This window comes from Methylobacterium frigidaeris (assembly GCF_022179185.1).
Taxonomy (GTDB): domain Bacteria; phylum Pseudomonadota; class Alphaproteobacteria; order Rhizobiales; family Beijerinckiaceae; genus Methylobacterium; species Methylobacterium frigidaeris.
Genome location: NZ_BPQJ01000009.1, coordinates 1 through 218,538 on the forward strand (window position 1 = coordinate 1; position 218,538 = coordinate 218,538).

208 protein-coding genes, 3 tRNA genes, 2 pseudogenes and 1 riboswitch are annotated in these 218,538 nt (G+C 70.7%); of the genes and pseudogenes, 108 read left to right on the plus strand and 105 right to left on the minus strand.

Annotated elements, in window-relative coordinates; translation table 11 throughout:
* Positions 1 to 87 precede the first annotated feature (87 nt).
* The gene (locus MFF64_RS11430; RefSeq protein ID WP_238190822.1) at positions 88 to 1,008 is read left to right on the plus strand and encodes a hypothetical protein; all 921 of its coding nucleotides are present in this window, start codon (positions 88 to 90) and stop codon (positions 1,006 to 1,008) included.
* Here the strand turns inward: MFF64_RS11430 and MFF64_RS11435 are convergent.
* The 3 genes from MFF64_RS11435 to MFF64_RS11445 all read right to left on the minus strand — a co-directional run bounded on the left by MFF64_RS11435 (position 999) and on the right by MFF64_RS11445 (position 2,670).
* Positions 999 to 1,730, minus strand: a complete 732-nt coding sequence (locus MFF64_RS11435) for a Crp/Fnr family transcriptional regulator (protein WP_238190825.1) — start codon at positions 1,728 to 1,730, stop codon at positions 999 to 1,001. The genes MFF64_RS11430 and MFF64_RS11435 overlap by 10 nt on opposite strands.
* Before the next feature lie 251 nt (positions 1,731 to 1,981).
* Positions 1,982 to 2,389: a hypothetical protein gene (locus MFF64_RS11440; RefSeq protein WP_099900948.1), complete on the minus strand. Its 408-nt coding sequence runs from the start codon at positions 2,387 to 2,389 to the stop codon at positions 1,982 to 1,984.
* Positions 2,390 to 2,478: 89 nt separating this feature from the next.
* Positions 2,479 to 2,670, minus strand: a complete 192-nt coding sequence (locus MFF64_RS11445) for a hypothetical protein (RefSeq protein ID WP_133123249.1) — start codon at positions 2,668 to 2,670, stop codon at positions 2,479 to 2,481.
* A gap of 681 nt (positions 2,671 to 3,351) precedes the next feature.
* Between MFF64_RS11445 and MFF64_RS11450 the strand changes: the two genes are divergently transcribed.
* Positions 3,352 to 3,849, plus strand: coding sequence for an antitoxin Xre/MbcA/ParS toxin-binding domain-containing protein (locus tag MFF64_RS11450; protein WP_238190827.1), 498 nt, complete (start codon positions 3,352 to 3,354; stop codon positions 3,847 to 3,849).
* Positions 3,833 to 4,759 (plus strand): RES family NAD+ phosphorylase, encoded by a 927-nt coding sequence (locus MFF64_RS11455; protein WP_238190829.1) that lies wholly within the window; start codon positions 3,833 to 3,835, stop codon positions 4,757 to 4,759. The genes MFF64_RS11450 and MFF64_RS11455 overlap by 17 nt, the downstream gene beginning before the upstream one ends.
* A 405-nt stretch (positions 4,760 to 5,164) precedes the next feature.
* Here MFF64_RS11455 and MFF64_RS11460 read toward each other — a convergent pair.
* Positions 5,165 to 5,812: pseudogene (locus tag MFF64_RS11460) on the minus strand (DsbA family oxidoreductase); the annotation flags it as partial.
* Positions 5,813 to 6,432: 620 nt separating this feature from the next.
* A tRNA-Gln gene (locus tag MFF64_RS11465) sits at positions 6,433 to 6,507 on the minus strand.
* Between the two features lie 166 nt (positions 6,508 to 6,673).
* Here MFF64_RS11465 and MFF64_RS11470 point away from each other — a divergent pair.
* Together MFF64_RS11470 and MFF64_RS11475 are read left to right on the plus strand one after the other, a co-directional pair.
* Positions 6,674 to 7,429, plus strand: a complete 756-nt coding sequence (locus MFF64_RS11470) for an SDR family oxidoreductase (protein WP_099904550.1) — start codon at positions 6,674 to 6,676, stop codon at positions 7,427 to 7,429.
* Between the two features lie 186 nt (positions 7,430 to 7,615).
* On the plus strand, positions 7,616 to 9,229 hold the full coding sequence (locus tag MFF64_RS11475; protein WP_099904552.1) for a peptide chain release factor 3: 1,614 nt from the start codon (positions 7,616 to 7,618) through the stop codon (positions 9,227 to 9,229).
* Positions 9,230 to 9,286: 57 nt separating this feature from the next.
* Here MFF64_RS11475 and MFF64_RS11480 read toward each other — a convergent pair whose 3' ends face one another.
* Both MFF64_RS11480 and MFF64_RS11485 read right to left on the minus strand, forming a co-directional pair.
* Positions 9,287 to 9,739, minus strand: a complete 453-nt coding sequence (locus tag MFF64_RS11480) for a response regulator (RefSeq protein ID WP_099904554.1) — start codon at positions 9,737 to 9,739, stop codon at positions 9,287 to 9,289.
* A gap of 159 nt (positions 9,740 to 9,898) precedes the next feature.
* A complete protein-coding gene (locus MFF64_RS11485) occupies positions 9,899 to 10,369 on the minus strand; it encodes a BLUF domain-containing protein (protein WP_099904556.1) in 471 nt (156 codons plus the stop codon).
* Between the two features lie 231 nt (positions 10,370 to 10,600).
* Here MFF64_RS11485 and MFF64_RS11490 point away from each other — a divergent pair, with 231 nt between their 5' ends.
* From MFF64_RS11490 to MFF64_RS11500, 3 genes are all read left to right on the plus strand, one after another.
* Positions 10,601 to 11,974 carry a flagellar hook protein FlgE gene (locus MFF64_RS11490; protein WP_238190832.1) on the plus strand — a complete coding sequence of 458 codons (1,374 nt, stop codon included), beginning with the start codon at positions 10,601 to 10,603 and terminating at the stop codon, positions 11,972 to 11,974.
* 365 nt (positions 11,975 to 12,339) lie between these two features.
* Complete coding sequence (flgK, locus tag MFF64_RS11495; protein ID WP_238190834.1) at positions 12,340 to 14,211, plus strand: flagellar hook-associated protein FlgK; 1,872 nt, start codon at positions 12,340 to 12,342, stop codon at positions 14,209 to 14,211.
* A gap of 14 nt (positions 14,212 to 14,225) precedes the next feature.
* A complete protein-coding gene (locus MFF64_RS11500) occupies positions 14,226 to 16,022 on the plus strand; it encodes a flagellin (protein WP_099903881.1) in 1,797 nt (598 codons plus the stop codon).
* 310 nt (positions 16,023 to 16,332) lie between these two features.
* On the opposite strand, the gene MFF64_RS11505 is transcribed toward MFF64_RS11500, so the two are convergent.
* The 6 genes from MFF64_RS11505 to MFF64_RS11530 form a co-directional block, all read right to left on the minus strand.
* On the minus strand, positions 16,333 to 18,006 hold the full coding sequence (locus tag MFF64_RS11505; protein WP_238190836.1) for a sulfatase-like hydrolase/transferase: 1,674 nt from the start codon (positions 18,004 to 18,006) through the stop codon (positions 16,333 to 16,335).
* A gap of 171 nt (positions 18,007 to 18,177) precedes the next feature.
* Positions 18,178 to 19,107, minus strand: coding sequence for a SphA family protein (locus tag MFF64_RS11510; RefSeq protein WP_238190838.1), 930 nt, complete (start codon positions 19,105 to 19,107; stop codon positions 18,178 to 18,180).
* 153 nt (positions 19,108 to 19,260) lie between these two features.
* Positions 19,261 to 20,205 carry a formylglycine-generating enzyme family protein gene (locus MFF64_RS11515; protein ID WP_238190840.1) on the minus strand — a complete coding sequence of 315 codons (945 nt, stop codon included), beginning with the start codon at positions 20,203 to 20,205 and terminating at the stop codon, positions 19,261 to 19,263.
* A 224-nt stretch (positions 20,206 to 20,429) separates the two neighbouring features.
* Positions 20,430 to 21,338, minus strand: coding sequence for a LysR substrate-binding domain-containing protein (locus tag MFF64_RS11520; protein ID WP_099905659.1), 909 nt, complete (start codon positions 21,336 to 21,338; stop codon positions 20,430 to 20,432).
* A 113-nt stretch (positions 21,339 to 21,451) separates the two neighbouring features.
* Positions 21,452 to 22,039 carry a glutathione S-transferase family protein gene (locus MFF64_RS11525; protein WP_099905655.1) on the minus strand — a complete coding sequence of 196 codons (588 nt, stop codon included), beginning with the start codon at positions 22,037 to 22,039 and terminating at the stop codon, positions 21,452 to 21,454.
* A gap of 17 nt (positions 22,040 to 22,056) precedes the next feature.
* Entirely contained in the window at positions 22,057 to 23,271 is a 1,215-nt protein-coding gene (locus MFF64_RS11530; protein ID WP_099905657.1) for an ABC transporter substrate-binding protein, read from the minus strand.
* Positions 23,272 to 23,572: 301 nt separating this feature from the next.
* On the opposite strand from MFF64_RS11530, the gene MFF64_RS11535 reads away from it, so the two are divergent.
* Entirely contained in the window at positions 23,573 to 24,778 is a 1,206-nt protein-coding gene (locus tag MFF64_RS11535; RefSeq protein WP_099905653.1) for an iron-containing alcohol dehydrogenase, read from the plus strand.
* Positions 24,779 to 25,168: 390 nt separating this feature from the next.
* Positions 25,169 to 25,507: a porin gene (locus MFF64_RS11540; RefSeq protein ID WP_238190842.1), complete on the plus strand. Its 339-nt coding sequence runs from the start codon at positions 25,169 to 25,171 to the stop codon at positions 25,505 to 25,507.
* A gap of 4 nt (positions 25,508 to 25,511) precedes the next feature.
* Here MFF64_RS11540 and MFF64_RS11545 read toward each other — a convergent pair whose 3' ends face one another.
* Genes MFF64_RS11545 through MFF64_RS11555 form a run of 3 tightly spaced genes read right to left on the minus strand, consistent with a single transcriptional unit; the run spans position 25,512 to position 27,525 of the window.
* On the minus strand, positions 25,512 to 25,985 hold the full coding sequence (locus MFF64_RS11545; protein ID WP_238190844.1) for a hypothetical protein: 474 nt from the start codon (positions 25,983 to 25,985) through the stop codon (positions 25,512 to 25,514).
* Positions 25,978 to 26,343, minus strand: a complete 366-nt coding sequence (locus MFF64_RS11550; RefSeq protein ID WP_099902055.1) for a rod-binding protein — start codon at positions 26,341 to 26,343, stop codon at positions 25,978 to 25,980. The genes MFF64_RS11545 and MFF64_RS11550 overlap by 8 nt, the downstream gene beginning before the upstream one ends.
* Before the next feature lie 60 nt (positions 26,344 to 26,403).
* Positions 26,404 to 27,525 carry a flagellar basal body P-ring protein FlgI gene (locus tag MFF64_RS11555; RefSeq protein ID WP_099902053.1) on the minus strand — a complete coding sequence of 374 codons (1,122 nt, stop codon included), beginning with the start codon at positions 27,523 to 27,525 and terminating at the stop codon, positions 26,404 to 26,406.
* 236 nt (positions 27,526 to 27,761) lie between these two features.
* Between MFF64_RS11555 and MFF64_RS11560 the strand changes: the two genes are divergently transcribed.
* From MFF64_RS11560 to dksA, 6 genes are all read left to right on the plus strand, one after another.
* Positions 27,762 to 28,178, plus strand: coding sequence for a flagellar assembly protein FliX (locus tag MFF64_RS11560; RefSeq protein ID WP_238190846.1), 417 nt, complete (start codon positions 27,762 to 27,764; stop codon positions 28,176 to 28,178).
* 185 nt (positions 28,179 to 28,363) lie between these two features.
* Complete coding sequence (locus tag MFF64_RS11565) at positions 28,364 to 30,043, plus strand: HAMP domain-containing methyl-accepting chemotaxis protein (RefSeq protein WP_165795492.1); 1,680 nt, start codon at positions 28,364 to 28,366, stop codon at positions 30,041 to 30,043.
* 232 nt (positions 30,044 to 30,275) lie between these two features.
* The gene (locus MFF64_RS11570) at positions 30,276 to 30,650 is read left to right on the plus strand and encodes a type II toxin-antitoxin system HicB family antitoxin (protein ID WP_099898834.1); all 375 of its coding nucleotides are present in this window, start codon (positions 30,276 to 30,278) and stop codon (positions 30,648 to 30,650) included.
* A 105-nt stretch (positions 30,651 to 30,755) separates the two neighbouring features.
* On the plus strand, positions 30,756 to 32,132 hold the full coding sequence (locus tag MFF64_RS11575; protein WP_099898832.1) for an MBOAT family O-acyltransferase: 1,377 nt from the start codon (positions 30,756 to 30,758) through the stop codon (positions 32,130 to 32,132).
* Between the two features lie 13 nt (positions 32,133 to 32,145).
* Complete coding sequence (locus MFF64_RS11580; RefSeq protein WP_238190848.1) at positions 32,146 to 33,177, plus strand: hypothetical protein; 1,032 nt, start codon at positions 32,146 to 32,148, stop codon at positions 33,175 to 33,177.
* A gap of 159 nt (positions 33,178 to 33,336) precedes the next feature.
* On the plus strand, positions 33,337 to 33,756 hold the full coding sequence (gene dksA / locus MFF64_RS11585; RefSeq protein ID WP_048436190.1) for an RNA polymerase-binding protein DksA: 420 nt from the start codon (positions 33,337 to 33,339) through the stop codon (positions 33,754 to 33,756).
* Positions 33,757 to 33,916: 160 nt separating this feature from the next.
* Here dksA and flgH read toward each other — a convergent pair whose 3' ends face one another.
* The 4 genes from flgH to flgF are packed head-to-tail and all read right to left on the minus strand — an operon-like array spanning position 33,917 to position 37,294.
* A complete protein-coding gene (flgH, locus tag MFF64_RS11590) occupies positions 33,917 to 34,654 on the minus strand; it encodes a flagellar basal body L-ring protein FlgH (RefSeq protein WP_099898828.1) in 738 nt (245 codons plus the stop codon).
* Positions 34,655 to 34,666: 12 nt separating this feature from the next.
* Positions 34,667 to 35,731 carry a flagellar basal body P-ring formation chaperone FlgA gene (gene flgA / locus MFF64_RS11595; RefSeq protein ID WP_099898826.1) on the minus strand — a complete coding sequence of 355 codons (1,065 nt, stop codon included), beginning with the start codon at positions 35,729 to 35,731 and terminating at the stop codon, positions 34,667 to 34,669.
* An 8-nt stretch (positions 35,732 to 35,739) separates the two neighbouring features.
* Entirely contained in the window at positions 35,740 to 36,531 is a 792-nt protein-coding gene (gene flgG, locus MFF64_RS11600) for a flagellar basal-body rod protein FlgG (protein WP_099898824.1), read from the minus strand.
* A gap of 16 nt (positions 36,532 to 36,547) precedes the next feature.
* On the minus strand, positions 36,548 to 37,294 hold the full coding sequence (gene flgF / locus MFF64_RS11605; protein WP_099898822.1) for a flagellar basal-body rod protein FlgF: 747 nt from the start codon (positions 37,292 to 37,294) through the stop codon (positions 36,548 to 36,550).
* 277 nt (positions 37,295 to 37,571) lie between these two features.
* Between flgF and fliL the strand changes: the two genes are divergently transcribed.
* The 5 genes from fliL to MFF64_RS11630 all read left to right on the plus strand — a co-directional run bounded on the left by fliL (position 37,572) and on the right by MFF64_RS11630 (position 44,619).
* Positions 37,572 to 38,087: a flagellar basal body-associated protein FliL gene (gene fliL, locus MFF64_RS11610; RefSeq protein ID WP_099898820.1), complete on the plus strand. Its 516-nt coding sequence runs from the start codon at positions 37,572 to 37,574 to the stop codon at positions 38,085 to 38,087.
* 28 nt (positions 38,088 to 38,115) lie between these two features.
* On the plus strand, positions 38,116 to 39,330 hold the full coding sequence (fliM, locus tag MFF64_RS11615; RefSeq protein WP_099898818.1) for a flagellar motor switch protein FliM: 1,215 nt from the start codon (positions 38,116 to 38,118) through the stop codon (positions 39,328 to 39,330).
* Positions 39,331 to 39,369: 39 nt separating this feature from the next.
* Positions 39,370 to 39,957, plus strand: coding sequence for a DUF6468 domain-containing protein (locus MFF64_RS11620; protein WP_099898816.1), 588 nt, complete (start codon positions 39,370 to 39,372; stop codon positions 39,955 to 39,957).
* A complete protein-coding gene (locus tag MFF64_RS11625; RefSeq protein ID WP_309296446.1) occupies positions 39,954 to 40,994 on the plus strand; it encodes a MotE family protein in 1,041 nt (346 codons plus the stop codon). Before MFF64_RS11620 ends, MFF64_RS11625 begins: the two co-directional genes overlap by 4 nt.
* 226 nt (positions 40,995 to 41,220) lie before the next feature.
* Positions 41,221 to 44,619, plus strand: coding sequence for a hypothetical protein (locus tag MFF64_RS11630; protein WP_238190850.1), 3,399 nt, complete (start codon positions 41,221 to 41,223; stop codon positions 44,617 to 44,619).
* Between the two features lie 25 nt (positions 44,620 to 44,644).
* Here the strand turns inward: MFF64_RS11630 and MFF64_RS11635 are convergent, their stop codons facing one another.
* The 3 genes from MFF64_RS11635 to MFF64_RS11645 form a co-directional block, all read right to left on the minus strand.
* Positions 44,645 to 45,316, minus strand: coding sequence for a glutathione S-transferase family protein (locus tag MFF64_RS11635; RefSeq protein ID WP_099898814.1), 672 nt, complete (start codon positions 45,314 to 45,316; stop codon positions 44,645 to 44,647).
* Positions 45,317 to 45,422: 106 nt separating this feature from the next.
* Entirely contained in the window at positions 45,423 to 45,623 is a 201-nt protein-coding gene (locus MFF64_RS11640; protein WP_099898812.1) for a hypothetical protein, read from the minus strand.
* 176 nt (positions 45,624 to 45,799) lie between these two features.
* Positions 45,800 to 45,884 (minus strand) — tRNA-Leu (locus MFF64_RS11645).
* A gap of 842 nt (positions 45,885 to 46,726) precedes the next feature.
* Here MFF64_RS11645 and MFF64_RS11650 point away from each other — a divergent pair.
* The 4 genes from MFF64_RS11650 to MFF64_RS11665 all read left to right on the plus strand — a co-directional run bounded on the left by MFF64_RS11650 (position 46,727) and on the right by MFF64_RS11665 (position 51,894).
* A complete protein-coding gene (locus MFF64_RS11650) occupies positions 46,727 to 48,337 on the plus strand; it encodes an ABC transporter substrate-binding protein (protein ID WP_099901550.1) in 1,611 nt (536 codons plus the stop codon).
* A gap of 85 nt (positions 48,338 to 48,422) precedes the next feature.
* Positions 48,423 to 49,379 (plus strand): ABC transporter permease, encoded by a 957-nt coding sequence (locus MFF64_RS11655; protein ID WP_238190852.1) that lies wholly within the window; start codon positions 48,423 to 48,425, stop codon positions 49,377 to 49,379.
* Positions 49,376 to 50,239 (plus strand): ABC transporter permease, encoded by an 864-nt coding sequence (locus MFF64_RS11660; RefSeq protein ID WP_099900246.1) that lies wholly within the window; start codon positions 49,376 to 49,378, stop codon positions 50,237 to 50,239. The genes MFF64_RS11655 and MFF64_RS11660 overlap by 4 nt, the downstream gene beginning before the upstream one ends.
* The gene (locus MFF64_RS11665; RefSeq protein ID WP_238190854.1) at positions 50,236 to 51,894 is read left to right on the plus strand and encodes an ABC transporter ATP-binding protein; all 1,659 of its coding nucleotides are present in this window, start codon (positions 50,236 to 50,238) and stop codon (positions 51,892 to 51,894) included. Before MFF64_RS11660 ends, MFF64_RS11665 begins: the two co-directional genes overlap by 4 nt.
* A 159-nt stretch (positions 51,895 to 52,053) precedes the next feature.
* Here MFF64_RS11665 and MFF64_RS11670 read toward each other — a convergent pair whose 3' ends face one another.
* Entirely contained in the window at positions 52,054 to 52,530 is a 477-nt protein-coding gene (locus tag MFF64_RS11670; RefSeq protein ID WP_093564527.1) for an Lrp/AsnC family transcriptional regulator, read from the minus strand.
* 840 nt (positions 52,531 to 53,370) lie between these two features.
* On the opposite strand from MFF64_RS11670, the gene MFF64_RS11675 reads away from it, so the two are divergent.
* Both MFF64_RS11675 and MFF64_RS11680 read left to right on the plus strand, forming a co-directional pair.
* Positions 53,371 to 53,595 carry a hypothetical protein gene (locus MFF64_RS11675; protein ID WP_238190864.1) on the plus strand — a complete coding sequence of 75 codons (225 nt, stop codon included), beginning with the start codon at positions 53,371 to 53,373 and terminating at the stop codon, positions 53,593 to 53,595.
* A gap of 159 nt (positions 53,596 to 53,754) precedes the next feature.
* Entirely contained in the window at positions 53,755 to 53,976 is a 222-nt protein-coding gene (locus MFF64_RS11680; RefSeq protein ID WP_238190866.1) for a hypothetical protein, read from the plus strand.
* Here the strand turns inward: MFF64_RS11680 and MFF64_RS11685 are convergent.
* The 6 genes from MFF64_RS11685 to MFF64_RS11710 all read right to left on the minus strand — a co-directional run bounded on the left by MFF64_RS11685 (position 53,963) and on the right by MFF64_RS11710 (position 58,678).
* Complete coding sequence (locus MFF64_RS11685) at positions 53,963 to 54,949, minus strand: GlxA family transcriptional regulator (protein WP_238190868.1); 987 nt, start codon at positions 54,947 to 54,949, stop codon at positions 53,963 to 53,965. The two genes, MFF64_RS11680 and MFF64_RS11685, sit on opposite strands and share 14 nt — an antisense overlap.
* Positions 54,946 to 55,506 carry an isochorismatase family protein gene (locus MFF64_RS11690; RefSeq protein ID WP_238190870.1) on the minus strand — a complete coding sequence of 187 codons (561 nt, stop codon included), beginning with the start codon at positions 55,504 to 55,506 and terminating at the stop codon, positions 54,946 to 54,948. Before MFF64_RS11690 ends, MFF64_RS11685 begins: the two co-directional genes overlap by 4 nt.
* A 100-nt stretch (positions 55,507 to 55,606) precedes the next feature.
* Positions 55,607 to 55,972 (minus strand): VOC family protein, encoded by a 366-nt coding sequence (locus tag MFF64_RS11695; RefSeq protein ID WP_099903194.1) that lies wholly within the window; start codon positions 55,970 to 55,972, stop codon positions 55,607 to 55,609.
* A 69-nt stretch (positions 55,973 to 56,041) separates the two neighbouring features.
* Positions 56,042 to 56,731 (minus strand): helix-turn-helix transcriptional regulator, encoded by a 690-nt coding sequence (locus MFF64_RS11700; protein ID WP_099903196.1) that lies wholly within the window; start codon positions 56,729 to 56,731, stop codon positions 56,042 to 56,044.
* A gap of 94 nt (positions 56,732 to 56,825) precedes the next feature.
* Complete coding sequence (locus tag MFF64_RS11705; RefSeq protein ID WP_099903198.1) at positions 56,826 to 57,440, minus strand: LysE family translocator; 615 nt, start codon at positions 57,438 to 57,440, stop codon at positions 56,826 to 56,828.
* Between the two features lie 65 nt (positions 57,441 to 57,505).
* The gene (locus MFF64_RS11710; RefSeq protein ID WP_238190872.1) at positions 57,506 to 58,678 is read right to left on the minus strand and encodes an MFS transporter; all 1,173 of its coding nucleotides are present in this window, start codon (positions 58,676 to 58,678) and stop codon (positions 57,506 to 57,508) included.
* A gap of 96 nt (positions 58,679 to 58,774) precedes the next feature.
* Here MFF64_RS11710 and MFF64_RS11715 point away from each other — a divergent pair, with 96 nt between their 5' ends.
* Positions 58,775 to 59,689: a LysR family transcriptional regulator gene (locus tag MFF64_RS11715; RefSeq protein ID WP_099898641.1), complete on the plus strand. Its 915-nt coding sequence runs from the start codon at positions 58,775 to 58,777 to the stop codon at positions 59,687 to 59,689.
* 44 nt (positions 59,690 to 59,733) lie between these two features.
* Here the strand turns inward: MFF64_RS11715 and MFF64_RS11720 are convergent, their stop codons facing one another.
* From MFF64_RS11720 to MFF64_RS11750, 7 genes are all read right to left on the minus strand, one after another.
* A complete protein-coding gene (locus MFF64_RS11720) occupies positions 59,734 to 60,630 on the minus strand; it encodes an alpha/beta fold hydrolase (RefSeq protein ID WP_238190874.1) in 897 nt (298 codons plus the stop codon).
* A 112-nt stretch (positions 60,631 to 60,742) separates the two neighbouring features.
* Positions 60,743 to 62,980 (minus strand): xanthine dehydrogenase family protein molybdopterin-binding subunit, encoded by a 2,238-nt coding sequence (locus tag MFF64_RS11725; protein WP_099898645.1) that lies wholly within the window; start codon positions 62,978 to 62,980, stop codon positions 60,743 to 60,745.
* 8 nt (positions 62,981 to 62,988) lie between these two features.
* Entirely contained in the window at positions 62,989 to 64,002 is a 1,014-nt protein-coding gene (locus MFF64_RS11730) for an FAD binding domain-containing protein (protein ID WP_099898647.1), read from the minus strand.
* On the minus strand, positions 63,999 to 64,520 hold the full coding sequence (locus MFF64_RS11735) for a (2Fe-2S)-binding protein (RefSeq protein ID WP_099898669.1): 522 nt from the start codon (positions 64,518 to 64,520) through the stop codon (positions 63,999 to 64,001). Before MFF64_RS11735 ends, MFF64_RS11730 begins: the two co-directional genes overlap by 4 nt.
* Positions 64,521 to 65,210: 690 nt before the next feature.
* A complete protein-coding gene (locus MFF64_RS11740; RefSeq protein WP_099898649.1) occupies positions 65,211 to 66,974 on the minus strand; it encodes an ABC transporter ATP-binding protein in 1,764 nt (587 codons plus the stop codon).
* A 255-nt stretch (positions 66,975 to 67,229) separates the two neighbouring features.
* Positions 67,230 to 68,573, minus strand: a complete 1,344-nt coding sequence (locus tag MFF64_RS11745) for an MFS transporter (RefSeq protein ID WP_165795483.1) — start codon at positions 68,571 to 68,573, stop codon at positions 67,230 to 67,232.
* Positions 68,570 to 69,361: a PRC-barrel domain-containing protein gene (locus tag MFF64_RS11750; protein ID WP_238190876.1), complete on the minus strand. Its 792-nt coding sequence runs from the start codon at positions 69,359 to 69,361 to the stop codon at positions 68,570 to 68,572. The genes MFF64_RS11745 and MFF64_RS11750 overlap by 4 nt, the downstream gene beginning before the upstream one ends.
* Before the next feature lie 412 nt (positions 69,362 to 69,773).
* Here MFF64_RS11750 and MFF64_RS11755 point away from each other — a divergent pair, with 412 nt between their 5' ends.
* The 7 genes from MFF64_RS11755 (at position 69,774) to MFF64_RS11785 (ending at position 75,303) form a co-directional block, all read left to right on the plus strand.
* Positions 69,774 to 70,532, plus strand: a complete 759-nt coding sequence (locus tag MFF64_RS11755) for a pyridoxine 5'-phosphate synthase (protein WP_099898652.1) — start codon at positions 69,774 to 69,776, stop codon at positions 70,530 to 70,532.
* Positions 70,529 to 70,930 (plus strand): holo-ACP synthase, encoded by a 402-nt coding sequence (gene acpS, locus MFF64_RS11760; protein ID WP_099898654.1) that lies wholly within the window; start codon positions 70,529 to 70,531, stop codon positions 70,928 to 70,930. Before MFF64_RS11755 ends, acpS begins: the two co-directional genes overlap by 4 nt.
* A 153-nt stretch (positions 70,931 to 71,083) precedes the next feature.
* Complete coding sequence (gene lepB, locus MFF64_RS11765) at positions 71,084 to 71,875, plus strand: signal peptidase I (protein ID WP_099898656.1); 792 nt, start codon at positions 71,084 to 71,086, stop codon at positions 71,873 to 71,875.
* A 99-nt stretch (positions 71,876 to 71,974) separates the two neighbouring features.
* Complete coding sequence (gene rnc, locus MFF64_RS11770; protein ID WP_099898657.1) at positions 71,975 to 72,685, plus strand: ribonuclease III; 711 nt, start codon at positions 71,975 to 71,977, stop codon at positions 72,683 to 72,685.
* The gene (gene era / locus MFF64_RS11775; protein ID WP_099898658.1) at positions 72,682 to 73,623 is read left to right on the plus strand and encodes a GTPase Era; all 942 of its coding nucleotides are present in this window, start codon (positions 72,682 to 72,684) and stop codon (positions 73,621 to 73,623) included. The genes rnc and era overlap by 4 nt, the downstream gene beginning before the upstream one ends.
* Positions 73,620 to 74,540 carry a class I SAM-dependent methyltransferase gene (locus MFF64_RS11780; protein WP_099898671.1) on the plus strand — a complete coding sequence of 307 codons (921 nt, stop codon included), beginning with the start codon at positions 73,620 to 73,622 and terminating at the stop codon, positions 74,538 to 74,540. The genes era and MFF64_RS11780 overlap by 4 nt, the downstream gene beginning before the upstream one ends.
* Positions 74,541 to 74,553: 13 nt before the next feature.
* Complete coding sequence (locus MFF64_RS11785; protein ID WP_099898660.1) at positions 74,554 to 75,303, plus strand: pseudouridine synthase; 750 nt, start codon at positions 74,554 to 74,556, stop codon at positions 75,301 to 75,303.
* A 34-nt stretch (positions 75,304 to 75,337) separates the two neighbouring features.
* Here MFF64_RS11785 and MFF64_RS11790 read toward each other — a convergent pair whose 3' ends face one another.
* A complete protein-coding gene (locus MFF64_RS11790; RefSeq protein ID WP_099898661.1) occupies positions 75,338 to 75,859 on the minus strand; it encodes a hypothetical protein in 522 nt (173 codons plus the stop codon).
* A 404-nt stretch (positions 75,860 to 76,263) separates the two neighbouring features.
* Here MFF64_RS11790 and MFF64_RS11795 point away from each other — a divergent pair, with 404 nt between their 5' ends.
* Positions 76,264 to 76,452: a hypothetical protein gene (locus tag MFF64_RS11795; RefSeq protein WP_099898663.1), complete on the plus strand. Its 189-nt coding sequence runs from the start codon at positions 76,264 to 76,266 to the stop codon at positions 76,450 to 76,452.
* Positions 76,453 to 76,678: 226 nt separating this feature from the next.
* On the opposite strand, the gene MFF64_RS11800 is transcribed toward MFF64_RS11795, so the two are convergent.
* Positions 76,679 to 78,298: an ABC transporter substrate-binding protein gene (locus MFF64_RS11800; RefSeq protein ID WP_099898665.1), complete on the minus strand. Its 1,620-nt coding sequence runs from the start codon at positions 78,296 to 78,298 to the stop codon at positions 76,679 to 76,681.
* A gap of 199 nt (positions 78,299 to 78,497) precedes the next feature.
* Here MFF64_RS11800 and ahcY point away from each other — a divergent pair, with 199 nt between their 5' ends.
* The 8 genes from ahcY to MFF64_RS11840 all read left to right on the plus strand — a co-directional run bounded on the left by ahcY (position 78,498) and on the right by MFF64_RS11840 (position 91,306).
* Positions 78,498 to 79,904 carry an adenosylhomocysteinase gene (gene ahcY, locus MFF64_RS11805; RefSeq protein WP_099898667.1) on the plus strand — a complete coding sequence of 469 codons (1,407 nt, stop codon included), beginning with the start codon at positions 78,498 to 78,500 and terminating at the stop codon, positions 79,902 to 79,904.
* 370 nt (positions 79,905 to 80,274) lie between these two features.
* The gene (locus MFF64_RS11810) at positions 80,275 to 82,746 is read left to right on the plus strand and encodes a sensor histidine kinase (protein WP_099907171.1); all 2,472 of its coding nucleotides are present in this window, start codon (positions 80,275 to 80,277) and stop codon (positions 82,744 to 82,746) included.
* Between the two features lie 231 nt (positions 82,747 to 82,977).
* Positions 82,978 to 84,507 (plus strand): tRNA (adenosine(37)-N6)-threonylcarbamoyltransferase complex ATPase subunit type 1 TsaE, encoded by a 1,530-nt coding sequence (gene tsaE, locus MFF64_RS11815; protein ID WP_207768222.1) that lies wholly within the window; start codon positions 82,978 to 82,980, stop codon positions 84,505 to 84,507.
* 23 nt (positions 84,508 to 84,530) lie between these two features.
* Positions 84,531 to 85,274: a nucleotidyltransferase family protein gene (locus MFF64_RS11820; protein ID WP_099907177.1), complete on the plus strand. Its 744-nt coding sequence runs from the start codon at positions 84,531 to 84,533 to the stop codon at positions 85,272 to 85,274.
* A gap of 111 nt (positions 85,275 to 85,385) precedes the next feature.
* On the plus strand, positions 85,386 to 85,883 hold the full coding sequence (locus MFF64_RS11825) for a GNAT family N-acetyltransferase (protein WP_099907179.1): 498 nt from the start codon (positions 85,386 to 85,388) through the stop codon (positions 85,881 to 85,883).
* Positions 85,880 to 89,011 (plus strand): double-strand break repair protein AddB, encoded by a 3,132-nt coding sequence (gene addB, locus MFF64_RS11830; RefSeq protein ID WP_238190879.1) that lies wholly within the window; start codon positions 85,880 to 85,882, stop codon positions 89,009 to 89,011. The genes MFF64_RS11825 and addB overlap by 4 nt, the downstream gene beginning before the upstream one ends.
* Positions 89,012 to 89,140: 129 nt before the next feature.
* The gene (locus tag MFF64_RS11835) at positions 89,141 to 90,526 is read left to right on the plus strand and encodes a M20/M25/M40 family metallo-hydrolase (protein WP_099908276.1); all 1,386 of its coding nucleotides are present in this window, start codon (positions 89,141 to 89,143) and stop codon (positions 90,524 to 90,526) included.
* A 75-nt stretch (positions 90,527 to 90,601) separates the two neighbouring features.
* Positions 90,602 to 91,306 (plus strand): aspartate/glutamate racemase family protein, encoded by a 705-nt coding sequence (locus tag MFF64_RS11840; protein ID WP_273557149.1) that lies wholly within the window; start codon positions 90,602 to 90,604, stop codon positions 91,304 to 91,306.
* 9 nt (positions 91,307 to 91,315) lie between these two features.
* On the opposite strand, the gene MFF64_RS11845 is transcribed toward MFF64_RS11840, so the two are convergent.
* A complete protein-coding gene (locus MFF64_RS11845; RefSeq protein WP_099908272.1) occupies positions 91,316 to 92,671 on the minus strand; it encodes an 8-oxoguanine deaminase in 1,356 nt (451 codons plus the stop codon).
* 120 nt (positions 92,672 to 92,791) lie between these two features.
* On the opposite strand from MFF64_RS11845, the gene uraH reads away from it, so the two are divergent.
* The gene (gene uraH, locus MFF64_RS11850; RefSeq protein ID WP_099908270.1) at positions 92,792 to 93,172 is read left to right on the plus strand and encodes a hydroxyisourate hydrolase; all 381 of its coding nucleotides are present in this window, start codon (positions 92,792 to 92,794) and stop codon (positions 93,170 to 93,172) included.
* A 59-nt stretch (positions 93,173 to 93,231) separates the two neighbouring features.
* Here the strand turns inward: uraH and MFF64_RS11855 are convergent, their stop codons facing one another.
* Positions 93,232 to 93,531 carry a hypothetical protein gene (locus MFF64_RS11855; RefSeq protein WP_099908268.1) on the minus strand — a complete coding sequence of 100 codons (300 nt, stop codon included), beginning with the start codon at positions 93,529 to 93,531 and terminating at the stop codon, positions 93,232 to 93,234.
* A gap of 416 nt (positions 93,532 to 93,947) precedes the next feature.
* On the opposite strand from MFF64_RS11855, the gene MFF64_RS11860 reads away from it, so the two are divergent.
* The 3 genes from MFF64_RS11860 (at position 93,948) to MFF64_RS11870 (ending at position 96,879) form a co-directional block, all read left to right on the plus strand.
* The gene (locus tag MFF64_RS11860; protein WP_099908266.1) at positions 93,948 to 94,220 is read left to right on the plus strand and encodes a DUF6894 family protein; all 273 of its coding nucleotides are present in this window, start codon (positions 93,948 to 93,950) and stop codon (positions 94,218 to 94,220) included.
* 195 nt (positions 94,221 to 94,415) lie between these two features.
* Positions 94,416 to 94,640, plus strand: coding sequence for a hypothetical protein (locus MFF64_RS11865; RefSeq protein WP_099908265.1), 225 nt, complete (start codon positions 94,416 to 94,418; stop codon positions 94,638 to 94,640).
* Positions 94,641 to 95,178: 538 nt separating this feature from the next.
* Positions 95,179 to 96,879 (plus strand): methyl-accepting chemotaxis protein, encoded by a 1,701-nt coding sequence (locus tag MFF64_RS11870; RefSeq protein ID WP_099908263.1) that lies wholly within the window; start codon positions 95,179 to 95,181, stop codon positions 96,877 to 96,879.
* Positions 96,880 to 96,900: 21 nt separating this feature from the next.
* Here MFF64_RS11870 and MFF64_RS11875 read toward each other — a convergent pair whose 3' ends face one another.
* From MFF64_RS11875 to MFF64_RS11885, 3 genes are read right to left on the minus strand one after another with little or no spacing between them, the layout of a single operon-like run.
* A complete protein-coding gene (locus MFF64_RS11875; protein ID WP_099908261.1) occupies positions 96,901 to 99,090 on the minus strand; it encodes a xanthine dehydrogenase family protein molybdopterin-binding subunit in 2,190 nt (729 codons plus the stop codon).
* Positions 99,087 to 99,566: a (2Fe-2S)-binding protein gene (locus MFF64_RS11880; protein ID WP_099908260.1), complete on the minus strand. Its 480-nt coding sequence runs from the start codon at positions 99,564 to 99,566 to the stop codon at positions 99,087 to 99,089. The genes MFF64_RS11875 and MFF64_RS11880 overlap by 4 nt, the downstream gene beginning before the upstream one ends.
* Positions 99,567 to 99,579: 13 nt before the next feature.
* Positions 99,580 to 100,890, minus strand: coding sequence for a cytochrome c (locus MFF64_RS11885; RefSeq protein ID WP_238190883.1), 1,311 nt, complete (start codon positions 100,888 to 100,890; stop codon positions 99,580 to 99,582).
* A 364-nt stretch (positions 100,891 to 101,254) separates the two neighbouring features.
* On the opposite strand from MFF64_RS11885, the gene MFF64_RS11890 reads away from it, so the two are divergent.
* Together MFF64_RS11890 and MFF64_RS11895 are read left to right on the plus strand one after the other, a co-directional pair.
* The gene (locus MFF64_RS11890) at positions 101,255 to 101,503 is read left to right on the plus strand and encodes a hypothetical protein (RefSeq protein ID WP_238190885.1); all 249 of its coding nucleotides are present in this window, start codon (positions 101,255 to 101,257) and stop codon (positions 101,501 to 101,503) included.
* A 63-nt stretch (positions 101,504 to 101,566) separates the two neighbouring features.
* Positions 101,567 to 102,043 (plus strand): GNAT family N-acetyltransferase, encoded by a 477-nt coding sequence (locus MFF64_RS11895; protein ID WP_099908256.1) that lies wholly within the window; start codon positions 101,567 to 101,569, stop codon positions 102,041 to 102,043.
* A 345-nt stretch (positions 102,044 to 102,388) separates the two neighbouring features.
* Here the strand turns inward: MFF64_RS11895 and MFF64_RS11900 are convergent, their stop codons facing one another.
* The 4 genes from MFF64_RS11900 to MFF64_RS11915 all read right to left on the minus strand — a co-directional run bounded on the left by MFF64_RS11900 (position 102,389) and on the right by MFF64_RS11915 (position 105,867).
* Positions 102,389 to 102,592 carry a Trm112 family protein gene (locus MFF64_RS11900; protein ID WP_238190887.1) on the minus strand — a complete coding sequence of 68 codons (204 nt, stop codon included), beginning with the start codon at positions 102,590 to 102,592 and terminating at the stop codon, positions 102,389 to 102,391.
* Positions 102,593 to 102,642: 50 nt separating this feature from the next.
* Complete coding sequence (locus MFF64_RS11905; RefSeq protein ID WP_099906816.1) at positions 102,643 to 103,311, minus strand: LON peptidase substrate-binding domain-containing protein; 669 nt, start codon at positions 103,309 to 103,311, stop codon at positions 102,643 to 102,645.
* Between the two features lie 156 nt (positions 103,312 to 103,467).
* Positions 103,468 to 104,391: a thioredoxin gene (trxA, locus tag MFF64_RS11910; RefSeq protein WP_099906818.1), complete on the minus strand. Its 924-nt coding sequence runs from the start codon at positions 104,389 to 104,391 to the stop codon at positions 103,468 to 103,470.
* Positions 104,392 to 104,553: 162 nt separating this feature from the next.
* Positions 104,554 to 105,867: an MFS transporter gene (locus MFF64_RS11915; protein WP_099906820.1), complete on the minus strand. Its 1,314-nt coding sequence runs from the start codon at positions 105,865 to 105,867 to the stop codon at positions 104,554 to 104,556.
* Positions 105,868 to 105,937: 70 nt separating this feature from the next.
* On the opposite strand from MFF64_RS11915, the gene MFF64_RS11920 reads away from it, so the two are divergent.
* From MFF64_RS11920 to MFF64_RS11940, 5 genes are all read left to right on the plus strand, one after another.
* A complete protein-coding gene (locus MFF64_RS11920; RefSeq protein WP_099906822.1) occupies positions 105,938 to 106,525 on the plus strand; it encodes a TetR/AcrR family transcriptional regulator in 588 nt (195 codons plus the stop codon).
* Between the two features lie 168 nt (positions 106,526 to 106,693).
* On the plus strand, positions 106,694 to 107,566 hold the full coding sequence (locus tag MFF64_RS11925; protein WP_099906824.1) for a CYTH domain-containing protein: 873 nt from the start codon (positions 106,694 to 106,696) through the stop codon (positions 107,564 to 107,566).
* A gap of 461 nt (positions 107,567 to 108,027) precedes the next feature.
* A complete protein-coding gene (locus MFF64_RS11930) occupies positions 108,028 to 109,374 on the plus strand; it encodes a dicarboxylate/amino acid:cation symporter (RefSeq protein ID WP_099906826.1) in 1,347 nt (448 codons plus the stop codon).
* A gap of 4 nt (positions 109,375 to 109,378) precedes the next feature.
* The gene (locus tag MFF64_RS11935) at positions 109,379 to 110,302 is read left to right on the plus strand and encodes an ROK family protein (protein ID WP_099906828.1); all 924 of its coding nucleotides are present in this window, start codon (positions 109,379 to 109,381) and stop codon (positions 110,300 to 110,302) included.
* A 155-nt stretch (positions 110,303 to 110,457) separates the two neighbouring features.
* On the plus strand, positions 110,458 to 110,946 hold the full coding sequence (locus tag MFF64_RS11940) for an Lrp/AsnC family transcriptional regulator (RefSeq protein ID WP_238190889.1): 489 nt from the start codon (positions 110,458 to 110,460) through the stop codon (positions 110,944 to 110,946).
* 45 nt (positions 110,947 to 110,991) lie between these two features.
* On the opposite strand, the gene MFF64_RS11945 is transcribed toward MFF64_RS11940, so the two are convergent.
* From MFF64_RS11945 to MFF64_RS11970, 6 genes are all read right to left on the minus strand, one after another.
* Entirely contained in the window at positions 110,992 to 111,399 is a 408-nt protein-coding gene (locus MFF64_RS11945) for a DUF2000 domain-containing protein (protein WP_099905786.1), read from the minus strand.
* 32 nt (positions 111,400 to 111,431) lie between these two features.
* Positions 111,432 to 112,301, minus strand: a complete 870-nt coding sequence (locus tag MFF64_RS11950; protein ID WP_099905784.1) for an AraC family transcriptional regulator — start codon at positions 112,299 to 112,301, stop codon at positions 111,432 to 111,434.
* Between the two features lie 174 nt (positions 112,302 to 112,475).
* On the minus strand, positions 112,476 to 113,516 hold the full coding sequence (trpS, locus tag MFF64_RS11955) for a tryptophan--tRNA ligase (RefSeq protein WP_099905782.1): 1,041 nt from the start codon (positions 113,514 to 113,516) through the stop codon (positions 112,476 to 112,478).
* Positions 113,517 to 113,618: 102 nt separating this feature from the next.
* A complete protein-coding gene (locus MFF64_RS11960; protein ID WP_099905780.1) occupies positions 113,619 to 114,368 on the minus strand; it encodes an endonuclease III domain-containing protein in 750 nt (249 codons plus the stop codon).
* A 56-nt stretch (positions 114,369 to 114,424) separates the two neighbouring features.
* Entirely contained in the window at positions 114,425 to 115,063 is a 639-nt protein-coding gene (locus MFF64_RS11965; RefSeq protein ID WP_099905778.1) for a septation protein A, read from the minus strand.
* 133 nt (positions 115,064 to 115,196) lie between these two features.
* Positions 115,197 to 115,436, minus strand: a complete 240-nt coding sequence (locus MFF64_RS11970; protein ID WP_099905776.1) for a hypothetical protein — start codon at positions 115,434 to 115,436, stop codon at positions 115,197 to 115,199.
* A gap of 746 nt (positions 115,437 to 116,182) precedes the next feature.
* Here MFF64_RS11970 and MFF64_RS11975 point away from each other — a divergent pair.
* From MFF64_RS11975 to MFF64_RS12025, 11 genes are all read left to right on the plus strand, one after another.
* Entirely contained in the window at positions 116,183 to 116,851 is a 669-nt protein-coding gene (locus MFF64_RS11975) for a metallophosphoesterase family protein (protein WP_099905774.1), read from the plus strand.
* A 279-nt stretch (positions 116,852 to 117,130) separates the two neighbouring features.
* A tRNA-Thr gene (locus MFF64_RS11980) sits at positions 117,131 to 117,205 on the plus strand.
* Positions 117,206 to 117,255: 50 nt separating this feature from the next.
* Positions 117,256 to 118,332: a hypothetical protein gene (locus MFF64_RS11985; RefSeq protein ID WP_099904226.1), complete on the plus strand. Its 1,077-nt coding sequence runs from the start codon at positions 117,256 to 117,258 to the stop codon at positions 118,330 to 118,332.
* A gap of 9 nt (positions 118,333 to 118,341) precedes the next feature.
* Positions 118,342 to 119,343: an asparaginase gene (locus MFF64_RS11990; protein WP_099904228.1), complete on the plus strand. Its 1,002-nt coding sequence runs from the start codon at positions 118,342 to 118,344 to the stop codon at positions 119,341 to 119,343.
* Positions 119,344 to 119,565: 222 nt separating this feature from the next.
* Positions 119,566 to 120,066, plus strand: coding sequence for a tRNA (N6-threonylcarbamoyladenosine(37)-N6)-methyltransferase TrmO (gene tsaA, locus MFF64_RS11995; protein WP_099904230.1), 501 nt, complete (start codon positions 119,566 to 119,568; stop codon positions 120,064 to 120,066).
* A gap of 110 nt (positions 120,067 to 120,176) precedes the next feature.
* Positions 120,177 to 121,028, plus strand: coding sequence for a quinoprotein relay system zinc metallohydrolase 2 (locus tag MFF64_RS12000; RefSeq protein WP_099904232.1), 852 nt, complete (start codon positions 120,177 to 120,179; stop codon positions 121,026 to 121,028).
* A 426-nt stretch (positions 121,029 to 121,454) separates the two neighbouring features.
* Complete coding sequence (gene xoxF5 / locus MFF64_RS12005) at positions 121,455 to 123,257, plus strand: lanthanide-dependent methanol dehydrogenase XoxF5 (RefSeq protein ID WP_238190891.1); 1,803 nt, start codon at positions 121,455 to 121,457, stop codon at positions 123,255 to 123,257.
* Between the two features lie 191 nt (positions 123,258 to 123,448).
* Positions 123,449 to 124,036: a c-type cytochrome, methanol metabolism-related gene (locus MFF64_RS12010; RefSeq protein WP_207768074.1), complete on the plus strand. Its 588-nt coding sequence runs from the start codon at positions 123,449 to 123,451 to the stop codon at positions 124,034 to 124,036.
* Positions 124,036 to 124,905: a rare earth element methanol dehydrogenase accessory protein XoxJ gene (gene xoxJ, locus MFF64_RS12015; protein WP_238190893.1), complete on the plus strand. Its 870-nt coding sequence runs from the start codon at positions 124,036 to 124,038 to the stop codon at positions 124,903 to 124,905. Before MFF64_RS12010 ends, xoxJ begins: the two co-directional genes overlap by 1 nt.
* The gene (locus tag MFF64_RS12020) at positions 124,902 to 125,435 is read left to right on the plus strand and encodes a PQQ-dependent catabolism-associated CXXCW motif protein (RefSeq protein ID WP_099907903.1); all 534 of its coding nucleotides are present in this window, start codon (positions 124,902 to 124,904) and stop codon (positions 125,433 to 125,435) included. Before xoxJ ends, MFF64_RS12020 begins: the two co-directional genes overlap by 4 nt.
* Positions 125,436 to 125,489: 54 nt before the next feature.
* Positions 125,490 to 126,203: an SDR family oxidoreductase gene (locus MFF64_RS12025; RefSeq protein WP_099907901.1), complete on the plus strand. Its 714-nt coding sequence runs from the start codon at positions 125,490 to 125,492 to the stop codon at positions 126,201 to 126,203.
* Positions 126,204 to 126,402: 199 nt separating this feature from the next.
* Here MFF64_RS12025 and folK read toward each other — a convergent pair whose 3' ends face one another.
* From folK to folP, 3 genes are read right to left on the minus strand one after another with little or no spacing between them, the layout of a single operon-like run.
* The gene (gene folK / locus MFF64_RS12030) at positions 126,403 to 126,888 is read right to left on the minus strand and encodes a 2-amino-4-hydroxy-6-hydroxymethyldihydropteridine diphosphokinase (RefSeq protein WP_099907899.1); all 486 of its coding nucleotides are present in this window, start codon (positions 126,886 to 126,888) and stop codon (positions 126,403 to 126,405) included.
* Complete coding sequence (folB, locus tag MFF64_RS12035; protein ID WP_238190895.1) at positions 126,881 to 127,246, minus strand: dihydroneopterin aldolase; 366 nt, start codon at positions 127,244 to 127,246, stop codon at positions 126,881 to 126,883. Before folB ends, folK begins: the two co-directional genes overlap by 8 nt.
* A gap of 4 nt (positions 127,247 to 127,250) precedes the next feature.
* Positions 127,251 to 128,036 (minus strand): dihydropteroate synthase, encoded by a 786-nt coding sequence (gene folP, locus MFF64_RS12040; RefSeq protein ID WP_238190974.1) that lies wholly within the window; start codon positions 128,034 to 128,036, stop codon positions 127,251 to 127,253.
* A gap of 264 nt (positions 128,037 to 128,300) precedes the next feature.
* Here folP and MFF64_RS12045 point away from each other — a divergent pair, with 264 nt between their 5' ends.
* From MFF64_RS12045 to MFF64_RS12055, 4 genes and pseudogenes are all read left to right on the plus strand, one after another.
* A complete protein-coding gene (locus tag MFF64_RS12045; RefSeq protein WP_099907893.1) occupies positions 128,301 to 129,080 on the plus strand; it encodes a quinoprotein dehydrogenase-associated SoxYZ-like carrier in 780 nt (259 codons plus the stop codon).
* A 67-nt stretch (positions 129,081 to 129,147) separates the two neighbouring features.
* Positions 129,148 to 129,219: pseudogene (locus MFF64_RS38150) on the plus strand (hypothetical protein); the annotation flags it as partial.
* Between the two features lie 115 nt (positions 129,220 to 129,334).
* Positions 129,335 to 129,499 carry a VOC family protein gene (locus tag MFF64_RS12050; RefSeq protein WP_207768248.1) on the plus strand — a complete coding sequence of 55 codons (165 nt, stop codon included), beginning with the start codon at positions 129,335 to 129,337 and terminating at the stop codon, positions 129,497 to 129,499.
* Positions 129,500 to 129,702: 203 nt separating this feature from the next.
* The gene (locus MFF64_RS12055; RefSeq protein ID WP_099907891.1) at positions 129,703 to 131,451 is read left to right on the plus strand and encodes a calcineurin-like phosphoesterase C-terminal domain-containing protein; all 1,749 of its coding nucleotides are present in this window, start codon (positions 129,703 to 129,705) and stop codon (positions 131,449 to 131,451) included.
* Positions 131,452 to 131,460: 9 nt separating this feature from the next.
* On the opposite strand, the gene MFF64_RS12060 is transcribed toward MFF64_RS12055, so the two are convergent.
* On the minus strand, positions 131,461 to 132,450 hold the full coding sequence (locus MFF64_RS12060) for a chemotaxis protein CheA (RefSeq protein ID WP_099907889.1): 990 nt from the start codon (positions 132,448 to 132,450) through the stop codon (positions 131,461 to 131,463).
* A gap of 196 nt (positions 132,451 to 132,646) precedes the next feature.
* On the opposite strand from MFF64_RS12060, the gene MFF64_RS12065 reads away from it, so the two are divergent.
* The 6 genes from MFF64_RS12065 to MFF64_RS12090 all read left to right on the plus strand — a co-directional run bounded on the left by MFF64_RS12065 (position 132,647) and on the right by MFF64_RS12090 (position 139,046).
* Complete coding sequence (locus MFF64_RS12065; RefSeq protein WP_099907887.1) at positions 132,647 to 133,375, plus strand: SGNH/GDSL hydrolase family protein; 729 nt, start codon at positions 132,647 to 132,649, stop codon at positions 133,373 to 133,375.
* A gap of 443 nt (positions 133,376 to 133,818) precedes the next feature.
* Positions 133,819 to 135,387: a PAS domain-containing sensor histidine kinase gene (locus MFF64_RS12070; RefSeq protein ID WP_099907885.1), complete on the plus strand. Its 1,569-nt coding sequence runs from the start codon at positions 133,819 to 133,821 to the stop codon at positions 135,385 to 135,387.
* Positions 135,388 to 135,441: 54 nt separating this feature from the next.
* Positions 135,442 to 136,182 (plus strand): DNA repair protein RecO, encoded by a 741-nt coding sequence (gene recO / locus MFF64_RS12075; protein ID WP_238190897.1) that lies wholly within the window; start codon positions 135,442 to 135,444, stop codon positions 136,180 to 136,182.
* A gap of 108 nt (positions 136,183 to 136,290) precedes the next feature.
* On the plus strand, positions 136,291 to 138,537 hold the full coding sequence (gene parC / locus MFF64_RS12080) for a DNA topoisomerase IV subunit A (RefSeq protein ID WP_099902644.1): 2,247 nt from the start codon (positions 136,291 to 136,293) through the stop codon (positions 138,535 to 138,537).
* An 18-nt stretch (positions 138,538 to 138,555) separates the two neighbouring features.
* Entirely contained in the window at positions 138,556 to 138,852 is a 297-nt protein-coding gene (locus tag MFF64_RS12085; protein WP_099902646.1) for a hypothetical protein, read from the plus strand.
* Complete coding sequence (locus MFF64_RS12090) at positions 138,849 to 139,046, plus strand: hypothetical protein (protein ID WP_238190899.1); 198 nt, start codon at positions 138,849 to 138,851, stop codon at positions 139,044 to 139,046. The genes MFF64_RS12085 and MFF64_RS12090 overlap by 4 nt, the downstream gene beginning before the upstream one ends.
* Positions 139,047 to 139,378: 332 nt before the next feature.
* On the opposite strand, the gene rpe is transcribed toward MFF64_RS12090, so the two are convergent.
* The 9 genes from rpe to MFF64_RS12135 all read right to left on the minus strand — a co-directional run bounded on the left by rpe (position 139,379) and on the right by MFF64_RS12135 (position 146,893).
* Entirely contained in the window at positions 139,379 to 140,062 is a 684-nt protein-coding gene (rpe, locus tag MFF64_RS12095) for a ribulose-phosphate 3-epimerase (RefSeq protein ID WP_238190901.1), read from the minus strand.
* 77 nt (positions 140,063 to 140,139) lie between these two features.
* Positions 140,140 to 140,418, minus strand: a complete 279-nt coding sequence (gene infA / locus MFF64_RS12100) for a translation initiation factor IF-1 (RefSeq protein WP_048429304.1) — start codon at positions 140,416 to 140,418, stop codon at positions 140,140 to 140,142.
* A 252-nt stretch (positions 140,419 to 140,670) separates the two neighbouring features.
* Positions 140,671 to 141,798 (minus strand): branched-chain amino acid ABC transporter substrate-binding protein, encoded by a 1,128-nt coding sequence (locus MFF64_RS12105; RefSeq protein ID WP_099901093.1) that lies wholly within the window; start codon positions 141,796 to 141,798, stop codon positions 140,671 to 140,673.
* 153 nt (positions 141,799 to 141,951) lie between these two features.
* On the minus strand, positions 141,952 to 142,305 hold the full coding sequence (locus MFF64_RS12110; protein WP_238190903.1) for a DUF6867 family protein: 354 nt from the start codon (positions 142,303 to 142,305) through the stop codon (positions 141,952 to 141,954).
* Entirely contained in the window at positions 142,305 to 143,087 is a 783-nt protein-coding gene (locus MFF64_RS12115; protein ID WP_099902842.1) for an ABC transporter ATP-binding protein, read from the minus strand. Before MFF64_RS12115 ends, MFF64_RS12110 begins: the two co-directional genes overlap by 1 nt.
* Positions 143,084 to 143,698, minus strand: a complete 615-nt coding sequence (locus MFF64_RS12120) for a LysE family translocator (RefSeq protein WP_099902844.1) — start codon at positions 143,696 to 143,698, stop codon at positions 143,084 to 143,086. The genes MFF64_RS12115 and MFF64_RS12120 overlap by 4 nt, the downstream gene beginning before the upstream one ends.
* Positions 143,695 to 144,555: an ABC transporter ATP-binding protein gene (locus MFF64_RS12125; protein ID WP_099902846.1), complete on the minus strand. Its 861-nt coding sequence runs from the start codon at positions 144,553 to 144,555 to the stop codon at positions 143,695 to 143,697. Before MFF64_RS12125 ends, MFF64_RS12120 begins: the two co-directional genes overlap by 4 nt.
* A complete protein-coding gene (gene livM / locus MFF64_RS12130; RefSeq protein ID WP_238190905.1) occupies positions 144,555 to 145,973 on the minus strand; it encodes a high-affinity branched-chain amino acid ABC transporter permease LivM in 1,419 nt (472 codons plus the stop codon). Before livM ends, MFF64_RS12125 begins: the two co-directional genes overlap by 1 nt.
* Positions 145,973 to 146,893, minus strand: coding sequence for a branched-chain amino acid ABC transporter permease (locus tag MFF64_RS12135; RefSeq protein WP_099904196.1), 921 nt, complete (start codon positions 146,891 to 146,893; stop codon positions 145,973 to 145,975). Before MFF64_RS12135 ends, livM begins: the two co-directional genes overlap by 1 nt.
* A gap of 227 nt (positions 146,894 to 147,120) precedes the next feature.
* Here MFF64_RS12135 and MFF64_RS12140 point away from each other — a divergent pair, with 227 nt between their 5' ends.
* The 10 genes from MFF64_RS12140 to MFF64_RS12185 all read left to right on the plus strand — a co-directional run bounded on the left by MFF64_RS12140 (position 147,121) and on the right by MFF64_RS12185 (position 156,932).
* Entirely contained in the window at positions 147,121 to 147,600 is a 480-nt protein-coding gene (locus MFF64_RS12140) for an SRPBCC family protein (RefSeq protein ID WP_099904198.1), read from the plus strand.
* A 261-nt stretch (positions 147,601 to 147,861) separates the two neighbouring features.
* Entirely contained in the window at positions 147,862 to 148,356 is a 495-nt protein-coding gene (locus MFF64_RS12145) for a (2Fe-2S)-binding protein (RefSeq protein ID WP_099904199.1), read from the plus strand.
* Positions 148,357 to 148,666: 310 nt separating this feature from the next.
* Positions 148,667 to 151,036, plus strand: a complete 2,370-nt coding sequence (locus MFF64_RS12150; RefSeq protein WP_238190915.1) for a xanthine dehydrogenase family protein molybdopterin-binding subunit — start codon at positions 148,667 to 148,669, stop codon at positions 151,034 to 151,036.
* A 15-nt stretch (positions 151,037 to 151,051) separates the two neighbouring features.
* The gene (locus tag MFF64_RS12155) at positions 151,052 to 151,852 is read left to right on the plus strand and encodes an FAD binding domain-containing protein (protein WP_238190916.1); all 801 of its coding nucleotides are present in this window, start codon (positions 151,052 to 151,054) and stop codon (positions 151,850 to 151,852) included.
* Positions 151,853 to 152,143: 291 nt separating this feature from the next.
* A complete protein-coding gene (locus MFF64_RS12160) occupies positions 152,144 to 153,061 on the plus strand; it encodes an AAA family ATPase (protein ID WP_238190918.1) in 918 nt (305 codons plus the stop codon).
* Positions 153,058 to 154,266, plus strand: coding sequence for a vWA domain-containing protein (locus tag MFF64_RS12165; RefSeq protein WP_238190920.1), 1,209 nt, complete (start codon positions 153,058 to 153,060; stop codon positions 154,264 to 154,266). Before MFF64_RS12160 ends, MFF64_RS12165 begins: the two co-directional genes overlap by 4 nt.
* 45 nt (positions 154,267 to 154,311) lie before the next feature.
* Positions 154,312 to 154,635: an XdhC family protein gene (locus MFF64_RS12170; RefSeq protein WP_099900934.1), complete on the plus strand. Its 324-nt coding sequence runs from the start codon at positions 154,312 to 154,314 to the stop codon at positions 154,633 to 154,635.
* Positions 154,632 to 155,330 (plus strand): XdhC family protein, encoded by a 699-nt coding sequence (locus MFF64_RS12175; protein ID WP_238190922.1) that lies wholly within the window; start codon positions 154,632 to 154,634, stop codon positions 155,328 to 155,330. Before MFF64_RS12170 ends, MFF64_RS12175 begins: the two co-directional genes overlap by 4 nt.
* Positions 155,327 to 156,346 (plus strand): molybdopterin-binding protein, encoded by a 1,020-nt coding sequence (locus tag MFF64_RS12180; RefSeq protein WP_238190924.1) that lies wholly within the window; start codon positions 155,327 to 155,329, stop codon positions 156,344 to 156,346. Before MFF64_RS12175 ends, MFF64_RS12180 begins: the two co-directional genes overlap by 4 nt.
* Entirely contained in the window at positions 156,339 to 156,932 is a 594-nt protein-coding gene (locus MFF64_RS12185; RefSeq protein ID WP_099899656.1) for a nucleotidyltransferase family protein, read from the plus strand. The genes MFF64_RS12180 and MFF64_RS12185 overlap by 8 nt, the downstream gene beginning before the upstream one ends.
* A 4-nt stretch (positions 156,933 to 156,936) precedes the next feature.
* Here MFF64_RS12185 and MFF64_RS12190 read toward each other — a convergent pair whose 3' ends face one another.
* From MFF64_RS12190 to MFF64_RS12200, 3 genes are all read right to left on the minus strand, one after another.
* The gene (locus MFF64_RS12190; protein WP_165795516.1) at positions 156,937 to 157,347 is read right to left on the minus strand and encodes a hypothetical protein; all 411 of its coding nucleotides are present in this window, start codon (positions 157,345 to 157,347) and stop codon (positions 156,937 to 156,939) included.
* Positions 157,348 to 157,645: 298 nt separating this feature from the next.
* Positions 157,646 to 158,266, minus strand: a complete 621-nt coding sequence (locus tag MFF64_RS12195) for an exopolysaccharide biosynthesis protein (RefSeq protein ID WP_099899658.1) — start codon at positions 158,264 to 158,266, stop codon at positions 157,646 to 157,648.
* A gap of 372 nt (positions 158,267 to 158,638) precedes the next feature.
* Positions 158,639 to 158,908: an usg protein gene (locus tag MFF64_RS12200; protein ID WP_099899660.1), complete on the minus strand. Its 270-nt coding sequence runs from the start codon at positions 158,906 to 158,908 to the stop codon at positions 158,639 to 158,641.
* Between the two features lie 356 nt (positions 158,909 to 159,264).
* Between MFF64_RS12200 and bcsS the strand changes: the two genes are divergently transcribed.
* A complete protein-coding gene (bcsS, locus tag MFF64_RS12205) occupies positions 159,265 to 160,017 on the plus strand; it encodes a cellulose biosynthesis protein BcsS (protein ID WP_238190927.1) in 753 nt (250 codons plus the stop codon).
* Here the strand turns inward: bcsS and MFF64_RS12210 are convergent.
* Positions 159,940 to 161,541, minus strand: a complete 1,602-nt coding sequence (locus MFF64_RS12210; RefSeq protein WP_238190929.1) for a cryptochrome/photolyase family protein — start codon at positions 161,539 to 161,541, stop codon at positions 159,940 to 159,942. The genes bcsS and MFF64_RS12210 overlap by 78 nt on opposite strands.
* A 160-nt stretch (positions 161,542 to 161,701) precedes the next feature.
* Between MFF64_RS12210 and MFF64_RS12215 the strand changes: the two genes are divergently transcribed.
* Together MFF64_RS12215 and MFF64_RS12220 are read left to right on the plus strand one after the other, a co-directional pair.
* Positions 161,702 to 162,568: a methionyl-tRNA formyltransferase gene (locus tag MFF64_RS12215; protein ID WP_099899664.1), complete on the plus strand. Its 867-nt coding sequence runs from the start codon at positions 161,702 to 161,704 to the stop codon at positions 162,566 to 162,568.
* Between the two features lie 7 nt (positions 162,569 to 162,575).
* Positions 162,576 to 162,779: a DUF2256 domain-containing protein gene (locus MFF64_RS12220; protein WP_238190931.1), complete on the plus strand. Its 204-nt coding sequence runs from the start codon at positions 162,576 to 162,578 to the stop codon at positions 162,777 to 162,779.
* Here MFF64_RS12220 and MFF64_RS12225 read toward each other — a convergent pair.
* From MFF64_RS12225 to MFF64_RS12235, 3 genes are read right to left on the minus strand one after another with little or no spacing between them, the layout of a single operon-like run.
* Positions 162,764 to 163,588 (minus strand): metal ABC transporter permease, encoded by an 825-nt coding sequence (locus tag MFF64_RS12225; RefSeq protein ID WP_165795518.1) that lies wholly within the window; start codon positions 163,586 to 163,588, stop codon positions 162,764 to 162,766. The genes MFF64_RS12220 and MFF64_RS12225 overlap by 16 nt on opposite strands.
* A gap of 38 nt (positions 163,589 to 163,626) precedes the next feature.
* Positions 163,627 to 164,481 (minus strand): zinc ABC transporter ATP-binding protein AztA, encoded by an 855-nt coding sequence (gene aztA, locus MFF64_RS12230; protein WP_425324298.1) that lies wholly within the window; start codon positions 164,479 to 164,481, stop codon positions 163,627 to 163,629.
* Positions 164,478 to 164,636, minus strand: a complete 159-nt coding sequence (locus MFF64_RS12235) for a hypothetical protein (RefSeq protein WP_165795517.1) — start codon at positions 164,634 to 164,636, stop codon at positions 164,478 to 164,480. The genes aztA and MFF64_RS12235 overlap by 4 nt, the downstream gene beginning before the upstream one ends.
* Positions 164,637 to 164,801: 165 nt before the next feature.
* Here MFF64_RS12235 and MFF64_RS12240 point away from each other — a divergent pair, with 165 nt between their 5' ends.
* Both MFF64_RS12240 and MFF64_RS12245 read left to right on the plus strand, forming a co-directional pair.
* A complete protein-coding gene (locus MFF64_RS12240; RefSeq protein ID WP_099899669.1) occupies positions 164,802 to 165,332 on the plus strand; it encodes a Fur family transcriptional regulator in 531 nt (176 codons plus the stop codon).
* 303 nt (positions 165,333 to 165,635) lie between these two features.
* The gene (locus MFF64_RS12245; RefSeq protein WP_238190934.1) at positions 165,636 to 166,889 is read left to right on the plus strand and encodes a hypothetical protein; all 1,254 of its coding nucleotides are present in this window, start codon (positions 165,636 to 165,638) and stop codon (positions 166,887 to 166,889) included.
* A 168-nt stretch (positions 166,890 to 167,057) separates the two neighbouring features.
* Here the strand turns inward: MFF64_RS12245 and MFF64_RS12250 are convergent, their stop codons facing one another.
* A complete protein-coding gene (locus tag MFF64_RS12250) occupies positions 167,058 to 168,554 on the minus strand; it encodes an undecaprenyl-phosphate glucose phosphotransferase (protein WP_099903255.1) in 1,497 nt (498 codons plus the stop codon).
* 266 nt (positions 168,555 to 168,820) lie between these two features.
* On the opposite strand from MFF64_RS12250, the gene MFF64_RS12255 reads away from it, so the two are divergent.
* Positions 168,821 to 170,098, plus strand: coding sequence for an MFS transporter (locus MFF64_RS12255; protein WP_238190936.1), 1,278 nt, complete (start codon positions 168,821 to 168,823; stop codon positions 170,096 to 170,098).
* 99 nt (positions 170,099 to 170,197) lie between these two features.
* On the opposite strand, the gene hmuQ is transcribed toward MFF64_RS12255, so the two are convergent.
* The gene (hmuQ, locus tag MFF64_RS12260; RefSeq protein WP_099906504.1) at positions 170,198 to 170,518 is read right to left on the minus strand and encodes a heme-degrading protein HmuQ; all 321 of its coding nucleotides are present in this window, start codon (positions 170,516 to 170,518) and stop codon (positions 170,198 to 170,200) included.
* Between the two features lie 517 nt (positions 170,519 to 171,035).
* Between hmuQ and MFF64_RS12265 the strand changes: the two genes are divergently transcribed.
* Positions 171,036 to 171,452: a helix-turn-helix domain-containing protein gene (locus tag MFF64_RS12265; protein ID WP_099906506.1), complete on the plus strand. Its 417-nt coding sequence runs from the start codon at positions 171,036 to 171,038 to the stop codon at positions 171,450 to 171,452.
* Between the two features lie 9 nt (positions 171,453 to 171,461).
* On the opposite strand, the gene MFF64_RS12270 is transcribed toward MFF64_RS12265, so the two are convergent.
* The gene (locus MFF64_RS12270; protein ID WP_238190938.1) at positions 171,462 to 172,802 is read right to left on the minus strand and encodes a cobyrinic acid a,c-diamide synthase CobB; all 1,341 of its coding nucleotides are present in this window, start codon (positions 172,800 to 172,802) and stop codon (positions 171,462 to 171,464) included.
* A 66-nt stretch (positions 172,803 to 172,868) separates the two neighbouring features.
* Here MFF64_RS12270 and MFF64_RS12275 point away from each other — a divergent pair, with 66 nt between their 5' ends.
* Complete coding sequence (locus tag MFF64_RS12275) at positions 172,869 to 173,972, plus strand: cobalt-precorrin-5B (C(1))-methyltransferase (protein WP_099906510.1); 1,104 nt, start codon at positions 172,869 to 172,871, stop codon at positions 173,970 to 173,972.
* Positions 173,973 to 174,018: 46 nt separating this feature from the next.
* Here the strand turns inward: MFF64_RS12275 and cobM are convergent, their stop codons facing one another.
* From cobM to cbiE, 3 genes are read right to left on the minus strand one after another with little or no spacing between them, the layout of a single operon-like run.
* Positions 174,019 to 174,780 carry a precorrin-4 C(11)-methyltransferase gene (gene cobM / locus MFF64_RS12280; RefSeq protein WP_099906512.1) on the minus strand — a complete coding sequence of 254 codons (762 nt, stop codon included), beginning with the start codon at positions 174,778 to 174,780 and terminating at the stop codon, positions 174,019 to 174,021.
* The gene (locus tag MFF64_RS12285) at positions 174,777 to 175,286 is read right to left on the minus strand and encodes a cobalamin biosynthesis protein (RefSeq protein ID WP_099906514.1); all 510 of its coding nucleotides are present in this window, start codon (positions 175,284 to 175,286) and stop codon (positions 174,777 to 174,779) included. Before MFF64_RS12285 ends, cobM begins: the two co-directional genes overlap by 4 nt.
* Positions 175,265 to 176,509: a precorrin-6y C5,15-methyltransferase (decarboxylating) subunit CbiE gene (gene cbiE / locus MFF64_RS12290; RefSeq protein WP_099906516.1), complete on the minus strand. Its 1,245-nt coding sequence runs from the start codon at positions 176,507 to 176,509 to the stop codon at positions 175,265 to 175,267. Before cbiE ends, MFF64_RS12285 begins: the two co-directional genes overlap by 22 nt.
* Between cbiE and MFF64_RS12295 the strand changes: the two genes are divergently transcribed.
* Positions 176,508 to 177,263 (plus strand): cobalt-precorrin-6A reductase, encoded by a 756-nt coding sequence (locus MFF64_RS12295; RefSeq protein WP_238190940.1) that lies wholly within the window; start codon positions 176,508 to 176,510, stop codon positions 177,261 to 177,263. The genes cbiE and MFF64_RS12295 overlap by 2 nt on opposite strands.
* On the opposite strand, the gene cobJ is transcribed toward MFF64_RS12295, so the two are convergent.
* The 10 genes from cobJ to MFF64_RS12345 form a co-directional block, all read right to left on the minus strand.
* A complete protein-coding gene (cobJ, locus tag MFF64_RS12300) occupies positions 177,236 to 177,991 on the minus strand; it encodes a precorrin-3B C(17)-methyltransferase (protein WP_099905017.1) in 756 nt (251 codons plus the stop codon). The two genes, MFF64_RS12295 and cobJ, sit on opposite strands and share 28 nt — an antisense overlap.
* Positions 177,988 to 178,779 carry a precorrin-2 C(20)-methyltransferase gene (locus MFF64_RS12305; protein WP_099905015.1) on the minus strand — a complete coding sequence of 264 codons (792 nt, stop codon included), beginning with the start codon at positions 178,777 to 178,779 and terminating at the stop codon, positions 177,988 to 177,990. Before MFF64_RS12305 ends, cobJ begins: the two co-directional genes overlap by 4 nt.
* Positions 178,779 to 179,411, minus strand: a complete 633-nt coding sequence (locus tag MFF64_RS12310; protein ID WP_099905013.1) for a precorrin-8X methylmutase — start codon at positions 179,409 to 179,411, stop codon at positions 178,779 to 178,781. The genes MFF64_RS12305 and MFF64_RS12310 overlap by 1 nt, the downstream gene beginning before the upstream one ends.
* Positions 179,408 to 180,769, minus strand: coding sequence for a ferredoxin-like domain-containing protein (locus tag MFF64_RS12315; protein WP_238190942.1), 1,362 nt, complete (start codon positions 180,767 to 180,769; stop codon positions 179,408 to 179,410). Before MFF64_RS12315 ends, MFF64_RS12310 begins: the two co-directional genes overlap by 4 nt.
* Positions 180,766 to 184,050 (minus strand): cobaltochelatase subunit CobN, encoded by a 3,285-nt coding sequence (gene cobN / locus MFF64_RS12320; RefSeq protein ID WP_238190944.1) that lies wholly within the window; start codon positions 184,048 to 184,050, stop codon positions 180,766 to 180,768. Before cobN ends, MFF64_RS12315 begins: the two co-directional genes overlap by 4 nt.
* 6 nt (positions 184,051 to 184,056) lie before the next feature.
* Positions 184,057 to 184,647: a Uma2 family endonuclease gene (locus MFF64_RS12325; RefSeq protein ID WP_099903854.1), complete on the minus strand. Its 591-nt coding sequence runs from the start codon at positions 184,645 to 184,647 to the stop codon at positions 184,057 to 184,059.
* Between the two features lie 375 nt (positions 184,648 to 185,022).
* A complete protein-coding gene (cobW, locus tag MFF64_RS12330) occupies positions 185,023 to 186,057 on the minus strand; it encodes a cobalamin biosynthesis protein CobW (protein WP_099903856.1) in 1,035 nt (344 codons plus the stop codon).
* Positions 186,054 to 186,446, minus strand: a complete 393-nt coding sequence (locus tag MFF64_RS12335; RefSeq protein ID WP_238190946.1) for a DUF1636 family protein — start codon at positions 186,444 to 186,446, stop codon at positions 186,054 to 186,056. The genes cobW and MFF64_RS12335 overlap by 4 nt, the downstream gene beginning before the upstream one ends.
* The gene (locus MFF64_RS12340; protein WP_238190948.1) at positions 186,443 to 187,186 is read right to left on the minus strand and encodes a CbtA family protein; all 744 of its coding nucleotides are present in this window, start codon (positions 187,184 to 187,186) and stop codon (positions 186,443 to 186,445) included. The genes MFF64_RS12335 and MFF64_RS12340 overlap by 4 nt, the downstream gene beginning before the upstream one ends.
* Before the next feature lie 86 nt (positions 187,187 to 187,272).
* Positions 187,273 to 187,449, minus strand: coding sequence for a CbtB domain-containing protein (locus MFF64_RS12345; protein WP_093571268.1), 177 nt, complete (start codon positions 187,447 to 187,449; stop codon positions 187,273 to 187,275).
* Between the two features lie 30 nt (positions 187,450 to 187,479).
* Positions 187,480 to 187,682, minus strand: a riboswitch (cobalamin riboswitch).
* A gap of 107 nt (positions 187,683 to 187,789) precedes the next feature.
* Between MFF64_RS12345 and cobU the strand changes: the two genes are divergently transcribed.
* The 3 genes from cobU to MFF64_RS12360 all read left to right on the plus strand — a co-directional run bounded on the left by cobU (position 187,790) and on the right by MFF64_RS12360 (position 189,865).
* The gene (gene cobU / locus MFF64_RS12350) at positions 187,790 to 188,299 is read left to right on the plus strand and encodes a bifunctional adenosylcobinamide kinase/adenosylcobinamide-phosphate guanylyltransferase (RefSeq protein ID WP_099900912.1); all 510 of its coding nucleotides are present in this window, start codon (positions 187,790 to 187,792) and stop codon (positions 188,297 to 188,299) included.
* Positions 188,299 to 188,904, plus strand: coding sequence for a cob(I)yrinic acid a,c-diamide adenosyltransferase (gene cobO, locus MFF64_RS12355; RefSeq protein ID WP_238190950.1), 606 nt, complete (start codon positions 188,299 to 188,301; stop codon positions 188,902 to 188,904). The genes cobU and cobO overlap by 1 nt, the downstream gene beginning before the upstream one ends.
* 187 nt (positions 188,905 to 189,091) lie before the next feature.
* A complete protein-coding gene (locus MFF64_RS12360; RefSeq protein ID WP_099903836.1) occupies positions 189,092 to 189,865 on the plus strand; it encodes a prephenate dehydrogenase/arogenate dehydrogenase family protein in 774 nt (257 codons plus the stop codon).
* A 107-nt stretch (positions 189,866 to 189,972) separates the two neighbouring features.
* Here the strand turns inward: MFF64_RS12360 and tatC are convergent, their stop codons facing one another.
* From tatC to argS, 8 genes are all read right to left on the minus strand, one after another.
* Positions 189,973 to 190,776: a twin-arginine translocase subunit TatC gene (tatC, locus tag MFF64_RS12365; protein ID WP_099903834.1), complete on the minus strand. Its 804-nt coding sequence runs from the start codon at positions 190,774 to 190,776 to the stop codon at positions 189,973 to 189,975.
* The gene (gene tatB / locus MFF64_RS12370; protein ID WP_099903832.1) at positions 190,773 to 191,327 is read right to left on the minus strand and encodes a Sec-independent protein translocase protein TatB; all 555 of its coding nucleotides are present in this window, start codon (positions 191,325 to 191,327) and stop codon (positions 190,773 to 190,775) included. The genes tatC and tatB overlap by 4 nt, the downstream gene beginning before the upstream one ends.
* A gap of 235 nt (positions 191,328 to 191,562) precedes the next feature.
* The gene (locus tag MFF64_RS12375) at positions 191,563 to 191,871 is read right to left on the minus strand and encodes a twin-arginine translocase TatA/TatE family subunit (RefSeq protein ID WP_238190953.1); all 309 of its coding nucleotides are present in this window, start codon (positions 191,869 to 191,871) and stop codon (positions 191,563 to 191,565) included.
* A gap of 195 nt (positions 191,872 to 192,066) precedes the next feature.
* Positions 192,067 to 192,720, minus strand: a complete 654-nt coding sequence (gene scpB, locus MFF64_RS12380) for an SMC-Scp complex subunit ScpB (RefSeq protein ID WP_438823067.1) — start codon at positions 192,718 to 192,720, stop codon at positions 192,067 to 192,069.
* Positions 192,717 to 193,502 (minus strand): segregation and condensation protein A, encoded by a 786-nt coding sequence (locus MFF64_RS12385; protein WP_099906593.1) that lies wholly within the window; start codon positions 193,500 to 193,502, stop codon positions 192,717 to 192,719. The genes scpB and MFF64_RS12385 overlap by 4 nt, the downstream gene beginning before the upstream one ends.
* Position 193,503: 1 nt before the next feature.
* The gene (gene nagZ / locus MFF64_RS12390) at positions 193,504 to 194,514 is read right to left on the minus strand and encodes a beta-N-acetylhexosaminidase (protein WP_099906583.1); all 1,011 of its coding nucleotides are present in this window, start codon (positions 194,512 to 194,514) and stop codon (positions 193,504 to 193,506) included.
* Positions 194,515 to 194,721: 207 nt separating this feature from the next.
* Positions 194,722 to 196,131: an SPOR domain-containing protein gene (locus tag MFF64_RS12395; protein WP_099906584.1), complete on the minus strand. Its 1,410-nt coding sequence runs from the start codon at positions 196,129 to 196,131 to the stop codon at positions 194,722 to 194,724.
* A gap of 181 nt (positions 196,132 to 196,312) precedes the next feature.
* Positions 196,313 to 198,070: an arginine--tRNA ligase gene (gene argS / locus MFF64_RS12400; RefSeq protein ID WP_099906586.1), complete on the minus strand. Its 1,758-nt coding sequence runs from the start codon at positions 198,068 to 198,070 to the stop codon at positions 196,313 to 196,315.
* A 215-nt stretch (positions 198,071 to 198,285) separates the two neighbouring features.
* On the opposite strand from argS, the gene serS reads away from it, so the two are divergent.
* The 4 genes from serS (at position 198,286) to MFF64_RS12420 (ending at position 202,892) form a co-directional block, all read left to right on the plus strand.
* The gene (gene serS / locus MFF64_RS12405; RefSeq protein ID WP_099906588.1) at positions 198,286 to 199,629 is read left to right on the plus strand and encodes a serine--tRNA ligase; all 1,344 of its coding nucleotides are present in this window, start codon (positions 198,286 to 198,288) and stop codon (positions 199,627 to 199,629) included.
* A complete protein-coding gene (gene surE / locus MFF64_RS12410) occupies positions 199,629 to 200,390 on the plus strand; it encodes a 5'/3'-nucleotidase SurE (RefSeq protein WP_238190956.1) in 762 nt (253 codons plus the stop codon). Before serS ends, surE begins: the two co-directional genes overlap by 1 nt.
* Positions 200,387 to 201,079, plus strand: coding sequence for a protein-L-isoaspartate O-methyltransferase family protein (locus MFF64_RS12415; protein WP_238190959.1), 693 nt, complete (start codon positions 200,387 to 200,389; stop codon positions 201,077 to 201,079). Before surE ends, MFF64_RS12415 begins: the two co-directional genes overlap by 4 nt.
* A 181-nt stretch (positions 201,080 to 201,260) precedes the next feature.
* Positions 201,261 to 202,892 (plus strand): peptidoglycan DD-metalloendopeptidase family protein, encoded by a 1,632-nt coding sequence (locus MFF64_RS12420; protein WP_238190961.1) that lies wholly within the window; start codon positions 201,261 to 201,263, stop codon positions 202,890 to 202,892.
* 175 nt (positions 202,893 to 203,067) lie between these two features.
* On the opposite strand, the gene MFF64_RS12425 is transcribed toward MFF64_RS12420, so the two are convergent.
* Positions 203,068 to 203,964: an ATP-binding protein gene (locus tag MFF64_RS12425; RefSeq protein WP_238190964.1), complete on the minus strand. Its 897-nt coding sequence runs from the start codon at positions 203,962 to 203,964 to the stop codon at positions 203,068 to 203,070.
* A gap of 212 nt (positions 203,965 to 204,176) precedes the next feature.
* On the opposite strand from MFF64_RS12425, the gene yajC reads away from it, so the two are divergent.
* From yajC to MFF64_RS12450, 5 genes are all read left to right on the plus strand, one after another.
* Positions 204,177 to 204,506: a preprotein translocase subunit YajC gene (yajC, locus tag MFF64_RS12430; RefSeq protein ID WP_048454004.1), complete on the plus strand. Its 330-nt coding sequence runs from the start codon at positions 204,177 to 204,179 to the stop codon at positions 204,504 to 204,506.
* 90 nt (positions 204,507 to 204,596) lie between these two features.
* Positions 204,597 to 206,204, plus strand: coding sequence for a protein translocase subunit SecD (secD, locus tag MFF64_RS12435; protein WP_099903070.1), 1,608 nt, complete (start codon positions 204,597 to 204,599; stop codon positions 206,202 to 206,204).
* 86 nt (positions 206,205 to 206,290) lie between these two features.
* Positions 206,291 to 207,238, plus strand: coding sequence for a protein translocase subunit SecF (gene secF, locus MFF64_RS12440; protein ID WP_238190966.1), 948 nt, complete (start codon positions 206,291 to 206,293; stop codon positions 207,236 to 207,238).
* Positions 207,238 to 207,627 carry an Mth938-like domain-containing protein gene (locus tag MFF64_RS12445; protein ID WP_099902143.1) on the plus strand — a complete coding sequence of 130 codons (390 nt, stop codon included), beginning with the start codon at positions 207,238 to 207,240 and terminating at the stop codon, positions 207,625 to 207,627. Before secF ends, MFF64_RS12445 begins: the two co-directional genes overlap by 1 nt.
* Before the next feature lie 10 nt (positions 207,628 to 207,637).
* Positions 207,638 to 208,504 (plus strand): phytoene/squalene synthase family protein, encoded by an 867-nt coding sequence (locus tag MFF64_RS12450; protein ID WP_099902141.1) that lies wholly within the window; start codon positions 207,638 to 207,640, stop codon positions 208,502 to 208,504.
* A 216-nt stretch (positions 208,505 to 208,720) separates the two neighbouring features.
* Here the strand turns inward: MFF64_RS12450 and trmFO are convergent, their stop codons facing one another.
* From trmFO to MFF64_RS12480, 6 genes are all read right to left on the minus strand, one after another.
* Entirely contained in the window at positions 208,721 to 210,148 is a 1,428-nt protein-coding gene (trmFO, locus tag MFF64_RS12455; protein WP_238190968.1) for a methylenetetrahydrofolate--tRNA-(uracil(54)-C(5))-methyltransferase (FADH(2)-oxidizing) TrmFO, read from the minus strand.
* A 172-nt stretch (positions 210,149 to 210,320) separates the two neighbouring features.
* Positions 210,321 to 210,470, minus strand: a complete 150-nt coding sequence (locus MFF64_RS12460; RefSeq protein WP_082173034.1) for a DUF1127 domain-containing protein — start codon at positions 210,468 to 210,470, stop codon at positions 210,321 to 210,323.
* A 516-nt stretch (positions 210,471 to 210,986) separates the two neighbouring features.
* Positions 210,987 to 211,958, minus strand: coding sequence for a S1C family serine protease (locus MFF64_RS12465; protein ID WP_099907355.1), 972 nt, complete (start codon positions 211,956 to 211,958; stop codon positions 210,987 to 210,989).
* 223 nt (positions 211,959 to 212,181) lie between these two features.
* Positions 212,182 to 213,180, minus strand: a complete 999-nt coding sequence (locus tag MFF64_RS12470) for a transporter family protein (protein ID WP_099907358.1) — start codon at positions 213,178 to 213,180, stop codon at positions 212,182 to 212,184.
* 347 nt (positions 213,181 to 213,527) lie between these two features.
* Positions 213,528 to 216,518 (minus strand): excinuclease ABC subunit UvrA, encoded by a 2,991-nt coding sequence (uvrA, locus tag MFF64_RS12475; RefSeq protein WP_099907360.1) that lies wholly within the window; start codon positions 216,516 to 216,518, stop codon positions 213,528 to 213,530.
* Between the two features lie 216 nt (positions 216,519 to 216,734).
* The gene (locus tag MFF64_RS12480) at positions 216,735 to 217,199 is read right to left on the minus strand and encodes an Lrp/AsnC family transcriptional regulator (protein WP_099907363.1); all 465 of its coding nucleotides are present in this window, start codon (positions 217,197 to 217,199) and stop codon (positions 216,735 to 216,737) included.
* Between the two features lie 166 nt (positions 217,200 to 217,365).
* On the opposite strand from MFF64_RS12480, the gene MFF64_RS12485 reads away from it, so the two are divergent.
* Positions 217,366 to 218,376 carry a 1-aminocyclopropane-1-carboxylate deaminase gene (locus MFF64_RS12485; RefSeq protein ID WP_099907365.1) on the plus strand — a complete coding sequence of 337 codons (1,011 nt, stop codon included), beginning with the start codon at positions 217,366 to 217,368 and terminating at the stop codon, positions 218,374 to 218,376.
* Positions 218,377 to 218,538: the final 162 nt, after the last annotated feature.

Genomic DNA, 218,538 nt, shown 5'->3' on the forward strand with positions numbered 1-218,538 from the left:
CAAACGCCGACACTGCACTAACTTTGAACTTGGACCACCTCGTGGGGGCCGATCACACCGGCTCCTTGGCGTTACGCGACGGACGAGGTGCAGGGGCACTTCGCCTTCGAGGCCCTGGAAGCGCTCGGCCCGGTCGTCGGCTTCACGGCGTGGTGCTCGGCCGAGATCAGCGCCAAGGCTTACGCCAGCGGCAACCCGCTCCCGTGGCTCCGGAAGCGCATCGCGGACGCCCTGAGCAAGATCGGCGGCGTCGAGTTCATCGCGGTCCTGGAGGAGGAGTGGAGCAGCGCCAAGGGCACCTACCGGCTCCACCTTCACGGCATTCTCGGGATCGACGGATCGAAGCGCCGCCTACTGGCGAAGGTCCGGAAGGCGCTCCGGCGTGCCATGGGATCGTGGAACGGGGAGGCCCGGAAGCACCAGATCAGGTTCTCGCACGACCTGGACTGCGGGTGGGCCTCCTACTGCACCAAGCGGACGTGGCTCGCCCTGCCCGGTATCCGGCGCCTGTTCGCGAGTGCCCCGATGCACTCTTCGTTCCGGCTGTCGTTCGACGGCCCGGTGATGACGATGACGAACGGCGTGCGGGAGCTGGCGAAGGAGCTGCACCAGGAAGCCCGCCGCGCCGTCCAGGAGGCCCGTAAGCGGCCGATCGCGGTTGAGCTGCCCCAGACTACCCCGGAAGCCGCGGCGCCCGTCAGCGAGTCCCTGGACGCGCCGGCTCGTGCCACGAGGTTCCGTAGTCGGCCTACTAAGATGCCGATGACGCCGCTCCCCATCCCGATCGTTACGATCGTCGGCACGCCGATCATAACGATCAGCGAGATCTGGAAGGCGTCGATCGGGAACTCGCTCCCGACCACGTCCCGCAGTTCGTGGCCCATGCCTGCCCGGGCGCCGCGGCCGGTCCTCGCCGTCCAGGTCATGCCGATCGCGACCGGGGACCGGCTCCCGGCCGACGCTCGCTCGCGGGGACCGCCCGGCAGTAGCTGGTCTCGTCATGCGTAGTGCGGAGGCGGCTTGTCCCTGAAGGGGCCGATCAGGCGCTCATACTCGGCTTCAGCGGGGCCATAGCTCTTGCCGGCAAGGTCATAGAGTATCCCACGATCCCGGATAATGATCCGGGCGCGCTTGGCGCGAATGGCACCAAGCCCTTCGAGCGCCTGCATCGCGAGCGTCACGCCGGCTCGCTGAGCCGCCAGCATGATGGACAAGAAGTCGTGGGTGAGCGGCACCTCGTCCCCTTCCAGCCGGTCATGAGCCATCAGGATCCAGCGTGCCAGACGCTCCTCGACCGAGAACGCGGCGTTCGCCATGGCCGTCTGGCCCAGGGTCATCATGGCCACGTAAGCGTATCGCAACAACAAGGCGTGCAAGGCCGGGCTGCGCTCGATCGCGTGGCGTAGGGCCTCAACCCTGATCCGCAGCCAAGGACCGCCGACTTCAACCTGGACCTCATGTGGGGAGCGATCCGAGCCGAGAACGGTGGCGACGCTGATCATGCTCTCGAAGCCGAAGCAGCCCACCTCGATCCTGCGGCCCTCACCCGTGACCACGAGATCCGACGACAGGCCGCCTTCGGGGAAGTAGGCGAATTCCAGAGGCTCGCCGATTGAGATGAGAACCTCGCCCTTGTGAACGTCCACGCGCTCGCAATCGGCAAGAAGGCGTTCCAGTTCGCCCTGAGGTAGCGCCTGAAGTAGGCGGTTGCGCGTCGTCGACAGCTTCATCAGCGCTCTGCCTCCCTGCGCCAGCGGGCAAGAGCTAAGCCCACCGTCTCACTGTGAGAGAGGTTCGCCACGAAGCGCAAGCATGACGAGGTCTCCGTGCTCGCCGTCCAGATCGTGCCGATAGCGATTGGGGAGCCGTTCCGGTCCCCGGACGACGCTCGCTCGCGGGGCCCGCCCCGGAGCCCCGTAAATTTGCTTGTTGCCGACGTGGGCCGCCCGCGCTGCCGGTGTTCAGTCACTACTGACCGATTTTACCGCGTCCGCACCCGGCCTTGCCCGAAGGCTTGCTCGTAGGTGAGGTCCCCGAACACGAACTGCCCGCGCTGGCCGTTGCTGAGCGCCACGATCGCCGATCCGGTCATGAAGCCGGGCTGCCGCGTCACGATCGCCTCACCCCGCACCCGGGCACCGCACGTCACCGGCATCACGATCGTGGGGTTGGGGTCGCGCACCGACCACGTGCCGGTGCATCGAATCGAGCCCGGGAAGGCCACCCAGAACTCGCCCAAGCCGTGCCTGTAGCCTGTAGCCTGCCCGGCCGCGGCGATGCCGTTCGTGAGCTGCCCGGTGACCGGGATGGCGAAGATCGGCGCCGGCTGGGCGTTCGCCGCGCCTGTCAGCAGCGCTGGCAAGAGACTGAGGTATGCGAGCTTCTTCATCTAGTGCGGGTAGCGAGCCCCGCTCAGGTTGTCACCGCAGCGACAGGAAAATCCTGTGAGCTGCTCGGGTGCCGAGTTGCCGGTATGGGTCAGTCGTTCATCGCCGTCATGGTGACGGCTTCCAGAGCGAGGAGAGCGGCGAGCACCCGCGGCCCGGCGTCTTTATCGTCTGTCCTGAAAGGCTCGAGAGCGGCGCGCAGTAGCCGTTTCGCATCGCGCTCTGGAGCAGGATCGAACACATGGGGAACGATGCCGTGACGGGAGGGCAAAGAGACCGTCATGCTCCGGCCGTGGCACACGCCTGACCGTTACGACTCGGCGCTTCCAGAAGCTCGATGATCTGGCTTAAATTCTTGGTTTTTATGAGAAAACAACAAAATGGCTCTCCGCCGGGGTGTTCGGTCAGGTTCGAGCATCGCATGAAGCCACATCGCAGTTGGTTGTTCGAAAATGGTTTCTGCAATTTTTACCCCATTCGGTGGTCCACTAATGTTCTGTCTGTTACATACGATTGCCGGATCTAGGTCGACGAACTCTGGAAAATCGCGTAAATGGTATCATGAGATGCTTATAACATTGCCAATCTCACAATTTTGAAAACTAACTTGCATCTATAAAGTTTATATTTATTCATCACAATGAGTCATATTACAAAATCATTTGTATTTATTACAAGTAATCATGCCATATGTGTGATTATAACGTATTTAACAGCGGACATATCAGGAATTTTCAACGCCTCGTATAACTTAGCAGCATGGTCTGCTGACGCCTCAGCTAAGTGAGCGCGGACGACTCTAATTCGGAGTTCAAATAAATGACGCTAAGTCAGATTTCGTTTCGCCGGCCTTCCATGATCGTCTCTGATCCGCAATTTGACATCATGTCGCACCCTATTGCGGTTTGGTCCAATTAAGCGTTAACTAGTCGTTAACCTTTATGAACGAGCGTTAGGAGCTAGCATGAACGTCGTAAGTGGCTTTGTCGATGGGACTTGGATGGAGTATCCGATGACATCTTCGCCTAATATGTCCGATTTTGAAACAGGGGATGCTAGTCAGTTGAGTGTTTTCGACGAGGTTGATACTATAGCCCAACGCAAGGCCAGCACTGGAGATATTGATTTCAGCCTACCTGCTCGAGTCATACCTGATTTCGAGAATCAGGGGGTTTGGCCTCAAGAAATTGAAACAATAATTGGGCCTAGGGATCGGCTCTTGAGAGCTGTCAACGCCTTAGAAGATCTTGATCCTGATCAAACCGATCGAGCCGCAAGACTTGCGCATATAGTTAGTCTTGCCGAGAAGATATTTGGCAGGAAAGAGAAGGCGTTCGTATGGCTTCGGCTGAACAATAGGACTTTGGGCAACAAGTCTCCATTTGACATCTTGCATAGAGAGTCGGGTGCCAGAATGGTCGAAGAGGCCTTAATGCGGATCTCCTATGGCATCCCAGTCTAGCAGTCAGACCTTTTTTGTCTGGAGATTGTCCAGTTATCAAGATGTTAGCGGCCGAGGCGGCTTGATCGCCTCTGGCCGTTGGCACACAAGGCCTCGGGCTGTTCTCTATTGTGCGGATGAGCCTCACACGGCTTTATGTGAGATACTTAAGCAGGTTGGGTCCATATTCCTTATGCCTGATGATTACAAGCTGCTGAAGATAAGCGTTCCGGCGGGGGCTAAGATCGAAGTTGTAGATGAGAAAGCGCTCAGTGAGGGGTGGAGCCAAGATGGCGTTCCTGGTTGGGAGTTGTGTCAGCCTATCGGTGACGAATGGATTAAATCTTGCAGAACCGCCATACTGAAAGTTCCTTCGGCTGCGCGTCCAGGAAGTTATAATTATTTAATCAATTCATCGCATCGTGATGCCGATTACGTAGAAATTGTTGAAGTTTACCATCAGCCTTTTCCCGAAAATATCCACCATCCGGCTACCAAGGGTGGCGCAGAGGACGCCAGCACGGATGTGCGCGATGGTCGTGGTGATGGCCGCATCCCTGCCCAAGATGATAGGGCGCCGGCACGTGAAATTGTTCGCGCGTTCGTAGAAGATGCTTCTGGTAGGCGGCAGTGGCGACTGCCCTACAAGGGCGAGATCGAAGGAATAGTCGGAGACGCTATCGAGATTACTTTCAATCTGGTTCGGGGAGAGGAGGCCTTTACAGGTTTCATTGCGCAGGGATCTGACATTTCGCACACCCTTGGAAAAGAGGAGATGAAGAAGATATTTGGGCTTTACGAGTTGCACGATATGAATGGTGCTATATTTACCGCGATTCCGTGTGACGTCACGTCGGACAGCAGCCTATTGGCAGACCGAAGTGGGCGGGTGTTGCATGAAGATGAAGATAAGAACGATCCTGACAATTGAACATATACTATTTGAAGCAAGTAGTAAAATTTGCTTGAGACAGGCGAGTTACAATGGATGCGCGCTTTCTATTTGTTGCCGGTGGCATCGGTGGCATCGGTGGCTCGCTGTTCGTCCTGTGAAGCGCGCCCCAAAGTCTATGCCGGTCAAAGCTCTGAGAGTCACAGCGCCGTAAGATCACTCGGTAAGCTTGTAGAGCCCCCGATAATCGAAGGCTCTCGGACATTCCCGGGAAGCGCCGAGGTCGTCGGCGATTCGCCTGCAGCCCCTCAGAAGCGGTCACAGAGCCATCTGGGTGGACTCAAAGAAATTTTGCCAAGGGCTAAGGGAGATCTTGCTTGGACCGACGCAGCTTTACGAGGCTCTACGAGCTCGTGCCGATCAGGATCATGTAGGCGCGTGAGGTCAGCGCAGGTGGGCGGGCGTCATCGACGTCATGGAGCAACTCCGCGCGCGGCGAGTATCATCGGCGACGTCCGTCAGCCATCGTGTCTTTTCTGAAGCGCCCCCTACCCACCGCTCGGTCGACTGTGCTCCTGAGATCGCCCACCGGCGGTCGACGATGAAGAATGGCACACCCGCGACCCGCATGTCGGTGGCCTGCTGCTCCACCGCATTGACGAGCTGTCTCAGCTGTTCGTTGCAGAGCGCATTATCGACGACATCGCGGCCGAGCCCGGCTCAGAGCTTGATCCGGCGCAGAACCTCGGGATCGCCGACATCCCAACCCTCCTCGAAGTAGGCATGGAACAAGGCGTCTACGACCGGGTCGGCCCGTCTATGCTGCGACGCCGCCGCGATCAGCATGTGGGCCCGCCGCGTGCTCGGCGTGCGCGTCATCCTCTCGAACGCGAAATCGATGCCCTCGTGCCGATCGATCTCAGCCATTTGCGTGTCGAGCTGCGCGCTGCGCTCCGCCCCGAACTTGCGGGCGCGATATAGTGCGCGTCCCGTGTCGGCGGCCGGAATGTCGGGGTTCAACTCGAACGGCAGCCACTCGATCGCGGTGCTCTCGCGCAGGCAGAGCTGGTCGAAGGCACGCTCGAACCGTCGCTTGCCGACGTAAAATCACGGGCAGATAACGTCGGAGAACATGGAGATGGTCAGCGGCATGGCATGCTCCTGATCGTTCAAGGCATGGCTGCTTGCGATCCCAAGCTCCAGCCTTCTCGGTCTGCATCTGGAGCGTGCCCAAGATGCGCCGGGAGCGTCCCTGAGCGGCTCAGGAGGAACGTAGCTGCGTTGCGAAGTGCCAGCCGGTGAGCTTCTCAGTGGGTCGAATCTGTCGGCGCACGCGTGCACTCTGACCACCGGAGATCAGCATCTTTACAGCTTGCGGCATGCTTCTCACCGTGGACTGATAAACGGCGCCGATCTTCGAAGCTGATGCAGCTCGCCAACCTTTGCTGATCGAGCTCGACGGCGATTCACCAACCACAGTTTGACGATCAGCCCCCTCACCGCCGCGCCCGCCCACGCGGGCAGCGCTATCCGCGGCATGCTCAGCTTCTTGGTCAACTGCCACTTCCCAGGCTCAGCCACCACCGCAACGCACGTAGGCGGGGCAGTCATTGCACTCCGGCCGTGGCACGCGACTGACTGTTACGACTCGCCGCCTCCTGAAAGCCGGCAATCTGGCCTAAGTGCTTGATTCTTATAGAAATCACGTGAAATGGCTGGGGCGCCAGGATTCGAACCTGGGAATGGCGGTACCAAAAACCGCTGCCTTACCGCTTGGCGACGCCCCAACGCGCGGCTGGCGCTTCCATAGCCGGGTGGGGCGGTGCTGGCAACCGGGGCGTTGCGGTTCGGGGCGCGGGCGGTGGTTGGAGGGGCTTTCGGGCTCGTGTATGCCGGGAGCCGCGAACGGCTTCGAGAGCCGCAACCATCAGCGACAGGGGGAGGAGAGGGCCGATGAGCACGCAGAAGGTCGCGCTGGTGACCGGGGCTGGTTCGGGGGTGGGCCGCGCGGTGGCGCTCGGGCTCGCGGAGGCCGGGTACGACGTGGTGCTGTCGGGGCGGCGCCCTGAGCCGCTGCAGGCGGTGGCGGCCGAGATCGAGGCCAAGGGCCGGCGGGCGCTCGCGCAGCCGACCGATATCGGTGACGAGGCCTCGGTGGCCGAACTGTTCCGCCGCCTCGAGGAGACGTTCGGCCGCCTCGACGTCCTCTTCAACAATGCCGGCATCGGCGCGCCGCCGGTGGAGCTCGACGAACTGCCGGTCGCGACCTGGAAGGCGGTGGTCGACACCAACCTCACCGGCGCCTTCCTGTGTACCCAGGGCGCGTTCCGGCTGATGAAGAAGCAGCAGCCGCGCGGCGGACGCATCATCAACAACGGCTCGATCTCGGCTCACGTGCCGCGGCCGTTCTCGGCGCCCTACACCGCCACCAAGCACGCCATCACCGGGCTGACCCGCTCGACCTCGCTCGACGGGCGCGCCCACGACATCGCCTGCGGCCAGGTCGATATCGGCAACGCCGCCACCGACATGACCGTGCGCATGCAGCAGGGCGTGCCCCAGCCCGACGGCTCGACCCGGCCCGAACCGACCATGGACGCCAAGCACGTCGCCGACGCGGTGGTCTACATGGCGAGCCTGCCGCTCGACGCCAACGTGCAGTTCATGACCGTCATGGCGACCAAGATGCCGTTCATCGGCCGCGGCTGAGAAGGGCAGGGGGCTTTCGGGAAGCCCCGGGGCTCTGGCCCTCCGGCGCCGGGTTGGGGTAGAGAGGCGGCGTGGGCGCTGACGCGGCGCCCACGCCTCCCCATATGGGGATCATCCTCCCTCACCGACGACCGGGGCCCTCGCGGACCCGGGACAGATTCCGGGCCCGGGCCTGAACACACTCCCATGCTGATGCAGACAGACGCCCCGCGCGCCCCCGCCGATCCGGTCGCCCGGCGCCGCACCTTCGCGATCATCTCGCACCCGGACGCCGGCAAGACCACGCTGACCGAGAAGCTGCTGCTGTTCGGCGGCGCGATCCAGCTCGCCGGCGAGGTCAAGGCCAAGCGCAACCGTGTCTCGACCCGCTCGGACTGGATGGGCATCGAGAAGGAGCGCGGCATCTCGGTCGTCACCTCGGTGATGACCTTCGAGTACGGCGACTGCGTCTTCAACCTGCTCGACACGCCGGGCCACGAGGACTTCTCGGAGGACACCTACCGGACGCTGACCGCGGTCGATTCCGCCGTGATGGTGATCGACGCGGCCAAGGGTATCGAGGCGCGCACCCGCAAGCTGTTCGAGGTCTGCCGTCTGCGCGACATCCCGATCGTCACCTTCGTCAACAAGCTCGACCGCGAGTCCCGCGACCCCTTCGATCTCCTCGACGAGATCGAGAAGACGCTCGCCCTCGACGTCGCGCCGGTCACCTGGCCGATCGGGCGCGGCCGGAGCTTCGCCGGCACCTACGACCTCCTGCGCCGCCGGGTGCGCCGGCTCGATGCGGCGGACGATGCCGGCACGGTGCCGGTCTCCGGCCTCGACGACCCGCTCTTCGACACCCTCCTGCCCGAGGCCGGCGACGCCGCGACCTGGCGCGAGGAGGCGGAACTGGCGGAGGGCGGCTGCAAGCCGTTCGATCTCGCGGCCTTCCGCGAGGGCCACCTGACCCCGGTGTTCTTCGGCAGCGCGCTGCGCAATTTCGGCGTGCGCGACCTGATCGACGGGCTCGCCGAGGTGGCGCCGCCGCCGCGGGGCCAGGATGCCGACACCCGGGCGGTCGCACCGACCGAGCCGAAGATGACCGGCTTCGTGTTCAAGATCCAGGCGAACATGGACCCGAACCACCGGGACCGCATCGCCTTCATGCGGGTCTGCTCGGGCAAGCTCAGCCGCGGCATGAAGGCGCGGCTGGTGCGCACCGGCAAGCTGATCTCGCTCTCGGCACCGCAATTCTTCTTCGCCCAGGACCGCGCCATCGCGGACGAGGCCTTTGCGGGCGACGTGGTCGGCATCCCCAACCACGGCACGCTGCGCATCGGCGACACGCTGACCGAGGGCGAGGAGCTGGTCTTCCGCGGCGTGCCGAGCTTCGCGCCCGAGATCCTGCGCCGGATCAAGCTCACCGACGCGATGAAGGCCAAGAAGCTGCGCGAGGCCTTGCAGCAGATGGCCGAGGAGGGGGTGGTGCAGCTCTTCCTGCCGCAGGACGGCTCGGGCGCGATCGTCGGCGTCGTCGGCGCGCTGCAGCTCGACGTGCTGAAGGAGCGGCTCCAGGCCGAGTACGGCCTGCCGATCGACTACGAGCCGACCCGCTTCACCATCTGTCGCTGGATCGAGTCGGAGGACCAGGTCGAGCTCGACAAGTTCATCGGCTCGCACGGCTCGTCGATGGCGAGCGACCTCGACGGCGCGCCGGTCTTCATGGCGACGACGGGCTTCTCGCTCCGCTACGAGGAGGAGCGGGCGCCCGCGATCCGCTTCACCGACGTCAAGGACTACCAGAAGCGGCGGGCGTGAGGGCCAGCCGGCGCCTGCCCCGAAAGGCCCGCACGGAGCCGGGGGCGGCGCCGGTCTTCAGAGCTTGCCGAGCAGCGGGAAATCGACGTTGAGGCTCGAGATCGGGCCCACTGGCGTCTCGCGCTTGCGCGGCCGGCCGTTGAGCACCTGCTTCAGCTTCGTCTTCAGGAGCGACAGGTCGAACGGCTTGAGGATGAAGGCGTCGGCCCCGGCGAGGTGCGCCACGTTGATGTCCTCGAAGCTGAACGACGTCTCGGTCAGGATGAACGGCATGTTCATCAGCTGGTCGTCGGCCCGGATCTCGCGCAGGAGCTGGATCCCGTCCATCGGCTCCATCTCGAGATCGGAGATCACCAGGCCGTAGCGCTTGATGCGCAACTGCTCGAGCGCCTGCGGCCCGTCGGTCACGCCTTCGACCTCCGGGAAGCCGAGGCGGTTCATCAACTCGGTCACCAAGCGGACGAGTTTGACCTGGTCGTCGACGATCAGGATCGGGGGTGCTTCGCTCATCGGAACCAGCCAGCGGGGTTAGGTTTCATGACGGATCACCGGGGTCTCCCGGCGGATCCCAGGCAGGCTTCGCAACGACGGTAGCCGGGTCGCGCTGAGGGCCTGCGACGAAACGGAAAGCCTGGGCAGCCGACGCGTTGACCTGCCAACGCGAGCCGCTCAGACGAACAGATGGTCGATGCCCTGCTTGGCCATGGTGTCGGCCTGAAGGGCCTGGGCGAGCGCGTGGATCGTGCTCGCCTTCGGGGTGCCGCGCTGGAGCATCGGCGCCAGGTTGGCCTTCTGGAACAGGGCGTCGTTGGCCGGGGTGCGCAGGACATACGCGAACGACGTGACGAACTCGCGCTTGGCGATCTCGCGCCACTCGACGATGTGCACGTCGCGGTGGCGGATGTCACCGCTGATCCGCTGGAACGTCTCCTGCACCGACATCCGCTCCCCTTCGAGGATCTGGATGAAGTAGCCCTGATCGACGATCAGCAGGCTGGTGATGACCGAGAACTCGTTCTTCTTCTGCGCATGCCGGGCGATGTCTGCGACCTGGCGGGCGCGCTCCCGCGGCTCGGCGGAGAGCTGGGCGCGCGAGAAGTAGATCAGGTGAATGAGGCTGCTTCGCTTGCTCGTGCGCATGTCCCTGGTCCCACCGCGGTCCAGAAGGGCAGCTAAGGCCAAGAGGTTCAACAGCGCGTAAACATGGCCCCTCGCATCCCGCGGCAGTTTTTGCCGCAGGGGCCCGGCCGCACCCGGCGGGTTTTGCCGCTCAGGCCTCCGAGCACCAAGCAAAATCAAGGGCTTGGCCGTGGCACACGGCTTGCGGATCATCCCCCGAGTGATCCTGACGGGATGTGGAGCCCTGGGAAGATGGATGTTTTCAGCGCGTTGCAGACCTCGGTCTCGGGTCTCAAGGCCCAGGCCTTCAGCCTCGAGAACATCTCGGGCAATATCGCGAACTCGCAGACCGTCGGCTACAAGCGGATCGACACCGACTTCGTCGACATGCTGGCCGAGCAGCCGGCCAAGCAGCAGACCGCCGGCTCGGTCGCGGCGTTCTCGCAGCTGACCAACAGCCTGCAGGGCAGCGTCGCGTCGACCGGCGTCCCCACCAACATGGCGCTCAGCGGCGACGGCTTCTTCACGGTGCAGACCGCCGGGAGCAATGGCGGCGGCACGCCGGTCTTCTCGGGCACCAACCTCTATACCCGCCGCGGCGACTTCTCTGTCGATCGGGACGGCTACCTCGTCAACGGCGCCGGCGCCTACCTCACCGGCCAGAGCCTCGACCCGGCGACCGGACAATCGACCGGCACCGGGCCGATCAAGGTCTCCGACGCGACCCTGCCGGCCAAGCCGACGACGGGCATCTCCTACGCGGCGAACCTGCCGAGCAACCCGACCACCGCCTCGGGCTCGGCGCTCCTCGGCACGCTCCCGGGCGGCGATCCCCGGGTGCTCACCGGCACCGCGACGACGCCCCCAACGGTGGTGGCCTCGGACTCGGCCACCTTCGTCAATTCCAGCGTCGCGGGCGGCGAGCTCACGGCCTATTCGGGCACCGGCACCCCGGTGAGCGTGCAGCTGCGCTGGGCCAAGGTCGCGAATGCCGACGCGACGGCCGGCACCAGCGATACCTGGAACCTGTACTACGCCAACCAGACCGCCACCGGAACCGCCTCGGGCACCTGGCAGAACGCTGGTACCGCCTTCACCTTCAACGGCAGCGGCCAGCTCACCGCCCCGACCGGCACCAGCCTCAGCATCCCCAACCTGACGGTGAACGGGACGAATCTCGGAGCGGTGGCGCTGAACTTCGGCACCGGCGGCCTGACCCAGTACGGCTCCGCGTCCGGCCAGGTGACCACCAACACGCTGCAGCAGAACGGCTACTCCGCCGGCACGCTCAACTCTCTGTCGGTGACAAGCGACGGCAAGCTCACCGGCACCTATTCCAACGGCAACAGCGTGGCTCTGGCCCAGGTCGGCGTCGCGCGGTTCAACGCGCCCAACGCCCTCAAGGCGGTCTCGGGTGGCAATTACGCCCAGACAGCGGAATCCGGCGAGCCGCTGACCGGGCTGTCCGGCACCACCATCGTCGGCGGCAATGTCGAGCAATCGAACACCGATACGGCCGGCGAGTTCTCCAAGCTCATCGTCACCCAGCAGGCCTACTCGGCCAACACCCGGGTGATGTCGACCGCCCAGCAGATGATGTCCGATCTCATCAACGTCATCCGTTAGAGCAAGGCCCTACAGCACGGCCTTATGGCCTTGCCTCGTTTTACCGGTCCTGACGCTGGAACTGCAACGGACCGTTAGTCACTTCCGTGGATACTGCAAAAGGCAGGATCCGTGAAGTGAGATCGTCGGTTTCGCGGCAAAAGGCTGCGACACGACAGCAATCCAGGCGGACGACGCGTCGGCGTGCCGATGCGGGTCCGCATCGCGGCGAACCCTCGGGTTCCGCCGCCCCGGACCCGGCCGGCTGCAAAAGGCGGCCCGACCGGTTCCGGCCCGCCCGCGAGATGCCGGCACGCGCAAGCCAGCCCCAAAAAGGGGTGCGGCGGCACGGCCCCGGTTCTCACCTCCCTACCCGGATCCGACCGATGTCCCTCAACGCCCTCAACACCTCGACCGCCGGACTGCAGGTGACGCAGGCGGCGATCGGCCTCGTGTCGCAGAACGTCGCCAATTCCGGCACTGCCGGTTACGTCAAGCGCGTCCTCAACCCCATCTCGACGCTCGGCAATTCCGGCGTCGCGACGGGGACGATCAGCCGGACCCTCGACGCGGTCTCGCTCAAGCAGTTGCGGCTCGAGACCGCCGGGGCGGCCTATACCGGGCTCTCCGCCAAGGTGCAGGGCCAGCTCGACGCCCTCTACGGCACCCCGGGGAGCAGCGCCGCCCTCGACGGGGTGATGAACAGCTTCACGCAATCGCTCCAGGCGCTGACGAGCGACCCGACCTCCGCCGCCTCGCGGGCGAGCGCGGTGAGCGCGGCCCGGACGGTCGCCACCTCGATCTCCGGCATCGCGCAAGGCGTGCAGGACCTGCGCACCGGCCTCGAAGCGCAGCTCGGCAGCGACGTCTCGTCGGCGAGCACGCTGCTGTCGCAGGTCGCCGCGCTCAACGGCAAGATCGCTGGCGCCTCGAAGAGCGAACCCGGCACCGCCGATCTCCTCGACCAGCGCGACCAGGCGATCAACACCCTGTCGCAATATCTCGACGTGCAGGTGAGCGACCAGGCCGACGGCTCGGTCACCCTGCTCACCGCCTCGGGCGCGACGCTGGTCGACCACGGCGCCGCAGCGAGCCTCGCCTTCGACGGCCGCGGCACCCTGAGCGCCGAGGCGCAGTATTCGGCCGATCCGAGCCGCCGCGGCGTCGGCACCGTGACCGCGACGACGCCGGCCGGCGCCAAGATCGACCTCGTCGCCACAGGGGCGATCCGCTCCGGCTCGATCGCCGCCGCGGTCTCCCTGCGCGACGACACCCTGGTCCAGGCCCAGCGCCAGCTCGACGACCTCGCGTCCGGCCTGTCGCGGTCCTTGAGCGACCGCCCGGCGACCGGCCAGGCAGCCGCCGCGGGCGGGCTCACCGGCTTCGACATCGACCTCACCGGGCTCCAGGCCGGCAACGCCGTGACGCTCGGCGTGCGTAACGCCGCGGGCATGGGGCGCAACCTGATCCTGATGCCGACGAACGGCGCCGCGCCCGACCCCATCGACCCGGGCCTTACTGACGACCCGACCGCCCTGGTCGTGCCGGTCGACATTTCCGGCGGGACCTCGACCCTCGCGGCCGGGATCGGCGCCGTGCTCGGCACCGGCTTCACGGTCACGGGCACGCCCGGTGGCGCCGCCGGCTCGGTGCGCATTCTGTCGGATCCGGCCGGCCTCGCGCTGACGGGCGCCAGCGCCTCCGTCACCGTGCCGACGAGCGCCACCGACACCAAGACCGGCAGCGGCCAGCTCGCGCTGTTCGTCGATGCCGGGACCGGCAACGGCGTGTTCACCGGCTCGTTCGAGGGCGGGTCGCACCTGACCGGCTTCGCCCAGCGCCTCGCCGTCAACCCGGCGGTCGCCGCCGATTCGTCCACCCTGGTGGATTACGCCGGGACGACGAGTTCTGGCGACACCGCCCGGCCGCAAGTCCTCGTGGACGCGCTGACCAACCGCACCCTGACCTTCTCGGCGGCGTGCGGCATCGGCGGCGTCAGCGCCCCGCGCTCCGCCACGGTGGTCGGCTTCGCCCAGTCGGTCATCGACGCGCGGGGCGCGGCCAGCGCCGAGGCGCAGGGGCTCGACGAGGGTCAGCAGATCGCCCTGTCCTCGGCCCAGAGCCGCTTCGGCAAGGAATCCGGCGTCAGCGTGGACGAGGAGATGTCCCGGCTGATCCAGCTCCAGACCGCCTACAGCGCCAATGCCCGGGTGCTGACGGCCGCCCGCGACATGCTCGACACCCTGCTCAGGATCTAAGGGGACCGCCCGCGATGACGATCGCTCCTTTCGCGGCCGGCACCGCCGCCGCCGACCTCAACACCCAGCGCCTCGTCGCCATGAAGACGTCGCTCGGCACGCTCTCGAACCAGATCGGCAGCGGCCGGACCGCCGAGACCTATGGCGGCCTCGGCAGCGGGCGCACCCAGAGCCTGTCGGCGCATGCCCAGATCAGCGCCCTCGACGGCTACATCGCCGCCGCCGGCACTGGCTCGACCCGGGTGGCTCTGGCCTCAGCCAGCGTGCAGCAGATCGCGACCCTGGGTTCCTCGGCCTGGAACAGCCTCGTCAGCGCGCGCACGGGCACCGGCACCACCGCCCGCTCGACCCTGCAGCAGGACGCGGCGGGCCAGCTCGGCGGCGCCCTCGACGCCCTCAACCAGAGCACCGGCGGCCAGTACATCCTGGGTGGCCGGGTCACCGACCGGGCGCCGGTGGAGAGCGCCGCCCGGATTCTCGACGGCGATCCCGCTTCCGGCCTCGACGGCGTGCGCACGCTCATCACCGAGCGCCAGTCCGCCGATCTCGGTACCGGTACGCCGAAGACCGGGCGGCTCGATCTCTCGGGCGCGGGCGCCAGCGTGAGCCTGTCCGAGAGCCAGTCCCCCGGCGTGCGGGCGAATTTCGGCTTCACCCTCGCGAGTGCCGTCAGCTCGAACCCGGCCGGCCTCTCGGTCGCGCTCCAGCCCGGGGCGCCCGCCACCGCCACCCTATCCTTCGCCACCCAACCGAGGGACGGCGACATCGTCCGGGTCACGGTCCAGAACCCGGACGGCAGCCAGGGCTTCGTCGACCTCACCGCCCGGATTGCGGGCAGCGGCGGGGACGACACCTTCACGATCGGGGCCGACGGGGCGGCGAGCGCGCAGAACCTCACCACGGCGCTCGCGGGCAAGACCGTCATCGGAATCCAGAGCGCGAACCCGCCGGGCGCGAGCGCGGCGCTCTCCGGCGGCACCCCGGCCTCCGCGACCGTGACGGTCGGAGCGGGGCTCCAGGCCGGCGACAGCGTGCAGATCACGGTGGGGCTTCGCGACGGCACCAGCAAGACCCTGAGCCTGAAGGCCGCCGCGGACAACACGACCGCCGGCACCTTCGCCATCGGCGCGAGCCCGGCCGACACGGCCGCCAACCTGCGGGCGGCGCTCGCGACCGCGCTCGACGCGACCGCCAAGACCGACCTCGCGGCGAGCTCCGCCACGCGGGCGGCGAGCGACTTCTTCGCCGGCTCGTCCTCTCCCGGCCTGAGCCCGCGCCGGGTCGCCACGGATGCGGCCGGCACCACCACCGGCTACGTCGCCGATCCGAGCGGCCGCACCCTGATCTGGTACAAGGGCGACGACACCTCCGCCGATCCGCGCCAGACCGCGACCGTGCCGGTCTCCGGCAACCGGACGGTGGCGATCGGCGTCCAGGCCAACGAATCGGCGTTCCGTGGGACGCTGAGCGGCCTCGCGGTCCTCGCCACCACGCCGTTCGACGACACCGACACCGACGGCACCCGCTTCGAGGCCTATTCGGGCCGGGTGCAGACCCTGCTCAAGCCCGGCGACGGCCAGCCCTCGGTGCAGGGCATCGCCTCGGAGCTGAGCCTCGCCTCGGCCCAGATCGACACCCAGACGAGCCAGAACAAAGCCACCAAGGCCGTGCTGCAGAAGACGCTTGACGGCGTCGAGTCGGTCTCGACCGAGGAAGCGGCGGCCAAGCTCCTGACCCTGCAGACGCAGCTGCAGGCGAGCTACCAGGCGACCTCGATGCTGTCGAAGCTGACGCTGACGAGTTATCTGTAATACCGCCACACCGTCGAACGCGTCCGTTCGAAGGCGCGGCGGTATCATTCCGGGCTCCGCTGCGCGGCTTCGGAACGACACGGTGGATCTCCCCGCAAGCGGTCTCGACTCAGGTCAAGTCCGACCGGCGTGGCCTTGCGGAGGCTGCTGCAAGCGGGAAGCGGTAGCGGGCGTGATGCCCGGCCGCTTCGATTGTGGTGGTGCCACTTGGCTGAGAGTCGCAGAACCGATCACTGCTCGATCGCATGGAAAAGCAGAGTTCCCCATCACCATGCGCGACGATGCGGAGCCGGACAATATACCAGCGAGTTCACCGCATCGGTATCTTGGGAGGATACTTTTCGAAGGTGGCAAGATGTTGAGCGGCAGCGGCGGCGAGCGTGGGGTAATGGATCTGTTTCAGGGGGAGCATCGCGTGCTGTTCTCGTGGATCGACGTAGAGGTTGTAGATCCTCTCTCCTGATCCGGCCGGAGCGACGCTGGATTGGAATGGGCTCTCGTAGGGAAAGGTGTCGGGACTCGTTACCTCCTGGTGCCGCACCATCAGCTTGTACTCACCGACGCGCACGCCCATGAAGCTCTGGTTGCGCCAGTAGTGCTGCACGCGCCGGGCACTCTGCCCCGCATCGGCGAGCAGGAAGCCCGCCTGATCAATCCCGTCGATGTAGCGGTCGCTCGGGACGCGCTCGCCTGCGCCCGCCAGGGTCAGGCAGGTCACGAACAGGTCCATGAGGTCGAAGAGGCCGTCGGAGACGCGCCCCGGCGCGATCATTCCGGGCCAATGGGCGATCAAGGGCGTGCGGACGCCACCCTCGTAGGCCGTTCCCTTCGCGCTGCGGAACGGCGTGTGGCCGGTGTCCGGGAATGTTTCCGCCATGGGGCCGTTGTCGGATGTGACCACGACGAGGGTATTGTCGAGCTGCCCCGTGCGCCGCAGGGCCTCGACCACTTGGCCGACCCTGGCATCGATCTCCTGGATGACATCCTTGTAAGGATAACGCGCCGGCGAGCGGCCACTGAAATCGGGATGCGCGTAGTTGTCGAAATGGGCACCGCGCGTGGCGAGATAGAGGAAGAAGGGCGGATCCTCCGGCTTCCGGGACTCCACGAATCCGACCGCCCGCTCCGTCAGCTTCTCGTCGACGAACCGGACGGTGTGCAGATCGATCGGGTAGACGGGCTTCCCCGGGCTGCCGGACCGGCCCTCCACGATCGCCATGATTTCGCCCTTGGACGCCCACTCCGTGCGCGCCGGGTCGGTCGCGATCTCGGGATTGCGCCATGGTTCCCGCCATGCGGTGTAGTCGTCCGATGACGTCAGGATGCCGTAGTAGTTGTCGAATCCGACATTCTGCGGCTGAGCTCCCGTGCTGCTGCCGAGGTGCCATTTTCCGATTGCCTGCGTGGCGTAGCCCGCCTGTCCCAGCAGGGCGGCGAGGGTGATCTCGCCTCCGAGCCCCTCCGTCTTCTCGTTCTCGCCGGGCAGGAAGGGGCGAAGCAGGCCGCTCCGCATGGGAAGGCGACCGGTGAGCAGGGAGGCGCGCGTCGGGGTGCAGGAGGGCTGAGAATAGGCGGAGGTCAGCCGCAGACCGTCCTGCGCGAGCCGATCGATGGTGGGCGTCAGCGCACCGACGGCGGCGCCGCCGCCATAGACGCCGAAATCGCCCCAGCCGACATCATCCATCAGCACGATGACGATGTTCGGCTTGCGGCCCGTCCGCTGCTGGAGCCGGGCCAGCTTTCGCCGCATCTCCTCGTCCTGCGCCGGACGCCGGATCGCGGGCTCGCGGTGGTCGCTGGTGCGCTCTACCGTGGCGAGCAATGGATCGACCGGCCCGTTCGAAGCATCGGCCGCTCGCGCGACCTCGCCGAACCGACACAAGCCCCAAAGGCCGATCGCTGCCGATCCAGCGAGCCCGACGAAAGTCCGCCGCCCCCTATCGAGGCCGGGCTCAGACCGCTTGAACTCGGAATCCTGCATCATCCACCCCTTCTATCGGGCTGCCAATCGGGATCTTTCCAGATGACCTCGGGCGGCAACCAGCATGAGGCACCAGAGCATCTTCCGACGAGGCGGATCCCGGCTCATCCATGAAAATGCAGCGACTTCAAAGAGAGAGCGCGCTGTCGCTCGCCACGCGGTCGGGGTAGCGCTCTAGAACCTGACGCTGACACTGATCGTGCCAGCGTCCCCGACGAAGGTGTTCCGCTCGCCGAACTCACGGTAGTATTTGCCCAGGATCGACACGGGGGTGTCGCCGACCTTGAAGCTGTAGGTGAGGGCTGGTCCGAGCCCGTAGACGCGCGCCCGGTTCGGACCCAGCCTTGCTCCCGATCCGCTATCGTCGGACACCTGCCATAGGCCGTATCCCACGATACCGAGTTTCAGGTTTGGCGAGACCTGCTTGCCGACAGCGAAGTCGACGTGCAAGGCATCACCCGACTCGTAGCGGGTCGCAGGATTTTCCCAACTGGTCACGTAGACGGTGGCAACGGACAGGTCCCATCCTGTCCGAGGATCGAAGTAGGTCACGCCGACCTGTGGCGAGACACCCCAATAGTTGTTTCCGGCGTTGATGGTGCGCGCCACGTTGTAGTCACCAATCGGCAGGTACACCACGAGAGCGGCATTCGTATGCCAGTTGCCCGCGTGCCATCCGAGCACGAGGGGAGTCAGGGCGACATCTCCGACGCCGAAGCGTTCGCCCGAGTCGCCGACCAGTCCGAGCGGCGTCTGAAGCTGCCCCTTGAGGGCGATGTTCGGCTGCGCCCAGGACAGCGCCACCCCGACATTGGCTCCGAAGAGCGTCCAAGGCGTGACAAATGTCGGCCTCAGGATATTGGCCGTGACCTGCGTGTCCAGCTGAAGCTGAAGACGTCCACTGAGGAGCGTTCGATCCGTCCGACCACCGTAGAAGTAGATGTCTTCGCGAACGTAGAGGCCGGAATCTTGGGGCAGATATCCTGCCATGAAGTCACGGTAGCCCTTGAGATAGGCACTGGTACCGCCTTCGAAGGCATGTGCTCCGCTGCCGAGCGAGAGAATGAGCGCCGCCGGGATCGAGCGGGAGAGGATGGCGATCATTCTCCGCGCCTGCGCCGGACGGCCTTCTCGATCCTTGCGACAGACATCGTGCTCTCTCCGCCCGGCCTGAGACCGTCCCTTGCTGACGGCCCGAAGTCACGCGGGGAAGCTCGCTCGAATCCAGAACACATTCAAGCGGCATGAGGAATATTTTCATATATCCGCGAGAGCGGTTCCGGTCTGCCGGACGACGCAACGAAAACCGATATGCGATGCCGGGCTGTCGATGGGCTGAGCGTGTCGCGCGGCCGGCCGGTAGCGCCGGCAGTAGTTGGCGGCGCAGAGATGGGATCCGCCCTTGAGCACCTTGCGTCCGACGGGCGGTCCCCCACCCGGATCGTAGCTCTCCGCCTCGCTGGCGGCGCGGGCACGGACCGGTCCGCAGCAGGAACGCTCGGCTGCGGCGGGCCGGGCCGAGAACCAGTCGTCCGTCCACTCCCAGACGTTGCCGATCATGTCGTAGAGACCGAAATCATTTGGCGGAAACGATCCGGCCGGCGACGTGCCCTCGAACCCATCCTCGCAAGTGTTCTCGTAGGGGAAGCGGCCCTGCCAGTAATTGGCCATGATCCGTCCGCTCGGCGCGAGGTCGTCACCCCACGGATAGATCAGGCCGTCCCGGCCGCCACGCGCCGCGAACTCCCATTCCGCTTCCGTCGGGAGCGCCTTTCCCGCCCATCGGGCGTAGGCCTCGGCGTCCTGATAGGCGATATGGACGACGGGATGGTCCATGATCTGGGCGACCGAACTCCCGGGGCCCTGCGGATGGCGCCAATCCGCCCCGAATACGAAATGCCACCAGGAGTGGGCTTGCGCGTCGCCGGATGCGCCCGGCGCCACGAAGACAGCCGAACCCGCCCTCGCCATGTCCGGGGGCATGCCGGGATAGTCGCGCGGGTCGGGCGGCATCTCGGCGAAGCTGACGTAGCCGGTCGCCTCGGCGAATTCCGCGAATTGCGCATTGGTGACGGGACGCTCGTCGATCCAGAAGTCTCCGACCGTGGCACGCCGAACGGGAGCTTCCTCGGGATAAAAATCGGCGGAGCCCATGACGAAATCACGTCCTCGGACGAGCCGCATGCCGATCTCTCGATCCATGCGATGACGATCCCTCTCCCGTGGAATTCGTAGCGCCAGCCTAGAGGGAATTTGGTCGTCTATGCAAGCGTGGGTCGTATCTCCTCCGGCGAAGCGGTTCCTTTCGGTCCAGTTCGCTCGGATTCAACCAGAGTGCCGGAAAGCAGACCCCCCGAAGTCCCGGAGGGGCCGGGAGCCGACGCATACACGGTCAAACGGCTTCAGCTTAGGCCCGAACCGCACGCTCACACCCCTTCCACCCCACCCTTCACCCGCGCCAGTACCAGATCCGTAAAAATCCGCGGATGCGGCATCTCTGGCGCCGGGTGCCGCACCAGGGTCATCGGCGCCACCGGCACGGGACCGAGGATCGGGCGGTAGCGCACGCCCTCGGTGGCCAGCCGCGCCATCGAGCGCGGCACGATGGCGAGCGCGATGCCGGTCGCCACGAGGTTGACCACCGAGGCGAGCTGCGGCGCGTTCTGGGCGATGTGGGGCGAGAACCCGGCCGCCGCGCAGGCCGCCATGATGCCGTCGTAGAGCGCCCGCCCGTTGCGGCGCGGATACACGATGAAGCCCTCGTTCGAGAGATCCGCCAGGCCCACCGCGCCGGCCTCTGCGGCGAGGCGGTGCGTGGCCGGCAGCGCCACCACCATCGGCTCGTCGAAGAGGTGGCGGGCCCACAATTCGTCGGCCTCGCCCTCGCCCGGGCGCATGAAGGCGACGTCGACCCGGCCGGCGCGGAAGGCGGCGAGCAGGCTCGCGGTCGTCTCCTCGAGGAGTTCGACCTGCACGTCCGGATAGGCGCTGCGGTAGTCGCGGATCGCCCCGGTCACCAGGGGGTGGAACGAGGCCGAGGAGGTGAAGCCGATGCGGATCTGGCCGACATCGCCGGTCGCGATGCGCCGGGCCCGGGTCTTGGCCGCGTCGACGGCGGCGAGGACCGCGCGGGCATCGTCCGCGAAGGCGCGGCCCGGCTCGGTCAGCGCGACCCCGCGCGACAGGCGCTGGAGCAGGGCGGTGCCGATCTCGGTCTCGAGGCTCTTGATCTGGTGGCTGAGCGCCGGCTGCGCGATGTTCAGCCGCTCCGCCGCCCGGGTGATGCTGAGATCGTCGGCCACCGCGACGAAGTAGCGAAGATGGCGAAGCTCCATCGCGCCGGTTTCCCCCTGATCCCCGGCCTTCGCCGCGATGGCCGGACGCATGTCCGTCAGCCCTACGATAGCCGAGGTTCAGGGGGACCGCATGGGGCGCGATGGGGGAGGGCTTATCCGCGCGGCACGGTGTCCCGCACCGAGGGGCGGTCTCCTTGCGCGTCGCGGAAGGCCGCGACCTTCGGGCAGAGGCTGCCCCAGTCGTGGTTGGGGAAGCGGAACGCCAGGTAATCGAGTGCGGTGATCGCGGCGATCGCCGGCAGGCCGAAATCCTGGCTGTCCGTAAACACCGCATCGAGCCGCCGCAGGCCCTCCTGCATGGTGCGGAAGCGCTTCTTGCCGACGAGGCCGGTATCGAAGTCCGGCGCCGACTTGCGGCCGATGATGACCGCGACGGCCGCGTCGAACACCCCGATCGCGACCCCGGCGGCCGAGAGCGCGGCGGGCCCGCCCGCCAGCACGGCAGGCTTGGGTCCGACCGCGTCGAGATGGGTGAGGATCAGCAATGCTTCCGTCAGCCGCGCGCCGTCGTCGGTGACGAGGGTGGGCACGCGTCCGGCCGGGTTGGCGTCGAGGAAGGCCGGATCGTCGGCCCAGGCGTCGACGAAGGCGGTGTCGACGCTCTCGTTCAGGCCCTTCTCGATCAGCACCATGCGGACGATGCGCACGAAGGGCGAGGTCGGGTTGGCGTAGAGCTTCATGGTGGCAACTCGTCCGGTCAGCCGGTGGTCAGGGGGCAGCCGCTCTTGTCGGCGGGGGTGAACAGCGTGTTCCCGGGGATCGTTTCGATGACGCGGTAGAGATCGGCCTTGCTCTTCGACTCCTTGGGGCTCTTCACCTCGACGAGCATCATGTCCATCACCACCCGGCCATTCGCCTGGATGCGCGCGTTGCCGTAGAAGCCGTCGTCGATCGGCAATTCCTTCATCGCCTTGTTGACGGCGGCCGCGTCGTCGGTGCCGGCCTTCTCGACGGCCCTGAGATAGTGCCGCACCGAGGAATAGGCGGCGGCGTGGCCCATCGTCGGCACCACGTTGCCGTTGCGGGCCATCAGGCGCTTGGCCCAGGCGCGGCTCGCGTCGTTGGCGTCCCAGTAGAAGTTCACCGCCATGCGGATCCCTTGCGCCACGTCGAGGCCGAGCGCCACGGTGTTGTTGGTGAAGACCAGCATCGCCACCACCTTCGAGGTGATGCCGAATTCCCGCGCCTGCTTGATGGTGTTGACGAGGTCCGGCCCGGCATTGGCGAGCCCGATCACGTCGGCGCCGGAGGACTGGGCCTGGATCAGCTGCGAGGAGAGGTCGGTGGCCCCCAGCGGATGGCGGATCTCGCCGACCACCTTGCCGCCGGCGGCCTTCACGGCCTTGCCGGCATCCGCCGCCAGCCCATGGCCGAAGACGTAATCGGCGGTGATGAAGGACCAGGACTTGCCGCCGCTCTGCACCACGGCGCCCGCGACGGCGTTGGCGAGCTCGCCCGTGGAGGGCACCCATTGCGTACCGTAGGGGGAGCAGCCGGGTCCGGAGAATTGCGAGGCGTAGCCGCCGGTCACCATTGTGGTAATCTTGCGCTCCTTGGCGTAGGCCTGCACGCCGAGGCCCACCGAGCTGGCGCCGCCGAGCACGAAGGCGGTGACGCCGCGCTGGTCGACGAGCTGGCGCGCCAGCCCCGAGCCGATATCGGGCTTGTTCTGGTGGTCGACGCCGATCACCTCGATCGGCCGGCCCAGCACCTTGCCGCCGAAATCCTCCGCCGCCATCGTGGCGGCGAGCACCATGTTCGGCCCGCCATTGCCGGAATACATCCCCGACAGATCCTCGATCACGCCGATGCGCAGCGGCGTTTCCGCGGCCAGCGCCGGCGCGGTCAGCGTGGTGGCGAACAGGCCGGCGACGGCGAGGCGTCGCGTCCAGGAGCGGGGCGTGCGGGGCATCGGCGTTTCCTCGAAGATCGGCATCGACTGTTCTCGCGCCCCTTGAAGGGCGTCGACGCGATGCTCGCTGGTCGCGATGGTATCGCGACTTCCGGCAGTCGCCGTCCAATAGTTTGCACGTCATCCCGCCATCGTTTCCCGGTATGGCAGGCGTAACCTTGGGTGTGACGCGCTGTCATCGTCGACGGCTATGGCTGGCGCCCGATCTGTGTATTGGACAGGACGCCCGCGGCCGGGCGACACCGCCGGCACGATCGCGAGGGCCCGGGAGAGCGCCCCGCTCACGTCTCAGGAGACGCCGATGATCACCAGCTTCTACATGCCGACCCGGATCGTCTCGGGCTCGGGCGCCCTTGCCACCATCGGCATGCTCGCCCGCGACCTCAAGATGACGCGCGTGCTGGTCGTGTCCGATCCGGTGATCTCGGCGCAAGGGTTCCACGCCGACGCGCTGGCGGCCCTGAGCGGGGCCGGCATCGCGGTGGCGCGCTTCGACGAGTGCGGGATCGACGCCCGCTGCTCCCACATCGACGACCAGGGCGAGCGGGTGCGCCGCGAGGGCATCGACGGCGTCGTGTGCCTCGGCGGCGGCTCGGTGATGTGCACCGGCAAGGGCATCGCCATCGTGGCGACGAACCGCAAGCCCATGGCGGACTGCACCGGCGTCGGCCGGTTCGACCGCAAGGCGCTGCCGATGATCATGGTGCCGACCACCGCCGGCTCCGGCTCGGAGGTCTCGCAATGGACCATCGTCAAGGACGAGGTGCGCCACCTCAAGCTCCTCGGCGGCGGCCCCCTGAGCTTCCCGGACGCGGCGATCCTCGACCCCGTCACCCTGCGCTCGCTGCCGATGCACGTCGCGGCCCTGCCGGCGGTCGACGCGCTGACTCACGGCGTCGAGGCCTATCTCAGCGGCATCGCCTCGCCGCTCACCGACGCGGTGGCGCTGGCCGCCGTACGGCTCCAGGCCGCCTCCTTGCGCGCCTCGATCAATTCCGACGACGACCGCGCCCGCGAGGACAACCTCGTCGCCTCCTGCATGGCCAACATCGCCTGCGGCAACGCCCGCCTCGGCCACGGCCACGCCCTGTCGCTGCCGCTCGAGGGGCATCTCGACCTGCCCCATCCCTACGGCGTCGGGGTGCTGCTGCCGCACGTCATCGCGTTCAACCTCGCGGTGCTGCCGGCCAAGGTGCGCCCGCTCGCCGAGGCTTTGGAGGTCGAGACCGCCGGCCTGTCGCGCCAGGAGATGATCGCCGCCTGCGCCGACGCGGTCCGGGCGCTCTACGCCGATATCGGCTTCCCCACGCGCTTCACGCCGGAGCAGCTGCCCCGCGACCGGGTGCGCGAGATGGCCCTGCGCGCCGTGCCGGGCCTCTATGCCGGGATCGCCGCGAAGGATTTCGACCCGGCGAGCGCCCACGACCGCACGATCATCGCGAGCCCGGCGGCGCGCAGGATGACGGTGAGGCAGGCGGAGGAGATCTTCGAGCGGTGCGTGGGGTGATCGTTCGGTTCGCCCGCCGGATCTGAAGCCCTCCTCGTCCTTCCGGTCTCCGCTGCGGGGCCCCGGAAGGAAGAGGAGAGGTGAGAATGGGGCTGGAGGCCTTGCCGGGAATTCGTCTGCGAGCGGACGACGAAGCGTGTGCTTCCATCCCCGTCCGCGACCTCATCCTGAGGTGCTGCGAAGCAGTGTCGAAGGAGTATTCCGGATGTCTCTGCGATCCCTGGATCTCACCTTCATGGCCTCCGCTACGCCCCGGCGCCTCAGGATGCGGTCGCGGGGAGGATCTGCGACGCGGTCGGGCTCGTCACGCCTCGCCTCGGGCGTGTCCGCCACGCCCTGGCGCACCTGCGCCGGCCATGCTTCTCTCCACCCCGGACAGGAGGGCCCGCCTTGCGCACGACATCGATGATCCTGGCGGCCGCCGCCCTCTGCTCAGGCTTGCCGGCCCGGGCGCTGGACGTCCGCGACCTTCCCATCGCCAAGGCGCCCGAGGCCTGCCCGCACGAGGGCCCCGGCTTCACCCGCGTCGTCCCCGGCGGCCCATGCATGCGGATCAGCGGCCGGGTGCGGGCCGAGGCCGGCACGCCGGTTCCCGCCCGCCCCGGGGCGGGGCTCGACGGGGCGGCCCGGGGCGTGGTCAGCGGCTCCGGCCGGGTCGCGGTCGATACGCGGACGCAGACCGAGTACGGACCGGCCCGGGCCTATATCCGCCTCGGCACCAGCCACTGACGCGCTACAGGCTGCGCGACAGCACCAGCGGCGTGCTGCGGCGGTGGCCGTAGGGGGAGGGGGCCGGGCGGGGCGTGCCATAGCCCCTGGGCTCGGTGCTGCGGGCGAGTTCGGTCGAGAGGTTGCGCAGCAAGCCCTCCGAGATCGCCCGGGCGGTCGCCAGCACCGCCTGGTTGGCGGCGACGGCCTCGGAGAAGCGCCCATGCGCCTCGCGGAGGGCCGCGATGCCCTCCGGCGCGAAGCGGGCGAGCGCCACGGCATTGGCCTTCACCGCCTGGAGGCCCTGCAGGTAGGCGCCGGCGAGCGCCGTCTTCTGCGGCGCCTCGGCCAAGCCCTCGGCGAGGCGCCCGACCCGGATATGGTCGCTCTCGCGCCCGAGCAGGGCCTCGAGGTCGCGCATGGTGCCGAGCGTCTCGGCGACCAGGCGCTCGGCGGCCGCGGCGTCGGCGACCGGGGCGGGACGGACGGTCTCAGCCATGGGCGCCTCCCTGCAGCCGCAGCATCTCGCGCATCACCTGGTCGCCGAGGCCGACGCCGCCGCTCTGCACGATCGACTGGGCGTATTCCTTGTTGAGCATCGAGCGGTAGACGCCGCCGCCGGTGCCGTTCTCGCCGAGGGGCCCGTCGGTGCCCTGCGAGCGGTTGAGCACGTCGAGGCTCTGCTCCAGGAACATCGCCTCGAAGTCCTTGGCGGTCTTCTGCATCTTGGCCTTGTCGCCGGTGGGCGACAGCTTGGCCGCATCGGCCGCCGCCGACAGGCCCGAGGTGACGGCCCCGGCGAGGGCCTGGCCGACCGCCAGGCCGGCGGAGGCCGCGAGGGGAGCGAGGGGAAGCATCGGTGTGAACCTCGTATCGGGGAAAAGGGGAGGGGAGAGGACGGGACGGCGTGACGTGCGTCACATCACCTCGATGTCGGCCTGGAGCGCGCCGGCGGTCTTGATGGCCTGGAGGATCGAGATCAGGTCGCGCGGACCGATGCCCAGTGCGTTCAGCCCGTCGACCAGCTCACGCAGGGTCACGCCTTCCTTGACCAGGGCGAGCTTGTTCTTCTCGCCGGCATCGACCTTGAGGGCGGTGCGCGGCACCACCACGGTCTCGCCGTTGGAGAACGGCGCCGGCTGGCTCACCTGCGGCTGCTCGGTGATGGTGACGGTGAGGTTGCCCTGCGCCACCGCCACGGTGGAGACCCGCACGTCGCGGCCCATCACGATGATGCCGGAGCGCTCGTCGATCACCACCCGGGCGGTCTGGTCGGGCTCGACCTTCAGTTGCTCGACCTCGGTCAGCAGCCGGATCATGTTGCCCTGGTATCGCGCCGGCACCTGCAGGGTGACGGTGGAGGGGTCGGTCGGCTCGGCGGTGTCGGCGCCCATGAAGTCGTTGATCGCCGCGGCGATGCGCTTCGAGGTGGTGAAGTCGGGGTTGCGCAGCGAGAGGCGCAGGCACTTCTGCTCGTTGAGCTTGAAGGCGATCTCGCGCTCGATCACCGCCCCGTTGGCGATGCGGCCGTTGGTCGGCACGCCGCGGGTGATCTTGGCGGCGTCGCCCTCGGCCTGGAAGCCCGCGATGGCGAGCGAGCCTTGCGCCACCGCGTAGGCCTCGCCGTCGGCGGCGAGCAGCGTCGTGACGAGCAGCGTGCCGCCCTGGAGCGACTTGGCGTCGCCGAGCGAGGACACCGTGACGTCGATCCGCGTCCCTTGCGCCGCGAAGGGCGGGAGGTTGGCCGTCACCATCACGGCGGCGAGGTTGGCGGTGCGCATGGTGGCGCCGCGGGTGTTGACCCCGAGCCGCTCCAGCATCGCCTGCACCGATTGCCGGGTGAAGGGCGCGTTGTTGAGCGTGTCGCCGGTGCCGTTGAGGCCGACCACGATGCCGTAGCCGACGAGCTGGTTGATCCGCATGCCCTCGACGCTGGCGAGGTCCTTCACCCGCGACAGCGCGAGGGCGGGGCCGGGCGCCAGGAGGAGGACGGGCAGGAGGCAGGAGACGAAAGCGAGGACGAGGAGGCGAAGGCGCATGACGGGGTCCCGAAACTCGAGAGGCGAATTGCCAGGACCGTGCCAGCGCCCGGAGCGGGCGTAAGTGTCTGGTAAGGTTACCGATCCGTTTCCGGCTCCCCTGGCCGGCGGGCGATCCGGACCCGGTCGTTTTCGCCCCGGCGGCAAGTTCTGCCGCCTCGTTTACGGCGCATTCACCATACCGGGGCGAGGTTTGTGGGGCGAACAGCGAACCTTGTGACCCGGACCCAGATCCCATGCGCGTCGACACCCGCCTCGCGGCCACCCCCCTGTCGGGGGCCGGTTCGCGCACCCTGCCGGCAGGCGGCGTGTTCACCCTCGGGATGGAGGGCGCCCGCGGGCCGACCAGCGCCGGCAGCGCCATGCCGCTCGCCAGCCTGAGCGCGATCCTGACCCTTCAGAGCCAGGACGAGATCGCCGCCGACCGCCGCCGCCGGGCGACGAAGCGCGGCCACGACCTCCTCGACGCCCTCGACCGCCTCAAGGCCGCGCTGCTCGGCGGCCGCGTCGCCGCGAGCGAACTGCAGGCCATCGCCGGCCGCCTCGCCGAGCGCAACGGCAGCACCGGCGATCCGCGCCTCGACGACCTCCTCGGCCATATCGAGCTGCGGGCGCAGGTCGAGCTGGCGAAGCTCGGGATGGCGGGGGGCTGACGCGTTCCGCCGGGTTGGCCCGTTCTTGCTGCGCTGCCGAAGCGGAAGACCCACGACCGCAACGACACATGGGCCCGCCGCGATCAACGACATGTGCCGTGACTTCGGTGGGCCGCGCGAAATTTAGATCTTTCTTTAAATTGCAGCGATCATATCGGGCTGCCCCACTGCCGGAGCCCGACGCGATGCCCGCCCTCACGACCATCCGCGGGAGGCTGATTGCGCTTCTCCTGATCCTGGCCGGGCTGATCGCCTTGGCGCTCGGGGGCGGAGCGTGGGGTGTCGCAGCGATGCGCGATGCCGTCGAGCACATCTATAGCGGCCGCGTCGTCCCCTTGCGCGACCTGAAGTCGGTCGCCGATCTCTATGCCGTCAACATCGTCGACACGTCGCACAAGACCCGCGGCGGCAGCCTGACCTGGGTCGCGGGTCTGCGAAACGTCGAGCAGGCCCTGGCGCAGGTGACCGTCCACTGGTCGGCCTACAAGGACAAGGCGATGAGCCCGCGCGAGGCCGGGATAGCGCGGGACGTCGAGGGCGCCATGGAGCGGGCGAAGCCCGCCATCGCCCGGCTGGTCGGCCTCCTGCGCGGCGAGGATGCGCCCGGCCTCGCCGCCTTCATCACCCGCGACCTCTACCCGGCGATCGACCCGATCTCCGAGGCGGTCGGCAACTTGGTCGAACTGCAGCTCGACGAGGCCCGGGACGGCGAGGCGGCGGCCGACGGCCTCTACCGCCTGCTCGCCTGGACCCTCGGCGGGGTGGTGCTGGTGGCCCTGCTCGCCCTCGCGGTCGCGGGCCGGATCGTGCTCGCCGGCGTCTCGACGCCGCTCACCCGCATCACCGGCCAGATGCGGGCCCTGTCGGACGGCGACCTGACGGTCGCGGTGACCGACCGCGACAAGCGCGACGAGATCGGCACGCTCGCCCGCGCCCTGCAGGTGTTCAAGGACGCCCTGACCGCCAAGCGCGAGGCGGACCGCGCCGCCGCTCTCGAGGCCGGCGCGAAGATGCGCCGCGCCGAGCACCTCGACGGCCTGACCCGCGCCTTCGAGGCCCGCGTGATGGCGCTCAGCCGCGGCGTCGGCACGGCGGCGTCCGGCATGGAGGCGGCGGCCGGCACCATGGCGGCCACCGCGGAGGCGACCACGGGGCAATCCGTGACCGTCGCGGCGGTCGCCGAGCAGACCTCCGCCAACGTGCAGACGGTGGCGAGCGCGGCGGACGAGCTCGCCGCCTCGGTCCAGGAGATCGCCGCCCAGGTCGGCCTCTCCGCCCGGATGGCGGTCGCGGCCCGGGACGAGACGCGGCGCACCGACGCGGTGGTGCAGGATCTGGCTTCCGGCGTCCGGGCGATCGGCGACGTCGTCGGGCTGATCTCCGGCATCGCCGGGCAGACCAATCTCCTGGCGCTGAACGCCACGATCGAGGCGGCGCGGGCCGGCGAGGCGGGGCGCGGCTTCGCGGTCGTCGCCGCGGAGGTCAAGGCGCTCGCCGAGCAGACCACGCGGGCCACCGAGGAGATCGCCCGCCAGATCGGCGCGATCCAGGTCGGCACCGGCGGGGCGGTCGAGGCCATCGCGGCGATCGGCCGGCGCATCGGCGAGATGGACACCATCGCGGCCAGTGTCGCCGCCGCGATGGAGGAGCAGGGCGCCGCGACCCGGGAGATCGCCCGCAACGTGCAGCAGGCCTCCCACGGCACCCACGCGGTGACGGAAGCCATCGCCACGGTGCGCGACGGCGCCGGCGAGACCGGCCACGCGGCCGCTCAGGTCCTCGGCGCGGCGCAGGCGATGTCCCGTTCCGCCGAGGAGCTGCAGCGGGAGGTGGTCGGGTTCCTTGGCGATGTCCGGGCGGCGTGAGCACGACCGCGGTCACGTGAAAGCCTGCTTGATTTTCCCCCGACCGAAGCGAACCCTCGTTGTCATTCCGGACGCCGCTGCGCGGCCCCGGAATGACTCGGAGGATTTGAATCCGGTCTGCGAAATCGGGTCTGTTCGACGACCAGGCCGCCTCTGGGGACGCCCGCTGGGTTTTCTCCTGGTCCGGCATGGTTGTGGAGGAAGCACCCGGGGACGCGACAGGAGGAAACCGATGGCCCACCTCGTCGTGCCGGTCCACGAAGAGAACGGCGCCGACGGCGCCGGCTTCCCGGATTGTCCAAGCGCCACCACCGTCGCGTCGGATCTCGATACGCTCTCCGTGAGGGCCGCCGGGATGCTGGCGTTCCACGCCGCCGGGATGGCCGAGGACGGGGACGCGCTGCCGCCTCCGCGCAGCGTGAGCGAAAGGCGGGACGATCCGGCATCTCGCGAGAATTCCGCCGACGCGATCATCGGGTTGATCGACGTCGATCGTCCCGGCAAGGCCGTCCGGGTCAACCTCTCGGTCGAGGAGAGCATCCTGCGCCGGATCGACCGGGCCGCCGCCAAGGCGCGCCTGGCCGGGGGCTCGGCCTCCGGCCGTTGACGCCTCACCCCCGCTCCCCCACAACGGCGCCCGCTTGAAGACGGGCGGCCTTGATGTCGCCGCGAGACCTGCGTCACCCCGAAGACCCGCGTCACCCCGGCCGCGATGCTGTTCAATTCCTTCCCGTTCCTCCTCGGCTTCCTGCCGGTCGCGCTGATCCTTCACGCCGTCGTGGCCGTGCACCGGCCGGGCTGGCGGCTGCCGCTGCTGGTCGGGCTGTCGCTCGTCTTCTACGGCTGGTGGGACCCCCGTTTCGTGCCGCTGCTCGTCGCCTCGATCGGTCTGAACTGGCTCGTCGCGCGCTGGTTCGGGCGGAGCCGAGCGGCCCTGCTGATCCCGCTCGCCATCGCGGCGAATCTCGCGGTGCTGGCGCTGTTCAAGTATGCGGGGTTCCTGGCCGGCCTCGCATCCGTCCTGCCGGGGCTCCACGACCTGCCGCGGCCGAGCCTCGCCCTGCCGCTCGGCATCTCGTTCTTCACCTTCCACCACGTGATGTACCTGACCGACCTGCGCGCCGGCCGGGCGCCGCAGATGGACCTGACGCGCTACGCCCTCTACATCGCGTTCTGGCCCCAGGTGCTCGCCGGGCCGCTGGTGCGCTGGAGCGAGATCCTCCACCAGTTCGACGAGAAGCCCTATGCCCGGCCGGACGCGGCCGAGCGGATCGGCCGCGGGCTGATGCTGCTGTGCATCGGGCTCGCCAAGAAGGTGTTCCTCGGCGATCCGCTCGCGGCCTACGCCAACCCGGTGTTCCAGGCCGCCGCCGAGGGCAAGGTGGTGAGCGTGGCCGAGGCCTGGCAGGGCACGCTCGCCTTCACGTTCCAGATCTACTTCGACTTCTCGGGCTACACCGACATGGCGCTGGGTCTCGCGCTGCTGTTCGGGATCGTGCTGCCGCAGAATTTCGACGTGCCCTACCGCGCCACCTCCCTGCGGGAATTCTGGCGTCGCTGGCACATGACCCTGTCGCGCTTCCTGCGCGACTACCTCTACATCCCGTTCGGCGGCAACCGTCGCGGCCTGTCGGTGCAGCTCGCCGCGCTCTTCGCCACCATGACGCTCGGCGGCCTGTGGCACGGCGCCGGCCTCACCTTCGTCGCCTGGGGGGCGGCGCACGGCGCCGGCCTCGGCGCCGGCACCCTGTGGCGCCGGGCGGGCCTGCCGATGCCGGCCCTTCTCGGCTGGGCCCTCACCTTCGCCTTCGTGGCGCTGACCTGGGTGCTGTTTCGCGCCACCAGCTTCGAGGCGGCCGTGGCGGTGTTCAAGGGGCTGTTCGGCCTCGCGCCCGTCAGCCACGGCTTCAAGTGGCGCGCCTTCGTGCCCGCCGCCCTGGTGGCGCTCGTCGGCCCGACCGCCTGGGCGGCGGTCCACCGCCTATCGCCGCGGCCGGCACTGGCCATCGCCTTCGCGGTGCTCCTCGTCGCGGTGCTGCTGCGCATCGGCGACGACGCCAATTACGAGTTCATCTACTTCCAGTTCTGAGGGGGCCGATCCGATGCGCGCTGACCCTCCCGCGTCGACCGAAGCCGCGTGGCGTCTCTTCTCCCTCCGCCTCGTCGTCGCGGCGGCCCTGCTGCTCGCCGGGTATCTCGCCCTCGCGCTCGCGGTCGATCCCTACGACACCGGCCGGCCCCGGCTCCTCGACCGCGACGGCGTGCGCCCGCAGGGGCCGCGCACCGCCGCGGCGAGCCGGGGGCGCGACCCGGCCTTCGCGGCGGCGATCATCGGCAACTCGCACATCCAGCTCGTGGCGCCGGCGCGCCTGCGGGACGCCACCGGACTCCCGTTCGTCCAGCTCTCGGTGCCGGGCACCGGCCCGGGCGAGCAGCTCCTCGTCGCCGGGTACTTCCTGCGCCACCACCCGCAGGCGCGCGCGCTGGTGATCGGGGCCGACGCATTCTGGTGCACCGGCGATCCCGCGCTGCCGCCGCTGCGGCCCTTCCCGACCTGGCTCCTCGCCGAGGACTGGGCGGACTACCTGCGCGGCCTCCTGCGCATCACCGTCGTCGGGGAGGTCGTCAACCGCATCGGCTGGGCGATGCGCGCCGCGCCGCGCCGCGCCGCGCCGGACGGCTACTGGGATTACGAGCCGGATTACCTCCGCCTCGGCGATCCCGACATGCCGGAGCGGGTCGCTTCCCGCGCGCGGCAGGCCCCGGCCGATCCCGATCCGGGGGAGGGCGGCCCCGATTTCCCCGCCGCCGCCCGCCTGCGCGCCCTGGCGGAGCGCTTGACCCCGGGCACGGCCCTGGTCCTGGTCTTCCCCCCGGTCTTCGCCGCGACGCAGCCCCGCCCCGGCACGCCCCGGGCAGCCGCCGCGGGAGCCTGCCGCGCCGCCCTCGCGGCGGCGGTCGCCCCGCGCGGCCGCGTCGTCGACTGGTCCGGCGACCGGCCCGAGCTGCATGATTCGACCTTGTTCTTCGATGGCAGCCACTACCGCCAGCCGCTCGCCCGCCGCCTCGAGGCCGACATCGTCGCCGCCCTGCGGGACGGGGGGACTGCCGGTGGAGATGCTCCACGACCGTGACACGATTGCAGCAGAAAGCCGCCGTCCCCTGGTCCGGTCCTTGCGTGTCGCGGAGGGACATTGTGATGTCGTGCAGCCTCTATTATAGGGCTGCGCCAAGTGGGCTGCGGCCATGACGTCGGCTGCGGTCAGGACAACATCGGTTTTCCGAGGGGCGCGATGGCGAAGATCGTGATCGAGGAGGGCTACGCCCCCAATGACGCCGAGCCCTTCATGAACGAGCGTCAGCGGGAGTATTTCCGGCGCAAGCTCCAAGGTTGGAAGCAAGACATTCTGCGCGAGGCCCAGGATACCCTGGTGGCGCTGCAGAGCGAGAACGAGAACCACCCCGACCTGACCGACCGCGCCTCGTCCGAGACCGATCGGGCGATCGAATTGCGCGCGCGCGACCGGCAGCGCAAGCTGATCGCCAAGATCGATTCGGCGCTGGCCCGGATCGAGGACGGCTCCTACGGCTATTGTGAGGAGACCGGCGAGCCGATCTCGCTCAAGCGCCTGGAAGCCCGCCCGATCGCGACGCTGTCGCTGGAGGCCCAGGAGCGCCACGAGCGCCGGGAGCGGGTGTACCGGGACGATTGAGGGCCTTCGGCGCGACGCCGTTTCCTATCCGCACAAAATAACGAGAGCGGCCCCGGCGGGAGTGCCGGGGCCGCGCCGCGTCCGGGCGGCTCAAGGGGGGAGCGTGCCGCCCGGTGCGGGATCCGTTGGCGAGACCGTTCGGTGCGAACGGTCCCGTCCCCTAGAACGGCAGCACGATGTCCAGGAACTGCTGGCCGTAGCGCGGCTGCTGCACGTCGGTGATCTGGCCGCGGCCGCCATAGGCGATGCGGGCCTGGGCGATCTTGCTCGAATCGATGGTGTTGTCGGACTCGATGTCCTCCGGCCGCACCACGCCGCCGACGATCAGCTCGCGCACCTCGAAGTTGATGCGGATCTCCTGGCGGCCTTCCAGCACCAGGTTGCCGTTCGGCAGCACCTGCGTGACGATCGCCGCCACGCTGGTGGTCACCGTCTCGGCGCGCTGAACCGAGCCGGCGCCGTCGTTGCTGGTGACGGCCTCGGCGGTCAGCAGCTTCGAGGGATCCGCGCCGGCCAGCAGCTTCGTCTTCGTCTCCAGTCCGAAGGCGTTCGGCAGCCCGAACGATTCGTTGCTGGAGCGCGAGCGCTTGGTCTCGTTGTTCAGGTTCGCCTTGTCGGTGACGTTGATCTTCACCGTGACGAGGTCGCCGACCTTGGCGGCGCGCTGATCCTTGAAGAAGGCGCGCGAGCCGGTGCGCCACAGCGAGTTCGAGGCGTAGGACACCGGTTGGATGTCCGGCATCGGCAACCGCACCGGGCGGTAGCCTGCTTGCGCGGTCGGGTCCTCGATCGCCGAGAGGGCCGGCGTCGCGCCGATATTCGTGAGCCGGTCGGCGGTGTTGCAGCCGGCGAGCAGCGCGCCCGAGAGGCAGAGGACGGCGAGGCGGGAGACGGTCATCTCAAGTCCTCCTCACGGCCGGGCCGAGGCGAGCCGGGCGGGGGCGGCCGGGGCCGCCATCACCGGCGCGATCGGCGCCACGGTGACGCGGCCAGGGCCGATCACGGTGGCCTGGATCACCTTCTTGGAGACCGGGTTGATCACCCCGATCACCGCCCCGAGGGGGCCGCCCTCGCGGGCCTGGCCGCGCAGGGCCAGGGCCACGCCGGGGGTCTCGTACACGATGGTCACCGCCTCGCCGCGGGCGACGAGGTCCGGCCGGCTCAGCTCGCCGGCGCGGAGCGCCGTGCCGGCGCCGAGGGGCTTCTGCGCCACCTGGCCGATGAAGGCCGCCGCATCCGCCGCGCTGTCGGCCGGCAGGCCCTCGCGCGGGCGGCGCTCGACCGCGATGTCGGGGGCCGACAGCGTCTCGCCCCGGTTGATCGCCCGGGTCAGCACCGCGACGTCGGCCATCTCGACCACCTGGCCGGCGACCCGGAGCGAGGCCTGGCGCTCGCCCACCACCACCAGGGCGGAGACCCGGCGGCTGCGGGGATCGTAGGTCACCTCCTGGGCGGTCACCGTGGCGACCAGGTCCGGCGGCACGGTGAGCACCGGCGGCTCGCCCTCGAAGGCGATCGTGACGAAGCCGGATTCGAGGCCGCGGACCTTGGCGAGCGCCGCCTTCACGGCGCCCTCGATCTCCGGCGCTGCGATGCGGCGGGCCGCCCGCTGCACCGAGATCTGGAGCCGGCCGCCGCTCTCCGGCGCGTCGAGCCCGAGCCCGGCCGCCGCCTCGACGATGCGCCGCACCTGGATCGTGCCGGAGGTGCCGAGCGCCGGCGCCCGGAACAGCGCCTTCTGGGCCAAAGCCGGCGGTGCGCCGGCGACGAGGTCGCCCAGCGTGATGACGTCGCGCTCGGCGGTGATGTCGCCCTTGAGCGCGAGGCGATGGGCGTCGGCGGCGAGCACCGGCAGGGTGAGGAGGCCGAGCGCCAGCAGGGTGAGGGCCGTGCGCGAGAGGATGCCGGGCCCGAGCAGCACGCGGCGGGCCTCCTGCACGCCGGGAGCGTGGACGGCGGGAGCGGAGTCGATCATCGGGGTGCTCATCCGCGGAACATCTGCGAGGTGGTGGAGAGCATCTGGTCGGCGGCGGTCACGACCTTCGAGTTCATCTCGTAGGCGCGCTGCGCGGCGATCAGCGAGGAGATCTCCGAGACCGCGTTGACGTTGGCCTCCTCGAGGTAGCTCTGCTGCAGGTTGCCGAACCCGTCGGTGCCGGGATTGCCGGTGATCGGCGGGCCCGAGGCCAGGGTCTCGACGAACAGGTTGTCGCCGATCGATTCCAGGCCGACCTTGTTGACGAACCGGGCCATCTGGATCTGGCCGAGGTTCTGCGGTGCGGTCTGGCCGGGGATCGTCGCCTGCACGATGCCCGAGGCGCTGATCGTGACGCTGGTGGCGTTGTTCGGCACCGTGATGTTCGGGTTCATCAGGTAGCCTTCGCGGGTGACGATCTGGCCTTGCGAATCGAGGTCGAACGAGCCGTCCCGGGTATAGGAGGTGCGCCCGTCCGGCATGGTGACCTGGAAGAAGCCCTCGCCGCGCACCGCGATGTCGTAGGTCTTCTCGGTCGAGGTCAGGGTGCCCTGCGACATCACCCGGGCGGTCGAGGTGGTCTTCACGCCCGAGCCGAGGGCGAGGCCCGCCGGCAGCTGGTTGTTCTGGTCCGAGGTCGCGGTGCCGGCCCGGCGCAGGTTCTGGTAGAGCAGATCCTGGAAATGCGCCTGCTGGCGCTTGTAGCCGGTGGTGCGCAGGTTCGCGATGTTGTTCGAGATGACCTGGACGTTGAGTTCCTGGGCCGCCATGCCGGTGGCGGCGGCGTAGAGCGCGCGCATCGTCTATGGCTCCCGTTTACGCGTTGCCGACGTCGGCGAGGCGTTGGATCGCCTGGCCGCGCATCGAATCGAGCCGCGAGACCGTGTCGGAGACGAGCTGGTAGACCCGGCTCACCTCCAGCATCCGGGTCATCGCGAGCACCGGGCGGACGTTCGAGCGCTCGAGCGAGCCGGGCTCGATCCGCCCCTGGGGGCCGGCCGGCTGGGCGGGGGTGTTCGACGAATAGAGGTTGGCGCCGGCATTCGTCAGGCCTTGCGGATCGGCGAAGGTGACGAGGCGCAACTTGCCGCGGGTGCCCTGGTTGGTCGAGACCGTGCCGTCCGGCCCGATCGCCAGTCCGGTCTCCTGCTGGCCGATCTGGATCGGCCCGCCGTCGCCGAGCACGGCGTATCCGTCGCTCGTCACGATCTGGCCCTGCGCGTTCATCTCGAAGGCGCCGTTGCGGGTGTAGCGCTCGCCCTGCGGCGTCTGCACCGCGAAGAAGGCCTCGCCGCGGATCGCCGCGTTGAGCGGGTTGCCGGTGGGCTCGATCGGCCCCTGGGTCAGATCGAGGGGCGTCGCGGCGTCGATGACGTAGGACAGCTTGCGGTCGGAGCGCTGGAAGGTCTCCGCGCTCGCCTTCGGCATCAGGTATTCCTGGAAGCGCGTCGAGCGCGCCTTGAAGCCCGTCGTGGTGACGTTGGCCATGTTGTTGGCGATGACCTCGAGCTCGCGGCCCAAGGCCATCTGGGACGACAGCCCGATCAACTGAGCATTCTGCACCGGCTACTCCCCGACGATGCGTGGTGGCGGGCCACCCCGCTCCCCAGCGGCGGACCCGGACGGATGATCGCAGGGGCCGTGCCAGGCCGGGGCGCGGGGATTTCCGCTGTTATGGCAAATGCTTGGTTAATCGCGAGCGTGGGCCGGACCGGTCGTTCCGTGCCGACCCGGCAGGATCGACCGGGCAGAAATTGCCGCCTTAACGCGGCGTTAACCGTCTTCGCACAATCTGCGGTCACAGTCCGGTGACGGATTTTCAAGGGTTGGACGGCGGGCGATGGCCAAGAAGCCGAAGAAGGCCCCGGCGCCTGAGGCCGAGGGTGAAGGCGAGGAGGGGGCGGTCCCCGCCGGCAAGAGCAGGAAGAAGGCGATCATCATCGGCGCCGCGATCCTGCTGCTGGCCGCCGGCGGAGGTGGCGGCTTCATGGTGATGCGCAGCCGCGCGGCCCATGCCGAGAAGTCGGCCGCCGAGCAGAAGCTGCCGGTGGCGTTCATGGACGTCCGCGAGATGACCATGAACCTGATGCCCGAGCCCGGGCAGACCCAGCCGCGCTTCGTGCGCCTGAAGGTCGCCCTGGAGGTGCGGGATGCCAAGGTGGCCTCCGAGATCCAGCCGCTGATGCCGCGGGTCGAGGACACCTTCCAGGTCTTCGTGCGCGATCTGCGCGTCGGCGACTTCGAGGCCGCCGGCGGCACCTACCGCCTGCGCGAGGAGCTGCTGCGCCGGGTCAATGTGGCGGTCTACCCCGCCAAGGTCGACGCGGTGCTCTTCAAGGACTTCATCATCCAATAACGATCCTCGAGCGGGATTTGGTGCTTCCGTGGCCGGACCTGACGACACCATCGACGACGACGACTGGGCCGCGGCCCTGATGGAGCAGGGCGGGGGCGGCGACGCCTCGCTCGCCGAGGAATGGGGCGCGGCGCTGGCGGAGCAGGGCACCGCCACCCAGGGCAGCGACATGGCGGCCGAATGGGCCAACATGATCGACGAGGGCGAGACCGAGAATCTCCCCGAGCTCGCCGGCAACGACCGCATCCTGAACCAGGAGGAGATCGACCAGGTCCTCGGCTTCTCGCTGCGGGAGCTCTCGGCCTCTGGCGCGGGCGGCATCCGGGCCATCGTCGATTCGGGCGTCGTCTCGTACGAGCGCCTGCCGATGCTCGAGATCGTCTTCGACCGGATGATCCGGTTGCTGTCGACCTCGTTGCGCAACTTCTTTCAGGACAACGTCGAGGTCACCCTCGACAACATCACCTCGGTGCGCTTCGGCGACTACCTGAACGCGATCCCGCTGCCGACCCTGCTCGGCGTCTTCCGGGCCGAGGCCTGGGAGAATTCGGGGCTGGTGACGGTCGAGTCGAACCTCGCCTACTCGACCCTCGACCTGCTGCTCGGCGGCAAGCGCGGCGGCTCGAGCATCCGCCTCGACGGGCGGCCGTTCACGCCGATCGAGATGCAGCTGGTGCGGCGGATGGTCGAGATCATCCTGACCGACCTCGAGGCCTCGTTCCAGCCGCTCTCGCCGGTGCGCTTCCTCATCGACCGGATCGAGACCAACCCGCGCTTCGCCACCATCACCCGGCCGGCCAATGCGGCGATTCTGATCGACCTCAAGCTCGACATGGAAGGCCGGGGCGGGCTGCTCCAGATCCTGTTCCCCTACGCGGCGATCGAGCCGATCCGTGACCTGCTCCTGCAGAGCTTCATGGGCGAGAAGCTCGGCCGCGACCACATCTGGGAAAGCCACCTCGCCACCGAGATCTTCCAGGCCGACGTCGCGGTCGAGGCAGTCCTGCACGAGATGTCGCTGCCCTTGCGCCGTGTGCTGTCGCTGGAGGTCGGCGACACCATCATGTTCGACGCCAAGCCCGCTGACCTCATCACCCTGCGCTGCGGCGACTGGGCGATGACGCAGGGGCGGATCGGCCGCCTCGAAGACAGCATCGCCGTGCAGGTGACTCGTCCCCTGCGCCGCGCCCGCACCACCCTCGCGGCCTTCGAGGCCTCGATGCAGAACCGCAAGGACGGTTAAGCCCGTGATGTCTCCCTTCTCCCGCAGCGAGGCCGTCCCGTGAGCCTGATCGTCAGCATCCTGGCCGACCTGCTGGTGGCGGTCCTGCTCGTCGCCTGCATCGCCACCTCGGTCGGCCTCGGCCGCCGCATCACCCGCCTCAAGGGTGACGAGACGGCGATGCGCCAGACCATCGGCGACCTGATGGTGGCGACCGAGTCCGCCGAGCGGGCGATCCTCGGCCTGCGCTCCACGCTTGCCGAGTGCGACCGGACGCTCGCCGAGCGCCTGCGCCTGGCCGAGCGCACCAACGCCGACCTCGCCGCCCAGCTCCAGGCCGGCGACGAGGTGCTCTCGCGCATCGGTCGCATCGTCGCCCAGGCCCGGGCGGCGGTGCCCGGCGAGGCGGCGACCCAGCCCGCCTTCGCCCAGCCCGCTTTCGCGCAAGCCGCCTTCGCTCAAGCGCCCGTCTCGCCGCAGGCCGAGGCCGCACCGGCTTACGCCCCCGCCGCACCGGCCGCCCCCGTTCCGCCGCCCGCGCCCGAGCCACGGCCGGTCTCCACCGGCGAGCGCCTCGGCGCCGCCGCCGCCGCCGCTCGCGCCCTCAGCGAGCGGGCCCTGAGCCGCCTGCAGGCCCAGGCCGCATGACCCTCGCGCTGCTCCTGCGCCGCTTCGCCGGGCTGCCGCCGACGGACGGCCCGGCCGGCAGCCAACCCGCCGCCGGTACCGCGACGCCCGCCGCCGCGTCCGGGGCTGGGGCGCCCAACGCTGCGGTGCCCAAGGCGGCTCCGTTCAAGGCCGCAGCATCCAAGACTGCGACAGCAAAGCCCGCGGGAGCCGGCACCTCCGATCCTGCCGCGGCGAAGACCGCTGGCACGTTGCCCGCCACGGTCCCGCAGGCGCCGGTCTCCGTCGCCGTGCTGGTGCAGCGGGTGCTGGCCAATCCGGTCTGGCGCGGGCCGACGATCCGCCTGCGTCTCGTCGACGCCGTGGCGGTGGCAGCCGCAGGGCTCCTGCTGCTGAAGGTCCTCGCCCTCCTCGAGGCCGGGCCGTCCACCGGGGCCCGCTTCGCCGAGTTCCTCGTCAATGCCCGCGCCAGCTACGAACCCCTCGACCCGACGATCACCGGGTCGGTCTCGCCGAAGGAGGCCCCGAAGGAGCCGGCGGCAAGCCCCCCGACGGAGCCGTACCGGCCGGCCGCCGAGCCGGCTTCGTCCTCCGAGCGGGCGATCCTCGAGAAGCTCGGCGCCCGGCGCGACGCCCTGCAGCAGCGCTCGCGCGACCTCGAGACCCGCGAGCAGCTGATCGAGAATGCCGAGCGCAAGCTCGAGACCCGCATCAACGACCTCAAGACCCTGGAGCAGAAGGGCGACGACGCGGCGGCCAAGCGGGCTGAAGCCGAGGCCGCGGGGCTCAAGTCCCTGGTGACGATGTACGAGACGATGAAGCCCAAGGAGGCCGCCCGGGTCTTCGACCGGCTGAAGCTCGACGTGCTGGTGCCGGTGGTGGTCGGCATGAACCCGCGCAAGATGGCCGAGGTGCTGGCGGTGATGCAGCCCGAGGCGGCCGAGCGCCTGACCGTGGCGCTCGCCCAGCGCGCCCGCGGCGCCGGCGGGCCGAAAGCCGCTTCCGCCGCCCCGGGCCTGCCGCCCGGCGAGCTGCCGGCGATCGACGGGGTGCGCTGAGCCCTGTCGCGAACCCGCCGCGCCTTCGCGATCGAAGGCGCACGGCAAGAGGGCGGGGCAAGGGCGCGGGGCAAGGGCGAGAGGCAAGCCAGGACGCGTGCCGGCGCTCGTGCGCCGGCCTCCTGGATGCCGGGAACTGGGCACAGGGAAACCTGGCACCCGGAATTAAGCCGTCATTAGCCCTGTGGCGGCATGGTGCCGGCTCGGGGTTATCGGGCGGATCGCGATGAGTTCGACGGGCAGGAGCCGCCGCGCTGCGGCGCTGATCGCGCTGGCGGCGCTGGCCGCCGGGGCGGGCGCGGCCGACGCGGCGCAGCTCGTGGCGATTCAGGGCAGCGAGCAGAAGAATTTCGGGCGCATCGCGCTCACCTTCGACCACGGCGTGAAGGTGACCGCGAAGGTCACCGGCGGCGTGCTGGTGGTGGGCTTCCGCGAGCCGGTGACCGGCCAGCGCGAGCGCCTGGCCGCCGAGATGCCGGCCTACGTGGCGCAGGTCCGCCGCGATCCGGACGGTTCCGGCCTGCGGGTCGCGCTCCAGGCCTCCTACAAGGTCAACGTGCTGGAGGCGGGCGAGCGGGTCTTCATCGACCTGATGCCCGAGGGCTGGACCGGTATGCCGCCGGGCCTGCCGCCGGAGGTGCTGGCCGACCTCAACCGCCGGGCCGAGGAGCTCAGCGAGCGCCTGCGCCGCGAGGCCGCCCGGGGGGCCCGGCGCACGACGCCGCTGCGCCTCGAAGTGGCGCATCTGCCGACCCTGACCCGGCTCTCGGTCCGCCTGCCGCAGGAGGCGGAGGTGGGCCTGGAGCGCGCCGGCTCCGAGATACGCCTGCGCATTCCCGGCACCTACACGCTGGAGGCCACGGAGGCCCGCGCCGCCCTGCGGCCGGCCGCGACGGCGCTCGCCGCCGAGGCCGGCACGGACGCGGCCCGCCTGACCCTGACGCTCGCCGAGGGCTACGCCGCGGAGGGCTACCGCGAGGACGATTCCTACGTCCTCGACCTCGTCAAGCCGGCGGCCAAGAAGCTGGACGACCAGAAGCCGGACGACAGGAGGCCGGCGGCCGGGATGCTCGATCCACCCCCGGCCGCCGCTGCCCGGGCCGAGCCTCCCCCCCAGACCGAACCTCGCCCCCAGAGCGAGGCGCGCCCGCAGGCCGAGGCGCCCGCGCCCGCCCCGGCGGAGCCGCCCGCGCCCACGGGCCCGGTCCAGGCCCGGATCGTCCGAGCCGGGCAGGGCCTGCGGATCGCCTTCCCGTTCGCGGCCCGACCGCCGGCGGCCCTGTTCGAGCGCGGCGGGATCGCCACCCTGGTCTTCGAGAGCACCGCCCCCGTTACCTTGCCGGCCTTGCCGGCGGGGGCGCCGGCGAGCGTCGCCGAGGGGCCGCGGGCGGAGGGCGCGTTCACGGTTCTGCGCCTGCGCCTCGATTCGGGCGTGCTCGCCCAGCTCGCGGCGGGGGAGGGGCAGGGCTGGGACCTGGTGCTCGGCGACGGCAGCCTGCCGGGGGGCGATGTCCTGGCGGCGCAGCGCAGCGCCGACCCCACCGGCAAGCCCGCGGTGGCGGTGCCGCTGGCCCGTCCCGGCGGCGCAGTGTGGCTGGAGCGCGACGGCGAGCGCATCGCCGTGGTGACGGCCCGCGGCCCGCGCATCGCCGGGCTGCCGAAGCGCGGCCGCTTCGTCGAGTTCGAGCTGCTGCCGAGCCGCCAGGGCGTGGCCGTGCTGGCGGCGGCGGACGACCTCGCGGTGCGCCCCGGCCTCAACGAGGTGACGGTCACCCGCCCTGGCGGTTTGTCGGTCTCGGCCACGGTGGTCGAGGCGCCGGAGGCCGGGGCCCAATCCGCCGCTGCCCTGCTGGTGCAGCCTGAGCGCTGGCGCGAGGACCAGCGCGGCGACGTGCGCGCGCGCATCCGCACGGCGCAAGCCGCGGCCGCCGCGGCCGAGCGGCCGGCCCGCTCCGCTGCGCGCCTCGACCTCGTCCGGGTGCTCCTCGCCAACGACTTCGCTGCCGAGGCCGCCGGGGTGCTGGCCCTGACGGTCCGGGAGGACCCGTCGATGGCGGCCTCGCGGCCGGTCCGGCTCCTCTCGGCCATCGCCGCCCTGCGCATGGGCCAGGACGCGCGGGCGGCCGGTTTCCTCACCCCCGATGGCAAGCAGGCGCTGGACCCCGAGCTGCGGCTGTGGCGCGGGGTCGTCGATGGGCGCGGCCGGCGCAGCGCCGCGGCGATTGCGGCCTTCAAGGCCGGCCTGCCGGTGATCGAGGCTTATCCGGACGACCTGCAGATCGTGCTCTACCTCGCGGCGGTGGAGGCCGCCCTCGACGCCAAGGACCCGGCCTTCGCCCAGCGTGCGCTCACCGCCGTCGCGCCCCTCGCCGATGCCCCGTTCGCCCGCGACCGGCTGGCCTTCCTCAAGGCGCGCTTCGCGGAGGCGATCGGCCAGGACGGCGAGGCCCGCCGTACTTATCAGCAGCTCGCCGAGACCGGCGCGCCCGCGGTCGCCGCCGAGGCGACCCTGCGTTCGGTCGATCTCGGGCGGGCCACCGGCACGATGACGCCGGAGGCGGCGATCGACCGTCTCGAGCGCCTGACCCTGACCTGGCACGGCGAGGCGGAGGCGGAGGGCCTGGCCCGGCTCGGCCGGCTCTATGCCGGGACCGGCCGCTGGCGCGACGCCTTCGTGACCGCCCGCAAGGCCAACCGGCTCTTCCCCGACCACCCGGCCACCCGTGGCTTGCACGACGACACGGTGGCTGTGTTCTCGGCCCTGTTCCTGTCGGACCGTGGCGCCAGCCTGGGCAAGATCGAGGCCCTGGCGCTGTTCTACGACTTCAAGGAGTTCACGCCGGTCGGCCGCCAGGGCGACGAGATCGTGCGCCGTCTCGCAGACCGCCTCGTCGCCCTCGACCTCCTCGACGCCGCCGGCGACCTGCTGCAGCACCAGGTCGACAACCGCCTCACCGGCGCGGCGCGAGCGAGCGTGGCGGCGCGGCTGGCGACCGTCCGGCTGATGGAGGGCGAGCCGCTGAAGGCCCTCAAGGTGTTGCAGAATACCCGCCTGCCGGAACTGCCGGCGCAGATTCGCGACGCGCGCCTGCTGCTCGAGGCTCGGGCCCTCTCCGACCTCTCGCGCACCGACCTCGCCCTCGAACTGCTCGACGGCAACACGAGCCCGGAGGCGGCGCATCTGCGCGGCGACATCCTGTGGAGCGCGCGGCGCTGGCGCGAGGCCGGGGAGGCGCACGAGGCGCTGCTCGGTACCCGCTGGCGCGATCCCGGACCCCTGACCGATGCCGAGCGCGGCGACGTGATGCGGGCGGTGATCGGCTACGCCCTGGCCGAGGATCCGTTGAGCCTCGACCGACTGCGCACGAAATTCACCCCGAAGATGGCCGAGAGCCCGGACGCCCGCACCTTCGGCCTCGTCGCCGCGCCGAACGCCTCCGGCACCGCGGCCTTCCGCAGCCTCGTGCGCCAAGCGACCAGCGCCGAGACGCTGACCGATTTCCTGCGCGCCTACCGAGCCCGCTATCCCGAGAGCGCTGCGCCGGAGCGGCCGAAGCAGAGCCCGGACGGGGCTCCGGCCCCGGCGCCCGAGGCCCGCGGTGCCGGTGGCCCGTCGCCCGGCTGAGGCGAGGACACGATCCCTTCCGGCGCTACCGGCCACCGCCTTCGTCTCGCGGCCGGTCGAAGCGGGGCAGCCGCCGGCCGGGCAGGAGGTCGTAGGGGGACCGCCAGCCGGGCAGGGCCGCGATCCGTCCCAGCCAGGCATGGATCGCGGGATGACTCGTCGCCAGGTCGTAGCCGGTCTCGTCGGCCGGGTAGGAGAGGTAGGCGCAGAGGGACAGGTCGGCCACGCTCGCGCGATCGCCGATGACGAAGGCGCGGTGCTCGACCTGCCCCGCGAGGATACCGAGGAAGTCGTCGACCCGTGTCCGCAAGTAGGTCAGCACCGCCGGATCGGCTCCACGGCTGAAAGTGCGCATGAAGCGGTAGGTGGCCATGTGGGCGGACAGTTTCTGATTGTCCCAGAACAGCCAGCGCAGCACCTCGAACCGCTCGGCCTCGCCATCACCGCAAAGGCGGCCGTAGCGGCCGCCCAAGCGCAGCAGGATCGGGCCGGTCTGCGTCAGGCTCTCGCCGTCATCCTCCAGCACCGGGATCTCGCCCATGGGATTGACCGTTCGCCGCCATTCGGGCGTCCAGGTCACCCGCGCGCCGAAATCGGTCCAGACCGGATCGAACATCTCGCCGCACAGGGTCAGCATCAGCGCCAGCTTGTAGCTGTTGCCGGATTCCGGGAAGTAGTGAAGACGATAACGGCTCACGGGCGGTGCTCTCCGCGTCGGACGAGCCGAGATCTAACATGGGCGTCGTCCGTCCGGGCGACGGCGCGAGCGGGTCCCTCGCGCGGTCACGCAGCCGGGATCCGGATCAGACCTCGCCCTCGCCCGCCGGGGCGGGCCGGGGTCGCGGCGCGTCGCCGGTCGTGGTGGTACCGGGATCGAGGGCGTCGGGCTTGCGCGCGGCGTCGTGGTCGGCCGGCGTGACCCCGACCCTGGCGGCGGCCTCGTCCTCGTCGCTGCGGGTCAGGTGCGGGCGGGCGGTGAGCAGGTCGTCGCGGCTGCCGGGCATTGGCGTCTCCTCCGGTTGGCGCAGCCCAACGCGGGTCGGCCCGGACCGGTTCGACGTTCCGCACACGGTCGAGCGCTTTGCGCGATCGAGCCGACGCTTCGAACATTGAGGCTGGCCTTGCGGCTCGATCGGCTCGTACCCTGCTCGGGACCGGCATCAACACCATCGAGGGGTGTTGGTGCCCAGGAGAGGACTCGAACCTCCACGGCTTGCACCACTGGTACCTGAAACCAGCGCGTCTACCAATTCCGCCACCTGGGCCCGAAGCACTGCTTGGCAGCGCCGCGGTGACAGTCGTTTAGAGGGCGGCGGCGGCGGCGTCAACGGTGTTTGAGCGTCGGTTCAGGAGAGGAGGGAGCCGTTTTGACGTCGCGTCCAGCCGGAAGCGGTGCCAGATCGGAATTGAATCGGTGCGACCGGCGAGAGGTCGCAGAGGCTCCCGCGCCCCTCGTCGTCTCGCAGTCTTGATGGCCTAATGCCGTAGAGGCACGTGGCCGGCCCGGGCCGATTGTCTCCGATCCGACGCCCGCGTTCGTCTATGCTTGGCCGTGGACCGTCTCTCGTCTGCCTGGATGCGGACGCGACCTCCCCCTCGACTGCACGAAGACCCGTCCCGCGCGAGCGTTGGCGGAACCGGACATGCGGGCTGCCGTCGAGGCGCGGGGCGGTAATTCCCCGCACAAATTTTGCCGGGACCGCATATTCGCAATTTTGTGCCGTCCCCCTCCGTCGTTTCGGTGCAAATCGCGATGCCGATCCGCCACACTCCTCCCATTGAGAACCGGGCCGGGCATCGATCCTCCAGAGGGTGGCGGGGACGAGGCGCCGGACAGGATCGGATGGTACGGGTTTTGCCCCATCCGCGGAATCGTCACCCGCCGCCGCCCGGACCGTCGGCGGCGTCGGACGGCCCTCCGGGCGCGGAGCGGCACGGTACCTTGAGCGCCATGGCCCGCGAGATCGGACGTCGCCCGTGTCACGGGCCCACGACCGGTCCGCCTGCGCCCTCGTCACGACCGTCGTCGCGGGATGCGGCCCGCGTCGACCCGCTTCCCCCAAACCCCGCGCCGACGACGGATCACCGTCGCACCAGGAGAATTGCAATGAGCGACACGGTTGCCAACTGGACTCCCGGCGACGACGCGATGGTGGAGAACGCCATCCGGCACGGCGCGGACCGGCGGGAATTACTGCGGATGATGCTGGCGGGCGGCGTCGCCCTCTCGGCCGGCACCGCGATCCTCGGCCGCGCCGGCGCGGCCCTCGCCGCCGAGCCGGTCAAGGGCGGCCACCTCAAGGTCGCCGGCTTCTCGGCTTCGACCGCCGACACGCTCGATCCGGCCAAGGCCTCCAACGCCACCGACTACACCCGCTGCTGCAGCCTCTACAACCGGCTGACCTTCATCGACGGCGCCGGCAAGGTCACGATGGAGCTGGCCGACAGCGTCGAGAGCACCGACGCCAAGACCTGGACCGTCCGCTTGCGCAAGGGCGTCACATTCCACGACGGGAAGAGCCTGACGGCCAAGGACGTCGTCTTCTCGCTGAAGCGCCACCTCGACCCGGCCGTGGGCTCGAAGGTCGCCACCCTCGCCAAGCAGTTCGCCGACGTGACGGCCGCCGACGACCTGACGGCCACGATCACGCTCGCCGCCGCCAACGCCGACCTGCCGACGATCCTGGCGCTGCACCACTTCATGATCGTGGCCGACGGCACTACCAACTTCTCCAAGGGCAACGGCACCGGGGCCTTCGTCCTGAAGGAGTTCAATCCGGGCGTCCGATCGATCGTCGCCCGCAACACCAACTACTGGAAGGCGAAAGGTCCCTACTTCGACAGTTTCGAGTATTTCGCGATCGGGGACGAGTCGGCGCGCCTCAACGCGGTGCTGTCGGGCGACATCCATGTCGGCGCCAACCTCAACCCGCGCTCGCTGCGCATCATCGAGGGCAACCCGGCGATCGCCCCCTTCATCAGCAAGCTCGGCACCTATACCGACCTCAACCTGCGCCTCGACCTAGCGCCGGGCGACAAGGCCGGGGTCGTCGAGGGCTTCAAGTACCTCGTCAATCGTCAGGTGATCCAGAAGGCGGTCCTGCGCGGCCTCGCCGAGATCGCCAACGACCAGCCGATCCCGTCCTGGAACCCCTACTTCAATGCCGAGCTCAAGCAGCGCGAGTTCGATCCGGAGCGGGCCAAGTCCCTGTTCCAGAAGGCCGGCATCCTCGGCCAGGAGGTCCGCGTCGTCGCCTCGGACGCCGCCAGCAGCTCGGCCGACTACGCCGCCGTGCTCCAGCAGGCGGCCGGCAAGATCGGCCTGAACATCGTGATCGACCGCGTCCCCTCGGACGGCTACTGGTCGAACCACTGGCTCAAGGACGCGGTCGGCTTCGGCAACATCAACGCCCGCCCGACACCGGACATCCTGTTCTCGCTGTTCTACCAGTCGACCGCGCCGTGGAACGAGAGCCGGTACAAGTCGGAGAAGTTCGACGCGATGCTGCTGGAGGCCCGCGGCCTCCTCGACCAGGCCAAGCGCAAGCAGATCTACGGCGAGATGCAGGCCATGGTCGCCAACGAGGCCGGCACCATCATCCCGGTGTTCCAGTCGAACCTCGACGGCGTCTCGCCCAAGCTGAAGGGGCTGGTCGCCAACCCGCTCGGCGGCATGATGGGCTTCGCCCTGCCGGAATACGCCTGGTTCGGAGCCTGAGCGACGTCCGCCAGCGGCCCCGGGGATGATGCCGATGCGCCCCCCGGGCCGCCCTCGTTCCCGCCGTAGCGCGCATGGATCGTCCATGAACTCTCTCATCCTCCGCATGGTCGCGGGACGCGTGGTGGTCGCCCTGGTGACGCTGCTGATCGTCGCCGTCGTCATCTTCTTCGCGACCGCCCTCCTCCCGGGGGACGTGGTACAGATCCTGCTCGGCCAGGCGGCGACGCCGGCGGCGGTGAAGGGCCTGCGGGCCGCGATGCATCTCGACCAGCCGGCCGCCCTGCGCTTCCTGCTCTGGCTGAAGGACCTCGCGACGGGCGATCTCGGCGTCTCCTACGTCAACAACATCCCGGTCGCCGACCTGATCGGCAGCCGCCTCGGGAACTCGCTGAAGCTCGCGGGCGTGACGGCGGTGATCTCGGTGCCGGTCGCCCTGACGCTCGGCATCACCGCCGCGATCCTGCGCGGCACGCTCGTCGACCGGACCATCGCGGTCTTCACCATCGCGGTGATCTCGGTGCCCGAATTCATGGTCGCCACCCTCTCGGTGATCGTCTTCGCGGTCTATCTCGGCTGGCTGCCGGCCCTGTCGATGACCGGCGACGTCACGACCTTCGCGGGCCTGATCAAGGCCTATGCCATGCCGGTGGTCACGCTGAGCTTCGTCATCTCGGCGCAGATGATCCGCATGAGCCGGGCCGCCGTGATCGAGACCCTGAGCGCCCCCTACGTCGAGATGGCGTTGCTGAAGGGGGCCTCGCGCCGCCGCATGGTGCTGCACCACGCCCTGCCGAACGCGCTCGGACCGATCGCCAACGCGGTGGCCCTGTCCCTGTCCTACCTCCTCGGCGGCGTCATCATCGTCGAGACGATCTTCAACTACCCGGGCATCGCCAAGCTGATGCTCGATGCGGTGTCGACCCGCGACCTGCCGCTGATCCAGAGCTGCGCGATGATCTTCTGCCTCGCGTACCTGGTGCTGATCACGATCGCCGACATCGTCACCATCGTCTCCAACCCGAGGCTGCGCCATTCATGAGCGTCTCCCTGTCCAGCACGCGACCGGCGCGCCGCTGGCGCATCGGCTACCGGATCAGCCCGGTCGGCGCGATCTGCTTCGTGGTGATCCTCGCCTGGGCCCTCGTGGCGATCTTCGCGCCCCTGATCGCGCCCCATCCCGTCGGCGAGATCGTCGATTTCGACTTCTTCCAGTCGGTCTCGGCCCAATACCCGATGGGGACCGACTATCTCGGACGTGACGTCCTCTCGCGTATCCTGTTCGGGGCCCGGTACACGGTGGGCATCTCGCTGGCGGCGGTCACGATCGCCTGCGTCTCCGGCGTCACCCTCGGCATGACCGCGGCGGTGATCGGCGGCGTCTTCGACAGCGCGCTCAGCCGCTTCCTCGACGCGCTGACCTCGATCCCGAGCAAGATCCTGGCCCTCGTGCTGGTGGCGGCGGTCGGGTCGTCGATCTCGGTCCTGACCCTGACCCTCGCGGTGATCTACATCCCCGGCTCCTACCGCTTCGCCCGGGCGCTGGCCGTCAACGTCAACGCCATGGACTACGTCACCGTGGCGCGGGTGCGCGGCGAGCGGCTCGGCCACATCATCCGCGCCGAGATCCTGCCGGGCATCGTCGGCCCGGTCCTGGCGGATCTCGGCCTGCGCTTCGTCTTCATCGTGCTGCTGCTCTCCAGCCTGTCCTTCCTCGGGCTCGGCGTGCAGCCGCCGAACGCCGATTGGGGCGCACTGGTGAAGGAGAATATCGGCGGCCTGTCCCTGGCCGCCCCGGCCGTGATCTTCCCGCTGATCGCCATCGCCAGCCTGACGATCAGCGTGAACCTGCTCATCGACAACCTGCCCCAGAAGATCCGTGACCGGAGCGAAGACGCATGAGCCGCCTCGTCGAAGTCCGCGACCTGAGGATCGAGGCGCGCACCGATGCCGGACGCGTCGTCGAGATCATCCGCGGCGTCTCGTTCGACATCGACGAGGGCGAGATCGTCGCCCTGATCGGCGAGAGCGGCTCGGGCAAGACCACGATCGCCCTCGACCTGATGGGCTATACCCGCCCGGGCTGCCGCGTCACCGGCGGCACCGTCACGCTCGACGGCGTCGAGATGGGGGCCCTGCCCGAGAGCCGGCGGGCGGCGATGCGCGGCTCGCTCGTCTCCTACGTGCCCCAGAGCGCGGCCGCCGCCTTCAACCCTGCCCACACGATCATGGACCAGGTGGTCGAGGTCGTGCGCATCCACGGCTCGATGCCGATCCCCGAGGCGCGGGTCAAGGCGGTCGAGCTTTTTCGCGCGTTGGCGCTCCCCAACCCCGAGACGATCGGCGAGCGCTATCCCCACCAGGTCTCCGGCGGCCAATTGCAGCGCCTGTCGGCCGCCATGGCGCTGATCGGCGACCCCAAGCTCGTGATCTTCGACGAGCCGACCACCGCCCTCGACGTCACCACCCAGGTCGAGGTGCTGCGCGCCTTCAAGTCGGTGATGCGAAAAGGCGGCATCGCGGGCGTCTACGTCTCGCACGACCTTGCCGTCGTGGCGCAGATCGCCGACCGGATCATCGTGCTGCGCCACGGCGAGGTCCGGGAGGAGGGGCGCACCGCGGACATCCTGGAACGCCCGCAGAACCCCTATACCCGCGAGCTGCTGGCGGCCTTCCGGCCGAGCGCCGCACCGCGCCCGCCCCGCGTCGATCGGGACGACGCCCCGCTCCTCGTGGTGCGCGACGTCGTGGCCGGCTACGGCAAGACCGACGCGCAGGGACTCCCGGCCTTGCGCATCCTCAAGGACGTCAGCCTCTCGCTGGCCCGCGGGCGCAACCTCGGCATCGTCGGCGAATCGGGCTGCGGCAAGTCCACCCTCGCGCGGGTGATCGCCGGGATCCTGCCGGCGGCGAAGGGCGAGATCCTGCTCGACGGCCGGCCCCTCGCGGCGGATTTCCGCCGGCGCCGCCGCGAGGACCTGCGCGACCTGCAGATCGTCTTCCAGTCCGCCGACACCGCGCTCAATCCCCACCAGTCGATCGGCGAGATCTTGGGGAGGCCGCTCGCCTTCTACCACGGCATGGGCGGACGGACGCGCGAGGCGCGGATCGACCAGTTGCTCGACATGGTGCGGCTGCCCCGGCCCCTGCGCCATCGCCGCCCCGGCGAGCTCTCGGGGGGGCAGAAGCAGCGCATCAACCTCGCCCGCGCCCTCGCGGCGGATGCCAAGCTGATCCTGTGCGACGAGATCACCTCCGCGCTCGACACGGTGGTGGCCGCCGCGATCATCGACCTCCTGAAGGAGCTGCAGCGCGAGCTGTCGCTGTCCTACCTGTTCATCAGCCACGACATCGAGACCGTGCGGGCGGTCTGCGACGAGGTGGTGGTGATGTACAAGGGCGAGAAGGTCGAGCAGCTGCGCCCCGACGTGAATGGCGGAGAGCCGACCCAGCCCTATTCGCGGCTCCTGTTCTCGTCGGTGCCGCAGCTGCGCACCGGCTGGCTCGACGGCCTGGCGCAGGATCCCGAGCTCACGCGGGCCTTCGCGCAGCGATAGCGTGGGCCCGCGCCCTAGTCGCGCCGGGGACCCGAGCCGGCGCGGTCTTCGGACAGCGGGGGAAACCTGTCGATCGTCTCAGGGCTCCTCACGACCCTCCCGCCGCGCCGACCTCGCCGGAGCGAGCGACGACGATGATCGGGCGTCTCATGAGAGGCACTAAAGCCGGAACATCGTGTCGAGCGGCAAGTACGACCTGACGATCGGCGACTTCAAGACGACGAAGCTGAAATATTGCTCGATGCCGATGTCGAGGTCCAACAATCGCTCCATCGTCGTCTGGTACTCGATGACGTCCACCGTGACGAACTTGAGAAGATAATCGTAGCCGCCGGAAATCAGGTGACACTCCATGACCGAGTCGATCTTCTCGATCGCTGCCAGGAAGCGGGCGAAGTCGGCCTGGCGGTGATTCTTGAGCGTCACTTCCGTGAAGACGGTCAGGGCCTGGCCCAATTTCGAGAGATTAATCTGCGCGGAATAATTCGCGATATAGCCTTCGCTCTGAAGCTTCTTCACGCGCATCAGGCAGGGGCTCGGCGACAGGTTCACGCGCTCGGCGAGCTCGACATTGGTAATACGGCCATTCTTCTGCAATTCGGAGAGAATTTTCAGGTCGATCCTGTCGAGCTTCATCGGGGTCAGTCTGGTTCGGCATCGGCGGAGAGGATTTTTGCCGCTTTTGCGACATCCCGCAATCGAGCGATCACGGAGACGACCGGCACATTCGCCTCCTATTCCGTGCCGAACAGCACGAAATGCCATTGGGTCAGCCATGGGGGTGGTCTCACGGCGGGCTTCATCCGGATCAGGAGGCGGCACGGCTCCGGAGACTGCGTCGTGTTGGGGTTTGAATGAGGCGAGATGGTGGGCCCAGCCGGGCTCGAGCCTGCGACCAGACCATCATGAGCGGGCCGAATGGCGACATCGCGCACGCCATCGACCGGCGGGCGATCGCCATCATCGTTCGGCCGGCTCGTCGCTCATCAGCCACGACCTCGCGGTGGTCGATCACGTCGCCGACCGGGTCGCCGTGATGCTCGGGGGCCTGGTCGAGACCGGGCCGCGGGCGCGTCGCCGGCCGCCCGCTCCATCCCTGCACGCAACAGCTCCTCGGTGCGGTGCCGGGCCATCGCGACCGCCCGGGCGCTCCTCTAGGCGACTCGTGACGAGGTCGACGACGAGGCCGGGGCGATCGGGGGGGCGGATGCCGCTTCGTTCCCCCCTCCACCCTGGCGACGGGGCTCTGCAGCGCCGAGGCCCCGCCGTTGCGCTCCGCTGCCCCCGATCCTGCGGCGGGTGCCGCCATCCCGGAAAATGCGGATGCCTGGAGTGACGGCGCCACGAAAAGATCATCCTCCGACTTCCGCGATATATAGCAATACAAATCTATCGACTTGCGCCTTTCGGCCATCTTATCATTCCGCCAAAACGCGGGCCGGTGCCGTCCCTATTCGAGTAAGAGGAATGACTGCGATGAGCCTGTGGCCGTGCCAGCCGTCTCGCCCGGCTCTAGAACGCGTCGACACGGCGGCGGGCAGGAGCGCCGGCGGGGTCAGCCTCGGCGATGCCGCTCGGCGAAGCGCGGCCGACGACCGGAGCGACGCTCGGCGGGGAGACGGGGCGGCCGACGACGACCGGCAGCGGTCGCAGCGGCTGGCGGCCGCCAAGCAGTTCGACCTCGACGGCCAGATCGGCTGAGCCCGTCCCGACCCACTCCCTCGACGTGGTCGGCCTCCCGGCGAACGGGACTTCGTCCGTCCTCGGCACGGTGCTCGCCGTACCGGAAGGTCCGCCGCGCACGGTGTTCGGGTCGGATGTCGGCGGCCTCGACCCCTCACCCCTGGAAGAGCGTACGACATGAGGCTCACCAGACGCTCCTTCGGCACCGGGACGGCCGCGGCCCTCGCGGCTATCGCGACAGGGAGCCCGGCCCGGGCCGACCGCGTCCTGCGCGTCGGCTGCCAGAGGTACGGCACGATGCTGCTGCTGAAGGCCCTCGGCTTCCGGGCCGAGTGGCGGGAATTCCCAGGCGGCAAGGGCACATTTCAGCTTCAGCCCTCCAGCTTCAGCCCTCCCTGAGCGCGCTGGGCGGGCGGTCGTGCAAGCGTCCCCAGGCCCGGCGGAGCTGGCGCGGCGAGGCGAAGCCCGCCCGCTCGGCCACCCGCTCCATGTCGAGGCGGGTCTGGGCGAGGAGGTCGCGGGCCAAAGCCACCCTCAAGGAGTTGACGTAAGTCGGCAGGCTCATCCCGGCATGGCGGTTGAACAGCCGCGAAAGGTGGCGCGGGCTGGTGGCGGCGATGTCGGCGAGCGCCTCCAGGCTCCAGGCCCGGGCCGGATCGGCACTCACCGCGTCCTGGACCCGGTGGATCGCCGGGTGGAGGTGGTTGCGCCCGTCGAGCCAGGGCGAGAGCTGCGGGTCGTTGCCGGCCCGGCGCAGATAGACCACGAGGTAGCGCGCCACTGCCGCCGCGCAGGCCGGATCGACGAGGCGCGCCACCAGATGCAGCATCAGGTCGATGCCGGCGGTGATGCCGGCGCTGGTCAGCCGCTCGCGGTCCTCGACGAACAGGCGGTCCTCCAACACCCGCGCCGCGGGGGCGAGCGCCGCGAGTTCGGCGCAGGCTGCGTGGTGCGTGGTGCAGGCATGCCCGTCGAGGAGCCCGGCCCGGGCCGCCAGCAGGGCGCCGGAGCAGATCGAGACCAGGCGGTGGCCTGGTCGCACGGTCGCCCGCAGCCAGGCGACGATCGCGGCCTCGGCGGCCCGCTCGTGCTCGCCGGGGGGCGAGGGATCGTCCAGAACCAGCTCCGCCGTGCCGGCGAGCACCACGGTCGCCCGCTCCGGCAGAGGATCGGGCAGGGGGCCGAGGCCCGCGAGGGCGAGCCCGGTCGAGCTCGTGACCTGGGGGCACGGCCCGACATGACTGACGCGGAACCGCACCCGGTCCTGAAGCAGGTTGGCCTTGCGCAGCACCTCGACGGGTCCGGCCGCGTCGAGGAGCAGGGTGCGCGGTGGGCACACCACCACGACCGGGATCTCGGTCGGCGCGCTCACGCGGCGCGGCGGATGGCCGGCCCGGCCAGCGCCTCCTCGACCGTGGCGATGCGGGCGAAGCGCCCGGCGAGGACCAGCTCGGTGCGAGCCCGGATCTCGGCGGCGCTCCAGCGCCGCCCGGCGGCATCCGTCATGGCGAAGGTCAGGGTCGCCTCGGCGACGTAATCGACGGAGTAGCCGAGATCCGAGGCGTGGCGGGTCGTGGTCTCGCAGCACTGCTCGGTGCGGATGCCGCTGACGATCAGCCGGCGGATGCCGTTCTGGTTCAGCCAGACCTCGAGCCCGCTGCCGACGAGCGCGCTGTGGCGCCGCTTGTGGAACACCGCGTCCGGCGTCAGCCGCAGGGGTTCCAGGGTGCGGACATGGCCGGAGGCGAGGGAGAACGGCCCCTGGTCCTCGACGTGGAAGACCTGCAGCACGGGGACGTTTCGCGCCACCGCGCCGTCGATCAGGGCCTGGCTCCGGTCGAGGAAGGGCGCCAGGTCGGCCTCGTCCCAGTAGGGGCGGTGGCGAAAGGAATCCTGGACGTCGATGACGAGGAGGGCGGTGTCCGGCATGGGCTTGATCCTTAGCGGGTGGGACGGCGCCAGGATAGGCGCCGCCCCGGATCCCGAAAGGCCGCGTCCGGACCGGAAGCGGACGAAAAAGGACAGCGCGTCAGTGAGGCCGGAAGACGCGCAGCCGGTGCCCGTTGGGATCGAGGGCCACGAAGGTGCGGCCGAAATCCATGTCGGTCGGCGCCTGGAGGATCGGCAGGCCGCGGGAGGCCCATTCCGCATGCGTGGTCTCGAGGGCGGCGTCGTCCGCCACCGTGACGGCGATCTCGGTCCCGCCGCCGGCTACTGTGGCGGCCGGCACGACGGTGTGGCGGGACCACAGGCCGAGCTTCAGCCCGCCCTCGAAGGCGAACAGCACGAAGGTCGGGCCTGCCTCGACCGGGGTGAGGCCGAGCAGTGCGGCGTAGAAGCGGCCGCTCGCCTCGGGGTCGTCGACGTAGAGAAGGGTGTAGGTCGGCTGGAGCATCGTCGGGGTTCCGTCTGGTGCGACGCCCCGGGCATAGGTGGTCCCGCTGACAGATTCCGGCAGCAGCGATCAGGGGGCGGGCGCGATGCCCTGAACGGCGCGCCAGTCCCGCAGCAGGGCGTGGCGGCTGCGGGGATAGCGCTCACCGGTGAGAGTCAGGGCCTCCATTCGGTCGGTGCGGAAATGGCGGAAATCGTCCCGCGCCTCGCACCAGGCGACGGCGACCCGCACCCGCTCGAAGAAGCCGAGGGCGAAGGGCCAGATCACCCGCTCCGACCCCGCTCCGCCGGCGTCGCGGTAGCGGATCGCCACCTTGTGCTGCGCCCGGATGGCGCCGCGCAGGGCCGATAGGTCGATGCCGTCCGGCGCCGTATCCGCGGGACCGACCATCAGGGCGGAGGCGTCGAGCCGCTCGCGCAGGTCGGACGGCAGGATTGCGGCGATCTTCGCCAGGGCGTCGCTCGCGGCCGCCGCGAGGGGCGTGTCGGCGCGCCCCGCCACCCAGCGCATGCCGAGGACCAGCGCCTCGATCTCCTCCTCGCGAAACATCAGCGGCGGCAGGGTGAAGCCTGGGCGCAGGACGTAGCCGAGGCCCGGCTCGCCCTCGACCGGCGCTCCTTGCGCCTGGAGGCTGGCGATGTCGCGATAGAGGGTGCGCAGGCTGACGCCGGTCTCCTGCGCCAGCTGCCGGCCGCTGACCGGGGCACGGTGGCGGCGCAGGACCTGGATGAGGTCGAGCAGGCGTTCGGCACGGGACATGGATTCGGGCACTCGCAGCGAAGCGGATTCCGCGTCTTGGCAGACGGAGCGCCGCGACGGAATGCCCCCACTCGAAGGTCTTCGGCCGGACGGCTCAGCGCGCCGCGACCACCGCGACGCCGGCCCCGACCATCACTCCGCCGGCAACGCGGTTCGCCCGCCGGACGGCCCGACGGGTGCGCAAGGCGCGGCGCAGCCGGCCGGCCAGGACGACGTGGCCGCCGATCACCAGAGCCTCGACCCCCAGGATGATGCCGGCGAGGATCCCGACCTGCGCCGGAGCGAGGGTGGCGCCGACCACGTTCGGCAGCAGGGCGAGGTAGAACAGCGGCATCTTCGGGTTGCCGAGGTTGAGGGCGAGGCCGGTGAGGACGCTCGCCGCCAAGCCGGGCCGTGTCCCGGCCATGCGCTCCGCCGGCAGCACGGGCGCCGCGGTCCAGAGGCGGATTCCGGCCCAGACCAGGTAGGCGGCGCCGAGGTAGCGCAGGATCGTCATCACCATTCCCATCTCCTGCGCCACGACCGCGAGCCCGCCGGCAGCGAGGACCAGGACGGCCAGGATGCCGGCCACCATGCCGAACCCGTAGGCGAGGCCCGCGGCCGGCCCGTGCGACAGGGTGCGGGCGACGATGGTCATGTTGTCGGGCCCGGGGCTCGCGGCGAAGACCAGGAAGGCGGCCGCGAAGGCGAGAAGGGTCGTGAGATCCATCAGGCGCGCCTACTTCGACGTGAGCACGAAGTCCGTACAAGAACCGGGCCAGACCTGCCGCAGGATCAGCCCTGCGCCGTGGCCAGAAGCTGGCGCCGCTGTCCGCGCCGCAGGCCCAGCAGCAGGACGAGGGCCGTTCCGGCCGCGGCGGCGCCCGCCAGCGACACTGCCGGGAAGCCGAGACCCGCATCGATCACCCCGCCGCCGAGGGCGGCCCCGATCGCGTTGCCGAGGTTGAAGGCGCCTATATTCATCGCCGAGGCGAGGTTCGGGGCCGCAGCCGCCGCGCTCACCACCCTCATCTGGAGCGGCGGGACGATGGTGAAGCTCGCGACACCCCACAGGAAGATCAGCGGCACGCAGGCGATCGCCGAGCGCATGCCCGCCGCGAACAGGACCAGGAGTACGATGAGGCTCACCAGCGAGCCGAGCAGCGTGCCGTCGAGCGAGCGGTCGGCCAGGCGCCCGCCGAGCCAGTTGCCGGCGGTGAGTCCCAGTCCGTAGACGACCAGCATCGCCGTGACGAAGGCGGATCCCGCCCCGGTCTCCACCCGCAGGATCGGCGCGATGTAGGTGAAGACGGTGAACATCGCGCTGGCGCCGAGCACGGTCAGCAACAGGGCCGAGAGGACGGAGCCGTGCCGCAGGGTGCGCATCTCGGCACGCATGTCGGTGCCGGCCTCCACCGGAAGGGGCGGCAGCGAAAGCCGCAGCGCCAGCATGGCGGCCCCGCCGATCGCCGCGATGCCCAGGAACGCGATGCGCCAGCCCAGCGTCTCGCCGATCCAGGCCGCGAGCGGCACGCCGCCGACCGTCGCCACAGTCAGGCCCGAGAACATCGCGGCGACCGCCGAGGCGCGTCGCTGCGGCGGCACCACGCCCGCCGCGACGACCGCGCCGACGCCGAAGAAGGCGCCGTGGTTGAACGAGGTGACGACCCGCGCCGCCAGGAGCGTGCCGTAGCCGCCGGCCAATCCCGAGAGGAGATTGCCGAGGGTGAAGACGCCCATCAGGCCGATCAGCAGGGTGCGGCGGGGCGTGCGGGCGAAGAGCAGGGTCATCAGCGGCGCGCCGACGAGGACGCCCACGGCGTAGGCGCTGACCAGGAGGCCTGCCGCCGGGATCGAGACCCCGAGATCGGCGGCGATGGTCGGCAGCATGCCCATCGGGGCGAATTCGGTGACCCCGATGCCGAAGGCGCCGATCGCGAGCGCCAGCAGGGGTGGGTTGATCGTCATGGAAGGCTCCCGGTTGTTCCGGGTCGGCATTGTCTTGACGGACCGCAGGGGCGGTAGTCAGGCTCTCGGACCAGGATCTGTGCGCCGGAGTCACGAATGCCGCGGGAAGCGACCGACCGGGCCGGGGAGATGGCGGCCTTCGCCGCCGTGGTCCGGGCCGGCAGCCTGTCGGGCGCCGCTCGCGCCCTCGGCCTGACCCCGTCCGCCGTCAGCCGCATCGTGGCGCGGATCGAGGCGCGACTCGGGGTGCGCCTGATCGTGCGCACGACGCGCAGCCTGCATCTCACGGCGGAGGGAGAAGCCTATGCCCGGGCGGCGTCCCGGGTGCTGGCCGACCTCGACGAGGTCGAGAGCACCATCGCCGATCAGGCCTCACCGCGCGGCAAGGTCCGCGTCAGCGCCGCCACCGCCCATGGTCGTTTGGTCGTCGTGCCGCTGCTGGCGGAGTTCGTCGCGCGCTATCCTGAGATCACCGTGGAGATCGATCTCAGCGATCAGATCGCGGACGTGCTCGGCGGGAGGGTCGACGTGGCGGTCCGCTTCGGCCCCCTCGCCGACAGCCCGCTGACGGCCCGCCGCCTCGGCGAGACCGGTCGGATGGTGGTTGCGGCGCCTTCCTACCTCGCCCGGGCCGGCGTGCCGCGGGTCCCGGCCGATCTCGCGCGGCACAACTGCCTCGATTTCAGCTTCCGGCGAATCGAGCCCGGCTGGCCCTTCCGCGAGGCGGGACGCGACGTCCTGCTCCCGGTCCGGGGCAACCTCACGGCCAATAGCGGCGAGACGCTGGTGCAGCTCGCGGTCCAGGGGGTCGGCATCACCCGGGTGGGAAGCTTCCATATCGGCGAGGAGGTGGCGAGCGGTCAGCTCGTCCCTCTCCTCGAAGCCTACAATCCGCAGGATCGCGAGGGCATCCACGCGGTGTTCGTCGGCGGCGCGACGACGCCGGCGCGGGTGCGCGTCCTGGTTGATTTCCTGGCCGAGCGGATGCGCACCCGGGCACGCGACGGCTGACTCCCCTGACGGAAAGCGGAGGCGGCCGACGAAGATCGGCCCCGTCAGTGCTGCCCGACCTCGCCCAGATGCGTCAGCAGCGCCTCCGCCACCTTGTCCGGCGCTTCCCGGGTCGGGAAATGGCCGACGCCCTCCAGCTCCACCTGCCGGTACGGCCCGGTGAAATGCTGCGCCTGGCCCGCGAACGAGGCTGGGAGCAGGCAGGTGTCGGTTGCGCCATGGATCACCAGGGTCGGCACCGCGATGCTGCTCGCCTCCTCCGCCACCTGTCTCAGCTCGGCAAAGCGGGGATCGGGCGCGTCGGCGCCCCAGCGCGAGCGGTAGAAGTTGAGGGTGACCGCAGCCCAGTCCGGGTTCTGGAACGACGGGGCGGTCTTGCCGAAGGTGTCGTCGGTGAACCAGGGACCGGGCGGGCTCCAGGCCACCCACTGCTCGCGGGCGAAGGCGAGGGGGTTCTCGCGGACGAAGGCGGTGCCCGGCTCGGTGTTCATGAACCACTGGTACCAGAAGGCCCGCACCTGCGGCAGCGGCGGCACGCCGATGCGGCCGGGCGCCCACGGCACCGAGAGGGCGGCGATGGAGGCGACGCGCTGCGGCCGTGCCGCGGCGAGCAGGTAGGCGACGCGGGCACCCCAGTCGTGGCCGATGACCGGCAGGCGCGAGAACCCTAAGCCGTCCATGAAGGCGAGGATGTCGGTGGCGAGCGCCGCCGTCTCGCCGGTCTTCGGGCCTTCAGGATTGATGAATTTGGTCGGCCCGCAGCCGCGCCAGTACGGCACGATGGTGCGCCAGCCGGCCGCGTTCAGCTTCGGCACCACGCCGTCATAACTGCGCGGATCGTCCGGCCAGCCGTGCAGCAGCAGCACCGGCTGGCCCATGTCCGGCCCCGAGGCCTCGTAGGTGATCTCGACCTCGCCGGCCGTGACGCTGTTGACGTCCATGGGCAACGCTCCCGCTTGTAAGTGCGAAGGGCCGGACCAAAGGTCCCGCTTGCACACGCAAAGGGCGGGACCCGAAGGCCCCGCCCTTGCTCCCCTTCCGTGACGAGATGGGTCAGCCGATGATCTTGTCGATGGTGATCGGCAGCTCGCGCACGCGCTTGCCGGTGGCGTGGAACACCGCGTTCGCCACCGCGGCGGCGGCGCCCACGATGCCGATCTCGCCGAGCCCCTTGACGCCGAGCGGGCTGACCTTGTCGTCGTGCTCGTCGACGAAGATCACCTCGATGTCGTGAATGTCGGCGTTCACCGGCACGTGGTACTCGCCGAGATTGTGGTTCATGATCCGCCCGAGGGTGTGGTCGAGCATCGACTCTTCCTCGAGCGCCGCCCCGATCCCCATCACCACCCCGCCGAGGATCTGGCTCCGGGCGGTCTTGAGGTTGAGGATCTTGCCGGCCGCGATGGCGCTGACCACCCGCATCACCCGCACCACGCCGAGATCCTCGTCGATCTTCACCTCGGCGAAGACCGCCGAATGGGTGTAGGCCGAGAAGCGCATGTTGGTGAGCATGCTCGGCTTGACCTTCTCGGTCGCCTCGACCCGCTCGACGCCGCCGGCCCGCATCGCCTCGGCGATCGACACTTTTCGCGAGGGATCGTTCTGGAGACGGATCTCGCCGTCCGCGAAAGTGACGTGGGCGAAATCCGCATTGGCGAGCGGCGATTCGGCCATGCCACGGGCATAGCCGAGCAGCGTTTCCGCCACCGTGCGGCAGGCCGCCTGCACGGCCGCGCCCGAGGAGGCCGCGGTCCAGGAGCCGCCGGCGAGTGGCGCCTCCGGCAAGGCGGTGTCGCCGAGCCGGGTGGTGACCTGATCGAGGGGCAGGCCGAGCGCGTCGGCGCCGATCTGGGCGAGGATCGTGTAGGTGCCGGTGCCGAGATCGGCGGTGGAGCAGGCGAGCTCCAGCTTGCCGTCGGGCGTGAGCGTGGCGCGCGCACTCGACTGCATCATCATGGCTTCCCACACGCCGGTCGCCATGCCCCAGCCGACGAGCTCGCGTCCGTCGCGCATCGAGCGCGGCTCCGCCTTGCGCTTCGACCAGCCGAACCGTGAAGCGCCCTGCTCGTAGGCGGCGCGCAGCGCCTTCGAGGTGAAGTCCTTGCCCTCGCCCTCGTCGCGCTCGGCGTAGTTGCGCAATCGCAGCTCGAGGGGATCGACGCCGGAGGCGTAGGCCAGCTCGTCCATCGCGCATTCGAGGGCGAAGATGCCGGTCACCGCACCCGGCGCCCGCATGTCGGACGGCGTGTAGGTGTCGATCTTGGCGAGCTTGTAGTCGAGCGTGACGTTGGGGCAGTGATAGAGCAGGCCCGACCAGTTGACGACGGCCTCCTGGTAATCCTCGAAGGTCGAGGTGCCGGCCACCGCATCGTGCGTCAGAGCTTGGAGGCGTCCGTCCTTGTCGGCGCCGAGGGCCACGGTCTGGAGGGTCTCCGGCCGGTAGCCGAAGGTGAACATCTGGTCGCGGGTCAGCACCACCCGGACCGAGCGCTTGAGGTCGAGGGCGGCCGAGACCGCGAGGTAGAGCTGGTATTGCGGCCTCAAGCCCGAGCCGAACGCGCCGCCGACGTAAGGAGTGATCACCCGCACGTCGTCGGGCTTCAGGCTGAACACGCTGCAGACGTAGCCCTGCGTGTTGTTCACGCCCTGGATCTTATCGTGGATGGTGAGCTTGCCCTCGCCCTCGTAGACCACCGTCGAGGCGTGCGGCTCCATCGGGTTGTGGTGCTCGATCGCCTGCTTGTACTCGTGGCGGAGCTGGATCGGCGCCGCGTCGTAGGCACCGGCGGCGTCGCCGCGCGGGTCCGGCGGCGGCTTGATGCCGGAGCGCTTCTTCGGCGGCACGTAGGCCGCATCGCGATTCTTCTCGAGGTCGGTGTTCGGCACCTCCTCGGAATAGGTCACCTTGACGAGCGTGGCGCCGTAGCGGGCGAGTTCGAAGGTCTCGGCGACGACGAGCGCCACCGGCTGTCCGCCATAGACGATCTCGGGCCCGTTGAGCGCCCGGAACGGCGAGCCGGGCGGTGCGACCTGATCGCGGTAATTGTAGTCGAGCCAGGCGGTGCGCGGCTTGTTCTCGTGGGTGAACACCTTGATCACACCGGGCACCGCCTCGGCGGCCTTGGTATCGATCGCCGTGATGCGGCCCTTGGCGATGGCGCTCGACACCACGACGCCGTGGGCGAGGTCGGGGGCCGTGAACTCGGCGGCGTATTTCGCGGCGCCCGTCACCTTGGCGGGGCCGTCGAGCCGGCTCCGGGCGGTGCCGACGGTGTGCGAGGGGGTGGCCATGGGGGTCCTCAGGCGATGCGCTTGTCGGTCTGGGATTGCGGCGTGCCGGCAGCGGCTTGGACCAAGCCCCGCACGATGGCTCGCCGCGCCAGCTCGACCTTGAAGGCGTTGTGGGCGTAGGGCCGGGCCTCGGCCAGGATCACATCCGCGGCTTCGCGGAAGGTCTCCGGAGTGGCAGGCTTGCCCTGAAGGCGAGCCTCGGCCTCGGCGTTGCGCCAGGGCTTGTGAGCGACGCCGCCGAGCGCCAGGCGCGCCGTGCGGATCGTGTCGCCGTCCACCTCGAGCGCCGCGGCGACCGAGACCAGCGCGAAGGCGTAGGAGAGCCGATCGCGCAGCTTCAGGTAGGTGTAGTGCTTGGAAAAGTCCTCGTCCGGCAGGTCGACCGAGAGCACGATCTCGCCATGTCGGAGCGTGGTGTCGACGTGCGGCTCGTCGCCCGGCAGGCGGTGGAACTCACCGAAGGGAATCGCGCGCCGCCCATTCGGCCCCTCGACCTGCACCGTCGCGTCCAGGGCCGCCAGGGCCACGCACATGTCGGAGGGGTGGGTGGCGATGCACGTGTCCGAGGCGCCCAGGATCGCGTGGATGCGGTTGACCCCTGTCATCGCCGGGCAGCCGCTGCCGGGCTCCCGCTTGTTGCACGGCGTGCCCTCGTCGTAGAAATAGTAGCAGCGGGTGCGCTGGAGCAGGTTGCCGCCGGTCGTGGCGGCGTTGCGCAGCTGCGGCGAGGCCCCGGCCAGGAGCGCGCTCGCGAGCAGGGGATAGCGCTCGTTGACCAGCGGATCGTAGGCGACGGTGGCGTTGGGCACGAGCGCGCCGAGGCGCAGGCCCCCCTCGTGCTGGACGATCTCGTCGAGCGGCAGGCGAGTGATGTCGATGAGCCGGCCGGGCCGCTCGACATTGTACTTCATCAGGTCGACGAGGTTGGTGCCGCCGGCGATGAAGCGCGCCGCCGGATCGGCGGCGAGCGCCTGCACGGCCTCCTGCACGGTGCCGGCGCGGGTATAGTCGAACCGGTTCATTCCGCAGCCTCCCGGAAGGACGACGCCTTGTTCTTCAGGACATCCTCGACGGCGTCGACGATGTTGGAATAGGCGCCGCAGCGGCAGATGTTTCCGCTCATGTGCTCGCGGATCTCCTCGCGCGAGCGGGCGCGGCCCTCCTCGATCAGCGCCACCGCCGACATGATCTGGCCCGGTGTGCAGTAGCCGCACTGGAAGGCGTCGTGCTCCACAAAGGCCGCCTGGACCGGGTGGAGGTCGCCTGAGGACAGGCCCTCGATGGTGGTGACCTTGGCGCCGTCCTTCTGCACCGCGAGGGCGAGGCAGGAATTGATCCGCTTGCCGTCGACGATCACCGTGCAGGCGCCGCACTGGCCATGGTCGCAGCCCTTTTTGGTGCCGGTGAGGTCGAGCTCCTCGCGCAGGAGGTCGAGGAGGGTGGTCCAGGGCGCGACCTGGAGCTGCCGCTCCTGCCCGTTGACCGTCAGGGTGACCGGAATCGTCCCCGGTGGGGTGGAGGAGCCGCTTTCGCTCAGCATGGGCCTGCCATCGATCGTGAGGTGGCCCAGCACCGGCGCGCGCCGGGAGAGGCGCGCGGCCCTCGAGCCGGGCGGCATACCCGATAACCGTTCCAGTGTGGGGTCGTTCCCCAAGGGAGTATTGGGGGCGTGGGGACGGGTGGTCGCGGGGGAGGGGCACCGGCCGCCTGGCCGTCGCGCGCGAAAGCCCGTCCGCCATCGGCGGACCGGCGTCGGCGGCTGCCTGTCCCGTCGATATCGGACGCCTGTCGCGACCACGATACGCGACAACGGCATCCGGTCGGGCCCAATCAGAGGATGGCTCCGGGTTAGACCTGACCCCGTCCCGCCCGATCGCGGCGTCAACGGAAGGCGGGGAGGGATCCAGCAGAGAAAGTGCCGCGTGAAGGGTTCTGTTTTCGCAAAAATGCGGAAAGCCAGAGGGACGCTTCGCGGCTTCTTGTGCCGGATCCCGGACCTCCTTTCCGCCTGGCTGCCACCGTCCGGGAAAGGACAGCCTGTGACGGCTGATGAGGTTACCCGATGTCGCTCGCCATCAGCGTCAGCCACTGTTCCGTTGCAGCGCCTTTGGCGGACGCTCGACTCTTCTCTCACGACAAAGCGCCGGCTCACGCGATGTGAGCCGGCGCCCGCCCCGAAGGGCAAATTCAGATGACACAGCCCGCCTGCCGGGCGAGACGCACGACGCCCCTACGCGGCCTCGCGCGACAGCTTGATCGTCTCGCGCTGGATCAGGTCGCGGTAGAACCCATCGAGGTGTACCAGGCGGTCGGGCGAGCCGTCCTGGATCACCTGGCCACCGTCGAGAACGACGATCCGGTCGAAGTCCTTCAGGGTCGAGAGCCGGTGCGCGATGGCGATCACGGTGCGGCCCTTCATCAGGTTGCCGAGCGCCTCGCGGATCGCCTCCTCCGACTCGGTGTCGAGCGCCGAGGTGGCCTCGTCGAGGAGCAGGATCGGCGAGTCCTTGAGGATGGCGCGGGCCACCGCGATGCGCTGGCGCTGGCCGCCCGAGAGTTTCACGCCGCGGTCGCCCACGATGGTGTCGAAGCCGCCCGGCAGGTCATTGATGAAGTCGGTGCAACGGGCGGCGGCGGCTGCGGCCCACACCTCCTCGTCGGTCGCCTCCGGCCGGCCATAGCGGATGTTCTCGCGCAACGAGCGGTGGAACAGCGAGATGTCCTGCGGCACCACGGTGATCGCCTCGCGCAGGGATTCCTGCGTGACGCGGCCGATGTCCTGGCCGTCGATCAGGATGCGGCCGTTCTGCGGGTCGTAGAAGCGCTGCAGCAGGGTGAACAGGGTCGACTTGCCGCCGCCGGAGCGCCCGACGAGGCCGACGCGCTGGCCGGGCTGGATGTCGAGGTTGAAGTCGCCGAACACCTCGCGGCCGTCCGGGTAGTTGAAGGCCACCTTCTCGAAGGTGATGCGGGCACCCTCGCCGACGAGGGGCTTGGCCTCCGGGTGGTCGCGCAGGTCGTGCGGCTGGAGCAGGGTGCGCAGGGCCTCGGACAGTCGGGCGGTGTGCTGGGTGACGTCGACGAGGGCCACCGCGAGGTCGCGGGTCGCCGCCAGGATGGTGATGCCCAGCGTGCAGACCAGCACCACCTGGCCGGCGGTCGCCGCCCCCGCCTCCCACATCTGGATCGCCCAGTAGAGCAGACCGAGCACCGCCACGACGGTGATCAGGGCGTGCATGATCCGCAGGCGCTCGAGGTAGAGGAGCGAGCGCCGCCGCGCCTTCATCTCGGTGCCGATGGTCTGGTCGAAGCGGGCGAATTCGCGCTTGTAGGCCGAGAAGGCCCGCACGAGCGGCATGTTGCTGACAAGATCGACCATCTCGCCGTCGACGGAGGCGGCCTTCTCGGCGAAGTCGTGGTGCAGCGGCTTGCCGGCGGCGGCGATGCGGAACATCAGCACCACCACGCCGCCGCAGATGACGAGCAGGCCGAGCGCCATCGGCACGCTGACGCTGCCGACATAGAGGATTGCCCCGAACGCCGCCGCGCAAGGCGGCATCACGTTCCAGACGAACATGTTCTCGGCGGTGAAGATCGCGTTCGAGGTTGCCGTGATACGGCTCGCCAGCGTGCCGGGCTGCCGGTCGGCGAAGTAGGACGGCGAGTGGCCGGTCAGGTGCTGGAACAGGTCCCGGCGGATGTCGCCGGTGACGTTCACGAAGGTGAAGCTGGCGATCAGGCTCGCCACCCGCCACAGCATGTTGTCGGCGGCGATGAAGCAGATCAGGACGGTGAGCGCCGGCCAGATCAGGTTCGCCTCAGGCCCCTTGCCGAGGGCGTCGACGACGCCCTTCAAGCCGTACTGGGTGCTGACAGAGCAGGCCACGGCGCCCAGAACCGCGACCAGGATGGCCGCGTGGGGCACGATGCGGCGGCGCAGGTAGCGGGCCACGAAGGCCCAGGGCCGGTTGGCGTACGCGCAGAGGTCATCCATCGTGGCGATCGATCCCGGTTCTTCGCACGCGTGCGGCCTACGGTCGGGAGAGGGACGGGATGCAAGAACCCCGCCGCGACCTCCCCACATTCTCCCCGCAGGCCCCACCCGCTTCTCGCAACGCGCAAGCGTCACCTTATGTTGCAGGCGAATGGTGCTGCCGGCTTTCTAATCCGTCGTTTCTGAACGGGAGTTGAGCGACGCTGCAGCGCACACGCCTTTCCCGTCTCACCCCGCTACCTCCTCGAACCGCGCTTATCGCGGCCGCCGGGTCTCCGGCATGATCGCCACGATCAGGACGAGCGCGGCGAAGGCCACCGCGGAGAGGCCCAGGAAGGCGGCATGCGAGCCGAAATGGTCGGCCATGTAGCCGGACAGGGTGGTGCTGGCCGCCGCGCCCAGGCCCATGGCGGTGCCGACCGCGCCGAGTGCCATGTTGAAGCGGCCGGTGCCGCGGGTGCAATCGGCGACGACCAGCGGCACCATCACGCCGAGCACCGCGGCCGAGATGCCGTCGAAGACCTGCACCGCCACCAGCAATTCGGGCGCGTCCGTATAGGCGAAGAGCAGGCCGCGGATCGGCAGAGCCGCGAAGCCGAGGATGAGGAGCGGGCGCCGCCCATAGGCCTGGGCGGCGCGGCCGACCGCGGGCGCGATCAGCGCCATCACCAGTTGCGGGGCCATGATGCAGGCGGCGATCAGGATCGTGGCGGTCTGGCTCGTGCGCACCGTGAGCACGCTGCCGACCAGCGGCAGCATCGCCGCGTTGGCAACGAAGAACAGGGTGATGCAGGCCGCAAAGCACAGGAGCGCCCGGTTGGTCACGACGAGCTTCAGGCTCTCCCAGCCGCCGGGTGCCGTGCCGCCCTCGGGGCCTTGCGGACGCACCATGTCGATCTCGCTCGCGCGCACGAACCACAGGGCGGCCAGCGTCGGCAGCGCCAGGGCGGCCGTGACGTAGAACACCGCCTCGCTCGACAGGTAGTAGCCGCAGGCGCCCATGCCGGCGGCGGCGAGCGCATTGCCGATCGACGAGAAGCGGGCATTGCGCCCGAGCCGTTCCCCTAGGCCCGCATGTCCCACGAGGCCGAGGCTGATCGCCGCGATGGCAGGCGTCAGCGTGCAACTCGCGATCGAGTGCGCCGCCATCGAGAGCGCCACGATCAGGAAGGTCGGGAACAGGGCGAGGCCGGCGGCCGAGGCGCCGATCACCGCGACCGACAGGGCGGCGACGAAGCGCTTCGAGCGCACCCAGTCGACGAAGGCGCCGCCCGGCACCTGCCCGAACAGGCTGAACAGGCCCCCGATGGTGAGGACCAGCCCGATATCGGACTGGGTCCAGCTCTGCGAGGTGAAGTAGACCGCCACGAACGGGCCGAAGCCCGTCTGCAGGTTCGCGACGAAGAACGTGAAGGCGTCGAGACCGCGGCTGCTGGTGAGCGAGGGCGCCGACTTCTCCCGCCGCCGACCCAGGGACGCGCCGGCCCGATCCCACTCGCGGGCGGAATCCGGGCGTGGGTCCGGCCGCGTCTCGGCGCGGGGGACCTCCCGGTCGCGATGGGCGAGGGGGCGGCGATGGGCCTGGCGCGGTCGCGTCATTTGTCCGGCGGGTTGCGCGCCGCGGCCTCGTCGGGGGCTGGCGCCGGGGGAGCAGCAGGCGCTGCCGCATTGGGGGCTGGCGTCGCGGGTGCCGGGGTGGCAGGGGCCGGCGCTGCCGGGGCAGGCGCCGAGGCGGGCGCCGGCACCGGGCCGGCCGGGCCCAGCACCACGATCGGGTCGCCGGGCTTGTACTCGGGCGAGACCCGCACCTGGTTGCGGTTGAGCTGCAGCACCGCGCGGCCGGGCTTGTTGTCGGCCGAGAAATACAGGGCGCGCCAGTCGACCGCGATCTTGCGCGAGCCGACGCCGAGGAAGCCGCCGAAATCGATGATCGCGGCGCGCGGCCGGCCGTCCTTGTCGACGATGATGTCGATGATCCGGCCCATATCCTCACCCGCGGCGCTGCGCACCGGCTTGCCGAGGACGCCGTCGTAATCCTGGGTGTCGAGGACCGTGGCCGGCGTGCCGGGCGGGATCGCCGGGGCCTGCGCCGCGGGAGCGGGGGCCGGTGCGGGGTTCGACGGAGCCGGATTCGCGGGAGGCTGGTTCGCCGGGGCCTGCGCCGCCGGAGGCTGGGCTGCGGGAGCTTGTGCCGCGGGAGCGGCGGGAGCCGGCGCCGTGGGGGCGGGGGCCGCGGGCGGCTTCTGCGCCTCCGCGGGCGTCGAGCCCTGCTGCGCGTGCGCCGCCGTCACGGTGCAGAGCGCGGCGACGGCCGTCAGAATCGTCCGCGCGGTTCCCAGCAGGTTTCTCGGCAGGTTTCCTGGCAAGCGGGCCTCTCGCAGGGTCACATGACGCATCCAACTGGAAACCGCGGCCGGGGGTTCCGCAGGGGAGCGGTCCGGATGGGGGACGAACGCGGCGAAGTTGTGGGGGCGGGGCGGCAGGGGCAGCCGGGCGGGCGCGTCACCGCCGCGGTCGAGCCGTCGAGCAGACATCGTGGGCCTCCGGGGCAGGCGCGGCGGCCCGCCCGAGCATCGGTCGTCGGTTTGTCGCGGCGGGGCCTTGCGCCCGGCGGGCATCCGGGCCCGCGCCGCGGAGGGAGTACAGTGCGGCGCAGCGGGCGAGGTGTCCAGGCGGAGGCTTGGCCTCCCGGCGCTTTCTCGGGGGAGTGTTGTTCCGCAAGAGCGCCGGCTGGCGGTGACGGGCGGGTGACGCTACATCGCGGGCGTTGCCGAAAGCCTCGTCCGAGAAGTCCGCCCGATGTCCGCCTCTCCCCTCCGTCTCGGCGTCAACGTCGATCACGTCGCCACCCTGCGCAACGCCCGCGGCGGCACGTTGCCGGATCCGGTGCGCGCGGCCCATGCGGCGATCGCGGCCGGGGCCGACGGCATCACCGCGCATCTGCGCGAGGACCGCCGCCACATCCGCGACGCCGACGTCGAGCGGCTGATGCGCGAGATCGACCGGCCGCTGAACTTCGAGATGGCGGCGACGGAGGAGATGCTGGGCATCGCGCTCCGCCTGAAGCCGCACGCCGCCTGCCTGGTGCCGGAGAAGCGCGAGGAGCGCACCACCGAGGGCGGGCTCGACATCGTCGGCGGTCGCGCGCATCTCGCGCCGGCGATCACACGCCTGAACGAGGCGGGGGTGCGGGTCTCGCTGTTCGTCGAGCCGGAGGTGCACGTGATGGAGGCCGCCCGCGCGCTGGGCGCCCCCGTGGTCGAGCTGCACACGGGCACTTACTGCGAGGCGGTGCTCGCCGGCGACGAGGCGAAGGTCCGGGCCGAGCTCGCGCGGCTGGCCCGCGCAGCCGAGCATGGCGGCGCTCTCGGGCTCGAGATCCATGCCGGTCATGGCCTCACGGTCGAGAGCGTCGGTCCGGTGGCGGCCCTGCCGCAGGTGCGCGAGCTGAATATCGGCCATGCCCTGATGGCCGAGGCGATCTTCGACGGGCTCCCCGCCGCGATCCGGGCGATGCGAGCCGCGATGGAGGCCGGCCGTACGGGGAGAGGCGCATGATCGTCGGCATCGGCTCCGATCTCTGCGACATCCGCCGCATCGAGCGCTCGCTGGAGCGCTTCGGCGACCGCTTCACCCACCGGGTGTTCACCGAGGGCGAGCGCGCCCGCAGCGATCGGCGCGCCGCCCGCGCGCCGTCCTACGCGCGGCGCTTCGCCGCCAAGGAAGCCTGCTCCAAGGCCCTCGGCACCGGCATGAGCCACGGCGTGTTCTGGCGCGACATGGAGGTGGTGAACCTGCCCGGCGGCCGGCCCACCTTGCGTCTCACCAACGGCGCGGCGGACCGCCTCGCCGCCCTGATGCCGCCCGGCCATCGGCCCGTGGTGCACGTGACGCTCACCGACGACCCGCCGCTCGCCCAAGCCTTCGTCATCATCGAGGCGCTGCCGGAGGGCTGACGGCTCCGCCCGACGTGATTCGCCCCCGCCTGCCGCGCCGCGTTGCGGGCGGGCAAGCGTTGGTCTAGACCCCCCGCACCGCGCAAAAAGCCGGCCGCGTGCCCTCGGCGGGTGCCCAGGCGACATCTGCACGGACCGCCGGAGAGAACGAGCATGGATCGCGCACGCACGGATCAGGACCTGAAACGCGGCAAGGAAGCCGGCCTGTGGGACTCGATCAAGGAAACCGTCAAGGTCGGCGTCCAGGCGCTGTTGATCGCCGTCGTGGTCCGCACCCTGCTGTTCCAGCCGTTCAATATCCCGTCCGGCTCGCTGATCCCGACCCTGCTGATCGGCGATTATCTCTTCGTCTCGAAGTATTCTCTCGGATATTCCAAGTACTCCCTGCCGTTGAGCGAGTACCTGCCGTTCGAGGCCAAGGGCCGGATCTGGGGCGCGGCGCCCAAGCAGGGCGACATCGTGGTGTTCAAGCTGCCGAAGGACAACGCCACCGACTACATCAAGCGGGTGATCGGCCTGCCGGGCGACCGGATCCAGGTGATCGAGGGCGTGCTCAACATCAACGGCCGGCCGGTGAAGCGCGAGCGCATCGCGGATTACTCGACCACCGACGCCTTCGGCCAGCCGACCCTGGTGCCGCAATACCGTGAGACCCTGCCCAACGGCGTCACCCACGAGATCATCGAGCGCGACGGCGACCGCGGCCTGTGGGACAACACCCAGGTCTACACCGTGCCGCCGAACCACTTCTTCATGATGGGCGACAACCGCGACAACTCCACCGATTCCCGCGACCTCGGCAATGTCGGCTACGTGCCGTACGAGAACCTGATCGGCCGGGCCGAGGTGATCTTCTTCTCGATCGACGAGGGCGCTGCCGCCTGGCAGGTCTGGAACTGGCCGTGGACGGTGCGCTGGAACCGGCTGTTCAAGCCGATCCACTGACGGGAGTTGAGGAGCGTGAGCGACGCCGACGCCGCAACGCCGCAGGCCGAGCCGCCTGCCCCCGCACCGGGTGAGGCCCCGCCGCGGCGCAAGCGCGGGATGCGGCGCCGGCCCGACCTCTCGGTGTTGGAGGAGCGCATCGGCCACCGCTTCGCCGACCGCGACCTCCTGGTGCGGGCACTCACCCATGTCAGCGCCACTAACGGCCGGGGCAGCTACCAGCGCCTCGAATTCCTCGGCGACCGGGTGCTCGGCCTGGCCGTGGCGGACGGGCTCTACAAGGCCCTGCCCGAGGCCGACGAGGGCGACCTGTCGCGGCGCCTGTCGAGCCTGGTGCGGCGCGAGAGCTGCGCCATGGTGGCGAATGCCTGGGAGGTCGGCCCGCACCTGAATCTCGGCGGCGGCGAGGTGCATGGCGGCGGGCGCCGCAACTCGGCGATCCTCGCCGATGTCTGCGAGGCGATCCTGGGGGCGATCTTCCTCGATGCCGGCTACGGCGCCGCCAAGGCGGTGATCGACCGCGCCTTCGAGGCCGACCGCCAGACGGAAGGGACGCGCAGCCGCGACCCGAAATCCGCGTTGCAGGAATGGGCGCAGGCGCAAGGCTGGCCGACCCCGGTCTACGTGGTGGTGGAGCGGGCCGGGCCCGACCACGCGCCGCAATTTCGTATCGAGGCCCGGGTCACCGGCGTCGCGCCCGGCATCGGCATCGGCGGCTCGAAGCGCCTGGCCGAGCAGACGGCCGCGCGCGCTCTCCTGGTGCGCGAGGGGCTGTGGACCGGGGACGAGCCCGGGGAGCAGGCAGAATGACCGACGACACAACCCCAAACACCGAAGATGCCGGCCCGCCTCAGGAGACCCGGGCAGGCTTCGTCGCCCTGATCGGCGTGCCGAATGCCGGCAAGTCGACCCTGCTCAACAGTCTCGTCGGCACCAAGGTGTCGATCGTCTCGCGCAAGGTGCAGACCACCCGGGCGCTGGTGCGCGGCATCGCCATGGAGGGTGCGGCGCAGATCGTGCTCGTCGACACCCCCGGCATCTTCGCCCCCAAGCGCCGCCTCGACCGGGCGATGGTGACCTCGGCCTGGAGCGGCGCGGCCGATGCCGACGCGGTCTGCCTGCTGATCGACGCCCGGAAAGGGGTGGACGAGGAGGTCGACGCGATCCTCAACCGGATGCCGGAGCTGAAGCGGCCGAAATACCTCGTTCTCAACAAGATCGACCTGATGCCCCGTGAGCGCCTGCTGGCACTGGCCGCCGCCCTCAACGAGCGGGTGCCGTTCGAGCGGATCTTCATGATCTCGGCGCTGACCGGCGACGGTGTCGACGACCTGCGCCGCGAGCTCGCGACCCGCATGCCGGTGAGCCCCTGGCTCTACCCCGAGGATCAGGTCTCCGACGCGCCCCTGCGGATGCTCGCCGCCGAGATCACGCGGGAGAAGATCTACGACCGGCTGCACGAGGAGCTACCCTATTCCTCGACCGTCGAGACCGACCAGTGGCAGGTCCGGCCCGACGGCTCGGTGCGGATCGAGCAGACCATCTTCGTCGAGCGCGAGAGCCAGCGGAAGATCGTGCTCGGCAAGGGCGGGCAGACCATCAAGGCCATCGGCCAGGCCGCGCGGATCGACATCGCCGAGGCGGCGGAGGCGAAGGTCCACCTGTTCCTGTTCGTGAAGGTGCGGGAGAACTGGGCCGACGACCCGGAGCGCTACCGCGAGATGGGCCTGGAATTCCCCCGCGGCTGACCGTGACCGACCCGACCTTTGCCGTCTACGGCCACCCGCCCGCCGATCTCGCCGAGGTGGCGGATGGCGCCGTGCAGCTCTCGCCCCTCGTGCCCGGCAGCGCGGCCCTGGAGGATCTGGACGCAGGTTCGCTCGCCGGCCTGACCATGCTGGCCCCGCCCGGCACCCTGGAGCGCCGCCACGCCCTGGCGCTCGGCCTGCGGGCTCTGGCGCCCGGCGCGCCTCTCACGGTGCTCGCCCCGAAGGACCGGGGCGGCTCGCGCCTCGCCCGCGAACTCTCGGGCTTCGGCTGCCGCCTCGACGAGAGCGCCCGGCGCCATCACCGCATCGTCCGCACGGTGCGGCCGGACACGCCGGCCGGGCTCGACGAGGCCATCGCCGACGGGGCGCCGCAGCGTCTCGCCGATCTCGGCCTGTGGACGCAAGCGGGCATCTTCTCCTGGAACCGGATCGACCCCGGCACCGCCCTGCTGATCGAGACCATGCCCGCGCTCTCCGGGCGCGGCGCCGATCTCGGCTGTGGCCTCGGCGTGCTCGCCCGGGCCGTCCTGGCCTCGCCCAAGGTGACGGGGCTGGCGCTGATCGACATCGACCGGAGGGCCGTCGCGGCGGCGCGGCGCAATGTCGGGGATCCCCGCGTCACGATCGCCTGGGGCGATGCCCGGGCGGCCGACGCGGTGCCGGATCGTCTCGACTTCGTGGTGATGAACCCGCCCTTCCACGACGGCGGCGCCGAGGACCGGGCGCTCGGCCAGGCCTTCATCCGCCGCGCTGCCGCGGCTTTGCGGCCGGGCGGGACGCTCTGGCTCACCGCCAATGCCCATCTGCCCTACGAGGCGACCCTGGCGGAGGTCTTCCGCGAGGTGACGCAACGGGCCGCCGCGCACGGCTACAAGATCCACGAGGCGCGCAAATGAGCGGCACGGGCAAATGAGCGGCAAAGGCAAGACGAGTTCGGTCCGGCTCGACCGGCTGCTCGCCAATCTCGGCTACGGCTCGCGCCGCGAGATCCAGATGCTCGCTCGCGCCGGTGCCGTGGTGCTCGACGGTTCGGCCCTGCGCGACGCCGACCAGCGCATCGCCCTCGACCCGGATCTCTCGTCTCGCCTCACCGTCAGCGGCAAACCCCTCGACCCTCTCCCCGGGGTGGCGCTGATGCTGCACAAGCCGCTGGGTGTCACCTGCTCGCACAAGGAGGCGGGTCCGCTCGTCTACGGCCTCCTGCCGCCGCGCTGGCGCCGGCGCGAGCCGCCGCTCTCCACCGTCGGCCGCCTCGACAAGGAGACTTCCGGCCTCCTGCTGCTCACCGACGACGGGGCACTCCTTCACCGCATCATCTCGCCGAAGGCCAGCGTCTCGAAGCGCTACCAGGTCACCCTGGACCGGCCCCTGCGCGGCGACGAGGGCGTGATCTTTTCCTCGGGTACCCTGATGCTGGAGGGCGAGGAGAAGCCGCTGCTGCCGGTGATCCTGGAGGTCCATGGGCCGACGAGCGCCGCGGTGACCCTGACGGAAGGGCGCTACCATCAGGTCCGGCGGATGTTCGCCGCGGTCGGCAACCACGTCACCGCGCTGCACCGGGATCGGGTCGGTGTGCTGGAGCTGCCGGCCGACCTGGAGCCTGGGCGTTACCGGGTGATGGGGGAGGGTGACGTGGCGCGGGTGTTCGCGGAGGGGTGAGCGGGCAACGGCCACTCCCCCGTGGATCGAACCCTCACCGGCTCGGTCGTCTGGGCGCCGGTCGCGCCTCCTCGTCGAGGTCCGCCCGAGCGTAGATGCTCAGCAGGGCGTCGTAGCGCGCGGCGCAGTCGGCGACCGTATGGGCCGCGCAATCCGAGCGGCGGCTGCGCGCCCAGGCTGCCTGCGCGTCCGGTCCGAGAGCCGTCGGCTCGGTACGGCCGGCGGCCGGTGGGTCGTTGCCGCGCAGGAAAGCCGATCGCGCCCGGGCCAGTCGGACGCCCGCCTGCGCCACTGCCACCTCGGCGGCCCGGCCGCTCCCGAAGAGGCCCCGCTCGACTGCATCGTCGCCGAGGGCGACCAGGGCCTGCGCGAAATCGGCTCCCGCCGGACCATTGCCGGGATTGAGCTTGGCGCTCTCGGCCGCGACGGCGGCGTCGGCGCAGAGCTGGATCGCGCCCGGATCGCCGGCCGCCCGGTCGAGGCAGGCTTCGAAGGCGTCGGAAGGCTGGGCGCTCCGGGCGCTCGCCGCGGAGGCGAGAAGGGACCCGGCCAGCACCTGCGCAACAATCCTCGACGCTTGCCCCGCCTGCCCACCCCGCATCGTGTCCACTCCCGCTATGCCGATCGCTCGCCGCGATTGCGGGACGCCGTCCGACCATGCCCATCATGGGCGGGGAACATGACCGGACATGGACGGCCGCGTCGGTTCGTGCGCATCGGGGATCGCATCATGTCGCAGCGAGCTGTTCGCCCTGAGCGGATCCGCGGTTCGGGCGGGACGAGGCGAGGCCTGCGCGCGCCCGTTCCGGCCGGCCCGGACTGGCCGCGGTTCTCGCGCTCGCCGTCTCCGCGGCGGACTGCGACGAGGCTGGGCCGCCGTTCGATCGCGGCAGGTGGCAGGCGGGCTTCGGCAATCACGACGACACGAACGCGCGCCTGAACCTCGTCCGAGCGGCGCGCGTGGCCGGCGTCAGGCCCGGCGCGACATGCCAAGAGATCCGGGCGCTGCTCGGCGAGCCGGACAGCCACGCACCGGAGGCCGATATCTGTTACCTCGGCCGCGACAGCCTGTCGGTCGACTTCCCGACGCTCCGGGCGACCTACGACGGCTCGGGACGGTCCACATCCGTGCTGGAACGCCCGAAGTAGGACGCCGCGGGAGCGCCTGTATTCCGACCGCCGGCGCACCGTTCGATTCCGGATCGGCCAATGTCCGGGCTCCACGCTGCGCGCCCGCGGATGGTCGCCGGCCGCCCGCTGCGGCGCGCATGCCGCCAGGGACATGGGCGGGACCGGCGGCCTGCTCCGCGAGCCCGAACCTTGTGGGATCGCCAGGGTGACGGCGCCGACCGACTGTTGACCCGGGCGCCGCCGCTCACCCCAGCGTCGTCAGATCCTGAAACCAGTGTTGCGCCTGGGTGTACCCCTTCACCTTGGCCGAGAGCGCGTGCGGGTTGGTGTCGTGCACGACCCAGACCTGCACCGCGTCGTCGACGACGATCTCGTGGATGCGCGCCAGCATTCGGTCCTGCTCGGCCGGGTCGAAGCTCGCCCGCACCGCGTCGCAGAGCGTGTCGACTTCCGGGTTTCGGTAATGGCTCCAGTTCACGCCGGTCGGCGCGACCTGCTTCGAATCGTAGAAGCGCAGGATGGCGTAGAGCGGATCCGACGTGACGTACGCGATGTTGCTGCCGGTGATGCCCTTCATCGAGGGGTCGGCGGCGCCCTGGCGCCAGCCGGTATAGGCGACCTCCAGCTCGACCGCCTGGAACTCGAGCGCGATGCCGATCTCGGCCCATGATTGCTGCACGAACTCGTTGATCGGCAGCGACAGCATCTGGCCCGAGCCGCCGGTCGGGATGATGAACTTGGTGCGCAACGGGTTCTGGACCGAGTAGCCCGCCTCCTTCATCAGCTTGCGCGCCGCGTCGATGTCGTACTTGATCTGGAAGCTCGGCTTGCCGAACCACGGGCTCGACGGCTGCACCTGCCCGACGGCCGGCGTCGCAAGGCCGCCCATCAGCGCCGCGACACCCTCGCGGTCGATGGCGAGGTTGGCGGCCTTGCGCAGGCGCAGGTCGCGCCACGGGCTGCCCTCCAGCATCGACAGATGGTAGTTCCAGACATGCGGCGTGTCGTTGCCGGTCACCCGCATGCCGGCGCCCTTGAGGCGCGGCACCGCGTCGGGAGCGGGCAGCTCGATCAGGTCGGCATTGCCGGAGAGGAGGGCATTGGCGCGGGCCAGGTCCTCCGGGATGCAGGCCAGCGTCAGCTTCGCCAGCCGCGGCATGCGCTTGGGGTTCCAGTAGGTCTCGTTCGGGATCAGTTCCAGGCGCACCCGCGGCACCAGGGCGGCGAGGCGGTACGGGCCGGTGCCGGAGGGCTGGAAGGCGAACTTGGTCCAGTCGCGGCCCACCGCCTCGTACTGCGCCGGCGACGAGATCAGGAACCACAGCATCTGGTAGGGAAACAGCGCGTCGACCGCCTTGGTGGTGACCTGCACCGTCATGGCGTCGAGCTTCCTGTACGACGCCACAGAGGGCAGGCGCGGGCGCACCTGCGAGGCCTGGCGCTGGTCGTAGTGGGGCGCCTTGGCGTCGAGCACCTTGTCGAAGTTCCAGACCACCGCATCGGCATCGAACCGTGAGCCGTCGTGGAACTTCACGCCCTCGCGCAAGCGGAAGATCCAGTTGCGGCGGTCCGAGGCGTCGCTCTCCCAGGAGGTGGCGAGGCCCGGCACCAGCTTGCCCGGCCGGTCGGCGACGTCGAGCTCCCAGGCGACCAGGGGATCGTAGAGGGTGAGCCCGGTGAACTGGTAGCCGCCGGCACCCCGGTCCGGCTGGCCGGTGGTGAGCGGCAGGTCGAACAGCGAGATGCCGTAGGTCAGGCTGCCGGATGCCGTCCCTTCGGCCAGAACGGCCCCGGTCGGCCCGAGCGCCGCGAGGGCCGAGGCGCCGGCGAGGAGCTGGCGGCGCGAGAGGGAGGCGTGACGCATGTGAAGAACCCCGGCTGGCACGCGACCCGTCCGGTCGCGTTACGCGCCTGACGTCTGCAAGAGGCGTGCAAGCGCCGCCGGGGCGGCCGGCCATCCACCTTCGAACCAATCGCATAAAGACATCTTTATATCTTGATTGCCTCCCCGCCGGGGGGCTGCTATAGGCGCACCCGAAACGGCCGATACGGGGAGCCCGACCATGCCGAGCACGCAGGACTACATCGTCAAGGACATCGCCCTGGCCGATTTCGGCCGCAAGGAGATCGCGATCGCCGAGACCGAGATGCCCGGCCTGATGGCCGTGCGCGAGGAATACGCCGCGAGCCAGCCGCTGAAGGGCGCCAAGATCGCCGGCTCCCTGCACATGACGATCCAGACCGCGGTGCTGATCGAGACCCTGAAGGCTCTCGGCGCCGACATCCGCTGGGTGTCGTGCAACATCTACTCGACCCAGGACCACGCCGCCGCCGCGATCGCCGCCGCCGGCATCCCGGTCTTCGCCATCAAGGGCGAGACCCTGAAGGATTACTGGGACTACACCGCCAAGCTGTTCGAGTGGCATGACGGCGGCATGCCGAACATGATCCTCGACGACGGCGGCGACGCCACGATGTTCGTGCATCTGGGTCTCCGCGCCGAGCAGGGCGACACCGCCTTCCTCGACAAGCCGGGCTCGGAGGAGGAGGAGATCTTCTTCGCGCTGCTCAAGCGCATGCTGGCCGAGAAGCCGAAGGGCTGGTTCGCCGGCCTCGCCGAGTCGATCAAGGGCGTCTCGGAGGAGACCACCACCGGCGTGCACCGCCTGTACCTGCTCGCCAAGGAGGGCAAGCTCCTCTTCCCGGCGATCAACGTCAACGACGCGGTCACCAAGTCGAAGTTCGACAACCTCTACGGCTGCCGCGAGTCGCTGGTCGACGGCATCCGCCGCGGCACCGACGTGATGATGGCCGGCAAGGTCGCGATGGTCGCGGGCTTCGGCGACGTCGGCAAGGGCTCGGCCGCCTCGCTCCGCAACGCCGGCTGCCGCGTGCTGGTCTCGGAGGTCGATCCGATCTGCGCGCTCCAGGCCGCGATGGAGGGCTACGAGGTCACCACCATGGAGGATGCCGCGCCGCGCGCCGACATCTTCGTGACCGCGACCGGCAACAAGGACGTCATCACCCTCGACCACATGCGGGCGATGAAGGACCGGGCGATCGTCTGCAACATCGGCCACTTCGACAACGAGATCCAGGTCGCGGGTCTCAAGAACCTGAAGTGGCAGAACATCAAGCCGCAGGTCGACGAGATCGAGTTCGCCGACGGCCACCGCATCATCCTCCTGTCGGAGGGCCGGCTGGTGAACCTCGGCAACGCCATGGGCCACCCGTCCTTCGTGATGTCGGCCTCGTTCACCAACCAGACGCTGGCCCAGATCGAGCTCTGGACCAACCCGGGCAAGTACGAGAAGAAGGTCTACACCCTGCCCAAGGCCCTCGACGAGAAGGTCGCAGCGCTGCATCTCGAGAAGATCGGCGTCAAGCTGACCAAGCTGCGCGAGGACCAGGCCGCCTATATCGGCGTCAAGCAGAGCGGTCCGTTCAAGCCCGACCACTACCGTTACTGATCGGCGCGACGATCGCGCAGTGATCGAAGGGAGCCCGGCCGAAAGGCCGGGCTTTTCTGTCTGCGTGCACGCTCCGCCGCGGCGGTTGTACGCTCCGGGAGGGAACCCAGGTTCTGCCTTTGTTCTGCCTTAGGTGTGGCATTTCTGTGCTCTTGACGATGCTCCGTGCGGGCATCGCTGGCCTCCCCCCAATTCACCCCTTCCGGCACGAATCCGCGCCGCGCTAAACTCCGTCCGAATCTCCGGGAAGGGGAGCCGCTCCGCGGTCGCGGGCGGCGCCCGGCGTTCATCGAGGCGTAGCGTTCAGGTCGTGAGGCGTGCCGGTCCGGTCGAGGGCCGGTGCGCCGGTTCGCGTGGAGACCGACGGATCATGGGGGTTGGACGTACGCCGCGACGGCTCGGCGGCCGCGCGGGCGCCGGCATCTTGGGCGGTGCACTCGGCCTCGCGGCCGCCGCCCAGGCGGCGGAGACCGCCCCGGGGCTGCACGCGCACAACGCCGTGGGCTTCGCGGTGCTGATTGGCCTGACGATCTTCGCCACGATCCTGTCGCTGCTCTACCTGCGCGAGCGTGCGCGCTGGGCCCGGCGCGAGCACACCCTGAACGCGGAGCTCGCCGAGCTGCGCGGCGCCCATGACCGGGCCGACCTGCTCCTCGGCTCCGAGCCGCAGGTCGTCGTGACCTGGGACGCCCGCGGCGAGCCGCTGATCGAGGGCGATGTCGGCATCACGGCGGACGGGACCCGGCCGGGCTCGGTCCGCCGGGTGCTCGCCTTCGGGGCCTGGCTCGTGCCCTCGGACGCCGCCGCCCTCGACGCCGCGGTCGAGTCCTTGCGTGGACGCGGCGAGCGCTTCCGCCGCACCGTCCACACTCTCCAGGGCCGCACCATCGAGGCGCAGGGCCAGGCCGTGGGCGGTCAGGCCCTCCTGCGCCTGCGCGAGCTGACCGGCGAGCGCCAGGAGCTGGTCGAGCTGCGCGCCACCCTCCACGAGGCCCGCCACGGCCTCTCGGCGCTCTCCGGACTCCTCGACGCGATCCCGCAGCCGGTCTGGCGCCGCGGCCGCGACGGGCGCCTGGCCTGGGCCAACGCGGCCTACGTCGCCGCGGCGGAGGCGGGCGATGCCACCCGCGCAGTCCGCGAGGGGGCGGAACTCCTCGAGCGGACGGCCCGCGAGGAGGCCGAGCGCCGTCGGTCCCGGGGCGGCACCGGCCCGCTGCGGGTCTCCGCGGTGGTGGCGGGCGCGCGCCGCACCCTCGACGTGACCGAGGTCGCGACCGAGGCCGGTACCGTCGGCATCGCGGTCGACGTCTCCGAGCTCGAGAGCGTGCGCGCCGACCTGCAGCGCCAGATGGACGCCAACGTCCGCACCCTCGACCAGCTGCCCACCGCCGTCGCGATGTTCGACGCGCGCCAGCAGCTGATCTTCCACAACGCCGCCTACCGCCAGCTCTGGGACCTCGACCCCGCCTTCCTGGAGGGACGGCCCCTCGACGGCGAGATCCTCGACACCCTGCGCAATGCCCGCAAGCTGCCCGAGCAGGCGGATTTCCGCACCTGGAAGGCCGGCGTGCTCGCCGCCTACCGGGCCGCGGAGGCGCAGGAGACCTGGTGGCACCTGCCGGACGGGCGGACCCTGCGCGTCCTCGCCGACCCGAACCCGCAAGGGGGCCTGACCTACCTGTTCGAGGACGTGTCCGAGCGGGTCCACCTCGAATCGCGCTACAACGTGCTGATGCAGGTGCAGAGCGAGACGCTCGACACCCTGCGCGAGCCGGTGGCGGTGTTCGGCACCGACGGGCGATTGAAATTCGCCAACCGGGCCTTCGCCCAGGTCTGGCGCATCGCCCCCGAGATGGTCGAGGTCCAGCCGCATATCGACCAGGTGATCGCGGTCTGCCGCACCTTGAGCCCGGCCGAGGAGCCCTGGACGCAGATCCGCGAGGCGGTGACCGGCCTCGTCGATGCCCGCCGCGGCTTCGCCTGCCGGCTCGCGCTCAAGGACGGCACCATGCTCGATTGCGCGGCCGAGCCGCTGCCGGACGGCGCGACACTCCTCACCCACATCGACGTGACGGCGAGCGTCAACGTCGAGCGGGCGCTGACCGACAAGAACGAGGCGCTGGAGCGCACCACCCGCCTGCGCGACGAGTTCGTGCACCACGTCTCCTACGAGCTGCGCTCGCCGCTCACCAACATCATCGGCTTCACCGAGCTCCTCGGCGACGAGACCGTCGGCGCCCTCAACCCGCGCCAGCGCGAATACGCCGACCACATCATGCGCTCCTCGGCGGCGCTCCTCGTCATCATCAACGACATCCTCGACCTCGCCTCGATCGATGCCGGCTCGATGGAGCTGACGCGCGAGCGGGTCGACGTGCAGACCACCATCGCGGCGGCGGTGCGCGGCATCGGCGACCGGCTGGCGGAGGCCGACATCGCCCTCGTCCTCGACGTTCCGCCCGACATCGGCAGCTTCGTCGCCGACGGCAAGCGCATCCGCCAGATCCTGTTCAACCTGCTCTCCAACGCGGTCGGCTTCTCGGCGCCCGGCCAGCAGGTGCGGGTCTGCGCACGCAAGGACGGCGAGAGCCTGGTCCTGGAGGTGATCGACCAGGGCCGCGGCATGCCGCCCGAGGTGATGGCGCGGGTGTTCGAGCGCTTCGAGAGCCACACGCTGGGCACCCGCCACCGCGGCGTGGGCTTGGGCCTGTCGATCGTGCGCTCCTTCGTCGAGCTGCATGGCGGGCGCATCGACATCGCGTCCTCCCCCGGCGCCGGCACCCGGGTGACCTGCACCTTCCCGGTCGGGGACGGCGAGGCCCATCTGGCGGCGGCCGAATAGCCGGCAGGGCGGCCGCCGTAGGAACCTGTGCGTGCCGGCGGGTGACGGAGTCGGGAAATTCCGGCACCCTGGGCGCGTTGTCTCAGACCGATCGCCCCGGGTCGATCATCACGGGCACGGTGTCGCACGACCCCGGGGACGGCCGGGAAAGGTTAAGGTTCATGAGCTATCACGGGGCTCGACGCCCCTGACGGGCCCGTGAGCGAGGATGGCGGAGTGGACCAGGAGGGCATGGCCGAGCGCACACCCTGGGAGATCGTGCTGCCGGACGAGAGCGCGACCGAGGATCTCGGCCGCTTCCTCGCCGAGATCCTGCGGCCCGGCGACCTCGTGGCGCTCTCCGGCGGGCTCGGCGGCGGCAAGACGACGCTGGCCCGCGCGATCATCCGCGATATCGTCGGCGATCCGGACCTCGAAGTGCCGAGCCCGACCTTCACGCTCGTCCAGCCCTACGAGGGCCGGGCCGGGCAGGCGGTGGTCCATGCCGACCTCTACCGCTTGCGCGGGTCCGACGAACTGGTCGAGCTCGGCTTCGACGAGATGACCGAGCGGGCGATCGCCCTCGTCGAGTGGCCCGACCGGCTGCCGCCGCGCCACGGCCCGACCCTCGCCATCGACCTCGCCCTCAAGCCTGAATTCGGCGACGACGCCCGGCTCGCCCGCCTGATCGGCGGCGGCGGCCTCGGCGGACGGCTGATGCGGGCCCGCGCGCTCCGCGTGCTCCTCGACCGCTCCGGCTGGGGCGAGGCTGACCGGACCCACATGCAGGGCGACGCCTCGAGCCGGTCCTACGAGCGTCTGACCAACCCAGACGGCTCCAAGGCCGTGCTGATGATCTCGCCGCCGAAGCCCGACGGGCCGCCGGTGCGCGACGGCAAGCCCTACAGCGCCATCGTTCACCTCGCCGAGAGCGTGCACGCCTTCGTGGCGATCGATCGCGGCCTGCGGGCTCTGGGTCTCTCCGCGCCGAAGATCCTCGGCGAGGATCTGGAGGCGGGGCTGCTGATCCTCGAAGACCTCGGCACCGAGCCCGTCATCGACCAGAACGGGCCGCGGCCGGAGCGCTACGCCGAGGCGGTCAAGGTGCTGGCGCGCCTGCACGGCACGACGCTGCCCAGCGTGCTGCCGGTGGCCGAGGGGCGCGACCACGTGCTGCCCCCTTACGACCGCGAGGCCCTGCTGTTCGAGGCCGAGCTGCTGCCCGAATGGTACGCGCCCTACGTGGCCAGCACGCCGCTGACGCCGGACGCGCGAGCGTCCTTCGCGGCGGCGTGGACCGAAGCTCTGGACGGCCTGGAGGGCGAGGCGCGGACCTGGACCCTGCGCGACTACCACTCGCCCAACCTGATCTGGCTGCCCGAGCGCGACGGGATCGAGCGCATCGGCCTGATCGACTTCCAGGACGCGGTCCTGGGCCACCCGGCCTACGACGTCGCCTCGCTGCTCCAGGACGCGCGGGTCGATGCCAGCGCCGAGTTCGAGCTGCGCCTGCTCGGGCTCTACGCCCGCGAGCGCCGTTTACGCGACGCCGAGTTCGACATGCAGGGCTTTGCCCGCGCCTATGCGGTGCTGGGGGCGCAGCGCGCGACCAAGATCCTCGGCATCTTCGCCCGCCTCGACCGGCGCGACGGCAAGCCGGCCTACCTCGCCCACCTGCCGCGGATCGAGGGCTACCTCGCCCGCAACCTCGCCCACCCGGCGCTGGCCGGCGTGCGGGCCTGGTACGCCGCGCACCTTCCGCGCCTCTGCCCCGAACCCTGACCGCCCGACGAAACCCGCCCGCGATGACCGATTCCCCAAGCACCACCGTGACTCGCGCCTTCGTGCTGGCCGCGGGCCTCGGCAAGCGCATGCGCCCGATCACCGTCACCACGCCGAAGCCCCTGGTCGAGGTCGCCGGCAAGTCGCTGGTCGACTACGCCCTCGACCGGATCGCCGAGGCCGGCATCGCGGAGGCGGTGGTCAACGTGCATTACCTCGCCGACCTGATGGAGGCGCACCTGGTGCGTCGGCGCTCGGCTCCGCTCATCACGATCTCGGACGAGCGCGACAAGCTGCTCGAGACCGGCGGCGGGGTGAAGAAGGCGCTCAAGCATTTGGGCTCGGCACCGTTCATGGTGCTGAACTCCGATTCGTTCTGGCTCGAAGGACCGCAGCCGAATCTCGCCCGGCTCGTCGCCGCCTGGGATCCGGAGCGGATGGACATGCTGCTCTTGCTGGCCTCCGCCGCCACCAGCCTCGGCTATGACGGCCCAGGCGATTTCCACATGGACAAGGAGGGACGCCTGACTCGCCGGGCCGAGCGCGAGGTCGCCCCCTTCGTCTATGCTGGCGTCGCGATCGTGAAGCCCGGCCTCTTCGCCGACACGCCGGAGGGCTCGTTCTCCCTCAACCTGCTGTTCGACCGCGCCATCGCGGCGGAGCGCCTGTTCGGACTTCGCCTCGACGGGCAATGGCTTCATGTCGGCACGCCCGAGGCCCTGCGTGAGGCGGAGGAGCGGGTGCGGGCGAGCGCGACGCAGCCGTGAGGCGGGCGCCGCCTGATCTGTCTCGGTCAATGTAGAGCAAATCTCCTCTCTCCTTGTAGGAGAGGGGATCCCGCGTCTGACCGTCTACGGGACAGATCACACGGATCTCACATGCCCCCCGGTTTCTCGATGCGTCCGATCACTGATCTCGACGCGATCCTGGCGCTCAACACCGCCCACGCCGCCGAGACCTCGCCTCTCGACGAAGCGGCCCTGCGCGCATTGATCGACCAGGCCTTCCTGGCCGCCGCCGTCACCGGGCCCGACGGCCTCGCCGCCTTCCTGATCGCCCTCGACCAGGACGCCTCCTACGCCAGCCCCAACTTCCGCTGGTTCCGGGCCCGCTACCCCCGCTTCGTCTACGTCGACCGGATCGTCACTGCCCCGGCGCAGCGCGGCCTCGGCCTCGCCCGGTCGCTCTACGAGGGCCTGTTCGCGCAAGCCCACGCCGCCGGCCACGACCGGATCGCCTGCGAGGTGAACCGCCTGCCGCCGAATCCGGGCTCCGATGCGTTCCACGCCGCCCTCGGCTTCCGGCAAGCCGGCACGGCCGACATCCACGGTGGCGCGAAGACCGTGCGCTACCTCCTGCGCGAGGCCGGCCGGTGAGCGAGGGGCACGTCTTCACCATCGCGCCAGGGCTGCGCTTCCTCGACACCCTGGCCGACGCGCTCCTCTCCGGCCGCCTCGTGGGGGATCTGGCCGGCGGGCCGTTCGGCCTCGCCGCGGTCACGCTCTACCTGCCGACCCGCCGCGCCGCCCGGGCGCTGGCCGCCATCCTGGCGAAGGAATGCGGCCCGGCCGCGCTCCTGCCCCGCATGGTCCCCCTCGGCGAGGCCGACGAGGCCGAGCTCGACCTTCTGGCCGCTCCCCCGGGCGAGCGTCGCGATGAGGTCCTGCACCCGCCGATCCCCGCCCTCGAACGCCGGCTGATCCTGGCGCGCCTCGTCCAGGCCTGGGCCGGCACGGTCGACCGCCAGCTCCTGCCTCTCGGCGACGAGGTGCCGTTCCGGGTGCCGTCCTCGCCCGCCGACGCGGTCGGCCTCGCCGCCGACCTCGAAGGGCTGATGGACTCGCTCACCGTCGAGGGCCTGCCCTGGGACGATATCGCGGGCGCCGTCGAGGCCGAGCATTCGCGCTACTTCTCCCTCACCCTCGATTTCGTGCGCATCGCCGCCGAGCACTGGCCAAAGATCCTGGCCGATCGCGGCGTCAGCGATCCCGTGCAGCGCGGCCGCGCCCTGGTACTGGCGGAGGCAGCCCGCCTCACCCGCGAGTGCCCGGCGGACCCGGTGATCGTCGCCGGCTCGACCGGTTCGGTACCAGCCACAGCCCGACTGATCGCGGCCATCGCCGGCCTGCCCCGCGGCGCCGTCGTGCTGCCGGGCCTCGACCGCGACCTCGACCACGCCGGCTGGAGCGCCATCGATCCCGGTGGCGACGGCGAGGCGGCGGCCCACGCCCACCCGCAGGCGGTGCTGCATCGCCTCGTCGGGCAGAGCTTCCTCGCCCTCGACCGGACAACGGTGATTCCCCTCGGCACCCCGAGCCCGGCAGCGGCGGCCCGGGCCGGCCTGATGTCCCAGTCCCTGCGTCCGGCCGAGACCACCGATGCCTGGGCCGATCTCGATCCGGCCATCCGCGAAAGGCTCGCCCGCGAGGGCGCTGCCGGGATCCGGGTGGTCGAGGCCGCCGACGAGCGCGAGGAGGCGCTCGCCATCGCGGTCGCCCTTCGCGAGGCCCTGGAGCAGCCGGACCGCACGGCCGCCCTCATCACCCCGGATCGCGCCCTGGCGATCCGGGTCGCCGCCGAACTCAAGCGCTGGAACATCGTCGCCGACGATTCCGCCGGCGAGCCGCTGGCGCGCAGCCCCGCCGGGCGCCTCGCGCGGCTCGCCGCCGACGTCGCGGCGCTCGACGCCAAGCCCGAGCGGGTGCTGGCGCTCCTCGCCCATCCCCTGGTGCGCCTTGGGCTGAGCCGGGCCGAAATCGAGCGCGCGGCGAGCGCGCTCGAAATCGGATGCTTGCGCGGTCCCGCCCCGGCCAAGGGGTTCGCCGGCATCGAGGAGGCTCTGCGCCTCGCCCGCACCGAGGAGCGCCCGCACGATCCCCGGCCGCGCCAACGCCTCACGCCCGAGGACTGGGAGGCGGCGGACGAGCTGCTGCTGCGCCTCTCCGTCGCCTTCCGGGACTTCTTCGCCGACGAGGACGACGCGCCCGACGACCTGATCGCCATCGCGAGAACCCACCGCGCGACCTGCGACCTCCTGATGGAGGGACCCGAGGAGGACGCGGAGGAGCCCGACGCCTCCGTGGCGGTGCTCGACGCCCTGTTCGACGACATGGAGCTGGCCGAGCCGGGCCTGCTCGCCGGCCGCTTCTCGGACTACCCGGCCTTCTTCACCGCGCTCGCCCGCGAGCGGGTGGTGTCGCGGCGCAATGCCGGGCCGCATCCGCGGTTGCGCATCCTCGGCCTCCTGGAGGCGAGGCTCCTCTCCGTCGACCGGGTGGTGCTCGGCGGCCTCGACGAGGGCGTCTGGCCGCCCAAGGCTGAGACCGACGCCTTCCTCAACCGGCCGATGCGCGGCCGGGTCGGCCTGCCGCCGCCGGAGCGGCGCCTCGGCCAGACCGCGCACGACTTCGTCCAGGCGCTCGGCTGCCCGGACGCCGTCATCACCCGGGCGCACAAGCGCGAGGGTGCGCCGACGGTGCCGTCGCGCTTCCTGCAGCGCCTGCGCGCCTTCGCGGGCGAGGCGGTGTGGGCCGGCCTGGTGCAGGGCGGGCAGCGCTTCCGGGCGCTCACCGCGGCGATCGATGCCGGCACCGGCCCGCTGCCGCCGCGCCTGCGCCGCCCGGCGCCCCGGCCCGACCCGGCCTTGTTCCCGCGCTCGCTCAGCGTCACCGAGATCGAGACCCTGGTGCGCGACCCCTATGGTATCTTCGCCCGTCACGTGCTCGGCCTCGACGCCCTGGAGCCGGTGGCGGTGCAGCCGAGTGCCAGCGACCGCGGCACCATCGTGCACACCGTTCTCGGCGGCTTCGCCGAGCGCTTTCCCGAGGCTCTGCCCGCCCTCGACGACGCCGACCAGGTTCTCTACGCGCTGGCCGCCAACGCCTTCGCGCCGATCGCCGATGCCTATCCGGAGCTCTACGCCGAATGGTGGCCGCGCTTCGTGCGGCTCGCCGAAGCGTTCCTGGCCTGGGAGGCCGAGCGCCGCCCTGGGATCCGGCGCGTGCACGCGGAAGCCGGCGGCCGCTGGGCGGTTCCCATACCGGGCGGCCACGTCCTGACCCTGCGCGCCCGGGCCGACCGGATCGAGACCCGCCGCGACGGCGGCCACACCCTCATCGATTTCAAGACCGGCCAGCCGCCGAGCGCCCGCGAGGTCTTCGCCGGCTTCTCGCCCCAGCTGACGCTGGAGGCCGCCATGCTGCAGGCCGGCGCCTTCCGGGGCCTCGACCCGGCGCGCGAGACGCCCGACCTCCTCTACATCCGCGCCGGGGGCGGCAAGACGCCCCTGGATCCGGCCCCACTCAAGCCCCCGCGGGGCGACGGGCGAAGCCTGACCGAACTGGTCGAGGCCCACGTCGCGGGCTTGCGCCAGCTCGTCGGGGCGTTCATGGCCGGCGACGCCGCCTACCTGTCCCGGCCCTACCCGAAATACGCCAAGGCGTACTCGGATTACGACCACCTGGCGCGGGTTCGGGAGTGGTCGCTGGTCGAGGGGGAGGAGTGATCCGCAGGCCATGCGCCCGGGGCGCCCCGCCGCCCGTGCCTCACGGCTTCTGGCGGCCGCTCCGCTGGGCTAGTGATGGCGCGGCGAATGCCGGGCGCGACGGGCGCCCGGCCAGACCGGAGACACCGCATGGCCGCGCTTGACCGGATCCTCAACGACATCGACCGCGACCTCGACAATTCCCTGGAGCGGCTGTTCGCCTTCCTGCGCATCCCGTCGATCTCGACCGATCCGGCCTTCGCGGCGGAGTGCCGGAAGGCGGCGGAATGGCTCAAGGGCGATCTCGCCGCCATGGGCTTCGAGGCGTCCTTGCGCGAGACCGGCGGCCATCCGGTAGTGCTGGCGCACTCCCCGAAGCCCGGCGCGCCGCACGTGCTGTTCTACGGCCATTACGACGTGCAGCCGGTCGACCCCGTGGACGAGTGGGAGACGAAGCAGCCCTTCGAGCCGCGCATGGCGACGCTCCCGGACGGCCGCACGGTGATCAGCGCGCGCGGCGCCTGCGACGACAAGGGTCAGGTGATGACCTTCGTCGAGGCCTGCCGGGCCTTCAAGGCGATCGACGGCGAGTTGCCGGTCGGCGTCACCCTCCTGATCGAGGGCGCGGAAGAGGTCGGCTCGAAGTTCCTGCCCGAATGGGTCGAGGCGAACCGCGAGGAGCTGAAGGCCGATGTCGCGCTGGTCTGCGACACCGGGATGTGGGACCGCGACACCCCGGCCATCACCTCCTCCTTGCGGGGCCTGGCCTATTTCGAGGTCACGGTGACGTGCGCCGACCGCGACCTGCATTCGGGCCTGTTCGGGGGTGCCGCCGCCAACCCGATCCGTGTGCTCTCGCGCATCATCGCCGACCTGCACGACGACCAGGGCCGGGTGACGGTGCCGGGCTTCTACGACGGCGTGCACGAGACGCCTGCGCCGGTGCTGGAGCAGTGGCGGGGCCTCAACCTGACGCCCGAGAGCTTCCTCGGCACCGTCGGCCTCGACCGGCCAGCCGGCGAGCGCGACCGGATGCTGATCGAGCAGATCCAGTCCCGCCCGACCTGCGACGCCAACGGCATCATCGGCGGCTATACCGGCGAGGGCACCAAGACGGTGATCGCCTCGAAGGCCAGCGCCAAGATCTCCTTCCGCCTCGTCGGCGACCAGGACCCGGAGGCGCTGGACCGCAATTTCCGCGCCTTCGTCCAGGAGCGCATCCCGGCCGATTGCTCGGTCGAGGTCGTCACCCACAAGGGCTCGCGGGCGCTGGCGCTGCCCCACGGCATGCCGGCCCTCGAGGCAGCGAAGGCCGCGCTCGCCGAGGAATGGGGCAAGGCCCCGGTGACCATCGGCTCCGGCGGCTCGATCCCGATCGTCGGCGACTTCAAGCGCACGCTCGGCCTCGACACCCTTCTGGTCGGCTTCGGCCTCGACGACGACCGGGTGCATTCGCCGAACGAGAAGTACGACCTGCAGAGCTTCCACAAGGGCACGCGCTCCTGGGCGCGGATCCTGGCGGCGCTGGCGAAGTAAGGCCGGTGCACCTGCCGTCGGATGACCGGCGGCAGGTTTTTCCGGCGCGTATCGTCGATCGGGAGGAAGCCTGTGGTGCAGCAGAAGGTTATCGGCCTGATCGGTGGGATGAGCTGGGAGAGCTCGGCCGAGTATTACCGCATCGTCAACGAGACCGTCCGCGCCCGTCTCGGGGGTTTGCGCTCGGCGCGCTGCCTGATGTGGTCGTTCGACTTCGGCGAGATCGAGGCCCTGCAGCATGCCGGCCGTTGGGACGAGGCAACGGCCGAGCTGGTCTCCGCCGCGCGTCGGCTGGAGCGGGGCGGAGCCGATTTCGTGGTGATCTGCACCAACACCATGCATCGCATGGCCGACGACGTGCAGGCGGCGATCGGCCTGCCCCTGCTGCACATCGCCGATCCGACGGCGGAGCGGATCCGCGCCGCGGGCCTGTCCCGTGTCGGCCTCATCGGCACCGCCTTCACCATGGAGCAGGATTTCTACAAGGGCCGCCTCGCGTCGCGCCACGGCCTCGACGTGCTGGTGCCCGCGGCCGCCGACCGGGCGGAGGTCCACCGGGTGATCTACGAGGAGCTGGTCCAAGGCCGGGCGCTGCCGGCCTCGCGCAAGGCCTACCAGGCGGTCATCGCCCGGCTGGTCGAGCGGGGAGCGGAGGCGATCATCCTCGGCTGCACCGAGATCATGCTGCTGGTGCGGCCGGAGGACAGCCCGGTGCCGCTCTTCGACACCACCGCGCTCCATGCCGAGGCGGCGGTCGATCGGGCGCTGGCCGGCCTCTGAGCCAGGAGGCTATTCTCCGTTGACGAGCCGCCGGCTCAGCGCATTGTGCCGCTCCGCCAGCACCCCCGTGTCCAGCGTGAGCAGTCGCCCGTCCCGCACCACGATCCGCCCGTTGATGATGCTCAGCGCCACGCCCGGCGGCGCGCAGAACACCAGGGCGGCGACCGGATCGTGCAGGGCGCCCGCGGTGGAGAGACCCCGCAGGTCGAAGGCGACGCAATCGGCGGCCATGCCGGGCTTCAGCGCCCCGATATCGTCGCGCCCGAGCACCCTGGCCCCGCCGAGGGTCGCGATCTCCAGGGCCTCGCGGGCCTTCATCGCGGCCGGGCCGTGACCGACCCGGGCGAGCAGCAGGGCTTGGCGCGCTTCGCCGAGGAGGTGACCGGCATCGTTCGAGGCCGAGCCGTCGACGCCGAGACCCACCGACACGCCCTCGCAGCGCATCCGCGGCACCGGGGCGATGCCGGAGGCGAGCCGCATGTTCGAGCACGGGCAATGCGCGACCCCGGTCCCGGTGCGGGCGAACAGCCGGATCCCGTCCTCGTCGAGCTTGACGCAGTGGGCGTGCCACACGTCCGGCCCGACCCAGCCGAGATCGGCGGCGTATTCCGCCGGCGTCACCCCGAAGCGCTCGCGGCTATAGGCGACGTCGTCCTGGTTCTCGGCGAGATGCGTGTGCAGGGAGACGCCGTAGGCGCGGGCGAGCGCCGCCGCGTCCCGCATCAGCCCCGGGCTGACCGAGAAGGGCGAGCACGGCGCGACCACGATCCGGCGCATCGCGCGAGGGGCGGGATCGTGCCAGGTCTCGATCAACCGGCGCGTGTCGGCGAGGATCGCGGCCTCGCCCTCGACCAGCGCGTCGGGCGGCAGGCCGCCGGCGCTCTCGCCCAGGCTCATCGCCCCGCGGGCGGCGTGGAAGCGCAGACCGATCGCGTCCGCCGCCTCGATGCTGTCGTCGAGGCGGCAGCCATTGGGATAGAGGTAGAGGTGGTCGCTCGAGGTGGTGCAGCCCGACAGCATCAGCTCGGCCATCGCGGTCTGCGCCGACACCCGCACCATCTCCGGCGTGAGCCGGGCCCAGACGGGATAGAGCGCCTTCAGCCAGCCGAACAGGTCCGCGTCCTGCGCCCCCGGCACCGCGCGGGTGAGCGACTGGTACATGTGGTGATGCGTGTTGACGAGGCCAGGCAGCAGCACGTGGCCGGCGAGATCGATCACCGTGTCGGCGGCTTCCGGGACCGCCTCGGGCCCGCCGACGGCGACGATCTGGTTCCCCTCGACCAGCACGAAGCCGCCGTCGATCTCGCGCCGCGCCTCGTCCATGGTGACGAGGCGATGGGCATTGCGCAGGAGAAGCGAGGCCATGCGGGGGCTCCGGCGGGATCGGGCCGGCATGCTGGGCGCCCGGCACGGTGCGGGTCAAGCGGCGCTTGACCGAGCGGCAGCCCTCGGGCACCCCGGGAGGCAGAGACCGGAGACCTCACGATGTCAGTGCCCACCCCGTCGCACCCCGAGACGCCGCGCCTGACCACCCACGTGCTCGACACCGCCCATGGCCGCCCGGCCGCAGGGGTGGCGGTGCAGCTCTGGCGCCTGGCCGACGGCGCGCGGGAGGTGGTCGCCCGCACCCTCACCAATGCGGACGGGCGTTGCGATGCGCCGCTGCTCTCGGGCGCGGCGCTGGTGCCCGGCATCTACGAGCTGGTCTTCGCGGTCGGCGCCTATTTCGCGGCCTCGGGCGATGCGGGCGCCGGCGACTTCCTCGACGAGGTGCCGGTCCGCTTCGTGGTCCGGTCCGGCCTGAACCATTACCACGTGCCGCTGCTGATCGCGCCCTACGCCTACAGCACCTACCGGGGCAGCTGACGGGCCCGGGTGCCGGAACTCAGGGTCGTGAGTTCAGGTGCCCGAACCCGGACCCGGGGTCAGGCGCCCGGCTTCTGCCAGCCGCGCCGACGCTCGGCCAGGCCGTGCTCGCGGTAATGGAGCAGGGGATTCACGCCCGCCCGCTCCACGTCCGGATTGGCGGAGAGGTAGCCGCTCGTGCTGAACTCGGCCGAGGGGTCCCGCCCCTCGCGCCAGCCGAAATGCAGGTAATGCTCGAGGGGGTCGCAGCCCTCGGCCGCCACGTCCGGGTTCTTGCCGAGATAGTAGACCGGATCGAACCCCCCGACGAGGGCGGGTGCGAGCGGCTTGCGGCTCCATTGGGTGATGCGCCACAACATCGGACGTCTGAGGCTCCCTTGGGAGAGGCCGAGCGACGCCGGTATTCCCTGACCTAGCGTTCCACCGGCGTCCCGCACTCAGCAAAGCTGAATCGTGGGCCTGGCGCAATAGGACTATAGCCGACTTCTTCACGGCTCCTGCGCCCCCGCGACGACGGTGCGGCGTCACCCGCCGCGTCGGTCTGGGGCAACTCGGCGTTTAATTGCGCATGGGGCCTCATCTCTGCCACAAGTTGCAGCCTCACTGAGCCCGGGCGGCGGGGCGCGTTGCACAGGAGCTGACGATGGGACTCGTCATTCTCGATCCCCAATCGGGCAAACGCGTCGAAATCGGCATTGCATCACCCGATCAGGGGACTGGAACCGGAGGGACGAACAGGGCAGGTAGAGCGAATGTTCGGCCGGAAGGACTGCCCATGCCCCGATACTTCTTCAACACTCACATCGGCGAGGACGTGATCACCGATCTGAACGGCGAAGAATTACGCGATCCCGATCACGCCTGGGAGGCGTCGCGCTCGATCATCCGCGCGATGATGGACGATCCGAAGAACCAGGACCGGCTGCTCGCCGCGAGCCTGGTGGTGACCGACGAGGCCGGCGAGGTGGTGCTGGAATTTCCCTTCGCCGAGGCCCTGGCGGGGGACGAGCCCGAGGAGCCCCGGCACGGGTCGCCGAACGCCCATTGAGACCCCGGCCGTCGAGGCTTCGAGACCGGTCCGCACCCCGTCCTCCGGCCTGGACGGGTCGTGAGCGCATGACAATCGTCCGCCACGCCCTACATGAGGAGAGGGTGCCGGGGGCGGGCCGCACTCGGCGGCCCGTTCGGCCCGGCGCCTCTCCGAGGCCGCGGCTCGCCCGCGCCTCGCAAGAGGGATGACGTCATGGCGACCCAAGACAGCACCGCGCGCGGACAGGCCGAGACCCGCGCGGCGCGGGCCCAGATGCAGGCCGAGATGGCGGCGCAGGCCTGGGCCGACCTCGCCAGCGCGGAGCGCAGCCGCGACGACAACACCGCCCGACTCAAGGCCCTGCGCCTCGCCCGCGAGGCCGAGACGGTCGCGGCCGCCAAGGCTGCGCCGAAGGCGCGGGCGAAGAAGAAGGCTTGAGGTGGTCCGCGCCGGAGGCGTGGGCAAAGTCGGATTGATGTCCTTCGCGCCGAAGGTGCGGGACGGACGAAGGCGAGTTCAGAGGCGGGGCCGAGGGCCCCGCCGGCGCCTCTGGGACGGTCGGACGCGATGCGTCGCGCCGGAGGTGCGCTGCCAGGCGACGGCGCGTCGGCCACGGCGCAAGACCAACGCGGGACCCGATGCCGTTCACGGGACCTTTCACTCGGCTGCGTCGTAGCGTTTTCGCCCGCTCGGGCGACAGCAGCACCGATCCCGGCTTCGGGCGCCAGTTCAAGCGATGACGGGAGGCCCGTGGCGTCTGTCTTGCTCGCGCGCCGACGCTCGCGTCACTTGGAAAAATTTCCTGGGATCTGTGGTCGCGCCGCGGCCGGCCAGTGCTCGTCCATGTGCCGTCACCGTGCGGCGGAAAAAATATTACATCACTATTTCAGCGGTCTTCAAATATATCTGAACGATTTCGCGATACCAAACGTCAATATCTCTCGCGTAACCGTTACCTGAACCAGAGGAACGGGAAATGAAGAGCCGCATCGGGATGACGACGAAGCTGGTCATGATCGTCGCCTGTGCGATCGTCACGACGACGGCAGCGATGTGGATGACGGCGTCGCGGCAGATCTGGCTCGACCTGCAGCGGCAGGATCTGGAGCGGGCGCAGCAGAACGGGCGCAGCCTCGCCCTGGTCTTCGCCGGCCGGGTGCCGGGCGCGACGGTGACGGTCGAGGGCGGGCGAGTGACGACGGTGACCGCGCCCGCCCTCACGGACTTCGCCGACGCGTCGGTGGTCGACGATTCCGTCGCCTATGTCGGCGGCAGCGCCACAGTGTTCGCCTACGATCCGGCGCGGGACGCCTTCATCCGCCGGGTGACGACGGTGCGGAAGGAGAACGGCGAGCGCGCGGTCGGCACGCCGCTGGCAGCGGACAGCCCGGCGCAAGGGGCCGTGCGCCGCGGCGAGGCCTTCCGGGGCGAGGTGACCCTGTTCGGCCGGCGCTTCCAGACGCTCTACCAGCCGACCCGCGACGCCGGGGGCCGCGTCAACGGCGTCCTCTACGTCGGGGTGCCGGTGGAGGATTCCTACGCCACCCACGCGGCGGCGATGCGCGCCGTGACCCTCGCGGCGGGGGCAATCGCGCTCCTCGCCTGCCTGGCGGCGGCCCTCGTAGCCCGGCGACTGGTCCGACCCCTCGTCGACATCGCCGCCCGGGTCTCGGGCCTGGCCGCCGGCGACCTCGAGACCCCGATCCGCCATGCCGGGCGGGGCGACGAGATCGGCGCCGTCGCCAAGGCCCTCGAAACCCTGCGGGAGACCAGCCGTCGCGCCCTCGCCCTCGAGGAGGAGGGCCGGCTCGGGAGCGAGGCCGCGGAGCGCCGGCGCGCCGCGCGAGATGCGGCGGTCGCAACTTTCCGAGGCGAGGTGGCGTCCCTGGTCGCGGCCCTCGGCGGGCGGGTCGCGGCCCTGAGCGAGCGGGCCGGCGCGATGGCGGTGCAGGCCGAGGCGGCGGAAGGTGCGATCGCGGCGGCCTCCGCCCGGTCCGAGGCGGCCACCGGCAACGTCGCCACCGTAGCGGGCGCCGCCGAGGAACTGTCGGCCTCGGTCGGCGACATCACCTGCCAGGTCGCCCGGGCACGGGAGAGCACCGCCTCGACCCTCGTCGAAGCGGAGGCGGCGGATGGGCGGGTCTGCGAGCTGGTCCGCGCCTCGGCCCAGATCGGCGACGTCGTGGCGCTGATCGACGCCATCGCGGCGCAGACCAACCTGCTGGCGCTCAACGCGACGATCGAGGCGGCCCGGGCAGGCGCTGCGGGCCGCGGCTTCGCGGTGGTCGCTGCCGAGGTCAAGGCGCTCGCCGGCCAGACCGCGACCGCGACCGAGGAGATCACCCGGCAGGTCGCCGGCCTGCGCGGTGCCACCGAGGAGACCGCCGCCGCCCTGGCGCGCATCCGCACCCGGATGCACCACATCGACGAGACCACCGCCGGCATCGCCTCGGCGGTGACCCAGCAGGCTGCTTCGACGCAGGAGATCTCCCGCAGCGCCGGCGGGGCGGCGGAGGCCTCCCGCGCCATGGCGCGGGACTTCGACACAGTGATCGCCGCGGCCCGCACGACGGCCGGCGCCGCCGGCACGGTCGATGCGGCCGCTCGGGAGGTCGACGGTCTCACCGCGCGGCTCGACGCCGAGGTCGAGCGCTTCCTGCGGCAGGTCGCTGCCTGAGCGAGGCGCCCGCCGCTCGCGTCACACCCCGATCGCCGCCTTCACCAGCTCCGGCCGCATCGGCAGCTCGCGCAGGCGCACTCCCGCGGCGTGCCGGATCGCGTTGGCGAGCGCCGCGGCGGTCGGCCCCTGCGCGACCTCGCCGGCGCCGAGGAACGGGTGGCCTGAGCGGTCGATCAGGTGGACGGCGATGTGCTCGGGAATGTCGGGGAAGCGGGCGATCGGGTAGGTGCTCCAGTCGCGGCTCGTCGGGCCCTCGGCATCGTGCGCCACCGCCTCGAACAGGCTCCAGCTCATCGCCTGGATGATCCCGCCCTCGATCTGGTCGCGGATGCCGTGCGGGTTGACGACCTGCCCGGCATCGACCGCGGCTTGCGCCCGCACCAGCCGGACCTGTCCGCTCTCGCGCGCGACCTCCACCTCGACCGCGACGGCGCAATAGGCCGCGAGGTTCTTGTAGCGGGCGAAGGCGAAGCCGGCGCCGCGCCCCCTCTGCAGGGGCCGGCCCCAGCCGAAGCGCTCGGCGGCGGCCTCGACGACGGCTCGCGCCCGCGGATCGTCGAGATGGGCCAGGCGGAAAGCGACCGGGTCGGCGCCGGCGGTCTCGGCCAGCTCGTCGAGGAAGCTCTCGATCGAGAACACGTTCATGTAGGCGCCGAGGCTGCGCAGGGCCGAGACCCGGAGCGGCATGTCGGCGACGAAGTCGTGCGCCACCCGCGCCCGGGGGAGGCGATAGAGCGGGATGGCGTTGCGGTCGCCGCCGCCCTCGGGCTGCGGCAGCGCCTTCGGCGGCGGGGCCGGGAACGGCGTCGCCAGCATCCGGGCCGAGAGCAGCTGGCCGGCGCCGGGCGGGCGGGTGAGGTGGGTCGGGCTGCGCACCGCGTAGTCCCAGTCGGCGATCCGCCCATCCGGCCCGAGCACCGCCGAGGCCTCGGTCAGCATCGCCCCACCGTAGGGCTCCCACAGGTGCTCCTGCTCGCGGGTATACTGCACCCGCACCGGCCGGCCGGGGAGGGCGCGGGCGAGCAGAGCCGCGTCGCCCGCCGCGTCGTCGGCGCCGTTATGGCCGTAGCAGCCCGAACCCTCGACGTGGATGCAGCGCACCTGCTCCTCGGGCAGGGACAGCATCTCGGCGAGCGCCTTGCGCAGGGGGAACATGCCTTGCGCGTGCGACCACACGGTGAGGCGGCTGCCGTCGAACTCGGCCACCGCGCAGGACGGGCCGATCGCGCCGTGCATCTGGTAGCGCCGCCGGTACCGCGCGGTGATCCGGCGCCCCGGCGGCAGCGGCGTGCCGGCGCCGGCCTCGTGGATGATCGTCCGCTTCGCCGGCCGTCCGGCGAGGTCGGCGAAGAGCGCGTCGGGCTCCGGCACGGGTGTGCCCCCCTGCCAGACCGCGACCCGCGCGAGCGCCCGCATCGCCGTCACGGCGGCGTATTCCCGCTCGGCCAGCACCGCCAGGACGTCGCCGTCGCGATGGACCCGGATCACCCCGGGACGGGACGCGACAGCGTCTGCGTCGAGATCGACGAGCCGCGCGCCGGGGCGGGGCGGGCGCACGATCCGGGCATGGACCATGCCGGGTGCGCGGATGTCCTGGACGTAGGCCGCGCCGCCCGCGACCTTGGCGGGGATGTCGACCCGCGGCAGCGGCCGCCCGACGATCGTGTAGGCCGCCGGGTCCCGCAGCGCGACGTTGTCCGGCACCGGCGCGTCGAGCTCGACCGCCCCGGCGATCTCGCTAAGGGCGAGGCGCCGTCCGTCCGGGCCGACGACCGCACCGCTTTCGACCCGCAGCGAGTCCGGCGGGAGCCCGAGCCGGCGCCCGGCGGCCGCGACGAGCAGCGCCCGCGCCGCCGCGGCGGCGTGCCGGATCGCGGTGGCGGAATCCTGCATCGAGTGGCTGCCGGCGGTGTAGCCCTCGTCCGGGGTCAGCTCGGTATCGGCGGTGAGGAGGCGCAAGGCGGCGGGCGCCATCCCGAGTTCCTCCGCCGCGACCTGGATCAGCGCCGTCTTGATGCCCTGGCCGAGCTCCGCCTTGCCGGTGAGCACCGTCACGGCACCGTCCTCGCCGATCCGGATCCAGGCATCGATCCGCGGCGCTTGCGCCAGGCCGCCGGGCAGGGACGCGGCCTTGGGCTCCCGTGGCAGCCCGATCCCGACGAGGAGCGCGCCTCCGACGAGCAGCGTACGGCGGGTGAGCGCGGTCACGGCGTCGCCCCGGTTGTGGGGGGCTCAAGCCCGGCGGCGCGGCGCACGGCGGCGAGGATCCGCATATGGGTTCCGCAGCGGCAGAGATTGAACCGGAGCGCAGCGCGGATCTCGGCCTCGCTCGGATGCGGGACCGACCGCAGCAGGGCATGGGCCCGCATGATCATGCCGGCGATGCAGTAGCCGCACTGCGCCGCGTTCTCGGCGATGAAGGCGGCCTGGAGCGGGCCGGGATTCTCCGGGCTCCCCAGGCCCTCGACGGTGGTGACGGGCCGGCCCTCGAGCACCCCGATCGGGGTGAGGCAGGACAGGATCGCGCGGCCCTCGACCTCCACCGTGCAGGCGCCGCACTGGCCGAGGCCGCAGCCGAACTTGGCGCCGTTGAGTCCCCATTCGTCGCGCAGCACGTAGAGGAGCGGGGTCTCCGGCTCCGCCGCGACCGCCTGCGTGCGGCCGTTCACCGTCAGGGTCGGCATCGGCGTCTCCTTCTCAACGCCCCGCCTCGGCATGGGCGCCAGGGCGGGGGGCGTCCCGCATCAGGTCCCGCACCGTCTCGTCGAGCCCGGGCCACGGCCCGTCGGGGCTGAAACGGGCGCGCAGATAGGCGGCGAGGTCCGTCATCTGGGCCGGTGTCAGCATCGCGCCGTAGGCCGGCATGATCGGGCCCGGCGCGTGCTCCCGCGGGGCGATGCCGTCGCGCAGGACCAGGATCAGGTTGCGCGGGTCGGGCGCCCGCAAGGTGGTGCGGTGGCCGAGGGACGGCGTGGTGTAGGGCACGCCGCCGGCGGCACCCCCGCCGCTCTCGTGGCAGACCGCGCAGGCGCCCGCATAGGTCGCGGCGCCCCGGGCGAGGGCCGGGTCGTCGCCCGGGATCGCCCGGTCGACCGGCCCGGTGCGGCTGCCGGCGGGCCCGGGGCCGTAGAGCGTCGCGGTGTAGGCCGCGAGCGCGCGGATCTCGCCTGCCGGTACGGTCCGGTGTGCGTCGACCACCGGGCGCATCGGCCCGGCGGCCCCGCCGGCTTGCGGGTCCCACTCGGCGAGGTAGCGGGCGAGGCTCTCCTTGTCCCAGGCGAGCGGCGCCGGGGAGGACCGGTCGAGGGGCGGCGCCCACCAGCCGTCGACCTCGCCCCCCGCATAGGCCCTCGATCGCACCTCGGCGCCCAGGAGGTTGCGGGGAGTGTGGCAGGCGCCGCAATGGCTCAGAGCTTCGGCGAGGTAGGCGCCACGATGCCACTCCGCGTCCCGGCGCGGATCGGCCGGGATCTTGAGATCCCGCACGAACAGCAGCTTCCAGCCGGCGAGGAGAGGGCGCCAGGAAAGCGGGAAGGGCAGGGCGTTCGCCTTCGCCTCCGCCCGCACCGGCTCGCGGGTCATCACGAAAGCGTAGAGGGCGGCGACGTCCGCGTCGGTCAGGCCGGCATAGTGGGTGTAGGGGAAGGCCGGGTAGAGGTGGCGCCCCTCCCGGTCGACACCCTGGCGCATCGCCCGGGTGAAGGCATCGAGCGTGTAGCGGCCGATCCCGGTTTCCGGGTCCGGGGTGATGTTGGTGGCGGCGATCGTGCCGAACGGCGTCGTGACGCCGCGGCCACCCGCGTAGGGCCGGCCACCTTCCGCCGTGTGGCAGGAGGCGCAGTAGCCGAGGGAGGCGAGGATGGCGCCTTTGCGGACCTGCTCCGGCGCGGTCTCGGCCGGCGTCGGGGAGCCCGGCGCGAGGGCGGGCCGCCAGGCCGCGACTGCGAACCCTGCGGCCGCCAGGACGAGAAGTCCTCCGAGCCAGACAGTGATCCGGCGACGCCCCACGAACCGGCTCCTTCCGCAACGCGAAGGCCCGCTCCTCCGGCGGCGAGACAACCTGCACCGCCGGCCACGGTTCCGGAGACCCGCCCTGGCGCGCAAGCCTGCCTCCCGCACGGCCTTGCCGCACAGTCTTGCCGCAATCCCGCGAAACAGTGATATCGTCCGACTGGCGGAGTGGCGCCGACTAGGCTTGGCCGTACCGGTCGGGCGGCGGCGCTTCCGCATGGTCCGACCCCGAGCGGGCGGCGTCCCGCCCGCTCGATGTCATTCTTCTCGCCGGTCCCGTTCTTGCTGATCCCGCGGGGCCGACGGGCGACCCGTCCCGGGATCGTTTCGGATGCGGCCCGCCGCACGAGACCGACGCCGCATGGCCCAACAGAGTTTCCAGGCCCGTCTCGGGCCGCCGCCGATGAGCGCCGACGATGCCGCCTGCCGGGCCTGCTCCGGGCAGATGCGCGCGCACTGGCAGGAGCGCCCCCATGCCCGCCTGATGGTGGTGGCCTCGACCCCGGTGGTCGAGGTGTTCGGCGGCGGCGTCGAGACCCGCTACCTCTGCCTCGAATGCGGGCACACGCTGATGCATTCGACCGGCCGCTTCGGCCAAGGCTGGCATTGAGACGATGGCCTTGATGGGTGGGGTTCGGCCGGGCGATGGATCGCCCCGTCCCGGGAGCGTCCGATGCCTCACGCGATCGTCACCACGACCGAGCGACCCGACCTCGCGGCCGTCACCGCGCGCTGGCGCTGGGAGGCCTTCATGCAGGGGCAGGGCCGCGGCCTCGCTGAGGTGATGGCGGCCGAATCCGTGGGCGCCGCCGGCCCCGGCCCGATGCCCCGCACCTGCGTTCTTCTGGCGGATGACGCGCCCGTCGGCATGGCGAGCCTGGCCGCCCACGACCTCGACCCGCGCCCCGACCTCACCCCCTGGCTCGCCGGCGTCTTCGTGGCCCCGCACGCCCGAGGCCGCGGCCACGCCGTCCGGCCGGTCGCGGCGGTCGAGGCGGAGGCGATCGCCCTCGGGATCCCGACTCTGTGGCTCTACACCCGCAGCGCCGAAGGGCTCTACGCCCGGATCGGATGGCGGACGACCGAGACCTTTCCGTATCGAGACAGGCTCTACGCGCTGATGCGGCGGGATCTGCCGGAGCACGTTTGATCGTCTTCGACAAAACCGACGCACACAGGGGCCATCCCGGAGCCGCGCAGCGGGATCCGGAATGACGCCGAGGATGCCGGGTCCGTGGCGAGACGCAGCGGAAGAGAACCGACGGCCGCCCCCACCTGCCCCCGAGAACCGCTCCGCCAGCGCTCTTCCGCAGAGCCGCCGACTCGACCGGGATGCAATGCCGGCCGGCACTCCCGCGCGTTCGTCGGGTTGAGCCCGTCGAGCCGGTCGTCGACGGGAGGCCGGGCAGGGCCAAGTTACCCTCAGGTCAAGTCCCCCTGAGGTCAAGTCCTGCCGGGGCCAAGTTCCGCGTGGCGCTGCCAGCTCGGGCCGCCCTCAATCCGCCAGCGGCCGCGCCTCTTCCGGCAGCATGATCGGGATGCCGTCGCGAATCGGGTAGGCGAGCTTGGCCGAACGGCTGATCAGCTCCTGGCGCGCGGAATCGTACTCGAGCCGCTCCTTGGTCAGGGGGCAGACCAGGAGCTCGAGCAGCTTCGGGTCGACGCGGGTGGTTTCGAAGGGCGCGGGGGAATCGGTCATGGGGGTCCTTCCGAATGGTCGGGTCGCGACGCCTTAGCGCAATGCCCGGGTCATTGCAGCGTCGGCTCGCTGCCCGATCCCCGCACCAGTTCCATCTCGGTCACGGCGATCAGTACCTCGGCCCGGGTCTTGAGGTCGGGCGCCTCCAGCATCGCCTGCTTCTCCCGCGGGCCGAACGGGCTCATCATGCAGAGCGCGTTGACCAGGGCCTCGTTCGGCGCCTCCTCGATGCCGGCCCAGTCGACCTTGAGATCGTTGGCCTCGACGAAGTCGCGCAGCGCCTTCAGCACGCCGGCGCGATCCACCGCCTCCTCGCCGGCGCGGGCGTGGAAGTCGCTCTCGAATGGCGCGAAGGTGACCTTGCAGCGGCGATAGCCGGTGGTGGTCGACAGTTCCTCCTCGACCCGGAAACGGGCGATGCCGGTGAGGGAGATCAGGTAACGGCCGTCGCCGGTCTCGGCGAATTGGGTGACCCGGCCGGCGCAGCCGACCCGGAAGAGTTTCGGCGACAACGGGGTCTCGCCGGATTCGGCATCCGGCTGGATCATGCCGATCACCCGGTCGGTGCGGAGTGCATCGTCCACCATCGCGAGATAGCGCGGCTCGAAGATGTTGAGCGGCATCTGGCCCCGCGGCAGCAGCAATGCGCCGGGAAGAGGAAAGACCGGGATCTCGGCCGGGCAGTCGGCAGGACCCTTGTAGGCGACGTTCATGCTCATCGGCGTCGCTCCCGCGCGGATCGAAGGAAATCCCGGGCCCCGTCGTCTCGGGCCCGGGATCGCAGCATACGTTCTAGGGCGCTGCCCTCCGGCGTGGATACCTGTCCGGCGTAAATGCCGCGCCGGAATCGACTTCGACGTCGACTTGGCCGAGCCTCAGGAGAACATCAGGGCCGACAGCTTGCGCCGGCCGCGGATGGTCATCGGGTCCATCGGGCCCCAGGCCTCGAACAGCTGCAGCAGCTGCTTGCGGGCGCCGTCGTCGTTCCACGACCGGTCGCGGCGGACGATCTCGATCAGCTGGTCGATCGCCTCCTGCTGCTGACCCTTGGCGTTGAGGCCGAGCGCGAGGTCGAACCGCGCCTGGTAATCGGCCGGATCGGCGTCGATCCGGTGTTGCAGGCCGGCGAGGTCGCCGAGGGAGGCCGCCTGCTCGGCGAGCTCGATCGCCGCCTTCACGGCGGCGATGGCCGGGTCCTTGGCCGCCTCGGGCGGTGCCGCCTCGAGGAAGCGGCGGGCCCCCTCGACGTCGTCGCGGTCGAGGAGGAGACGGGCGAGCGCCGCGATCGCGCCGGGATGGCCCGGCTCCTGGCCCAGCACCGCGGCGTAGATCTCGGCGGCGGCGTCCGGATCGCCGGCCTCGGCGGCGGCTTGCGCCTCCGCCATCAGGTCCTCGACCGCGGTGGGCCCGAGCGGGCCGACCAGGCGCTCGATGAAGGCCTTCACCTGGCCCTCGGGCAGGGCGCCCATGAAGCCGTCGACCGGTTGCCCGCGCTGGAACGCGATCACCGCCGGGATCGACTGGATGCCGAGCTGGCCGGCGATCTGGGGATGCTCGTCGATGTTCATCTTGACGAGCTTCACCTTGCCGCCGGCATCCTTGACGGCCTTCTCGATGATCGGTGTGAGCTGCTTGCACGGCCCGCACCAGGGCGCCCAGAAATCGACCAGCACCGGCTGCTGCAGGGATTCCTGCATCACGTCCTGGCGGAAGGTCGCGGTGGTGGTGTCCTTGATCAGGGCGCCCGCAGGGGCTTGGCCGGCGGAGGCTTGGCCGGCCGCGGGAGTGTCGGTGAGCATCGATGACCTCGGGAGAACGGCCTTCACGTCGCGAGCCCGGACGGCCCGCCGATCAGATGGGGTAGACCGGTCGCCCCGACCAGGGCAAGGCGCGGAAAGCCTGAAAAACGCACGGAAAAACAGGAGCCGGGCGTGAGCCGGCGGGCTACGCCCGGCGCCTCGTCACGCCGCCGCCGGTGCCGCCTGGCGCATCCGGCCGATCATCAGCGACATCAGCGCGGCCATCACGGCGGTGAGGCCGGCGGCCAGGAACGCCTCGAGGTAGCGCCCCTCCGAGGCCCGCACCAGGCCGGCGCCGAAGGCGGCCGTCGCGGCGCCGAGCTGGTGGCCGGCGGCGATCCAGCCGAACACGATCGGCGCGTCGCGTTCGCCGAAGGCCTCGTTGGCGAGCCGCACCGTCGGCGGCACCGTGGCGATCCAGTCGAGGCCGTAGAACACCGCGAAGATCGACAGGCTGTAGAACGAGAAGTCGGTGAAGGGCAGCGCCATCAGCGAGAGGCCGCGCAGGCCGTAATAGACGAAGAGCAGCTTGCGCGGGTCGTAGCGGTCGGTGAGCCACCCTGAGCCGGTGGTGCCGATGAGATCGAACACGCCCATCAGCGCGAGCAGCCCCGCGGCCCGCACCTCGGGGATGCCCTGGTCGGCGCAGAACGAGATCAGGTGCGTGCCGACGAGCCCGTTGGTGGTGAGCCCGCAGATGAAGAAGGTGCCGAACAGGAGCCAGAAATCCCCCTTGCGGCTCGCCCGCACCAGCCCGTCGATCGCGGCCCGGAACGGGTTGGCGCGCCGGGGCGGCTCGGAGACGGTGCCGGGCGCGGCGCCGTAGGGCGTGAGGCCGATATCGGAGGGACGCTCCGGCAGGAGCCAGGCGACGAGCGGGATCAGCGCCGCGATGGCGCAGGCGACGGTGAGCACCACCGGCTGCCAGCCCCCGGCTTGCGCGATCGCCGCGAGGCCCGGCAGGAAGACCAGCGTGCCGGTGGCGGTGCTGGCGGTGAGAAGCCCCATGAACAGGCCGCGGCGCACCGCGAACCAGCGGTTGACGACGGTGGCGCCGAGCACGATGGCGACGCAGCCGCTGCCGAGGCCCGACAGCACGCCCCAGGTGGCGACGAGGTGCCAGGGCTCGCTCATCAGGGCGCTGAGCGCCGTCGAGGCCGCCATGAGGGCGAGCGCACACAGCAGCGTGCGGCGGATGCCGAAGCTCTGCATCAGGGCCGCGGCGAACGGGCCGACGAGCCCGTAGAGGAAGATGCCGAGCCCGGCGGCGAAGGAGGTGGTGCCCCGGCTCCAGCCGAAGGCCTGCTCGAGCGGCAGGATCAGCACGCCCGGCGAGGCCCGCAGGCCCGCCGCGGCGAGCAGGCACAGGAAGATCACGCCCACCACCACGAAGGCGTAGTTCTGCCCGAAGGGACGGGGCCTCGGCGGAGCGGGAACGGGGGAGGCGAGGCCCCGCGGCGACAATGTCGAACTCATGCTGGGACATCCTCCCCGAATCGTGCTACGACGTTACGTACCGGTCAGTAACATCGTCAAGGGTGAAAACATGGCGGAGGGGCATGACGGGGCTGCACCTGTCCGGGCCGGCGACCGGATCCGGGCGGCCGCCCGCGACCTGTTCTACAGCCGCGGCTTCCGGGGCGTCGGCGTCGACGAGATCGTGGCCCGGGCCGGCGTGACGAAGCCGAGCCTCTATCGCGGCTTCGCCTCGAAGGACGCCCTCGTCGTCGCCTGCCTGGAGGATTACGACACGGGCCTGCGCGCCCGCCTCGACGAGGCGCTCGCGGCCCATCCCGGCGACCCCGGGGCGGGGCTCGTCGCCTTCCTCGACGGAATCGCCCGGCGCAGCGCCCGGCCGGGCTTCCGCGGCTGCGGCCTCACCAACGCCGTGGTCGAGTATCCTGAGGCCGATCACCCTGTCCGCGAGGCGGCGCGGGAGGGCAAGCGCGCGCTCCACGCCCGCCTTGCCGAGGTCGCCGGGACGCTCGGCGCCCGCGCGCCCGAGCGCCTCGCCGACGCGCTGCTGCTCCTCGTCGAGGGCGCCTTCGCCTGCGGGCAGATCTTCGGCGCCGACGGCCCGAATCGCTCGCTCGCCGGCACCGCCGAGGCCCTGATCGCGGCGAGTCGAGCGTGATCCCAGCATCGCGCGCCGCACAACAGAATTCCGTCAATAAATCGGGGGGCGGTGGGAGCACGGCCTTGATTCCGTCGCCATGATCGGTCGATACGCGAGAGTTGACGCCGATCGCGGTCCATAGCCTCTTTGGCGCCTCTTGGCCGCGACCCCCGTGGAGTTGAGCGTATGACCCTCGTACGACGTTTCCAGGTTGCGCCGGCGCTGGTCCGCCTGATCCGCAAGGAGCGCGGCTCCTCCCGCATCACCGAAGGTTACTTCCCGCCCCAATCCGGCCGGACCTCTTTCGTGCGCGTCGATGGCGGCCAGTGCCACCTCGTCCTGGTCACCTCCGACGGCGGCGCCTCGAGCGAGGAGCGCACCGAGGTGCCGCGCGCCCATGGCGACGCGCTCCTCGATGTCTGCGCCGGCCGCGCCGCCTACGACCGCACCCAGGTGGCCCTCGGCAACGGCCGCGACGCCCTGATCGACCGCTACGTCGCCCCCGGCAACGTCGACGTCGTCTCGGTGGTATTCGACAATCCCGATGAGGCCAACGGCTTCCCGGTCCCGCCGTGGTTCGGCCCCGAGGTGAGCACTGATCAGGCCTATGAGGGCCGTAGCATCGCCCTCCAGGGCGTGCCGCAGCCCGGCGAGATCGGCCTGTCCAACGCCGCCCTCGACGCCGTGCTCGACCTGATCGAGCCGCGCTACGGGTTCGGCCGCTACGCCGCGCCGAGCCGCAACGGCGAGGAGGCCGGGGTGGTCAACGCCCTGCGCCGCATCGCCACCCCGCCGCAGCCGGAACCGACGCCGCCTCCGCCGCCTGAGCCCGAGCCCGTCCACGAGGCGCCGCCCCCGCCGCCCCAGGCCGAGGCCGCCCCCGAGCCGCCGCCCCCGCCGCCGGAGCCGCATCCGGATACCCGCATCGACGACGTGATCGAGAGCCTGTCCCAGGCCCTCGGCGCTGCGGTGCCGGGCGGGGACGCCGCCCGCGACGACGGTACGCCGGCCTTCGAGCGCTGGACCGTGCGCCCGCGCCGGACCCAGCCGACGCCCTGAGGGCGGCAGATCTTCCTCGACCGCGTCCCGATTCGGCCCATCCCGGGTTCCGCCCTGACGGAGCCCGGGATTTTTCGTGCCAAGTGAGCGCGACCCGTCGCGACGAATCGGCACTCCACGGTTGAATGGTGCTCCGTAATCCGTCAGACGCTTGACGCCGACGCGCCCGCACGGCACGCAACGCTCCGCTTGGCCCGCGTCCGATCTCCGATCGGTCGCGCGGAGGCGGCTGCGAGGTGCGAAGGTCGCAAAGGCAGCATTGAATCCCCCTGTCGCAAAGGCATCGGGAGCGTAGCGGGGACAATCGAAGGGTTTTCCCTGATTTTAGACTTGGAACGCGCGGTGCGGACTTCCTACACTGTCCGGGTCGCGGGCTGTTCCACACGACAGTCACGCGGCGGAGGCCGCACCGCGACGGCCGATCCCAAGGCGGCGGCCGGCACCTCGGGGAGAGAACGACCATGCAGCACGCCACGCCGTCCGCGACGGCCCCAGGTTCGTCGCAGCCCTGGTACAAGGTCCTCTACATCCAGGTTCTGATCGCCATCGCGCTTGGCGTGCTGCTCGGCTACGTCCTGCCCGAGACCGCCAAGTCGATGAAATGGCTCGGCGATGCCTTCATCGCGCTCATCAAGATGATGATCGCGCCGATCATCTTCTGCACCATCGTGCACGGCATCGCGTCGATCGGCGACCTGAAGAAGGTCGGCCGCGTCGGCCTCAAGGCGCTGATCTACTTCGAGGTGGTGTCCTCGCTCGCCCTCGTCATCGGCGTCATCGTCGGCGAGATCGTGCAGCCGGGCGCCGGCTTCGGCGTCGATCCGGCGCAGCTCGACGCCAAGGCGGTCGCCGGCTACGCCAGCAAGGCGCAGGCCGACTCGACGGTCGCCCACATCATGGCGATCATCCCGAAGAGCTACTTTGACGCCTTCGCGGGCGGCGACCTGCTCCAGATCCTGCTGATCGCGGTGCTGACCGGAATCGTCATCACGGGGCTCGGCGAGCGCGGCAAGCCGGCGATCCACGCCATCGAGGCGGCGGGCGAGATCTTCTTCCGCATCATCGGCATGATCGTGAAGCTCGCGCCGATCGGCGCCTTCGGCGCCATGGCCTACACGATCGGCCAGTACGGCATCGGCAAGCTCGGCAACCTCGCGGGCCTCGTCGCCACGTTCTACCTCACGAGCCTGCTCTTCGTGCTGGTGGTGCTCGGGCTGATCGCGCGCTTCTCCGGCTTCTCGATCCTCAAGTTCCTGGCCTACATCAAGGACGAGCTCCTGATCGTGCTCGGCACCTCGTCGTCCGAGACGGTGCTGCCGCACATGATGCAGAAGATGAAGCGCCTCGGCGCCTCGGATTCGGTCGTCGGCCTCGTCATCCCGACCGGCTACTCGTTCAACCTCGACGGCACCAACATCTACATGACGCTGGCGACGCTGTTCCTGGCCCAGGCCGTGGGGGCGGATCTCAGCTTCGGGCAGTACGCCACCATCATCGCGGTGGCGATGCTGACCTCGAAGGGCGCCTCGGGCGTCACCGGCGCCGGCTTCGTGACGCTCGCGGCGACGCTCGGCGCGATTCCCGGCAACCCGGTGCCCGTCGCCGCGATGGCGCTGATCCTCGGCATCGACAAGTTCATGTCGGAGTGCCGGGCGCTCACCAACCTCGTCGGCAACGGCGTCGCCTGCGTGGTGGTCAGCCGCTGGGAGGGCGAGCTCGATCCAGTCAAGCTGCGCGAGGTGATGGCCAATCCCGTCGCGATCGGCACCGAGATCGCCGACGAGAAGCCGGTCCCGGTCGCGCCCTGACCCGATGACGGGCCTGCGCATCGGCATCGATCTCGGCGGCACCAAGGTCGCCGGGATCGCCCTCGACCGCGACGGCCGGGTGCGGGCCGAGCGGCGCATCGCGACCCCGCGGGGCGATTACGATGCCTCGCTCCGGGCCATCGCGGGCCTCGTGGCCGCGCTGGAGGCCGAGGCTGCCGGCATCGGCACCGTCGGGATCGGCATCCCCGGCGCGCTGGTGCCGGCGACCGGCCGGGTCAAGAACGCCAACTCGACCTGGCTCAATGGCCGGACCCTCGGCGACGACCTCGCGAGAATCCTCGCCCGCCCGGTCCGGCTGGAGAACGACGCCAATTGCCTGGCGGTCTCCGAGGCCGTCGACGGGGCGGGGGAGGGGGCGGCCCTGGTCTGGGCGGTGATCCTCGGCACCGGGGTCGGCTCCGGCATCGCGCTCGCGGGCCGGGCCTTGTCCGGGCGCCACCGCATCGCCGGGGAATGGGGCCACAACCCGCTGCCCGCTCCCGCCGACGACGAGCGCCCGGGCCCGGCCTGCTATTGCGGCCGGCACGGCTGCCTCGAGACCTGGCTCTCCGGCCCGGGCCTCGCCGCGGACCACGCCCGCCGCACCGACCGGGCGATGAGCGGCGAGGCGATCGTCGCGGCGATGCGCCAGGGCGACGCGGCGGCACGAGCGACCTTCGCGGCCTGGCTCGACCGGCTCGGGCGCGGCATCGCGGGCGTCGTCAACCTCCTCGACCCGGACGTGATCGTGCTGGGCGGCGGCCTCTCGACGATTTCCGAGATCTACGAGGCTCTTCCCGAGCGGGTCGCCCCGCACGTCTTCGGCGGCGGCTTCGACACCCCCATCCGGCAGAGCCGTCACGGCGATGCCTCGGGGGTGCGCGGAGCGGCGTGGCTGTGGAACGATCAGGACGCATCTGCCGCCTGAGGCGTGCTAAGCAGATCCCGCAAAAGTGGTCGCCGGTTTTGCGGCAACAATCTGCGACACGACAAGAAGCGAAGCGGACGACGCGTGGGCCTGCCAACGCGAATCTGCTTAGGTGGCCGTTTCGACCGCCCTTCAGCCTCCGGGAGACAGAAAGCGTGCCGGCCAGACCCGTCGACCTCGACCCGGCCTCGATCCGCATCCTCGAGCACCTGCAGCAGGACAGCGAGGTCGGCATCGGCGACCTCGCCGAGGCGGTCGGCCTCTCGACCTCGCCGTGTTGGCGCCGGGTCGCCGATCTCAAGGCCAAGGGCATCATCCGGCGCTGCGTCGCGGTTGCCGACCCGCAGGCGCTGGGTCTCCACGTCAACGTCTTCGTCCATGTCTCGCTGGAGAAGCAGACCCAGGCCGCCCTCCAGGCCTTCTCCGACGCCATCCGCCACCGCCCGGAGGTGATGGAGTGCTACCTGATGAGCGGCGAGGCCGATTACCTGCTGCGGGTGGTGGTGGAAGATCTGGCCGAATACCAGCGGCTGATCGTCGATCACCTCACCCGGATTCCCGGGGTGGCGAAGATCCGGTCGAGCTTCGCGCTCGACCAAGTGAAGTACACGACGGCGTTGCCGCTGGACCATCTGAAGGAGTGAGCCTGTTTCGGCAGGTTCATCGGACAGCCGATCCCGCTCGAGGATTCAGGGGTGGAGCGAGGCGCCCTTGGTGGTCCTGTCGATGTCCTTCTTCGGGCCGTGGAGGGCGAGACCGACGAGGTCCGGCGCGTCGGCGGGTTCGCGGGCAAAGACCTCGCGGTTGGCCGCATCGTGCCCGGTCTCGAACATCGCCCGGACATAGGCGCTGCGGACGAGGTCGCGCTGGATCGCCTGCTGCCAGGCCCGTTGCAGCACCTCGCTGGTCGCGGCGAAGATCAGCATCGGCTGGCCAAGCAGGCGGGCGTGCCGACGCCCCGTCGCGTCGAGATAGGGTTCGCCCATCGCCTCCGGCACGGCGCCGGCGATACCGGTCGCCAGGAACGCGGTGACGTTCAGCTTCTGCCACACGGCCAGGTCCTCGCGGACCAGGATGGCCACCTTGGTGTCGAACATCGGGGTCTCCCTGCGGGCGATCGCATGCAGGGCTAGCCGACCGCGAGGGCGGCGTCTGGAACGTTCGTGCGCCCGCTGCGGTAGACGGCGGGCGTGAGGCCGTAGGCGCGGCGGAACCAGCGGCCGAGATGGCTCTGGTCGGAGAAACCCGCTTCCAGCGCCGCGTCCGCCGGCGGCGTTCCGGCGCGCAGCAGCGCCCGGGCCCGGGCGAGGCGGATCTCGACCAGGCAGGCATGGGGCGAGGTGCCGAAGCGACGGCGGAAGGCGCGGGCGAGCTGGAACCGGTCTGCGGCGCCGGCCGCCTGGGCGAGCGCGTCGAGGCCGAAGGCCGTCGCCGCGTGCGCGCGCATGAAGTCCATGGCCCGCTCAGCGACCTCCGGACCGCCGTCCGGCGATGGGCCTGAACCCGCGGCGCCGAGATGGCGGCGCAGATGCCCGGCGAGGTCGTCGAGGGCTGCGTCGGTCTCGAGCGGTGACGTGGCGCCGAAGACGGCGCGGCAGGCTCGATGGATCGCCCCGCCGAACGCGCGGTCGTCGGCAAGCGTGCGGCGAAAGCCGATCCCCGCGTCGCTGCCGCCCATCCGGCAGCGCAGCCAGTCCTGCGGCAGGTACAGCATGCTGTAGCGGAAGCCCGGCTCCCGGACCGCCTGCCCGTCGTGCCGCTCGCCCGGCTCGATCAGGATCACCCGCCCGGGGCTGCTCTGCCGGCGCGCCCCACGACAGTAGAAGTCCTGGATGCCCTCATGCGTCACGCCCACCAGCCACTCGTCGTGGTGATGCATGTCGTAGGCGTGGCCGAGGAACCGCGCCGTCACCGCCTCGATGCCGCTCGTGGCCTCGCGCCGGAGATGGACGAAGTCGCGGGGTTGGGAGGCCCGGTTCTCGGTGGGAGCCTGTCTCATGGGACGATGTTCGGGCCGCGCGATCGTCTCTGAAAACCTGTTCGATCCGCGCCCGCAGGGTCGGCGGTCTCTGCGTCAGTCCGAGGCCGCGCAGCGGAGCCCGGACTGAGGCGGAGTGGATTGATGGTGGGGGAAGTCAAATCACCGCCGTCGAGCGGGTCTGGGCTTTGCCCGTCAGCGCCGGCGCACGAAGCCGACGATGTCCTTCACGGCGGCGATGTTGGGCGCGGCGATGGCCTCGGCCCGCGCCGCGCCGTCGGCCAGCACCGCATCGATATGGCCGGGATCGGCGACGAGGCGCTTCATCTCGGCGCCGATCGGCCCGAGCTTGGCCACAGCCAGATCGACCAGCGCGCCCTTGAAGGCCGAGAACTGGGCGCCACCATATTCGCGCAGCACGTCCTCGCGGCTCGCCTCGCTGAGCGCCGCGAAGATGCCGACGAGATTATCCGCCTCCGGCCGCTTCTCGAGGCCGGCGGTCTCGGAGGGGAGGGGCTCGGCGTCGGTCTTGGCCTTGCGCACCTTCTGGGCGATGGCGTCGGAATCGTCGGTGAGGTTGATGCGCGAATAGTCGGACGGATCCGACTTCGACATCTTCTTGGTGCCGTCGCGCAAGGACATCACCCGGGCGGCGGGCCCGCCGATCAGCGGCTCGGTGATCGGGAAGAACGCCTCGCCGTGGCCGTGCTGTTGAATCGCGGCCGAGAAGTCGTTGTTGAACTTCTGGGCGATGTCGCGGGTCAGCTCGAGGTGCTGCTTCTGGTCCTCGCCCACCGGCACGTGGGTGGCGCGGTAGGCCAGGATGTCGGCCGCCATCAGCACCGGGTAATCGTAGAGGCCGATGCTCGCATTCTCGCGGTCCTTGCCGGCCTTCTCCTTGAACTGCGTCATGCGGTTGAGCCAGCCGAGGCGGGCGACGCAGTTGAAGATCCAGGCCAGCTCCGCGTGCTGCGGCACCTGGCTCTGGTTGAACACCACCGAGCGGGCCGGATCGATGCCGGCCGCCAGGAAGGCCGCGGTGACCTCGCGGATCTGCCGCGTCAGCTCGGCCGGGTCCTGCCACACCGTGATCGCGTGCAGGTCGACGACGCAGTACAGGCACTCGAACTGCGCCTGCATGGCGACGAAGCGCTTGATCGCGCCGAGATAGTTGCCGAGGTGCAGGTTTCCGGTCGGCTGAACGCCGGAGAAGACCAGTTCCTTGAACGCGGGCATCGTGATCGTCGTCCCTTGGCTCGGTCCCTTGGCCGAGGGCTGTCACAATCCCGCGGGCGCGGCGTTCTGGACCGTTCCGGAAGGGGGGTCAAGCGCGTGGAATCAGGGGTGCAGCGCGACCGTCTCGCGCGCGGTGCGGGCGCCCGTCCGGGCCTGGCCGGTGGGGCAGAGATCGAGCACGGCGCACCGCCCGCAGGCCGGGTTGCGGTGGAAGCAGCAGCGCTGGCCGTGCAGCATCAGGACCTCGTGATTGTCGTAGAGCGTCTGCGCGTCCCACTCCGCTGGCAGCTGCGCCCGCAGGATCGCGTGCGAGGGCCCGACATCGACCTTGGGACCGATCAGGCCGGTGCGCTGCGCCACGCGATGATGGTGGCTGTCGACCGGCAGGGCGGGCATCCGCAGGCTGCTGAACGACAGCACCGCCGCGCTGGTCTTCGGGCCGATGCCCGGGATCGCCTCGAGCCAGGCGCGGGCCTCCGGCACCGGCATGTCCCGCAGGAAGCCGAGATCGAGGCCGCCGGCGCGCTCCCGCACCGCGCGCAAGCTCGCCTGGATCCGCGGCGCCTTCAGCTCCGGCCAGGTCACCCCGGCAATCGTCTCCTGCACCTCGGCGGCGGGCGCCGCGATCAGCGCGTCCCAATCCGGGTAGCGCGCCCGCAGCGCCTTGAAGGCGCGGCCGGATTCCGCGTTGCGGGTGCGGTGGGACAGGAGCGAGGAGACCAGCTCGCTCACCGGATCGAGATCGTGGAAGTACGGGATCGGGCAGCCATAGACTCCGCACAGGCGGCGGTGGATGGCGAGGGCCTTCCCGGAGAGGGCGTTTCCGGGGGGATCTTCTGGGGCGAGGCTCATGACGGGAAGAATCGTCGAAGTCCCGCGCCCGTTCCGGCTGCGGCACCGCGTCCCGCCTATGCTTGATCCGACGTCGCTCCGTCTTTTCTGGTCTCGTCCTTCTTGCGCTCGTAGCGCAGCAGCAGCGGCGTCTGGGCGAGGGCGAACGCGATGGTGAGCGGCATGATGCCGAACACCTTGAAGCTGACCCAGAAATCCGTGGTCTGGGTGCGCCACACCACCTCGTTCAACGCCGCCAGCACGAAGAAGAACAGGCCCCAGCGGAAGGTGAGCTTGCGCCAGCCCTCCTGGGTGAGATCGAACACGCTGTCGAGCACCAGGGCCAGCAGCGGCCGGCCGAAGGCGAGGCCACCGAGCAGCACCGCCCCGAACAGGCTGTTGACGATGGTGGGCTTGAGCTTGATGAACAGCTCGTCGCGCAGGAGCAGCGTCAGGCCGCCGAACACCACCACCACGACGCCCGACACGAGCGGCATGATCGGCAGGCGCCGCACCCAGACGTAATGGACCGCGAGCGCCGCCAGGGTGGCGACGATGAACAGCCCGGTCGCCACGAACAGGCGCTGGTCGGCGGGAAAGCCGAACCGGTCGGCATAGGCATTGCCGAAGAAGAACACCCCGAGGGGGCCGAGCTCCAGGGCGAGCTTGGCGAGGGGCGGCAGGTGGGTCTGCGGCGGGACGGCTTCGATCTGCATGGGGCGGGGGTGACGCTCCTGTCGGCGCGCGGCCGGCTCACCGCTCAGGTGGGCCCGCCCGGCGCCTCGCGCAACGGGATGCGAGGCCATAGACCGGCGCGGCCGATCCATCCATCCCCGGCCCGCGCTTCCTCTACTGCGCCTCCGCCTCGGAGCGCAGAGCGGCGGTGCGGCGGCGCTCGCAGGCGACCTTGAGATAGGTCTCATGCCCGCGCACGAAGCCGCTCTGCGCCGCCAGGGTCTCGCCCTGCATCAGGCAGGTGATCGGCGTCGGTGCTGGTGCGACCGCCACGTCGAGTGCCGTCTCGCGGGAGCAATCCGGCGCCGCCAGGGAGCTGGCGCAGACCAGGGCAACGGTGAGATAATCCGCCATACCACCTCCATCGGCCGCTCGCGCTGCGGATCGGGCGGAGGTCCGGGCCGGACGGATGCTCGCGCCGCACCGAACGGGCACAGCGATTCGCGTGCCAGCATTGGACCAAGGTCGAACGTCGCGACGCTTTGTTGCAGTGCGGCAACGACGAGCATGCGGCTGCGGCGACCCTGCGCACGGCCTCATGTCCCGCCACGAAGGTCGCCGCCGGAGCCCGGTCCGGGACGTTCCGGCCCGAGAGCATGAGCGCCACGAACCCCGAGATCGCCCGTGCCAGGCCTCGGCGATCACCTGGGCCGTGACGGTGCGGCTCGTCATGGACCAGGCCGACAAGCCGTACGCGATCCTGCGGGACACGGCGCCGTGCAGCCGCCCCGCCTGGCGCCGGCCATGGCGACATCGTCGGGCTTAAGCAAAATTGCATGGCGCAACTTTGCTTAGACTTCGGTTTTTGCATCATCTTCATTGCCGAACGGGTGATCACATCGGTGAATGATGCTTAGATCGCCCAGCCAAGTTTCCATGACGGCGCGTTGGCGTGACAATCCGGTGAAGCGAGGATGTCGTGCAGTGCGTGAGCGACGGCCGACGGTCTAGCTGTCTTCCCCAACGTCGCAGGCCCGCCTGCGCGTTCCGTCCCGATCTCTCGTCCCGCCGTCCCGGATTGCCGCTGCGGCATCGACAGCGGCGGCCATCCGCGGCTTGGATCGTGTTCCCGGCCCACCGCCTCGCAGAGCCATCCGTGCATGGACCAGTTGACCTATGCCATTGGAGACGTCCACGGCTGCGCGGGCGCACTCGAGAACCTGCTCGACCAGATCGACGCCCACGGCGCGGGCCGGCGCCGGCAACTGGTCTTCCTCGGCGACTATATCGACAAGGGTCCTGAGAGCGCCCGCGCCGTAGCCGTCATCCGGCAGGTGCAGGAACGGGACCCCGACGCCGTCGTGTGCCTGATGGGCAACCGGGAAGCGGCCCTGCTGCAGGCCGTGCACGACCCTCGTCGGGCCGCGGCCTGGCTCGCGACCGGCGGCGACCGGACCCTGTCCTCCTACGGTGTCGCGCGGGTCGCGGATCTCCCGGCCGATGCGCTGGCCTGGATCGCCGGGCTGAAGACCGTGCACGAGGACGCGTTGCGCTACTACGTCCATGCCGGCTTCCGACCGGGCCGCCGCGGCATCGATCCGAGCGTGATGGCCCGCCTGTGGATCCGCGAGCCGTTCCTGTCCGTCGATTTCGATTTCGGCAAGCACGTCGTTCACGGGCACACGCCGTGCTATGCGGGCCTCCCCGACCGCCACCCGTACCGCACCAACCTCGACACCGCCCCGGTGCGGACCGGCCGGCTGACCGCCGCGGTCTTCACCCGGACCGATCCCGGCCCGGTCGCCTTCCTGCAATCGCGGCCTGGCTGACGGGCCAGGCTCGGCGCCCGGAGCCGTCGACCTCCCTATCCCGTGCTCCGCGCGCCAGGGCCGGACCTGGCGCAACCCGCCGGCCATCGACGAGACTGCCATGATCCTGCCCCGGCATATACTGACCTGGCATGTGCAGGCCCTCATGGGCGAGCCAGCCCGCCGCCGGCAGACCGCGCCGGGCCGAGTTTTGTGCCTTGACGAGACGCGCACAAACGCTGTTTATGTCGCCCCTGGCGACTGTGATTTGCCTGTGACGGCAATCGCTTGAGCCACTTGGCCGGTGTAGCACAGCGGTAGTGCAGCGGTTTTGTAAACCGAAGGTCGGGGGTTCGATCCCCTCCGCCGGCACCAGTCTCACCCCGGACCGGCTCCCCGGACGGCCCGGCCTTCGCCGAGGTCCGATGGCGTCCCTGCTCCGCTCCATCCTTCCGGTCCTGCTCACCCTGCTCGCCGCCCGGGCCGAGGCGGCCGATGAGGCGGGCCCGCACCGCCGGCCGGTGGCGGCCGTGGCCGATCGGAGCCTGGAGGTGGCGCCGGGCGCCCGCCTGCGGCTCTTCGCCTCCGCCGACCTGGACGCACCCCACCCGGAGGTGACCCGGGCGGTGATCGTGCTGCACGGCCGCCTGCGCGACGCGGAGGTCTACTACGCCTCGGCCCTGGCCGCCCGCGAGGCGGCGGGCGCGGGGGGCGCGGGGGCGCTGCTGGTGGTGCCGCAATTCCTCAGCCAGATCGATTGGGCCGGCCACGCCCTGCCGGCGGACGTGCTGCACTGGACGCTCGAGGGCTGGCAGGGTGGGGACGACGCGCTCGGGCCAGAGCCGTTGAGCTCCTTCGACGCACTCGACGCGATCCTGGCTCGGCTCGGCGACCGGGCCCGCTTTCCGAACCTGTCGCGCCTCGTCGTCGCGGGGCATTCCGGCGGCGGCCAGGTGGCGCAGCGCTACGCCGTCCTGTCGCGGGCCGGCGACGCCCTGGCGCAACGCGGCGTGCGCGTGAGCTACGTCGTCGCCAATCCGAGCAGCTACGCCTATTTCACGCCCGAGCGGCCCGGCCCGACCGCGGATTGCCCCGGCTACGAAAGCTGGAAATACGGGATGCAGGACCTGCCGCGCTATGCCGGGGGCGCCGCGCCGGCGGCCCTGGAGGCGGCCTATGTGGCGCGGCCGGTGATCTACCTGCTCGGCGCCCGGGACACCGACCCGCACCATCCCGCCCTCGACAGGAGCTGCATGGCCGAGGCGCAGGGACCCTTCCGCCTCGCCCGCGGCGAGGCCTACTGGGCGGCCCTGCGGGCGCGCCACCCCGACCTGCACCAGCCCCTGCACGTGGTGCCGGGCGTCGGCCACGATGGCGGCCGGATGCTCGGCTCGGCCTGCGGCCTCGCCGCCCTGTTCGACGCGCCGGGCTGCGACGACGACGGCCCGGTTCGTGCGGATGGCCCGGTTCATGCCAAAGACGGGCGTGCGAGTACGAGGTAATCCAGCAGCATGACAGCACTCCCCAAGGTCGCGTTCATCGGCACCGGCGGCACCCTCTCGTCGGTGGGCCGCGACCGTCTCGACATCCTCGACTACACCGCCACCGGCGAGCGCCTGGAGGCGGAGGAGATCCTGGCGCGGGTGCCGGAGGCCGCGACCGTCGCGGCCCTGGTGCCGGTGCGCTACCGGGCGGTGACGAGCCCGGGGATCGGCTTCTCCGACTGGCGCGCCCTGGTCCTGCTCTGCGAGCGGCTGGTAGCGGAGCACCCGGACCTCGCCGGCATCGTCATCGGGCACGGCACCGCCACCCTGGAGGAGACCGCCTACGCCCTCAGCCTCACGCTCACCGTCGCGGTGCCGGTGGTGCTGGTCGGCTCGCAGCGGCCGATCAGCGCCCTGTCGAGCGATGCCGACCTCAACCTCGTCGCCGCCCTGCGGACGGCCGCGGCGCCGGACTCCCGCGGGCGGGGCGTGCTGGTGGTGCTCAACGACGAGATCCAGGCCGCCCGCGAGGTGACCAAGACCTCGGTGGCCCGGCTCCAGACCTTCCGGACGCCGGATTTCGGCGTGCTCGGCCAGGTCGACGGACCGCATGTGCGCTACTACCGCAGGTCCGAGCGCCGCCACGCCCCCGGCACGCCGTTCGACATCCGGTCCCTCGACGCCCTGCCACGGGTCGACATCTCCTATGCCTACGCCGATGCCGACGGCACGGCGGTGCGGGCCTTCGCGGCGGCGGGCGCGCGGGGCATCGTCTCGGCGGGGCTCGCCCCCGGCATGACCCCGCCCGCGGAGGCCGAAGCCTTGGGGGAAGCGGTGGCCGCCGGCATCGCCGTGGTGCAATCGACCCGCGCCGGCAGCGGCGTCGTGCCGGACACGAGGCGGCTCGCCGAACTCGGCATCCTGAGCGCCGACAACCTGACGCCGCAGAAGGCCCGTATCCTGCTGGCCCTGGCCCTCACGGTGACCCGCGACCCCGCGATGCTGCGAGAGATCTTCGCAACCTATTGAGGCGTGCCGGACCAGCGGCTCGATCCGCCGGGCGATTGCCAGGCGAGCGGGCGCTGCTCTAGGGTCTCACCGCTAGGCCCGACGACTGCCCCCGCGGGTCGGGCCGGCGGCAGGTCGGGCCGGCGCAGTCTGAACACCTCCGTCAGCGCCCGACCTGCACGACGGGGGCGAGAGGCCCCTGCGTGAAGGGGGGAGCGAAGCCCCCGGGGGAGACGACGCCCGATGGTTCGACTGAACGAGATCCGGGCCGGCGAAGTCGCGGTGGAGCCGCCCGCGCCCGACGATGCCGGCCTCGTCTTCATCGGCCGCATCCGCACGCCCTGGACCGACCGCCTCGGCTGTCCGCGCCAGGGCCGGGCCGACGGACCGGCGTGCCGGATCGAGGTGTTCCCCCCCTGGCGCGAGGCCCTCGACGGCGTCGCGCTCTACGAGCGCCTGGAGGTGCTGTATTGGCTCGATCGCTCGCGGCGCGACCTCGTGCGCCAGAGCCCGGCCAATGACGGCGCCACGCGGGGCACCTTCTCCCTGCGCTCGCCGGTGCGGCCGAACCCGATCGGCACCAGCATCGTCCATCTGATTCGGGTCGAGGACGGCGTCGTGCACGTGCGCGGCCTCGATTGCCTCGACGGCACGCCGCTCCTCGACATCAAGCCCGACCGCACCCTGTTCACGCCCTTGGCGCCGCTCCAGGCGGGGGACGCGGAGACCGGCGACGCGTGGTGAGGACCGCCGCCGCTGTCCTTCTCGCCCTCGCACTCCTCTGGGCACCGGCTCGGGCCGGGCAAGATCCCACAGGGAACGATCCGATAGGGAACGATTCGATCCGGGCCGTGATGCCCCTGCCGATGCACGAGGTCGCACCCGGCGTCTTCGTCTACGCTGCGCCCTACGCCCTCGCCGGACGGGACAATGACGGGGCCATCGCCAATGTCGGCTTCGTGATCGGGCGCGACGCGGTGGCGGTGATCGATACCGGCGGCAGCCTGCGGGCGGGGCAGCGCCTGCGCGCCGCCCTGCGGCAGCGCACCGCCCTGCCGGTGCGCTACGTGATCAACACACACGTCCATCCCGACCACGTGCTCGGCAACGCCGCCTTCGCGGACGAGGGCACGACCTTCGTCGGCCACCGCACCCTGCCGGACTCCCTGGCGGCGCGGGCGCGAGACTACCTGCGGGCCAATGCCGATCTCGTCGGGCCCGACTTCGCCGGCACCCGGATCGTGCCGCCGACCCTGCTGGTCTCAACGCGCCTCGATCTCGACCTCGGCGGCCGGGCGCTGCACCTCGAAGCGTGGCCGACCGCCCATACCAACAGCGACCTGACGGTGTGGGACGAGGGCACCGCCACCTGGTTCCTCGGCGACCTGCTGTTCGTCGGCCACGTGCCGGCCCTCGACGGGCGGCTCACCGGCTGGATCGCGACCCTGCGCTCACTGCGGGCGCGGCCTGCCGCCCGTGTGGTCCCGGGCCACGGCCCCGCCGCCGTCCCGTGGCCCGCCGCCGCCGGGCCGATCGACCGCTACCTCGCGAGGCTCGAGGCACAGGTGCGGACGATGGTGCGGGACGGCACGCCGATCGGCGAGGCGGGCCGGGCCGCCCGGGACGAGGCGGAGGAGTGGGCCCTGTTCGACGATTTCAACGCCCGCAACGCCACCGCCGCCTACCAGGAACTGGAATGGGAATAATCGACGACTTGTGGTCACGCTCGCGCGGCGAAGGGACCTCGTTCGTCGTCCAACAAATCCGTACACGACCCGTTGATGTTGCATGGCACAATCGATGCTGCAGGGCAGCATTCAGGGCGATGTATACCTTAGTTATGGATTTGCGAGCCTGTCAGGGGCGCCCTGCCGCAGGCAGGTATGTTGACGGCGTCCCAATTTCTCTTAGAGTTCCTTCAAGCTTCGGTTTCAACGGTGCCGCCAGGGGAAGGCGGTGTTCGGTTCGCAGACACGGCAAAGCCCGCTCGGGCACTCCTCACGCCAGCCCCGCTGGCGGCCGGTTGTGACACGCTGCCGAAGCCAACGACATCCCCAAAACGCAAACAACAGGAACGGCTTGATGCGTCCCGTTTCGGGGCGCGCAGCGGAATGCACCTGTCGGAGGAATCCATGAGAGCGGTCCATCTCCTTGCGGTGAGCGCGGGCATCCTCGGTGCCGTCCCGGCGCTGGCGAACGAAGACGTGCTGAAGCGTTCGGCCAACCCGGCCGAGCAGGTCCTCCAGACGCTCGATTACGCCAACACGCGCTATTCCAAGCTCGACCAGATCAACACCGGCAACGTCAACAAGCTTCAGGTGGCCTGGACCTTCTCGACCGGCGTGCTGCGCGGCCACGAAGGCTCGCCGCTGGTCGTCGGCGACGTGATGTACGTGCACACGCCGTTCCCGAACATCGTCTACGCGCTCGACCTCAACCAGGACGGCAAGATCCTCTGGAAGTACGAGCCGAAGCAGGATCCCAACGTCATCCCGGTGATGTGCTGCGACACGGTGAACCGTGGCCTGGCCTATGCCGACGGCGCGATCTTCCTGCACCAGGCCGACACCACCATCGTCTCGCTCGACGCCAAGACCGGCAAGGTGAACTGGTCGGTGCAGAACGGCGATCCGAAGATCGGCGAGACCAACACCGCCACCGTGATGCCGGTGAAGGACAAACTGATCGTCGGCATCGCCGGTGCCGAGTACGGCATCCGCGGCCACATCACCGCCTACGACCTCAAGACCGGCAAGCAGGCCTGGCGCGCCTACAACCTCGGCCCGGACGCCGAGATGAAGATCGACCCGGAAAAGACCACCGAGCTCGGCAAGCCGGTCGGCAAGGATTCGTCGCTCAAGAGCTGGGAAGGCGACCAGTGGAAGACCGGCGGCGCCTCGACCTGGGGCTGGTACTCCTACGATCCGAAGCTGAACCTGGTCTATTACGGCACCGGCAACCCCTCGACCTGGAACCCGAAGCAGCGTCCGGGCGACAACAAGTGGTCGATGACGATCTTCGCCCGTGACGCCGATACCGGCGTGGCGAAGTGGGTCTACCAGATGACCCCCCACGACGAGTGGGATTATGACGGCATCAACGAGATGATCCTCACGGATCAGAAGATCGGAGACAAGGAGCGCCCGCTCCTGACCCACTTCGACCGTAACGGCTTCGGCTACACGCTCGACCGAGCCACCGGGGAGCTGCTCGTAGCCGAGAAGTACGATCCGGCGGTGAACTGGGCCACCAAGGTCGACCAGGACAAGTCCTCGAAGACTTATGGCCGACCGCTCGTCGTCGCCAAGTACTCGACCGACCAGAACGGCGAGGACACCAACTCGAAGGGCATCTGCCCGGCGGCGCTCGGCTCCAAGGACCAGCAGCCGGCCGCCTACTCGCCCAAGACCAACCTGTTCTACGTGCCGACCAACCACGTCTGCATGGATTACGAGCCGTTCCGGGTGAGCTACACCCCGGGCCAGCCCTATGTCGGTGCCACCCTGTCGATGTACCCGGCGCCCAACAGCCACGGTGGCATGGGCAACTTCATTGCCTGGGACAACGTTGCCGGCAAGATCAAGTGGTCGGTGCCGGAGCAGTTCTCGGTGTGGTCGGGTGCTCTCGCCACCGCTGGCGACGTGGTGTTCTACGGCACGCTGGAGGGTTACCTGAAGGCGGTCGACGCCAAGTCGGGCAAGGAACTCTACAAGTTCAAGACCCCGTCGGGCATCATCGGCAACGTGATGACCTACCAGCACAAGGGCAAGCAGCAGATCGCCGTCCTGTCGGGCGTCGGCGGCTGGGCGGGCATCGGCCTCGCGGCCGGCCTCACCGACCCGAATGCCGGCCTCGGCGCGGTCGGCGGCTACGCCGCCCTGTCGAGCTACACCAACCTCGGCGGCCAGCTGACCGTCTTCACCCTGCCGAACTGACCGGCCGACCAGCCGGTGGGGAAGCGGGCTGAGACCAAAGCATCTCAGACCTAAGTCCGGGCCGGCGCGGGTTTCCGCGCCGGCTCTGGCATGATTAGATGACGTTGACGATGGTGCCGCTGCGGCCTGTGTGGCAGGCGCCCAAAGTTGTCAGGGAGAAACGTCCTTTGCGTGACCTCAGCAAAGCTGTCATGCGGCCGTTCGCGGCCGGCCTCGCCCTAGCAGCCATCGGGATGGTTGCCGTACATGCTGAGGATGCCAAAAAGCCGGATCCGGCCCTCGCCAACCAGCTCAACCCCAACGACAAGACCGCCGAGCCCGACGAGAAGCTGCTCGCCAAAGACGCCGCCGTGAAGGTGGAGGACGGCAAGTATTTCGACGCTGCGGGCGCCCCGACCTTCCACGTGACCGACAACGGCAAGAAGGTCGACTGGTACAGCTATTCGGGCTACCGCCGCTACCACGCCGAGTGCCACGTCTGCCACGGTCCGGACGGCATGGGTTCCACTTACGCCCCGGCGCTCAAGGACTCGCTGAAGTATCTTTCCTACGAGGAATTCGTCGGCATCGTCGTGGGCGGCAAGCAGGACGTGAACTCATCGACCCAGAAGGTCATGCCGGCCTTCGGCGACAACAAGAACGTCACCTGCTACATGGACGACCTCTACGTCTACCTGAAGGCGCGGGCCGCCGGCGCGATGGGCCGGGTGCGGCCGGGCGAGAAGGAGGACAAGCCGGAGGCGGCGCGCAAGCAGGAGAAGGAGTGCCTGGGCGGCTGATGGCGCGGGTCCCTCTCACGGCAACTCTCCTGACGGCCGGCCTCGTGCTGGCCGTTCCCGCGCGGGCGCAATCCCTGCCCGACCTCGTCACGCCCGACGTGCTGCGGGTTTGCGCCGATCCCGGCAACATGCCCGCCTCCGAGCGCCAAGGCGACGGGTTCGAGAACCGCATCGCGGCGATCATCGCCGACGAGCTGAAGGTGAAGCTGCGCTACTACTGGCTCACGCAGGGGCCGGGCTTCGTGCGCAACACCCTCGGCACGGGCCTGTGCGACGTCATCATCGGCTCGGCCTTCGGCAGCGAGCTGGTGCAGCACACCAACCCCTATTACCGCTCGGCCTACGTCCTGGTGTCGCGCCACGGCACCTTCGACGGCCTGACCGGGCTCGACGATCCACGCCTGAAGGGCAAGGCGATCGGCGTGATCGTCGGCACGCCCCCGGTCGATCGGATGGGGGTGGTCGGCCTCGTCCCGACGATGAAGCCCTATCCGCCCTACCAGTTCGACCCCGCCCGCAAGCATCAGACCGTCTCGGCCGAGATCGTCGCCGACGTGGCCTCGGGCAAGCTCGACGCCGCGGTGCTGTGGGGGCCCGCCGCCGGCTGGCTCGCCAAGGAGGCCGGCAAGGAGGGCGGCAAGGAGACCGGTAGCCTCGACGTGGTGCCGCTGCTGCGCGAGCCCGACCGGCCTCCGCTCGCCTACCGCATCGCCATGGGGGTGCGGCACGGCGAGAACGAGTGGAAGCGGATCCTCAACACGGCGCTCCGCAAGCGCCGCGCCGAGATCGAGGCGGTGTTGCGCGACTACGCGGTGCCGCTCCTCGACGAGGAGGAGAACCGGCTGATGCCGGCGGATCCGAAGCCGTGAGGCGGGCCGTCGCGGCGGTGTTCCTGGTGCTGGCGGCGACCGCCACCCGGGCCGCCCCGCCCGAGCCCGAGGCGTACCGTCAGGAGGATTATCGCAGCCCGACGCCCGCCACCTTGCGCGGCGCCGTGACGGTCAACACGCCGGAGGCCGAGCGGTTGTGGCGGGCGGGCGCCGCCTTCGTCGACGTGCTGCCCCGCCCGCCCCGGCCCACCGCCCTCCCACCCGGCACGATCTGGCGCGATGCGCCGCATGACAGCATCCCGCACGCTCACTGGCTGCCCAATACCGGCTTCGGGGCCCTGGCACCGCAGACCGAAGCGTATTTCCGGCACGGCCTCGCGGCGGCGACGGAGGGCCAACTCGAAAGACCCATGGTGCTGTTCTGCCAGCGGAACTGCTGGATGTCGTGGAACGCCGCCAAGCGCGCCGTCGCCCTCGGCTACCGGAGCGTCCACTGGTACCCGGACGGCACCGACGGCTGGGCAGAGGCCGGCCTCCCCCTCGAGCGGGTGAGCCCGACGGCGCCGTGACGTCCGCGGCCTCCTCGTGGCATGCAGGCGGACGGGAGAATCGGGAGAAGCATCATGAGCCACGAGCGCGTCGCCATCGTCACCGCGGGCGGCAGCGGCATGGGGGCTGCGGCTGCCCGCAAGCTGGCGGCGGACGGGTTCAAGGTCGCGATCCTGTCCTCGTCGGGCAAGGGCGAGGCCCTGGCCGAGTCCCTCGGCGGGGTCGGGGTGACGGGCTCGAACCTGTCGACCGACGACCTCGCCCGCGTCGTCGATCGCACGATGGAGCGGTGGGGGCGGGTCGACGTGCTCGTCAACAGCGCCGGCCACGGCCCGAAGGGCCCGCTCCTCGACCTCACCGACGAGGACTGGACCCGCGGGATGGAGGTCTATTTCCTCAACGTGGTGCGGTCGACCCGCCTCGTCACGCCGATCATGCAGCGCCAGGGCGGCGGCGCGATCATCAACATCTCGACCTTCGCGGCCTTCGAGCCCGAGCAGGCCTTCCCGACCTCCGGGGTGTTCCGCTCAGGGCTCGCCGCCTTCACCAAGCTCTTCTCCGACCGCTACGCCGCCGACAACATCCGGATGAACAACATCCTGCCGGGCTTCGTCGACAGCCTGCCCGAGAAGCCCGGCATCCGCGACCGCATCCCGCTCGGCCGCTACGGCCGCTACGGCCGCGAGGACGAGATCGCTGCCACGGTGGCCTTCCTGGCCTCGGAGGGGGCAGGGTACATCACCGGGCAGAACCTGCGGGTGGATGGCGGGATCACGCGGTCGGTGTAGGGCGGACACTCGTCATCGCACGCCCCTTTTCCGGACGACGGCAGCGTCAGCGGAAGGAGATTCGGAAACCAGCCATCGAAATGCGCGAAGCGACCGTCCGTCTGCAGCGGTGCAGCATGCAGAACCGCTTCGCGGCACTTCTCGCGCTGAATCCCGGATCGCCTTCCACGTCGTCACAGTCGTTCGGGACAGGGATGCGCTAACCTGGAACCTCTTCCGGCTCGATCCCGCTTCGATCCAGACGACTTAGCGCCTCCTCCACCGTCTCCCCGCCGATCGCCAGATCCGGCGCGATCTCGGCCAGCGGCACCAGCACGAAGGCGCGCTCGCGCAGGAAGCGGTGGGGCAGCACCAGGCGCTCGTCGGCGACCGTGGCGCCGGCATAGTGCAGCACATCGATGTCGATCACTCGCGGGCCCCAGCGGCGCTCGCGCACCCGGCCGAGGCGGGTCTCCGCGGCGAGGCAGGCCTCCAGCAGGGCGTGGGGCGAGAGCACGGTCTCGATGCCGAGGGCGGCGTTGAGGAACCAGTCTTGGTCGGTGTCGCCCCAGGGCGGGGTGCGGTAGTTGCGCGAGCGGGCCGTCACGGCGAGGCCGGGCGTGGCGGCCAGGGCCGCGACCGCGGCGTCGAGCATCGCGGCCTTGTCGCCGAGATTGCTGCCGAGCCCCAGATATGCCTCAGCCACGGCGCGTCCTCGTGATCTCGACCGCGACACCGTCGAGCACCAGCGGCACCGGCGCGCCCGGCTTGTCGATCCGCACGGTGAGGCCGGCGAGCGCCGGGAAGGCGTCCAGCGCCTCCTGGGCGATGGTCTCGGCCAGGGCCTCGATCAGCCGGAAGCGGCGCTCGGTGGCGATGCGGTGGGCGAGGTCCGCGAGCTCGGCGTAGCTCACCGTGGCGGCGATGTCGTCGCGGCGGCCGGCCTCCCGCAGGTCGAGACGGGCCTCGAGCGAGAGGTAGAAGCGCTGGCCCAGCACCTCCTCCTCCGGCAGCACGCCGTGGCGGGCGAACACCGCGAGACGGTGGATCAGGATGCGGTCCAAAGCGTCAGGCTCCGGTGCGGGACTCGGGCCGCGTGATCGCGTCGACCACCTGGCAGGCCTCGACATGGGGGCGCACGTCGTGGACCCGCACGATGTCGGCCCCGAGGGAGGCCGCCGCGACGTGGGCGGCGATGGAGCCGAACAGCCTTTCCGACGGCGCCGTCGCGGCGTTGTGGATGCGCCCGAGCACCGACTTGCGCGACACGCCGACGAGGAGCGGAAAGCCGAGGGCCTTCAGCTCCGGCAGGCGCCGCAGGGCCTCCAGGTGCTGCTCCCAGCTCTTGCCGAAGCCGATCCCGGGATCGAGCACGATGTCACGGTCGGGGATGCCGGCCCGGCGGGCGATGGTCAGCGAGCGCTCGAAGAAGGCCCGCATCTCGTCCATGATGTCGAGGCTGGGGTCGATGCTCTCGCGGTTGTGCATCACCACCACCGGCGCGCCGTGATGGGCCGCGACCTGCGCGATCTCCGGCTCCCGCTGCAGGCCCCAGACGTCGTTGACGAGGCGCGCGCCCGCTCTCAGCGCCACCTCGGCGGTCGAAGCCTTGTAGGTGTCGATCGAGATCGGGACGGGGAGCGTGGGGCTGAGCGCCCGGATCGCCGGCAGCACCCGCGCCTGCTCCTCCTCGGCCGGCACCGGCACGTGCCCGGGACGGGTCGATTCGCCGCCGATGTCGAGGAGGGCCGCGCCGTCCTGCACCAGGCGCGTGGCCTGGTCTCGTGCCGCGTCGAGATCCTGGAAGCGGCCGCCATCCGAGAACGAGTCGGGGGTGACGTTCAGGATGCCCATCACCAGGGTGCGGCGGCCGAGATCCGGCAGCAGGGCGGCGAGTGCAGACACGGGCGACGATCCTCGAGGCGACCGCCCCGGGATAGGCCGGCGGGCGCCCGCGCGCAACGGCACGCCGCCGATCACCATCCGGCGAGCCAGCGTCCGAAACCGCGCACCGTCAGGGACTTATCCTGGTGTCCGGCATGCGCGTCCTCTACATTGGTCGAAGCAAGAGAGGCCCGTCGGGGCCCGTATCCGGGAGAGCGCCATGAGGGTTGTACCATGAGAGTGCTGTCGGCCTTGGGCGTCGTGGCGGCCCTGGCGGGACCGGCCGCGGCGCAGGACGAGCGGCCCGAGATCACCTGGGGCGAATTGCGTCCCACCCTCCTGGGCGATCGCCCGATCCGGGACGGAGCCGGGCTCCTGAGCCTCGAGGCGCCCAAGCGCGCCGAGGACGCCGCCATCGTGCCGGTCACCCTGCGGATCACCCTGCCCGAGGGCGATGCCCGCCGGGTGAAGAGCCTGACCCTGGTGGTCGACGAGAATCCCTCGCCGGTGGTCGGCACGATCCGGTTCGCGGACGGCCAGCGCCGATTCGACCTCTCCACCCGCATCCGGGTGAATTCCTACTCCTACGTCCGTGCCGTCGCCGAGACCGAGGATGGCGGCCTCTACATGACCAAGGCCTACGTCAAGGCGGCGGGCGGTTGCTCGGCGCCGGCGGTCAAGGACCCGGCCGAGGCCAAGGCCCATCTCGGCGAGATGCGCTTCCGCGCCTTCGCGGAGCGCGGCGAGGCCCAGGTGCAGGTCCGCCACCCGAACTATTCCGGCTTGCAGATGGACCAGGTGACCCGTCTCTACACCCCGGCCTGGTTCGTCGAATCCCTAAACGTGCGCCAGGGCGAGACGCCGCTCTTCTCGATGACGGGCGGCATCTCGATCAGCGAGGACCCGACCTTCCGCTTCTCCTACACCGGCAACGCCGAGCCGGTGACGGTGGCGGCCAAGGACACCGAGGGGCGGGTGTTCACGCGGACGTTCCCAGCGAGCGGTGGTACGTGACGGCGCACGGACCGCGGGGGATGATTCGGCGACGCGGCTCGGCACCACGATCCTTTACGTTCCGGACGTGGCAGCGAGCGTCGCGTTCTACGAGCGCGCCTTCGATCTGGCGTCGCGCTTCGCTCACGAGAGCGGGCAGTATGCCGAGCTGGAGACCGGCGGGACGGCCCTGGTCTTCGCGGAGGAGGGATCGTCGCGCAACATGTCCGGGCTTCCGCCTGAATCGTCGTGCCGAGGCGCCGGCGGGCTTCGAGGTGGGGCTGATCGCCGACGACGTCCCGGCCGCCTTCGCCCCGGCCGTGGCGGCGGGCGCGATGCCGGTGGCGGAGCCGGTGACCAAGCCGTGGGGCCAGATCGTCGCCTATGTGCGGGGTAGGGACGGCGTGCTGGTGGAGCTGGGCAGCGCCATGGTCGGGTGATCCGTCCCCGGACAAACGTTCGTCGGCCGGTGGGGCACGATGTCGGGCGCCCGCCCTGGCGCACCGATCCGAGGACCGGAGCGCGCGGACGACGCGGGCTCCGACCGTCACCGCACCGTCAAGAAGCCATGGTTGCCTCCGGGCGGACCAACGCGCAGCCCCGATCCGCTCCGGCGGCGGGCTGCCGGGAGGACGAGGCCGCGATGACGGACCACCGCACCCTGACCCGGCGCACCACCCTGACCGGCGCGACGGCCCTGGCGCTTGCACCCCTCGCGGCGCGGGCACAGGGCGCCCCCGCTGGAGGGCAAGGCACTGGACACGTCACCGGTATCGTCTACGAGGATACGGGCGGCAAAGGGCGGCGCGGGCCCGACGATCCCGGCTTGCGCGACGTGCTGGTCTCGAACGGCCGCGAGGTGGTCCGCACCGACCGCGACGGGCGCTACACCCTGCCGGTCGGCGACGAGGCGGTGATCTTCGTGATCAAGCCGACGGGGTTCGCCTTGCCGCTCGGGTCCGACGGCCTGCCGCGCTTCTCCTACCTGCATCAGCCAGCGGGAACCCCGCCGGATCTCGCCCTGCGCTATCCCGGCATCGCGCCGACCGGGCCGCTGCCGCCCTCCGTCGATTTCGGTCTGGTGCGCAGCCCGGAGAGCGGCGACTTCGACGTGGTGCTGTTCACCGACCCGCAGCCGGAGAGCCACGCCGAGCTGACCTTCGTGCGCGACACCGCCATCGCCCGGGTGCTCGGGGCCAAGGCTGCCTCCGGCAAAGTCGCCTTCGGCATGACGACCGGGGATGTGCTGTTCGACGACCTCTCGCTCTACCCGCGCCAGAACCGGCTCATCGCGCAGCTGGGGGTGCCGTGGTTCCATCTCGGCGGCAACCACGACCTCAACTTCGAGGCGCCGGACGCCCGCTACTCCCGGGAGACCTTCAAGCGCACCTTCGGGGCGCCGTACTATGCGCTGGAGCATGGCGGCGTGCTGTTCGTGATGCTCGACAACGTCAATTATCTCGGCCCCCATACCGCCACGGCGGGACGGGGCGGGCGCTACGAGGGCCGGATCGGCGAGCGTCAGCTCGCGTTCGTGGAGAACTTGCTGACGCGGAGTCCCACCGATCGCCTGGTGGTGGTGGCGATGCACATCCCGCTCGCCAGCGATCTCGGGCCGGACGAACCCGGCATCAGCACCGTGGATCGGGCCCAGCTGCTGCGGCTCCTCGCCGGGCGCCCGTCCGTGAGCGTCGCCGGCCACACCCACACCACCGAGCACCATTACCTCGGGCCCGACGGCCGTCCAGGTTTCCAGCAGGGCGCGACCGGCGGCGACGCCCACCATCACCACGTGCTCACCGCCGTCTCGGGCTCGTGGTGGAGCGGTCCGCCGGACCGGCGCGGCATCGCCACCGCCGACAGCCGCGACGGTACGCCGCACGGATACCACGTACTCAGCATCACCGGCGGGCGGCACTACACCACACGTTACGTCCCGGCGAGCGACGATGCGGGCCGCCAGATGCGGATCGTGCTGGAGAGCCAGTTCCACGGCGACGACCTCGCCCGCCTGCCCGACACGAGGCTCTACGAACTGCTCGGCGCCACGATCCCGGCCGAGAGCGCCGGCGCGACCAACGTGGTGGTCAACCTGTTCGATGGCGGCCCACGCAGCCGGGTGTCGTTCCGGATCGGCGACGGCCCGCTCGTGCCGATGACCCGGACGCGCCGGCCGGACCCGTTCGTCGCCGCGCTCTATGCCCGCAACGGCGCGACCCGGAAATCCTGGGTGAAGGCCGAGCCGTGCTCGCATCTCTGGGTCGCGCGCCTGCCGCGGGACTTGCAGGCCGGCACCCACCGCCTCATCGTCGAGGCGACCGACGAGTACGGCCGCCCGCATCGCGACGCGCTGGTGCTGGAGATTCTGGACGGGGCGAGCCGGGCCGGCTGACCGCCCCCGTTACAGCCGGCTGGGCAGGGAGATCACCGCGTCGACCGTCTCCTTGATCGCGCGGCCGGCCGGGGCGAAATCGGGCATCGGCACGCCGAGAAAGCGGGTCGGCTCCTCGGGCGCGGCCGGCGCCGCGGCGGGCTGGACGGCGGCGCTGCGCTGGTGCGCCTCGGCCTTCTCGCGCCGGGCGACCGGCTTCTCCGCAGCGTGCTTCTCGGCAGGACGCTTCTCAGCGACGGCCTTCTCGGCCGCCTGCCTGACCGGGGCGGGTTTCACCGGCTCGGCCTTGGCCTCACGGGCCGGCGCCGGTCTCGGCGTCGCCTTCGGCTCTGCGACCTTCTCGCGCGGCGGAACGACGGGTCTGGGTTCGACCTTGGCCTGGACCGCCCGGGCCGGCGGAAGCGGCGCGGCCTCGCGGGGCGTCGCAGCCTCGCGGGGCGTCGCGGCCTCGCGGGGCGTGGCGACCGGACGGGGCGTCTCCGGCGCCCTCGGGCTGGCGGGCGCGGGCTGGAACGCGGCGGTGCCGGTCGCGGCCACGTCGGAGGCTGGCGACCAGGACCCCTGTACTAATGAGCCCTGCGCCGGTGAGCCCTGCGCCGAAGAGCTTTGCGTCAGCGCGCTCGGCGCCCCGGCCGACTTCGGATCGAGCAGGGCGGCGGGCGCAGACGGCGGAGTCGCGGGCGGAACCGCCGCGGACGCCATCGGCGCTTGAGTGATCGGAACCTGGCGCACCGGGGTGGGCGTGGTCCGCAGGGCCGGGATCCCGTCCTTGATCTCCGGCATGTCTGCGACGCGGCCGAAATGCACTTGCGGGGGGCGCGGCCGCAGCAGGTCGCTGATCGTCGGATAGGCCGCCGCGGCGAGGCCGGCGCAGCCGCCGACACCGACCACGGCCAGGGCGGCCAGCATCGCCGGACGGCCGAGACGTGCGCGCACGCTCTCATGCGGGTCCTTGCGCGGCCCGCGCACCTCGGACGGGTCGATCTCCACTGGCATCATGGCGCGGGCTCTCCGATTACCTGCCCTCAACCATGATCAGAACCGCCGAATCAGGCGTGAAGATGTCGGGGGAAAACCGAAGGCCTGTGGATAACCTCCGGATGTCCCGTGAGATGGTGGCGAGGTCGGCGATTGACTCGCGGCGGACGGCGGCGCTTGTACGGTCGGGGGGCGTCGGGATCGGACGCGAGGACGGGTGCAGACGAGAACGAAGATCGGGATCGGCCTGACCGCGGCCGTCCTGGCGGCCGGGATCACCGCGATCCCAGTGAGCCGGCAGCGCACCGGAGGCGGGCAGGGGGTGGCGGCCTTCCGCGAGGCCCGGGCTTTCGCGGTCTCCAGCGAACTCAGGCAGATCGACGGACCCTACGGTCTGCTCCTCGGCGATTCGCAGATGGAGCGCCTTTACCTGCCGGAGCTGTGCGGCCATCCCGCCGTGAACGCCGCCATCGCCGGCACGCGGATCTCCGGCCTGCGGGCGGTGGCCGGTTGGCTCGAGTTGCCCCGGCCGCCGGAGGCCATCGTGGTGACCATCGGCACCAACGACCTCACCCAGCGCCAGCGCTCCGGCCAGCTCGGTGCGGCCGAGCAGTTCCGGGCGGAAGCCCGCGCCCTGTTCGCCGACCTGGTGCCCCGGGCTCGGCGCGTCGTCGCCACCGCGGTGCCGCCCTTCGATGCCGGCCGCCCCGGCGTGACGAAATTCTACGACGTTGCCGCCGCGCCCGCCTACTCGGCGATCCTGTCGGAGGAATGCGCCCGGGCCGGCTGCCGCTTCGTCGATGCCTTCGCGGACCTGCGCGATGCGGCGGGCATGGGCCGGTCGCCGGACGGGGTCCATCTCGGCCTCGATTCGGCAGCGCGGGACCGTATCGCCGCGCGGCTCCAGACGGCGGCCTGTCCCGAACTCCCGGTCCATGCGCGCTGAAGCGCGGCTCCAACCCGATCCATGCGCCGAAGCGCGGTTTCTACGTGCGCGCCGAAGCGCGGCTGCAAGAGATCGGTTGGATGACGAGAGCACGATTTACTTGTCTTATCGGCGTCCTCGTCCGTAGGCCTACCACTTAGGACTGTACAGCGGCACCTCCTTTCTGAGCGCCATCCTATTCGATCTCCCGTGGCAACAAGTGCCGCAATGATTTCGATGCTGCTCTGGCAGATCATGGCCGATAGCGATTTTGTCCAGGAAAGCTTTAGGAAACGGCTACAGGCTCTTGGACAAATCGCGTCGTTAGGATAGCAGAGGCAGGATCCGGGATTTACCCGATTCGGCTGGGCGCGGGCGGCGGCTGAGGCGTGACGGAGGTCGCGCCGGAACGCCGCGCGGGTGCCGGTCACCCCCACGCTCGACGCGATGGCGTAGGAGAGCTGATGACGGCGCGGACCGCGCATCCGATCGCGGGCATCCCGGTCGAAGGACCGGGCGATGCCCTCGGCCATGCGCTTCCGGAGAGCGAGCCGGGGATGAGCGGGCTGCCGTCGCGCCTGATCCTCGACGCGTTGCCGCAGAAGGTCTGGATGCTCGACCGCGACGGGGTGGTCCGCTTCGCCAACCGGGCGGCGCGGGAGATCGGCACCAGCCTCGGCGAGCCCGACGGCTGGGACAGCGTGATCCACCCGAAGGACCGCACCCGGGCGGCGGCGGCGCGCAACTCCGCCATCCGGTCGGGCCAGCCCTACGACCTCACGATCCGCCTGCGCGACACCAGCGGGCGCTGGCACTGGCACCAGACCGACGTGGTGCCGATCCGCGAGGGCGCCGGCATCACCGGCTGGCTGATGACGGCCGCCGACGTCGACGACGTGGTCGCCGACAACCAGGCGCTGGAAGCCACCACCAACCTGCTGCTCCTCACCCACAAGGCCGCCGGCGTCGGCCTGTGGGACTGGAACATGCGCACCGGCGCGCTCTCCCTTTCGGCGGAGGGCGCGCGCCTGCACGGCCTCTCGGCGCAGGCCTGCATCATCACCTCCTCGGCCTGGACCGGGCTGGTCCATGCCGACGACCGCGCCATGCTGTGGGACGCCGTCACCAAGGCGGTCACCACCCGCACGCCGTTCTCGGTCGACGTGCGGGTGACGGCGGAGCATGGCGGCACCCGCTGGATCCAGAGCCTCGGCCGCGTCCTCGACGACGCGCACGGCCTGAGCGGGCGCATCGTCGGCCTCACCCTCGACATCACCGCGCGCAAGCGGGCCGAGCAGGCTCTGTCCAACGCCAAGGAGGGGGCCGAGCAGGCCAACCGCGCCAAATCGGACTTCCTGGCGATGATGAGCCACGAGATCCGCAACCCCCTCAACGCGGTCCTCGGCTACACCGAGCTCATGCTCAGCCGCTCGCGCGAGCCCGAGACCCTGCGCCACCTCGCCGCCGTCCAGGAAGCCGGCGAGATCCTGATCCGGGTCGTCGACGACGTGCTCGACGTGGCGCAGATCGAGGCGGGCCAGGTCGCCCTCGATCCGGAATCCTTCCTCCTCGCCGACCTGCTGGAGGGCACCGCGGCGGTCGCCCGCGGCGCGGCCTCGCGCAAGGGCGTGGCGGTGGAGGTGCGGCGGGATCCCGTCACCCCGACCCTGGTGATGGGCGACGTCGGACGCCTGCGGCAGGTTTTGCTCAACCTGCTGACCAACGCGGTGAAGTTCACGCCGGCGGGCCGGGTGGTCCTGGCGGTGGGGCCGGATCTCGGCCGCGGCGGCGGAGGGCGGCTGCTGTTCACGGTGAGCGACACCGGCATCGGCATGTCGGCGGCGCAGCAGGAGCGGCTGTTCGTACCCTTCGGCCAGGGCGACGAATCGATCCGGCGCCGCTTCGGCGGCAGCGGCCTCGGCCTGGTGATCTGCCGCCACCTCGTCGAGCTGATGGGCGGGCAGATCGGCGTGGCGAGCGAGCCCGGGCGCGGCACCAGGATCTGGTTCGCTGTGACCCTTCCGCCGGCTTAGGAGCCGGCTCGAAGCCGGTTCAGTTCCGGTCACCGAGGGGCTATCTACCCTCTCATGCAGTGGACGGATGACGGGCTGGTTCTCGGGGCGCGGCGGCACGGCGAGACCGGGGTCGTCCTCGAATTGATGACGGCGGATCATGGCCGCCATCTCGGCCTCGTCCATGGCGGGCGCTCGCGCCGGATGCAGCCGGTGCTCCAGCCCGGCAACCTGGTGCGGGCGGTGTGGCGGGCGCGGCTCGACGAGGGCTTGGGCGCCTACGCGGTCGAGCCGATCGAGAGTGCCAGCGCCCGGCTGATCGGCTCGCGTCTCGCCCTCTACGGCATCGGTTACGCCGCCGGGCTGTTGCGGCTCCTGCCCGAGCGCGATCCCCATCCGGCCCTGTTCGCCGCCGCCAAGGTGCTGATCGCGCACCTGCACGAGCCGGACATAGCCCCCGCCCTGATGGTGCGCTTCGAACTCGCGATGCTGGCCGAGCTCGGCTTCGGCCTCGACCTCTCGGCCTGTGCGGCCACCGGCACCAACGAATATCTGGCCTACGTGTCGCCCAAGAGCGGGCGGGCCGTCAGCGCCGCCGCCGGTGAGCCCTGGCGCGACCGGCTTCTGGCGCTCCCCGACTTCCTGGTCGACCGACCCGACCGCCGCGGCCTCAACGTGCCGACCGAGCGGGAGATCAAGCAAGGGTTTACCTTAACGGGTTATTTCCTCGACCAGCACATCTGGGGTCCGCGCGACCTCGCCGAGCCGGAGGAGCGGGTGCGCTTCGTCGCGCTCGGCACCGCCGGGGTGGGTTGAGCCTCATCCGAATGCACGGACGGGTTGCCATCCGTTCCTGGCAATCGGTGAATGTTCGTGTTATGTTCTCGTCTTGAGACCGCCGAAATCGTGAGTTGACGTCCGCCCATGGGAAAGCCCTTCGAGCCACCCTCCGACCGCGACGGGATCGAGAACGTCGATTTGAAGGCGGCGCTGGAAGAGCGCTACCTCGCCTACGCGCTCTCGACCATCATGCACCGGGCGCTGCCCGATGCCCGCGACGGCCTCAAGCCGGTGCATCGGCGTATCCTGCACGCGATGCGGCTCCTGCGCCTCGATCCCGGCAGCGCCTACAAGAAATGCGCCCGCGTCGTCGGTGACGTGATCGGCAAGTATCACCCGCACGGCGACGTCGCGGTCTACGACGCCCTGGTGCGCCTGGCCCAGGACTTCGCCCAGCGCTATCCCCTGGTCGATGGCCAGGGCAATTTCGGCAACATCGACGGCGACAACCCGGCGGCCCAGCGGTACACCGAGTGCCGGATGACCGAGGTCGCTCGCCTCCTCCTCGAGGGGATGGACGAGGATGCGGTCGATTTCCGCCCGAACTACGACGGGCAGGAGGAGGAGCCGGTCGTCCTGCCGGCGGCCTTCCCGAACCTGCTCGCCAACGGCTCTCAGGGCATCGCCGTCGGCATGGCGACCTCGATCCCGCCGCACAATGTGGCGGAGCTGTGCGAGGCCGCGCTCTACCTCATCACCCATCCGGCCGCGACCTCCGAGCAGCTGACCACCTTCGTCAAGGGTCCGGACTTCCCGACCGGCGGCATCGTGATCGATTCGGCGGCCTCGATCGCCGAGGCCTACCGCACCGGCCGCGGCGGCTTTCGGGTGCGGGCACGCTGGCAGAAGGAGGATCTCGGCCGCGGCACCTGGGCCGTCGTCGTCACCGAGATCCCCTACGGCGTGCCGAAGGCGCGGCTGATCGAGAAGATGGCCGAGCTTCTGCAAGAAAAGAAGCTGCCGCTGCTGGCCGACGTGCGCGACGAATCGGCCGAGGACGTGCGGGTGGTGCTGGAGCCGCGCTCGCGGACCGTCGATCCCGTGGTGCTGATGGAATCGCTGTTCCGGCTCACCGAGCTGGAGAGCCGCATCTCCCTCAACATGAACGTGCTGGTCGGCGGAACGGTGCCGCGGGTGATCGGCCTGGCGGAGGCCCTGCGTGAATGGCTCGACCATCGTCGGGTCGTGCTGCAGCGCCGCTCGCGCCACCGCCTCGCCCAGATCGAGCGGCGGCTCGAAATCCTCGGCGGCCTGCTCATCGTGTATCTCGACCTCGACCGGGTGATCCAGATCATCCGCGAGGAGGACGAGCCGAAGGCCGAGCTGATGCGGGTCTTCGAGCTGACCGAGCTGCAGGCCAACGCCATCCTCGACACCCGCCTGCGCTCGCTGCGCAAGCTGGAGGAGATGGAACTGAAGCGCGAGCACGACGCGCTCACCAGGGAGAAGGCCGAGCTCGACGGCCTGCTCGGCTCCGACGACAAGCAGTGGAAGTCGATCGCGACCCAGATCCGGGCGGTGCGCAAGACCTACGGCCCCGAGACCCCGCTCGGCCGTCGCCGCACCACGCTCGAGAACCCGCCCGACACCTCCGGCATCGACTTCTCCGAGGCGATGGTCGAGCGCGAGCCGATCACCGTGATCGTGTCGCAGAAGGGTTGGATCCGGGCCCTCAAGGGCCACGTCGCCGACCTCTCGGCCGTCCAGTTCAAGGGCGACGACACCCTCAAGGTGAGCTTCCCCACGGAGACCACCGCCAAGATCCTGGTGCTGGCCTCGAACGGCAAGGTCTTCACCCTGGAGGCGGCCAAGCTCCCGGGCGGGCGCGGCTTCGGCGATCCGGTCCGCCTGATGGTCGACATGGACGAGGGTTCGGAGATCGTCACCGTCTGGGCGCACAGGCCCGGCGTGAAGCTCCTGCTCGCCACCACGGACGGGCGCGGCTTCGTCACCCCGGCGGACGGGCTCGTCGCCAATACCCGCAAGGGCAAGCAGGTGATCGGCCTCGACGACCCGGCGACGGCCAGCCTCGTCGTCGAGGTGGGGGAGGGTGACCACGTCGCGGTCTGCGGCACCAACCGCCTGATGACGGTCTTCCCGCTCGCCGAGATCCCCGAGATGGTCCGCGGCAAGGGCGTGCGGCTGCAGAAGTACCGCGACGGCGCCCTCGATTCGGTGACGATCTTCCGCCTCGCCGAGGGGCTGACCTGGCCCGACAGCGCCGGGCGCACCCGGACCGTGGCCGGCGAGGAGCTGGCGAAGTGGGTTGGCCATCGCGGGACCGCCGGCGCGATGGCGCCGCGGGGCTATCCCAAAGCTGGCCGCCCGTGACCGGGGCCCGGATCGCGCATGGCGAGCGGGCTGCAACCCGAAGGGCAGGGTGAACCGGACCGGGACGGGGAGCGTGAGCGGGCCCAGCTCGCCCGCGACATCCTCGTCCACAACGAGCAGGTGAAGCTGACCGCGAACCTGATGAACATCGGGGCGGCGGGCTTCGCCATCACGGGCATCGTCGCTCCGCTCACCGCCGCGATGGCGACGACGGGCCGCGTCACCGCGCCCGCCCTCGCGCTGATGGTCGTTTGGTTCGTGCTCGGCGTTGGTCTACACTTCGGTGCGAGGCTGACGTTGACGACCCTGCGATGATGAGCCTGACGACCTACGCCCTGGTCCTGGTGCCCTGTCTGGTCGGTGGAGCCGCCCTGCTCGGCGTGACGAGCTTGCGCCGGTCGGCCGCCCGGCTCGACCGGCGGGCGGCGCGAATGGCCGCGGAGGCGGCACCGCCGTGCCATCCCCGCGAGTCTCGTTCCCGAGCCGTCCGGCGCGCAGCCGGGCGTTGATACGAGGTGATGCGATTGAGCGCTCCCCTCGCATCGTCCGGTTCTCCCGCTCGCGCCGTCATTCCGAGGTGCGACCGGACAATCCTCGAACGAGGAAGCCGGGGATCACGAGACTTCTGAGCCCTGCTTCGAGATTCCGCGATCTGCGGTCGCTCCACACCCAGGATGAGGTTCGTGGGCGGGATGAGAGCAGGACTCCGCAACGCGGTCGTTGCGGAGTCTCATACGATTCCCAATTCATTGCTTCGCAATGCGGAAATCGGCGTCTCTCAGGCGCCGCGCGGGCTGCTGAGACGAGTTCCGAAAGAAATGTCCGGAACTCGTCTCAGCCCTCACACCCACTGCCCTGCCGCCCCTTCCGCCGCTCGGCGGATCGCCGCGATGTTGTCGGCATAGGCCTCGCGACCGCCCTTGAAGGTAGCGGAGCCCGCGACCAGCGCGTTGGCCCCCGCCTTCACGACGGCCGGCGCCGTCTCCGGGGTCACGCCGCCATCGACCTCGATGTCGATGTCGCGGCCGGCGGTCATGGCGCGCACGCGCGACACCGTCTCGCAGACCGAGCCGATGAAGCTCTGGCCGCCGAAGCCCGGATTGACCGTCATGCAGAGCACGAGGTCGACCATGTCGAGCACCGGCTCGACCAAGCTCGCCGGCGAGCCCGGGTTGATCGCGACGCCGGCCTTCTTGCCGAGCGACCGAATGGTCTGGAGCGAGCGGTGCAGGTGCGGGCCGGCCTCGGCATGAACCGTGATGATGTCGGCACCGGCCTCGGCGAAGGCCTCCAGGTACGGATCGGCCGGGGCGATCATCAGGTGCACGTCGAAGACGGCTTTGGTGTGCGGGCGCAAAGCCTTGACCACGACGGGCCCGAAGGTGAGGTTGGGCACGAAATGGCCGTCCATCACGTCGATATGGACCCAGTCGGCCCCGGCCGCGACCACGTCGCGGACCTCCTCGCCGAGCCGCGCGAAGTCGGCCGAGAGGATCGAGGGAGCGATCACCAGGGGGCGGGTCATGGCAGGCCTCTCTCGACGCGCAAAAGGCCAGGGTTCTCACCCCAGCCCCGCGCAGACACAGGTCTTGTGGCGAAGGATCAGCGCCGGCGGAACTGGCTGCCGCCGCGGAACGGCGGGCGCGGGCCCGAGGAGCGCTCATCCTTGTGGCGGAACACCAGACGGCCCTTTTCCAGGTCGTAGGGCGACATCTCGACGGTGACCCGATCGCCGGCCAGAGTCTTGATGCGGTTCTTCTTCATCTTGCCGGCCGTGTAGGCCACGATCTCGTGGCCCTGGTCGAGCTGCACGCGGTACCGTGCGTCCGGCAGGATCTCGAGCACGAGACCGTCGAACTGCATCAACTCTTCTTTCGCCATTCACACTCTCCACCCGGGTCGCCGTCGCGGTCGGCGTCACCGGGAGCACATTGTCAGCATTGGGTCGCGACGCGGCCGGCCGTACGGGTGCTCGGCCGAGGTGCCGGGCGCGCTGATGGCCTTGTAACGCTCGCTGTGCATGTAAGGTGAGGCGATGGGACGCGCAAGCCGGGCCGGTGACGAACACACGGCTTCGTCAACGGAAAAAGGCCCGGCGCGCGAAGCGCCGGGCCGATTCGGCGATGCCGGCTGTTACTGGGTCAGCTCGTTGCCGGTGTAGTCGATCCGGCCGTCGCCGCCCTTCTTCCACATGTACATCACGTAGTCGGGACGGGTGATATCACCCTTCTTGTCGTAGGAGATGTCGCCGATCACGGTCTTGAACGGCTTGCCCTCGTGCATGTAGGCCGCCACCTTCTTGCCGTCGGTCGACTTGGTGGCCTCCATGGCATCCTTCAGGATCTGCACGGCGGCGTAGGAGTAGAGGGTGTAGGCCTCGGGGTCGATGTTCTTGGCCTTGAAGGCCGCGACCACGTCCTTGGCGTTGGGGTTCTTGCGGGCATCCGGCGAGAAGGTCATCAGCGTGCCGTCGGCGCCCGGGCCGGCGATCTGGGCGAATTCCTTGTCGGTGATGCCGTCGCCGCTCATCAGCGGGGCGTTGAGGCCCTGGTCCCGCATCTGGCGCACGATCAGGCCGGCCTCGGTGTGCAGGCCGCCGTAATAGACCACGTCGGCCTTGGCTTGCTTCAGCTTCGAGACGAGGGCCGAATAATCCTTCTCGCCCGGGTTGATGCCCTCGAACAGCACGTCCTTGCCGCCCTTGGCCTTCAGGGTCTTCAGGGTCTCGTCGGCGAGGCCGCGGCCGTAGGGGGTCTTGTCGTGGACGAAGGCGATGTTCTTGCCCTTGAACTTCTCGGCGAGCCAGGTACCGGCGACCGCACCCTGCTGGTCGTCGCGGCCGCAGGTGCGGAAGGTGTTCCACAGCTTGCGGTCGGTATATTTCGGGTTGGTCGAGGCCGGGGTGATCTCGACGATGCCGGACTCGGCGTAGACGTCGGAGGCCGGGATCGAGACGCCGGAGTTGAAGTGGCCGACCACGGCCTTCACGCCCTCGGCGGCGAACTTGTTGGCGACCGAGACGCCCTGCTTCGGGTCGGAGGCGTCGTCGCCGATGACCAGAACGATCTTCTGACCGTTGATGCCGCCGGCCTTGTTGATGTCGGCGACGGCCTGCTCGGCGCCGTTCTTGAGCTGGGCGCCGAAGGCGGCGTTGGCGCCGGTGATCGGGCCGGCGACGCCGAGCTTGATCTGGGCCTGCGCCGATCCGGCCCAGGCGAGGCCGGCCGCGAGGGCGAAGCCGGCCAGTAGCGTGCGCTTCATCTCTGTACTCCTCTGAGTCGACACGGGTGTTGGGCTCGCGGGCCCTTTCGGCCGGGAGACCGGGGCGTGGGGACCCCGGATCTGTGCGCCGGGGCGGACGGGCCCCGGACGATCGTGCATCCTGCACCCGTCTCGGGGCGCAGGGCAGGGGGGTCAGGCTCCCGCCTTCGCCCGCCAGGTCAGCGGACCGCTGCGCTCGTAGAGCCAGCGATACTGCGTCGTCATCTGCCGGGCGCGGGTCGCGCGGTAGCCCGCCGAGCCGATGATCAGGAGCACGATCGTGTCGACCACGTAGTAGTGCGGCGACACGAACGTGCCCTCGAACAGGGCGTGGTGGATGAAGCGCACGGCGACGCCGAGCAGCAGCAGCGACAGCACCGCCTGCCAGTACGGCTTCCAGCCGAGCGCGATACCGCGCCCGATCATCCAGGCCATCCAGCCGCCCATCACCACGGTGACGAGGAGGAAGAGCCAGATCGTGCTCTCCTCGTAGAGGATCCCCTGCATCAGTGCCGTCCCCCTTCGAGATAGGCGGCCTTCACCGACGGGTCGTCGAGGAGCTGCTTGCCGGTGCCCGACATCGTGATCGTGCCCGTCACCATGACGTAGCCACGATGCGCCAGCTTCAGGGCATGGTAGGCATTCTGCTCGACGAGGAAGACCGTCATGCCGTCGCGCTCGTTCAGCTCCTTGATGGCGGAGAAGATCTGCTTGACGATGAGCGGCGCGAGGCCGAGCGACGGCTCGTCGAGGAGCAGGAGCCGCGGCCGGCTCATCAGGGCGCGGGCGATCGCCAGCATCTGCTGCTCGCCGCCCGACATCGTGCCGCCGCGCTGGTAGAGCCGCTCCTTGAGCCGCGGGAACATCGCGCAGACCCGCTCCAGGTCCTGCTCGAAATGGGCGCCGCCGTTGACGGCCGCCCCCATCTGCAGGTTCTCGTAGACGGTCATGCGCGGGAAGATCCGCCGCCCCTCCGGCGACTGCGCCAGGTTGAGGCGGGCGATCTCGTGGGTCGGCATCTTCGTGATGTCCCGGCCCGCATAGGTGATGGTGCCCTCGCGCGCCCGCGGGGAGCCGAAGATCGTCATCATCAGGGTCGACTTGCCGGCGCCGTTGGCGCCGATCAGCGTGACGATCTCGCCCTCGTTGACGTCGAGATCGACGCCCTTGAGCGCGATGATGTTGCCGTAATAGGTCTTCACCCCGCGTACCGTGAGGAGCGGGGCCCGGGAGCCGGATTCCCGGGCGCGGGTCTCGTCCTTGAGGACGTTGATGCCGGCGACGCTCACGGCGTGCTCCGGGCGGCGGCCACGCCGGCGCCGATGAGGAGGCTGCCGCCGAGGCGGTTCATCAGCCGCACCCGGGCAGGGCGGGCGAAGAACCCGCGGGCCTGCGAGGCCGCCACGGCGTAAGCGAAGGCATTGAGGAAGGCCAGGGCGACGAAGGTCGCCTCGAACACCACCATCTGGGTCAAGAGATCCCCTTGCGGATCGAGGAACTGCGGCAGGAAGGCGACGAAGAAGGTCAGGCTCTTCGGGTTGAGCGTGGTGACGAGCCAGGAATGGGCGACCATCCGCAGGGCCGGCGCGCCGGAGCGCGGGGCGGCCTGGACCTGCGCCCCGGCCCGCCACAGCTTGATGCCGAGCCAGACCAGGTAGGCGGCGCCGCACCACTTCAGCACCGTGAACAGGGTGGCCGAGGTGGCGAGCAGCGCGCCGAGGCCGAGGAGCGACAAGGTCATGGCGGTGAGGTCGCCGAGCGCGACGCCGATCGCCGCCGGCAGGGCGGCGCGCAGGCCGCTGCCGATGGCGTAGGACACGACGAGCAGGATCGTCGGGCCCGGGATCACCAGCAGGATCGCCGAGGAGGCCGCGAAGGCGGCCCAGGTCGTCCAGGTCATACCCCCACCTCCGCCTCGACCTGCTCCACCTCGTCGTCCTCGACGCCGAGATAGGCGGCGATCACGCTCTGGTCGCTCTGGATCTCCGCCGGGGTGCCGTCGGCGATCTTGGTGCCGTAATCGAGCACCACGACGTGGTCGGAGATCTCCATCACCACCGACATGTCGTGTTCGATCAGCAGGACCGAGGTGTCGTGGTCGTCGCGGATCGCCCGCAGGAGGTCGTTGAGCAGCAACGATTCCCGCGGGTTGAGGCCGGCCGCCGGCTCGTCGAGGCAGAGCAGGACCGGATCGGTGCACATCGCACGGGCGATCTCGAGCCGGCGCTGGTCGCCGTAGGGCAGGGCGCCCGCCGGATCGTCGGCGCGGTGCATCAGGTGGATGCGCTCCAGCCACGCCTTCGCCTTCTCGACCGCGGCCGTCTCGGCCCGCCGATAGGACGGCAGGCCCAGCAGCCCCGCGATGGTGAAGCCGGAGGCCAGCATCAGGGGATTGTGCTGGGCCACCAGTAGGTTCTCCAGCACGGTCATGCCGGTGAACAGGCGGATGTTCTGGAAGGTGCGGGCGACGTGCGCGCGCCGGTTCACGGCGTATCCGGGCAGCTGCTCCAGCAGGAACTCGGCGCCGTCGCGGTGGCGCAGGGTCATCATGCCTTCGGTCGGCTTGTAGAAGCCGGTGATGCAGTTGAAGACCGTGGTCTTGCCGGCACCGTTCGGGCCGATCAGCGCCGTGATGTCGCCCCGGCCGACCCGGAACGACAGGTCGTTGACGGCGACGAGGCCGCCGAAGCGCATGGTGACGTGGTTGACCGTGAGCACGGGATCGGCCATGCGGGGGGAGGCGAAGGCGTCAGCCATCAGCCGTGGCCCTCCTTCACGAGCGAGCCCGAGATGCGCTTGCGCTCCTTGAGCACGATCGAGGGCGCACGCTCCGAGATCAGGCCGCGGGGACGCCAGATCATCATGATCACCATGGCGAGGCCGAACAGGAGCAGGCGGTACTCGCTCGGGTCGAAGCTATCGCCGAACACCGCCTTGAGGAAGCCGAGGTTGCGTAGCAGCTCCGGCCCGCCGACCATCGCGACCGCCGCGATCGCGACGCCGATCTGCGAGCCCATGCCGCCGAGCACCACGATCGCCAGAATGATCGCGCTCTCGAGGAAGTTGAAGCTCTCCGGGCTGACGAAGCCCTGGCGCACGGCAAAGAACGAGCCGGCGAAGCCCCCGAACATCGCGCCGAGCGCGAAGGCCGTGAGCTTGGTGTTGGTGGTGTTGATGCCGAGCGAGCGGCAGGCGATCTCGTCCTCGCGCAGCGCCTCCCAGGCCCGGCCGATCGGCAGGCGGCGCAAGCGGAGCGTCACGCCGTTGGTGATGAGCGCCAGCGCCAGGATCAGGTAGTAGAGGAAGATCACCCGGTGCATCGGGCTGAAATCGAGCCCGAACTTCGCCGCGAACCCGTCCTCGTCCGCCGTGAACGGGATGCCGAAGAAGGTTGCGCGGGGGATCGACGAGATGCCGGCGGCACCGCCGGAGAAGTCGGTCCAGTTGATGAGTACCAGGCGGATGATCTCGCCGAAGGCCAGCGTCACGATGGCGAGGTAGTCGCCGCGCAGGCGAAGGACCGGAAAGCCCAGCACCATGCCCCACAGGCCCGCGAACAGGCCGGCGAGCGGCAGGCAGACCCAGAACGACAGGCCGAACACCGTGGACAGGAGCGCGTAGGAATAGGCGCCGACGGCGTAGAACGCGACGTAGCCGAGATCGAGCAGGCCCGCGAGGCCGACCACGATGTTGAGGCCCCAGCCCAGCATCACGTAGGTGAGGATCAGGATGCCGAGGTCGATCCAGTAGCGCGATTCGCCGAGGCCCCCGGTGCCGAGCACCGCCAGGAGGGGAAAGGCCAGGGTCACCCCGAGGAAGGCCGGCAGCGCGTAGCCCGACATCGTCTGCGAGGCGTTCGGCGTCGCGTCGACCGCCTCCGTCGCCTGGGTCGGCGCGGGCGTGAGCGCCCGACGGGCGTCGCGGTTGGCGAGGATCAGCCGCTGTGCCAGCCGCGCGACGAAGACGATCCCGCAGAGGATCGCGACGAGACCCCAGCGCGGCACGAGGTCGAGGGCGGAGGTCTGGCTGAGGTCGGTGCGGAAGGCGACGATCGGCACGCAGAGGCCGAAGGTGACGAGCGCGAACAGCGCTGCGTCCTTGACGATCGCCGCCATGTCGTGGGCGGCGCGGTCGGCGGCGGGTGTGGCCGCCAGGGTATTGGCCGGGTTCGCCATCAGACCTTCTCGACCTCGGGCCGGCCCAGGATGCCGGACGGCATGAAGATGAGCACGATCGCGAGGATCGAGAAAGCCGCCACGTCCTTGTACTCGATGGAGAAATACGCCGACCAGAAGGTCTCGACGAGGCCGATGAGGAGACCGCCGAGCACCGCCCCGGGCAGGCTGCCGATGCCCCCGAGCACCGCCGCCGTGAAGGCCTTCACGCCGGGCGTGAAGCCGTCGGCGAACGAGACCACGCCGTAATAGAGGAGGTACATGGTGCCGGCGACCGCGGCCAGCGCCGCGCCGAGCACGAAGGTGAGCGAGATGGTGCGGTCGACGTCGATGCCCAGCAGGGCGGCCATCTTGCGGTCCTGCTCGCAGGCGCGCTGGGCCCGGCCGAGCGGCGTCTTCTGCACCAGGTACCAGAACCCGGCGAGCAGCACGACCGTGGTCAGCATGATGATGATCTGCTTGTAGGAGAGCGCCACGGCGTAGCCGTTGTCGCCGGTCCACAGCGTGATCACCTCGCGCATCATCGGCGGCGTCGGCTTGTTGCGGGCGCCCTGCACCACCTGGACGAAGTTCGACAGGAAGATCGAGACGCCGATCGCCGAGATCAGCGGCGCTAGGCGGAACGAGCCGCGCAAGGGGCGATAAGCGATGCGCTCGATCGCCCAGCCCCACAGGGCGGTGAGCACCATCGCGCAGATCAGCACGATCAGCAGGGCCAGCGCGATCGACGAGATGCCGAGCCAGGTCGTGACGATCAGGAAGGTGATCAGCGCGATGAAGGCCGAGAGCATGAACACGTCGCCATGGGCGAAGTTGATCATGCCGATGATGCCGAACACCATCGTGTAACCGATGGCGATGAGGCCGTAGATCGACCCCAGCGTCAGCCCGTTGATGAGCTGCTGCGCGAAGACCTCCATGCGGTCACGTTCTCCGTTCGCGGGCTGTTGGCCCGTGCCTCCCTGGCCGCGCGCGCCCCGTCGTCCAGGTGTCACGACCGTCCCTTGGCGTGAGGCTTAGCAAGCACCGCACCACTCGACAATCCGGGGTTGCCGGGCGGGTGTGCGAAAGCCCTGCTGGCCGCGACGCTACGGCTCCGCTACCCTTCCGGCGAAGCCCATTTCACACAAGAGGGAGGAGCGCCGCCATGGCGATGACGATGACCGGCGAGGTGCTGCTGCCGGCCGACCAGCAGACCGTGTGGGAGAAGCTCAACGACCCGGAGGTGCTCAAGCGCTGCATCCCGGGTTGCGAGACCCTGGAGAAAGTGGGGGACAACGAGCTGCAAGCCTCGGCCAAGATCGCGGTCGGCCCCGTGAAGGCGACCTTCAAGGGCAAGGTGACGCTCACCGATATCGACCCGCCGAACGGCTACCGCATCACCGGCGAGGGCCAGGGCGGCGTCGCGGGCTTCGCCAAGGGCGGCGCCGTGGTGCGGCTGGAGCCGGCCGAGGACGGCCAGACCAAGATGACCTACGACGTCGAGGCCAGCGTCGGCGGCAAGCTTGCCCAGCTCGGCGGCCGCCTGATCAACGGTGTGGCCAAGAAGTACGCCGACAATTTCTTCGACACCTTCGCCAAGGAGGTCCAGGGGAACGGCGTCGCGGGCGAGACCACCGCCGCCTGAGCCGAGCGCTTCGATCGTTCACGATCAACTTGTTGCGAGGCGAATGGGCAGGATGCCGGAAACCGGTCGAAAACGGCCGGTTTCCGCGCCAAAAAGTCGGAGCGCCGCGCCTTGACCGGCGCTTCCGGCCGGTTGACACTTGAATTCGAGCGATTCCAGAGAGGCACGGCCGGCCCGGCCACCACGAGCGACAGGGTCCGACAGACAGGACCCGCGGGTCTTCGGCCAAAGGTGTCCTGGGCCAGGAGGAGGACGTCACCCATGAGCGCTGTCAGCCTGACGGTGAACGGCAAGGCCGTGACCGCCGACATCGATCCGCGCACGCTGCTGGTGCAGTACCTGCGCGAGAACCTTCGCCTCACCGGCACCCATGTCGGCTGCGACACCAGCCAGTGCGGCGCCTGCGTCGTCCATCTCGACGGCGAGGCGATCAAGGCCTGCACCGTGCTGGCGGTGCAGTGCGACGGCCGGTCCGTCACCACCATCGAGGGCCTGGCCTCCGGCGGCGAGCTGCATCCGATGCAGGCGGCCTTCCGCGAGCATCACGGCCTCCAGTGCGGCTACTGCACCCCCGGCATGATCATGACCGCCGTGGACCTGGTGCGCCGCAAGGGCAATACCCTCGACGAGCACACCATCCGGCACGAGCTGGAAGGCAACATCTGCCGCTGCACCGGCTACCACAACATCGTGAAGGCCATCGCGGCGGGCGCCGAGAACATGGCGAGCGAGCCGCAGAAGGTCGCGGCGGAGTAGCACCATCCTGAAACCCTCCCCCCTGCGGGAGAGGGCGGTCCCTGCGTCAGCAGGGACCGGGAGAGGGGCAGCGCGACGCTGATCCAGGTGGCGCCCGTCACCACGGTGGCGACCTTTCCGGAAGCGCCGTCCCGTCTCCCGGCTCGCTCAGCTCGCCACCCTCCCCCGCAGAGGGGGGAGGGTTCACACCCCGCGCTTCAATCAAAATCGTCCGCGCCATCCGGACCAAAAACAACACGCCACCAGACCGAGGCCGGCCTCGAACCCCGACGCGCCGGCCCGTGAGGCCAGATCCGGGAGAGACACGCACATGACCGCCACCGGCATCGGCGCCTCGGTGCGCCGCAAGGAAGACCAGCGCTTCATCACCGGCAAGGGCCGCTACGTCGACGACTACAACCGTCCGGGCCAGGCCTACGCCACCTTCCTGCGTTCGCCGCACGCCCACGCCGAGATCCGCGGCATCGACACCTCGGCCGCCGCCGCGATGCCGGGCGTGGTCGGGATCCTGACCGGCGACGACCTGGCGGCCGACAAGGTCGGCGGCCTGATCTGCGGCTGGATGATCCATTCCAAGGACGGCACGCCGATGAAGGCCGGGGCGCATCCGGCGCTGGCGCAGGGCAAGGTGCGCTATGTCGGCGACCACGTCGCCGTCGTGATCGCCGAGACCCTGGCCCAGGCCAAGGATGCCGCCGAGGCGATCTCGGTCGATTACGATGTCCTGCCGGCGGTGGTCGAGACCGCGAAGGCGGCGGGCGCCAGCACCGTCGTCCACGACGTCGCCCCCGACAACACCGTGTTCAACTGGCACCTCGGCAACCAGGCCGACGTCGAGGCGGCCTTCGCCCGCGCGGCGCACGTGACAAAGCTCGACATCGTCAACAACCGGCTGGTGCCGAACCCGATCGAGCCCCGCGCCGCCGTCGGCGAGTACGACGAGGCCGAAGAAGCCTTCACCCTCTACACCACGAGCCAGAACCCGCACGTCGCGCGGCTCGTGCTCTCCGCCTTCATCGGCATCGCGCCGGAGAACAAGCTGCGGGTGGTGGCGCCCGACGTCGGCGGCGGCTTCGGCTCGAAGATCTTCATCTACGCCGAGGAGACGGTCTGCGTCTGGGCGGCGAAGAAGGTCGGCCGGCCGGTGAAGTGGACCAGCGACCGCACCGAGGCCTTCCTGTGCGACGCGCATGGCCGCGACCACGTCACCCACGCCGAACTCGCGATGGACGAGGGCGGCAAGATTCTGGCGCTCAAGGTCCACACCATCGCCAATCTCGGCGCCTACCTGTCGACCTTCTCGTCGTCGGTGCCGACCTACCTCTACGCGCCGCTGCTGTCGGGTCAGTACAACATCCCGGCGATCTACTGCGAGGTGGACGGGGTCTACACCAACACTGCCCCGGTCGATGCCTATCGCGGCGCCGGGCGGCCGGAGGCGACCTTCGTCATCGAGCGGCTGGTCGAGGTCGCGGCCCGCGAGCTGAACCAGGACCCGGCGAAGTTCCGGCGCAAGAACTACGTCAAGAGCTTCCCGCACCAGACGCCCGTCATCATGATGTACGATGGCGGCGATTACTCCGCCTCGCTCGACAAGGCGCTGGAGATCGCCGACCACAAGGGCTTTCCCCGCCGCCGGCGCGAGAGCGCCCGCAACGGCAAGCTGCGGGGTATCGGCTACTCGTCCTACATCGAGGCCTGCGGCATCGCCCCGTCGCAGGCGGTGGGTTCCCTCGGCGCCGGCGTGGGCCTGTGGGAATCGGCCGAGGTGCGGGTGAACCCGACCGGCTCGATCGAGGTGCTGACCGGCTCGCACAGCCACGGCCAGGGCCACGAGACCACCTTCGCCCAGCTCGTCTCCGACCGGCTCGGCGTGCCGATCGAGAGCGTCACCATCGTGCACGGCGACACCGACAAGGTGCAGTTCGGCATGGGCACCTACGGCTCGCGCTCCGGCGCGGTCGGCATGTCGGCCATCGCCAAGGCGATCGACAAGGTGGTCGCCAAGGGCCGCAAGGTCGCGGCCTACGCGCTGGAAGCGGGCGAGGACGACATCGAGTTCAAGGACGGCCGCTTCTCGGTCGCTGGCACCGACAAGTCGCTGGCCTTCGGCGAGGTGGCATTGCAAGCCTACGTCGCCCACAAGTTCAGCGGCGCCCAGCTCGAGCCGGGGCTGAAGGAGGGGGCGTTCTACGACCCCACCAACTTCACCTTCCCGGCCGGGATGCACATCTGCGAGCTCGAGGTCGATCCCGATACGGGAGTCGTCACGATCGAGCGCTTCACAGCCGTGGATGACTTCGGCAACGTCATCAACCCGATGATCGTCGAGGGCCAGGTCCATGGCGGCATCGCGCAGGGCGTCGGCCAGGCCTTGTTCGAGGGCGCGCTCTACGATTCCGACGGGCAGCTCGTCACCGCGAGCTTCATGGATTACCGCATGCCGCGGGCGGAGGACCTGCCCTCCTTCGAGGTCGGGATGACGGTGACGCCGTGCCCGTCGAATCCGCTCGGCATCAAGGGCTGCGGCGAGGCCGGCGCCATCGCCGCCCCGGCGGCGGTGATGAACGCTCTCACCGACGCGCTCGGCCACGAGAACATCGCGATGCCGGCCACGCCTTTGGCGGTGTGGCGGGCCGCGCAGGCGAGCCCCCACCTGCGCCCGGAAGCTGCTGAGTAATTCTGGAGAGATCCCATGTACGCTTTCGCCTACCACCAGCCGACCAGCCTCAAGGAAGCCGTGAGCCTGCTCGCCGGCGAGGACGCCAAGCTCGTCGCCGGCGGCCACACCCTGATCCCGACGATGAAGCAGCGCCTCGCCGCCCCGGGCACGCTGATCGACCTCGGCAAGGTGCCGGACCTCGTCGGCATCGAGCGCAGCCCGCGCTCGATCACCATCGGGGCGATGACCACTCACGGCGCGGTGGCCGACTCGGCGGATGTGAAGGAAGCGATCCCGGCGCTCGCCGAGCTGGCCGCGCTCATCGGCGACCCGGCGGTGCGCCACCGCGGCACGATCGGCGGCTCGGTCGCCAACAACGACCCGGCGGCGGATTACCCGGCGGCGTGCTTGGCGCTCGGCGCCACGATCAGCACCAACAAGCGCAAGCTCGCCGCGGAGGAGTTCTTCACCGGCCTGTTCGAGACCGCTCTGGAGGAGGGCGAGATCGTGACCGGCGTCTCGTTCCCGATCCCGCACAAGGCGGCCTACGAGAAATTCCGCAACCCGGCCTCGCGCTACGCCCTCGTCGGCGTGTTCGTGGCCAAGCGCCCGAGCGACATCCGCGTCACGGTGACGGGAGCCGGCTCGAACGGCGTGTTCCGCTGGACCGAGGCCGAGGAGGCGTTGGGCAAGCGCTTCGCCGCGAAGTCGCTCGAAGGGATGTCGCCCTCGGCGGGCGGGCTCAACAGCGACATCCATGCGGATGCCGCCTACCGGGCGCACCTGATCGGCGTGATGGCCCGCCGCGCGGTGCAGAAGGCGGCGGACCGGTAGGTCCCTGCGCTCAACCCTCCCCCCCCGCGGGGGAGGGTGGCGAACGGAGCGGGCAGAGCGGGACTGCGTCCCGCCGAGAGGAGCAGCGCGACGCTGATCCAGAGGGCGCCCGTCACCGCGGCCGTGCCCTGTCCGAAAGCGGCGTCCCCTGTCCCGCCCGGCATCCGCCGGGCACTCTCCCCCGCAGAGGGGGGAGGGTTTGATCGGCGGCGTTCCGCTCCAATATTCATTGTCGAAGAAACGACGCCCGGCGGAAGCCACCCCCGACCCGCGAGACGCAGCCTCCGCCGAATGACACTGTCTTCCTCGAATCTCCCCACCTCCATCGACGCCACCCAGGCGCTGCTCTCCTCCGCCGGCTACGTCGCCGACCGGGCGCTCTCCACCGTGGTGTTCCTGTCGCTCAAGCTGCAGCGGCCACTCTTCCTGGAAGGGGAGGCCGGGGTCGGCAAGACCGAGATCGCCAAGGTGCTGGCGAAGTCCCTCGGCCGGCCACTGATCCGGCTGCAATGCTACGAGGGGCTCGACGTCGCGGCCGCCGTCTACGAGTGGAACTATGCCGGGCAGATGATGGCGATCCGGCTGGCCGAGGCCGGCGGCGCGGTGGATCGCGAACGGCTCGAATCCGAACTGTTCTCCGAGCGCTACCTGATCCGCCGGCCGCTGCTCCAGGCGCTGGAGCCGGGAGAGGGCGGGGCGCCGGTGCTGCTGATCGACGAGCTGGATCGCACCGACGAGGCCTTCGAGGCCTTCCTGCTCGAAGTGCTGTCGGACTTCCAGGTCACGATCCCCGAACTCGGAACGATCCGCGCGCCCGAGCCGCCTCTGGTGATCCTGACCTCGAACCGCACCCGCGAGATCCACGACGCCCTCAAGCGCCGCTGCCTCTATCACTGGGTCGACTACCCGGACGCGGAGCGCGAACTGCAGATCCTGCGCACCCGCCTGCCGAACGCGCCGGAGGCTTTGTCGCGGGACGTGGTCGCCTTCGTGCAGGCGATCCGCAAGGAGGACCTGTTCAAGGCGCCGGGCGTCGCCGAAACGCTCGATTGGGCGACGGCCCTGGTCGAACTCGACGCTGTCGCCCTCGATCCCACCCTCGTCATCGATACGCTCGGCGTGCTGCTGAAGTACCAGGACGACATCCAGGCGATGCAGGGCGGGCGCGCCAAGGCGCTGCTCGACGAGGTGAGATCCTCCGCCGGATGAGCGAAAGCCCCGCGGGCTCCGGCCGGCTTCCCGACAACATCGCCTACTTCGCAAGAGCCCTGCGCGCCGCCGGCGTGCCGGTCGGGCCCGGCGACGTGATCGACGCCGTCGAGGCGGTCGAGGCCGCCGCCATCGGTAGCCGTGAGGACTTCTACTGGACCCTGCACGCCGTGCTGGTGCGCCGCCACGAGCACTCGGCCCTGTTCGCCGAAGCCTTCCGGCTCTTTTGGCGCCGGCGAGACCTCATCGAGAAGATGATCGCCCAGATGTCGCCGGTCGCCCCCGACAAGGCAGCGCCGAAGCCGCCGAATGCCGGCGCGCTCCGGGTGCAGGAAGCCCTGTCGCCCAAGACCGAGCGACCGAAGCCGAAGGTCACCGAGGAGGATCTCACCACCGTCACCCTGTCGGTGTCCCAGGCCGAGGTGCTGAAGGCCAAGGACTTCGCCCAGATGAGCACCGATGAGGTCGCCCAGGCTCGCCGTCTCATCGCAGGGCTTCGGCTCCCCGACGACGCGACCCGGACCCGGCGGTTCGAGGCGCGTCCGCGCGGGCGCATCGACCCACGGCGCAGCTTTCAGCGCACGGTGCGGGCGGGCGGCGCCATCGATCTCGCCTTCCGGGCACCGCGTGAGCGGCCGCCGCCGATCGTGGCGCTCTGCGACATCTCCGGCTCGATGGCGGAGTATTCCCGCCTGTTCCTGCACTTCCTGCACGCCCTCTCCGAGCAACGCCGGGTGCACAGCTTCGTCTTCGCGACGCGGCTCACCAACATCACGCGGGAACTCGCCCGCCGCGACCCCGACGAGGCGCTCGCTCGCGCCAGCGCCCGGGCGCAGGACTGGGAGGGCGGCACCCGCATCGCCGAGGCGCTGCATCTGTTCAACCGGCACTGGTCGCGCCGGGTGCTCGGGGGCGGCGCGGTGGTGCTGCTGTTCACCGACGGGCTCGAGCGCGAGGTGACGCCGGAGCTGACCCACGAGATGGACCGCCTGCGGCGCTCGTGCCGGCGCCTGGTCTGGCTCAACCCGCTCCTGCGCTTCGAGGGGTTTTCCGCCCGCGCCAGCGGCATCCGGGCGATGCTGCCCCATGTCGATGATTTCCGGCCGATCCACAGCCTGTCGGCGATGGCCGACCTCTGCCGCGCGCTCGGCGCGCACCAGCCGCGCGGCCGCGAGCCGAAGGCGTGGTTGCGCGAGGCTGGCTGAGACCTCACTTCTGTAAGGGGCTAACGCCCCTGGAGACGTTGTCCGATGCTGTCGACAGACACCGACATCCTCGCCACCGCCGAGGCCTGGCGCGAGGCCGGCCGCGGCGTGGCGCTTGCCACCGTGATCGAGACCTGGGGCTCGGCCCCGCGCCCGGTCGGCAGCCACCTCATCATCGATGAGGAGGGCAACTTTCTCGGCTCGGTCTCGGGCGGCTGCGTCGAGGGCGCGGTCATCGCCGAGGCGGCCGACGTGATCGAGGACGGCCAGCCCCGGGTGCTCGAATTCGGCGTGGCCGACGAGACTGCCTGGCGGGTCGGCCTGTCCTGCGGCGGGCGCATTCGCGTACTGGTCGAGCCGGTCGCGTGAAGCTCGACATCCTGCGGGAGATGAACCGGGAGCGCGCCGCCCGCCGCGCCGTCATCCTGATCACCGATACGACCGACGGCGGCCAGCGTCTGGTGCGCGAGGCCGAGGCCGATCACGATCCTCTCGCGCCGGAACTGCTGGCGCGGTTCCGCTCGGGCAAGAGCGGGATCGTCGAGGCCGAGGGTCGCTCGCTGTTCCTCACCGTGCAGGTGCCGCCGCCGCGGCTCGTGGTGATCGGCGCGGTCCATATCAGCCAGGCGCTGGCCCCGATGGCACGCCTGACCGACCTCGACGTCACCATCATCGACCCGCGCACCGCCTTCGCGACGCCGGAGCGCTTTCCGGACGTAAACCTGCTGCCGCTCTGGCCGGACGATGCCCTGGCGCAACTGCCGCCGCTCGACCGTTACACCGCGCTCGCGGCGCTCACCCACGACCCGAAGATCGACGATCCGGCACTCGTCGCGGCGCTCAAGGTGGAATGCTTCTATGTCGGGGCGCTGGGCTCGCGGAAGACCCATGGCCGGCGCGTCGAGCGCCTGACGGCCGCCGGCCTGACGAGTGAGCAGATCAGCCGGATCGCCGCGCCGATCGGGCTCGATATCGGCGCGGTCAGCCCGGCCGAGATCGCCGTCTCGACTCTGGCGCAGGTGATCGCGGCCCTGCGCCAGGACCGCCGCCGGGCACCCACATGAGGTTCGGCCCGGTTCCGATCACCGAAGCCGCCGGGCTGATCGCCGCACACTCGGTCCGCGCCGGTGATGCGGTGGTGAAGAAGGGCCGGCCGATCGCCGTCGAGGATGCGGCGCGTCTCGCGGCCGCCGGCATTGCCGAGGTCGTGGCAGTGGCCCTCGAACCGGGGGATGTCGGCGAGGACGAGGCGGCGGAAAGGCTCGCCGCCGCGGTCGCCGGGATCGGCGTTACCGTCGAACCGCCCTTCACCGGCCGGGCGAACCTCCACGCCGCGCGAGCTGGCCTGCTCTGTCTCGACGAGGCGGCGATCGCGGCCGTGAACCGCGTTGACGAGGCGGTGACCCTCGCGACCCTGGTGCCGTTCAAGCCAGTGGTGCCCGGCGAGATGGTGGCGACGGTCAAGATCATTCCCTACGCGGTTCCGGGCGCGGTGCTCGACCGGGCGCTCGCCGCGGCCGCGCCGGCGATCCGGGTGGCGCCCTACCGCCTGACCCGGGTGGCGGCGATCTCGACCCTCCTGCCGGGCCTGAAGGCGAGCGTCGTCGACAAGACCCTGCGCACGCTCGAATCCCGCCTGAGCCCCGCCGGGGCCCGGATCGTGGGCGAGGCCCGCGTGCCGCACGAAGCCGGCGCCGTGGCGCGCGCGCTGCGCGACGCGGTCGAGCGGGACGGCGCAGAACTCGCGGTGGTGTTCGGCGCCTCGGCCATCGCCGACCGGCGCGACGTGATCCCGGCCGGGATCGAGGCGGCCGGCGGGATCGTCGACCATCTCGGCATGCCGGTCGATCCCGGCAACCTGCTGCTGCTGGGCCACCTGGGTCAGGTACCGGTGATCGGGGCGCCGGGCTGCGCCCGCTCGCCGAAGGAGAACGGCTTCGACTGGGTGCTTCAGCGGCTCCTCGCCGGCCTCCCCGTCACCCGCGACGACATCGTCGGCTTCGGGGTCGGCGGGCTCCTGATGGAGATCGTCTCGCGGCCCCAGCCCCGGGACGGCGGCGAGAGCGCCGACGATGCCTGAGCCGATCGGCACGGTGCTGCTCGCCGCCGGCCGCGGCACACGCTTCGGCGCGAGCCCGAAGCTCCTGAGCCCGCTCGACGGCAAGCCGCTGGTGCGTCACGCGGCGGAGGCCGCGGTCGCGGCCGGGCTCGGGCCGGTGGTGGCCGTGCTCGGCCATGCGGGCGAGGCGGTGCGCGACGCGCTCGCCGGATTGCCGCTGACGCTCGTCGAGAATCCTGATTACGCCGAAGGCTTGTCGACCTCGCTGCGCGCCGGGCTCGGCGCCATGCCGCAATCGGTGTCGGCGGCGCTCGTGCTCCTCGGCGACATGCCGCGGGTCGGCCCTGGCCTGCTGGTGCGGCTCGCCGACGCGTTCCGCGCCGCTCCGGTCGCCCCCTCCGCGGTCGTGCCGGTACGGGACGGGCAGCGCGGCAACCCGGTGCTGCTCAACCATCGCCTCCTCGGTCCGGGCCTCGCCATCCTCACCGGCGACCGTGGTGCCGGCCCGCTGCTGGCGCGACGCGACGATGTCCTGGAACTGCCGGTGGACGAGGCCGGCGTGCTGATCGACGTCGATACGCCGGCGGCTCTGGCGGGCCTGACCTGATCGATCAGGTTGTCAGCCGCGAGGTGAGCACTCGCCGGCCGGCCACGGCGAAAAGCACCGCGACGGCGCCCTCGAACCACCGCCGCAGGCGCGGGTAAACGCGGGCCATCCGGCTGTTCGAGAACAGCCAGGCGTTGCCGCCGGAGATCAGGGTGCTCTGCAAGCCGATCGCAGCGATCACCAGCGCCAGTTCCGCCGGTGCGATGTCCGCGGCGACAGGCCGATTGTGTCGAGGAAGCCGAAGAGGAGGGATCGCTTCCGGGTCGGTCAGATGCAGGGCGAAGCCCCTGGCATAGGGGGCGTGACGCCGAGACCTCGGCGGCTTTCCGTTCCGCGGCCGCCGGCCCCGGATCGCGCGGCACGCCGATTTGAAAGCCAGGAACAGGAGAGAGGCGCTGCGGAGATCACGCAGCACCTCCAGGGTCCAGGCGCTCCAGGCCGTCGCCAGCCCGAGCGCTGCGGCGACCGACCCGGTCCGATGCCGAGGGCGAGGCCCGTCCGGCGCCCGGCCTGCATCGCGGTGTCGGCGATCGCCGGCGTCGCCGGACCGGGACTCGCCGGGGCGAAGGCCGCCGAGAGGATCGGGGGTGACCGAGAGGGACGTCGCGTCGGGCCGTCTGTGATGCGCCGCGCCACGCCCGGCACCCGCGACGGGGCCGCAGCCCGTCGGGGCTCCGGTCGCGTCCTGACCTCACCGGGACGTGAGGGCCGTCTCACAGCCCCGCGGCGGCGCCGATGTTCAGGAGCCCGATCACGGCGGTGAAGACCGCGTAGACGAAACCGAGATTCAACGCCACGCCGAGGACGCCCACACCGAGGCCTGCCGCCACCACGATCCCGTCGCGCTCGACGAGGCCGAGGCCGACCAGGGTCACGGCGAGGCCCAGCGGGATCTGGCCGACCAGGGGGGCGGCGACGATCAGCACCAGGGAGAGCGCCAGGAGAAGCAGCCCCATGGTGCGCATGCCGATGTCGTTCTCGAACACCCGCAGCCGCGGCCGCGACCAGCGCTCGAGCCGGCGCAGCAGCGGGACGGCGCGGGACACCGCCCGCTGCAGGTCGGCCCGGGCGATCGAGCGGCCGAGCAGCGCGCGAGGCAGCCAGGGCGCCGACATGCCGGCGGCGATCTGCGCCGCCACCAGGGCGAGGAGCAGGCCGCAGATCAGCGGGATCGGCGGCGGCATCGGCAGGCAGTTGGGCAGGCCGAGCAGCACCACGAGGAGGGCGAAGGCCCGGTCGCGCAGGACCGCCACGATGTCGCCGACGGTCAGCCGCTCGGTCTCCTGGGCGGCGAGGACGGTCAGGACCTCGGAAGTGCGGGCGAATTGCGTCACGGGGCTCTGGCCGTCCGGTGCCGGGGAGGCGCCCCCTTGCGGGATCGCGGCACCCTCGACGGAGGGCACGGCACTCGCCGGCGGGGTCACGGCGCCCCGGGCCGGGGTCGCCCGGCCCCCTCTAGCCCACTCCGCCGCCCGGGCCAACCCGCGCGCGTGGGTTGTGCCCGCGCCGAGATCGGCGCGGACCGGCCCGGCGGCGAGAAGGGGGCCGAGCCGCCGTCGAAGCGGCCCGGCCGCGGAGAGGATGCGCCTGTGCATGGTTCACCGACGTGAGCGCCGCGCTGCGAGAGCGCGGCCGTTACGGGCCTCTCACACGGCCAACCGGGCAATCGTAGGGCAGACTCCAAGAAAAATGCCGGGCTGCCGGATTCAGTGCAGCGTCAGCACCCCGTTCACGGCGCGGAACTCCGCCGGCTTGATCAGGCGCGAATGGGCCACCCGGACCGAGTGCAGCGGTCCATCCAGCTCGCGCTTCCAGAAATCCAGGAAGCCGGTGAGCACCGGGAAGCGTGGGGCGAGGTCATAATCCTGCCAGACATAGGTCTGCAGCACGCCGGGATGATCGGGGATGCGGTAGAGGATGTGGGCCGTGGTCAGCCCGTATCCCTCGATCTGCTGCCGGAACTCCTTAGAGACCATGACACCTCCTGAGTGGTTGACGATCCTTCTCGGGTGCGTAGCGCTTTGCCGACCAAGCGTCCGATGATGCAGTTAATCAATGGTTACGCTCAAGCGGAAACAGAGGTTAATGCGTTGATTTTTCAGGCAATGGCAGCCTCCTCGCGTGAGTGCTGACAGTCTCGGGTCGCCCGCCGCCTCGGATCCGGCCGGGGATATCTCGAATGACGGGCCGGGAGGGCCGGGCCCGGTCCGGTGCACGCAGTCGGACGAGGATCGCGCGCCGCCGAGCACGTGTAGCGTAGTCCTCGTGGCAGCTTGACGTTACGTTCCATGGAAAAGATATTTCCAGGATCGCAACGATAGACCCGGCTCCCGTGCCTCGTCCCCCATTTCCTCCCGTTCTGCTCTGTGCGGCGGCCGGTCTCGCCTGCCCGGACGGCGCGTTCGCCGACGAGCGGGAGGAGGTACGGACCGTGCTGTTCGGCAGCCTGGATGCGGGCCGCTCGACCTTCGTCAGTACCGGGGCCAAGGTGGCGCCAGGCGGGATCGCCCGGGACGGGTTCGTGGCCCTCGCGACCCTTGGCTACGGCCTGCGGCCGGAGCGCGATTGGTGGGGCGACCCGCGGGCGAAGGCCGGCGCGACCCCGCCCCGCACCCTGCGCCACACCGTGCAGGCCGGCGCCCTGGCCGGATGGCAGTGGATGCGCGACTGGGGCGTCGCCGCCCTGTTCGCCGGGCCCGAACTTGCCTTCGAGGTACTGGACAGTCCCGGCACGAGGCGGCTGCCGGCACCGCGCCCCGGCATGCGCGTGCAAGGAGAGCTGTGGGCCCGGCCGACCGAGGCGACGCTCGTCACCGCGACGCTGATCGGCGGGACGGCCCGCTGGAGCGCCTGGGGCCGGGTCTCCTGGGGCGTCCGGCTGCCCGCGCTGGGAGCCACCTATCTCGGTCCCGAGGCCGCCCTCTACGCCGACCGGACCGGCTACCGCAAATGGAGCCTCGGCCTCCACGCCACCGATTTCGCGGTGGCGCAGGTCAGCTTTCGCGTCTCAGCCGGCTGGGTCTACGAGGAACAGATCCGGCGCCCGGGCGCCTACGGCACGCTGACCGCCTGGCTGCCCCTCTGATGTATCGAGGGAATCGAGGAAGCGGGCGGCGTCGGCCACGATCGCGTCCCGGCGCGCCGGCGGCATCGTGTCGAGGGTCCGATACGGCATGGCGAGGCGCTGGTTGCCGCGCAGGCGATCGCCGTTCGCGATCAGAAAGTTCCAGTACAGGTAGTTGAACGGGCAGGCCGTCTCGCCGCCCTTCTTCTTCACGTCATAGGCGCAACCGCGGCAGTAATCCGACATCCGGTCGATATAGGCGCCGGAAGACGCGTAGGGCTTCGAGCCGAGGAGCCCGCCATCGGCCCAGAGCGCCATGCCGTGGACGTTGGGCAGCTCCACCCACTCGTAGGCGTCGGCATAGACGACCAGGAACCATTCCTCGACCTGGCGCGGCGCCAGGCCCGCCAGGAGCGCGAAGTTGCCCAGCACCATCAGGCGCTGGATGTGGTGGGCATGCGCATGGGCCTTCGTATCGCGCACGCATTCGGCAAGGCAGGCCATGGCGGTCTCGCCCGACCAGTAGAACCACGGCAGGTCGCGGGTGGCGTTCAGCGCATTGGTCTCCGGATAATCCGGCATCCGCGCCCAGTAGAGCCCGCGCACGTATTCGCGCCAGCCGAGGATCTGGCGGATGAAGCCCTCGGCGGCGTTGAGGGGTGCGGTGCCCTCGCGCCAGCGTCCTTCCGCCGCCCGGCAGACCTCCTCGGCGTCGAGGAGACCGAGATTGAGGGCGGGCGCGATCAACCCGTGATAGAGGAAGGGCGTGCTCGCCCGCATCGCGTCCTGGTAGTCGCCGAACTCGGGCAGGCACTCGTCCAGGAAGTGGCGCAGGGCCGCGAGGGCCTCGGTGCGGGTCACCGGCCAGCCGAACCCGTCGAGATCGCCGAAATGGCCGGGGAAGCGGCGGGCGACGAGGTCCATCACACCCCGCGTCACCGCGTCGGGCGGGAAGCGACGGCGCTCCGGCACGGCGTGGCCGGGGGGCAGGCGGCGGCGGTTGTCGTGGTCGAAGTTCCAGCGTCCGCCCACCGGCTCGCGCCCCTCCATCAGGAAGCCGGTGCGCCGGCGCATGGCGCGGTAGAAGGTCTCCATCCGGAGTGTCTCGCGTCCCTCCGCCCAGCGGGCGAAGACCGGCCGCGGGCACAGGAATCGGGTGTCGTCCCGGATCTCGACGGGCAGCCCGAACCGCTCCTCCCAGGTTCGCATCATCGCCTCGACCCGCCACTCGCCGGCTTCGGTCACGACGATCCGGTCGGGCCGGCGGCGGGCGACGGCCCGTGCGAGCTCGCCCGTGAACGAGCCGGCATTGCCCGGATCCTCGAGGGCGACGTAGTCGACCGCGATGCCGCGCCCACGCAATTCGGCCGCGAAGTGGCGCATGGCTGAGAAGACCAGCACCAGCTTCTGCTTGTGGTGGCGCACATAGGTCGCCTCCTCGAGGACCTCGACCATCAGCACCGTGTCGGCGCCGGGATCGAGGTCGGTGAGGGTGGCGAGCCGGGGATGGAGCTGGTCCCCGAGCACGAGGCGGAGCGTGCGCATGCCTGGTCAGCCTCCGGCCCGCGGACGCGAAGGATTGATCGACAGGCGCACCATTGCGGCTCCCCTCCGGCTTCCCATAACGCTAGCTAGGGCGCTCGGGGGCACCCGCGCCGGGCCGAACCGCCGCAGGGGCCGGAACCGGCAGCTAAGGAGTCGCGACGTGAAATTCGCCTTCGCGGGAATCGATTTCCTGGGCGGTGTGTTCGAGGCCCTGGTCGCGGCGGGCTGGCAGCCGATCAAGCTGTTTACCCGCCCCTGCGACGGGGTCTACGACCAGAACGAGGCGGTCGTGGCCCTGGCCCGGCGGCACCGGGTGCCGATCCAGCTCTCGCGCATCCGCGTCGCCGACATCGAGGCGCTGTCGGCCGAGCACGGGCGCGACTGGGCGCTGGTGGTGGCGGGCTATCCGTGGCTGATCACCGGCTGGCCGGGCCGGGTGCGCTACGCCCTCAACCTCCATCCCTCGCCGCTGCCGGACGGTCGCGGGCCCTATCCGCTGTTCCGCGCCATCGTGGAGTCCTACGAGAGCTGGGGCGTGACCGCTCACGTGCTGGCCGAGGAGGGGTTCGACACCGGCGACATCCTGGCCCAGGACGTCTTCCCGCTCTCCGGCGCGGAGACGCACGAGACCCTGCTCGCCCGCTGCCAGATGGCGGCGATGCGGCTCGCCCGCGGGCCGATCGCCCGCGACCTGCCCGCCCTGTGGCGCAAGGCCGAGCCGCAGGGCGACGGTGCCTACTGGCCGCGGGTCACCGACCTCGACCGCACCCTCGATTTCCGCCAGCCGGTCGCGGCGATCCTGCGCCGGGTCCGGGCCTTCGGCGCCATCGAGACCCTGGCGCGGATCAATGACAACCGCATCTTCGTGCAGGAGGCCCACGGCTGGACTGAAGCACACCGCCACGCCCCCGGCGCGGTGGTGCATTCCTACCGCCGCCAGATCCTGGTGGCGGCGCGGGACGGCTACGTGCAGATCACCCGCTGGAGCGCCATCCCGCTCGCCGACGCGGACAAGACGGGGCGCTGACGCCGCGATGCCGAAGATGCGTCGCAAGGGCGACCTGCCGCAGAAGACCTGCGCCCAATGCGGCCGGCCCTTCGCCTGGCGCAAGAAGTGGGAGCGGGTCTGGGACGAGGTGCGCTACTGCTCGGACGCCTGCCGGCGGGCGGCGCATCGGGGTGAGCCGGCGCGCCCGCCGGAGTCTCCCGCGTCCAAGTCGCGTCACGCTTCCAGGTGACGGGCGGGAAGGAGCCGCCAGACCAGGCCACCGCGTGGGCCGAGCAGCATCGAGGCGAGGTAGAGCGTGCCGGCGGCGAGCACGATCGCCGGTCCGGTCGGCAGGCTGGCGTAGTAGGAGACGAGGAGACCTGCCACGCTCGCGATCAGGGCGAGGATCACGGCGGCCGGCATCAGCCCGGTGAGGTCGAGGGCCCAGAACCGGGCCGTGATCGCCGGCAGCAGCATCAACCCGACGGCGAGCAGCGTGCCGAGCGCGGCGAAGCCCCCGACGAGATTGAGCACCACCAAGGCGAGGAAGCCGTAATGCACCGGCCCGCTCGCCCGGCCGACCGAGCGCAGGAACAGCGGATCGACGCATTCCATCACCAGCGGCCGGTAGGCCACGGCGAGCCCCACGAGCGTCACGGTGGCGATGCCGCCGAGCAGCACCAAGGCGTCGTCGTCGAGGGCCAGCACCGTGCCGAACAGGATGTGCAGGAGGTCGATCGACGAGCCCCGGGCCGAGATCAGCAGCACGCCGGCGGCGAGCGAGATGAGGTAGAAGGCCGCCAGGCTCGCATCCTCGCGCAATACCGTCGAGCGGGCGACGAAGCCGGAGAGGAGCGCCACCGCGAGGCCGGCGACGAGGCCGCCGAGCGTCATCGCCGGCAGCGACAGCCCGGCCCACAGGAAGCCGACCGCCGCGCCCGGCAGGATGGCGTGGCTCATCGCCTCGCTCATCAGGCTCATGCGGCGCAGGGTCAGGAAGACGCCGACCGGGGCGGCGCCGACCGACAGGGCGACGCAGCCGGCCAGCGCCCGGCGCATGAACGAGAATTCGACGAAGGGCGCCGTCAGGAGGTCGATCACGCGGCGTGCCCGTGGGAATGGTCGTGGTCTTGATCGTGCGACGGGTGGTCGTGCCTGGCCGCTGCGGCCGGGGCGCGGCACACGGGTGCGTCCTCGTCCCAGGCCTCGCAGAGCCGGCGGGCGCGGCGCAGGTTGTCGGCCGTCAGCACCTCTTGCGTCGCGCCCCACGCCACTGCCTCCCGGGCGAGCAGCAGGGTCGAGGGGAAGTGGCGGGCGACCTGGTCGAGGTCGTGCAGCACCGCCACGACGGTGCGGCCTTCCGCGTGCCAGCCGTGGACCAGCCCCAGCAGCTCGTCGGTGGTGCGGGCGTCGATCGCCGCGAAGGGCTCGTCGAGCAGGATCACCCGTGCATCCTGGAGCAGGACGCGGGCGAACAGGGCCCGGCGGAGCTGGCCGCCCGATAGCGTGCCGATCGGCCGGCGCTCGAACCCGGTGAGCCCCACCGCCGCCAAAGCCGCCTCGACGGCGGCCCGGTAGGCTTTGAGCGAGCGCCAGGGCCCGACCCGGCGCCACAGCCCCATCGCCACGAGATCGAACACGCCGACCGGAAAGGCCCGGTCGATCTCGGCGGCCTGGGGCAGGTAGGCGATGTCCTGCCGCGCCAGCCCCGAGCGGCCGACCTCGCCCTCCAGCGGCGCGATCTCGCCCATGATGCCCTTGAGCAGGGTCGACTTGCCGGCGCCGTTCGGTCCGACCACCGCGGTGAGCGAACCGGCTAAGATCGTGCCGTCGAGGTGGTGGACCGCCGGGTGGCGGGCATAACCGAGGGTGAGGCCGCGCAGCACCAGGGTGCCGCCCGGTGCGGGATGCAGGGTGCCGCCAGGCAGGGAATGTTTGAGCGGTGCCGTCACGCCGTCGCCCAGCCGATCAGGGCCCAGAGCGCCGCCGCCAGCAGCGCGGCCACGGCGAGGCGCGGCCCGATCCCTTGCCGCAGCAGGGAGAAGGGCGCCGCTTGAGGACGCGGAGCGGCGTCGGTCCGCAGAGCGGGGGCATGAGGATGCGGCATCGGCGAATCGGTCGCTCGGGTCCGGGTCGCGCCCTCGGCGGGCGCCGGTGCGAACCCCATATGAGGGGCGGCCGGCTGCCGACCCAACGCGGATCGTTACACTGTAACAGGCAGGGTCTGTCAACCGCCGCCGGGTTGGGGTAGGACGGCGCGGGAGGGTGTCGGATGGACGAGCACGGAACCTGCGGGCATCACGGTCACGCGCATGGCCGAGATGGACATGGTCCGGCCCGGACGGCCGACCTGGTCGCGCGGGCCGAGCGGCTGGCGCAGGATCTCGGCCTGCAGTTCACGGCCCTGCGCCGCCGTACCCTGGAAGTGGTGGCGGAGGAGGGGCGCCCGCTCGGCGCCTACGACATCGCCGAGCGCCTGAGCGCCCCGGGCAAGCGCGTCGCCGCGGTCTCGGTTTACCGCGCTCTCGACTTCCTGACCGAGCACGGCCTCGTCCACCGCATCGCCAGCCGCAACGCCTTCGTGCCCTGCGAGCACGGTCACGGCGCCGGCGAGAGCGCGGTCTTCCTGATCTGCCGCAGTTGCGGCAGCGTGGACGAGACGATCTCGGCCGAGATCGAGCGCAGCCTGGACCGGACGCTAGCCCAGGCCGGGTTCAAGCCGGCGAGCCGGATCGTCGAGATCGAGGGGGAGTGCGGGGCGTGCCAGGGGCGGGGGGAGTGCGGCCGGTTGGAGCCGCGCTGAGCAGCAATCGGCATAATCACCGCTGCCTCGTTTCGCTCTCGACCGCCATGCATACACCGAGATTGCCTGCTCGGAATGTCCTTGATCTCCCAGGTGGAACGGCAGAATTTTGTCGGCTTGGTGCCGTTGCCTTTGCGGCATGTCGGGTCGATCGCCACTCGAGTTACGATACAGGTTGCTGACGGCGCAGGCCTCGACGGTCTGACGCAAGGCCGGGAAATCTGTTTCTCGTCGTCGACGCGTTGACAGGAAACGGAATTCAAGATCTGCTCTCGGAAAGCCACAGATCAGCGAGCTTCGGTCATGTCTCGTTCCGGTTCGAGCGCTGGCCATGGGACATCTGACGGCGATGGAGCGCGCTTTGCACAGCTCGTCAGCTGGCTCGACGCCCATGCCGACGCGCTCCTGGATGATCCTGCCAACAATCTGATCGGTGTCGGAATCGGCAAAAAGAGTGCAGGTCCGCTTTCCGACGAATCTCCGTTCTGCATAACAGACTTCGTTGAGAAGAAGCTGCCCGAGAAGACCGTCAAGGCACAGGGAATACCGCTCTTCGCCGCAGCGGCCGCATCGGTGACCGGGATAGGCCGTCCGAGAGATCTTCCGTTTGAGATCGATCTCGTCGAGACTGGAGCGCGGTTCAAGGCACAGCCTGGCCTCAAGGTTCCGGAGTCGCAGCGTGGCCTTCATGGCGGCATGCCGCCGACCCTCGACCTACAGAAGCGGTTTCGCGTCCTGCGCGCAGGACTCGGGATCACCAATCCGCAGAGGGCCTATCCGCACACGCTGTCGGTCGGCACGCTCGGTTTCTTCGTCATCGACGATCAGGGCCGTCAGTACCTGGTGTCGAACAACCACGTCATCGCTGCCGAGAATGCAGGCAAGAAGGGTGATGCCATCGTGCAGCCCGGAACGCTCGATCTGACGGCGAGCGAACTAGCTCTGATGAGCACGCCGGCCAAGCTGAACGCACAGCTGAAGATCGCGAGCTTGTCCGGCTGGATCGACATCCAGTTCCATGGGCCGACCGGGATCCCGTTCAACGACGTGGATTGCGCGGCGGCCGAGCTCGCGGTGGCCGAACTCGCGGCGGCGAAACGCGATGTGACGGAGATCGCGCGGATCGGGCTCGGTGGCAATCTCAGGGGCGTCGCCACTCCCTTCGCGGTCGATCCCGTCACGGGCCAGGTCGCGGGATCGACCCGGGTCTACAAGGCCGGTCGCACGACGGGTTGGACCGAGGGCGACGTCACGCAACTCGCCGTCGTGACGGACGTGACATATGGTGCCGGCCTCGCGCGGTTTCGCAACCAGATCGGCATCCAGGCGTCGCAGCGCGCCCTCCAGGAAAAAACCCCAAGCATCCTGGAGCAGATCCCCGTGTCGGCCGCCCAGCTTTCCCTGCCTCTCGACGGTCGCGGGGCCCGCATCCGAGCGAGCGTCAAGTCGAACGAGCGGGCCCAGGTACCATCGCGGGTCAATGTCGAGATCGACGGTCATCACGTAACGATCCCGATCGAGGCTGTCGACGATTACGCGGAATACAAGGCCTACTGAACAGGGGCATGACGCGAACGCATCGTCGCAGGCGCACCGGGGACGTCAACCGGACGCGCACGGTGCGGCGCGTCCGAGTCACGTCGAGGAAAAGCGGTCTCGCGTGTCGTCGTGATCTGGACCACCCGAGATCGGACCTCGCCATGGCACCGCACGTCGTCACGCCCCTCAATACGCGTTCCTGAACGCACTCCTCGCCACCACCGTCATCACCACGATCCGCAGATCGAACCACAACGACCAATTGTCGATGTAGAACAGGTCGTGCTCCACCCTCCGCTGCATGTCCGCGTCGGTCAGGGTCTCCCCGCGCAGCCCGTTCACCTGCGCCCAGCCGGTGATCCCCGGCCGCACGTTATGGCGCCGGGCATAGAGCGCGATGCGGCGCTCGAAGCTGCGGTCGTGGGCGACGGCGTGGGGGCGGGGGCCGACCAGCGACATGTCGCCCCGGATCACGTTGAGGAGCTGGGGCAGTTCGTCGAGGTTGGTACGGCGCAGGAAGCGGCCGATCCGGGTGATGCGGTCGTCGTCGCGGGTCGCCTGGCGGAAGGCAGCGCCGGCGTCGCTGCGCATGCTGCGGAACTTGAACACCCAGAACGCCTCCTGATTGAAGCCGTAGCGCTTCTGGCGAAACAGGCTCGGGCCCCGGCTGTCCAGGCGGATCAGGATCGCGATCAGAAGCAGCAGCGGCGAGAGCGCCACGAGCGCCAGCGACGCCACCACGACGTCGAAGGTGCGCTTGGCGGCGATCTCCAGGGGGGTGAGGGGCGCGCGACCGACATTGATGCCCGTCAGCAGGCCGACCCGGCCGAGACGGACGTCGCTGAAGCGGTCCATCACCCGCCCCGGGCGCAGGTGCAGGGCGACCGGTACCCGCAGGAAGGCGTCGACGCAGGCCTCCAGGTCCTCGACCTCGGCCCAGGGCACGAGCACGAACACGTCGTCGGGCCGCAGGAAGCGCACCACCGAGACGCTCAGGTCGAGATCCTCGGCGAGCTGGGTTCGGCGCGCCTCCGGGTCGGTGCCGGGGGCGACGCTGCGCAGGGTGCTGACGCCGATCACCCTGAGGCCCAGGGCCGCGGTGTCGTGCGTGGCGTAGAAGCTCGCGACGTCGTCCTCGTAGCCGATCAGGTGGATGCGGCGGGCCGAATCGGAGCGGGGAGTGATGAGCCGGCGCACCAGGGCGACGGTGACGAAGCGGGTGGCGACGAGGGTCGGCAGGCCGGTGAGGAAGGTCGCGAGCGCCGCGGCGCGGGAATGGTCGCCCGTGGTCTTGCTGAGGAAGCCGAGGACCAGCACCACCGCCCAGGCGCCGAGCCACAGGCTGACCGTCCGGCGCAGATGGGGGGCGCGGGCGAGATAGTTCTCGATGCTGTACTCGCCCCGCGCGACGTTCGGCAGCACCACGAACAGGCCGAGGAACAGGCCGATCGCCAGGGACGGGCCGAGTTCGGGCTGTCGCTCGTAGGAGACGAGGTGGTAGATCATCTCACAGGCGAGCCCGGTGACGGTCACGGCGGCGAGCTCGGCGAGCGCCGCGCTGCCCGCGATCGCGACGCGCAGGGCGGCCCGGCCGCGGCGGGGCAGGAGCGCGTTCCAGACCGCGCGTGCCTCCGACGAGGCGAGGTTGGCGTTGCCGTTCTCCGGGAACCGTTCGTGTCGCATGGCGAGATGACCCGTGACCGCGTCTGTGCCGGTGCGGGACGGACCGGGCGGGACCGTGCCGTTTCCGCACGCGCCCCGGGCCGCCGCCGGCTGGTTGACGGTCAGTCAGCAAGCCCGGGACCGACGGCATCCCAGCCCTGCGGCGGAGTCCGGGACGGGCGGATGCGGCGGGTGTATGGGAGGATCGCCGTAACCCCCTGGATCTTCGACGGGCGGCGCGGCGAGAGCGGCCGGCGTGAGGGCCGCCGGGGGGAGCGGACCGAGCGATGGATGCGCGAGCGAGCGAGGGCGGCGTGGCCGCGGAGGCGTCGGTGACCGGGCCGCCGCAGGTGGACGCCGTGAGCAGGGTCGCCGCGCCGGCCGCGGCGGCGGGACCGGCGGCCGTAGTGCTCGGGGGCCTGAGCCTGTCGCACCTCCTCAACGACATGATCCAGTCGCTGCTGCCGGCGATCTACCCTCTCCTGAAGCAGGCCTACGCCCTCGATTTCGGCCAGATCGGCTTCCTGACCCTGGCGTTCCAGCTCACCGCCTCGCTGCTGCAGCCGGTGGTCGGCCTGTTCACCGACAAGCGGCCGATGCCGTTCTCGCTCGCCACCGGCATGCTGCTCTCGCTCTGCGGCCTGCTGCTCCTGTCCCATGCCGGCTCGTACGGCCTGCTCGTCATGGCCGCTTGCCTCGTCGGCCTCGGCTCGGCGATCTTCCACCCGGAGGCCTCGCGGGTCGCCCGCCTCGCCTCGGGCGGGCGCTACGGACTGGCCCAGTCGGTGTTCCAGGTCGGCGGCAATGCCGGCTCGGCGCTCGGACCGCTGCTCGCCGCCTTCATCGTGGTGCCGCTCGGCCAGCCGAGCGTCGCGCTGTTCGCGGTCGCGGCGCTCGCCGGGTTCGTGGTGCTGAGCCTCGTCGGGCGCTGGTACCGCGACCGTCTCCGGGCCGGGGCCGCGCGGGCCAAGAAGGGGGCCGCGGCCATCCGCGCCCTGCCGCGAGCCAAGGTGGTGCAGACCATCGCGGTGCTGCTGGTGCTGATCTTCTCCAAGTATTTCTACATGGCGAGCCTCAGCTCGTACTTCACCTTCTACCTGATCCACCGCTTCGGCGTGTCGGTGCAGCAGTCGCAGCTCTACCTGTTCGTGTTCCTCGGGGCGGTCGCCGCCGGCACGGTGGCGGGCGGGCCGATCGGCGACCGGTTCGGCCGCAAGGTGGTGATCTGGGGCTCGATCCTCGGCGTCCTGCCCTTCACCCTGGCGCTGCCCCACGCCAACCTGTTCTGGACCGTGGCGTTGACCGTGCCGATCGGCCTGATCCTGGCCTCGGCGATGCCGGCGATCCTGGTCTACGCCCAGGAACTCCTGCCCGGGCGGGTCGGGCTGGTGGGCGGCCTGTTCTTCGGCTTCGCCTTCGGGATGGGAGGTCTCGGCGCCGCGGTCCTGGGCGAGATCGCCGACCGCACCAGCATCGAGTACGTCTACGGGATCTGCGCCTTCCTGCCGGCGGTGGGCCTTCTCGCGGCGTTCCTGCCGCGGCTCGACCCGCCCAAGGCGGCCTGAACCGTGAAGGCGGCCTGAACCGTGAAGGCGGCCTGGAGAGGCCGCTGAAGGTCGACGACAGGTGCGGGAGCGGCCTCGATCCGCCCCCGCACCTCACCGTCACTCGGCCCGGGCGACGGTCTGGATCGTCTCGAATCCTTCGAATTGCGGGTGGCCGAGATAGAGCGGCTTCGTCCCCGGGGCGCGGCTATGGGCCTTGCGGAACTGCTCGGAACGAGTCCACGCCTCGAAATCGGCCTTCGAGGACCAGATCGTGTGCGAGGCGTAGAGGACGTGGTCCTCGTACTCGGGCCCGCGCAGGAGGTGGAACTCGACGAAGCCCGGCATCTCCCCCAGATGGCTGTCGCGCCCGAGCCAAACCTGCTCGAAGTCCTGGGTGGCATCCTTGTAGACCTTGAACCGGTTCATGGCGATAAACATGACGGGCACCCCTCTTGGCGTTCTCTCGGACGTACGGCCTCGGTCGAGAAGATGGGAACCGCTCCGCCATCGGCAAGGTGACCCTCCAGGGCGGCTGGAACCCGCCGGACGGCAACCGGTGCGGGCGGTGCAACTCAGTATTTTTTTCACCTTTGTTCCCTTGGGGAATTCGCTCGGAGCGTGTAGACGTGAGTTGGGTTGCATGGCAGACCCGCATCCGTGTCGTCAGCCTGGCAGCAGGACGGCCTTGAGCGGACGAGGACGACTGGTTTTTCGCACATTCCAATCCGGTTCGACCGCCCCGATGGGGTGGGCGCGCCGGGACCGGACCGGGCGAACGACGGATTGAGCGGACCGGATGCGAGACGTCCTCGCCGCCGGCCCGAGGACGAACATCCGCGAGGTCGCCGGAGCGGGGAGCGCCGGGAATGTCGCGGGCAGGAACGACGCGGGACGGCGGCCCTCCGGAATCGGGGGAGGGGGCTTCCGGCAGGCAGCACGAAGATGTTGAGGACCGATGCCCAAGCAAACCACTGAGGTCGACCGTCTCGTCGGAGTCCGCATCACGGCCCTGCGCAAGGCCAAGGGGCTGAGCCAGACCGCCCTCGGCAACGCCGTCGGCGTGACCTTCCAGCAAGTGCAGAAATACGAGAAGGGCCAGAACCGCGTCGGCGCCGGCCGCCTGCGCGAGATCGCCCGATTGCTTGAAGTGCCGGTCTCGGCCTTCTTCGAGGACCAGACCGGCGGCGAGACCAGCGACGACAACGTGTTCGGCTTCCTGAGCGCGCAAGGTGCCATCGAGCTGCTGCGCGCCTACGTCCAGATCGAGGACGAGCAGCTGCGCCGCGAGGTGCTGGCGATCGTGCGCTCCGCAGCCCGCCTGGGCCGCCACGCCTCCGTGGCGAACGGCGAGGACAACGCCGCTGCCGGGTAGGGCCTGCGCTCAGCGCAGCCCGACGAGATGGAAGAAGCTGCCGCTGACCCGGCCGCGCCGGTGCCCGGCGAGGCCCAGAGGGCGCCCTTCCGCATCCGTGACCTCGGCCAGGGCCTCGTCCGGCCCCGGCGGCGGCGTGATCTCGCTGGCATAGTGGAATTCGTGCCCGACCAGGCCCTGCCCGGCGGCGCCGAGCGAGCCGGCGCCGACGAGCGTCGCGATCCGGTAGCCGAGATGCAGGCGGCGTCGCGCGTAGGAGGTCGCGACCGGCAGGAGGCCGGCCATGCGGTGGGTCGTGCCCTCTTCATCCTCCAGGCTCTCGCCCAGCACCATGTAGCCGCCGCACTCGCCGTGGACGGCCCGCGTCTCGGCGAAGGCGCGCACTCCGTCGAGGAAGCGCGACGCGGCGGCGATTCGACCGGCATGAAGTTCCGGATAGCCGCCGGGCAGCCAGCAGGCGTCGCAATCGGAGGGCGGCGCCTCGTCGGCGAGCGGTGAGAACGGGACGATCTCGGCTCCGGCCGCCCGCCATCCGGTCTCGAGGTGCGGGTAGACGAACGAGAACGCGGCGTCGCGCGCGACTGCGAGGCGCTGGCCGGGCGGCGGCGGGAGATGCCCGATCGACGAATGCCCGGACTCACGGGCCGGCACCCGACCGCCGGCGGCGGCCACCACCGCGTCGAGGTCGATCGAGGCCTCCGCCAGATCGGCCAGACGGTCGAGACGGGACTCCAGGTCCGCGGTCTCGCCGGCCTGGATCAAGCCGAGATGGCGCTCAGGAAGGACGAGCGCGGCCTCCCGCGGCACAGCGCCGAGCACCGGGATCCCGATCCGGGTGAGGCCCACCTCGACGAGACGGCGGTGGCGCGGGCTCGCCACCTTGTTGAGGATCACCCCGGCCAGCGTCAGGCGCGGGTCGTAGGCCCGGACCCCGAGGGCGGTGGCGGCGGCGGATTGCGCCGCGCCCGAGACGTCGAGCACCAGCACGACCGGCCAGCCGTAGCGGGCGGCGATGTCGGCATTGGCGCCGCTGCGGCCCTCTTCCGCGACGACGCCGTCGAACAGCCCCATCGAGCCCTCGGCCAGCAACAGGTCAGCCTCGTCTCCGGCCCGGCCCGCCACCGCGTCGAGGAGGGCGCCGTCCATGGCGAAGCTGTCGAGGTTGTAGCTCGGCCGGCCGGTGGCGGCGGCGTGGAAGGCCGGGTCGATGTAGTCCGGCCCGCATTTCGCCCCGGCGACCGCCAGCCCCCTCCGGCGCAGGGCCCGCAGCAGGGCGAGGGTCACGGTGGTCTTGCCGGAGCCGGAACGGGCGGCGGCGAGGAGGAGGCCGCTTGCGGGGCGTGCGGTCACGAAGGCTTCCATCTGATGACGATCGGGGCGCATTCACCGCGCCGCGCGGGGGTGATACCACGCCGCATGGATGCGACACGACCACGGGAGAGCTTGCGCCGCGGCTGGACCACCGGCGCCTGCGCGGCCGCCGCCGCGAAGGCCGCCTATGCGGGCCTCGTCACCGGCGCCTTCCCGGACCCGGTCGAGATCCCGCTGCCGAGCGGCGCCCGCCCGGCCTTCGCCCTGGCGCGGACCGGGACGGTCGATGGCGGCGCGCTCGCCGGGGTGGTCAAGGATGCCGGCGACGACCCGGACGTGACCCACGGGGTCCTGGTCCTCGCGACCGTGCGGCGGGGCTCGCCGGGCTCGGGCATCGCGTTCCGGGCCGGGCCCGGCGTCGGCACCGTGACCCGGGCCGGGCTGCCGCTGCCCGTCGGCGAGCCGGCGATCAACCCGATGCCCCGGCGGATGATCGCGGCGGCGATCGCGGAGGCGGCAACCGGCCTCGGCGGTCCGCCGGACGTGGTGGTGGAGATCGCGATCCCCGGCGGCGAGGCTCTGGCCCAGAAAACCCTGAACCCGCGGCTCGGCATTCTCGGCGGCCTGTCGGTGCTCGGCACGACCGGGGTGGTGGTGCCCTATTCCTGCGCCGCCTGGATCGACAGCATCCACCGCGGCATCGACGTCGCCCGCGCCGGTGCCCTCGACCACGTGGCGGGCGCCACCGGCTCGACCTCGGAGGAGGCGGTGGCGCGCCTGCACGGCCTGCCGCCCCAGGCCCTGATCGACATGGGCGACTTCGCCGGCGGCATGCTGAAATACCTGCGCCGCCACCCGGTGCCGCGGGTGACGGTGGCGGGCGGCATCGCCAAGATGGCGAAGCTCGGCCACGGCCTCCTCGACCTGCATTCGCGCTCGGGGCCGGTCGACCTCGCCTGGCTGTCGGAGCGCGTGGTGGAGGCCGGCGGCGCGCCCGACCTCGCCCGGCGGGCTGCCGGCGCCAACACCGCCCTCGAGGTTTTGCGCCTGGCGCAAGGGGGCGACCTGCCGCTGGCCGACCTGATCGCCCGCTACGCCTGGGCGACGGCGGCCAAGGCGCTGTCGGGCTCGGGCAGCTCGCTGGAGGTGGTGGTGTTCGACCGGGAGGGTGGCCTGGTCGGGCGGGCGCCGTTTCATCCGGTGGGGTGAGGTTGAGGCGACGATCGCCGCGTCTTCATCGACCGTTCGGGCGCTGTTACGATCCGCTTCCTGGCCGGAACCGCCGGTCGTAATCCGCCGCGTAGAGCGCGCTCTCGCGAAACTCCGTCACGCCCAGCGCCGGGCCGACCAGGATCAGCGCCGTGCGCTCCAGCCCAGCCGCGGCGACCTGGCCCCCTATGCCGGACAGGGTGCCGCGCAAGACCCGCTCGTCCGGCCAGGTGGCGCGGAACACCACCGCGGCCGGGCAGTCCGGACCGTAATGCGGGACCAGTTCGGCCACCACCGCGTCGATGACGTGGATCGACAGATGGACGGCGAGCGTCGCCCGGGTCGCCGCGAAGGCCGCGAGGCGCTCCGTGTCGGGCATGGACGAGGCGCGGCCGCTGGTGCGGGTCAGGACCACGGATTGCGCCACCTCCGGCACCGTCAATTCGCGCCCGAGTACTGCCGCGGCGGCCGCGAAGGCGGGCACGCCGGGGGTGAGATCGTAGGGGATGCCGAGGCGGTCGAGGCGGCGCGTCTGCTCGGCCACCGCGCTCCAGATCGAGAGGTCGCCGGAATGCAGCCGCGCCACATCGTGGCCGGCCGCGTGGGCCGCCGCCATCTCGGCGATGATCGCGTCGAGGGAGAGGGGCGCGGTGTCGACGATCCGGGCCCCGGCCGGGCACCAGGACAGGATCTCCGGCGCGACGAGCGAGCCGGCATGGAGGCAGACCGGGCAGCGGGCGATGAGGTCGCGGCCGCGCACGGTGATGAGGTCGGCCGCGCCCGGGCCGGCACCGATGAAGTGGATCATGACGGGAGGGCGTCTCCGCTGGCGGCGAGGGCGCAGGTGGCGCCCGCAGAGGCGATGCGCGGCAGGACGAGGCGGCCGTCGGGCCCGGCCGCCGCCAGGGCCGCGGCCTCGGCCAGCGACCCGACGCCGCGCAGGGCCTCGATCCGCACCGAGCGGGTGACGACCCGGCGGCCGGCCTCGCGCAGGGCCTCGACCCCGATGGCGACGAGCGGCACGCCCAACGCCTCGGCCGCGTCGCGGATCGCCCGGTCGCCGGCCCGGTCCGCGGCGGTGGCGAGCGCCGCGAGGTGCGCGCTCGGGAGGTCGGCCTGGCGCAGCCCTTCGGCCACCAGCGCCAGGATCTCGTCGGCCGAGGTCGCGTGACGAAAGCCGATGCCGGCGACGAGCGCGCGGGGCGCCTCGGTGGCGGGCAAGCGGGCGGGGCCGTGCAGGACCGGCGGCGGCGGGGCGGCGCCCGGGACCCGCGCCTGGATGATCGAGAGCGTCACGGCTTGGTCAGCGCCCATTGCGTCACCGGCATCGCCGGACGCCAGCCGGTGAGATGGCCGACCGGCTCGGCCCGTGCGACCGAGAGGCGCCGCAAGGTGCCGCCATGCTCGGCGTGGAGGCGCAGCAGCAGGGCCTCGCTCTCCAGTGTCACCGCGTTGGCGACGAGGCGCCCGCCGACCGGCAGGGCCTCCAACACCGTCGCGACCAGGGACGGATCGGAGACGCCGCCGCCGAGGAAGGCCGCGTCCGGCGCCGGCAGCCCGGCGAGGCTCGCGGGGGCGCGGCCAACTACGACTCGGATGTCGGGCGCGCCGAGAGTGAGCGCGTTGCGGTGGATGCGGGCGGCGCGCTCCTCCCTGGCCTCGACCGCGACCGCGCGGTTGGCCGGGTGGCGCAAGCACCACTCGATACTGACCGAGCCGGAGCCGGCACCGACATCCCACAGGAGCTGGCCGGCGCGGGGGCGCAAGGCCGCGAGGGTGATCGCGCGGATCTCGGCCTTGGTGAGCTGGCCGTCATGCTCGAACCAGGCATCGTCGAGGCCGGGGCTGAGCGGGATCACCCGCGCGTCGGGCTCGGCCACCACCTCGACCGCGACCGTGTTGAGCGGGTCGATCCCGCTCTCGGAGAAACCCGCCGCGCGGGCAGTGCGGCGGTGCTCGCGGGGCCCGTTCATCGCCTCGAGCACGGTCAGGCGCGAATGCGGGAAGCCGCGCTCGGTCAGGAGGGCGGCAAGCTTCTCCGGCGTTGTCCCGTCCCAGGACAGGACGAGGAGCTGGGCGCCGGGCTGGAGATAAGGGATCACCCGCTCCAGGGCCCGCCCGTGCAGGGTCAGGCAGGCCACCTCGGCGAGCGGCCAGCCGAGGCGGGACGCCGCCAGGCTGAACGCCGAGGCCTGCGGAAAACCGGCGATCTCGCCCGCCGGCACCAGCCGCGCCAGCTCGGCGCCGACGCCGTAATGGAAGGGATCGCCGGAGGCGAGCACGCAGGTCGGCCGGCCGCGACGGGCGAGGATCGCCGGATAGGCGTCGGAGAGCGGGCTCGGCCAGGCCAGTGTCTCGGCGGAGAGCGGCGCGGCGAGTTCCAGATGGCGACGCCCGCCGACCACCAGCCCGGCGCCGTCGAGAGCCGCGGCGGCGGCGGGCGAGAGCCCGGCCCGTCCATCCTCGCCGATGCCGACGATGAACAGCCAGGGTGCGGCGCTCGACTCGAGGAGAGCCTCAGGCGAGAAGGCGGCCATGCGCATCCTCATCCTGGGCGGCACCACAGAGGCCGCGAGCCTGGTCCGGCTGCTCGCCGATCACGCGGCTTACGACGTCACCCTGTCGCTCGCCGGGCGCACGGCGGCGCCGCTCTCGCTGCCGGCACGTACCCGCATCGGCGGCTTCGGCGGGGCGGAGGGACTCGCGGCCTACCTGCGCGAGCACGCGATCGCCGCGCTGATCGACGCCACGCATCCCTTCGCCAAGGTCATCTCCCGCAACGCAGCCGTGGCGAGCCGGGAGGCGGAGGTACCGCTCCTCGCGGTCCGGCGCCCGGCCTGGACACGGGAGCCCGGGGACGAGTGGCGCGAGGTCGACAGCGTGGCGCAGGCCGTGCCGGCCCTCGGCGAAGCCCCGCGCCGGGTGTTCCTGACGGTCGGCCGCCTCGAACTCGCCGCCTTCGCGGCGGCCCCCCGACACCGCTACCTCGTGCGCACCATCGAGCCGGTCGGCGACGCGCTGCCGGGGATCGACGTCACGACGATCGAGGCCCGCGGGCCCTTCGGCGCGGCGGAGGAGGCCGACCTGATGCGCCGCCACGGCGTCGAAGTGCTGGTGACCAAGAATTCCGGCGGGGCGGCAACCTACGGCAAGATCGCGGCGGCGCGCGCCTTGCGCCTGCCCGTGGTGATCGTGCGCCAGCCCCGTCTGCCGGAGGTCGCACAGGTGGCGGAGGCCGGCGCCGCCCTGGACTGGCTGGAGGCTCATCGGGCGACGGACCGCGGCGTGTAGACGAAGGGCGCCCGACCCTCGCGCGGGATCAGCCGGGTCGCGCTCGCCCCGATCATCACCAGGGTCGCCATGTCGGCCGAGGCCTCGCGCGCCTCGGCGAGGGACAGGATGCGGATCGCCTCGTCGGGCCGGCCGACGGCGCGGGCGAGGATCACGGGCGTATCGGGGGCGCGGTGCTCGGAGGCGAGCGCGAGGGCCGCGCCGAGCTGCCAGGGCCGGGCCCTTGAGATCGGGTTGTAGAGCGCCACCACGAGGTCGGCCGCCAGCACGGCATTGAGCCGGGCGGTGACGACCTCCCAGGGCTTGAGGTTGTCCGACAGCGAGATCGCGCAGAAATCGCCGCCGAGCGGAGCGCCGACGCGCGCCGCTGCCGCCAGCATCGCGGTGATGCCGGGCTCGACCGTGACGGAGAGCGAGCGCCAGGCCGGATCGCCCGCCTCCAGCGCCTCGAAGAGCGCCGCCGCCATGGCGAAGACGCCGGGATCGCCGCCCGACACCACCGCGACCCGTCGGCCCGCGGCGGCCAGTTCCAGGGCGTGGCGGGCGCGGTCGACCTCGACCCGGTTGTCGCTGGCGTGGCGCACGAGACCCGGCCGCTCCGGCACCCGGGCGACGTAAGGAATGTAGCCGATCAGATCCTGCGCCGCGTCGAGCGCTGCGGAGGCGGCCGGCGTGAGGTAGCGCGGGTCGCCGGGCCCGAGGCCGATCACCGTCACGGAGCCGCTCACGGCCGGCGGCCCTCGCCCGGCACCAGCACCATCGAGAAATAGGGCGCGCGGTCGTCCGGCTTCTCGTTCAGCGGCGTCACGCTCTCGCCCGCCATGGTGCCGCGCTCGACATAGACCGCGCGGCCGATCAGCCCGGCCTCGGTCAGCGCGGCGCGCACCTTCGGCAGGTGGCGGCCGAGCTTCATCACCACGGCGGCATCCGTCGTGCGCAGGCGCGCGACCAGGGTCGCGTGAGGCAGGGTGGCGGGCAGCACCGTCAGCACGTCGTCGCCCCAGGTGATCGGGGTGTTGGCCCGGGTCCAGCAGCCCGACATGCCGGTGACGCCCGGAACCACCTCGACCGGGAAGCGGTCCTTCAGCCGGCGCCACAGATGCATGAACGAGCCGTAGAAGAACGGGTCGCCCTCCGACAAGATGGCCACGTCGCGGCCTGCCCCCAGCACTTCGGCGAGGCGCCCCGCCGCCTCGTCGTAGAAGGCGGCGAGCGCCGCCACGTAGGCCGGATCCTCGGGGTGCAATTCGGTGGTGTAGGGGTAGGGCAGCGGCCATTCGCGGGCCGGGTCCTGCACCACGGCATCCGCGATGGTGCGGGCATTGCCGCGCTTGCCGGCCTTGCAGAAATGCACGAGGTGATGGGCGCGCTCCAGCACCCGCACCGCCCGCACGGTGAGGTAATCCGGATCGCCCGGCCCCATGCCGACGCCGTAGAGCGTGCCGGTCACGGCCGCGACCGGGGCGGAGGGGATCTCGGCCGGCTCCGGCGTCGCGAAATCCGACGGCCCGTCCATCACTCGACCTCGCTGGCGAGGGCGTTGACGGCCGCCGCCGCCATGGCGCTGCCGCCGCGCCGGCCGCGCACCACCAGGAACGGCACCCGCCCGTCGGCGGCGAGCGCGTCCTTCGATTCGGCCGCGCCCACGAAGCCGACCGGCACGCCGATCACCGCGGCCGGGGGCGCCACGCCCTCGTCCAGCATCTCGAGCAGGCGGAACAGGGCGGTCGGTGCGTTACCGACGGCCACCACCGATCCGGCGAGCCGGTCGCGCCACAATTCCATCGCGGCGGCGGTGCGGGTGGTGTCGAGGGACTTGGCCAGGTCCGGCACCCGGGGATCGGAGAGGGTGCAGACGACCTCGTTGCCCGCCGGCAGCCGCGCCCGGGTGACGCCATCGGCGACCATGCGGGCGTCGCACAGGATCGGGGCGCCGCGGCGGAGCGCGCGCTCGGCGGCCTCGGCGAAGTCCGGCGACAGGTCGATATCGGCGGGCAGATCGGTCATGCCGCAGGCATGGATCATCCGCACCGCCACCCGCTCGGCGGCGCCGTGGAAGCGCGCGAGGTCGGATTCGGCGCGGATCATCGCGAAGGAGCGCGCGTAGATGGCGGCGCCGTCGCGGATGTAGTCGAGGCGCGGGTTCATGCGGGCTCCCGGAATGCGTCTCTCAGGCCGGAGGGGTCGTCAAGAGTGGGTCGAGCTCGTGTGCTCTCTAGCCGCTCCAGCACGGCGCCGAAAGTCAGGACGAGGTTGGTCTCTGTGCCTGCGTTGCCGTGCAGCACCACCCCGTAGCGGCCATCGGGCCGGCCGACCAGGGTGAGGGTGGCGGGGCCCGGTTGGGCGCATCCCTTCGGGCAGCCGGAGACGTGGGCGGTGGCGCCGTCCTTCGCGAGAGGAGCGAATGCGGCGGCGAGGCGGGGCGCATCGCCCTGCGCCGGCGTGCCGCCGGAGGCGCAGGCCGGCGCCCCGGGACAGGCGGCCACGGCCCGGCGCGGGTCGGTGGGATCGACGATCAGGCCGGCGGTCTCGGCTTCCTCGCGCAGGGTCGCGGCTTCGGAAGCGCCGCGGGCGGCCAGGGCGAGGCCGCGACTCGGCGTGAGGGCGAGATGGCTGTCGCCGTGCGACTCGCTCCAGGCGGCGAGGCGGTCGAGGAGGGCGGCATTGCAGCGGCCGAAGGGCAGCTCGACGAGGAGCGCGTGGCCGTGCAGGCCGGCGGGGAGGGCGGTGCTCGCCGGGGGCGGCTCGCCCAGGGCGAGATGAGCCAGGAGGGTGTGGCGCTGCGGGTCGGAGAGCGCGCGCATGCGGCGGGCGCCGGAGGCGGCGAGGCCGTGCAGGAGGCTGCGCAGGGTGGCGAGGGCGGTGGGGGCGGGGAGCGGTGCGAGCCAGAGCGGGCCGGACGATGTGGCGACGGCGAGTTGGAGCGCGGGAAGCACCCCCTCTCTCCAATCGACAGGGCCCCGCGGCACACCGTCGATTCCAGATAAAAGCGCGGGATCCCCTCTCCCGTGTGGGAGAGGGGTAGGGGTGAGATCCGAAGCGACACGCACCCGCAGATCCGCCTCGACCGGCCCGAGCCCGCCTGCTGCATCCTCCACCGCCACCAGCGTCTTCGCCGGCAGGCCGGGCACCTCGCGGCCGATCGCCTCCACCGCCGCGACGATGCTGAGGCAAGCCATTCGGGCGAGCGGCGGGCTGAGCGTCAGCCGCTGCGGCCCGCCGTCATGGCGCACGTCGCCGAGGCCCGCCTCGCTCAGGATCGCAACGACGCGCCCATGGCTCTCCGCCGTCACACCGCGGATCTGCAGGTTGCCCCGGGCGGTCACGTCGAGGAGGCCGTTGCCGCCCTCCCGGGCGGCGCGGGCCGCGGCGCGGGCCTGATCCGCGGTCAGCCGTCCGGCAACCGGATGGAGACGAACGAGAAGGCCATCGCCGGTCGGCATCGGCCGGGCGAGACCCGGGCACCAGCCGCGCCGCGGCGCCGGGTTCACGGGGGCGATGCTCATTCGGCGGCCTCGCGGGAATCGAGGGCGGCCAGCGAGTTGCGCCGGCTGCGCCACAGGCCGCGGTCGCGCAGATCGGCGAAGCGGTCGCGGAGCGCCTGCGCGACGCCTGGATTGGCGGCCTCGATCGCCGCGAGCACAGCGGGATCGCCGAGATAGGCATCGTAGAGCCGGTCGATCTCGGCATCCGTCACCGCGTCGGTGGCGGCCGCCATGACGAACACCGCGTCGAGCCCCTGCGCCAGCTCCTGTGCGCCGCGCCAGCCGTGGCGGAGCTGCGCAGCGATCCAGCGCGGATGGGCGAGGCGGCCGCGCACCAGCCGGGCGACGTCCTCGCGGGCGGTGCGGGCCCGCGGCGCCTCCGGGCGGCTGGTATCGAGGCTGTAGAGCACGGGCGCCGCCCCCAGGGAGGCGGCCGCCGCGGAGAACCCTCCCATCGCGTCGGCAGCGGCGTCGCCGTCGAGGAGGTCGCGCTCGGCGACGTCGAAGGCGTGGAGGTAGGCGTCCGCCGCCGCGACCCGGGCGGCGAAGTCGGCGTCCGACGTGCCCGCAGCCTCCGCTATGCCCGTCGCCTCCGCGGTGGCATCGAGATAGGCCCGGGCGAGGTCGCTCCGCTCGCTCCACGCGCCGTCGAGGGCGAGGGCGGCGGTGCCGGCGCCGTAGCGGCCGGGCGCCGCCCCGAACACCCGCGCCGGCGCCTCGCCCCGGCGGCGGGCGGCGGCGAGCGGGTTGTCGAGATCGTCCTCCTCGCGCGACGCGACCGCCCGGGCGGCGCGATCGAGGAGCGCCAGCGTCTCCGGGAAGGTATCGCGAAAAGCGCCGGAGACCCGCACCGTCACGTCGATCCGCGGCCGGTCGAGGAGGGCGAGCGGCAGCACCTCGAAGCCGGTCACCCGGGTCGAGGCGTGGTCCCAGACCGGGCGCACGCCCATCAGCGCCAGGGCCTGCGCCACGTCCTCGCCGCCGGTGCGCAAGGTCGGCGAGGCCCAGAGGTCCATGACGAGGCGGGCCGGATACTCGCCCTCGTCCTGAAGGTAGCGCCGCACCACCTCGGCGGCGGCCTTTTCGCCCAGCATCGAGGCGGCCCGGGTCGGCAGGGCGCGGGGATCGAGGGTGGCGAGGTTGCGCCCCGTCGGCAGCACGTCGGCCCGGCCGCGAGCCGGCGAGCCGGCGGGGCCCGGCGGCACGAAGCGTCCGTCGAGGGCGGCGAGGAGGCCGGCCCGTTCGGCGGGGCCACAGGCGGAATGGGCGCCGGGCGCCTCGCCGAAGACGTGCAGCCCGTCGCGCATCGTCACCTCGGCGAGGTCGCACAGATGCGCGTCGAGGGCGGCGAGCGCGTCGGGCATCGGCGTGGCGCGATCGATCCCGGCCGCCGCGAGCAGGCCGGCATCCTCGGCCCGCTCCAGGATGCCGCGGGCGATCAGATCCGCCCGGCGCGGGTCGAGCACCGTCGCGGCGGAATACTCCTCCACCAACTCGCGCAAGGTGGCGGCCGCCGGGTCGAGGCCGGCAGCCGCGGTCTCCGGCGGCAGGTGCCCGATCGTGACGGCACCGATCCGGCGCTTGGCCGGCGCCGCCTCGCCGGGATCGTCGACGATGAAGGGATAGACCACCGGCAGCGCCCCGACCGCGAGGGAAGGCCAGCAGCCGGGGGAGAGCGCCACCGCCTTGCCGGGCAGCCACTCGGTGGTGCCGTGGGTGCCGAGATGGATCATCGCGTCGCAACGCTCGCGCAGGGCGAGGTGGAAGGCGAGGGAGGCGTGGCAGGGCACCGCGTCGGGGTCGTGATAGCCCGCCTTGCGATCGCCCTTGTGGCCGCGGTCCGGCTGGAGCGCCACCAGCACGCGACCGGCCTGCAAGGCCCGGAACCGGAAGGCGCCGTCTCGAACGGCCGGATCGTCGGCGGGCTCGCCCCATTCCGCCGCGAGAGCCGCGCGGGCCTCCGCCGGCAGCCGGGCGCGCCAGGCCTCGTAGACGGACAGCGGCACCGCGAGGGTCGGGGCGTCCTCGGTGAGACGGCGCATCAGGGCGTCGGGCTCCGGGATGTCGGACACCGCGTAGCCCTCGACGGCCAGGAGATCGAGGATTCCTCGAGCGCTCGCCGGGGTGTCGAGCCCGACCGCGAAGCCGGCCCGGCCCCCCCGGGCCGGATAGTCGGACAGCACCAGGGCGAGGCGGCGCTCGGAGCGCGCCGTGGCGGCGAGGCGGGCCCAGGCGGCGGCCCGGTCGGCGGTGGCGCTGATCCCGGCGAAGTCCGGCACCGCCCGGCGCTCGCGGAACCCCTCGACCTCCGGCGCCTCCTCCTTGTGGGAGATCGGGAAGCCGGAGAGCCGCCCGTCGAATTCCGGCAGCGCTACCTGCATGGCGAGGTCGGCGGCGCCCAGGCCCCGGGCCGAGGCCGCCCAGGCCTCCCGGCCCGCCCCGACCGTGAAGGCCTGGATCACCGGGCAATCCGCCTCGTCCAGGACGAAGCCGGCCTCCTCCCGGGCCGAGAAGGCAGTGGCGGCGATGATCACGGCGGGACGCTGGGCCGCGATGGCCTCGCGGACGACGGCCACCGCTTCCGGGTCCTTGAGGCTCGCCACCGCGACGATGGCGGGGCTCAAGCCCCGTTCCCACAGGGCCGCTGCGAGGGCGGTGGCCGGGGCGGTGTCGCCGCCGAGGATCGCCGAGCGGTACACGAGCACGAGCGCGCGGGGCAGGGGCGAGGCGGCGTCCGGCCGATCGCGGACGCCGCAGCCCGGGCACCAGGCAAAGCCCCGCGGCAGGGCCCGCGGTGGCTCCGCCGCGACCGGCCGGCCGAGCTCGGCGGCGATCCGCGTGAGGAGCTGACGCAGGTTGTCGGTCCCGCCGGCGCGAAAATACGCGTCGAGGGTGTCTCGCAGCTCCGGCGCCACCGTCGAGACCGCGTCGAGGCGCGGATCCGGCCGGTCGTCCCCCGGCAGCACCGCGAGCGGGATGTCATGCGCCCGGCAGGTCTCGGCCAGCCGCTCGATGCCGTAGCGCCAGTAATCGAGCCCGCCGAGGCAGCGCACCAGCACGAAGCGGGCGCGGGCGATCACCGCGTCGGCGTAGAGATCGACGGAGAGCGGGTGGCGCAGCTGCGCCAGCTTGGCGAGCCGCAGGCTCGGCCATTTCCCCGGGAGACCCGCATAGGCGTCGGCGAGACCGGCGAGGTCGGAATCGGTGAAGGACAGGGCGACGATGTCGCCGGGCGCCTGGCCCAGATCGATCGCCGCTTCGCCCTCGTCGAGGGAGACCGTATCGATGCGCAGGAGGTGCATCGGCCCTCAGGTCCCGGAGACGAGGCGGGGCCGCGGCGGGAACACGACGCCGTCATAGACGTCCGCCAGCGCCAGCCTCGTGCCGAGTTCCGGCAGCTCGATCGTCTGGTCGAGCCCGGCCACGAGACGGTGCTGCCAGGCGCCGTCAGTGTCGCGGCGCCACAGGGCGATCTCGGGAGCGTTCGGCTCGACCAGCAGGATCACCATGAGGCTCGCGACCGCCTTGTACTCCTCGAGCTCGTCGAAGGCGTCGAAGTCGCGGGTCGAAGGCGACAGGACCTCGGCGACCAGCCGCGGCTCCGCCGCCGTCAGCCCGTTCGGGTCGCGGGCGCCGCAATCGATGCCCAGATCAGGCCGGCTGATCTGGCCCGGCAGGGTCGCGACGCTGCCGTCACCGGTGAAGGGCCGGCACGGTGTCCCGCGCAGGCGGGCGCAGAACTCCGCCACGAGGTTGACCACGATGTCGTCATGGACGTTGCGTGCGCCGGCCATCATCCGGACCGGCACCCCGCCGACCAGCTCGTAGCGCTCGTCCTGGCGCTCCTGCCAGGCGAAGAACTCCTGCACGCTCCAGCGCCGGTGCGCGGGCTCCGACATGCGATGCCCTCCCGGGCTTGGGGTTTCCGTGGTTCGGTGCCGGTGATGTCGACGATATGGCGTCAGACGTCCCGGCTGGAAAGTAAAGCGCGGGTCTCCTTTCTCCCCGCGGACGGGGAGAGGGCTTCATCGACCTGGTCGTCGATGAAGCGGGGGCAGGCTAAGCCGGAGCGAGAGGGTGTTTCCGGAGAGCCTCTTTCGGAAGTACCCCCTCACCGTCGGCTGCCGCCTCGCTGCGCTCCCTGAACGGCGACGCAGCCCTCTCCCCGCAACGAGGTCGGGCTTGCCCGACTTCGTCTGCCGCTCGCAGATCCCGGGTAAGCCCGGGACCTGTCGCGGAGAGGCAACGCGCACGAATCGAGGCGAGGGAAACGTCTACCCCTTCAAAGCCGCCGCCACCGCCTCCTTGTCGAATCCGGCGAGCCCGATCACCACCAGCGTCCCGTCCCGGTGCTCGGCCGGGCGCCAGGGCCGGTCGTAATGGTGGGCGACGCGGCGGCCGACGCCCTGGACGACGAGACGCATCGGCTTGTCGGCGACGGCGCAGAAGCCCTTGATTCGAAGAACCCCGGCCACCTCGGCGGCCTTCGCCACCCGGGCGGCCAGGTCCTCGGGCGAGCCCGCGGCCTTCACCGGCAGCGCCACGCTCTCGAAATCGTCGTGGTCGTGGTCCTCCTCCGTCTCGTGGTGCGAGGGCCGCGCGGCGAGGTCGTCCTCCGCGGCGGCGTTGAGGCCGAGGAGCACGCGGGGATCGAGGGCGCCGTGGGCGGTCTCGACGAGCTTGACGGCCCGGGGCAGGTGCGCCTCCACCTCGGCGCGCACGCGAGCCCGCTCGCCCTCGTCGAGGAGGTCGGACTTGTTCATCACCACGAGATCGGCGCAGAGGAGCTGGTCCTCGAACACCTCTTCCAGCGGATTCTCGTGATCGACGCTGGCATCGGCCGCGCGTTGGGCCGCCAGCGCCTCTGGATCGTCCGCGAAGGCGCCAGAGGCCACAGCCGGGCCGTCCACCACCGCCACCACGCCGTCGACGGTGACCCGCGAGCGGATCGCCGGCCAGTTGAAGGCCTGGACCAGGGGCTTGGGCAGGGCGAGGCCGGAGGTCTCGATCAGGATGTGCTCCGGCGGCTCCGGCCGGTCGAGGAGCTTGTTCAGGGCCGGCACGAAATCGTCGGCGACGGTGCAGCAGATGCAGCCGTTCGGCAGCTCGACCACCGCGTCGGCGTCGCAGCCCGGGATGCCGCACTCGGCGAGCAGGCTGCCGTCGAAGCTGACATCGCCGAACTCGTTGACGATGATCGCGAGGCGCCGACCGTCATTGTGCTCGACGGCGTGGCGCACGAGCGTCGTCTTGCCGGCGCCGAGGAAGCCCGTGACGATGGTGCAGGGGATCTTGTTCAGGATGGTCATGGGAGAACCGGCGCGGGAGGGATGCGGGCGACGACGCCTTTGCGGAACTCTTGCGGACGCTCGCGCCAGGGCACGATTCCGTCCGGGGTTCCGGCATAGAGGCCGATGCCGTCGAGGATGACCGCGGCGGACACCGCCGGGTCGAGGTCGCCGTAGACGTAGGTCCAGCGGCCGGGGCTCGACACCGCGACCGTGCAGGGCCGCTTGCAGACCGAGAGGCATTCCACCGGCTCGATCCGCACGCGCGCCTCCGGACGATCAGCGAGGGCTGCCGCGAGGGCGTCGTGCAGGCGGGCGCCGGCGCGGGGGCCTTCGCCGGGGTCGGCGGCGTCGCGGCAGGTGGTGCAGACGTAGAGGGTGCAGATATCGGAGGGGATCTGCTCGCTCACGCGGACACCTCGCTCCGGCGCGCGGTGCCCTTCGTGCCGGCGACCGCGCCCCAGGCCCAGCCGAAGGCGAGGCCGAGCACCGCCCAGAAGGCGAAGGCGACCGCCAGCGACCGGGCGGCGAACTGCGCCGCGTAGACCGGCGGCATGGCGGAGATCTCCTCCGGCCCGTGCGGGGCGCCCCAGGCATGCGGTGCGACGATGAGGGCGAGACCTAAACCGATCGCGGCTGGCCCGCGGCGGATCGCCACCAGGTAGAGGCCGACAGCCGTGGCGAGGGCGGTAGCCACCCACCAGAGCTGGCGCGATTCGAGGGCGGCGCCCGCGATGCCAGGCAGTTCCGGCGGCAGCCCGATCGCCGGGGCGAGGCTGGCGGCGAGGAAGCCGCCGATGCCGAACTTCAGCGCCTCGGAGGGCGTCACCTCGCGGCCGGCCGCGACCAGCACGGCGCCGAGGAGCAGCGCGTAGCCGACGCCGCTGACCAGGGTGGCGAGCGCCGTGAAGGCGAGGCGCGGCAGGCCGGGCGCCGGCTGCCATTGCGGCTCGCCGCCATGGTCGTGCCCGGCATGGGCGAACACGATCAGCGCATTGGCCGAGACGCGGGTGGGAGCGACGGTCTCGGCCGTCTCGTACTTCTCCGCCGCCAGGATCAGCGGCGAGGTGAGGGCGAATTGCAGAGCTGAGGCCACGCACGCGGCCAGGAAGCCGGCGACCAGCGCCGCGGCGAGCAGACGTTTCGTCATGGAAGGATCACCTGCACGACCAAAGGGCCGCGGGCCCGCGCCCGGTCGGGGCGCAGGCCGCGCGGCCTCGGAGGGTTAGGCCCTGGTCAGTGGCAGGGGAAGTTGTGAGCGTGGCGCCAGTCGTGGGCGGCGTTGTGCAGGGCGACCACGGGGGCGAAGCCGGAGACGAACAGCAGCCCGATACCGAGGGTAGCGGCGAGAAGGACGGCGCTCAGGCGCTCGCCGACGAGGGCGGGGGAGAGGGACCGGGTGATCGCGACCATGACGAACTCCTGCCGCCCCACCGGCGGCGTCGAGAGAAAGGGGTGACGGCAGGTCTCCTGGCTCGCGGTCTCTGGAGCCGGCCCACCGCCTTCCCGGATTGCTCCAGTGGCCGATGGCGGACCGTGTGCGACCGCTCACAGTTGCGGGGGCAGCCGCGGCACACCGGAAAGAGCCCGGATCCCGCGTTCCCTTTTCACCTCGTCGCCGAGGCACCGTCGTGGCGACCCTAGCGGGTCGCCTGCGGGCTTGCAATCGGCGCAGCCTGCCGCGACACCTCCGGCCCGAGTTTTCCCGGAGGAGGAGACGTCCGTGCCGGATCCGGACCGCGCCGCCCCGCGCCTGACCCTGGTCCTGGGCGGCGCCCGCTCAGGAAAAAGCCGCTACGCGGAAGGGCTGATCGAAGCGCTGCCGGGGCCCTGGCTCTACGTCGCGACGGCGCAAGCCTGGGACGACGAGATGCGGGCGCGCATCGACGCGCACCGCGCCCGCCGGCCTCCGCCCTGGGAGACGGTCGACGCGCCGCGCGACCTGCCGGCGATGATCGGCCGAGCGCCCGCCGGCCGGCCGGTGCTGGTCGATTGCCTGACCCTGTGGCTGACCAACGCGATGCTTGATGACGATGCCGACCTCGCGGCGGAGGTCGAGGCCCTGGTGGGATCCTGCCGGGCGGCGGCCGGGCCGCTGGTGCTGGTCTCGAACGAGGTCGGGTTCGGCATCGTGCCGGAGAATGCGCTCGCCCGCCGGTTCCGCGACGAGGCCGGCCGGCTGCACCAGTGCCTGGCCGCCATCGCCGACCGGGTGGTGCTGGTGGTGGCGGGCCTGCCGATGACCCTCAAGGGAGACACGTGATGAGCGACGACGAGGCGGCGCGCCACCGCGCCAAGATGGAGAAGCGCAAGGCGGTGCAGGATGCCGAGGTGGCGGGCAAGACGATCGAGAAGGGATTGCTCATCGTCCATACCGGCCCCGGCAAGGGCAAGTCGACCGCCGCCTTCGGGCTGATGCTGCGGGCGCTCGGGCGCGGCTGGCGGGTCGGGGTGGTGCAGTACATCAAGGGCGCCTGGGAGACCGGCGAGCGCTTCGCCCTCGAGCGCTTCGCCGACCAGGTCGAGTGGCACACGATGGGGGAGGGCTTCACCTGGGAGACCCAGGACCGTGACCGCGACGTGGCGGCCGCGCGTGCCGCCTGGGCGAAGACCGAGGCGCTGATGGCCGATCCGGCCCTTCGGCTCCTGATCCTCGACGAGCTCAACATCGCGCTCCGCTACGATTACCTGCCGCTCGCGGAGGTGGTGGAGGCGCTGAGCCGGCGCCGGCCGGACCTGCACGTCGTGGTGACCGGCCGCAACGCCAAGCCGGAGCTGATCGCCGCCGCCGACCTCGTCACCGAGATGGCATCGATCAAGCACCACTTCGCCGCGGGGGTGAAGGCGCAGGAGGGCATCGAGTTCTGATTGACGCCGGGGACCGGAGCCGTCTACAGGCTCGGCCATGACCAGCGCCCTCCCGACCGGACTCTATTACGCGCCGCATTCCTAAGCGGCGGAGTGCTCGTCATCTCTCAACCGCTGCGACGTGTCGGCGGTTGAGGCTTCCAGAAATTCCAGGCCCGCCGACCTCGCCCCAGACCCGAGGTCTTCCGTGCCGTCCTCCCCCATCCCGCTCCCCGCCATCGGCCTGATCGGCTTCGGCGCCTTCGGGCGCCTCGTCGCCACGCATCTGGCGCCTCTCTTCTCGCTCCGCGTCCACGACCCGTTCGTGCCCGACTCCGCCATCGCGGCGGCCGGCGTCGCGCCGTGCAGCTTGGTGGAGGCTGCCGCCTGCCCGGTGGTGATCCTGGCAGCCCCCGTCTCGACCTTCGCCGCATTGGTCCGGGACATCGCCCCGCACCTGCAGCCGGGCACCCTCGTGCTCGATGTCGGCTCGGTGAAGGTGCGGCCGGCGCAGATCATGCGCGCCGGCCTGCCGCCGGACATCGACGTCGTCGCCACCCATCCGCTGTTCGGGCCGCAGAGCGCGCGGAGCGGCCTGCGCGGCCTCAAGATCGCGGTCTGCCCGGTGCGGGGCGACCGCGCTCGCCAAGTCGGCGCATTCCTGCGGCGGGCGCTCGGGCTCACCGTGATCCTGACCACGCCGGAGGCGCATGACCGCGAGGCGGCGGCGGTGCAGGGTCTGACGCACCTGATTGCCAAGGTGCTGGTGGCGATGGAGCCGCTGCCGACCCGGATGACGACCCGCAGCTTCGACCTGGTGATGCAGGCCGTCGGCATGGTCCGGCACGACGCGCCGGAGGTCTACCATGCCATCGAGCGCGAGAACCCTTACGCGGCGGAGGTGCGGCGGCGGTTCTTCGACCTGGCGGCGCAGATGAATGACGAGCTGGGAGAGATCGAAGTGGCTGGCGTCGAGGGTTGAGGTCTATCTGGAACCCTTTGCCAACCCTCCGGTCATTGCAGGCTCCGCTTCGCGGCCCCGGAATGACCGGAAGGATGATAGTAGTCTCGGGGGCTTCCGACGAAACCCTACTCCCCGGCAGCCTCCTCCGCCGCCCGGGCGCGCTCGCGGCGCCTCTCCATCGCCCGTACCGAGAACACCGAGGCCTCGTAGAGGAGCAGCATCGGGATCGCGAGGGAGAGCTGGCTGATCACGTCCGGCGGGGTCAGCACCGCGGCGGCAACGAAGACCAGGACGATCGCGTAGCGCCGGCGGTCCCGCAGGAACTTCGAATCGATCAAGCCGACCTGCCCCAGCAGGGTCAGGATCACCGGCAGCTGGAACGCGATCCCGAAGGCGAAGATCAGCGTCATGATGAGCGAGAGGTACTCGTCCACCTTCGGCAAAAGCTCGATCGTGGCCTCGCCGGGCTGGCCGATCTGCTGCAGGCTGACCGAGAACTTGATCAGCAGCGGCATCGCCAGGAAGTAGACGACGAGGGCGCCGAGCAGGAAGAAGATGGGCGTGGCGACGAGGTAGGGCAGGAAGGCCCGGCGCTCGTTGCGGTACAGGCCCGGCGCCACGAAGGCGTAGAGCTGGGTGGCGACGACCGGGAAGGACAGGAAGCCGGCGCCGAACACGCTCAGCTTGATGTTGGTGAAGACCTGCTCGAGGAAGTGGGTCGCGATCAGCCGCGCCTTCTCGGCCCCCACTACGCTCACGTAGGGGTAGACCAGCACGTTGTAGATGTGCTGCGCGAAGAAGAAGCAGACGAAGAACATCACCCCGAAGGCGAGCAGCGACTTGATCAGCCGCGAGCGCAGCTCGATCAGGTGCTCGATCAGGGGCGCGCGCGAGGCCTCGATCTCGGCTTCATCGGCCTCGGTGATCATGCAGTGCGGCCCGTGCTGGCGGTGTCGGGGGAGGTCGAGTAATCGGCTGCAGCGCCGCGGGCCGCATCGGCCTTGAGCTGCGCGGTCGCGGCCGCGAGCGCCGAGACCGACGGCTTCTCGGCCGCAGGCTCGGGGGGCTGATAGGCCGGCGGGGCGGCGGGATCGACCGGAGGCGGCGGCTCCGGCAGCGGCGCGGAGGACGACGGGTCCGACGAGAGCGGATCCGCGCCCGGCAACGCCATCGTGGCGGGCTTGGGCGCGCCGTCGACGGCGCCCTTGATCTCGTTGCGGAGGGTCTGGACCGGGTTGAAGCCGGTCGAGGTCGCGGAGGAGACGCTGCGGTTGATGCCCTCGACCTCGCGGCGGACCTCGTCGAGCTCCGCCTCGCGCATCGCCTCGCTGAACTGGCTCTGGAACTCGCCGGCCATGCGCTTGAGCCGGGCGGTGACCTGGCCGACCGTGCGCAGGGCCTTGGGCAGATCCTTGGGGCCGATGACGACGAGCGCGACGCCGCCGATCAGCATCACCTCGCCCCAACTCATATCGAACATGGCGTGACGGCCCTGCTACTCGCGCGGCGCGACTCCTGAAGCGGGCGCCTCGCGCGGGCTGTCTAGCACGCCGGTGCGCCGGCGCCAGTCACCGCCGAGCAGGTTCCTGTCGGTGGCGTGCGGGCCGCGAGGAGGACCACCGCCCGAGACCCTGCAACGAACGCGGAAGGCGCGGAGGAGGCGGCCCGGAGGTCGCGCGCTCCTTCGCGGGGAATCGGGCCCGGGGACGGACCGCTCAGCCGACCTTGCGGTCGACGTTCGGCTCGGCGGTGTTGAGCGGCGGCATCTGCGCGGTCGGCACGTGAGCCGGCTGAGCCGGAGCCGGCTGCGCCACCGGGGGCGGCGCGACTTGAACAGGGGGGACCTGCGCATGGGGCACCTGCGCGGTGGTGGTCGGAGTCTGCTCCTCGTCGGCCATGCCTTTCTTGAAGGCCTTGATGCCCTTGGCGACGTCGCCCATCAGCTCGGACACCTTGCCGCGCCCGAACAGCAGCATGACGATCACGCCGACGACGATCCAGTGCCAGATACTCGCGCCGCCCATGGTTCTCTCCTGCGCAGCGTCAGATTCGCTGCGGCACTCTCGCGGGGCGTCGTGCGACGTCCCAAACCTCTGATCCCGCAGGCTCATCGTCGCCGGGTGGCGACCCGAGCGCTCGCGGTGCGGCCGGAACGTAAGGACGGCAAGAGGCGAAAACAAGCATTTCCTCGGGGTTGGCCGAATGCCCCACCCGGGATTTCAGTCCGCGGCGGCCTCGCCGGGGCTCGGGGGATCCTCGTCGGCCCCGGCGGCATCGCCCGGCTGCGGCACCCGGAAGCCGGCGGGCAGCCGGCCCTCGATCAGGCCGAGGCCCTTCAGCTCGTCGAGGCCCGGCAGGTCGGAGACGGCGTCGAGGCCGAAATGGTCGAGGAAGGCCGGCGTGGTGCCGTAGGTGACCGGCCGCCCCGGGGTGCGCCGCCGCCCGCGCAGGCGGACCCAGCCGCACTCGAGCAGGAGGTCGAGGGAGCCCTTCGACGTGGTGACGCCGCGGATCTCCTCGATCTCGGCCCGGGTCACCGGCTGGTGATAGGCGACGATGGCGAGGGTCTCGAGGGCGGCCCGCGACAGCTTGCGCGTCTCCGGAACGCCGCCGCGCAGGGCGGGGGCGAGGTCGGGCGCGGTGCGGAAGGCGTAGCCGCCGGCGACGCGCGCCAGCGTGATGCCCCGGGGCGCGTAGGCGTGGGCGATCTCCATGAGAACCGCCGGGACGTCGGTCCCGGACGGCAGCCGGGCGGCGAGGTCGGCCTCGGCCAGGGGCGTCGGCGCGCAGAAGATCAGCGCCTCGGCGAGGCGGGCGGCCTCGGACGGAGGAGGCGGCTCGGACGAACGGGGAGCTTTCGCCACGCGGCTCACGGTCCGGCGGCGCGGATCTGGATCGGCGCGAAGGGTCCGTCCTGGCGCAGCAGGATCTGGCCCTCGCGGGCGAGCTCCAGCACGGCCGAGAGCGAGGAGGCGCGCACCGTGGCGCGTCGCTTCGGGTCGGCGAGGTACTGGGCGAGGCAGGAATCGAGGTCGGTCCAGTCCTCCCGCGGGCCGATCAGCCGCTCAAGGGCACTCCGCGCATCCACCAGCGACCACACGCTGCGCGGCGGCAGCGTCATCTGCGCCCGCGCCCTCTCCTGGCGCTGGCGGGCATAGGCCGCGATCAGGTCGTGCAGGGTGACGGCGAAGGGGCCGGGCGCGGCGACGGCAGGCTCGGGCGGGACGGCACCGCGGGCGAAGACGTCGCGCCCGAGCTGGGTCCGCTCGGAGAGCATCACGGCGGCGGCGCGAATCGCCTCGAGGCGGCGCAGCCGCACGGCCAGCGCCTCGACGAGGTCGCCGGCGGCGGGTTCGGGGCCGCGGGGCGGCGCCGGCAGCAGCAGGCGCGACTTCAGGTAGGCGAGCCAAGCCGCCATCACCAGGTAGTCGGCGGCCAGCTCCAGGCGCAGGCGGCGCGCCTCGTCGATGAAGGCAAGGTATTGCTCGACCAGCGCCAGGATCGAGATCCGGGCGAGGTCGACCTTCTGGCGCCGGGCCAGCTCCAGGAGCAGGTCGACGGGGCCCTCGAAGCCGTCGACGTCGACCATGAAGGCCGCGCCGTCGGCAGCGCGATCGGGGCTTTCTCGGGGGGCCTCCGCGACGTCGTCCGCCATCTCAGGCCGCAGCGGCGAGCCCGGCATCGAGGCGGGCCCGGGCCTCGGCCGGGTCGAAAGCCGGGGTGGCGGGGATCAGCCGGGCAAGCGCCGCTTCCGCCCGGCGCAGGGCCTCGCCGGCGAGGATGGGGGCGGAGGCGACCACCTCCTCCATCTCGGCCCGGACACCGTTGCAATGCAGGCCGATGTCGCAGCCGGCCCGGAAGGCGGCGGCGGCGCGCTCGCGGTGCGTCCCCGAGAGGGCGTTCATCGACAGGTCGTCGGTCATCAGGAGGCCGTCGAAGCCGATGCGGCCGCGCACGATCTCGCGGATGACCGTCGCCGAGGTGGTGGCCGGGCACTCCGGGTCGAGGGTGCGGAACACCACGTGGGCCGACATCGCCATCGGCAGGTCGGCGAGCGATCGGAAGGGCCGGAAGTCGTGAGCGTCCAGGTCGTCCAGGCTCGCCTCCACGACAGGCAGGGCGTGGTGGCTGTCGGCGCCGGCGCGGCCGTGGCCGGGCATGTGCTTCATCACCGGCAGCACGCCGCCGGCCATCAGCCCCTCGGCCACCGCCCGCCCGAAGGCCGCGACCACGGCGGGATCGGTGCCGTAGGCCCGGTCGCCGATCACGTCGTGGGCGCCCGGCACCGGCACGTCGAGGACCGGCGCGCAATCGACGTTGATGCCGACCTCCGCGAGGTCGTGCGCCATCAGGCGGGCACCGAGATGGGCCAGCGCCGGCCCGCCCTCCGGGCCGGCGGCCCGCAGGTAGGCCCGGCCGGACGGGTAGGCCTGCCAGTGCGGCCGCGTCATGCGCTGCACCCGGCCGCCCTCCTGGTCGATCAGGATCGGGGCGTCGGCCCGGCCGACGGTCTCGCGGAGCGCCGCCGTCAGGGCGCGGACCTGCGCGGGAGTCTCGACGTTGCGCTTGAACAGGATGAAGCCCCAGGGCTGCACCGCGCGGAAGAAGGCGGCCTCCTCGGGGCTCAAGGTCGGGCCGGCGCAACCGAGGATCAGGGCGAGGGTCATCGACGGCGGTTCTCGTCGGTTGGAGAGGAAAACGGTCACGCGATCCCACTCGGCATCCATGGGGCGCCGACGGTCGGGAATCGCAAGCGGAAAGAACGGAGGATTGAGGCGTTTCGCCGACCGCCGTTGTCGGTGCGGCGCCGCAGCCGCGAGGTTTCCGGACGCCTCGCCGGCGCCCGGCCCCGTCAGTGCGGCATCAGGGCTTCATCAGTTCTTGGCGACGAAGCAGGCGGCGCCCGCGGCCTTGAGCTTGCCGCACAGGCCGTCGGCGCCCTCCTTCGACATCGGCCCGACGCGGACGCGGTAGATCGACTTGCCGTTGACCTCGGCCTGGCGGATCAGCGGCGACTGCCCGCCGAGCACGGCGCCGTAGCGCTCCTGGGCTTGGCGGAACGCGACCTCCGCCTCCTTCTCGGTGGCGCGCACCGAGAGCTGCACCGAGAAGCCGCCGACCGGCGCCTGAGGCGTGGGCACCGCCTGGGTGGTGGCCGGCGCCTCGGCGGAGGCGACGCGCTGGACCGGCTTCGGCCGCGGCGATTCGACCACCGGCGCCGGGGTCTCGGCGGCGGGCGCCTCGGCGGCCGGGGTCCTGGCAGCGGGGGCGGTCGCGATGGCCCGCGGGCCGCGCGGCGTGACCGGCGCCGGGGTGGAGCCCGTCGCCTCGGTCGGCAGGGTCATGGTCGGGATCGGCGAGACCGCCTGCTGCGGCGCGGCCTGCGCCTGCGCGGCGGCCTGTGCCGCGCGCTGGGCCTCGGCCGGCGAGGGTTCGGGCCGGACCGAGACCGTGCGCACCCGGCGCGGCTCGCCGAGGGATTCGGTCAGGGCGTTGCCCGGGATGACGGGCGCGGCCGACGCGCCGGCCTCGGCGGCGAGCGAGCGCGCCGCCTGCTTGACGTCGAGGGGCTGCTCCTCGCGGTTGACGATGCGGATCTGTCCCCCGTCCTTGGCGGAGGTGGTGGCGGTGCGCTCGTAGATCTGCTTGTTCTGGTCCGGGATCTCGACGCCGCCGGCATTCTGCGGCGCCACCTTGAGCGGCGCCTGATCGGCCATCACGAGGATCGGCGCGCCGGAGCGGCTGTGGTGGAAGGCCTTCCAGGTCAGCGCGCCGCCGATAGACGCCGCGACGATGCCGAGCGCCGTGCCGACGAGGGCGATGCGCCGGCGGCCCCGGGGCCTTGGCTCCGCGATCGCTTCCGGCTCGAGAGCGGCCGGCGCCGGCTCGGAATCCGTCTCGCGCTCGACCGCGGCGAGGTACTGGTTGAAGGCGGCGGCCGGCGTATAGGCCGGCGGGGACGTGTGGGAGGATGCCTGCATCGGTGCCCCGAGGCTCGGCTCGCTGCGGGTGGCGGACAGGTCGGCCTCGGCCGGGGGCGCCTCGCCGTAGCTCGGCATCACCGGCTCGACGCGGCCGCGCGGCTCGGCGCGGCTCGCCTCCTTCGCCTCCTTGGCCTCGAGAAGGGCGCGGAACGGATCGTCCTGGCCGACGATGCGGGCGAGTTCGGCGAGGGGGTCGGACCGGGCGCCAGCCCGGACCTGATCCTGGCGCGCGGGAGACGGCTGCCGATCCTGCTCGTAGCCGTCGTAGTCGACGGGAACCCGGGAAGCATTGGTCGTCATGGCAGCACCATCCTGTTCGCCCTCGCGTCACCTCACCGCGCGTCGGGCTCGGCTCGGCGGCACCGGCCGCCGGTCCCGATATGGGAAGGGCGGCCGTCAGATCCCATCGCTCGCGTCCCGCCGCTGCGGCACCTGCGGGGCGCCGCGACGTCCGGTCGCGCTCCGATCCCGAGGCGACGCCTCAGCGCATCTCGTCGGGCGCGCCGACGCCGAGGATCCCGAGATTGGACGCGACCACGCCCTTGAGGGCAGCGACGAGGGCCAGCCTCGCCTCGGTGGACTTTCTGTCGGTTTGATTAACAAACCGTAATTGCGGCAAGTCTTTGCCCTTGTTCCAGAAACTATGGAACGCGCTGGCCAGCTCGTAGAGGTGGAAGGCCAGCCGGTGCGGCTCGTGCGCGGCGGCGGCCGCCTCGATCACGCGGGGCACCTGGGCGATCAGCCGCATCATCTCGAGCTCGCCCGGATCGGTCAGGCCCGAGAGGTCGGCCGCGGCGAGGGAGGCCGGCGACAGGTCGAGGTCGGGGAAGGCCTCGCGGGCCTGGCGGAACACCGAGGCCGCGCGGGCATGGGCGTACTGGACGTAGAAGACCGGGTTGTCCTTCGACTGCTCGACCACCTTGGCGAGGTCGAAATCGAGGGTGGCGTCGTTCTTGCGGTAGAGCATCATGAACCGCACGGGGTCGCGCCCGACCTCGTCGATCACCTCGCGCAGGGTGACGAACTCGCCCGCCCGCTTCGACATCTTCACCGGCTCGCCGCCGCGCAGGAGCCGCACCAATTGGCACAGCTTGACGTCGAGGGCGGCCTTCCCGTCGGAGACCGCCTTCACCGCCGCCTGCATGCGCTTGACGTAGCCGCCATGATCGGCGCCGAGCACGTCGATCAGCTCCACCGCGCCGCGGTCGACCTTCGAGCGGTGATAGGCGATGTCGGAGGCGAAGTAGGTGAAGCTGCCGTCGGATTTCAGCAGCGGCCGGTCGATGTCGTCGCCGAAGGCGGTGGCGCGGAACAGCGTCTGCTCGCGGTCCTCCCAATCCTCGGGCAGCTGGCCCTTCGGCGGGGGCAGGCGGCCCTCGTAGACGAGGCCCTTGGCGCGCAGGTCCGCGATCAGCGCCGCCACCGCGCCGCCGTCGCCGTTGCCCTGAAGGGTGCGCTCGGAGAAGAACACATCGTGGCGGATGCCCAGCGCCGCCAGGTCCTCGCGGATGCGGTCCATCATCCGGTCGATGGCGAAGCCGCGCACCAGCGGCAGCCACTCGGCCTCGGGCTTGTCGCGGAGCGCGTCGCCGTACTGCTCCTTCAGTGCCTCGCCGACGGGCACGAGGTAATCGCCCGGATAGAGGCCCTCGGGAATCGTCACCGTCTCGCCGAGCGCCTCGCGGTAGCGCAGGAAGGCCGAGCGGGCGAGCACGTCGACCTGGGCGCCGGCATCGTTGATGTAGTACTCGCGGGTCACGTCGCGGCCGGCGGCGACCAGGAGGTTCGCCAAGGCGTCGCCGAACACCGCGCCGCGGCCGTGGCCGACATGCATCGGACCGGTCGGGTTGGCCGAGACGTACTCGACATTGACCCCGCCCGGTGTGGGGGCGCCGCGCCCGTAGGCCTCGCCCTCGCGCAGGACCGCCCGCACAACCTCGCCGTAGATCGTGGGATCGAGCCGCAGGTTGATGAAGCCCGGCCCGGCGACGCTCGCTTCCGTCACGCGGGGATCCTGGCGCAGCTCGGCGGCCAGCGCCTCGGCCAGGGCTTTCGGGTTGGTGCGGGCTTCCTTCGCCAGCACCAGGGCGGCGTTGGTGGCGAGATCGCCGTGGCTCGAATCGCGCGGCGGCTCGACCACGACGCGGGCGCGGTCCAGCCCCTCCGGCAGGGTGCCGGCGCGGGTGAGCGTCTCGAGCGCCTCGCCGATGCGGGCCTCGAAGGCGGCGAAGATGTTCATGCGTTGACCAGTTCTGCAAAGTTCGGGCCGGACGCGGGCGAACCCGCGCCCGGCGCGCCGGGCTCTTCTCACGCCGGGGCGGGCGGCTGCAAGCGGAGCCGTTCGGACGGGACATCCGCTCCTCCCTTGTCGCCGCCGGGCCGATGCTGCAAAGCGTCGGGGCGTCACCGGCCGGAGCGCCTGTCCGGCCCTATGAGAACGATTCGGACTGCGCCATGCACGACATCCGGGCCATCCGCGACAACCCGGCCGCCTTCGACAAGGGCCTGACGAGCCGCGGGCTGGAGCCGCTCTCGGCCGAGCTGATCGGCCTCGACGATGCCCGCAAGGCCGCGATCTCGGCGGCGCAAGGCGCCCAGGAGAAGCGCAACGCCCTGTCGAAGGAGATCGGCGCGGCCAAGAAGGCGAAGGACGAGGCGCGGGCGCAGTCGCTGATGGCGGAGGTCGCCCGGCTGAAGGAAGAGGCGCCGGCGCTCGATGCCGCCGCGGATGCCGCGGCCAAGGTCCTCGCCGAGCGCCTGTCGGCGATCCCCAACATCCCGGGCCCGGACGTCCCGGAGGGCCGCGACGAGCACGACAACGTCGAGAAGAGCCGCTTCGAGGGGCGCGGCCTCGCCCAGGAAGGCCGCCAGCACTTCGAACTCGGCGAGGCCATGGGCCTGATGGATTTCGAGACCGCCGCCAAGCTCTCCGGCTCGCGCTTCGTGGTGCTGAAAGGCCAGATCGCCCGGCTGGAACGGGCGCTCGGCCAGTTCATGCTCGACCTGCATACCGGTGAGCACGGCTATACCGAGGTGGTGCCGCCGCTCCTCGTGCGCGACGAGGCGATGTTCGGCACGGCTCAGCTGCCGAAGTTCCGCGACGATCAATTCGCGGCGGTCCAGGGCTCGCCCGAGATCGCCCAGGAGAGCGGCGCGCCGAACCGCTGGTTGATCCCGACGGCGGAGGTCCCGCTCACCAACCTGGTGCGCGAATCGATCCTCGCCGAGGACGAGCTGCCCCTGCGCTTCACAGCCCTCACTCCCTGCTTCCGGGCCGAGGCCGGGGCTGCGGGGCGCGACACCCGCGGGATGCTGCGCCAGCACCAGTTCAGCAAGGTCGAGTTGGTCTCGATCACCGCGCCCGAGCGCTCGGCCGAGGAGCACGAGCGGATGCTGTCTTGCGCCGAGGCCGTGCTCAAGCGCCTCGACATCCCCTTCCGGGTGGTCACGCTCTGCACCGGCGACATGGGCTTCGCCTCGGCCAAGACCTACGACATCGAGGCCTGGCTGCCGGGGCAGAAGACCTACCGCGAGATCTCGTCCTGCTCGGTCTGCGGCGACTTCCAGGCCCGCCGGATGGAGGCGCGCTACCGCCCGCGCGAGGGCAAGGGGGTGAGCTACGTCCACACCCTCAACGGCTCGGGCGTCGCGGTCGGCCGCGCGCTCATCGCCGTGATGGAGAATTACCAGAACCCCGACGGCAGCATCACGATTCCGTCGGCCCTCGCGCCCTACATGGGTGGGCTCAACCGCATCGAAGGCGCGGGCGGGCTCACCCAGAACGAAGGAAAGCGCTGATGCGCATTCTCGTCACCAACGACGACGGCATCCACGCGCCGGGCCTGCGCTGCCTGGAGGAGATCGCCCGCGAGCTCTCGGACGACGTCTGGATCGTTGCGCCGGAGACCGACCAGAGCGGCGTGTCGCACTCCCTGTCGCTGAACGATCCGCTTCGCCTGCGCCAGGCCGGCGAGAAGCGCTATGCGGTGAAGGGCACGCCCTCCGACTGCATCATCATGGGCATCCGCCACATCCTGAAGGAGCACGGGCCCGACCTCGTGCTCTCGGGCGTCAACCGCGGCCAGAACGTCGCCGAGGACGTGACCTATTCGGGCACCATCGCGGGCGCCATGGAGGCGACGATCCTCGGCGTGCGGGCGATCGCGCTGAGCCAGGCCTACGGCGCCGGCGGGCGCGCCAACGTGAAGTGGCATACGGCGGCCCAGCACGGCGCCTCGGTGATCCGGCGCGTGCTGGAGGTCGGGATCGAGCCCGGCATCCTGGTCAACGTCAACTTCCCGGATTGCGAGCCCGACGCGGTCAAGGGCATTGCGGTCGCGGCGCAAGGGGTGCGCAACCAGGCGCTGCTCTCCCTCGACGAGCGGGTCGACGGGCGCGGCAACCCGTATTTCTGGCTCGCCTTCGCCAAGGCGCGGTTCGAGCCGGGCCACGGCACCGACCTGAAGGCGATCGCCGACGGCTGCATCTCGGTGACCCCCCTGCGCCTCGACCTCACCGACGAGCCGACGCTGACGCGCTTCGCCCAGGCCTTCGCGTGAACCAGGACGACGCGCCGGACGCCGCCGGACAGGAGCCCGCCGAGGAGGCGTCCGGCGCGGTCGAGACCGCGGCCTTCGTGCTGGGCCTGCGCGCCCGCGGCGTGCGCGACGCCGCGGTGCTCGGCGCGATGGAGCGGGTGCCGCGGGAGGCCTTCGCGCCGCTCGCCTTCCGCGACCTCGCCCGCCGCGACCTCGCCCTGCCGCTGCCCTGCGGCCAGACCATGACGGCGCCGAGCGTCATCGCCACGATGCTGGCGGCGCTCAACCCGCAGGGAGCCCGGGTGCTCGAGATCGGCACCGGGTCGGGCTACGCCACGGCCCTGCTGCTGCGCTTGGGATGCGCCGAGGTGGTCAGCCTGGAGCGCTACGCCACGCTGGCCCGCAACGCCCGCTCGCGCCTCGACGCCCTGGGCTTCGGCGCCGCGATGGTCGGCCTTGCCGATGGCTGCGCCCCGCCGGAGGAAGCTGGCACCTTCGACCGGATCCTGGTCAATGGCAGGCTCCGCGACCTGCCTCAGGCCCTCATCGACCGCCTGAATCCCGGGGGCCGCCTCGTCGGGGCCCTCGACACCCCCGCCGGCCCCCGTCTCGTCGCCATCGCCCAGGAGACCGACGGCCCGTGGCGGCAGGTGCGCGAGACGCCCCTGCGCATCGGCCCGCTGACGCCCGGCCTCGCGGCTTACCTCTGACCGGCCTCTCCCCTCCGGCTCGCCGCGCCTCCAACCCGCCTATGCCGGAATCCAGCCCTCAGCGTGAAGGCAAGGAACCGCGCTGCAACGGAAGCTTAACCTGAATCCGCTTTGAATCCGCTTCATACGGTTGCGTGGATGTACGGGTGCGTCGATGCCGGATCGCGGGACAGGCAAGGGGATGCGGGCGCTGTCGCGCTTCGCCCTCATCGGGCTGATCGGGGGCGCCTCGGCGGCCTGCAGCACCGATGCGGTGCGGCTCGACCCGTTCTCGAACCCGTTCTCATCGAGTGCGAGCGGGGATCCGGGCGCCACCGGCAGCCTGCCCGAGGGTGGGGCGGTGGCGCCGGCCGTGCGCTCGACGCCGATCCAGTCGCGGCCGCTCTCGGCCCCGCTGGCCGCCGCGCCGCTGTCGAACCGCCAGGTCTCCGCCCCGGTGCAGACGCCGCGCGTCGCTGCGGCCGCTCCGGTGACCGGCGGCCCGGCCGGCTGGTCTGCCACCGGCGGCACGACCATCACGGTCGGCGCCAATGACAGCCTCAACCAGATGTCGACCCGCTTCGGCGTGCCCGCCGCGGCGATCCTGCAGGCCAACGGCCTGTCGAGCGCCGCGCAGGTCACTCCCGGCCGTCAGATCGTGATTCCGGTCTACCACGCCGGCGGCGTGCCCGCGATGAGCGCCCGGGCGGTGCCGGCCGCGCCGGCGCCCCGGATGCCGGTCGCCGAGACGCGTCCTGCCGAGCCTGTGCGCCGGGTCGCCGAGGTCGCACCCCGTCCCGAGCCCGTCCGCCGCGAGCCTCCGCGCCGCGAGCCGGAGCCCGAGCCCGAGCCGGTCCGCAAGGTGCATGCCCGCCCCGGTCAGGCCGAGGCGAAGCCGGTGGCGCCCGCCGCCGCTGAGCGCGCCGCCAAGCTGAACCCGCGCAAGCCCGAGCCGCGCGACGAGGACGAGGAGAAGGTCGCCACCAAGCCGCAGCGGCCCGAGCCGAAGGTCGCGGCCAAGCACGACCCGAAGGTGACCGCCAAGGTCGTCGCGCGCCAGCAGGAAGACGAGGAGGACGAGAAGGTCTCCGCCAAGCCGCAGCGCCCGGAGCCGAAGGCCGTCGCCAAGGCGCCCGAGAAGAAGCCGGACCCGAAGGTCGTCGAGAAGCCGAAGCCCGAGGTCAAGAAGGTCGCCGAGGCGAAGGTCGAGCCCAAGAAGCCCGAGCACAAGCCCGAGCCCAAGAAGGTGGAGACCAAGGTCGAGGCCAAGGTCGAGGTGAAAAAGCCGGAGCCGAAGCAGGCCGAGGCGCCGAAGCCCGAGGTCAAGAAAGTCGCCGAGGCGAAGCCCGCGCCCGCGCCGAAACCCGAACCGGTCAAGCCGGTGAAGGTCGCGGCCCTGCCGGAGAAGGCGCCCGAGCCGGCGCCGGCCCCGGCCGTCGCCCCGGCGGCGCCCGCTCCCGATCCGCAATCGAGCTTCCGCTGGCCCGCTCGCGGCCGGGTGATCTCGGGCTACGGCTCGAGCGGCAACGAGGGCATCAACATCGCGGTGCCGGAGGGTACCCCGGTGAAGGCCGCCGAGGAGGGCACCGTGGCCTATGCCGGCAGCGACGTGAAGGGCTACGGCAAGCTGGTCCTGGTGCGCCACGCCAACGGCTACGTCTCGGCCTACGCCCATAACGGCGAGATCGACGTCCGGCCGGGCGAGAAGGTGAAGCGCGGCCAGACCATCGCCAAGTCCGGTGCGTCGGGCAACGTGACCTCGCCGCAGCTCCACTTCGAGATCCGCAAGGGCGCCACCCCGGTCGATCCGGTGCCGCACCTGGCGAGCAACTGAGTTCCGGCAGATCGAGAGGGGAGGCGGGGCGCGTGAGCGTCCCGCCTTTTCGCGCTGAGGTACCCGGAGCTGCCTGTCATTCTCGACGGAGCCGTCATCCTCCGCGCCATCCCGGGGCCGCGCGGCGGAGCCCGGAATGACGTGGTGTCAGGATCGGTCGAGAGAGCGAACGGCGCTACTCCAGCCGCTGCCCCAGCCGCCCCGCGAGATCCTGGATATACTGGAACGCCGTGCGGCCCGACCGGGCCCCGCGGGTCGTCGACCACTCCAGCGCCTCGGCCCGCAGCCGCTCCGGCTCCACTTTGAGGCCGTAGCGGGCCACGTAGGCGTCGATCATCGCCAGGTACTCGTCCTGGCTGCATTTGTGGAAGCCGAGCCAGAGGCCGAACCGGTCGGAGAGCGAGACCTTCTCCTCCACGGCCTCGCCTGGATTGATCGCCGTCGAGCGCTCGTTCTCCATCATGTCGCGGGGCAGGAGATGGCGCCGGTTCGAGGTCGCGTAGAAGATCACGTTATCGGGCCGGCCCTCGATGCCGCCGTCGAGCGCCGCCTTCAGCGACTTGTACGAGGTGTCCTCGGCGTCGAACGACAGGTCGTCGCAGAACACCACGAAGCGGTGGGGATCGGGCCGGAGCCACCCCATCAGGGCGGGCAGGCCCTCGATGTCCTCGCGGTGGATCTCGACCAGCTTCAGCGGGCGCTCCAGCCCCTCCCGGACACCGATCTTGGCGTTGATCTCGGCGTGGACCGCCTTGACCAGCGACGACTTGCCCATGCCGCGGGCCCCCCACAACAGGGCGTTGTTCGCCGGCAGGCCGCGCGCGAAGCGCTCGGTGTTGTCGAACAGGATGTCGCGCATCCGGTCGATGCCGCGCAAAAGCCCCATCTCGACCCGGTTGACCCGCGGCACCGGCTGCAGGCGGCCCTCGGGCTGCCACACGAAGGCGTCGGCCGCCGCGAAATCGGGGGCGGGGCGCGCCGGCGGGGCGGCGCGCTCCAGCGCCGCGGCGATGCGCAGCAGCACGGGGAGCAGGTCGGAAGCGGGGAGGGGGGAGGGGGTCGGGTCGGTCATCGCGGGCGAGCGGGCTCCTTGCGCAGGGGCGGACGTGCGCGTGGCGCCTCTTAATCCCAAGGCGCCGCGAACGAAAACCCGGCCGGATCGGCCGGGGACGCGCCGAACCCCGCCGTTGCTTTCGGGTCGTCCGTGGCTATAGTCCGCGCGCTTTTGCAAGGCCGGCGGGGACCCGCGCGGCCCGATTTCGTCTTGTTCGGGAGACCTCGAGAGTGATCACGCCCGCCTTCGCGCAGGGAGCCGGGGCGACCGGCGGCACGGACATCCTCGTGCAGGTCGTCCCCTTCATCCTGATCTTCGTGATCATGTACTTCCTGATCCTGCGCCCGCAGCAGCGCCGTGCCAAGGAGCACCAGGACATGGTCAAGAACGTGCGCCGCGGCGACACGGTGGTGACCACCGGCGGCATCGTCGGCCGGGTCGCCAAGGTGACCGAGGCCCCGGAGATCGAGGTCGAGATCGCCCCGAACGTGCAGGTCAAGGTGGTCCGCACCATGATCGCCGAGGTCCGGGCCAAGGGCGAGCCGGTCAAGGCCGCCTGAGACGACACTCGACGTGAGGGCGGGCCCGGGCCTACTCCGCCGGGCCGCCCTATCTGACGCACATCTCAAGGACCGGTTGGGACGCCGCGGATGCTCCGTATCTCCACCACGAAGGCCGTCGCGACGCTCGCCGTGATCCTGATCGGCCTGACGCTCGCCGTGCCGAGCTTCTTCACGGCCGATCAGCGCAAGAACTTCATCGCCTCCCTGCCGTCCTGGTTCCCGACCTGGATCGTGCCGACCCGCGCCATCGTGCTCGGCCTCGACCTCCAGGGCGGCTCGCAGATCGTGCTGGAGGTCGACCGCAACGACCTCGGCCGCACCATGGCGCAAGGATTGCGCGACGACGTGCGCCAGGCCCTGCGCGAGGCCGGCGTCCAGGCCGATGGCGGCATCCAGCTGCAGCCGCGCGGCGTGCAGCTGCGCATCAGCGACACTGCGAACCGGGCCAAGGCGATGCCGAAGCTGCAGGCCCTGTCGCAGCCCGTCACCGACGCCACCCTCGGCCAGACCGGCGCCCGCACCCTGGACGTGCGCGAGGAGCCGAACGGCCTGATCCAGCTCACCTACACCGATGCGGGCTTCAACGCCCGGGTGCGCCGCGCGGTCGCCCAAGCGATCGAGGTGGTGCGCCGCCGCGTCGACCTCGGCGGCACCACCGAGCCGTCGATCCAGCAGCAGGGCGCCGACCGCATCCTGGTCCAGGTGCCCGGCCTTCAGGACCCGGCCCGCCTCGAGGAGCAGCTCGGCAAGACCGCCAAGCTCGAGTTCCGCATGCTCGCCGACAGCCCGGCCGGCGACGTCGACATGCTGCCCTCCAAGGACGCCAACGGTCAGCGCGTGCCGGTGGAGCGCCGGGTGATGGCCGATGGCGCTGACCTGACCGACGCCCAGCCGGGCTTCGACCAGAAGTCGAACGAGCCGATCGTCAACTTCAAGTTCAACCTGCGCGGCGCCCAGAAATTCGGTCAGGCGACGAGCGAGAATGTCGGCCGCGCGATGGCGATCGTCCTCGACAACGAGGTCGTGTCGGCGCCTCGCATCCTGCAGCCGATCACCGGCGGCCAGGGCCAGATCTCCGGCCGGTTCACGGTGCAGCAGGCCAACGACCTCTCGGTGCTGCTGCGCGCCGGCGCCCTGCCGGCCAAGCTGACCGTCATCGAGCGCCGCACCGTCGGCCCGGGCCTCGGCCGCGACTCGATCGAGGCCGGCAAGCGCGCCACCCTCGTGGCGACGGTGCTCGTCGTCGTGCTGATGTTCGCCGCCTACGGCGTGTTCGGCCTCTTCGCCAACATCGCGCTCCTCGTCCATGTCGGCCTGATCCTCGGCCTGATGTCGGTGCTGGAAGCGACCATGACGCTCCCGGGCATCGCCGGCATCGTGCTCACCATCGGCACCGCGGTCGATTCCAACGTGCTGATCTACGAGCGCGTGCGGGAAGAGGTCCGGGCCGGCCGCTCGATTCCCTCGGCGCTCCAGGCCGGCTTCGACCGCGCCTTCGCGACCATCGTGGATTCCAACTCCACCATGGCGATCGCCGCGGTGATCCTGTTCTTCCTCGGCTCGGGGCCCGTGCGCGGCTTCGCGGTGGTGTTCATCCTCGGCATCCTGACCACGGTCATCACCGCCGTGACCCTGACCCGGATGATGATCGCCCTGTGGTACCAGCGCCTGCGGCCCAAGACCCTGCCGATCTGACGTGTTTCGGCGGGCGGCCTCGAGAGGCCGCCCGCCTCCGCGCTGCGTCCTCCCGGGCGCGCCGACACCCTCCTTCGAGACCGACGATGCGCCTCCTCCGCCTCTGGCCCGACGAATCCCATTTCGACTTCATGCGCCTGCGGCGCTTCAGCTTCCCGCTCTCGGCGTTCATCTCCGTCGCCACGGTGGTGCTGTTCCTGCAGGTCGGGCTGAATTTCGGCATCGACTTCAAGGGCGGCACCCTCGTCGAACTGCGGCCGAAGCCCGGTGTCACCTCCGATGTCGGCACCGTGCGTCATACCGCCAACGAGTTCGGCTTCGGCGAGACCGAGGTGCAGGAACTCGGCCAGGGCTCGATCTCGGTCCGCTTCCCGCTCCAGGCCGGCGGCGAGACCGGGCAGACCCTGGTGATGCAGAAGGCGCACGCGGCCTTCGACAAGGACTACGCCTTCGACCGAGTCGAGACCGTCGGCCCCCGCGTCTCGGGCGAGCTGGTCCAGTCGGGCACGATCGGCGTCGTGCTGTCCGTCGTGGCGGTGCTGCTCTACCTGTGGTTCCGGTTCGAGCGCGAACTGGCGCTCGGAGCGATCGTCGGCACGCTGCACGACATCGTCATCACGGTCGGGCTGTTCGTGATCACGCGGATCGAGTTCAACATGACCTCGATCGCCGCGATCCTCACCATTGTCGGCTACTCGCTCAACGAGACGGTGGTGGTGTTCGACCGCACCCGCGAGCTGATGCGGCGCTACAAGACCATGCCGACCGAGCAGCTGCTCAACCTGTCGATCAACTCGACCATGTCGCGCACGGTGATGACCGCGGCCTCGACCGCCCTGTCGCTCCTCGCCCTGGTGCTGTTCGGCGGCGAGGCGATCAAGGGCTTCTCGGTGGTGATGCTGGCCGGCGTGGTGATCTGTACCTACTCGGCGATCTTCGTCTCGACCCCGTTCCTGATCTATATCGGGCTCCAGGCCGGCGGCACCCGGACGCAGGCGCGCGACCCCTCGACCCTGCCGCAGGCGGCCGAGTAGTGGCGGGGCCGGAGCGCCTCCACGACGGCTTCGTCCCCGGCCGTCACCCGATCGACGCCTATGGCGGCGGCGGCTTCCGCTTCGCCGAGATGTCGCATCGCGGCTCGATCCTGGCGCTGCCCTCCGGCATCCGCGCCTGGGACGTGGCCGAGCCGGCCGGGATCACGCCCGAGAGCTTAGGGCCCCTCGTGGCCGAGGCGGGAGAGGTCAACCTTCTCCTCCTCGGGACCGGGGCCGAGATCGTGTTCGTGCCCGACGCCCTGCGCCAGTACCTCAAGGCCACCGGCATCGGTCTCGACGTGATGCAGACCGGCGCGGCGGCGCGGACCTACAACATCCTGATGGCCGAGAACCGCAAGGTCGCGGCTGCCCTGATCGCGGTGCCGTGAGCCACACGTCATGAGCCAGCCCGAGACGCGGGACCCGGCCTGGGCCTACGCCCATTGCGAGGCCCTGGTGCGCGAGGGCGACCCGGACCGCTGGTATGCCAGCCTCTACGCCCCGGCCGAGACGCGCCCGCATCTCCACGCGCTCGCGGCGTTCAGCCTGGAGGTGGCGCGTGTGCGGGAGGCGGTGTCGAGCCCGATGCCGGGCGAGCTGCGTCTGCAATGGTGGCGCGACGCGCTTCAGGGCGAGGCGCGGGGCGACGTGCGCGCCCATCCGGTGGCCGCGGCCCTCGACGACACTCTGGTCAAGGCGCGCCTGCCGCGCCAGCCCCTCGTCGACCTGATCGACGCGCGGGTGTTCGACCTCTACGACGACCCGATGCCCTCGACCCGCGACCTCGAAGGCTATTGCGGCGAGACCGCATCCTGCCTGATCCGCCTCGGCAGCCTGATCCTGGCGAACGGCTCCGAGCCCGGCGGCGCCTCGGCCGCGGGCCATGCCGGCGTCGCCTATGCGGTGACGGGTCTCCTGAGGGCGCTGCCCTGGCATGCGCGGCGCGGCCAGGTCTACCTGCCGGCGGACGTGCTCAACGCCCACGGCGTCACCCGCGAGGACATCGTTGCGGGTCGCGGCGGCCCGGGGCTGCTCGGAGCCTGCGCCGACATGCGTGCGCTGGTGCGCCGCCACCTCGCCGCCTATGAGGCCGAGCGGGCGACGATCGCGGCCGTTGCCGCACCGGCGTTCCTGCCGGTCGCCCTCGTCGAGGGCTATCTCGCGCGGATGGAGCGGCCAGGCTACGACCCGCTCGCCAGCGTGATCGAGGTGCCGAACTGGCGTCGGATCTGGCGGTTGTGGTGGGCGGCGCGGTCCGTGCGATAGTGCTCATCGAGAGGTTGACGGCGTGGCGGCGCGTCGAGCGCCCGCGTCACAATCTCGGGTCCCGCTGCCGCACGGAGCCCGTTTCATCAATGTTGCGAACTATCCCACCCGCGACCTCACCCTGAGGTCGCGGGTGGGAATGGGAACCGATCCAGCGGCCTCGAAGACCCGTCATCCATCGTCGGAGGAGACCGTTCACCTCCCGGCGCCCGGTATCTACTCCGCTGCCGCCGGCAGCGGCGCCGGCTCCTCGCCGAGCCATTCGCTCAGCGAGGCCCGCGCCCGGTCGGTCAGGGCCCGCTTCTTGGCCTGCGCCTTCTCGGTGCCCCGGAGGCGCTTGCCGTCCGGGGCCTTCGGCGCCCGGTCGAGGGGCGGGAAGAGGCCGAAATTGACGTTCATCGGCTGGAACGAGCGCGGCGCACCGGCCTCCTCGGCCGAGACGTGCCCACCGGTGATGTGGCCGATGAGCGCCCCCAGGGCGGTCGTCACGGGGAGTGGTTCCAGCGAGCGACCCTGGCGCTCGGCGGCGGCGAAGCGGCCAGCCATCAGGCCGATTGCGGCGCTCTCGACATAGCCCTCGCAGCCGGTGATCTGGCCGGCGAAGCGCAGGCGCGGCTCGGCCTTCAGGCGCAGGGTGGCGTCGAGGAGGCGCGGGCTGTCGAGGTAGGTGTTGCGGTGCAGGCCGCCGAGGCGGGCGAACTCGGCGTTCTCCAGGCCCGGGATCGTGCGGAAGATCCGCACCTGCTCGGCGTGGCGCAGCTTCGTCTGGAAGCCGACCATGTTGTAGAGCGTGCCGAGCGCGTTGTCCTGGCGCAGCTGCACGATGGCGTAGGCCTTGACCGTCGGGTTGTGCGGGTTGGTCAGGCCGAAGGGCTTCATCGGCCCGTGGCGCAGGGTCTCGGGGCCGCGCTCGGCCATCACCTCGATCGGCAGGCAGCCGTCGAAATAGGGGGTCGAGGCCTCCCACTCCTTGAACGAGGTCTTGTCGCCCTCGACGAGGGCCGCGATGAAGGCGGCGTATTGCTCCCGGTCGAGGGGGCAGTTGATGTAGTCGGCCCCGGTGCCGCCCGGTCCCGCCTTGTCGTAGCGGGACTGGAACCAGGCCTTGCCCATGTCGATCGAGTCGCGGTGCACGATCGGCGCGATGGCGTCGAAGAAGGCGAGCGACTCGGCACCGGTGAGGCCGCGGATCCCCTCGGCGAGGCCGGGCGCGGTGAGCGGGCCTGTCGCCACGATCACGCTGTCCCAGGAGGCGGGCGGCAGGCCGTCGATCTCCTCGCGGGCGATGCGGACGTTCGGATGCGCCTCGAGCGCCGCCGTCACGGCCCGGCTGAACCCTTCGCGGTCCACCGCGAGCGCGCCGCCGGCCGGCACCTGGTTGGCGTCGCCGCAACGCATGATCAGCGAGCCGAGGCGGCGCATCTCCTGGTGCAGCAGCCCGACGGCGTTGAGCTCCGCGTCGTCGGAGCGGAACGAGTTCGAGCAGACGAGCTCGGCGAGGCCATCGGTCTGGTGCGCCTCGGTACCGCGCAGGGGCCGCATCTCGTGCAGCACCACGGGCAGGCCGGCCTCGGCGATCTGCCAGGCGGCCTCGGAGCCGGCGAGGCCGCCGCCGACGACGTGAATGGGATCTGATCCGGACATGACGCGGCATATCGGATCGAGCGCCGTCGATGCAACACCGGCGGCCCGATCCAGGAGCCCGGACATGCGAACGCCCGCCGAGAAGGGCGGGCGCGCGAGACGATGGGTAGCCCGAAGGCCTTCGATCGACTTGGGTACGCAGTACGCGTGGACTTGGTACGCTCTCGTCCGCTTACGCGACCGAGCGGGCGATGCCCTGGATCTCGAAGCGGCTGATGCCGAGATCGTCGAGCTCGCGGTCGGACAGACGCGACAGCTCGTGCACGGTCTCACGGTAGCGGAGGTAGGAGCGGATCTTGCTGAGGATGAGGGAGACGAACATCGGACTTGACCTCTGAGCAGGCAGTCGGTGCGAACCGTTTCGGCAACGCCTGCCTGCTTCTGTTGCAACGCACCATATGGGAAATGGCTGCGCTGGTGGGAGATGGAGGCGCGTAAGCCAGCTATGCGCGACTCACATGCAGCGCGCAGGGAATCGTCAACCAACCCCTGTGCCTGCCGATTTGGCAGCACTCTGACGCATGAACCGCAGGGATTTCGGGCATTTAGGCACTATGCTGCACACGCGAAGGACGGTGTGCGGCAAGAGCCTGGGGCGCGGCGCGGGACAGACGGAGCGCAAGCGTGCGGCACCCGGTGATGATCCGATGTGCAGTCTCGTGACGTGCACATCCGGCGCTGGTTCAGGATGCTCGGGGAGGGCCGCCATAGTGCGTAGACTCTCCTTCCGGCGACGGCAGGGCCGTCCGGGGAGAGGAGGACCCCCACGCCACTTCCTTCGCCGAACAGCCCGGCATGGGTGGGGAGAGGAAGGGTGTGCGGGAGACGAGCACCCGGCTCAATGCAGCCGCGGCGCCACCAGGAACGTCGAGCGATCCGCCGACACGACCGGAATGCTCAAGGTCCGCCCGTCGCGGTGCACGGTCAGCGGCACGGTGACGCCGGCCGGCCCGAGCGTCCAGACGGCGCGCAGGAAGCCGGCGAGGTCGTTCACCTCGGTCTGGCCCACCGCCAGCAGGATGTCGCCGGCACGCAGGTCGGCGGTCTCGGCCGGGGCGCGGGGGGAGAGGCCCATCACCACGACCTGGTCGTCCATCTCGGTCGCGTAGAGGCCGAGCCAGGGGCGGGGCGGGCCGGCGACCCGGCCGAGGGTGGTCAGGTCGTGGAGGATCGGCTTCAGGAGGTCGATCGGCACCGCCATGTTGATGGCGCGGCTGTCGCGGCCGCCCTGCTGGAGCTGGAGCGAGCCGATGCCCGTGAGTTCCCCCGCCGGGCCGATCAGCGCCGCGCCGCCCCAATGCGGGTGCGCGGGCGCGGTGAAGATCGCGTCGTCGAGGAGGTACTCCCAGTAGCCGGCGAATTCCTGCCGGGCCACCACCTCGGCGGCCACGGCGCGGGAACGGCCGCCGGCCCCGGCCATCACCAGCCGGTCGCCGATGCGCAGCCCGTCGGCGCTGCCCAGAGCCAAGTGCGGCAGGTCGAGGCGGCCGAGAGCCTGCACCAGGCCGAAGCCGGTGGCGGCGTCGTAGCCCACGACGTGGCCCGGCGCGGTGCGCCCGTCATGAGCGGTGAGCCAGACGCTCTCGGCCTCGGTGATCAGGTAGCCGATGGTGAGCACCAGCCCGTCCTCGCCGATCAGGACGCCGTTGCCGGCCCGCTCGGTGCCGAGGATCTCGGCGGTATAGGCGCCGTCCGGCACCCGCGAGGACAGGGCGACGACGGCGGTCAGGGTCTGGTCGAGGTCGTAGGAATAGGCGGCCGGGCGGGGCTGCACCGCGGAGGGGATCTTCCAGTCGCCGGGCGCCGCCATGATGGCCTCCTGCCGGGGCCTCGAGGCCCCGTGTCACGTCTCGTGCGGCGGGGCGCGCCGCCCCGCCCGTTCGCTCCCGTTATAGGTCGCGGAGCGGGGCCCGACAGGCATGGCGCGTGCACCAACGAACATGGCGCGCACCGACGAAAACGCCCAGCTCGCGGAGCCGGGCGGGAGAGGAGGGGTCTCTTGAAGGATCTCGGGTGATTCTGGACTTCGCGCCTCAGTACTTGCGCACGAGGGGAACGGGCGTCGGCTCGGGCGCCGCCGCGACGGTGTAGAGCGGGGCGATGACGCGGAACCAGCCCTCGGTCGAGTAGGCGTCGCGGTTGGTCGGCAGTCCGGTGACCGGCGAGACCTGCTTCGCGGAGGTGGCGACGTCGCGGGCGATCCAGGCCTGGACCGAGAACTTGCCGAAATCGTAGCCGACGAGGCCGCCGAGGGCGAAGCGGCCGCCGCCGCCTCCCACCACCGTGCCGCAGGTGGCGAAGTTGCCGGCGCAGGGCGTGCCGAGGGGCAGGGGGCCGCGATTCGGCAGGTTGGCGGTGCCGTAGCCGATGGCGCCGATCTCGAACTTGCCGAACTTCTTGGTCGCCGTCAGATCGAGGTTGAGGGCGTCGGTCGGGAACTGGCTGCCGTAGAAGCCCGGAATGCCGTTGCGGCCGCCGAAGCGGGCCGGCGTGTCGTAGAAGTTATAGGTGAGGTTGGCGGTGATGTTCCAGCCGTCGCCGGTATAGCTGATGCCGAAGCCCTGGCGGTAGGTGTTCGAGGCCAGGATCGGCAGGCCGCCGCCGCGGCCGGCATTCAGCTCGTTGAGGTAGACGCCGGACAGGTAGCTCACGCCGACATTGTTGCCGAGATCCCAGGCGAAGATGCCGCCGACGAAGGTGCCGACATTGATGCTGGTGTCGCGGCCGCCCGCATTTCGGGAGAAGGTGAAGATGGTCGGCGGGGCGATCACCGCCTCGAAGCGGGCGCCGAGAACCTTCCAGGGCGTTGACCACACCAGGACCGGGACGTTGACCGCGGTGTCGGTCGAGGTCGCGTTCGGCCCGTCGGGGCTGCGATAGGTGAAGGTGTTGATCGCGTAGACACCCTCGGGCAGCGGCGCGCCGATCGCGAGGCCGACCTGCTCGCCCGGCACCGTCGTGGTCTGCGCGTAGGACGCCGTCGCGGTCAGCGACAGGGCAGCCGCCCCCGCGGCCAGCCAATACTTGACCATGAGCTTTCCTTCCCAAGTCCTCATCCGGGCCGATGCGCACAGATGGAATGCCGATGCTGCACGTTATCGATGCGTGCTTGCTTCGGCAGGTCTCGCGGTGTCGGCCGTGTGGCACAGTCTGAACGATCTTATGTTCTGACGGTCACGCTCGAAATGCCAGTCTTTTGCTCGGCTGCGATGCAGACCATGCCGATGCGTTGCGCAAATGACGCATTTTCGTCATGCGGCAGCGCATTTGTACTTTGGTGGTACTGGACAGGAAGACGCGCAGAATCGTCGACTTGCTGCGCCGCACAGGCGGTTCGGACGCCTGTGCGCTCATGCTTCGCGGGCGTTTCCGCGCGAAACTACTCGGCCGCCTGCTTGCTGGCCGCCGGCTTGCGGGTCCGCGGCGCTTTCGGGGCCGTGGCCGGCTTGGATGCAGGACGACGGGCGAGGACCTCGCGCAGGAAGCGGCCGGTATGGCTGGCTTCCGAGGCGGCGATGTCCTCCGGCGTGCCTTGCGCCACGATGGTGCCGCCGCCGTCGCCGCCCTCGGGTCCCATGTCGATCACCCAGTCGGCGGTCTTGATGACCTCCAGGTTGTGCTCGATCACCACGACGCTGTTGCCCTGGTCGACCAGTTCGTGCAGCACCTCCATCAGCTTGGCGACGTCGTGGAAGTGCAGGCCGGTGGTCGGCTCGTCGAGAATGTAGAGGGTGCGGCCGGTGGCACGCTTCGACAGCTCCTTGGAGAGCTTCACCCTTTGCGCCTCGCCGCCCGACAGGGTGGTGGCCTGCTGGCCGACCCGGACGTAGCCGAGGCCGACCCGGGCCAGGGTCTCGAGCTTCTCGCGGATCGCCGGCACCGCCTTGAACAGCTCGGCCGCCTCCTCCACCGTCATGTCGAGCACGTCTGCGATCGAGCGCTCGCGGTACTTCACCTCCAGGGTCTCGCGGTCGTAGCGTTTGCCCTTGCAGACGTCGCAGGTGACGTAGACGTCGGGCAGGAAGTGCATCTCGATCTTGATGACGCCGTCGCCCGAGCAGGCCTCGCAGCGCCCGCCCTTGACGTTGAACGAGAACCGGCCCGGCTGGTAGCCCCGGGCCTTGGCTTCGGGCAGGCCGGCGAACCAGTCGCGGATCGGCGTGAAGGCGCCGATATACGTCGCCGGGTTCGAGCGCGGGGTGCGGCCGATCGGCGACTGGTCGATGTCGATGACCTTGTCGAGGTGCTCCAGCCCCTCGATGCGGTCATGGGGGGCGGGGTGTTCGAGCGCACCGTTGAGCTTGCGCGCCACCGCCTTGTAGAGCGTGTCGACGACGAGGGTCGACTTGCCGCCTCCCGACACCCCGGTGATGCAGGTGAAGGTGCCGAGCGGGATCTCGGCGGTCACGTCCTTCAGGTTGTTGCCGCGGGCGCCGACGAGGCGCAGCATCTGCGACTCGGGCGCCTCGACCTTGGCGGCAGGGTTGCGCTTGGCCTTGCGCCGGCTCTTCGGCACCCGCACCGAGAGCGCGCCGGTGAGGTATTTGGCGGTCAGCGAGTTCGGGTCGGCCAGCAGCTCGGGCGGAGTGCCTTGCGCCACGATCTGCCCGCCATGGATGCCGGCGCCGGGCCCGACGTCGACGACGTAGTCGGCTTGCAGGATCGCGTCCTCGTCGTGCTCGACCACGATGACGGAATTGCCGAGGTCGCGCAGGCGCTTCAGCGTGCCGAGCAGGCGCTCGTTGTCGCGCTGGTGCAGGCCGATCGAGGGCTCGTCGAGGACGTAGAGGACGCCGGTGAGCCCCGAGCCGATCTGCGAGGCGAGGCGGATGCGCTGGCTCTCGCCGCCCGACAGCGAGCCCGAGCCCCGGGCGAGCGTGAGGTATTCGAGCCCCACATCGACCAGGAAGGTCAGCCGGTCGCGGATCTCCTTGAGGATGCGGGCCGCGATCTCGTTCTGTTTCTGGCTCAGATGCTCGGGCAGCTCGCCGAACCAGCGGTGGGCGTCGCGCACCGAGAGCACCGTGGCGTCGCCGATGTCGAAGCCCGCGATCTTCACCGCCAGCGCCTCGGGCTTCAGGCGCTTGCCGCTGCAGGCCGAGCACGGCGTCTCGGCCATGAACCGGCCGATGTCTTCCCGCGCCGTGTCGCTGTCGGTCTCCTTGTAGCGCCGCTCCAGGTTCGGGATCACGCCCTCGAACGGCTTCGAGACCTCGTAGGCGCGTAAGCCGTCATTGTAGGCGAAGCGGATCTCGTCGCCGTCCGAGCCGTAGAGCACCACCTGGCGGGCGGCCTCGGTGAGCTTGCCCCAGGGCGTGTCGGTGCGGAAGCGGTAGTGCTTCGCCAGCGCCTCCAGGGTCTGGCCGTAATAGGGCGAGGTCGATTTCGCCCAGGGCGCGACGGCGCCGCGGGCCGGGCTCAAGGCCTCGTCGGCGATGACCAGCGTCGGGTCGATCCGCATCTCGTGGCCGATGCCGCCGCAGGTCGGGCAGGCGCCGAACGGGTTGTTGAACGAGAACAGCCGCGGCTCGATCTCCGGAATCGTGAAGCCGGAGACCGGGCAGGCGAAGCGCGACGAGAAGGTGATCGGCTCGGGAGCCGCGCCTTCCTCGGGCGTATCCGCGAAGGCCACGACCGCGATGCCGTCGGCGAGCTCCAGCGCGGTCTCGAACGAATCGGCCAGCCGCGAGGCCATGTCGGCCCGCACCACGATCCGGTCGACCACCACGTCGATGTCGTGCTTCAGCTTCTTGTCGAGCTTCGGCACGTCGTCGATGGCGTAGTACTCGCCGTCGATGCGCAGGCGCTGGAAGCCCTTCTTCTGGAACTCGGCGATCTCCTTGCGGTACTCGCCCTTGCGGCCGCGCACCACCGGCGCGAGGAGGTAGAGCCGGGTCTTCTCCGGCAGGGCCAGCACCCGGTCGACCATCTGGCTGACGGTCTGGCTCTCGATCGGCAGGCCGGTGGCGGGGGAATAAGGGATGCCGACCCGCGCCCACAGGAGGCGCATGTAATCGTAGATCTCGGTGACGGTGCCGACCGTCGAGCGCGGGTTCTTCGAGGTGGTCTTCTGCTCGATCGAGATCGCCGGCGACAGCCCGTCGATCTGGTCGACGTCGGGTTTGGCCATCATCTCGAGGAACTGGCGCGCATAGGCCGAGAGCGATTCGACGTAGCGACGCTGCCCCTCGGCATAGATGGTGTCGAAGGCGAGCGACGACTTGCCCGAACCCGACAGCCCGGTGAACACCACCAGCTTGTCGCGCGGGATCGTCAGGTCGACGTTCTTCAGGTTGTGCTCGCGGGCGCCCCGCACCGCGATCACGCGGCCCTCCGCGGAACGGTCGAAGAGCTTGTCGAGAGAGGCCATGCAGGAAGGCTCCGGGCCGCCGCCGACGAGGCGCGGCCAGGCTTGGTGGGACCGGGGACCGGCCGGGCGCCCGCGATGCCGAGAACCCTGTCGACCGTATGGCTGACCAGATGGGGCCGACCCTACGGATAACCAGATGGGCTCCCGGGCCAAGGCTCCGGGTAAGTCTTCGGCAAGGACTAGAACAAACTGCGTACAGCGGCAACCGCCGCGATCTCACAAGCTGAGCGGCGCGTTGTCGATCACCTCCTTCATGACGAAGAAGGTCCGGGTCTGGCGCACCCCGGGCAGGGCGATCAGGATCTCGCTGTGCATCCGGTTGAAGTCGGCCATGTCGGAGACGCGGATCTTGAGGAAGTAGTCGAAGTCGCCGGCGACGAGGTGGCAATCGAGGAGCGTCGGCATGGCCAAAGCCGCGGCCTCGAAGGCCGAGAAGCTCTCGGGCGTCGAGCGGTCGAGCACCACGCCGACGAGGACCAGGGAACCGCGCCCGACCTTGTCCGGCGCCACCACCCCGCGCACGCCGCGCAGGTATCCCTCGTCAAACAGGCGCTGGGTGCGGCGATGGCAGGTCGCCGGGCTGGTGTTGACGCGCTTGGCGAGCTCGGCGTTGCCGATCCGGCCATCCTCTTGCAGCAGACGGAGAATTTTCACGTCGATGCGGTCGAGCCCGTCGGGCATGAAAGATCCTTCCGCGTGGCAGCCTATCCACGGAAGCCTCTAGCACGTCGGACCGGTCTAGATGTCGACGGGGATCAAAAATCGCGTGAGTTCGAGAGCACCTTCCAAAAAAGGCCTGCTAAATTGAACCCGGCTTCCACACAGGACCCCGGCGATGACCCCATCGATGCTGTCGCAGTTCGAGCGCTATCCCCTGACCTTCGGCCCGACCCCGATCGAGCACCTGCCGCGGCTGACCGCGCATCTCGGCGGCGACGTGCAGATCTACGCCAAGCGCGACGACTGCAATTCGGGTCTCGCCTATGGCGGCAACAAGCTGCGCAAGCTCGAATACATCGTGCCGGACGCGATCGCCTCGGGTGCCGACACCCTGGTGTCGATCGGCGGCGTGCAGTCGAATCACACCCGCATGGTGGCGGCGGTGGCGGCCAAGATCGGCATGAAGTGCCGGGTGATCCAGGAAGCCTGGGTGCCGCACGAGGACGCTGTCTACGACCGGGTCGGCAACATCATGCTGACGCGGATCATGGGCGCCGAGTCGCAGCTCGTGGATGAAGGCTTCGATATCGGCATCCGCGACAGCTGGAAGCAGGCGGTCGAGGACGTGAAGGCCAAGGGCGGCAAGCCCTACGCGATCCCCGCCGGGGCCTCGGTGCACAAGTTCGGCGGCCTCGGCTATGTCGGCTTCGCTGAGGAAGTCCGCAAGCAGGAGGCCGAGCTGGGCCTTCACTTCGACTACATCGTGGTCTGCACCGTCACCGGCTCGACCCATGCGGGCATGCTGGTCGGCTTCAAGCCCGACGGCCGGGCCCGCCACGTCATCGGCATCGACGCCTCCTGCACCCCGGCCCAGACCAAGGCGCAGGTGCTGGAGATCGCGCAGAAGACCGCGGCGCTGGTGGGTGCGGGCGAGATCGTGGCCGACGACGTGGTGCTCAAGGAGGACTACGCCTATCCGGTCTACGGCGTGCCATCGAAGGAGACGGTCGAGGCGATCCGCCTCGCGGCCCGGCTCGAGGCGATGATCACCGACCCGGTCTACGAGGGCAAGTCGATGCAGGGCCTGATCGACCTCGTTCAGAAGGGCTTCTTCCCCAAGGGCTCGAAGGTGCTCTACGCCCATCTCGGCGGCGCGCCGGCCCTGAACGGCTACAGCTACACGTTCCGCAACGGGTGAGCGGGGCGGGGGCCTGTTCGGCCTCCTGTCTTGCAGAACGAGCGGCTTGCCACCCTCCGCGCCATCCCGGGGCCGCACAGCGAAGCCTCGGGTGACCTCATACCGCCGCACCTTCGAACGGACGCGTTCGAAGGTGCCAGGCAAGCCCGAACGGGCGCCGGC

What these genes read in the sequence shown, in the direction of transcription:
- MFF64_RS11435 (WP_238190825.1), bottom strand. Translation starts at nt 1,730, where the DNA reads ATGAAGCTGTCGACGACGCGCAACCGCCTACTTCAGGCGCTACCTCAG.
- MFF64_RS11440 (WP_099900948.1), bottom strand. Translation starts at nt 2,389, where the DNA reads ATGAAGAAGCTCGCATACCTCAGTCTCTTGCCAGCGCTGCTGACAGGC.
- MFF64_RS11445 (WP_133123249.1), bottom strand. Translation starts at nt 2,670, where the DNA reads ATGACGGTCTCTTTGCCCTCCCGTCACGGCATCGTTCCCCATGTGTTC.
- MFF64_RS11450 (WP_238190827.1), top strand. Translation starts at nt 3,352, where the DNA reads ATGAACGTCGTAAGTGGCTTTGTCGATGGGACTTGGATGGAGTATCCG.
- MFF64_RS11455 (WP_238190829.1), top strand. Translation starts at nt 3,833, where the DNA reads ATGGCATCCCAGTCTAGCAGTCAGACCTTTTTTGTCTGGAGATTGTCC.
- MFF64_RS11470 (WP_099904550.1), top strand. Translation starts at nt 6,674, where the DNA reads ATGAGCACGCAGAAGGTCGCGCTGGTGACCGGGGCTGGTTCGGGGGTG.
- MFF64_RS11475 (WP_099904552.1), top strand. Translation starts at nt 7,616, where the DNA reads ATGCTGATGCAGACAGACGCCCCGCGCGCCCCCGCCGATCCGGTCGCC.
- MFF64_RS11480 (WP_099904554.1), bottom strand. Translation starts at nt 9,739, where the DNA reads ATGAGCGAAGCACCCCCGATCCTGATCGTCGACGACCAGGTCAAACTC.
- MFF64_RS11485 (WP_099904556.1), bottom strand. Translation starts at nt 10,369, where the DNA reads ATGCGCACGAGCAAGCGAAGCAGCCTCATTCACCTGATCTACTTCTCG.
- MFF64_RS11490 (WP_238190832.1), top strand. Translation starts at nt 10,601, where the DNA reads ATGGATGTTTTCAGCGCGTTGCAGACCTCGGTCTCGGGTCTCAAGGCC.
- flgK (WP_238190834.1), top strand. Translation starts at nt 12,340, where the DNA reads ATGTCCCTCAACGCCCTCAACACCTCGACCGCCGGACTGCAGGTGACG.
- MFF64_RS11500 (WP_099903881.1), top strand. Translation starts at nt 14,226, where the DNA reads ATGACGATCGCTCCTTTCGCGGCCGGCACCGCCGCCGCCGACCTCAAC.
- MFF64_RS11505 (WP_238190836.1), bottom strand. Translation starts at nt 18,006, where the DNA reads ATGATGCAGGATTCCGAGTTCAAGCGGTCTGAGCCCGGCCTCGATAGG.
- MFF64_RS11510 (WP_238190838.1), bottom strand. Translation starts at nt 19,107, where the DNA reads ATGATCGCCATCCTCTCCCGCTCGATCCCGGCGGCGCTCATTCTCTCG.
- MFF64_RS11515 (WP_238190840.1), bottom strand. Translation starts at nt 20,205, where the DNA reads ATGGATCGAGAGATCGGCATGCGGCTCGTCCGAGGACGTGATTTCGTC.
- MFF64_RS11520 (WP_099905659.1), bottom strand. Translation starts at nt 21,338, where the DNA reads ATGGAGCTTCGCCATCTTCGCTACTTCGTCGCGGTGGCCGACGATCTC.
- MFF64_RS11525 (WP_099905655.1), bottom strand. Translation starts at nt 22,039, where the DNA reads ATGAAGCTCTACGCCAACCCGACCTCGCCCTTCGTGCGCATCGTCCGC.
- MFF64_RS11530 (WP_099905657.1), bottom strand. Translation starts at nt 23,271, where the DNA reads ATGCCCCGCACGCCCCGCTCCTGGACGCGACGCCTCGCCGTCGCCGGC.
- MFF64_RS11535 (WP_099905653.1), top strand. Translation starts at nt 23,573, where the DNA reads ATGATCACCAGCTTCTACATGCCGACCCGGATCGTCTCGGGCTCGGGC.
- MFF64_RS11545 (WP_238190844.1), bottom strand. Translation starts at nt 25,985, where the DNA reads ATGGCTGAGACCGTCCGTCCCGCCCCGGTCGCCGACGCCGCGGCCGCC.
- MFF64_RS11550 (WP_099902055.1), bottom strand. Translation starts at nt 26,343, where the DNA reads ATGCTTCCCCTCGCTCCCCTCGCGGCCTCCGCCGGCCTGGCGGTCGGC.
- MFF64_RS11555 (WP_099902053.1), bottom strand. Translation starts at nt 27,525, where the DNA reads ATGCGCCTTCGCCTCCTCGTCCTCGCTTTCGTCTCCTGCCTCCTGCCC.
- MFF64_RS11560 (WP_238190846.1), top strand. Translation starts at nt 27,762, where the DNA reads ATGCGCGTCGACACCCGCCTCGCGGCCACCCCCCTGTCGGGGGCCGGT.
- MFF64_RS11565 (WP_165795492.1), top strand. Translation starts at nt 28,364, where the DNA reads ATGCCCGCCCTCACGACCATCCGCGGGAGGCTGATTGCGCTTCTCCTG.
- MFF64_RS11570 (WP_099898834.1), top strand. Translation starts at nt 30,276, where the DNA reads ATGGCCCACCTCGTCGTGCCGGTCCACGAAGAGAACGGCGCCGACGGC.
- MFF64_RS11575 (WP_099898832.1), top strand. Translation starts at nt 30,756, where the DNA reads ATGCTGTTCAATTCCTTCCCGTTCCTCCTCGGCTTCCTGCCGGTCGCG.
- MFF64_RS11580 (WP_238190848.1), top strand. Translation starts at nt 32,146, where the DNA reads ATGCGCGCTGACCCTCCCGCGTCGACCGAAGCCGCGTGGCGTCTCTTC.
- dksA (WP_048436190.1), top strand. Translation starts at nt 33,337, where the DNA reads ATGGCGAAGATCGTGATCGAGGAGGGCTACGCCCCCAATGACGCCGAG.
- flgH (WP_099898828.1), bottom strand. Translation starts at nt 34,654, where the DNA reads ATGACCGTCTCCCGCCTCGCCGTCCTCTGCCTCTCGGGCGCGCTGCTC.
- flgA (WP_099898826.1), bottom strand. Translation starts at nt 35,731, where the DNA reads ATGATCGACTCCGCTCCCGCCGTCCACGCTCCCGGCGTGCAGGAGGCC.
- flgG (WP_099898824.1), bottom strand. Translation starts at nt 36,531, where the DNA reads ATGCGCGCGCTCTACGCCGCCGCCACCGGCATGGCGGCCCAGGAACTC.
- fliL (WP_099898820.1), top strand. Translation starts at nt 37,572, where the DNA reads ATGGCCAAGAAGCCGAAGAAGGCCCCGGCGCCTGAGGCCGAGGGTGAA.
- MFF64_RS11625 (WP_309296446.1), top strand. Translation starts at nt 39,954, where the DNA reads ATGACCCTCGCGCTGCTCCTGCGCCGCTTCGCCGGGCTGCCGCCGACG.
- MFF64_RS11630 (WP_238190850.1), top strand. Translation starts at nt 41,221, where the DNA reads ATGAGTTCGACGGGCAGGAGCCGCCGCGCTGCGGCGCTGATCGCGCTG.
- MFF64_RS11640 (WP_099898812.1), bottom strand. Translation starts at nt 45,623, where the DNA reads ATGCCCGGCAGCCGCGACGACCTGCTCACCGCCCGCCCGCACCTGACC.
- MFF64_RS11650 (WP_099901550.1), top strand. Translation starts at nt 46,727, where the DNA reads ATGAGCGACACGGTTGCCAACTGGACTCCCGGCGACGACGCGATGGTG.
- MFF64_RS11655 (WP_238190852.1), top strand. Translation starts at nt 48,423, where the DNA reads ATGAACTCTCTCATCCTCCGCATGGTCGCGGGACGCGTGGTGGTCGCC.
- MFF64_RS11660 (WP_099900246.1), top strand. Translation starts at nt 49,376, where the DNA reads ATGAGCGTCTCCCTGTCCAGCACGCGACCGGCGCGCCGCTGGCGCATC.
- MFF64_RS11665 (WP_238190854.1), top strand. Translation starts at nt 50,236, where the DNA reads ATGAGCCGCCTCGTCGAAGTCCGCGACCTGAGGATCGAGGCGCGCACC.
- MFF64_RS11670 (WP_093564527.1), bottom strand. Translation starts at nt 52,530, where the DNA reads ATGAAGCTCGACAGGATCGACCTGAAAATTCTCTCCGAATTGCAGAAG.
- MFF64_RS11675 (WP_238190864.1), top strand. Translation starts at nt 53,371, where the DNA reads ATGAGCCTGTGGCCGTGCCAGCCGTCTCGCCCGGCTCTAGAACGCGTC.
- MFF64_RS11680 (WP_238190866.1), top strand. Translation starts at nt 53,755, where the DNA reads ATGAGGCTCACCAGACGCTCCTTCGGCACCGGGACGGCCGCGGCCCTC.
- MFF64_RS11690 (WP_238190870.1), bottom strand. Translation starts at nt 55,506, where the DNA reads ATGCCGGACACCGCCCTCCTCGTCATCGACGTCCAGGATTCCTTTCGC.
- MFF64_RS11695 (WP_099903194.1), bottom strand. Translation starts at nt 55,972, where the DNA reads ATGCTCCAGCCGACCTACACCCTTCTCTACGTCGACGACCCCGAGGCG.
- MFF64_RS11700 (WP_099903196.1), bottom strand. Translation starts at nt 56,731, where the DNA reads ATGTCCCGTGCCGAACGCCTGCTCGACCTCATCCAGGTCCTGCGCCGC.
- MFF64_RS11705 (WP_099903198.1), bottom strand. Translation starts at nt 57,440, where the DNA reads ATGGATCTCACGACCCTTCTCGCCTTCGCGGCCGCCTTCCTGGTCTTC.
- MFF64_RS11710 (WP_238190872.1), bottom strand. Translation starts at nt 58,678, where the DNA reads ATGACGATCAACCCACCCCTGCTGGCGCTCGCGATCGGCGCCTTCGGC.
- MFF64_RS11715 (WP_099898641.1), top strand. Translation starts at nt 58,775, where the DNA reads ATGCCGCGGGAAGCGACCGACCGGGCCGGGGAGATGGCGGCCTTCGCC.
- MFF64_RS11720 (WP_238190874.1), bottom strand. Translation starts at nt 60,630, where the DNA reads ATGGACGTCAACAGCGTCACGGCCGGCGAGGTCGAGATCACCTACGAG.
- MFF64_RS11725 (WP_099898645.1), bottom strand. Translation starts at nt 62,980, where the DNA reads ATGGCCACCCCCTCGCACACCGTCGGCACCGCCCGGAGCCGGCTCGAC.
- MFF64_RS11730 (WP_099898647.1), bottom strand. Translation starts at nt 64,002, where the DNA reads ATGAACCGGTTCGACTATACCCGCGCCGGCACCGTGCAGGAGGCCGTG.
- MFF64_RS11735 (WP_099898669.1), bottom strand. Translation starts at nt 64,520, where the DNA reads ATGCTGAGCGAAAGCGGCTCCTCCACCCCACCGGGGACGATTCCGGTC.
- MFF64_RS11740 (WP_099898649.1), bottom strand. Translation starts at nt 66,974, where the DNA reads ATGGATGACCTCTGCGCGTACGCCAACCGGCCCTGGGCCTTCGTGGCC.
- MFF64_RS11745 (WP_165795483.1), bottom strand. Translation starts at nt 68,573, where the DNA reads ATGACGCGACCGCGCCAGGCCCATCGCCGCCCCCTCGCCCATCGCGAC.
- MFF64_RS11755 (WP_099898652.1), top strand. Translation starts at nt 69,774, where the DNA reads ATGTCCGCCTCTCCCCTCCGTCTCGGCGTCAACGTCGATCACGTCGCC.
- acpS (WP_099898654.1), top strand. Translation starts at nt 70,529, where the DNA reads ATGATCGTCGGCATCGGCTCCGATCTCTGCGACATCCGCCGCATCGAG.
- lepB (WP_099898656.1), top strand. Translation starts at nt 71,084, where the DNA reads ATGGATCGCGCACGCACGGATCAGGACCTGAAACGCGGCAAGGAAGCC.
- rnc (WP_099898657.1), top strand. Translation starts at nt 71,975, where the DNA reads ATGCGGCGCCGGCCCGACCTCTCGGTGTTGGAGGAGCGCATCGGCCAC.
- era (WP_099898658.1), top strand. Translation starts at nt 72,682, where the DNA reads ATGACCGACGACACAACCCCAAACACCGAAGATGCCGGCCCGCCTCAG.
- MFF64_RS11785 (WP_099898660.1), top strand. Translation starts at nt 74,554, where the DNA reads ATGAGCGGCAAAGGCAAGACGAGTTCGGTCCGGCTCGACCGGCTGCTC.
- MFF64_RS11800 (WP_099898665.1), bottom strand. Translation starts at nt 78,298, where the DNA reads ATGCGTCACGCCTCCCTCTCGCGCCGCCAGCTCCTCGCCGGCGCCTCG.
- ahcY (WP_099898667.1), top strand. Translation starts at nt 78,498, where the DNA reads ATGCCGAGCACGCAGGACTACATCGTCAAGGACATCGCCCTGGCCGAT.
- MFF64_RS11810 (WP_099907171.1), top strand. Translation starts at nt 80,275, where the DNA reads ATGGGGGTTGGACGTACGCCGCGACGGCTCGGCGGCCGCGCGGGCGCC.
- tsaE (WP_207768222.1), top strand. Translation starts at nt 82,978, where the DNA reads ATGGCCGAGCGCACACCCTGGGAGATCGTGCTGCCGGACGAGAGCGCG.
- MFF64_RS11820 (WP_099907177.1), top strand. Translation starts at nt 84,531, where the DNA reads ATGACCGATTCCCCAAGCACCACCGTGACTCGCGCCTTCGTGCTGGCC.
- MFF64_RS11825 (WP_099907179.1), top strand. Translation starts at nt 85,386, where the DNA reads ATGCCCCCCGGTTTCTCGATGCGTCCGATCACTGATCTCGACGCGATC.
- MFF64_RS11835 (WP_099908276.1), top strand. Translation starts at nt 89,141, where the DNA reads ATGGCCGCGCTTGACCGGATCCTCAACGACATCGACCGCGACCTCGAC.
- MFF64_RS11845 (WP_099908272.1), bottom strand. Translation starts at nt 92,671, where the DNA reads ATGGCCTCGCTTCTCCTGCGCAATGCCCATCGCCTCGTCACCATGGAC.
- uraH (WP_099908270.1), top strand. Translation starts at nt 92,792, where the DNA reads ATGTCAGTGCCCACCCCGTCGCACCCCGAGACGCCGCGCCTGACCACC.
- MFF64_RS11855 (WP_099908268.1), bottom strand. Translation starts at nt 93,531, where the DNA reads ATGTTGTGGCGCATCACCCAATGGAGCCGCAAGCCGCTCGCACCCGCC.
- MFF64_RS11860 (WP_099908266.1), top strand. Translation starts at nt 93,948, where the DNA reads ATGCCCCGATACTTCTTCAACACTCACATCGGCGAGGACGTGATCACC.
- MFF64_RS11865 (WP_099908265.1), top strand. Translation starts at nt 94,416, where the DNA reads ATGGCGACCCAAGACAGCACCGCGCGCGGACAGGCCGAGACCCGCGCG.
- MFF64_RS11870 (WP_099908263.1), top strand. Translation starts at nt 95,179, where the DNA reads ATGAAGAGCCGCATCGGGATGACGACGAAGCTGGTCATGATCGTCGCC.
- MFF64_RS11880 (WP_099908260.1), bottom strand. Translation starts at nt 99,566, where the DNA reads ATGCCGACCCTGACGGTGAACGGCCGCACGCAGGCGGTCGCGGCGGAG.
- MFF64_RS11890 (WP_238190885.1), top strand. Translation starts at nt 101,255, where the DNA reads ATGGCCCAACAGAGTTTCCAGGCCCGTCTCGGGCCGCCGCCGATGAGC.
- MFF64_RS11895 (WP_099908256.1), top strand. Translation starts at nt 101,567, where the DNA reads ATGCCTCACGCGATCGTCACCACGACCGAGCGACCCGACCTCGCGGCC.
- MFF64_RS11900 (WP_238190887.1), bottom strand. Translation starts at nt 102,592, where the DNA reads ATGACCGATTCCCCCGCGCCCTTCGAAACCACCCGCGTCGACCCGAAG.
- MFF64_RS11905 (WP_099906816.1), bottom strand. Translation starts at nt 103,311, where the DNA reads ATGAGCATGAACGTCGCCTACAAGGGTCCTGCCGACTGCCCGGCCGAG.
- trxA (WP_099906818.1), bottom strand. Translation starts at nt 104,391, where the DNA reads ATGCTCACCGACACTCCCGCGGCCGGCCAAGCCTCCGCCGGCCAAGCC.
- MFF64_RS11915 (WP_099906820.1), bottom strand. Translation starts at nt 105,867, where the DNA reads ATGAGTTCGACATTGTCGCCGCGGGGCCTCGCCTCCCCCGTTCCCGCT.
- MFF64_RS11920 (WP_099906822.1), top strand. Translation starts at nt 105,938, where the DNA reads ATGGCGGAGGGGCATGACGGGGCTGCACCTGTCCGGGCCGGCGACCGG.
- MFF64_RS11925 (WP_099906824.1), top strand. Translation starts at nt 106,694, where the DNA reads ATGACCCTCGTACGACGTTTCCAGGTTGCGCCGGCGCTGGTCCGCCTG.
- MFF64_RS11930 (WP_099906826.1), top strand. Translation starts at nt 108,028, where the DNA reads ATGCAGCACGCCACGCCGTCCGCGACGGCCCCAGGTTCGTCGCAGCCC.
- MFF64_RS11935 (WP_099906828.1), top strand. Translation starts at nt 109,379, where the DNA reads ATGACGGGCCTGCGCATCGGCATCGATCTCGGCGGCACCAAGGTCGCC.
- MFF64_RS11945 (WP_099905786.1), bottom strand. Translation starts at nt 111,399, where the DNA reads ATGTTCGACACCAAGGTGGCCATCCTGGTCCGCGAGGACCTGGCCGTG.
- MFF64_RS11950 (WP_099905784.1), bottom strand. Translation starts at nt 112,301, where the DNA reads ATGAGACAGGCTCCCACCGAGAACCGGGCCTCCCAACCCCGCGACTTC.
- trpS (WP_099905782.1), bottom strand. Translation starts at nt 113,516, where the DNA reads ATGCCCGCGTTCAAGGAACTGGTCTTCTCCGGCGTTCAGCCGACCGGA.
- MFF64_RS11960 (WP_099905780.1), bottom strand. Translation starts at nt 114,368, where the DNA reads ATGAGCCTCGCCCCAGAAGATCCCCCCGGAAACGCCCTCTCCGGGAAG.
- MFF64_RS11965 (WP_099905778.1), bottom strand. Translation starts at nt 115,063, where the DNA reads ATGCAGATCGAAGCCGTCCCGCCGCAGACCCACCTGCCGCCCCTCGCC.
- MFF64_RS11970 (WP_099905776.1), bottom strand. Translation starts at nt 115,436, where the DNA reads ATGGCGGATTATCTCACCGTTGCCCTGGTCTGCGCCAGCTCCCTGGCG.
- MFF64_RS11975 (WP_099905774.1), top strand. Translation starts at nt 116,183, where the DNA reads ATGGACCAGTTGACCTATGCCATTGGAGACGTCCACGGCTGCGCGGGC.
- MFF64_RS11985 (WP_099904226.1), top strand. Translation starts at nt 117,256, where the DNA reads ATGGCGTCCCTGCTCCGCTCCATCCTTCCGGTCCTGCTCACCCTGCTC.
- MFF64_RS11990 (WP_099904228.1), top strand. Translation starts at nt 118,342, where the DNA reads ATGACAGCACTCCCCAAGGTCGCGTTCATCGGCACCGGCGGCACCCTC.
- tsaA (WP_099904230.1), top strand. Translation starts at nt 119,566, where the DNA reads ATGGTTCGACTGAACGAGATCCGGGCCGGCGAAGTCGCGGTGGAGCCG.
- MFF64_RS12000 (WP_099904232.1), top strand. Translation starts at nt 120,177, where the DNA reads ATGCCCCTGCCGATGCACGAGGTCGCACCCGGCGTCTTCGTCTACGCT.
- xoxF5 (WP_238190891.1), top strand. Translation starts at nt 121,455, where the DNA reads ATGAGAGCGGTCCATCTCCTTGCGGTGAGCGCGGGCATCCTCGGTGCC.
- MFF64_RS12010 (WP_207768074.1), top strand. Translation starts at nt 123,449, where the DNA reads ATGCGGCCGTTCGCGGCCGGCCTCGCCCTAGCAGCCATCGGGATGGTT.
- xoxJ (WP_238190893.1), top strand. Translation starts at nt 124,036, where the DNA reads ATGGCGCGGGTCCCTCTCACGGCAACTCTCCTGACGGCCGGCCTCGTG.
- MFF64_RS12025 (WP_099907901.1), top strand. Translation starts at nt 125,490, where the DNA reads ATGAGCCACGAGCGCGTCGCCATCGTCACCGCGGGCGGCAGCGGCATG.
- folP (WP_238190974.1), bottom strand. Translation starts at nt 128,036, where the DNA reads ATGGGCATCCTGAACGTCACCCCCGACTCGTTCTCGGATGGCGGCCGC.
- MFF64_RS12045 (WP_099907893.1), top strand. Translation starts at nt 128,301, where the DNA reads ATGAGAGTGCTGTCGGCCTTGGGCGTCGTGGCGGCCCTGGCGGGACCG.
- MFF64_RS12055 (WP_099907891.1), top strand. Translation starts at nt 129,703, where the DNA reads ATGACGGACCACCGCACCCTGACCCGGCGCACCACCCTGACCGGCGCG.
- MFF64_RS12060 (WP_099907889.1), bottom strand. Translation starts at nt 132,450, where the DNA reads ATGATGCCAGTGGAGATCGACCCGTCCGAGGTGCGCGGGCCGCGCAAG.
- MFF64_RS12070 (WP_099907885.1), top strand. Translation starts at nt 133,819, where the DNA reads ATGACGGCGCGGACCGCGCATCCGATCGCGGGCATCCCGGTCGAAGGA.
- recO (WP_238190897.1), top strand. Translation starts at nt 135,442, where the DNA reads ATGCAGTGGACGGATGACGGGCTGGTTCTCGGGGCGCGGCGGCACGGC.
- parC (WP_099902644.1), top strand. Translation starts at nt 136,291, where the DNA reads ATGGGAAAGCCCTTCGAGCCACCCTCCGACCGCGACGGGATCGAGAAC.
- MFF64_RS12085 (WP_099902646.1), top strand. Translation starts at nt 138,556, where the DNA reads ATGGCGAGCGGGCTGCAACCCGAAGGGCAGGGTGAACCGGACCGGGAC.
- MFF64_RS12090 (WP_238190899.1), top strand. Translation starts at nt 138,849, where the DNA reads ATGATGAGCCTGACGACCTACGCCCTGGTCCTGGTGCCCTGTCTGGTC.
- rpe (WP_238190901.1), bottom strand. Translation starts at nt 140,062, where the DNA reads ATGACCCGCCCCCTGGTGATCGCTCCCTCGATCCTCTCGGCCGACTTC.
- infA (WP_048429304.1), bottom strand. Translation starts at nt 140,418, where the DNA reads ATGGCGAAAGAAGAGTTGATGCAGTTCGACGGTCTCGTGCTCGAGATC.
- MFF64_RS12105 (WP_099901093.1), bottom strand. Translation starts at nt 141,798, where the DNA reads ATGAAGCGCACGCTACTGGCCGGCTTCGCCCTCGCGGCCGGCCTCGCC.
- MFF64_RS12110 (WP_238190903.1), bottom strand. Translation starts at nt 142,305, where the DNA reads ATGCAGGGGATCCTCTACGAGGAGAGCACGATCTGGCTCTTCCTCCTC.
- MFF64_RS12120 (WP_099902844.1), bottom strand. Translation starts at nt 143,698, where the DNA reads ATGACCTGGACGACCTGGGCCGCCTTCGCGGCCTCCTCGGCGATCCTG.
- MFF64_RS12125 (WP_099902846.1), bottom strand. Translation starts at nt 144,555, where the DNA reads ATGGCTGACGCCTTCGCCTCCCCCCGCATGGCCGATCCCGTGCTCACG.
- livM (WP_238190905.1), bottom strand. Translation starts at nt 145,973, where the DNA reads ATGGCGAACCCGGCCAATACCCTGGCGGCCACACCCGCCGCCGACCGC.
- MFF64_RS12135 (WP_099904196.1), bottom strand. Translation starts at nt 146,893, where the DNA reads ATGGAGGTCTTCGCGCAGCAGCTCATCAACGGGCTGACGCTGGGGTCG.
- MFF64_RS12140 (WP_099904198.1), top strand. Translation starts at nt 147,121, where the DNA reads ATGGCGATGACGATGACCGGCGAGGTGCTGCTGCCGGCCGACCAGCAG.
- MFF64_RS12145 (WP_099904199.1), top strand. Translation starts at nt 147,862, where the DNA reads ATGAGCGCTGTCAGCCTGACGGTGAACGGCAAGGCCGTGACCGCCGAC.
- MFF64_RS12150 (WP_238190915.1), top strand. Translation starts at nt 148,667, where the DNA reads ATGACCGCCACCGGCATCGGCGCCTCGGTGCGCCGCAAGGAAGACCAG.
- MFF64_RS12155 (WP_238190916.1), top strand. Translation starts at nt 151,052, where the DNA reads ATGTACGCTTTCGCCTACCACCAGCCGACCAGCCTCAAGGAAGCCGTG.
- MFF64_RS12160 (WP_238190918.1), top strand. Translation starts at nt 152,144, where the DNA reads ATGACACTGTCTTCCTCGAATCTCCCCACCTCCATCGACGCCACCCAG.
- MFF64_RS12165 (WP_238190920.1), top strand. Translation starts at nt 153,058, where the DNA reads ATGAGCGAAAGCCCCGCGGGCTCCGGCCGGCTTCCCGACAACATCGCC.
- MFF64_RS12170 (WP_099900934.1), top strand. Translation starts at nt 154,312, where the DNA reads ATGCTGTCGACAGACACCGACATCCTCGCCACCGCCGAGGCCTGGCGC.
- MFF64_RS12180 (WP_238190924.1), top strand. Translation starts at nt 155,327, where the DNA reads ATGAGGTTCGGCCCGGTTCCGATCACCGAAGCCGCCGGGCTGATCGCC.
- MFF64_RS12185 (WP_099899656.1), top strand. Translation starts at nt 156,339, where the DNA reads ATGCCTGAGCCGATCGGCACGGTGCTGCTCGCCGCCGGCCGCGGCACA.
- MFF64_RS12200 (WP_099899660.1), bottom strand. Translation starts at nt 158,908, where the DNA reads ATGGTCTCTAAGGAGTTCCGGCAGCAGATCGAGGGATACGGGCTGACC.
- MFF64_RS12210 (WP_238190929.1), bottom strand. Translation starts at nt 161,541, where the DNA reads ATGCGCACGCTCCGCCTCGTGCTCGGGGACCAGCTCCATCCCCGGCTC.
- MFF64_RS12220 (WP_238190931.1), top strand. Translation starts at nt 162,576, where the DNA reads ATGCCGAAGATGCGTCGCAAGGGCGACCTGCCGCAGAAGACCTGCGCC.
- MFF64_RS12225 (WP_165795518.1), bottom strand. Translation starts at nt 163,588, where the DNA reads ATGCGCCGGGCGCTGGCCGGCTGCGTCGCCCTGTCGGTCGGCGCCGCC.
- MFF64_RS12235 (WP_165795517.1), bottom strand. Translation starts at nt 164,636, where the DNA reads ATGCCGCATCCTCATGCCCCCGCTCTGCGGACCGACGCCGCTCCGCGT.
- MFF64_RS12240 (WP_099899669.1), top strand. Translation starts at nt 164,802, where the DNA reads ATGGACGAGCACGGAACCTGCGGGCATCACGGTCACGCGCATGGCCGA.
- MFF64_RS12245 (WP_238190934.1), top strand. Translation starts at nt 165,636, where the DNA reads ATGTCTCGTTCCGGTTCGAGCGCTGGCCATGGGACATCTGACGGCGAT.
- MFF64_RS12250 (WP_099903255.1), bottom strand. Translation starts at nt 168,554, where the DNA reads ATGCGACACGAACGGTTCCCGGAGAACGGCAACGCCAACCTCGCCTCG.
- MFF64_RS12255 (WP_238190936.1), top strand. Translation starts at nt 168,821, where the DNA reads ATGGATGCGCGAGCGAGCGAGGGCGGCGTGGCCGCGGAGGCGTCGGTG.
- hmuQ (WP_099906504.1), bottom strand. Translation starts at nt 170,518, where the DNA reads ATGTTTATCGCCATGAACCGGTTCAAGGTCTACAAGGATGCCACCCAG.
- MFF64_RS12265 (WP_099906506.1), top strand. Translation starts at nt 171,036, where the DNA reads ATGCCCAAGCAAACCACTGAGGTCGACCGTCTCGTCGGAGTCCGCATC.
- MFF64_RS12275 (WP_099906510.1), top strand. Translation starts at nt 172,869, where the DNA reads ATGGATGCGACACGACCACGGGAGAGCTTGCGCCGCGGCTGGACCACC.
- cobM (WP_099906512.1), bottom strand. Translation starts at nt 174,780, where the DNA reads ATGATCCACTTCATCGGTGCCGGCCCGGGCGCGGCCGACCTCATCACC.
- MFF64_RS12285 (WP_099906514.1), bottom strand. Translation starts at nt 175,286, where the DNA reads ATGGGCGCTGACCAAGCCGTGACGCTCTCGATCATCCAGGCGCGGGTC.
- MFF64_RS12295 (WP_238190940.1), top strand. Translation starts at nt 176,508, where the DNA reads ATGCGCATCCTCATCCTGGGCGGCACCACAGAGGCCGCGAGCCTGGTC.
- cbiE (WP_099906516.1), bottom strand. Translation starts at nt 176,509, where the DNA reads ATGGCCGCCTTCTCGCCTGAGGCTCTCCTCGAGTCGAGCGCCGCACCC.
- MFF64_RS12305 (WP_099905015.1), bottom strand. Translation starts at nt 178,779, where the DNA reads ATGGACGGGCCGTCGGATTTCGCGACGCCGGAGCCGGCCGAGATCCCC.
- MFF64_RS12310 (WP_099905013.1), bottom strand. Translation starts at nt 179,411, where the DNA reads ATGAACCCGCGCCTCGACTACATCCGCGACGGCGCCGCCATCTACGCG.
- MFF64_RS12315 (WP_238190942.1), bottom strand. Translation starts at nt 180,769, where the DNA reads ATGAGCATCGCCCCCGTGAACCCGGCGCCGCGGCGCGGCTGGTGCCCG.
- cobN (WP_238190944.1), bottom strand. Translation starts at nt 184,050, where the DNA reads ATGCACCTCCTGCGCATCGATACGGTCTCCCTCGACGAGGGCGAAGCG.
- MFF64_RS12325 (WP_099903854.1), bottom strand. Translation starts at nt 184,647, where the DNA reads ATGTCGGAGCCCGCGCACCGGCGCTGGAGCGTGCAGGAGTTCTTCGCC.
- cobW (WP_099903856.1), bottom strand. Translation starts at nt 186,057, where the DNA reads ATGACCATCCTGAACAAGATCCCCTGCACCATCGTCACGGGCTTCCTC.
- MFF64_RS12340 (WP_238190948.1), bottom strand. Translation starts at nt 187,186, where the DNA reads ATGACGAAACGTCTGCTCGCCGCGGCGCTGGTCGCCGGCTTCCTGGCC.
- MFF64_RS12345 (WP_093571268.1), bottom strand. Translation starts at nt 187,449, where the DNA reads ATGGTCGCGATCACCCGGTCCCTCTCCCCCGCCCTCGTCGGCGAGCGC.
- cobO (WP_238190950.1), top strand. Translation starts at nt 188,299, where the DNA reads ATGAGCGACGACGAGGCGGCGCGCCACCGCGCCAAGATGGAGAAGCGC.
- tatC (WP_099903834.1), bottom strand. Translation starts at nt 190,776, where the DNA reads ATGATCACCGAGGCCGATGAAGCCGAGATCGAGGCCTCGCGCGCGCCC.
- tatB (WP_099903832.1), bottom strand. Translation starts at nt 191,327, where the DNA reads ATGTTCGATATGAGTTGGGGCGAGGTGATGCTGATCGGCGGCGTCGCG.
- MFF64_RS12375 (WP_238190953.1), bottom strand. Translation starts at nt 191,871, where the DNA reads ATGGGCGGCGCGAGTATCTGGCACTGGATCGTCGTCGGCGTGATCGTC.
- MFF64_RS12385 (WP_099906593.1), bottom strand. Translation starts at nt 193,502, where the DNA reads ATGGCGGACGACGTCGCGGAGGCCCCCCGAGAAAGCCCCGATCGCGCT.
- nagZ (WP_099906583.1), bottom strand. Translation starts at nt 194,514, where the DNA reads ATGACCCTCGCCCTGATCCTCGGTTGCGCCGGCCCGACCTTGAGCCCC.
- MFF64_RS12395 (WP_099906584.1), bottom strand. Translation starts at nt 196,131, where the DNA reads ATGACGACCAATGCTTCCCGGGTTCCCGTCGACTACGACGGCTACGAG.
- argS (WP_099906586.1), bottom strand. Translation starts at nt 198,070, where the DNA reads ATGAACATCTTCGCCGCCTTCGAGGCCCGCATCGGCGAGGCGCTCGAG.
- serS (WP_099906588.1), top strand. Translation starts at nt 198,286, where the DNA reads ATGCACGACATCCGGGCCATCCGCGACAACCCGGCCGCCTTCGACAAG.
- surE (WP_238190956.1), top strand. Translation starts at nt 199,629, where the DNA reads ATGCGCATTCTCGTCACCAACGACGACGGCATCCACGCGCCGGGCCTG.
- MFF64_RS12420 (WP_238190961.1), top strand. Translation starts at nt 201,261, where the DNA reads ATGCGGGCGCTGTCGCGCTTCGCCCTCATCGGGCTGATCGGGGGCGCC.
- MFF64_RS12425 (WP_238190964.1), bottom strand. Translation starts at nt 203,964, where the DNA reads ATGACCGACCCGACCCCCTCCCCCCTCCCCGCTTCCGACCTGCTCCCC.
- secD (WP_099903070.1), top strand. Translation starts at nt 204,597, where the DNA reads ATGCTCCGTATCTCCACCACGAAGGCCGTCGCGACGCTCGCCGTGATC.
- secF (WP_238190966.1), top strand. Translation starts at nt 206,291, where the DNA reads ATGCGCCTCCTCCGCCTCTGGCCCGACGAATCCCATTTCGACTTCATG.
- MFF64_RS12450 (WP_099902141.1), top strand. Translation starts at nt 207,638, where the DNA reads ATGAGCCAGCCCGAGACGCGGGACCCGGCCTGGGCCTACGCCCATTGC.
- trmFO (WP_238190968.1), bottom strand. Translation starts at nt 210,148, where the DNA reads ATGTCCGGATCAGATCCCATTCACGTCGTCGGCGGCGGCCTCGCCGGC.
- MFF64_RS12460 (WP_082173034.1), bottom strand. Translation starts at nt 210,470, where the DNA reads ATGTTCGTCTCCCTCATCCTCAGCAAGATCCGCTCCTACCTCCGCTAC.
- MFF64_RS12465 (WP_099907355.1), bottom strand. Translation starts at nt 211,958, where the DNA reads ATGGCGGCGCCCGGCGACTGGAAGATCCCCTCCGCGGTGCAGCCCCGC.
- MFF64_RS12470 (WP_099907358.1), bottom strand. Translation starts at nt 213,180, where the DNA reads ATGGTCAAGTATTGGCTGGCCGCGGGGGCGGCTGCCCTGTCGCTGACC.
- uvrA (WP_099907360.1), bottom strand. Translation starts at nt 216,518, where the DNA reads ATGGCCTCTCTCGACAAGCTCTTCGACCGTTCCGCGGAGGGCCGCGTG.
- MFF64_RS12480 (WP_099907363.1), bottom strand. Translation starts at nt 217,199, where the DNA reads ATGCCCGACGGGCTCGACCGCATCGACGTGAAAATTCTCCGTCTGCTG.
- MFF64_RS12485 (WP_099907365.1), top strand. Translation starts at nt 217,366, where the DNA reads ATGCTGTCGCAGTTCGAGCGCTATCCCCTGACCTTCGGCCCGACCCCG.